At 58.6% G+C, this 181,091-nt stretch carries 172 protein-coding genes and 2 pseudogenes (1 of these 174 running past the window's edge); 72 read left to right on the top strand and 102 right to left on the bottom strand.

The window, feature by feature from the left end; all coding sequences use genetic code 11:
* The first annotated feature begins 255 nt into the window (after nt 1-255).
* The 8 genes from JAO85_RS03615 (at nt 256) to JAO85_RS03580 (ending at nt 8,476) form a co-directional block, all read left to right on the top strand.
* A complete protein-coding gene (locus JAO85_RS03615; RefSeq protein WP_202787491.1) occupies nt 256-816 on the top strand; it encodes a hypothetical protein in 561 nt (186 codons plus the stop codon).
* Nucleotides 817-893: 77 nt separating this feature from the next.
* On the top strand, nt 894-2,021 hold the full coding sequence (locus tag JAO85_RS03610) for a DUF6094 domain-containing protein (RefSeq protein WP_202787490.1): 1,128 nt from the start codon (nt 894-896) through the stop codon (nt 2,019-2,021).
* An 845-nt stretch (nt 2,022-2,866) separates the two neighbouring features.
* Entirely contained in the window at nt 2,867-3,163 is a 297-nt protein-coding gene (locus tag JAO85_RS03605; RefSeq protein WP_232536003.1) for a hypothetical protein, read from the top strand.
* Between the two features lie 224 nt (nt 3,164-3,387).
* Nucleotides 3,388-3,735: a hypothetical protein gene (locus tag JAO85_RS03600; protein ID WP_029158312.1), complete on the top strand. Its 348-nt coding sequence runs from the start codon at nt 3,388-3,390 to the stop codon at nt 3,733-3,735.
* Nucleotides 3,728-3,979, top strand: a complete 252-nt coding sequence (locus JAO85_RS03595; protein WP_202787489.1) for a hypothetical protein — start codon at nt 3,728-3,730, stop codon at nt 3,977-3,979. Before JAO85_RS03600 ends, JAO85_RS03595 begins: the two co-directional genes overlap by 8 nt.
* Before the next feature lie 141 nt (nt 3,980-4,120).
* The gene (locus JAO85_RS03590; protein ID WP_237734684.1) at nt 4,121-4,636 is read left to right on the top strand and encodes a hypothetical protein; all 516 of its coding nucleotides are present in this window, start codon (nt 4,121-4,123) and stop codon (nt 4,634-4,636) included.
* 101 nt (nt 4,637-4,737) lie between these two features.
* Entirely contained in the window at nt 4,738-7,131 is a 2,394-nt protein-coding gene (locus JAO85_RS03585) for a DEAD/DEAH box helicase family protein (RefSeq protein ID WP_202787487.1), read from the top strand.
* 295 nt (nt 7,132-7,426) lie between these two features.
* The gene (locus JAO85_RS03580; protein WP_202787486.1) at nt 7,427-8,476 is read left to right on the top strand and encodes a hypothetical protein; all 1,050 of its coding nucleotides are present in this window, start codon (nt 7,427-7,429) and stop codon (nt 8,474-8,476) included.
* A gap of 471 nt (nt 8,477-8,947) precedes the next feature.
* On the opposite strand, the gene JAO85_RS03575 is transcribed toward JAO85_RS03580, so the two are convergent.
* From JAO85_RS03575 to JAO85_RS03545, 7 genes are read right to left on the bottom strand one after another with little or no spacing between them, the layout of a single operon-like run.
* The gene (locus JAO85_RS03575) at nt 8,948-10,312 is read right to left on the bottom strand and encodes a type II secretion system protein (RefSeq protein ID WP_202787485.1); all 1,365 of its coding nucleotides are present in this window, start codon (nt 10,310-10,312) and stop codon (nt 8,948-8,950) included.
* A 44-nt stretch (nt 10,313-10,356) separates the two neighbouring features.
* Entirely contained in the window at nt 10,357-11,001 is a 645-nt protein-coding gene (locus tag JAO85_RS03570; RefSeq protein WP_237704442.1) for a prepilin-type N-terminal cleavage/methylation domain-containing protein, read from the bottom strand.
* Entirely contained in the window at nt 10,976-12,100 is a 1,125-nt protein-coding gene (locus JAO85_RS03565; protein ID WP_202787484.1) for a general secretion pathway protein, read from the bottom strand. The genes JAO85_RS03570 and JAO85_RS03565 overlap by 26 nt, the downstream gene beginning before the upstream one ends.
* On the bottom strand, nt 12,100-13,884 hold the full coding sequence (locus tag JAO85_RS03560; protein WP_202787483.1) for an ATPase, T2SS/T4P/T4SS family: 1,785 nt from the start codon (nt 13,882-13,884) through the stop codon (nt 12,100-12,102). The genes JAO85_RS03565 and JAO85_RS03560 overlap by 1 nt, the downstream gene beginning before the upstream one ends.
* Nucleotides 13,885-13,894: 10 nt before the next feature.
* Entirely contained in the window at nt 13,895-14,347 is a 453-nt protein-coding gene (locus JAO85_RS03555) for a hypothetical protein (RefSeq protein WP_202787482.1), read from the bottom strand.
* Nucleotides 14,334-15,677, bottom strand: coding sequence for a type 4b pilus protein PilO2 (gene pilO2, locus JAO85_RS03550; RefSeq protein ID WP_202787481.1), 1,344 nt, complete (start codon nt 15,675-15,677; stop codon nt 14,334-14,336). Before pilO2 ends, JAO85_RS03555 begins: the two co-directional genes overlap by 14 nt.
* A gap of 7 nt (nt 15,678-15,684) precedes the next feature.
* On the bottom strand, nt 15,685-16,875 hold the full coding sequence (locus tag JAO85_RS03545; RefSeq protein ID WP_370552192.1) for a hypothetical protein: 1,191 nt from the start codon (nt 16,873-16,875) through the stop codon (nt 15,685-15,687).
* Here JAO85_RS03545 and JAO85_RS25800 point away from each other — a divergent pair.
* On the top strand, nt 16,844-17,266 hold the full coding sequence (locus tag JAO85_RS25800) for a DUF6519 domain-containing protein (protein ID WP_370552191.1): 423 nt from the start codon (nt 16,844-16,846) through the stop codon (nt 17,264-17,266). The genes JAO85_RS03545 and JAO85_RS25800 overlap by 32 nt on opposite strands.
* 205 nt (nt 17,267-17,471) lie before the next feature.
* Here the strand turns inward: JAO85_RS25800 and JAO85_RS03540 are convergent, their stop codons facing one another.
* The 5 genes from JAO85_RS03540 to JAO85_RS03520 form a co-directional block, all read right to left on the bottom strand.
* Entirely contained in the window at nt 17,472-18,209 is a 738-nt protein-coding gene (locus JAO85_RS03540) for a TcpQ domain-containing protein (RefSeq protein ID WP_202787479.1), read from the bottom strand.
* 74 nt (nt 18,210-18,283) lie between these two features.
* Nucleotides 18,284-18,865 (bottom strand): lytic transglycosylase domain-containing protein, encoded by a 582-nt coding sequence (locus JAO85_RS03535; RefSeq protein ID WP_202787478.1) that lies wholly within the window; start codon nt 18,863-18,865, stop codon nt 18,284-18,286.
* A gap of 7 nt (nt 18,866-18,872) precedes the next feature.
* Nucleotides 18,873-19,799, bottom strand: a complete 927-nt coding sequence (locus JAO85_RS03530; RefSeq protein WP_202787477.1) for a hypothetical protein — start codon at nt 19,797-19,799, stop codon at nt 18,873-18,875.
* A complete protein-coding gene (locus JAO85_RS03525; RefSeq protein WP_202787476.1) occupies nt 19,772-20,344 on the bottom strand; it encodes a hypothetical protein in 573 nt (190 codons plus the stop codon). Before JAO85_RS03525 ends, JAO85_RS03530 begins: the two co-directional genes overlap by 28 nt.
* The gene (locus JAO85_RS03520) at nt 20,341-21,102 is read right to left on the bottom strand and encodes a DsbC family protein (protein WP_202787529.1); all 762 of its coding nucleotides are present in this window, start codon (nt 21,100-21,102) and stop codon (nt 20,341-20,343) included. Before JAO85_RS03520 ends, JAO85_RS03525 begins: the two co-directional genes overlap by 4 nt.
* Before the next feature lie 216 nt (nt 21,103-21,318).
* Here JAO85_RS03520 and JAO85_RS03515 point away from each other — a divergent pair, with 216 nt between their 5' ends.
* Together JAO85_RS03515 and JAO85_RS03510 are read left to right on the top strand one after the other, a co-directional pair.
* Entirely contained in the window at nt 21,319-22,287 is a 969-nt protein-coding gene (locus JAO85_RS03515; RefSeq protein ID WP_237734683.1) for a tyrosine-type recombinase/integrase, read from the top strand.
* A 349-nt stretch (nt 22,288-22,636) separates the two neighbouring features.
* Nucleotides 22,637-22,912 (top strand): hypothetical protein, encoded by a 276-nt coding sequence (locus tag JAO85_RS03510; RefSeq protein ID WP_202787475.1) that lies wholly within the window; start codon nt 22,637-22,639, stop codon nt 22,910-22,912.
* A 433-nt stretch (nt 22,913-23,345) separates the two neighbouring features.
* Here the strand turns inward: JAO85_RS03510 and JAO85_RS03505 are convergent, their stop codons facing one another.
* From JAO85_RS03505 to JAO85_RS03495, 3 genes are all read right to left on the bottom strand, one after another.
* The gene (locus JAO85_RS03505) at nt 23,346-24,254 is read right to left on the bottom strand and encodes a helix-turn-helix domain-containing protein (protein WP_202787474.1); all 909 of its coding nucleotides are present in this window, start codon (nt 24,252-24,254) and stop codon (nt 23,346-23,348) included.
* 136 nt (nt 24,255-24,390) lie between these two features.
* On the bottom strand, nt 24,391-24,822 hold the full coding sequence (locus JAO85_RS25795) for a lysozyme inhibitor LprI family protein (protein WP_202787473.1): 432 nt from the start codon (nt 24,820-24,822) through the stop codon (nt 24,391-24,393).
* A 28-nt stretch (nt 24,823-24,850) separates the two neighbouring features.
* Nucleotides 24,851-25,462: a DUF3011 domain-containing protein gene (locus tag JAO85_RS03495; protein ID WP_202787472.1), complete on the bottom strand. Its 612-nt coding sequence runs from the start codon at nt 25,460-25,462 to the stop codon at nt 24,851-24,853.
* Between the two features lie 898 nt (nt 25,463-26,360).
* On the opposite strand from JAO85_RS03495, the gene JAO85_RS03490 reads away from it, so the two are divergent.
* Nucleotides 26,361-27,677, top strand: a complete 1,317-nt coding sequence (locus tag JAO85_RS03490) for an HdeD family acid-resistance protein (RefSeq protein WP_202787471.1) — start codon at nt 26,361-26,363, stop codon at nt 27,675-27,677.
* A 227-nt stretch (nt 27,678-27,904) separates the two neighbouring features.
* Here JAO85_RS03490 and JAO85_RS03485 read toward each other — a convergent pair whose 3' ends face one another.
* Both JAO85_RS03485 and JAO85_RS03480 read right to left on the bottom strand, forming a co-directional pair.
* Entirely contained in the window at nt 27,905-29,260 is a 1,356-nt protein-coding gene (locus tag JAO85_RS03485) for a TolC family protein (RefSeq protein ID WP_370552190.1), read from the bottom strand.
* Nucleotides 29,261-29,939: 679 nt separating this feature from the next.
* Nucleotides 29,940-30,296: a hypothetical protein gene (locus JAO85_RS03480; protein ID WP_202787470.1), complete on the bottom strand. Its 357-nt coding sequence runs from the start codon at nt 30,294-30,296 to the stop codon at nt 29,940-29,942.
* A gap of 796 nt (nt 30,297-31,092) precedes the next feature.
* Here JAO85_RS03480 and JAO85_RS03475 point away from each other — a divergent pair.
* Nucleotides 31,093-32,028, top strand: coding sequence for a glycosyltransferase family 32 protein (locus tag JAO85_RS03475; RefSeq protein ID WP_202787469.1), 936 nt, complete (start codon nt 31,093-31,095; stop codon nt 32,026-32,028).
* Between the two features lie 337 nt (nt 32,029-32,365).
* Nucleotides 32,366-32,943: pseudogene (locus JAO85_RS03470) on the top strand (IS30 family transposase); the annotation flags it as partial.
* 105 nt (nt 32,944-33,048) lie between these two features.
* Here the strand turns inward: JAO85_RS03470 and JAO85_RS03465 are convergent.
* The 4 genes from JAO85_RS03465 to JAO85_RS03450 all read right to left on the bottom strand — a co-directional run bounded on the left by JAO85_RS03465 (nt 33,049) and on the right by JAO85_RS03450 (nt 36,330).
* Entirely contained in the window at nt 33,049-34,101 is a 1,053-nt protein-coding gene (locus JAO85_RS03465) for a GGDEF domain-containing protein (protein WP_237734682.1), read from the bottom strand.
* Between the two features lie 979 nt (nt 34,102-35,080).
* The gene (locus JAO85_RS03460) at nt 35,081-35,233 is read right to left on the bottom strand and encodes a hypothetical protein (RefSeq protein ID WP_237734681.1); all 153 of its coding nucleotides are present in this window, start codon (nt 35,231-35,233) and stop codon (nt 35,081-35,083) included.
* Nucleotides 35,230-35,493, bottom strand: coding sequence for a hypothetical protein (locus JAO85_RS03455; protein ID WP_202787468.1), 264 nt, complete (start codon nt 35,491-35,493; stop codon nt 35,230-35,232). The genes JAO85_RS03460 and JAO85_RS03455 overlap by 4 nt, the downstream gene beginning before the upstream one ends.
* Before the next feature lie 63 nt (nt 35,494-35,556).
* Nucleotides 35,557-36,330 carry an SDR family oxidoreductase gene (locus tag JAO85_RS03450; RefSeq protein ID WP_202787467.1) on the bottom strand — a complete coding sequence of 258 codons (774 nt, stop codon included), beginning with the start codon at nt 36,328-36,330 and terminating at the stop codon, nt 35,557-35,559.
* A 139-nt stretch (nt 36,331-36,469) separates the two neighbouring features.
* On the opposite strand from JAO85_RS03450, the gene JAO85_RS03445 reads away from it, so the two are divergent.
* The gene (locus JAO85_RS03445; RefSeq protein ID WP_202787525.1) at nt 36,470-37,372 is read left to right on the top strand and encodes a LysR family transcriptional regulator; all 903 of its coding nucleotides are present in this window, start codon (nt 36,470-36,472) and stop codon (nt 37,370-37,372) included.
* A 411-nt stretch (nt 37,373-37,783) separates the two neighbouring features.
* Here JAO85_RS03445 and JAO85_RS25595 read toward each other — a convergent pair.
* Nucleotides 37,784-37,990: pseudogene (locus JAO85_RS25595) on the bottom strand (integrase); the annotation flags it as partial.
* Between the two features lie 305 nt (nt 37,991-38,295).
* The gene (locus tag JAO85_RS03440; RefSeq protein WP_202787466.1) at nt 38,296-39,120 is read right to left on the bottom strand and encodes a SprT-like domain-containing protein; all 825 of its coding nucleotides are present in this window, start codon (nt 39,118-39,120) and stop codon (nt 38,296-38,298) included.
* 85 nt (nt 39,121-39,205) lie between these two features.
* On the opposite strand from JAO85_RS03440, the gene JAO85_RS03435 reads away from it, so the two are divergent.
* The 7 genes from JAO85_RS03435 to JAO85_RS03405 all read left to right on the top strand — a co-directional run bounded on the left by JAO85_RS03435 (nt 39,206) and on the right by JAO85_RS03405 (nt 46,766).
* Nucleotides 39,206-39,421, top strand: coding sequence for a DUF2191 domain-containing protein (locus JAO85_RS03435; protein WP_034371179.1), 216 nt, complete (start codon nt 39,206-39,208; stop codon nt 39,419-39,421).
* On the top strand, nt 39,421-39,807 hold the full coding sequence (locus JAO85_RS03430; protein WP_202787465.1) for a type II toxin-antitoxin system VapC family toxin: 387 nt from the start codon (nt 39,421-39,423) through the stop codon (nt 39,805-39,807). Before JAO85_RS03435 ends, JAO85_RS03430 begins: the two co-directional genes overlap by 1 nt.
* A 190-nt stretch (nt 39,808-39,997) precedes the next feature.
* A complete protein-coding gene (imuA, locus tag JAO85_RS03425) occupies nt 39,998-40,798 on the top strand; it encodes a translesion DNA synthesis-associated protein ImuA (RefSeq protein ID WP_237734680.1) in 801 nt (266 codons plus the stop codon).
* The gene (locus JAO85_RS03420; RefSeq protein ID WP_237734679.1) at nt 40,743-42,053 is read left to right on the top strand and encodes a DNA polymerase Y family protein; all 1,311 of its coding nucleotides are present in this window, start codon (nt 40,743-40,745) and stop codon (nt 42,051-42,053) included. The genes imuA and JAO85_RS03420 overlap by 56 nt, the downstream gene beginning before the upstream one ends.
* Nucleotides 42,054-42,068: 15 nt before the next feature.
* Nucleotides 42,069-45,182: an error-prone DNA polymerase gene (locus JAO85_RS03415; protein ID WP_202787464.1), complete on the top strand. Its 3,114-nt coding sequence runs from the start codon at nt 42,069-42,071 to the stop codon at nt 45,180-45,182.
* A gap of 498 nt (nt 45,183-45,680) precedes the next feature.
* On the top strand, nt 45,681-46,148 hold the full coding sequence (locus tag JAO85_RS03410) for a hypothetical protein (protein ID WP_202787463.1): 468 nt from the start codon (nt 45,681-45,683) through the stop codon (nt 46,146-46,148).
* Nucleotides 46,149-46,526: 378 nt separating this feature from the next.
* On the top strand, nt 46,527-46,766 hold the full coding sequence (locus tag JAO85_RS03405) for a hypothetical protein (RefSeq protein ID WP_237734678.1): 240 nt from the start codon (nt 46,527-46,529) through the stop codon (nt 46,764-46,766).
* A gap of 7 nt (nt 46,767-46,773) precedes the next feature.
* On the opposite strand, the gene JAO85_RS03400 is transcribed toward JAO85_RS03405, so the two are convergent.
* The 23 genes from JAO85_RS03400 to JAO85_RS03290 form a co-directional block, all read right to left on the bottom strand.
* The gene (locus JAO85_RS03400) at nt 46,774-48,390 is read right to left on the bottom strand and encodes a conjugal transfer protein TraG N-terminal domain-containing protein (protein ID WP_202787462.1); all 1,617 of its coding nucleotides are present in this window, start codon (nt 48,388-48,390) and stop codon (nt 46,774-46,776) included.
* A gap of 5 nt (nt 48,391-48,395) precedes the next feature.
* Complete coding sequence (locus tag JAO85_RS03395; RefSeq protein ID WP_202787461.1) at nt 48,396-48,809, bottom strand: hypothetical protein; 414 nt, start codon at nt 48,807-48,809, stop codon at nt 48,396-48,398.
* A complete protein-coding gene (locus JAO85_RS03390) occupies nt 48,806-50,188 on the bottom strand; it encodes an integrating conjugative element protein (protein WP_019042342.1) in 1,383 nt (460 codons plus the stop codon). The genes JAO85_RS03395 and JAO85_RS03390 overlap by 4 nt, the downstream gene beginning before the upstream one ends.
* 20 nt (nt 50,189-50,208) lie before the next feature.
* Nucleotides 50,209-51,438: a TraU family protein gene (locus tag JAO85_RS03385; protein ID WP_019042343.1), complete on the bottom strand. Its 1,230-nt coding sequence runs from the start codon at nt 51,436-51,438 to the stop codon at nt 50,209-50,211.
* A 62-nt stretch (nt 51,439-51,500) separates the two neighbouring features.
* Complete coding sequence (locus tag JAO85_RS03380) at nt 51,501-51,947, bottom strand: TIGR03757 family integrating conjugative element protein (protein WP_034372459.1); 447 nt, start codon at nt 51,945-51,947, stop codon at nt 51,501-51,503.
* Entirely contained in the window at nt 51,944-54,793 is a 2,850-nt protein-coding gene (locus JAO85_RS03375; protein WP_202787460.1) for a conjugative transfer ATPase, read from the bottom strand. The genes JAO85_RS03380 and JAO85_RS03375 overlap by 4 nt, the downstream gene beginning before the upstream one ends.
* Nucleotides 54,790-55,275 carry a TIGR03751 family conjugal transfer lipoprotein gene (locus JAO85_RS03370; protein WP_099736892.1) on the bottom strand — a complete coding sequence of 162 codons (486 nt, stop codon included), beginning with the start codon at nt 55,273-55,275 and terminating at the stop codon, nt 54,790-54,792. Before JAO85_RS03370 ends, JAO85_RS03375 begins: the two co-directional genes overlap by 4 nt.
* Complete coding sequence (locus JAO85_RS03365; RefSeq protein ID WP_237734677.1) at nt 55,262-56,674, bottom strand: TIGR03752 family integrating conjugative element protein; 1,413 nt, start codon at nt 56,672-56,674, stop codon at nt 55,262-55,264. Before JAO85_RS03365 ends, JAO85_RS03370 begins: the two co-directional genes overlap by 14 nt.
* 13 nt (nt 56,675-56,687) lie before the next feature.
* Nucleotides 56,688-57,776: a TIGR03749 family integrating conjugative element protein gene (locus JAO85_RS03360; protein ID WP_202787458.1), complete on the bottom strand. Its 1,089-nt coding sequence runs from the start codon at nt 57,774-57,776 to the stop codon at nt 56,688-56,690.
* 5 nt (nt 57,777-57,781) lie between these two features.
* Complete coding sequence (locus JAO85_RS03355; protein WP_202787457.1) at nt 57,782-58,522, bottom strand: PFL_4703 family integrating conjugative element protein; 741 nt, start codon at nt 58,520-58,522, stop codon at nt 57,782-57,784.
* The gene (locus JAO85_RS03350) at nt 58,522-58,887 is read right to left on the bottom strand and encodes a DUF3487 family protein (RefSeq protein WP_370552189.1); all 366 of its coding nucleotides are present in this window, start codon (nt 58,885-58,887) and stop codon (nt 58,522-58,524) included. The genes JAO85_RS03355 and JAO85_RS03350 overlap by 1 nt, the downstream gene beginning before the upstream one ends.
* Before the next feature lie 64 nt (nt 58,888-58,951).
* Nucleotides 58,952-59,335, bottom strand: a complete 384-nt coding sequence (locus JAO85_RS03345; protein ID WP_099736896.1) for a DUF2976 domain-containing protein — start codon at nt 59,333-59,335, stop codon at nt 58,952-58,954.
* A gap of 24 nt (nt 59,336-59,359) precedes the next feature.
* A complete protein-coding gene (locus tag JAO85_RS03340; protein ID WP_202787455.1) occupies nt 59,360-59,605 on the bottom strand; it encodes a DUF3262 family protein in 246 nt (81 codons plus the stop codon).
* Nucleotides 59,606-59,623: 18 nt separating this feature from the next.
* Nucleotides 59,624-59,938 carry an RAQPRD family integrative conjugative element protein gene (locus JAO85_RS03335; RefSeq protein WP_019042353.1) on the bottom strand — a complete coding sequence of 105 codons (315 nt, stop codon included), beginning with the start codon at nt 59,936-59,938 and terminating at the stop codon, nt 59,624-59,626.
* Nucleotides 59,939-59,961: 23 nt separating this feature from the next.
* Nucleotides 59,962-60,738 (bottom strand): TIGR03747 family integrating conjugative element membrane protein, encoded by a 777-nt coding sequence (locus JAO85_RS03330; RefSeq protein ID WP_202787454.1) that lies wholly within the window; start codon nt 60,736-60,738, stop codon nt 59,962-59,964.
* Nucleotides 60,735-62,966 (bottom strand): type IV conjugative transfer system coupling protein TraD, encoded by a 2,232-nt coding sequence (traD, locus tag JAO85_RS03325; protein WP_202787522.1) that lies wholly within the window; start codon nt 62,964-62,966, stop codon nt 60,735-60,737. Before traD ends, JAO85_RS03330 begins: the two co-directional genes overlap by 4 nt.
* Before the next feature lie 11 nt (nt 62,967-62,977).
* Nucleotides 62,978-63,148 (bottom strand): hypothetical protein, encoded by a 171-nt coding sequence (locus tag JAO85_RS03320; RefSeq protein WP_202787453.1) that lies wholly within the window; start codon nt 63,146-63,148, stop codon nt 62,978-62,980.
* A complete protein-coding gene (locus tag JAO85_RS03315) occupies nt 63,145-63,684 on the bottom strand; it encodes a PFL_4695 family integrating conjugative element protein (protein WP_202787452.1) in 540 nt (179 codons plus the stop codon). The genes JAO85_RS03320 and JAO85_RS03315 overlap by 4 nt, the downstream gene beginning before the upstream one ends.
* A gap of 1 nt (nt 63,685) precedes the next feature.
* Nucleotides 63,686-64,216: an integrating conjugative element protein gene (locus JAO85_RS03310; protein WP_202787451.1), complete on the bottom strand. Its 531-nt coding sequence runs from the start codon at nt 64,214-64,216 to the stop codon at nt 63,686-63,688.
* A 3-nt stretch (nt 64,217-64,219) separates the two neighbouring features.
* Nucleotides 64,220-65,572: a hypothetical protein gene (locus JAO85_RS03305; RefSeq protein WP_202787450.1), complete on the bottom strand. Its 1,353-nt coding sequence runs from the start codon at nt 65,570-65,572 to the stop codon at nt 64,220-64,222.
* Nucleotides 65,573-65,574: 2 nt separating this feature from the next.
* The gene (locus tag JAO85_RS03300; RefSeq protein WP_202787449.1) at nt 65,575-66,081 is read right to left on the bottom strand and encodes a hypothetical protein; all 507 of its coding nucleotides are present in this window, start codon (nt 66,079-66,081) and stop codon (nt 65,575-65,577) included.
* A gap of 518 nt (nt 66,082-66,599) precedes the next feature.
* Nucleotides 66,600-67,265, bottom strand: coding sequence for a hypothetical protein (locus JAO85_RS03295; RefSeq protein WP_202787448.1), 666 nt, complete (start codon nt 67,263-67,265; stop codon nt 66,600-66,602).
* A 64-nt stretch (nt 67,266-67,329) separates the two neighbouring features.
* Complete coding sequence (locus JAO85_RS03290; RefSeq protein WP_202787447.1) at nt 67,330-67,755, bottom strand: hypothetical protein; 426 nt, start codon at nt 67,753-67,755, stop codon at nt 67,330-67,332.
* 178 nt (nt 67,756-67,933) lie between these two features.
* Between JAO85_RS03290 and JAO85_RS03285 the strand changes: the two genes are divergently transcribed.
* Genes JAO85_RS03285 through JAO85_RS03275 form a run of 3 tightly spaced genes read left to right on the top strand, consistent with a single transcriptional unit; the run spans nt 67,934 to nt 72,280 of the window.
* Complete coding sequence (locus tag JAO85_RS03285) at nt 67,934-68,482, top strand: hypothetical protein (RefSeq protein ID WP_202787446.1); 549 nt, start codon at nt 67,934-67,936, stop codon at nt 68,480-68,482.
* A complete protein-coding gene (gene mobH / locus JAO85_RS03280; protein WP_202787445.1) occupies nt 68,479-71,181 on the top strand; it encodes a MobH family relaxase in 2,703 nt (900 codons plus the stop codon). Before JAO85_RS03285 ends, mobH begins: the two co-directional genes overlap by 4 nt.
* 1 nt (nt 71,182) lies before the next feature.
* Nucleotides 71,183-72,280, top strand: a complete 1,098-nt coding sequence (locus JAO85_RS03275; RefSeq protein ID WP_202787444.1) for a hypothetical protein — start codon at nt 71,183-71,185, stop codon at nt 72,278-72,280.
* Nucleotides 72,281-72,916: 636 nt separating this feature from the next.
* On the opposite strand, the gene JAO85_RS03270 is transcribed toward JAO85_RS03275, so the two are convergent.
* The 11 genes from JAO85_RS03270 to JAO85_RS03220 form a co-directional block, all read right to left on the bottom strand.
* Nucleotides 72,917-73,654, bottom strand: coding sequence for a hypothetical protein (locus tag JAO85_RS03270; protein ID WP_202787443.1), 738 nt, complete (start codon nt 73,652-73,654; stop codon nt 72,917-72,919).
* Nucleotides 73,655-73,865: 211 nt separating this feature from the next.
* The gene (locus tag JAO85_RS03265; RefSeq protein WP_202787442.1) at nt 73,866-74,984 is read right to left on the bottom strand and encodes a zonular occludens toxin domain-containing protein; all 1,119 of its coding nucleotides are present in this window, start codon (nt 74,982-74,984) and stop codon (nt 73,866-73,868) included.
* A complete protein-coding gene (locus JAO85_RS03260; RefSeq protein ID WP_202787441.1) occupies nt 74,984-75,298 on the bottom strand; it encodes a DUF2523 family protein in 315 nt (104 codons plus the stop codon). Before JAO85_RS03260 ends, JAO85_RS03265 begins: the two co-directional genes overlap by 1 nt.
* Nucleotides 75,299-75,300: 2 nt before the next feature.
* The gene (locus JAO85_RS03255; protein WP_202787440.1) at nt 75,301-76,716 is read right to left on the bottom strand and encodes a virulence factor TspB C-terminal domain-related protein; all 1,416 of its coding nucleotides are present in this window, start codon (nt 76,714-76,716) and stop codon (nt 75,301-75,303) included.
* A gap of 121 nt (nt 76,717-76,837) precedes the next feature.
* The gene (locus JAO85_RS03250) at nt 76,838-77,044 is read right to left on the bottom strand and encodes a major capsid protein (RefSeq protein WP_202787439.1); all 207 of its coding nucleotides are present in this window, start codon (nt 77,042-77,044) and stop codon (nt 76,838-76,840) included.
* Nucleotides 77,041-77,241 carry a hypothetical protein gene (locus tag JAO85_RS03245; RefSeq protein ID WP_202787438.1) on the bottom strand — a complete coding sequence of 67 codons (201 nt, stop codon included), beginning with the start codon at nt 77,239-77,241 and terminating at the stop codon, nt 77,041-77,043. The genes JAO85_RS03250 and JAO85_RS03245 overlap by 4 nt, the downstream gene beginning before the upstream one ends.
* A 1-nt stretch (nt 77,242) precedes the next feature.
* Nucleotides 77,243-77,389 carry a hypothetical protein gene (locus JAO85_RS03240; protein ID WP_165572364.1) on the bottom strand — a complete coding sequence of 49 codons (147 nt, stop codon included), beginning with the start codon at nt 77,387-77,389 and terminating at the stop codon, nt 77,243-77,245.
* A gap of 74 nt (nt 77,390-77,463) precedes the next feature.
* A complete protein-coding gene (locus tag JAO85_RS03235; RefSeq protein ID WP_202787437.1) occupies nt 77,464-77,799 on the bottom strand; it encodes a hypothetical protein in 336 nt (111 codons plus the stop codon).
* Between the two features lie 12 nt (nt 77,800-77,811).
* Nucleotides 77,812-79,032: a replication initiation factor domain-containing protein gene (locus tag JAO85_RS03230; protein ID WP_202787436.1), complete on the bottom strand. Its 1,221-nt coding sequence runs from the start codon at nt 79,030-79,032 to the stop codon at nt 77,812-77,814.
* A gap of 166 nt (nt 79,033-79,198) precedes the next feature.
* On the bottom strand, nt 79,199-79,411 hold the full coding sequence (locus tag JAO85_RS03225) for a hypothetical protein (RefSeq protein ID WP_202787435.1): 213 nt from the start codon (nt 79,409-79,411) through the stop codon (nt 79,199-79,201).
* Nucleotides 79,412-79,544: 133 nt separating this feature from the next.
* Nucleotides 79,545-79,763, bottom strand: a complete 219-nt coding sequence (locus tag JAO85_RS03220) for a hypothetical protein (protein WP_202787434.1) — start codon at nt 79,761-79,763, stop codon at nt 79,545-79,547.
* A gap of 143 nt (nt 79,764-79,906) precedes the next feature.
* Here JAO85_RS03220 and JAO85_RS03215 point away from each other — a divergent pair, with 143 nt between their 5' ends.
* Together JAO85_RS03215 and gloA are read left to right on the top strand one after the other, a co-directional pair.
* The gene (locus JAO85_RS03215) at nt 79,907-80,185 is read left to right on the top strand and encodes a hypothetical protein (protein ID WP_202787433.1); all 279 of its coding nucleotides are present in this window, start codon (nt 79,907-79,909) and stop codon (nt 80,183-80,185) included.
* 73 nt (nt 80,186-80,258) lie between these two features.
* Nucleotides 80,259-80,708 (top strand): lactoylglutathione lyase, encoded by a 450-nt coding sequence (gene gloA, locus JAO85_RS03210; RefSeq protein ID WP_039051062.1) that lies wholly within the window; start codon nt 80,259-80,261, stop codon nt 80,706-80,708.
* A 266-nt stretch (nt 80,709-80,974) separates the two neighbouring features.
* Here the strand turns inward: gloA and JAO85_RS03205 are convergent, their stop codons facing one another.
* The 7 genes from JAO85_RS03205 to JAO85_RS03175 all read right to left on the bottom strand — a co-directional run bounded on the left by JAO85_RS03205 (nt 80,975) and on the right by JAO85_RS03175 (nt 87,454).
* Nucleotides 80,975-82,498 carry a CoA-acylating methylmalonate-semialdehyde dehydrogenase gene (locus tag JAO85_RS03205; protein WP_039051008.1) on the bottom strand — a complete coding sequence of 508 codons (1,524 nt, stop codon included), beginning with the start codon at nt 82,496-82,498 and terminating at the stop codon, nt 80,975-80,977.
* 55 nt (nt 82,499-82,553) lie between these two features.
* Nucleotides 82,554-82,763 carry a hypothetical protein gene (locus JAO85_RS03200; RefSeq protein WP_039051009.1) on the bottom strand — a complete coding sequence of 70 codons (210 nt, stop codon included), beginning with the start codon at nt 82,761-82,763 and terminating at the stop codon, nt 82,554-82,556.
* Nucleotides 82,764-82,833: 70 nt separating this feature from the next.
* Nucleotides 82,834-83,064, bottom strand: coding sequence for an acyl-CoA dehydrogenase (locus JAO85_RS25790; RefSeq protein WP_039051010.1), 231 nt, complete (start codon nt 83,062-83,064; stop codon nt 82,834-82,836).
* 24 nt (nt 83,065-83,088) lie between these two features.
* Complete coding sequence (locus JAO85_RS03190; RefSeq protein ID WP_039051011.1) at nt 83,089-84,657, bottom strand: sodium/solute symporter; 1,569 nt, start codon at nt 84,655-84,657, stop codon at nt 83,089-83,091.
* A complete protein-coding gene (locus JAO85_RS03185; RefSeq protein ID WP_237734676.1) occupies nt 84,654-84,971 on the bottom strand; it encodes a DUF485 domain-containing protein in 318 nt (105 codons plus the stop codon). Before JAO85_RS03185 ends, JAO85_RS03190 begins: the two co-directional genes overlap by 4 nt.
* 41 nt (nt 84,972-85,012) lie before the next feature.
* On the bottom strand, nt 85,013-85,807 hold the full coding sequence (locus JAO85_RS03180; RefSeq protein ID WP_039051012.1) for a crotonase/enoyl-CoA hydratase family protein: 795 nt from the start codon (nt 85,805-85,807) through the stop codon (nt 85,013-85,015).
* A 54-nt stretch (nt 85,808-85,861) separates the two neighbouring features.
* A complete protein-coding gene (locus tag JAO85_RS03175; RefSeq protein ID WP_012838353.1) occupies nt 85,862-87,454 on the bottom strand; it encodes a long-chain-fatty-acid--CoA ligase in 1,593 nt (530 codons plus the stop codon).
* Nucleotides 87,455-87,630: 176 nt separating this feature from the next.
* Between JAO85_RS03175 and JAO85_RS03170 the strand changes: the two genes are divergently transcribed.
* From JAO85_RS03170 to JAO85_RS03160, 3 genes are all read left to right on the top strand, one after another.
* On the top strand, nt 87,631-88,626 hold the full coding sequence (locus JAO85_RS03170; RefSeq protein ID WP_034410196.1) for an AraC family transcriptional regulator: 996 nt from the start codon (nt 87,631-87,633) through the stop codon (nt 88,624-88,626).
* 114 nt (nt 88,627-88,740) lie between these two features.
* Complete coding sequence (locus JAO85_RS03165) at nt 88,741-88,887, top strand: hypothetical protein (protein ID WP_164091402.1); 147 nt, start codon at nt 88,741-88,743, stop codon at nt 88,885-88,887.
* A gap of 87 nt (nt 88,888-88,974) precedes the next feature.
* Entirely contained in the window at nt 88,975-89,502 is a 528-nt protein-coding gene (locus JAO85_RS03160; protein WP_012838351.1) for a nuclear transport factor 2 family protein, read from the top strand.
* 78 nt (nt 89,503-89,580) lie between these two features.
* Here JAO85_RS03160 and JAO85_RS03155 read toward each other — a convergent pair whose 3' ends face one another.
* Nucleotides 89,581-90,105 (bottom strand): OmpA family protein, encoded by a 525-nt coding sequence (locus JAO85_RS03155; RefSeq protein WP_012838350.1) that lies wholly within the window; start codon nt 90,103-90,105, stop codon nt 89,581-89,583.
* 300 nt (nt 90,106-90,405) lie between these two features.
* Between JAO85_RS03155 and JAO85_RS03150 the strand changes: the two genes are divergently transcribed.
* On the top strand, nt 90,406-91,035 hold the full coding sequence (locus JAO85_RS03150) for a gamma-glutamylcyclotransferase (RefSeq protein ID WP_012838349.1): 630 nt from the start codon (nt 90,406-90,408) through the stop codon (nt 91,033-91,035).
* 102 nt (nt 91,036-91,137) lie between these two features.
* Nucleotides 91,138-91,749, top strand: coding sequence for a superoxide dismutase family protein (locus JAO85_RS03145; RefSeq protein ID WP_039051014.1), 612 nt, complete (start codon nt 91,138-91,140; stop codon nt 91,747-91,749).
* 143 nt (nt 91,750-91,892) lie between these two features.
* Here JAO85_RS03145 and JAO85_RS03140 read toward each other — a convergent pair whose 3' ends face one another.
* Nucleotides 91,893-92,507: an NTP transferase domain-containing protein gene (locus tag JAO85_RS03140; RefSeq protein WP_039051063.1), complete on the bottom strand. Its 615-nt coding sequence runs from the start codon at nt 92,505-92,507 to the stop codon at nt 91,893-91,895.
* A 34-nt stretch (nt 92,508-92,541) separates the two neighbouring features.
* Here JAO85_RS03140 and pdxH point away from each other — a divergent pair, with 34 nt between their 5' ends.
* Nucleotides 92,542-93,189 (top strand): pyridoxamine 5'-phosphate oxidase, encoded by a 648-nt coding sequence (gene pdxH, locus JAO85_RS03135; RefSeq protein WP_041744111.1) that lies wholly within the window; start codon nt 92,542-92,544, stop codon nt 93,187-93,189.
* A gap of 123 nt (nt 93,190-93,312) precedes the next feature.
* A complete protein-coding gene (locus JAO85_RS03130) occupies nt 93,313-94,392 on the top strand; it encodes a site-specific integrase (protein WP_202787432.1) in 1,080 nt (359 codons plus the stop codon).
* Nucleotides 94,393-94,454: 62 nt separating this feature from the next.
* Here the strand turns inward: JAO85_RS03130 and JAO85_RS03125 are convergent, their stop codons facing one another.
* The 3 genes from JAO85_RS03125 to msrA form a co-directional block, all read right to left on the bottom strand.
* Nucleotides 94,455-96,590, bottom strand: a complete 2,136-nt coding sequence (locus JAO85_RS03125; protein ID WP_202787431.1) for a TonB-dependent receptor domain-containing protein — start codon at nt 96,588-96,590, stop codon at nt 94,455-94,457.
* Between the two features lie 156 nt (nt 96,591-96,746).
* Nucleotides 96,747-97,178, bottom strand: a complete 432-nt coding sequence (locus JAO85_RS03120; RefSeq protein WP_202787520.1) for a hypothetical protein — start codon at nt 97,176-97,178, stop codon at nt 96,747-96,749.
* Between the two features lie 180 nt (nt 97,179-97,358).
* Nucleotides 97,359-97,895: a peptide-methionine (S)-S-oxide reductase MsrA gene (gene msrA, locus JAO85_RS03115; RefSeq protein WP_202787430.1), complete on the bottom strand. Its 537-nt coding sequence runs from the start codon at nt 97,893-97,895 to the stop codon at nt 97,359-97,361.
* Between the two features lie 187 nt (nt 97,896-98,082).
* Between msrA and JAO85_RS03110 the strand changes: the two genes are divergently transcribed.
* The 5 genes from JAO85_RS03110 to JAO85_RS03090 all read left to right on the top strand — a co-directional run bounded on the left by JAO85_RS03110 (nt 98,083) and on the right by JAO85_RS03090 (nt 105,336).
* Nucleotides 98,083-99,333, top strand: a complete 1,251-nt coding sequence (locus tag JAO85_RS03110) for an efflux RND transporter periplasmic adaptor subunit (protein WP_202787429.1) — start codon at nt 98,083-98,085, stop codon at nt 99,331-99,333.
* Nucleotides 99,334-102,588, top strand: a complete 3,255-nt coding sequence (locus tag JAO85_RS03105; RefSeq protein WP_202787428.1) for an efflux RND transporter permease subunit — start codon at nt 99,334-99,336, stop codon at nt 102,586-102,588.
* Between the two features lie 22 nt (nt 102,589-102,610).
* A complete protein-coding gene (locus JAO85_RS03100) occupies nt 102,611-103,321 on the top strand; it encodes a protein-L-isoaspartate O-methyltransferase (protein ID WP_004340917.1) in 711 nt (236 codons plus the stop codon).
* A gap of 117 nt (nt 103,322-103,438) precedes the next feature.
* The gene (locus JAO85_RS03095; RefSeq protein WP_034355938.1) at nt 103,439-103,786 is read left to right on the top strand and encodes a rhodanese-like domain-containing protein; all 348 of its coding nucleotides are present in this window, start codon (nt 103,439-103,441) and stop codon (nt 103,784-103,786) included.
* A gap of 83 nt (nt 103,787-103,869) precedes the next feature.
* The gene (locus JAO85_RS03090; RefSeq protein ID WP_202787427.1) at nt 103,870-105,336 is read left to right on the top strand and encodes a TolC family outer membrane protein; all 1,467 of its coding nucleotides are present in this window, start codon (nt 103,870-103,872) and stop codon (nt 105,334-105,336) included.
* Between the two features lie 80 nt (nt 105,337-105,416).
* Here the strand turns inward: JAO85_RS03090 and JAO85_RS03085 are convergent, their stop codons facing one another.
* The 4 genes from JAO85_RS03085 to JAO85_RS03070 form a co-directional block, all read right to left on the bottom strand.
* Entirely contained in the window at nt 105,417-106,721 is a 1,305-nt protein-coding gene (locus tag JAO85_RS03085; protein WP_202787426.1) for a 3-deoxy-D-manno-octulosonic acid transferase, read from the bottom strand.
* 18 nt (nt 106,722-106,739) lie between these two features.
* Entirely contained in the window at nt 106,740-108,128 is a 1,389-nt protein-coding gene (locus JAO85_RS03080) for a phosphomannomutase/phosphoglucomutase (protein ID WP_202787425.1), read from the bottom strand.
* Nucleotides 108,129-108,372: 244 nt separating this feature from the next.
* Nucleotides 108,373-110,265: a propionate--CoA ligase gene (locus JAO85_RS03075; RefSeq protein ID WP_202787424.1), complete on the bottom strand. Its 1,893-nt coding sequence runs from the start codon at nt 110,263-110,265 to the stop codon at nt 108,373-108,375.
* A 374-nt stretch (nt 110,266-110,639) separates the two neighbouring features.
* Complete coding sequence (locus JAO85_RS03070; RefSeq protein WP_202787423.1) at nt 110,640-111,242, bottom strand: isochorismatase family protein; 603 nt, start codon at nt 111,240-111,242, stop codon at nt 110,640-110,642.
* A 377-nt stretch (nt 111,243-111,619) separates the two neighbouring features.
* Here JAO85_RS03070 and JAO85_RS03065 point away from each other — a divergent pair, with 377 nt between their 5' ends.
* The 6 genes from JAO85_RS03065 to JAO85_RS03040 all read left to right on the top strand — a co-directional run bounded on the left by JAO85_RS03065 (nt 111,620) and on the right by JAO85_RS03040 (nt 116,774).
* Nucleotides 111,620-112,246, top strand: coding sequence for a C40 family peptidase (locus tag JAO85_RS03065; RefSeq protein ID WP_034349623.1), 627 nt, complete (start codon nt 111,620-111,622; stop codon nt 112,244-112,246).
* A gap of 197 nt (nt 112,247-112,443) precedes the next feature.
* The gene (locus JAO85_RS03060) at nt 112,444-112,695 is read left to right on the top strand and encodes a GlsB/YeaQ/YmgE family stress response membrane protein (RefSeq protein WP_003079200.1); all 252 of its coding nucleotides are present in this window, start codon (nt 112,444-112,446) and stop codon (nt 112,693-112,695) included.
* Nucleotides 112,696-112,761: 66 nt separating this feature from the next.
* Nucleotides 112,762-113,367 carry a hypothetical protein gene (locus JAO85_RS03055; RefSeq protein WP_202787422.1) on the top strand — a complete coding sequence of 202 codons (606 nt, stop codon included), beginning with the start codon at nt 112,762-112,764 and terminating at the stop codon, nt 113,365-113,367.
* 30 nt (nt 113,368-113,397) lie between these two features.
* The gene (locus JAO85_RS03050) at nt 113,398-113,886 is read left to right on the top strand and encodes an EVE domain-containing protein (RefSeq protein WP_046462433.1); all 489 of its coding nucleotides are present in this window, start codon (nt 113,398-113,400) and stop codon (nt 113,884-113,886) included.
* A 289-nt stretch (nt 113,887-114,175) separates the two neighbouring features.
* Nucleotides 114,176-115,588: an APC family permease gene (locus JAO85_RS03045; RefSeq protein WP_202787421.1), complete on the top strand. Its 1,413-nt coding sequence runs from the start codon at nt 114,176-114,178 to the stop codon at nt 115,586-115,588.
* Nucleotides 115,589-115,724: 136 nt separating this feature from the next.
* Entirely contained in the window at nt 115,725-116,774 is a 1,050-nt protein-coding gene (locus JAO85_RS03040; RefSeq protein WP_087866028.1) for an aromatic acid exporter family protein, read from the top strand.
* A 48-nt stretch (nt 116,775-116,822) separates the two neighbouring features.
* Here the strand turns inward: JAO85_RS03040 and JAO85_RS03035 are convergent, their stop codons facing one another.
* Both JAO85_RS03035 and JAO85_RS03030 read right to left on the bottom strand, forming a co-directional pair.
* On the bottom strand, nt 116,823-118,577 hold the full coding sequence (locus JAO85_RS03035) for an amidohydrolase (protein ID WP_202787519.1): 1,755 nt from the start codon (nt 118,575-118,577) through the stop codon (nt 116,823-116,825).
* Nucleotides 118,578-118,741: 164 nt separating this feature from the next.
* Complete coding sequence (locus tag JAO85_RS03030; RefSeq protein ID WP_202787420.1) at nt 118,742-119,956, bottom strand: MFS transporter; 1,215 nt, start codon at nt 119,954-119,956, stop codon at nt 118,742-118,744.
* A 177-nt stretch (nt 119,957-120,133) separates the two neighbouring features.
* Here JAO85_RS03030 and JAO85_RS03025 point away from each other — a divergent pair, with 177 nt between their 5' ends.
* Nucleotides 120,134-120,841, top strand: coding sequence for a hypothetical protein (locus JAO85_RS03025; protein WP_202787419.1), 708 nt, complete (start codon nt 120,134-120,136; stop codon nt 120,839-120,841).
* A 35-nt stretch (nt 120,842-120,876) separates the two neighbouring features.
* On the opposite strand, the gene JAO85_RS03020 is transcribed toward JAO85_RS03025, so the two are convergent.
* Nucleotides 120,877-121,731, bottom strand: a complete 855-nt coding sequence (locus JAO85_RS03020; RefSeq protein WP_202787418.1) for an aldo/keto reductase — start codon at nt 121,729-121,731, stop codon at nt 120,877-120,879.
* 200 nt (nt 121,732-121,931) lie between these two features.
* Here JAO85_RS03020 and JAO85_RS03015 point away from each other — a divergent pair, with 200 nt between their 5' ends.
* The 3 genes from JAO85_RS03015 to JAO85_RS03005 all read left to right on the top strand — a co-directional run bounded on the left by JAO85_RS03015 (nt 121,932) and on the right by JAO85_RS03005 (nt 123,996).
* Nucleotides 121,932-122,783, top strand: coding sequence for a DUF2167 domain-containing protein (locus JAO85_RS03015; RefSeq protein ID WP_004340885.1), 852 nt, complete (start codon nt 121,932-121,934; stop codon nt 122,781-122,783).
* 84 nt (nt 122,784-122,867) lie between these two features.
* The gene (locus tag JAO85_RS03010) at nt 122,868-123,620 is read left to right on the top strand and encodes a hypothetical protein (protein WP_054074239.1); all 753 of its coding nucleotides are present in this window, start codon (nt 122,868-122,870) and stop codon (nt 123,618-123,620) included.
* 61 nt (nt 123,621-123,681) lie between these two features.
* The gene (locus JAO85_RS03005; protein ID WP_004340880.1) at nt 123,682-123,996 is read left to right on the top strand and encodes a DUF2322 family protein; all 315 of its coding nucleotides are present in this window, start codon (nt 123,682-123,684) and stop codon (nt 123,994-123,996) included.
* Between the two features lie 6 nt (nt 123,997-124,002).
* Here the strand turns inward: JAO85_RS03005 and JAO85_RS03000 are convergent, their stop codons facing one another.
* From JAO85_RS03000 to JAO85_RS02980, 5 genes are all read right to left on the bottom strand, one after another.
* Nucleotides 124,003-125,232: a GGDEF domain-containing protein gene (locus tag JAO85_RS03000; protein ID WP_012838325.1), complete on the bottom strand. Its 1,230-nt coding sequence runs from the start codon at nt 125,230-125,232 to the stop codon at nt 124,003-124,005.
* Nucleotides 125,233-125,405: 173 nt separating this feature from the next.
* A complete protein-coding gene (locus JAO85_RS02995) occupies nt 125,406-126,560 on the bottom strand; it encodes a YbdK family carboxylate-amine ligase (protein WP_012838324.1) in 1,155 nt (384 codons plus the stop codon).
* The gene (locus tag JAO85_RS02990) at nt 126,550-127,833 is read right to left on the bottom strand and encodes a cation:proton antiporter (RefSeq protein ID WP_012838323.1); all 1,284 of its coding nucleotides are present in this window, start codon (nt 127,831-127,833) and stop codon (nt 126,550-126,552) included. The genes JAO85_RS02995 and JAO85_RS02990 overlap by 11 nt, the downstream gene beginning before the upstream one ends.
* A 400-nt stretch (nt 127,834-128,233) precedes the next feature.
* Nucleotides 128,234-129,409 carry a M20 aminoacylase family protein gene (locus JAO85_RS02985; protein WP_046462437.1) on the bottom strand — a complete coding sequence of 392 codons (1,176 nt, stop codon included), beginning with the start codon at nt 129,407-129,409 and terminating at the stop codon, nt 128,234-128,236.
* A 15-nt stretch (nt 129,410-129,424) separates the two neighbouring features.
* On the bottom strand, nt 129,425-130,768 hold the full coding sequence (locus JAO85_RS02980) for a DUF3100 domain-containing protein (RefSeq protein WP_202787417.1): 1,344 nt from the start codon (nt 130,766-130,768) through the stop codon (nt 129,425-129,427).
* A gap of 204 nt (nt 130,769-130,972) precedes the next feature.
* Between JAO85_RS02980 and JAO85_RS02975 the strand changes: the two genes are divergently transcribed.
* The 5 genes from JAO85_RS02975 (at nt 130,973) to JAO85_RS02955 (ending at nt 137,506) form a co-directional block, all read left to right on the top strand.
* Nucleotides 130,973-131,884, top strand: a complete 912-nt coding sequence (locus JAO85_RS02975; RefSeq protein WP_202787416.1) for a LysR family transcriptional regulator — start codon at nt 130,973-130,975, stop codon at nt 131,882-131,884.
* 80 nt (nt 131,885-131,964) lie between these two features.
* A complete protein-coding gene (locus JAO85_RS02970; protein ID WP_054074237.1) occupies nt 131,965-133,032 on the top strand; it encodes an AAA family ATPase in 1,068 nt (355 codons plus the stop codon).
* Nucleotides 133,032-134,888, top strand: coding sequence for a hypothetical protein (locus tag JAO85_RS02965; protein WP_039051037.1), 1,857 nt, complete (start codon nt 133,032-133,034; stop codon nt 134,886-134,888). Before JAO85_RS02970 ends, JAO85_RS02965 begins: the two co-directional genes overlap by 1 nt.
* A 130-nt stretch (nt 134,889-135,018) precedes the next feature.
* Nucleotides 135,019-135,375 (top strand): zinc ribbon domain-containing protein YjdM, encoded by a 357-nt coding sequence (locus JAO85_RS02960; protein ID WP_034362530.1) that lies wholly within the window; start codon nt 135,019-135,021, stop codon nt 135,373-135,375.
* Between the two features lie 760 nt (nt 135,376-136,135).
* A complete protein-coding gene (locus JAO85_RS02955; protein ID WP_012838316.1) occupies nt 136,136-137,506 on the top strand; it encodes an MFS transporter in 1,371 nt (456 codons plus the stop codon).
* A gap of 133 nt (nt 137,507-137,639) precedes the next feature.
* On the opposite strand, the gene JAO85_RS02950 is transcribed toward JAO85_RS02955, so the two are convergent.
* The 8 genes from JAO85_RS02950 to aceE all read right to left on the bottom strand — a co-directional run bounded on the left by JAO85_RS02950 (nt 137,640) and on the right by aceE (nt 147,727).
* Entirely contained in the window at nt 137,640-138,116 is a 477-nt protein-coding gene (locus JAO85_RS02950; protein ID WP_080746107.1) for a GFA family protein, read from the bottom strand.
* Between the two features lie 234 nt (nt 138,117-138,350).
* Entirely contained in the window at nt 138,351-139,649 is a 1,299-nt protein-coding gene (locus tag JAO85_RS02945) for a type II toxin-antitoxin system HipA family toxin (protein ID WP_202787415.1), read from the bottom strand.
* The gene (locus JAO85_RS02940; RefSeq protein WP_087864253.1) at nt 139,639-139,887 is read right to left on the bottom strand and encodes a helix-turn-helix transcriptional regulator; all 249 of its coding nucleotides are present in this window, start codon (nt 139,885-139,887) and stop codon (nt 139,639-139,641) included. The genes JAO85_RS02945 and JAO85_RS02940 overlap by 11 nt, the downstream gene beginning before the upstream one ends.
* 171 nt (nt 139,888-140,058) lie before the next feature.
* Nucleotides 140,059-140,217, bottom strand: a complete 159-nt coding sequence (locus tag JAO85_RS02935) for a hypothetical protein (RefSeq protein ID WP_041744108.1) — start codon at nt 140,215-140,217, stop codon at nt 140,059-140,061.
* Between the two features lie 164 nt (nt 140,218-140,381).
* On the bottom strand, nt 140,382-142,220 hold the full coding sequence (gene lpdA / locus JAO85_RS02930) for a dihydrolipoyl dehydrogenase (RefSeq protein WP_202787414.1): 1,839 nt from the start codon (nt 142,218-142,220) through the stop codon (nt 140,382-140,384).
* 91 nt (nt 142,221-142,311) lie between these two features.
* Entirely contained in the window at nt 142,312-143,187 is an 876-nt protein-coding gene (locus tag JAO85_RS02925) for a hypothetical protein (RefSeq protein WP_202787413.1), read from the bottom strand.
* Nucleotides 143,188-143,302: 115 nt separating this feature from the next.
* Complete coding sequence (aceF, locus tag JAO85_RS02920; protein WP_039051042.1) at nt 143,303-144,994, bottom strand: dihydrolipoyllysine-residue acetyltransferase; 1,692 nt, start codon at nt 144,992-144,994, stop codon at nt 143,303-143,305.
* Nucleotides 144,995-145,012: 18 nt separating this feature from the next.
* The gene (gene aceE, locus JAO85_RS02915; protein ID WP_012838308.1) at nt 145,013-147,727 is read right to left on the bottom strand and encodes a pyruvate dehydrogenase (acetyl-transferring), homodimeric type; all 2,715 of its coding nucleotides are present in this window, start codon (nt 147,725-147,727) and stop codon (nt 145,013-145,015) included.
* A gap of 308 nt (nt 147,728-148,035) precedes the next feature.
* Between aceE and JAO85_RS02910 the strand changes: the two genes are divergently transcribed.
* From JAO85_RS02910 to JAO85_RS02890, 5 genes are all read left to right on the top strand, one after another.
* Nucleotides 148,036-150,603 carry a PAS domain-containing sensor histidine kinase gene (locus tag JAO85_RS02910; protein ID WP_012838307.1) on the top strand — a complete coding sequence of 856 codons (2,568 nt, stop codon included), beginning with the start codon at nt 148,036-148,038 and terminating at the stop codon, nt 150,601-150,603.
* Nucleotides 150,600-151,253 carry a response regulator transcription factor gene (locus JAO85_RS02905; RefSeq protein WP_003055354.1) on the top strand — a complete coding sequence of 218 codons (654 nt, stop codon included), beginning with the start codon at nt 150,600-150,602 and terminating at the stop codon, nt 151,251-151,253. Before JAO85_RS02910 ends, JAO85_RS02905 begins: the two co-directional genes overlap by 4 nt.
* A 148-nt stretch (nt 151,254-151,401) precedes the next feature.
* Nucleotides 151,402-152,256, top strand: coding sequence for a bifunctional methylenetetrahydrofolate dehydrogenase/methenyltetrahydrofolate cyclohydrolase FolD (gene folD / locus JAO85_RS02900; RefSeq protein ID WP_039051043.1), 855 nt, complete (start codon nt 151,402-151,404; stop codon nt 152,254-152,256).
* A 199-nt stretch (nt 152,257-152,455) separates the two neighbouring features.
* Nucleotides 152,456-154,507, top strand: a complete 2,052-nt coding sequence (locus JAO85_RS02895) for a M3 family metallopeptidase (protein ID WP_202787412.1) — start codon at nt 152,456-152,458, stop codon at nt 154,505-154,507.
* A 217-nt stretch (nt 154,508-154,724) separates the two neighbouring features.
* Nucleotides 154,725-155,420, top strand: a complete 696-nt coding sequence (locus JAO85_RS02890; protein WP_237734674.1) for a glutaredoxin domain-containing protein — start codon at nt 154,725-154,727, stop codon at nt 155,418-155,420.
* Nucleotides 155,421-155,540: 120 nt separating this feature from the next.
* On the opposite strand, the gene rpiA is transcribed toward JAO85_RS02890, so the two are convergent.
* Nucleotides 155,541-156,239, bottom strand: a complete 699-nt coding sequence (rpiA, locus tag JAO85_RS02885) for a ribose-5-phosphate isomerase RpiA (RefSeq protein ID WP_054074229.1) — start codon at nt 156,237-156,239, stop codon at nt 155,541-155,543.
* A 34-nt stretch (nt 156,240-156,273) separates the two neighbouring features.
* Here rpiA and JAO85_RS02880 point away from each other — a divergent pair, with 34 nt between their 5' ends.
* On the top strand, nt 156,274-157,320 hold the full coding sequence (locus tag JAO85_RS02880) for a quinone-dependent dihydroorotate dehydrogenase (RefSeq protein ID WP_202787410.1): 1,047 nt from the start codon (nt 156,274-156,276) through the stop codon (nt 157,318-157,320).
* Nucleotides 157,321-157,399: 79 nt separating this feature from the next.
* On the opposite strand, the gene JAO85_RS02875 is transcribed toward JAO85_RS02880, so the two are convergent.
* From JAO85_RS02875 to JAO85_RS02865, 3 genes are read right to left on the bottom strand one after another with little or no spacing between them, the layout of a single operon-like run.
* Nucleotides 157,400-157,774, bottom strand: a complete 375-nt coding sequence (locus JAO85_RS02875; RefSeq protein ID WP_202787409.1) for a hypothetical protein — start codon at nt 157,772-157,774, stop codon at nt 157,400-157,402.
* A 1-nt stretch (nt 157,775) separates the two neighbouring features.
* Nucleotides 157,776-158,177 (bottom strand): phage holin family protein, encoded by a 402-nt coding sequence (locus JAO85_RS02870; RefSeq protein ID WP_012838300.1) that lies wholly within the window; start codon nt 158,175-158,177, stop codon nt 157,776-157,778.
* Nucleotides 158,178-158,202: 25 nt separating this feature from the next.
* Nucleotides 158,203-158,514, bottom strand: a complete 312-nt coding sequence (locus JAO85_RS02865) for a DUF883 domain-containing protein (RefSeq protein WP_004340823.1) — start codon at nt 158,512-158,514, stop codon at nt 158,203-158,205.
* Nucleotides 158,515-159,107: 593 nt separating this feature from the next.
* Between JAO85_RS02865 and dsrO the strand changes: the two genes are divergently transcribed.
* From dsrO to JAO85_RS02835, 6 genes are all read left to right on the top strand, one after another.
* Complete coding sequence (gene dsrO, locus JAO85_RS02860; RefSeq protein WP_034355836.1) at nt 159,108-159,956, top strand: sulfate reduction electron transfer complex DsrMKJOP subunit DsrO; 849 nt, start codon at nt 159,108-159,110, stop codon at nt 159,954-159,956.
* A 13-nt stretch (nt 159,957-159,969) separates the two neighbouring features.
* Nucleotides 159,970-161,010, top strand: coding sequence for an NrfD/PsrC family molybdoenzyme membrane anchor subunit (gene nrfD, locus JAO85_RS02855; protein ID WP_202787408.1), 1,041 nt, complete (start codon nt 159,970-159,972; stop codon nt 161,008-161,010).
* 106 nt (nt 161,011-161,116) lie between these two features.
* Nucleotides 161,117-164,305, top strand: coding sequence for a tetrathionate reductase subunit A (locus tag JAO85_RS02850; protein ID WP_202787407.1), 3,189 nt, complete (start codon nt 161,117-161,119; stop codon nt 164,303-164,305).
* 726 nt (nt 164,306-165,031) lie between these two features.
* Nucleotides 165,032-165,706: a hypothetical protein gene (locus tag JAO85_RS02845; RefSeq protein ID WP_004340813.1), complete on the top strand. Its 675-nt coding sequence runs from the start codon at nt 165,032-165,034 to the stop codon at nt 165,704-165,706.
* Between the two features lie 79 nt (nt 165,707-165,785).
* Nucleotides 165,786-166,493, top strand: coding sequence for a hypothetical protein (locus tag JAO85_RS02840; protein WP_172415121.1), 708 nt, complete (start codon nt 165,786-165,788; stop codon nt 166,491-166,493).
* A 333-nt stretch (nt 166,494-166,826) separates the two neighbouring features.
* The gene (locus JAO85_RS02835) at nt 166,827-167,366 is read left to right on the top strand and encodes a DUF1697 domain-containing protein (RefSeq protein WP_202787406.1); all 540 of its coding nucleotides are present in this window, start codon (nt 166,827-166,829) and stop codon (nt 167,364-167,366) included.
* An 88-nt stretch (nt 167,367-167,454) separates the two neighbouring features.
* Here JAO85_RS02835 and JAO85_RS02830 read toward each other — a convergent pair whose 3' ends face one another.
* The gene (locus tag JAO85_RS02830) at nt 167,455-168,084 is read right to left on the bottom strand and encodes a DUF2625 domain-containing protein (protein WP_202787405.1); all 630 of its coding nucleotides are present in this window, start codon (nt 168,082-168,084) and stop codon (nt 167,455-167,457) included.
* A 115-nt stretch (nt 168,085-168,199) separates the two neighbouring features.
* Nucleotides 168,200-168,622 carry a VOC family protein gene (locus JAO85_RS02825; RefSeq protein ID WP_202787404.1) on the bottom strand — a complete coding sequence of 141 codons (423 nt, stop codon included), beginning with the start codon at nt 168,620-168,622 and terminating at the stop codon, nt 168,200-168,202.
* 438 nt (nt 168,623-169,060) lie between these two features.
* Here JAO85_RS02825 and JAO85_RS02820 point away from each other — a divergent pair, with 438 nt between their 5' ends.
* Nucleotides 169,061-169,978 carry a LysR family transcriptional regulator gene (locus JAO85_RS02820; RefSeq protein WP_039051053.1) on the top strand — a complete coding sequence of 306 codons (918 nt, stop codon included), beginning with the start codon at nt 169,061-169,063 and terminating at the stop codon, nt 169,976-169,978.
* A gap of 169 nt (nt 169,979-170,147) precedes the next feature.
* A complete protein-coding gene (locus JAO85_RS02815) occupies nt 170,148-171,779 on the top strand; it encodes an ATP-binding cassette domain-containing protein (RefSeq protein WP_202787403.1) in 1,632 nt (543 codons plus the stop codon).
* Between the two features lie 168 nt (nt 171,780-171,947).
* On the opposite strand, the gene JAO85_RS02810 is transcribed toward JAO85_RS02815, so the two are convergent.
* Nucleotides 171,948-172,358 (bottom strand): hypothetical protein, encoded by a 411-nt coding sequence (locus JAO85_RS02810; RefSeq protein ID WP_039051055.1) that lies wholly within the window; start codon nt 172,356-172,358, stop codon nt 171,948-171,950.
* Nucleotides 172,359-172,592: 234 nt separating this feature from the next.
* On the opposite strand from JAO85_RS02810, the gene JAO85_RS02805 reads away from it, so the two are divergent.
* The gene (locus tag JAO85_RS02805; protein WP_164091398.1) at nt 172,593-172,739 is read left to right on the top strand and encodes a hypothetical protein; all 147 of its coding nucleotides are present in this window, start codon (nt 172,593-172,595) and stop codon (nt 172,737-172,739) included.
* Nucleotides 172,740-172,797: 58 nt separating this feature from the next.
* Here JAO85_RS02805 and JAO85_RS02800 read toward each other — a convergent pair whose 3' ends face one another.
* Nucleotides 172,798-173,079 carry a YkvA family protein gene (locus tag JAO85_RS02800; RefSeq protein WP_012838288.1) on the bottom strand — a complete coding sequence of 94 codons (282 nt, stop codon included), beginning with the start codon at nt 173,077-173,079 and terminating at the stop codon, nt 172,798-172,800.
* Between the two features lie 169 nt (nt 173,080-173,248).
* Nucleotides 173,249-173,782: a GNAT family N-acetyltransferase gene (locus JAO85_RS02795; protein WP_202787402.1), complete on the bottom strand. Its 534-nt coding sequence runs from the start codon at nt 173,780-173,782 to the stop codon at nt 173,249-173,251.
* A 145-nt stretch (nt 173,783-173,927) separates the two neighbouring features.
* Between JAO85_RS02795 and JAO85_RS02790 the strand changes: the two genes are divergently transcribed.
* Together JAO85_RS02790 and tsaA are read left to right on the top strand one after the other, a co-directional pair.
* Nucleotides 173,928-174,353, top strand: coding sequence for a molybdopterin-binding protein (locus JAO85_RS02790; protein WP_012838287.1), 426 nt, complete (start codon nt 173,928-173,930; stop codon nt 174,351-174,353).
* Nucleotides 174,353-174,835, top strand: coding sequence for a tRNA (N6-threonylcarbamoyladenosine(37)-N6)-methyltransferase TrmO (gene tsaA, locus JAO85_RS02785; RefSeq protein WP_202787401.1), 483 nt, complete (start codon nt 174,353-174,355; stop codon nt 174,833-174,835). The genes JAO85_RS02790 and tsaA overlap by 1 nt, the downstream gene beginning before the upstream one ends.
* An 81-nt stretch (nt 174,836-174,916) precedes the next feature.
* On the opposite strand, the gene JAO85_RS02780 is transcribed toward tsaA, so the two are convergent.
* The 3 genes from JAO85_RS02780 to JAO85_RS02770 form a co-directional block, all read right to left on the bottom strand.
* A complete protein-coding gene (locus JAO85_RS02780; RefSeq protein ID WP_202787400.1) occupies nt 174,917-176,044 on the bottom strand; it encodes a suppressor of fused domain protein in 1,128 nt (375 codons plus the stop codon).
* Between the two features lie 99 nt (nt 176,045-176,143).
* Nucleotides 176,144-178,573 (bottom strand): ATP-dependent DNA helicase, encoded by a 2,430-nt coding sequence (locus tag JAO85_RS02775; protein ID WP_202787399.1) that lies wholly within the window; start codon nt 178,571-178,573, stop codon nt 176,144-176,146.
* On the bottom strand, nt 178,570-180,243 hold the full coding sequence (locus JAO85_RS02770; protein ID WP_202787518.1) for a VRR-NUC domain-containing protein: 1,674 nt from the start codon (nt 180,241-180,243) through the stop codon (nt 178,570-178,572). The genes JAO85_RS02775 and JAO85_RS02770 overlap by 4 nt, the downstream gene beginning before the upstream one ends.
* Nucleotides 180,244-180,455: 212 nt before the next feature.
* Between JAO85_RS02770 and JAO85_RS02765 the strand changes: the two genes are divergently transcribed.
* A complete protein-coding gene (locus JAO85_RS02765) occupies nt 180,456-180,785 on the top strand; it encodes a carboxymuconolactone decarboxylase family protein (protein ID WP_004340750.1) in 330 nt (109 codons plus the stop codon).
* 51 nt (nt 180,786-180,836) lie between these two features.
* Here JAO85_RS02765 and JAO85_RS02760 read toward each other — a convergent pair whose 3' ends face one another.
* A protein-coding gene (locus JAO85_RS02760; protein WP_012838282.1) for a potassium transporter Kup crosses the window boundary here: on the bottom strand, nt 180,837-181,091 show its 3' portion. Its footprint extends 1,659 nt past the window's final position; only the last 255 of its 1,914 coding nucleotides appear in the window; its start codon lies beyond the right edge, outside the window; its stop codon occupies nt 180,837-180,839.

The raw sequence follows: 181,091 nt of genomic DNA, 5'->3' as shown, positions 1-181,091 counted from the left end.
AGCCTTGCGGCTCAAGTCAAAGGGTGGGTCAGTTTGAGATGGAAATGGCGGGTCAGTTATGCGTGGAAATTAACATCTGGAGACTTGGAATACCCAAGCCAAGGCTGAAAAGGCCTGGGCGAAGGGTCACTGGTCCCAGAAGGACCACCTTTAAACCCGTGCCAGTCCCTGAGAAATCAGGGCTGGCATTTTCTTTCCCTATGGGGCTTTGGCCCCTATGGGCTGGAGTTCCCTGAGCCTAGTTTGGAGGACTCTATGTCTATTACTGCAAATGAAGCTGCGTTCAAAGAGCTTCTTCTGTGGACTCAGAATGAGCCCGCGCATCGTTATGAGATCTACGACGCGCGTATGGAGATCACCTATCGGCTCTATATCGCGAAGGACGCTATTGCGAAGGCAACTGAGCTGAGCTCGACAACCTTCCAGTGTCGTCTCATGGACCGCACCGTGGAGCAGATCCGGTATGTCAATGGCATATGGATGCATGAAGGTGGCAGCATGCTGTCGACCGTGCAGAGGCTGTTCGATCATGAGGCGCTCTTTCACATCATGCGTCGCCTAGAGATGCGTGCTGAGATTGAGGAGCTGCAGTCGCCAGACGTTGAAGAAGTAATGGCGCTTGCCGATACCGTGGCCTTTCGCCGCATTCAAGACTTGCCTGCTCAGCAGTCAGCAGCGTCCGTCATCGCGGTGCATGCACGCTCTAACCCTCTCTACCGAGAAGCCCTGAAGCGCGCATTGCCGCGCCTCGACATCTACGGAAAGGTTCAAGAGCTTACCGGCGTGGGCCTTGATCCAGACGAGATCCCGTTCTAAGCGGTACTGAAGTACCACCTCTTTAACCAAGCCAGCTCTCCACAAGGAGACTGGCTTTTCTATTTCTGGAGCTGCCCATGGCCTTAATGTTCTCGCGCCTGGCGCACAACTATGTCAAAAACGGCTACTACCCCACGGACGAGGAATCCATACGCCGGATCTCAAACCTGCTGCAGATGCCCGAGAAGGGGGGCATACGCATGTTTGACCCTTGCTGCGGCGAGGGCAGCGCGCTCGCCGATTTACGGCAGCTACTGACCGTCGATCGAGGGCGAATCGGCGGTGCCGAGGCCTTTGGCATCGAGCTGGACCGTGACAGAGCGCGTCATGCAAAGGGAATCCTCGACCGTGTGATTCATTCGGACGTGCACGATGTCGTGCTCAAGCCGAGAAGCATGGGCCTGCTGTTTCTAAATCCGCCTTACGGCTTCGGCGTTGCCGATCAATCAGCCCAGCGCTCGCTGTTGGCGGAGGCTGATAAGGCCGAGCGCCTGGAGCGAACCTTTCTTCGCAAAACCGTGCCATATCTCGCCTATGGCGGAGTGCTTGTCTACATCATTCCGCACTACGCGCTCGACGACGAAATACGCAGCTACCTGGTGCGCAACTTTGAGGATCTGCGGATCTTCATGGCGCCAGTGCAGCAGTTTCGACAATGCATTGTGATTGGCAAGCGCTGCCGGGCAACCCATGCCACCAAGGTGGCCCTGCAGCCACTGACTGAGGCCCAGGCCTCGGAAGAGGGCGCCCCTGTCATTCCAGACTCCTGGGAGTTGGAGCCATATGTCATTCCTGCGCTGCAGGTCGATCAGGAGTTCGACTTCCACGCTGTGCAGATCGATGCCGAGCAGCTCGGCGACGAGCTGGACAAGTATGAGTCGAGTCTGCTCTGGAGCGGGCTTTCATCGCAGTTCAGCCAGGTCGGCGGCGCTTGTCGACCGCCGTTGCGCGATCTGACGCCATGGCACCTTGCGCTTGCCCTTGCGGCTGGCCAGGTGGTCGGAATGATCCACGGCGCCGGCGGCAGAACGCTCCTGATAAAGGGGGATACCTACAAACGCAAGGAGCGCAAGGTGTCCGTTGACTTTGACGAGAAAGGTCAAGCATCGCAGACCACGGTGATGCTGGACCGGTTCGTTCCCGTCATCAATGCCATCGAGTTCACCCCCGACCACCGGCTGGGTCGGATCGTCGCCATCGCATAGCTTTTCTTTAACCACTGCTGGCCTAGGCCAGCGAACCGCAACCCCCTGGGGACACTTTCCCAGGGAAGGTCGTCCTCGTTCATTCACTTGATTGGAGATGACCTTGAGAAATGCTGTGAAGCCAGCACAACCATCGCAGCGCTATGACACGCCACTGTTTCGACTGGGTCGATGCGTAGCAACGCTAGGCCTAGACAACCTAATTTGCCAGGGGACCATCAATCCCCACGAACTCCTGCAGCGGCACATCTGTGGTGATCCAGGCGAGCTGGCCAACACGAAGTTGGTCATGTTTGCGCGCGACTTGGAAGCGGCGCGTGGCTAGCGACTATCTGCATTTCTTGTGAACAGCGAGTATGTATGGGTCGTGACAAGTGCTGACTGGTCGGTGACAAAGCTGATGCTTTCATCCGAATGGAGCGCTGAAGCACGCGCAGCGTAGTTCCTTACTGGAAACACGCTGTAAATCTAACCACCCTTGGGGGCACTAGCCCCTAGGGCCGGTGGTCCCCGATTTTTTAAACGAGGACCATCATGCAAACACAACCACCTACTGCAGCGGCAGCTCCACTTTTTCAGTTGGGCCGCTGTGTGGCCACAGTTGGAGCCGACGATCTACTTCGTCGTCTCGCCCTCAATCCGTACGACTTGCTCTCTAGGCATGTGCGCGGGGATTGGGGGGACTTAGACGAGTCAGATAAGTCATTGAATCGAAGGGCGCTTTTAGACAGAAGCCGTCTCATGTCTTCCTACTCGGTAGGCGATAAGAAGGTATGGGTCATAACCGACGCAGAGTGGGCGGTCACGACCATTTTGCTGCCCTCGGAATATTGATGGCGAGCTCGATGAATACCGTCCAGCTGCTTGAACACATCCTCAGCCTCCATCTGCAGGGGCTGACGACGCAGGACGAGCTCATGCTCGAAGCGCTTGCAGAGTTGCCCGCCAAGATCCCCCAGATCCTGGATGCGCTCAACAAGGCATGTGATGCATCAGCCAGTCTTGAGAACGTCATGCTTCATCTCGGGGAGCGCATGACGGAATCGGACCGGACGTTTCGCAATCTGGTTTCACTCGATCTGTCACTGGCGCTTGGCCTGCTTGCTTCCAGCAGCAAGCCATGCATCAGTGATGGATTCTGATACGACCCATTAAACCCATGAGAACCGGCTACAGCCGGTTTTCCCCAGCCTACCTGTAGGGGGTGAGCTGCGGAAAACCGTTTGACCTATCAGAAACGGTTTTAAGGCGCGCTGAGCCATGAAGGCGCACCAGGTCGAGAGACCTTGGCATTTCTTCAACTACCCTTGCGGGCCTATCCCGCAGGGGAGGGGCTCGCTCTATCCACTTCAACCAGGAGCGATCCATGAACACATCTTTCTCTAACAACATCCGTGATGGCCACCGCGGGAACACTGAGATTGATCTCGGCGACCGGCGTGTGCTCACCGTCTCAACACGTAAGTTGAATAGCTCCCTCGTCACATCGGCCTCTGTGTCATTGGTGGAGGGAGGTTTCAAGCGCTTTGTCATGGGCTTTGGCGGCGATGGCGATTTCAGCAAGACGCTCGTGGCTTCAAAGCCTAAGCGTGTGACTGAGAAGGTTGTCCGCGAACAGCATACGCAGGCGCTGACCCAGATCGAGGACCTCAAACTGCAGGTCGAGATGCACTACGACGCCTTGGAGAAACGCAAGGCGGCTGCCCATGCATGAGCTGGAGGAAGCAGCGCGGGATGTCGTTGACTCCTGGGAGTCGGGCGACCTTGCCGGTGCTGTCACGCAGCTCGGCAGGCTTCTCAACAACCAGGATCTGAATCGCGCTGAGTGCGCCGATGCAATCGCCCGTGCCAGGGAGATCCACGCCGATGACCAATGCCTCATCGATCCCTTGCCGCTGGTAGCGCCGGCGGAAGACGGTACCTACGTCGCCGCCTGGCTCTGGATACCGAATCCATAGTCTTTCATCCACCCACACGGGGCACGCCCCTTGTGGGCTGCTCCATAAAAGGAGCATTTCATGCAAAGAGCGCTTCACCGTATAGAGGGTTTCGCGGATCTATGGGCCGACGCTTGCCTGCGGAACGATGAGGGCGAGCTCATGTTTCTCTCGTTCTATGGGCGCGATGCTTCTGCCATGCAGTTCATCGCGGCTATGGAGCTGGGCAGGACTGAGCACGGAATCACGGATTTCACGTTGGTGAGCCCTGAAGGAACGCGTAACCATGTCCAGGTTGGATCTGCGGAGCGCCTGGGAAAGTTCACCGGTCGTCTACCGCGTCAGAACCTCTTTGGATCTTTGAACCATCTGTTCGTCTACGACAAACGCTTACAGGAGATCGACAAGCCCAACCGCATTGGCTGGGTGGTGTCCAACGTCGACGCCGGCATCGAGGAGAAGGTGTGGGCTCTGGTGAAAACCTTGGCTCCCATTGCGCTGCTCGATCACTGGCAAGGACCCTTGATTGCCTGGTGTCGAGAGAAGGGCGCTGTCCACGAGCTCGGGGGTGGCCTCTATCCGCGCATCGGAAATCTTCGCGCGCTGCGTGTAAGTATTTCTGATCACTTCATTCGGCATGTAAGTGAGGGCGTTCGCAACCGCGTTCTCCTTCCTTAACTCCATCAAGGCCTCGCCAGAGGCCTTTCTCACCTTCATTCATCTAACCGTTGGGCGCGCACTCCTTTGTGGGGTGTGCGCTCATTTTTTTGGAGCAAACAATGAACGATTTGGCAATTGCTGAGCCCGCTGTGACAGAGGCATCGACTACTGCGGCCGAGGCCGCCCCGGTGGTACAGGAAGTCGCTGATGAACTTGGCACGATCGAAGGCGCAGATTTTCTGGCCGAAGTGATTGATGAAACCCTGCCCCTTGGAGATTTCATACGCGAGTTTGGCCAAGGGCTGCTCGATCAGGTCCGGTCACAGAACCCGCCTGTCTATCTACCGCAGCGCGATCAACTGTCCGAGGTCTGGCTGGCCCGCCAGCAGATCCTCGACAATTTGAAGCGCAAGCCATTCAAAGAGCAATCCGAAGCGGTTCAGGCCATCGTAAAGCTCCTGGCTGATCGAGGCGAGCCAGCTGCGGTGTTGAACGCGGAGATGGGCACGGGCAAGACCATGATGGCCATCTGCGTGTCTGTGCTGCTTCAGCAGCTTCAGCGACGCAATCCGCGCACGCTTGTGATCTCACCGCCGCACCTTGTCTACAAGTGGCGGCGCGAGATTCTTGACACGGTACCCGGCGCTCGGGTCTGGATCTTGAATGGCCCGGACACACTGCGCAAGCTGCTGCAGATGCGTGCCCGCTTGGGCATCACAACGAGCCAGCCGGAGTTCTTCGTGCTGGGCCGTGTGCGGATGCGTATGGGGTTTCATTGGCGTCCGTCCTTTATCGAACGCACCATCCTCGTTGGTGGCCAGCGTTTCGTGGCTGCATGCTGCCCTTGCTGCATGCGGCCGCTCGAATCGAAGGGCGATGACGACGAGACCTTACCCATGTCCGTGCCCTTGGCCAAGCAGGTCCTCAGTGACCGCCGGCGAAAGTGCGAACACTGCAACTCGACGCTGTGGACGCTGATTCGCAATGGGCGGCCCATCGACTCCATGTCCGACCTGGTGCTCAACGCACTTCAGCAGATGCCAACCATCGGCCCGGTTTCTGCGAAGCGGCTGCTCAGCAAATTTGGAGAGAAAACACTGGCTGCGATGCTGGAGGACAACGTCTACGAGTTCTTGAACTTGATGGACGAGAAAGGGGAGCTGGTATTCAGCGACAAGCAGGCGAAGCGCATGGAGCGAAGCCTGGCCACGTTCGAGTTTTCAATCGGGCAGGGCGGCTATCAGCCCACGGAGTTCATCAAGCGCTATCTGCCGACCAACTACTTTGGTTTGCTGGTGGTCGATGAAGGACACGAGTACAAAAACGAGGGCTCGGCCCAGGGTCAGGCAATGGGCGTGTTGGCCAGCCAGTGCGAAAAAGTGCTGCTGCTGACGGGCACACTCATGGGCGGCTATGCGGATGATCTCTTTCACCTCCTCTGGCGCGTCAATCCCAGGGTGTTGATCGAGGACGGCTTCAAGCCATCCAAGACCGGCTCCATGGCTGCTGCGACCATGGGCTTCATGCGCGTGCATGGAGTGCTCAAGGACATCTACAAAGAGACCTCGACGACTTCCCACCGCACGGCCAAGGGCAAAGGCGTGACTGTTCGCACAAGCAAGGCTCCAGGGTTCGGCCCTGTGGGTATCTTGCGTTACGTGCTGCCAATGACGGTATTCCTAAAGCTGCGGGACATTGGGCAGAAGGTGCTGCCGGCATATGACGAGTCCTTTGTTGACGTGCAAATGCGCGATGACCAATCTGAGGCATACGCCGATATGTCGAGGAAATTGGTGCAGATCCTGAAGCAGGCCTTGGCCATGAAGGACAGCACGCTGTTGGGCGTGGTCATGAACGTGCTACTTGCATGGCCAGAATGCTGCTTTCGTTCGGAAACGGTGAGGCATCCAAGAAGCAAGGAGCTGCTGCACATGCAACCGGCTCTGTTCGATGATGTTGAATGCACTCCGAAAGAGGCCAAGCTCATTCAGCTCTGCATGGATGAGAAAGCCCTCGGCCGCAAGGTCTTGGTCTATTCAATCTACTCCGGCACCCGCGACACCACGGCCCGGTTGCGCATGCTGCTCGAAGCCAGGGGGTTCAAGGTAGCTGTGCTGCGCGCCAGCGTAGATGCGGCTAAGCGTGAAGACTGGGTAGCGGACCAGGTAGAGCGAGGCATCGATGTGCTCATCACCAATCCTGAGCTGGTGAAGACTGGTCTGGATTTGCTTGAGTTCCCAACGATCGTTTTCATGCAATCGGGATTCAACGTCTACACGATGCTTCAGGCCGCCAGGCGCTCCTGGCGCATTGGTCAGAAGCATGATGTTCGCGTGATCTTCCTTGGCTACGCCGGCACTTCACAAATGGAATGCCTGCGACTCATGGCCAAGAAAATCGCGGTATCGCAGTCCACCTCTGGCGATATGCCTGAAAGTGGACTGGACGTTCTCAACGACAACGAGGGCGAAAGCATTGAGATGGCTCTCGCGAGAGACCTTTTGACGATGTAGCCCATTTTGACCACAAGCTGTTTTCACAGCTTGTGGTCATTTTTCTATTTTGGAGGCACTTGACAGACATACAATTGTCACGCACAGTTACACAAGGCTTCATTGGAAATCTTCGCGTTCAACCCTTGTGAGGAGCCCACAAGATAAATTCCACGCGGAGTATTCAATGAAATAACGCCCTCCAGTCTTCCTGCACAGTCTTCGGCTGTCGCGTCTTACTCAAAATTCCTATTGCTTGTTTGCACTCGATTAATTTTGCTTCGAGTGCAATTCCTATCTGATACAGAGGTTCCGTATGAAGATTTCTAGCACATTGTCTCTTGTCGCAATTGCATGCGCGCTCGCTGCGTGCGGTGGTGGTGGCGGTGATAGCGGAGGAAGCACACCTTCCGACTCCAAGCCGGTCCCGGAAACGCCCAAAGCGAACTATCCAATTGAGATTCCGTCCAGTAATTATGCGGATGCGAATCGTGCGCAGATCTTCGACATCATCAACAAAAACCGCACGACATGCGGTTTCAGCTCGATCAAGCAGAATTCCTTGCTGGATATTTCTGCTCAGGGGCATGCCAGTTATTTGCAAGCAAATAAGACGATGGGACATACTCAAATTAGTATCAACCCAGGATTCACTGGGTCTGATCTTTTGGCCCGTGCGAAAGCTGCGGGATACCAGCCGAGCGTCTTAGGTGAGATTGCCGGCGGTGGTAACAGTGGGTCCTTGTTTGCAGGTACGAGTAACTCAGGGATTGAGACGCCGCTTAACCCGGCTGGCCGAACCTATATTCGAGGGCTGTTTGCGACCGTCTATCATCTGGCAGGGGCGGTTAGCGAATGGCACGAAATGGGTGTGGGATATTCGATGTCCTCCAATCTGACCTCAATCCCAGGGGAAACGGTTTTCTTTTCAACAGCAGTTGTCAATTTTGGTGTTCCTGCCGGCTCCACTGCCCCTATGTATGGAGGTGGAGAGATCAGATCGTTCCCCTGCGATGGAATCACTGATGTGACACCCGTATTCGCATCGGAAACGCCGAACCCGTATCCAAGCCGTGACTTCAATTTGTCTCCGATGGGGCATCCTGTCATCCTCACCTCAGGCAATGGAGGTGAGATCACTGTGACTTCTGCAAGCATGACAGATGTAGCATCTGGTGCTCTGGTTGATACTAAGATCTTTAACGCGTCAGATGATATGCACAAGATTCTGACACTGGATCAGGCATTTGTGATCCCCAATCATCCGTTAATGCCGAACACTGCCTACAGCGTGTCCGTTGACGGATCATCGGATGGCAAGAGCTTTAGAAAAGTAATCCGATTCACAACAGGTAATCAGAGCTAGTTTAAATAAAAAATTCCCCTTCAACAAGGGGGAGCTTTTGTTAGATCTATTTATGAGCACTTAATTGCAGATGCCATGCCCACCGAGGGTTGTAATTGCATAACCTTCTGTATTCATAGGGCATGATGGTCCTTCTGGGTACTTCCGCCAGCCGTCAAACTCCTTTGGACCAGATCCAATAAATGTTTTTGTCAAGTATCCTTGAGCTCCTTGTTTAGCCGTGCAGACGCCTCGCTCGAATAGATTTCCACATTGTCCATCTTGGTAAAATGCCTCAAAGGTACTAACAACAGATCCTTCAGCATAAGCACCATATCCAGGTACTACTATTTTTTCAGGGATGTAAGGTGGCGGATTTGGAGCCCATAATCTTGCTGTCCCAGTCGAGTCATAATTTTGCGCTATAGCCAAGCTAAAGGCTCCAAAAGACGCGAACAGAATTATATATCTTCTAAACTTCATAGATTACCTTTAATAGACGCAATAGGTTTGTGCAATGGCTTCGCCCGAGGCTGCAACACCGTTGTTGTCGACTATAGATATAGCCCATGCCCATCCATAATCTAGTGCATAGTGATTCAATTTGAATGCGTCCGTGCTTTGGTTCTTTGGGGTGAGAATAATCATTGCGCCTCTAGTGCCAGAGGTACAAGCAGGCTTATTTATCCAGCTTCCATTCCAAGCCGAGTAGGAATCAAAGAATATTTTTCTTCCGAATCGGTCGGCAAGCGTGACCCACTGATTCCCGGAGCAGTAAAGCGCAACGTCCTGGCTGTTCCAAGCCACGGCCTCATTACTCGGACACCAGCCTCCTGCAATAGCATCCTTCTGAGGAGATACTCCGATCCAATAGCTGCCGTTACACATCACCAAACCCAAGCCATTGGAGTCCTGGGCAATATCACCTTGCTGGTGTGTGCCTCCGCACCAGTTGCCCTTGACCTGAATGCTTGTCGGCTTGATGACTTGACCATAGGTACGTCCAGATCCGTCACTCATTGAGATACCGGCCGTGGCCACTCCCCCTGCATTCTTTACAGTCAAGTCGCCGCGGTTGTTGATGTTGGTGGTCTCCGCGCCACCATTTGTGATCGACAGCGATTGGGACGCGAGCGAGCCGGACTTCACCTTGCCAACCACGCTCAGGTCGCCCTGTAGGTCAGGATCGCGGTCGTCTCGGATGCGTACAAATTGAGAATAGATCGCCGCAGTCCTGGTCGTGCAAACGCCATAAGTGGCTGGGCCTGCGCTCCCTTGGGTTGGATAGTCACAGCTGCTCCCACGCAGGCGACTGGGCGCAAGCAAGGTCACCGTAGTGCCATACCCCTGGCTAGCGGATCTGATCTCTTCAGCTTGCACATGCCAAACGGAGCCCGTGGCCGCCGCGCAGGCTCCATCGGCTGCATATCCATTGCAACTTGCGGTCAGTGGTAGGTGGCTATACGAATAGGCGGTCAGCGAGCATGTCGATCCGGGGCAGCCAGATCGATCTACCGTGAGAAGTTGCCGGCGTCTCATTGGGTCGATGAGAGGAAATGAGGCAGGCAAATACTTGGCAGTGCGCAGCTCGTCGACCGTGGGAGCGAGTGGATCGGCGAAGCCGACCACAACCGATCCCATGGCAAGGGCCTGGGCATTGAGGTTCAGGAACTTGTCCAGTCCATCCTTGAGCGTCGAGAGGTAGACGCCGGTAGCTTCTGCGCGGCCGCTGTTGATCTTGTCGATTGCCTCCTTGGATGCATAGACGCCGAGAACGGCGGTCAAGCCAAGCACAGCGATGAGCTCAAGCAGGAGGAAGCCAGCCTGTTGTTTGCGATGAGGGCGCTTGCGCAGCATAGTGTCCTTTGGCCGTGCCAGATGCGGCACGGCGTGCGGGGGAGTTATTGGAAGGTGTATTCAATGTCGACGCCCGCCGGCACCGCGCAGCTGCTTTGCAGCGTCGCGATAGCAGGTTGGCCACCAGCGGCCTTTACGACGACTGTTCCGACCTTGATGCTCTCTGCTGCTCGCACCATCTGCGTAATCATCGGCATGCAGGCCTTCTCGTGAACCTTTGAGACCGTGACCAGCAGGTTGGCGCCAGGCGTGCCGGTTACGGCAATTGCCTGGGGGTTCAATCCGGTTGCTTGTATGGAGTGGGTCGCAGTAGCGCCGGAAACGCTGAAAGCAGAGTCTTTCAGTGCGCTGGCCAGCGTGGCCGTTGTCACGCCTGTATATGGCGTCGCGGTGGCCACGGTGTTTGCTGCACCCTGGATCGACGCCACGGCCTTGGCAAGGTCTCGCGCAAAGTACGGCGCACGGTATTCTCGATATAGGCCTTGCAGTGCGGGAAACGCCAGCACTGCGAGGATCACGATAATGCCGGCAACGACCATCAATTCGATCAGCGTGAAGCCGTCTTCTTTTCCTTTGCGTCGAAATGACTTGCGCAGGCGACGAGATTGATTAATAAAGCTTTGCATAGTTTTTTGCTCCTTGATAAAGCAGGTTGAAATAGACTTACAGGAAAACCATTTTTGCGGCATCTGTCATTTCTTGAATGGCAGAAAATGTGTTGAAAACAACCCAACCGACTATTGCTAACGATATAAACAGAATGCCCCATCGGAGGATGAATGCACGCTTTTTGATGCTCTTTCCCATATCGCGCTCTGTGCGACGACCGGTTAATTGAAGTCCGGCTTCTAAAGACTTTGCTTCAGAAATATCGAACAAGTAATATAGAGCATCCGGCTCCATTAGACCTACATCGAAAAGCCTACCGTCCACAAAGCCTAGTTCGATATTTTCTTGAATGCGTTGGCAGTACCATTGCAGCCATGGCTCCGCCTGCAATGAGATTGCCTTTATGCCTTCTCGAAGGTTTAGACCAGAGCCGCGCTTCACCAGAGTGGATAGGGTCGAAAGAAACATCGCACCGCGATAGTTCCTATAGACACGGTAGATAATTATCTTTTCCGCCCATTGACGAGATCGACCGCTCCAACGTGTCAAAGACCAACTAAATGCGATGCAGAATATTAGTATTCCTATTGCTAGGGGAATGATATATGAGGCAAAAACCTTGGAGAAATGGTCCAGATCTAATGCATGCGGACCATAAAGTGTTTCAGGTACAAAGTCGAAGGTAGCCTTAATTTGCGGCCACACGAAAGCTGGCACGCTTGTGAGAGTGGCAAGGACAACAATAATTGCGAATATTGCTACAGCAATGATGGAGAGAAACAGGCTGCGGGCCTCATCAACCACTCTCACCAAGCGCGCAGCCTCTTTTAATGCGTCCGGTACTGATCCAGTGCCTCCGTGGTTAGCTGCTGAAGCAATAATCAGCATGTCTGCATCGGGCAGCGTGCCTCGCCAAGTTGCGCCGATGTCTGCGCCAGTGTCCAGAAACTTGCTTGCCCAGTATTCGGAAAGCACCGCTCGTGGATGGGGGCGGAGTTTCTGCCAACGGTTCTTTGGCGCGTAGCGTTGAGCATCCTTTACGAATATGTCGTGCATAAGGATTCGCCCATCGGAATCTGAAAGCACGTCAGCGAGATACTCATAGTAGTCGGCCCGATGCTTTCTAAATTGGCGTGCTGCGCGTTTTAGTGGCGAGAAGAAATTAAGTATGGATCGCATCACACAGCCTGCAGCTTCTTAATTGATTGAAGACTCTTTGTGTGAACTGCAGCCATTTCACGGCGTCTTTCTACTGTGACGAATGACATGAATCGAGGCTCGATCTCTCTAGGGTCTATTTCACCTTTGCTCATTTTGTATATGGCACAGTCCATTGCAGATTTTCCTGTCATATCTGGATCGTCATATCGTGAGGTGCGCAATGACGCCAGATACCGGCTCAGTTCAATTGTTTTGGAGTCGCGAATACATTCCAGGAAATAGTCGTCAGGCTCAACCAACTCAGCGACGACGGTGCGGCCAAGTAAGCCATTCAGTTCAGGCAAGCCATCACGCCGGCATTTATCGCATCCATCGGGGTTTCTGACATATATCGTTTCTGGATCAATGTCGTAGAGACGTTTGATGCGTAAGAAGTAATCTTCCCACTCCATTGCGTTTTCACCTTGTAGGAACTTTGTGGCCTTAAGCTTGCAGCCGGGGCAGTTTTTCGGAAGTAGTGCCTGATATCCCAATAGCTTGAGGTTTCCAGGAGTGGAAACGACATCGATGTCAATGCCAATACCTGGCGATATCAAGCGTGCTGGTATACCCATGCAATTACGAGCGTGGACAGTCGTATAACAGTTCGTGCCCGATTCGATAGCATCTTGGAGCAGGGCGGCAGTTTGCTGGTCACGAATCTCTCCGATGAATAGATCGTTAAGAGCGGTTCGCTTTAGTGTTCTTTTCTTTGGCTTGAAAGGGTCTTCATCGCTTTCAAGGTCGCGACTCACTGTGTTCTGGTGGAAATGACTGCCTGGCAAGATGTTTTCTCGCGGGTCTTCCACTGTCATCACTTTGCGCGTGCTTGGAACTCCACTGAGTAGTGTCGATATCGTTGTCGATTTTCCTGAGTCAACGACCCCAGAGAGGACGATTGCACCGCCCTCGGATCGCATGGCCCGCATCAACATGGAGATCTGGGTGGGGATGTAGCCAAGTTGCTCCAGCGTCAGCGGTTCTTTCTTGGCATTGATTGGCGTGATCCGCATGGTGATCTGCGGGCCTTCGTCACAGGCCATCGACGCCCAGCGCAACATGAACTGTCCAAGCTCGGCCAGATCGATGAAGATCCGGCACTGGGATTCGACAGTGCCATTGAAAACGGGGTCTTTGACGCCCTTGGCAGTTTGGTACGCGACTCCAGCGATGGACAGAAGGGTTGCAGTTGGCAAATGGAAGCGTGGTGGGGCCACGTACTTGCCCTCGATCGTGAACCGGACCTCGCTGCGTGTTTGGGCAGTGAAGATGTTTAGGTGAATGTCAGAGGCGCGGTTGGTTACGCCGTAACGCACCAGTTCCTCGAACGACTGGTAGTAGCCCGCTTTTGCCCTGTCGCCCAGAATGTTGCGAAGGCGCTCCCCCTGGGTCCCGTCGATGTGGCCACGCGAGACGGCATGGATGATGGTTTCGCTCTCGACCAAATAGACGTTGGCGCCTGGTGCGAGACGGTAGTTTTTGGACAGGAGGAGCTCCGTCGTAGCCCGTAGTTCTTGAGAGCTTCGGTGGCGGCTGCTCACAAGCAGAATGAACTGCTTGCTGTCTTTTCGTGTTTCGAGAGGACAGATGTGCTGGGCCAGACTTCCCGCCAGGTTGATGTCCTTCGCGAGTGGGCGATGGAAGCTCACTTCCTTGAGCAGCTCGGTCTCGGTCTTTATGACACGCTGACTGGGGACAAAAGTGGTCGCAGTCACCGGAGCAGCGACTGTTGCACGTTGACGGGAGAAGAAAGGCCACTGCATCTTTAGGTCCTCATCGGTCGCTGCAGAGCTTCTGCGGAAACTTGCCGTGCTGCAGTTCGATGCACCGCGCATCAATGCGCTTCGCCGTATAGCCCGCCTTCATCTCGGAAGGCGTGAAGGCGTAGATTCGGCCGTCGATGGCCACCTCGGCTGTCCAGCGGCCTACACGCCCATAGATGCCATTGAGGGCAAGAAGCGGGCGAGGCTCCGGCGGTGCTTCTACGGCTGGCTGCACGGTTGGTGCAGCTGCTTGTGAAGCCGCGGCTGCAGGAGCGGAGCCCCCCGATTGGCCGAGCGCAGCCTCAACGGCCTTATCGGCTTCAAGTTGCATGAGCTTCTTCACAGTTGGAGCAAAGCCATAGCCTGGCTGTGGCTGCGATGCGGCCGCAGCGAGATCCTGGGCGGCAGCGTGCATGGCGAAGCCAATCAGCGCAGCTGCAACGGCGGGCTTAGTTCTTTGCATAGATTTCTCCGGCCAAGGTGGCCGTCATGAGGCTTTTCTTGAGAGACGCTTCGCCGTTGGCTTGCCAGTCGTTTGGCAGTCGGGCAAAGTCGACCTTGAATGAGGTCCACGCCACCGGTAGCTCTGGAGCTATCAGCAGGTCCACGCTGAGCAAGGGGCCGCTAAGGTTGGTCAACGCAGCTTTGTAGATGGCCAGCCCTAGCTCTGCAGGCATGGACACGGGCTCTCCGACCTTGTTGAGCGGTGCAGGAACTGCTTCCGGCTGGAATGGCCCAATGGTTTTTCCGCTGAAAGCGCGCAAGATCAGCTGCAACGAGCTGAGGCCACGTACTTGCTGGATGGCCAGTGGGGTAAGTTCATCGAAATTGAGGCGGCGTGCAGGCGCTGACACTTGCATCACCGCCTCTATTTCATCCACTGTGGAATAGCGGACCGTCCACTCGCGAGGGCGCAAACGATCGAAGTCCTCGTTGGTGGGGTCGAGACCCACATCAGCGGTGCGCTCGAATTTCAGCGTGCAGCCCCAAGTGCTGCCAGCGCTTGGTTTGCAGTCAGTCTCCTTTAGGCGCCACCCCGCGATGCTGGTGGGTAGTTTTTCAGTGGCTTCGCGCAATGCACGTAGCGCTTCGTGCCCGTAGGTAGATTTCTCCTGTGCATATGCTTGGAAGGCTTGAGTCCATGCGGTCTTGGGGTCCAACTCATTGGCGTTGGCCAAGAGCTCTGCTTGGCGTCTTTGCTCCAGTTGCCAATAGTCCCAAGCGCGTACGCCCCCGAGCAAAAGGAGCGCGCCGGCGACGGTGTAGAGCACAACTGGAGGGATGCTGGTACCGACCTTGGCCAAGGGCTCGCTGGCCTCATTGCTGGCTGCTGCGCTGATGACCTGGCTCAGCGTTACCGGCTGTACCTGTGGGGCAGGGTAAAGTAAATCTGGCTCATTTGTGAACAGTGAGATTGACGAGGTGGCCAATCGTTCAAATGCTGCGAGCCGCGCGCGAGCAGCTTCTTCGTCCGTCACCAGAGCATCGAAGCCGGTCGCTGGTGCTCCGTCGATTGCGGCGCAGATCCAGATCCCTTGTGGGAGCTTGATGGCTGCAAACACATGGCCGTTGGCGAAGGCGGCCACGCCGGCAGCCAAGGCGATGAGCTTTTCCCCCTGGTTGGAGACTTTGAGTTTCGCGGTGCCTACGGTGGCTGGTGCGACCGTGCAGTAGTAGTCTGCCTTTGCCTTGCGAGCAAGTTGTTGTGCGTGCTTTTTGAGATTCACGGCTTGGACGGTCTGCTGCCAAGTGACGCCGATCACATAGCGCCGTTCGATGAGGTATGCGCTCATGGTGGCCTCAGTTCATGAGCACAGGACGAACCACAACGAGGAATTCCTCACGTTCCAGGCTTTGCGCGTCAGAGCCGCCAGCGAGCAAACTCCAACCTTCAGCCAGACGGCGGCGGTTGTCTTTGGCCTTGTAGCGGGCCATGCCGGTGAGGACCATTACTTGGCCAGCTTTGAGCATGACCGTCGATTGATCGTCGATGCCTGACCTTTCGGGGTTTTGGACCCTTGAGATCGAAGTCCCCTGGCCCGAGGTCGTCTCAGTCATCGCCACCAGGTTTGTCATGCTGATGCCGAATCTCAACTGCACTGAGCCATCGTCCAGAATCGCCGGCTGGATCATGTAGCGGTCGCCTGTGGTCACATTGGCTGTCTTCATGCCCACTGACCCTGAGCCGGCAGCAGTGGAGGTCGATGGCAGCGTCTCAGACACGTATGAACGGTCGTTGAGGTTGGTCTTTCGAGCCCATTGGCGGTTCATCGCCTGCATTTCAATGGGGCGATGCTGGATGTTGGTGCCATACTCGTTCAGCGCCTGAATGGCCGCCTGTGAGCCTCCCCAGCGTGCTACCGTGCCGCTGTTCGGGTTGCCGCCATTTGCCAAAGAGAGGATCGTCATCCCGAATTGGCCAGCCGTGTCGCCCACCAGCGAAGTGGGCGAATCAATGGTGGCGCCCCATTTGGAGGTCAGCGAATTGAGCACCACGCCCCAGTTCACGCCTTTCTCGTCGCCGTCTTTCGTCGTGATAGAGTAGATGTCCATCTGAATGCGGACCTGGCGTTTCAGCGACTCGTTCTCGGACTTGACCACTTGGCGAATGCGCTGCATGGCCTCCTTGGTCGTGGTCACGGCGAACCTACCGGTACCCTGGTTGACGGCGATGGATGATCCGGGGACTGCAGCCACCATCTGCTGCAGGCTATTCATGAATGAATTGAAGATGTCAAGTGACCCAGCTTCGTCGATGCGGAAATTGGACTGGGAATTGCCGGTGGCGCCGGTGGTGCTGCTTGCACCCGATGTTGAGCCGCCTTGCAAATTCATAGCAAAGTCCTTGCTTCCTTCAAGAGCGGCGATCTCAAAGGTTTCGGTGACGTAGCGCTCAATAATGATCACGCCATCGCGATACGCATAGGACAGTCCCAGCCTGGCTGTTACGAACTCGGTGATGCCGCGCGGCGTGTTGTTCTTCCAGTCCATCTCAACCGTGTCGAGCATGAGGTTAGGACCAGGGCGTATGACCTCGACGCTCGCCTGGCCAGCAGCGGCCAGAGGTGCTGGCATGCTCATTCCTGCAACTGTGGCGGTCGCGGGCTTGGCCGGCTGGGCGGTGCTTGGGCTAGAAGCGACTGCCGATGACGCCGGGCTGTATACGTCCTGCTTGATGCGAAACGGAACACCCGTGATGCGGGACATGCGTTCGGCCCAAACTGCGAGGCTGACCTTGCCGCCAGTGCTTTTGTCTTCAAAGCTGATGAGCTTGAAGGTTTCATCGAAGATGGCGGGAAGGGAGTCTTCGGAACTGATCTCGATCATCTCGGAGCCGATCCATGGACGCGAAGCACGGCGCGCAACGATGGGCGAGAGCTGACGGGCGGCCGCTGCATTTGTGGCAGCCTTGTGGCCCTGAGTGGACTCTTCTACGCGCAGGCTCCGATTCATGACACCTGCGGCCTCCATGGAGCTGTCAATGTGACCACGAACTTGCTGGGTGACTGCGGGCGAAACACATCCTGCGAGCAGCAGAGCAGAAACGAGGGCCGTGGGTACGACGCTGTGCTTTAGGTTGGCCAGAATCATTGGGTGCATTCCTTGTCTTGCTCGCCACGGCGGGTGATACGGGCCAAGGGCGGGTTATTTGGGTAGAAGCAGACATCGAGCGGGTATTCGCTCGCTTGAATGCCTGGTGACGACAGAGCGGCGGTCACGGCCTGCTCGAATGGCATTTCGTAGGTCTCGGGGCTTCCGATCACGACATGCTTTCGCGCATCCCAGCGCACGCGATAGCCGGCTTCAGCGGCCCAGCGTGTGAAGGCCTTGTTCAGCGTTACGTCCTGGAGCTTGAGCTCCCAGCGACGTGCAGGCTGTCCAGAGCCGTCAGTGAAGGAGGCTTTCCAGTGTTGGCGGGCCTGGTCCACCCACGAGCCCGAGCCTGGAGCTGCGTTGGTTGTGAACAGTCCCTCAATCTGCGCGCGCGATGGTGCGCTTCCCTGTACCACTGCAGTGGCCACCGCTGTAGTCGGCGCGCTCGCGGCTACTGCCTCCAGCTTGGTGCCAGCAGCCGTTTCCGTGAGCTGAAGCTTGATCCCTTGGGGGAGTTGGCTGTTGACCGTCGAGATCAGATTGGCGACCGTGGAGCCACCTGCCTGTTTGACGGACACCTGAGTGTCCAGTGGTACCGCACTCGTGAAGGGGACGCCCAGCCGATCTGCCAGCAGTTGAGCCAGGCCTTGGGCCTTGTCCTGCCATGTCACTTCGATTTCAGATTGCAGGAGCGTTGATTTGGCGCTGGTGCCTTCAGCTTCCTGTGCCATGGTCGGCCAGGCAGTAAGCGCAACAGCGACAGCTGCAACGCATCGTCCTAGGTGATGAAATTTCATTGCGTTCCTCATTTGCTTGCTCGGGCCATGGCGTCTGCCCAGGCAAACTCGCGGTACAAAGCGAGAACCATGGGGACGTAGGCTTGTGTTTCGCGGTACGGCGGAATGCCTTTGTGCTTACGCACGGCGCCAGGGCCGGCGTTGTATGCGGCGAGTGCCAGCTCCCAGTCTCTAAACTCGAACCACATCTTTCGCAGGTAAGCTGCGCCGGTGGCCAGCCCAAGCTCGGGCTGATACAAGTTCACCTTTGGGTCCTGCAAGCCTTCGCCACGGGCCGTATCTGGCATGACTTGAGTGAGACCGAGCGCACCTGCAGGCGATCTCGCACGCGAGTTGAATTGGCTCTCGATAGCCACGAGAGCCATTAGCAACGCAGGCTCCAGTCCGTAATGAACAGCGATCGCGCGAATGGCCGGCTCGTGCTGCCAATAGTTGCGGAGCAGTTGCTCACAGTGGGCAGACCTGGAATTTCCGCGAAGGCAGTCGTAGGTCGGGAGCTTTTTCGGCGGCACCTGGGCCAGGGACAGGCCAGGTGCGGCGACGAGGGCTGCTAATAGCAGATTGCGAGCGATGTGGGCTAGGCTAAACATCCGCGCCTCACAGCATCGAGAGGGCCAACAGCCCAATGAGCAAGGTTGTTGTGCCTTTCACGAGATAGTGCACAAGCTCGCCCGTGGCAACACGTCCCGAGGTGTAGCGACCGTAAAGGGCGCTGAAAGCACTGGCTGTGACAAGAAAGAAAAACGCGCCGCTTCCTGCAAGCAGCATTTGCTTGAGGCTGGGCATCGGCATCCCGGAGCCCTGCAGGAAGCCTTGCTGCATTGCTGCCGAGACTTCCATGCATGCACCGGTGGCGTCTCGCGGGCAGCTGTTACCCCCCAACCCGGTGCCACCGTTGCCACCCGTGCTTCCAGAGCCGTTTCCGGGCGGGTTGGTGTTGCCTGGGTTGGTAGGTCGTCCATTGGCCATCCTGTCGGCCATGTCGCATATAGATGTGCCATTGCTGTCGGCAAAGCCACGGCAAGACCCTGAGTTAATCATTCGCTGGCAGTTGCCGATGCCAAGCTGCACGCAAGCGAGCACCAGATTCCCGTCGACGGCGCGCCCATCAAAAGTGCCCAAGCCAATCAATTGGTGGACCACGCCGGAACGCATGGCGTCGGCGGTGAGTTGGGACCAAGCATCGATCTGGGCCTGCAGGGGCAGTTGGCGATACTGTTCAGGTGTCACTCCTGCATACTTGGCGATGTTTGTCCTATTCATCTGCAGGACGCCATAGCAGCAGCTGCCGTTGAACGCGCTGGTGTTGCCGCCCGATTCAACGTTGATAGCAAGGTTGGCCACAGCCTGCGCGTTCTGCTTTAGCCAGGCACTCGCATTTGGCGAGTTTTGAATGGCTTGGGTAATGTCTGCAGAGCTGACGATGGCGGCCAAAGCCACGGCAGGCAATAGCCACACAAGCTTGGATAGTCGCGGGAGAAAGCGGCAGCTCATGTCTAACTCAGGCGCATAGCGCGATTGCATGCGGGAATGACTTTGCCGAACTGCCATGCCCGGAATCGAATCGTCAGGGCTGGCTGAGCCTGCTCTATGCGGTACTCGACGCGGTTCTGCGATCGGTCGGTATTGGCGTACAGCATGCAGTAGCCGGGGAGTTCAATGGCGCGCAGTCCAGGTCGAGGCGGCCAAGCGATGACACGCATGGTGCAGACGCTGTAGATGTCCATGGCTGCCGCGCCATTTGGTGCATCCAGGCAAAGTGTGTTCCCGGCAGCAGCGAACATGCTGAAGATGACTTTGCCCTCAGCGGTTGCGGTGTCACCCAGCAGCGCGAACGCAGGCATGCGCTTTCCTGCACTGCCCAGTCGTGGAGCGGAAAGCTCTGTTGCCCAAACTGTCTTGAGGATCTCCCGGTCCTCCGCTGTACCCGTGGACGAAAACACCGAGCTGTCGAAGACGACTTCTCGCATGGTCTCCCAGGACTGCGCGTGAGAGCTTGTCGCCATGGCAATGGCAAGCGCAGGGAATAGGGCAGAAATGAGGGGGCGAACGGAGGCGGGCGCGATCATCGTTGGTCCGCCTTCAAACGACCGCCACGCTCCAACTCATCCATGAATTGCTCGGGCGGTGTGGCGCCAACCAAGCGCTTGCCGCTTGCCAGCACCACGGTGGGCGTGTTGTTCATGCCATAGCGCTCACCGAGCTTGAGGATCTCTACCAAACCATCGGTGTTGCAGGACTCGGGCAATTGCGGCCGTGCGCCGTCCATGATGGCTTTCCACACGCCGGCACGGTCGCGTGAGCACCAGGCCATCCGTGCAAGAGATTGACTTCGCCGATCAGTGATGGGGAAGATGAAACGATAGATCGTCACGTTGTCGATCTGGTCGACGAATTTTGTGAAGACTCGGCAGATGGGGCAGAACGGGTCTTCGAAGAGAGCCATCACACGACTTCCATCTCCGTGCACTTCCTTAATCGCGTGCTGCAGGGGAAGCTTGTTGAATGGAATGACCATCCTCTTGTCTTGTTGTAAGGCGGTCAGGTCTGTTTTGCTCTTCAAATCCATCAACGAGCCGCCAACAAAACTGTAACGACCCGTTTCATTCACATAGAATATCTCCCCTTCGGAAATCACCTCATAAATGTTGGTGAGCGGTGTGGTATTGATTTGCTCTACATGCACCGCTCCGTTCGTGTTTGCGTTGACGCCGGCCTTGATCTGCGCCGCAACCTTTTCTGATACGTCCGCAGCTATTGCTCCAGCGGTCAAGCCAACGAACAAAGCCGCGGCTGCGGCAAGCCTGCCTCTCACTACGCGAGGCATTGCTTTGATATGTGATTGCTTTTGCATGGACCGCACTTTAGGGAGCGGTCGGCGTTGCCTCCAGCGGAAACCGTGCGTTACATACATCACGGTTTCCGCTTGACATATCAATTCCGAATTGATCTATATTCTGAACTGTCGAGGTGTGTGTCTCGCCAGCCAAAGAAGGCGCCGATGAGGCGGCTTCTTCGTGCGGGCATTCACACGGGTAGATGAATGAATAATTTGCTTGTTGCCGGCACGATGGATGTTCCCGCCGGCTGGGATTTCCGTTTTGGAGATTTTCTAACCGATCTATTTTTTCAAGAGGGCCTTGCAGAAAGCACTCTTCAGGTCCTCCAGATCCAGTTGCGAGCTTTCAACGCATGGCTGTTGGAATCGACCGGTCGCTCGTGGGAACATGCTTCGGTCGACGACCTGCAGGTATTCCTACTTAGCTGGAAAGACACCAGATCTGTTTCGGCACTACGTCTCAAACAATGGATGCTGCAGCGGTTGTACCGCTGGGCGAAAGAGTCCGGCATCGTGGACCTTGGCGTTCACCGCGCACTGCTACCACTTCGCGGGGGCTTGCGTCGCCCACGTCGCCCGCCATCCAGTAACGCGATCGCTAAGCTGATGGAGCTACCGGACACGAAAACTGCCAAAGGCATGCGAGATCGCGCAGCTTTGGAGCTGCTTTATGGATCTGGCTTACGCGCAGGAGAACTGCTCAACATCACGCTTGATCAGATCCCATCAAGGGGAAGACCAATGCAAATCTGGGGAAAGGGGAGCAAAGAGCGATTGGTCGTTGTTGGAGAGCACGCTCAATATTGGATTGCGCAATACAAAGGTGCACGGAAACTGATCCTCGCAGCCGGTGGCCATGGCAGCAGGTCCACATCAAAACTGTTTGTTAGCAGCGGACGCTATCCAGACTACCGCTACTACCAATTACGGCGGATGGTTAATCGCTATGGCAGCGAATGCGGTTTGCGATTGACGCCGCACGCGCTTCGCCACGCCTTCGCGTCACATCTGCACCAGGGAAGGGCATCGTTGCAAACCATCCAGTTGCTGCTTGGGCATGAGCGCCTAGAGACTACGGCGCACTATGTTTCCATCTTCCACGAGGATATTCGCGCCATGGCGGATCTGCATCATCCACGCGGCGCGAAATACGAGCGCTATGTGCGCTGGTAGTCTTGTCGTGTTTGAGCTGAATCGTTAGCATTGCTGCGTTTTCTACGCGATTGAGCTTTTGAGAATCGCAGAGCCCTAGGCTCAAAGCACTAACTGCTGCTTTGTCAGCACATCAGCCGGCCTAGCGCCATTCTTCCATTTCTGCATTGGTCCACTGGATCGGTGCAGACACTTCATTTGCAACCCGAACAGCGAACTATGTTTCCTTGTGCGGTGCTGTTTGCTAAAAATCCGGTTTGTCAAAAAATAATCGAAAATTTACTCGTCATTGGCTGTTAATTTCTTGAGACTCGTATTCCAACTTATCATTAAAGAACCCAAACGGGTAATACTAAAAGTGAGGAACTACATGAACCGTAACATTATTAGAGCATTAGTCGTTGCTGCTTCTTTTGCAGCAGTTGGCGTAGCAAACGCACAAGATGAAAAGAATGTCCACCACGAGTTGGCGGCGCATCATCATCAGCAAGCTACTCATCATCATCAGCAAGCAAGCCATCACAATCAACAAGCGGCTCACCATCATCAACAAGCCTCTCATCATCACCAACAAGCTGACCACCACCAGAAGCAAGCCCAACACCATCAAGCACAAGCGGAGCAAAAGGCTCCAAAGGCCAAGTAACCCGCATTCTAGGGCTTACGAGAAAGCCTAACTTCTTGGTTAAAGAGATGCCCGTGGCAGCGATCTGCTACGGGCATTTTTTAGTTTCTCTTCATATCATGTATTCATACTAGAATCTGCAGCATGTAAATCTAATGGTACTTATGCAATAGGATAGGTGAATGATTTCAATAACGCCGAGTTAAGTAATCGCTCAGAGGTATAAAAAATCGCTTAACCTGGAGACTTCTAAGAAGATAAAACCCAGTATTTAGAATCGAGGAACCCTCTATTGGCTTGATAATTATTCCACCCGTCTATTAACCCACTTTTATATAAAAAATTCTATGAATATAGTGTGCAAAGAAGTCCCGGAAAGATTAAATATAGAAGGGGATAGCTATTATAGAAGAAGAACAAAAGATAGAATGAAAATGAAATCTCCGAGTTCGTTTTAAGATAGCAATCTTTTACGCACCTCAGATGGAGTGAGACCCCAGGATCTTCTCATCATTGCAGTCATATGGCTGTTACTAGAGAAACCCGACATTAATGCAATCTCTGACAATGGTGCATCAAATCTCTGTAAGAGACTCTTTGCGATTGTTAGTCGCTTCTGCATTATGTATTGATGAGGAGGCAGTCCGGTGGATTCTTTGAATGCTCTTGAAAAATGGCTAGGAGAGAGACGCGCTAGAGATGACAATTTTTCGAGAGTTATGTTGCCTGAGAGATTATTAGCAATATAATCTTCGACTACTTTCCAATTGGTCGGAGAAAGGCCTCCGCCATTATCTTTTATAATATTATTGGAGAGACTGGAGTAGTTCCTAAGGATATGTATAGAGAATGTAGTGACGAGAGAGTTTAAATATTCCTTATAACCAAGATCTTTGCTCTCAAGTTCTTTGCGCATTTTCCTTGTAAGGTCTAGAGCGGTTCTATCTACCATGCCAATGCTCGTTTGTCTTAGTTCGAAATGATCGTCACCATACTCCAGTCCACAGAGCTCTTTGAATCTGTCAGTTTTAATACCTACGATCACGCATTCTTTCTCTGCATTCCATGCTCCATAGAAGTCAGAAGTTGCCGGTATTAACTCTAAGCCGCCAACACCCGTTAAGCTGACGTGCTTTTGGTCACTATTGAGCTTAAGTGCTCTACCTCGTTGAATGTTATGGAAAACAAGGAAATAGTTTACGTTGGCCCTGAACGCAAAAGAGCTGGGGGCTAGCGAAAAATATCCGACTGCCCCACTTTCTGCCTCATGTCGTACACCTCCCATTTCGGCGGGAAAAATAGAGAAGACACCGCTGTCCCCGTGTATTGATTGAGTTCTAACTACTGAGACTTCTCTTATCATATTCTAATTATATTGGTTTACTTAAGTAGTATTATGCAAAGATACTTCGCATATTAAATTAGACTGTGCAAGAATGTTCAGTTTATAATGATATCTTTTCTCAAGCGCTGCGCTTACCTATTAGTTCTAACGTCATTTATTGCGAAGCTATTAGGCAGTCTTCTGAAGTCGAGTGGCGACCATTCATCTCACATCGCAAGTATAAATTAAACTGATTAATTCGTGCCTTTGTGAGATTGGTCAGACAGCTATCTAAAGACGAACGATTCATACTACCACCTTGGCTATTAATAGTTCGAAAAGTGCACTCCGCATCTCTAAATCCGATCCATTTCCTTTGCGCCACTATCAGCTGGCTTTGTGCAGCTTCGTCGTGTCTTAAGTGATCGATGATTTCTCTATACTTCGTGTTAAGTTGCCTGTCGATTTTCCCGAGTTCATTCGCTGCACATACGGAAATTTGAGCCTGAGTTGATGCCCGTTCAAAGCAAGCGTCATCAGACGCGAATGCTCTTGGCACGATAAAAACAAGAATAAGAAGAGGTCGCCCCTTCGCTAGTAGTTTCATATTTAAATCCTTAAAGAAATTTATATACTTAACCTCTGTTTTCTACTTCCGGATCGTCGACCAGACAACCTATCCCATGACATCCGATATAACCTCCATTTATATCGAAATTCGGCTCACCATTTTTATCGTATTGAGGGGTTTTGTCAATATTGACATTCGGACGGTCTACTTGGCACCCATTTCCGTAGCAGCCGTTATATCGACTATCCCGTGGATAATTGCTATTCGTGTGGCTGCGCTTATGAGTGTCAGAAGTCATGTCTTCAATCAACACACCTAAAACCACTCCACCTAATACAGAGCCCAAGTCATGTCCCCGTTCATCGTAGTGGCGGGCTCCGGGATCATAGTCATCACCTCGCCCATAGTGGTAGCCTCCTACGTCCGCGAAGACACCTGAACAGCCTCTTGATACCCAAATATATTGACTTTTGGGGTTATATCCCCAGGTCCTATTAATAATACAGGCACTGCTCGATATCTGATGTACGAGCTGGGGGCGACTGATATTTCCAGCGAAACACTCATCATATTCGTAGTTGCGTGAATGACATTCAACGGTGTCTTGTGCATTAACCGGGAAGGCCAGAAACGCAGCCACCGATCCTATAATTCGAGAAAAGTGCAAATAATTCATCCCTGCATGCTTTCGATTGTTAATGAAATCTCGCCACACGTCGTCGGCAGTAGCTTCTTTATGGGCTCCCGACTATTCTTTCAATGTTCTGTAAATGTCTGCTGATAGTCAGAGCATCCTGTATTTGTTCAAAGTAGTGGCGATAAGCCCCCACAATCCAAGCACAGCATGCTTCGTTACCGTAGTAATAGGAAAAAATAACAGCAACAATCGCGGCAACTATGAGAGCTAGCCACCAAGTGTGCCGTTTGCAGACAGCTAGTCTGTTTTTCTCAACCATCTTTCGTGGTGCTGCTGTACACAACAATAAAAATCAAATTCTCCTGAACCATATGGTGGTTTTTATATCGGTAACTATTCTAGAAATGATTGTAGACGACGCATTTCGGAGAAAAGTTATACAGTAAGAAATTTTTACAAAGAGCATTATTTTGGTAAAGCAAGTTTCTGACAAATTTTCTTTGCGCATCTTCTTAATCCATCAATATTTTCAATGATATAAACATGACAACAGCAGGATCTTGATAGTTTTACGCTGTATGCTGGAAACTGCAGGTAGATGGCGTTTTCTTGCAGAGAGTTATTTTCTCTGAAGATATTACGCTTGGTAAGTAAGAGAAAATATAGGAGTGATAATGAAATTAATAGGTGCTGTTGCCAGTGGCGCTATCTTCATCGGACTACTGAGTGGTTGCGCCGCCCTCGATCGTATGGAGGCTGAGAACTTCCGTAAGAAGTGTGAGTCTTTGGGGATCTCTCACGGATCCCCTGCATTCGATAGTTGCATTTTGCAGCAACAGTCTTTAGAAGAACAAGGGCTCCAGAGATCCATGGATCGCTCGGCAGAGCGGGAGTTAATTAAGAAGATTCGTGCGAAGTAGTCTCTGGTAATCCCAAGATGATAAGGCTTGCAATTTTGCTACTGGGCAAGGATTTTTTGCACAGTCAATCGAGTTTGATTCGGAAGACGGCATATATATTAATTAGTATTGGTGTATTATTGCTAGTGGATGCATTCGATGGAGCCTTATTTTTTCCACTCAAGGCATTTGCCTATATTCTTTTGATTGAGGGTTTGGCTTCATTCGCGACGGTGAGTGTTGGCCAGGGCGGGCAGCGAAGATTAAGGGTTTTTAGAGGAATTTTTTCAATTATTGCTGCGGTGCTGATTATCGCTGGGCATCATGGAAATATGATGCTATCTCTAATAATGGCGATCGTTCTTATGTTGGACGGAATAATCCAGTGTTTCGCGGCTTATCTGATCAGATACCGAGGCTGGGGCATGGTATTTTTTTCAGCTTCGGCAGAGGTCTTAGTAGCGATATTTTTGATTCAGCCGTGGCCCACCCATTATGCGGGAACGGTTCCGTACTTCTTGAGTATCATCTTTCACTCTGTTGGCATAAGATTGCTTCTTGCTGCAAGAGATATTGAAATGTCTAAACATAGCAGCTTGCCTGTTGGACAAAAAATTAGCGGAGATAAATTTAGTCCTACTCAGATCGTTCTGAGTGAAGATTATGCGGAGAGTAATGCCTCTAAAGACTGTGATCACGCCCTTGTTGTGCACGTATGGACGCCAGTTGGCTCCGCAAAATCGGATACACGCCCTTATCCTATAATTGATCGTTATATTGCTGCCATTGACAAAAATGGCAATATTTCAACTGGACATGCTGCTTTAGAAAGTCCTGAGGGTGTCTATATAAGCCTCTATCCGACGATAGAAATTGATCGCACACCAGGACAGTTTGGAAGGATTTTACGGGCGACGTCTGAAAATGATGTACCAGGAATTTTTCAGAAGGACTATGTGAGTGAAGCGGCTGCCTGGTGTGGCGCCAATAATCACATTAGAATAAGAAACTATGATCCTTGTAAGCTAAAAGTATTTTGGGAGGAATACCGCCTTAATACTACATACAATCTTACGAGCCGGAACTGTTCAAGTTCAGTTGCGCAAGCGCTAGAGGCGGCACTTGATGGAGCATTGGGGCGACTGTATGGGAATAGAATTTCCTGGAAACATGCGGTTAAAATATTTTTTACTCCGGAATTTTGGGTGGCTGTGCAACTCCGTAAGCGAGCTATGACAATGGCTTGGACTCCGGGTATTGTGCTCGATTATGCTAGAGCGTTAAGTATGGTCGCTGATCCTCAGCCATTTGGATTAAGGATGATTTTGAGTAGAATTTTTGCATATAGAGCATAGTGTTGTGTGCGGCTGAGCTAGAGCTATAAGTGGAGCTTGTTCGTGCCCATCAGCAATTTCAGTCTCTAGACAATAATCTCGCTTATTTCCACACAATATTTCGTGTAACGTTGGTTCGTGAACGCGACTTTAAAGCTCTCAGTTTCTTTTAATAATCAATTTAGGGGATACCAGCTAGTTCCGGAGAGACTCGGGTACATGCACTTGAATATTGCGTGCTATGGCGGTCATGGATATCTCTCCCCAGAAATGTCTGTGTGGCGCGTATCAGCGGTGCTTTTCCTCTGAAGTGAGTCAGGAGGCGCGCCGCACAGTGCCTTGTACAACGCTACATAGGCCAGCAATAGGGCGGCCCGCGCGGCGCCAATGTCGCTTCGGGACTGCAGCACGGCTCTTTCTGCCTGGATTGTGTCCAGCGTACTATTCAGGCCATGTCTCTGGCGCACGCTTTGTATCCGAGCCTGCTGCTTCAGCACCTCCTGGCTCTTTGCCAAGCCTTCAAGGCGGAGACCTTGAGTCTGTAGCGCGACCAGCGACGCGTCGACATTGGAGATGCCGTGAACCACGCTTTGCTGGTAGGCTCGGATGGACGATTCCAGCACTAGTCCATTCACATCGAGCAGGGTGCGCCGGCGTCCCCAGTCCAGCATTGGAATATCAATCTGCGCGCCGAGGATGGGCAGTAAGTAGGATGTGACTTTACGTCGCTGTGTGATGTTGTATGAGTAGAGCAGGGAGCCGGAGAGCATCAGTCGTGGATACAGGGCCGCTTGAGCGATCCCGACCTGTGCCGCAGCAAGTTCCACGCTTGCTTCAGCACTTTGAAGGTCCGGACGGGCGCGTATCATGTCAGCGGACAGAGCGATAAGTGTCGGCGCTGTGGGCTGTGGCATGCGCATCACAGTATATGCCTGCAGCCACTCTGGCTTTGGCTGGGTTTGCCCAAGCAGGACTGCTAAATCGTGCGCTGCGCGGGCCTGGGACTCAATCACTTTAGCCAGTTGGGAAGCTGTTGCATTGATTCGGAGTCGCTGCCGCTCCACAGCTCGTTTGCTGTCTATCCGTTGTGCTTGGCGCACCAGCAACAGGCGCAGGGCTTCGGCATCGAGCGTCGCTATCCGCTCGTAAAGAGTACGCTGATACTGCGCCAGCTGTATTTCGAGATAACAACGCACCACCTGAGCTGCTAAGGCGACTCGGCTGACCTGTAATTGCGCACGCGCGTGAAGAACCGAGGCATCGGCGGCGCGTTGCAAGGACTGGGAGTTGCCAAATAGGCCCAAATCCCAACTCATGTGGATGCGTGCGTGGACGTAGGAGTCTATGGCGGCGACTTCCTGCAGCGTACGTGACTCGGCGGAAATATTGGGCAGGTAGGTGGCGTATGCTGTGTGGGCGAGAACGCGCTGCTGACTTAAGCGCAACTGTGACTGCGCGAGGTCCAGGTTCTGGTCCAGCGCCTCCTCCACCAGTGCATTGAGCTGAAGGTCGTTCCATGTGCGCCACCAGGTGCGTAGGCCTGGAATGGCAATTACGCTTGCCACTTCCGGCCGATAGCCACGCTGGTGCCAGTCGGCAGACACTGACGGATCCTGCTTCACCTGTATAGGCACAGCACAGCCGGCCAGCAGCGCTACCGCGCCTAGACACCAAACGCCAAGCCGGGGAAAAAAATGAGGAATGGGAGGTTTCACAACAAGTCGACAGTGGCCTAGGGGATCAGTACACAAGCTAGAAAAGCCTGCTTCCAGCGTGGCAGCTCTCGGTTAAAAGAATCGTTCTCTGCGAAGACTATTTAATGAAAATGTCTCAGAAAATCCGTTCTGTCTTTCGCTTTCAGTCATCGATACTAGTCTTGTGAGCAAGATTGAATTAATCCTCTAAATTGTCGCTTCGTCGAGCCTCCTCACTACGATGGGTTGAAAGAACACGTATCCAAACCTCCAATCGGAGTGAACTGGTAGCGTCCAACCTACTGCCAGGCATTTATTCTGAAGTTCGTGAAGAAGATCCGCGATGTCCACTTTTCCTGACAAAATGGGGTGCCTTATGTGAAGTTCTTCCCACCTTACCGCTTTGTGAGGTGACATAAGCAGCGCATGCAGAAACTCGATCTCACTCCAAATAAGATTGACTCTTCTTGTGTTTGGCAGAACTAATGATTTGTCAGCTAAATCTAGTATCCATAGGTTATTCTGGTGACTTGGAGTGATCAATATTTCCGGTGCGTAGGAACTCCTCCTCGGATCAGAGGATTTTATTTTATTTAGCAGAAATACGTGTTTCGTTATTATTTTCATTTAAGTAAAAATTGGCGCCTGAATATTGCCCAGTGACCACGTTAATCTGTAATGACAAATAGTCAAAAGTCACAGGTGATTGAATGAGGCAGTCAATCTTTGTGAGTATGCTACGCAGTTGGGAAAAATAATCATCGATTAGAACAATGATGCCAATACGATACTGAGACTTAAGTGTAAGAATTACTTTCGTCAATGCATCCGAGGTTAGATTGCTGTACGCCACAACCAGTACATATGTACCGGCTTTCTTCGTGATTATTTTAACAATCTGCTCCACATCTGTAGCGAACATCGTGCTGCCATCTATGTTGCTCATCCGAAGCCCCAAGTTTATTAGATTCTCTGATGGGCCGCATGACGGCGTGTCGAGTAGCAGAAAAATCAACTTGGGTTTGAGGTGGATGATTGAATGATGAATCGTTGGGTTCATGTCGCTTACGAGCTATTTCATTCAATAAATTCTAGCCTCCCCGGAGATATTGGCCCTCTGCATTTGCTTAGTTCTAGGCAATCCTTGAAAATAACAGCAAATTTCTACTAAATACACCGTTTGTGATAGACGATGACGCAGTTGAAGGTTGATCTGAAGTGATATCTGGTGCACCATTTACTGTCTTTTCTGGCGCGACGGATTAGGAGCAGTCCTATGTGTTAATTTTATAGCCTGCTCTAGAAGCCTCTTCTTGCAGTTGAAGTAACTATTGATTATTTAAGATGATTTGATGCCCGCATGTGATATTTTCAGACTTTGTCTGCACCTAAAATAGCGTTCATATATCTTTCGGTCGATGTGGAGATCAACAGCGAATTACTGTAGAGGTCAAATTTAGGAAACGGGTCGCTTTCCTATGATTATTCTCGGAGTGAATTTATCGCCTCTCTCACGCGGAAAAAAAAATGGCGGAGTAGCTTCTTCTGATTAGTGCATCCGCCCTAGATAAATCATTCGCATAGGCTTCGAGAAGCTCATCGGTGTTTCGGTCTATTCGTTAGCTGTCCTCGAACTTCACCTAGATCGTTGAATCTAGTAATTCTTGCTCTACCGTCCCTGAAGCTTTATGTCTTTTGCCGGCTCTCTCAATATTATTGAGGCAAGCCCATTGGGAATTTGCATGCAACTACCTCCGACAGTCTTTAGATCTCTCTTTCGCTTGCTTCAATCCACTTATATTCAAGGTCGGACTGACTACCAGTTACCGGAGCCTTTAGTTATTGAGGGTAACTCATGTTCTTTTAGCACTTCGTCTTCTATACCTAAAGTCATCTGGACTTATTGGAGTAATTTTAATCCTGATTCTACGGTTATAGAATGCATCGCAACTTGGCGGACACATTGCTCGGAATACGATGTGCGAGTTATAAATCCTAGTAATATTGCTAAATATATTCCAGATGCTGATATGCCTTCGCAGTTCATTAAACTACATCCTACAAAACAAGCGGACTGGCTACGTCTTTATCTCGTTGCGCGGTATGGTGGTTTTTGGTTGGATGCCAGTATTCTGCTCACTCAATCGCTTGAATGGCTGAGATGCAAACTAGAAGGAAAGGTAGAGTTCACCGGATTCTATCTTCAAAAGTACACTCATGATATTAATTTTCCCATTATAGAAAGTTGGGCATTTGGCGCCATACCTGGTTCGCCATTTATCAAAGAGTGGCAGCGCGAGTTTCATGAAGCTCTTATAGTTAAAGGACCGGATGCTTACTTGAAGAAGGTGCCTGATTTAGTCTCACTGCGGCAAGGAATTGAGGATCCTAACTATCTATTGATTCACATCGCAGCTCAGAATGTTCTACGTCGACAAAAGTCATCAACGTTGCATTTATTCAAAGCCGAGGACACAGCATATTTTTACCATAGATCACTCCATTGGAAGTGGTATCTATTGTACCCGCAACTTTGTTTAATGGAATATTCGCAAAGGTTGGCGCCTTTAGTGAAGCTGCGAGGAGGGGAAAGACGGCACTTTTCAGCTTTATTCAATTGGCATGGAGATGCTCGAAAAGGAAGCATCTGGCAGCGCGCTCTTCATAAAAAAGAGTAATGCGTAGGACGGTTTCTGATTGTAATGAATGAGGTGCCGTCAAAGGAAGCGTCTTCAATGCTAGCTTTGGTAAATTTACTTCTGTTTTTTATTAACAATTATGGAATATGTTGATACCATAGTAATTGCTTGTGCATTTTCTATTATCGCCCTTGTCTGGTTGTCATGGGGAAGGTGGGCTGAGAGTATGCCGCCAAAGGCGTTTGAAACGCTGATTATTTGCATTTTTATCATTTGGGTGCTTTGTTTGTTTGCGTACTGGTCATATGAGCTGCAATAATATTAATGCCTGCAGCTCTTAAGTTGCATTATTCAAGGAATTTCTCTTAAATTTATACTCCGACGTACCCGAAGAATGCGCCGCTTACGGCACTACACGCAGAAGACGGCAATCCATGGCCAGATCGCCGATGCAGTCACGATCCGTGAACGTCCGGCATGCGTTGAAGACCGAGCTGTGCCTGGGCATTGGAAAGGCGATCTGGTCTTTGGCAGTGGCAACAGCCAGTTCGCAACGTTGGTCTAGCGTCAAACGCGCTAGGTGGTGTTGGTGAAGCTCGATGATGGCAAAGACACGCAGACGGTCGTCAACGCGCTCATCAAGCATGCCCGCAAGCGGCTACATGAGCTCTACCAATCTCTGACCTTGAACGGGGGCACCGAGATGCATGCCCACAAGCAATTCACCTTGGCCACGGACATACAGGTCTACTTCTGCGGCCGGCAAAGCCCATGGCAGCGTGGAAGTAACGAAACCTGCTCAGGCAGTACATGCCTAAGGGCATGAACCTGTCAGGGCTGTCACTGCATCAACTTAACGCGATAGCGAGATAATTAAACGAGAGGCCGCGCAAGACGCTCGGCTTCCATACACCCACTGAGACGTTCAGCGCATGTGTTACATCGACCGGTTGAATCCACACCCTTAAGCCGACATTGGGGCAGTCATCGTGATTGTGTGGCGCACGCCAAAGCGGAACCTTTGTCAACTATATGCGCTGTAAGTGGCATCGCTAGCTTTCAGCTTGTTTCTGCACTCACATTGTCACCGTACAGGAATGAGCCATGAGTTGATGCTTCACACGAAACTGTGCAGTTACGTCCAAGTCGCTTCGCTGCGTAAAGAAAGTTGTCTGCGCGCTTGACTGCGCTGGCTATCGGTTCGCCCGGTTGAACGAGAGTCACACCCATGCTGGCCGTGAAACGCGAGTTGGGAACATGCGGGGACCAGCGCTGGGCGACGAAATTCGCGCGGATTTCATCAGCAATGGCTGCGGCACTTTCTATATTTACTCCAGGTAGCAGCAGCAGGAATTCCTCCCCACCCATCCGAGCGGCGCAAATTTGCGCTCCGTCTTCAGACCGCAAAAGACAGCCGAATCGCGCGAGCACCATGTCGCCAAACGCATGGCCAAAGGCATCGTTAATGCGTTTGAAATTGTCGATATCGGCCATGATCACTCCGATCGGCCTCGCCTCATGCGGAAAGGAACGCTTGGAAAGGGAGGCGAGACGACTGTCGAGACCTTGTCGGTTCAGCAGGCCGGTCAATGCGTCGGTATGGGCCTGGTGACGATATTCCTCTATGGCGTCGTAGTTCATTGCGATGATGACTGCGAAGGTCAGAACGATGCTCCCGATTAGGCCGGTGTATTGGATCAAGGTCCCCCAGACGGACACTCTCCATTCTCCCAATGCAAGAGAAGGCGTCGGGGCGACGATGTAAAGGATACACTGTCCCGTCAATACCAATGCGATGAAGAGAAACACGGCGGTAAACACCTTGTCAGACTTGGTTGTGGCTTGTCTCGCAGAAGAGATCGTGGCTCGCCAGATCACCAGCGCACAGGAGGCCTGAACGAAGAATGCCTCCAGTTTTGTGCTGGCAAACAGCACGACCGAGACGATGACCATGGCGGTTGAAGCGAGCAGGACCGCAATATCAATGTAGGGAGAAACATGCCTGTCGCAACGGTTTTGCAGTGCACGACTTGCCAAAATAACGCCCCCCAGAATGAACGAATCCTCAACGGCTTGTTTGTAAGGGGAAAGCTCGCCGGCCTGCACGAGCATGATGGCGTAGCCAGTGCTCAGGCAGGCAAGGGCACCTCCCCACTGGAGCGTACTGAAGCCAACGAAGCGTAAGGCGCTGAGTCCGCCTGCGCACAAGAGGATCGCTGTGGGCACAGACCATTCAAGCAGAGTTGCAGGCATAAACGAGCGCGAAAATAGAAAAGGCTGGGGTGGAGCAGAGACTAATTGCCGCTTCAAAGAAGCCTGCAAAGCTGCGCTGTCTTGTATGAAGACTGGCCTCGTCCTAAGCGAAAGGGGATGAACTGAGAAATAAGACGGCGTGTTGCAGTTAGTCACTATGACTAAAAGTTAATATGTTCTGAGACGCCATGTACTAGGTTGCTGAAGAACGTCACAACTCTTCGAGGACGTAGCGAGGGGTGACAGCAATGATCGCCTGACTCGTAGTTAGCTGAAATCAAGGCCAGCGATGCAATATCTTCCTCGCGTCACTGGGCACACTAAGGGTCTCATTGATTCAGTTCGGTGCGGTAAAGCTTTGATCACGTACTACTTCATAGCAGTATTGAACTAGTACTAGCAATTGTGTCTGCAGTGAAAAATCATGAATGGTCATCGATGCTTTAGGAGCAGACATTATCTGCGCATCCAAGGTTAAGTAAGTAATTAAATATATGGTAATTCGACGCTTAAGTTCTTCATATCACGACATGTTCTTTGCATGCATTGAAAATTATCTTTCGTGCCGATAGGAGCATTGGGTTTTTTAATACAAAAATCACTGATTATTCACTTTCGTGGTTTAGATCGAACGATTCTGATAATTTTCTTAGAATCTATATCATCTAATGCAAGCATAAGTATTTTTATTCTTGAATAGAGGGGTTTTCAGTGCCTGACTGGACTTCGAGTTTCCAACGAGATTTGGATGTGCGGCGTCTAAAGATCGAACCAGTTCATTGCAGGCCGAGCCAGACGGCGATCCAAAGAATCAGCGTCTAGATCACGCCTGCTGGCGTCAGATCGTGCAGAAGCCGGTGGCTGACTGCGTCACCGCGAAGATATAGACGAGATCAAAGAACAGCTCCTCATTGGTGACGCGCGCATGGCGGCTGTCACGCCGGTGCAGGAGCAGATGACGATCGCCGTTTTCTGCCGCAGCTCCCGTCATTGCATCCGCCAGATCGCGACAGCGGCAAGCGCTGCCGGAACCGCAAAGACGACAAGCAGGATCGGCAATTCGTCCTGCACCGAGTAGCCGGCGTGGGTCACGCCCACCCACATGTTGACAAGCGAGATGACGAGCCAGGTGGGAATGAACCACTTCACCCCCAAAACGACGCTGGCGACATCGCCGCCCCAGAGCTTCCCGAACAGTGCAAAACATCCAAACAGGACAACGCCCCCTACGATAGTCAGTAGCATGTGCATGTGAACTTCCGTACGCTGATACCCGAATGACAGCCGGCCTCGAAAAGTTGGCCGACTTCGCTTTCATTTCGTGGTATAGCCGCCGTTCACCAGAATGGTCTGGCCGGTCATCCACCAGCCATCTGAAACCAGCAGTCGCACCCACGGCACGATGTCCTCGATATCGGTGAGGCCCGTCTTCGAGAATTTGGACAGCGCCGCCGCGCTCTTGTGATAAGCGACCGCATCCGCCCCCTCGGCTGGATAGAAGAAGGGCGTGTCCATTGGGCCGGGGCCGATGGCGTTGACCGAGATGCCGCGCTCGCCGAACTCCTTGGAGGCGGCACGGGTGAAGTGCTCGACCGGCGCCTTCATGCCCTCGTAGCTCGCATAGAAGGGCGTATAGGCACCGAGCAGCGAGGTGACTAGCGTCAGCACCTTGCCGTTGTCGTTGACATGACGGCCAGCTTCCTTGAGGAAGAAGAAGGCGGTCTTGGCGTTGACAGCTGCCATCTCGTCATATTCCTCCTCACTAGTCTCGGTCATCGGCTTCTTCAATACCTTGCCGACGGTGTTGATGGCGATATCCGGCCGCCCGATCACCGCGACCGCATCAATGAACAGCTTTTCCATTGCACTTGCTGAGGTCAGGTCGGCCTGGAAGGCAATAGCCTGCGCGCCTACAGCTTGCACGGCGGCGACAGTCGCTTCGGCGTCGGCTTTGGTGGCGGGGCTGTTGTAGTGAATGGCTACCGCCTTTGCCCCCTGCACGGCGAGATCGCGGGCAATCAGCCCACCGAGGTTCTTCGCCCCGCCGGCGATAATGACAACTTTGCCTTTGATGCTGTGGTCGGCCATATAACGATCTCCTTTGTCAACTTGCAGCCACGACGGCGGCCACTTCCAGAAGCAAGGATATCGTCTAATATTTCAAGATAAAGACTATCATTCTGACATCACCTGTCAGGAATTCAGTCTAATTAAAACGGCCGCCGCTTTGGATCGCATTGACCTGTTCCGCATCTTCGCTCGCGTCGTCGAGTGTGCGAATTTCACCCGCGCCGCCGACACGCTGGGCGTCCCACGCTCTTCTGTTTCCGCAGCCATTAGGGAACTGGAGGAGCGCCTGGGCGCCCGTTTATTGCATCGCACCACGCGCAAAGTCTCGCCTACCCAAGACGGAGAAGCCTTCTACGAACGGTGCCAACGCCTCATCGCCGATGTCGAGGAAGCAGAAAGCCTTTTCCGGCAGAACGAGGCCAAGCCCTCCGGTAAGCTGAGGGTCGATGCGCCAGGGCGCATTGGCCGGCTCATCATCGCACCGGCGCTGCCCGGCTTCCTCGACCTCTACCCTCAGATCGACATTAACCTGGGCATCACCGACCGTGCGGTCAATCTGATTGAGGAAAGTGTTGACTGCGTCCTACGCGTCGGGGCTTTGAGTGATTCCGAGCTAATAGCCCGAGCGATTGGCACCCTGACGCTCATCAACGTTGCCAGTCCGGCATATCTGGAGCGGCATGGCACGCCGCAGACGCCGGAAGATCTCGCCCGCCATTGGGCAGTGAACTACGCCTCGCCATCAACCGGGCGGGTGGGGCCATGGGAGTGGATCGAGGGCGATGACATGCGAACCCTGATTATGCGTGGGCGAGTCACGGTCAACAGTGCAGAAGCTTATATCGCCTGTTGCCTTTCGGGGCTTGGGCTTATCCAGATCCCCGCCTATGACGTCCGCCCTCATCTGGAGGCCGGCGAACTGATTGAAGTGCTGACAGACTACCGGGCCGAGCCGCTGCCGATGACCCTGCTTTATCCGCATCGGCAGCACCTTTCACGCCGCGTTCAAGTATTCGCGGACTGGCTGGAAGACCTGTTGGAGAGGACGATCGAGCGGTGAGCAAGCCGCGAACGGATGGGATTCGTCGAAACTGGACGTTCGGAGGTGGATTCACAGGGGCGAACTTATCCCATAATCATCTGTATTACCTGGGATAACTGGAGGTAGACAGTCGCGGCGATAGGTGACCTATGGGGGAGCCAATAGCGCTTGAGCCAGCGTCGAGGGGGTGGTTGGACTGGTCCTTTTTCCTGGGTTGCCGCTCCTGTCGCTCCGGTAACGTTACCTAACAATCTGTATAAGCTGACGCCGCTTCTTGGTGCTCTGAACGTCCACTTCTGGCCGAGACTGCTAGTTTGGACCAATGCTGCATTGCAGTTGAAGGCTGCCACCCTGCCGCAGTTTCCGTGATGGCCGCCAGCGGCAACATCAAATCTCCGTCTGTTCATAGATCTCGAGGGCATCGTCGACCTAAATGCCCAGATATCTCACTGCTGACTCCAAGTTAGAGTGGACGAGCAACAACTGCATAGCGCGCAGGTTCTTTGTGCAGCGGTAAATTTGTGTCAGCTTTGTCCTTCGCATTGAGTGCGCCCCATACTCCATGCGGTCCAGGCCTAGCTCGTCAACCCAGTGACCGGGGATTCGGGCGTACTGCCGTGTCCCCAGATGTGGCGACCCAAATATCCAGCAGACTCTTTGCCCGAATACACAGACGAATACGCAAGGCGTGTCCACGACTATTACGGCGTGCCATGGATCTGATCCGCGCACTCTAGCGCTCTTGCCATGAGCTCTTTGCAGCAGCCGCCTCTATCGACGCGGCTCTTTCAAGGAGTTTGTTATGACTGGCAATCAACATTCCGCATCCAACAAGCTGGAGCATTGCGCTAACGACAAGCCCTCAGAGAACAAGGCATCTGAGCCGACAATAATTGCTGAACAACACAGGCGGTCAATTCAACTGGAATACGCACTTTGCTCTAAATAGCGGTGAAGTTGTTTCTACACTCGCCGCAGATCAGCTTTAGCCCTGACTTTCCCCACACTGAGACCGGATTCTTGCATCCGTTGCAGCTGTATTTCACCCGGTTTGATTTGTTGGCGGGCGTGGTCAGCACTCCATCGTCCCCCGCAGTGGCCGCAACAGCTAAGCCCGTGGGCTTCACTGCCTCGGCGAGAGCAGGGATGCTGGCCATGGGGGGCTTGGTCCCTTCGATGCCTTGAATGTGGTTGGCCATGCTGGCTTGGCCAGCGATCACATGATCTGCGGAGGGGAAGCGGTCGTACCAGCTGAGCGTGAAATTTGCGGTCAGCAGCTCCTGGCATGCAGCCAGGAAGCGGCCACCCTCGACGGCATAGTCAGCCATGCAATCACCAGTGCGCGCGCCACCTGGCTGCCCAGTAGAGGAGGGCATGAGGCCAATGCTCTCCATCTTTCGCGCCCATTCCTCGTTGTGATAGCGGCCTCGACCTGGCTTGCCAAAGTGGTGCTGCCACAAGTGCGTCATTTCATGGACTTGGGTCTGGAGTGTTTCGATGATCGGTACCACCGCAAAGTAGGTGGGATTCATCGCAATCTCGTCGGTCGTTGAGCCGTCCAACGAGGCAAAGCGAGCTGCTGAGAAGTAGCCGAAAGTCCGCTTTTCCCGCTGCAGCGTAATCAGGCAGCTTGGAAGCTGCCCCTCAAACAGCCGCTCGTTGAAATGGTCGTAGGCCATCTGCAGCTCGTTGTAGGTTTCCTGCGTAGGTGCCAAGCGGGGTGAGGGCGTGGGCACAAGGTCAAGCTGGTTTGGCTGCTGGGTCATATTTGTATTGTGCAATACAAATCGTTATTCACAAACATCCCATCTGATGCGACAATGCATCAATCTTGATGTTAAAGGAGTAGCCATGAGATCGACCTTTACGATCGACGACGAAGTCGTGAACCGTGCTCGTGCCGTTGCAGCACCTGGTATTGCTGTGCCTGAACTGGTACGCCTGGCGCTTGAAACCTTCACTCGCGTCGAGGCAGGCAAGCGCTTGGCTGCCCTGGGCGGAAGCGCGCCAGACATGCCTGATGTGCCACGCCGTGGCAGCGCGGCAGATGCCGAAGGCTCTCGCTGATGCCGGTGTCCGTTCTAGTCGATACATCGGTGTGGGTGAGGCATTTTCGGGAGGCAGACATTCACCTGCAGGAGCTCCTGGTGCAAGACAGCGTGCTGATGCATCCCATGGTGCATGCAGAGTTGGCCTGTGGCACGCCGCCAGCGCCGCGTGCCGATACGCTCGCAGCCCTGGCCATGCTGCGGCCGAGCCAGGAAGCTTCAATTTCCGAGACTTTGGCCTTCCTTGAGAAGAACAAGCTATTCGGTAAGGGCTGCGGCTTGGTAGATCTATCGCTGCTGGCCTCGACGCTAATCACACCAGGCGCTTTGCTATGGACTGCAGATCGACGCCTTGCTGAGTTGGCCGCTCAGCTTGGCGTGGCCTATGCCATACCAACACATTGAGAGTCGGGGAAGCCCTTCTTGGACTCTCGGATAAGCAGAGACCGCCATGCACTGCCTCCTGAACTTGCGCGGACAACGGCTAGACCTGCAGTGCTGCTCCTCAATCCGCAGCACTGATTAAGCGCTGCCAACATCCAGGTGCAAATCTGCATCAAGGCTTTTATACTGTATACCCATACAGTTAAAAGCCATGAATGCCGCAACCCACTCCATCACACACGATCCCGGTGACTTTGACCGCTGGCATCTGCCGTCGCACCTTGCGCAGGCGGTTTGGCGCGGCACAGAGGTAGCACGCTCGACCGGGAGAGCTTTCCCTACTGGTTTTACGGAGCTCAATGCCGCGTTGCCCGGTGGGGGTTGGCCAACTCATGGCTTGAGCGAGTTGCTGCTGCCCCAGGCCGCGCTGTGTGAATGGCGGTTGCTCGGGCCAGCCTTGCCTGAGTTGCTGGCGGACAAGGGTAGTCGGGTCTATCTGGTTGCTCCTCCGAAGACTCCACTCGCAATGGGCCTTGCTCAGCTCGGCCTTGCCCCAGAGCAACTTGTCTGGATTGATGCCAAGGGGCCGGCTGAACGGCTGTGGGCCGCAGAGCAACTCATTAAATCTGAGCCAGACGGTGCTGTGATTGCTTGGCTTCCTCAAGCAAGGCAGGACCAGATTCGCCGTCTGCAGGTTCACGCGCATGCATGCGATGCACCAGTGTTCTTGATTCGTCCCGAGTCAGCCCTACGGGACGCCTCGCCGGCACCACTCCGCCTTTCTGTATCTCTCGGCCAGGGCTGGGACATTGATGTGCAGATCCGCAAACGCCGGGGTGGTGCTGCCGTCGAGGTAATGCACCTGAATGCTGTTCCAGGCAATCTGAATTCCATCATTCCGCCTCGTATGCGTAACTTTGGTATTCCAGTGCCAAGCATTCCACAGGAGGTGCACCATGCATTGGGCAGCTCTCATACCCATATCGCTTCCAAGCTCCGCATCGCCCATTGATCTGCAGTCGTTGGCGGTCTGGGCTCTGCAGTTCACGCCGCGCGTGGCCATGGTCGAAGAGGGCGTACTGCTGGAGGTCGAGGCAAGCATGCGGCTATTCGGCGGCACAGCGGCGTTGCACTCGCTGGTGGAAACTGGGGCGCAAGAACTCGGAGCCAGCGTTGCATGGGCACCGACAGGCCTAGCAGCGCTTGCGTTGGCACGACAAGGTGTGAACGACGGGTTCCATGAGCCGTTGGTGCGCCTGCTTGACAGGCTGTTGCTGGAGCGAATTACCGCAGTGGCCAAGCATCAGCCGACCTTGGCGAGGGTTGGATGCAGAACCCTTGGCCAAGTGCGTGCGCTGCCGCGCGGCGGCATCGTGCGCCGCTTCGACAAAGAGCTTCTTGAAGCAATGGACCGCGCATATGGCCTGCGGCCAGAGGCTTACGCCTGGGCGACAGTGCCTGAGACCTTTCGAGCGCGACTGGAGCTCATGTGTCGCGTGGATCTGGCACCTGCCATGCTTTTCGGGGCGCGGCGGCTGCTTCTGCAGATGGCGGGGTGGCTCAAAGCCCGTCAGCTGGGAGCTACTGCGTTCACATTGCGGTGGTGTCATGACGACATGCGTGCTCGCGATGCCGGTACCGGAGGTGAACTGACCATCCGTACAGCGGAGCCAACACAGAACGTCGAGCACTTCGCTCGGCTGCTCGGCGAGCATCTGGCCAAGGTCGAGCTGCTCGCACCAGCTGGTGAACTGGAGATCCTGGCTACCGAGGTGCAGCCCATTGTTGAGGAAAGCCGCTCGCTGATCCCGGAGGTTGCAAATAGAGCTCAATCCACCAACTTGGCCCTAGAGCGAATCCAAGCACGGCTGGGCGATGGCGCAGTGCGTCGGCCACAGCTGGCTGCCGATCATCGACTCGAATGGATGCAGGAGTGGGGCTCGACCGAAGCTCGCCGAGCTTCCAGGTCCAACCTCGTGCACGAGCTGCCGCTTCCCAGCTGGGTGTTGGACAAGCCCCTACGCCTTATAGAGCGTGCCAATCGCCCGATTTATCAAGGGACCCTGCAGCTCTTGCTTGGCCCTGATCGGGTAGAGGGAGGCTGGTGGCATCGTGGCCATGAAGAGGGAAATGACGAAGAAATCCCACTGAACGTGCAGCGGGACTACTGGGTTGCCCGCAGCGATCATGCAGGTCTGCTCTGGATCTTCCAGGCACGCCTCGCCGGCGACCAAACCGCCTGGTTTCTGCACGGGCACTACGCCTGAGAAAGAGCTGCCGTCATGGAAAACGTCCTGCCTGCCTATGCGGAGCTGCGGTGCATCTCCAATTTCACCTTCCTGCGTGGGGCCAGCCGACCGGAGGAGCTCGTAGAGCGTGCCCAGGAGCTTGGCTACAGCGCCCTGGCCATTACAGACGAGTGTTCGATGGCTGGCGTGGTGCGCGCACACGTGGCAGCCAAGCAAGCGGGCTTGCAGTTGCTACTGGGTTCTCAGTTCAGCATCCAACCGCGTGATAGCAGCGAAGCACCATTCACCCTGGTGGTCCTGGCCCAGAATCTTAACGGCTACGGCAACCTGTGCCAGTTCATCACCAAGCTACGCCGCTCTTCCGAAAAAGGGACCTATCGGCTCGATCTCGATGAGATCGACGGGAAGGAGCTTCGAGACAACCTGGTGCTGCTGTGTCCAGAGCGCTGCGCGACAGACCCACAGCTGGCCGCCATGGGCGGCTGGGCTTTGACACATTTCACGGGCCGCTGCTGGATCGGCGTGGATCTGGTGCGCCGGCTGGATGATGAGCTGTGGCTCCATCGCATGCGGGAGCTGTCCGATCTAACCGCATTGCCGCTCGTGGCCGTGGGCGACGTGCACATGCATGTGCGCTCGCGCAAGCCCCTGCAGGACGTGCTGACGGCCACACGCGTCGGCAAGCCGCTCACTGAATGCGGCTACGCGCTCCAGCGCAGCGCGGAGCGGCACTTGCGCAGCCGGTTGCGGCTGGCTCAGACATTCCCCGCCGAGCTGCTGGCTCAAACGCTGAGGGTCGCTGAACGCTGCAAATTCAGTCTGGACGAGCTGCGCTACCAATATCCTGATGAAGTCGTCCCTGCAGGGCACACGGCAGCCAGCTATTTGCGCCAGGCGACCTACGAAGGGGCAGGGCGGCGCTGGCCAGGCGGCATCCCAGAGAAGGTACAGCACCAGATCGAGCACGAGCTGGAGTTGATCTGCGAGTTGAAGTATGAACCGTACTTCCTCACGGTCTATGACATCGTGGCCTTTGCCCGGTCGCGCAACATCCTCTGTCAAGGCCGGGGCTCTGCAGCCAACAGCGTGGTCTGCTACTGCCTGGGCGTTACGGAGGTAGATCCCGCGCGCATGTCTGTGCTCTTCGAGCGTTTTATCAGCCGGGAGCGCAATGAGCCACCCGATATCGATATCGACTTTGAGCACCAGCGCCGGGAAGAGGTCATTCAGTACCTATACCAGAAGTACGGCCGCGACCGCGCTGCACTGACGGCTGCCGTCATTTCCTATCGGCCTCGATCCGCCATCCGCGATGTGGGCAAGGCCTTGGGCTTCGAGCTTGAAGTGGTCGACGCCATTGCCAAGGGTCAGCAGTGGTTCGACGGCCGCAGCATTCGTCAGGAGCGCTTCGATGAGCTCGGCATGGACACGAGCTCGCTGGCCGTGCAGCAGCTCATCACCTTGACGGAGCAGCTGATCGGCTTTCCACGGCATCTTTCCCAACACACCGGCGGCTTCGTGCTCACGCGAGATCTGCTGTGCAGGATGGTTCCGGTAGAAAACGCCTCGATGCCGGATCGCACAGTGATTGAATGGGACAAGGATGATCTGGATGCGGCAGGCCTGCTGAAGGTTGATGTGTTGGCCCTGGGCATGCTGTCGGCCATCCGACGAGCATTGGAGTTCATCAGCCGGCGCCGTGGCTTCAATTTTTCGATGCAGGACATTCCTGCAGAAGACAAGGCAACCTACGACATGATTTGCCGCGCAGACACGGTCGGTGTGTTCCAGATCGAGAGCCGTGCGCAGATGACGATGCTGCCACGCTTAAAGCCCAGGCGCTTTTACGACCTGGTGATCGAGGTGGCAATCGTGCGGCCTGGCCCAATTCAGGGCGGTATGGTGCACCCGTATTTGCGCCGACGCCAGGGCATTGACCCCGTGAGCTACCCGAGCGAGGCGCTGAAAGAGGCTTTGGGCCGAACGCTCGGAGTACCCGTGTTCCAGGAGCAGGTCATGCAGGTGGCCATGCTCGCGGCAGGTTTCACTGCAGGCGAGGCCGATGGCCTGCGCCGAGCCATGGCAGCCTGGAAGCGCAAAGGTGGCCTGGAAAAGTATTACGACAAGATCGTGCACGGCATGACCTCACGCGGCTACGAGCGCGAGTTCGCAGAGCAAATTTTTGAGCAGATCAAAGGTTTCAGCGAATATGGGTTCCCAGAAAGTCACGCGGCCAGCTTCGCTCTGCTGGTCTATGCCAGCTGCTGGATCAAGCGCCATGAGCCTGCCGCATTCCTTGCGGCCATGCTCAACAGTCAGCCGCTGGGGTTCTATTCCGCCAGCCAGCTGGTCCAGGACGCGCGCCGCCACGGCGTCGAAGTACGGCCCGTCGACGTGATGCACAGCGAGGTGGACTGTACGATCGAAGACATCGAATCCAAGCCAGCTGTTCGGCTTGGCCTGCGCCTTATCTCCAGCCTGCGCAGCACCAGCGCGCAGCGCATTGCACAGGAGCGTCATCGAGCGCCGTTTGACACTGCAGAGCAACTTGCCATGCGTGTGCGTCTGCAGCAGCACGAGATGAAGGTTCTAGCCGCTGCAGGTGCTCTGGCCACGCTATCTGGGCACCGTCGCCAACAGGTGTGGGATGCCGCAGCCATGCACGCCGCGCCCGAGCTGCTGGAGATGGCCACCAATGACGAGGCTTTCCTTGAGCTGCCGGCAGCGCCGGAAGGAGAGGAAGTGCTATGGGACTTCGCATCGACAGGCCTGACGCTGCGCAGTCACCCCATGCGCCTTCTGCGGCCGCGGCTGAACAAGTACAAGCTGAAGACTTCCAGGCAGTTGCGCACGGTCGTCAGCGGCGAGCGGGTGCGGACTGCCGGCATCGTGACACTGCGGCAGCAACCGGGCACGGCCAACGGCACGGTTTTTGTCTCGCTGGAAGACGAGGAGGGCAGCACACAGGTCATTGTCTGGCGCGACGTGCGGGATGAGCAGCGCCAGGTGCTGCTAGGGTCACGCCTTCTGGCAGTCGAAGGGCGTTGGCAGCGCCAAGGTCAAGTGTGCAACCTGATCGCTGAGCGACTGGCTGATCTATCCCACCTCTTGGGCCGGCTTTCGACCGAGAGCCGAGAATTTAAATGAGGATCGGGCATGATTGGCGACCTATGAAATTCAAAGCAAATACAAGCGAAATCGCGCCATCATCGGTACTTCGCTACGGGACCTAGTTGGGTTACTTAGAAAATATGGATCTGCCTCTAACACCGGAAAACTACAAAATTACTCAAGTAGCAGATGACCGTTGGAGCGTCACCGATCTAGCTGGCAAGCAGGTCTACCTAGGTATTGGGCCTGTGGAGCTGGTGGCGGCCTAGACGCAATTCTGGTTGAACTGACCGCCTATGCCGGTTGCTGCTGACTAGGCTACTGGTCGTGTCCGACTGAGTTCGGCCAGAAGCGGCCCTTCGGACCTTGAATCTCAGAATTTATAAGATGAGAACTGAGATCCGTATTTTTGGTTTGTCCAAACATGACAACAGTGAAATAGCCTATTGATTTGCATATGTCTTACAGTATGCGGCGAACTAGACATACACATCACATGTCATCTAAATCTAATTAGGTCGCACAAGGAGAATCATGGACAGCGTAAAAATCGAATTGCTTTTGAGCTCAGTCGGCTTCCGCGGCAGCGATCTTGACAGTCTGTCACCTCCCTTTGAAACGGAATACGACACACGCATAGGTTTGAAGTGGTACCCGAGCGCCACCGGTCCGGACACATGGACTATTGTCCTCACCGCAGTCGGAATTCCATCGGCCCTCTTCGCCAAGAAATTCGCCGAGCTTCTAGCGACGGACATCTACAACTGGGCGAAGGACTCGTTGAAGCGCTTCTTCGCGAACAAGCCGCATAACAGCGGAATGCTGGAACTCAAGCTAGACGATGTGCACCTCTATTCGCTCACGCCACTTGAGGTGCTTACCTCGTCTGATCTCGTTCCAATTCTTCAGGGCACGGACCTTACGCTGGCCAAGGAATGGGAAATACTTGTAGATCCAAGTTCTGGAAAGATCACATTGAGGCCGGTCGCTGAGAAGAAGTAGTAGTGCGGCCTAGCAATTCATCCAAGCAGACGCTACATAGCGTCTCGGTTTAAATCAAGGTGTTAACCACTTTGATGACTGCTCTTGGTCGTTCTGAGACGGTCGCCTAATAGCTATATGCTGCCGCTGGTCAGCTCAAAACGGAATGGAGCTCAACGATCGCCCGCGTCCGCAGCTTAGAGGCAAGCTTTACGCTGCGGCGGGAATACGTTACCATCTGCAACGCTTGCGCTGTAATAGCCAAGATTTGGACTCGCCAGGTATGTGATCTGCTTGGCGCACATCTAGAAGGATGTGGAGGCCACTCAATTTGGGTCGTGTGCGATGCACGATCGCACAGGGAGCCACGAGGATCTATTTCACTTCGATGGAGTCCCTATGCTCAAACTCTTTACCGCACTCATCGGCCTGCTTTGGCGAGTCCTGCTGATCCTTGGCAGTCTAGTGCTTGGATCGCTCTGGAACGCTGCTTGGGCCTTCTTCACATCATCCAATCCCTCGGATGAGGAAGAGACCCCCATGATTTCCTCTGCCTACGATGCTTATACTGCATTTGACAAAGGGCAAATAACCATGGCGGATCTTCAATATTGGTGCCAACAAGAAGAAGACCTTTAACTAGCTGTCAACGTTTCAACCGAACGCTTGAGCCCTTACCAGCTGAATCGGAGAGGCTTCCTGCCTTGTTAATGCTAGAGGTTTCAAACCCAAGCCGATAGCCAACCCACGCCATCATGGAACTCCAGATGAGTGGAAGTGCAATGAACATCATTGCCAACAAAGTGTTAAGAATCATGCGCTTGTATAGTTGCGGCTGACCGGAGCTCACACTTTGGGTAATCTCTTGCATCAATGCAGATCCGGTCAAACCTGGGTACATCGCATCGATTAAATGAGCGTCAAGCCAACGGGCCACAAACCACATGACGGCCCAAAACTTGACCGTGAATATTGCCAATCCACCAATCACCATCACTTTTAAATCGTAGCAACTAATCACTACGATCAATGGCAGGAACATATACAAAGCCATCAACACGAGTGCTTGGAGCATGGGAAGCATATTCAACAGTGGCGCCATGCCGAGTGAGGATTCAAATGCCTGTTTACCAACTCCGATGGTACTAATCCCCCCTGTGACAGTACGCCACGCGTTCGTGCCCTTGCCATAGTCATCGCCCAGCATCTTGTCAGGACTAACAAATGTCGGGTTGGCCTTCTCAAAGGCTAGCTTTGCCATGGCATCCTTGGCCTCATCTGTCGAACTAAACGTGATAGTGTTTTGGGCGACTTGCAAGAGACTCCGCCATGTCGAGGTGTTGCTGGTGAGGCGCTCTCGCACTCCACCTGTAGCAGCGTCAGCTTCCCACCATTGCTTGCAGGTTGGGCGCCCCCAGTCCGGGTTCATAAAGCCCTGATCCGAAGCGCCACCTTGCATGTATTCGCTGTCGCGATTGAAGTCGATGCTCCAGCCAGGCACCGGGTTATATGAGCGCATCACGTCATAGAAACCGGGCTCTGTTCGGAAAAATTGGCTGCCCACCCAATCCACATCCGTGGGGCCATAGATGCTCCCCTCAGCGAGAATGCCTCGGCCGTTTGCCGAGATCTGGTTCTTGTCCATCGAGAAATACTGGCTCCGCGCCGGCACAAAGCACTCGCTATAGAAGCGCTGCACATCGTGCAACAGAGCTGGATCTTCAATAGTGGCCATCCTGGCCAGATCAGCTACGACGCGCAGATCGCGTTCAGAACTGGTCATGCCCGCCCGAAAAGCGCCATTGATGCCAGAGGACAGCCCCATGACGCTGTACCACCACAAGGGGACGTAGGACAGGTTTCCAGATCGGGCAAAAGACCCATTCACCGCGTCGGCCATCGCTCGGTCGTAGCCCGAGTTCGTCCCACCCTGTGTCGACACGATCTGGGGCTCAGAACCATCTGCAGCTCGCTCTGGCTTGTAGCTGAGATTGATGTTGTGCAGGGAGGTGAGAGGCGTGGTGGCGAAGCACAGGGCCATGACCAGCAATGCTGTAATCAGCTTGGTCTGTATGGACTCGATGAGAGCCAGCACGCCGTTAAACCCCGCGCCATCTTCTTTGGCGCTATGCCATGCGCTAAACGCGATGAGCGCGAAGGGTAGGGCGGCCAGGCCGGTGCCGGTCAAGATTTCGCCGAGTAGGTTGGCGAATGCCCAGCCGTAGAGCGTCGTAAAAAGTTCAAGATAGCTATCGAGCTGCATATCGATCAGGAGATAAGGCCCATGATGAATCGGGCAATATTGCCCGCGCCAATTGGCACGAGTGCCAAGTACATGGCCAGCATGCCGGCAACGCGCCAGCGCATAGCCAGCACCGCCCGCAGCTCATGCTTGGCCACGTAGCCGCGTCTGAATCCCCAGGCCACGATCGGACGCCAACTGACAATCACCCAGCAGCACAGGGCGGTCTGAGTAAGCGTCCCGAGTTGCGCGCCCTTGCGAAACCACGCTGAGACAGAGACGACCTGTGAGGGCTCCAGCTTGAGCAGCCAGGTCAATAAGGTGCCGCCAATCAAAACGATCAAGGCACCGTAGATGAGCCAGGGCAGCCAACGACGAAGCCGCCCCTTACGCTTTGGAATCGACTCAGACGCTTCCACGACTTTTTCGGTGTCGGTCATCTTGTGCTCACACGTCCGTCGACCAACGGCGCAGGATCTGCACGCGTGCCGCCTTGCACATCCATCGACGCGGCCCCGGCTTGTTGCTGGTTGCCCATGATCGACAAGGCAGTCTCGCCGGTCATTTCTTTCCGTATGCGGAACTCAAACATCATGTCGTTGATGTACTGAGTCAGGCGGTCAATCTTCGTCTGCACCTCGGATCTAACGGGAGCAGCGCCCGTGGCCTCGGGCAGGCTCATGCCGGAGATCAGCGCGTTTCTGGCGATCAAAGCCTTGTCGATGGTCTTGTAGACCGCAACCTCTTGGGCAAGCCGGTTGATGGCCACCGACCGCACATCGGTCGGCAGCTTGCGCACGGCGTCCATCAGCTGTGGGCTCACGGCCATGCCGGGAGCGCTGACTTTGGCCAGGTCGGCATGGCTGCTTGAAGTGCTAAAGCCCATATTGCGCATCGTGGGCAGTACCTCGTCCAGCTCGCGCTCGAATTTCGGGGCCAGGCCGGTCGCCGTCGAGGTGATGGTCGGGCTCGGGCAATCGGAGCCTTGGGTGCACATATAGATTTTCTGGTCGCCAAGGACTTCGGCACTCCAGCGAGCCAGGTCGTCCGGGGTCTTGAAGGCCTGGACCAGGCGCGTCGATGCCAGCGAGGAGCTGCCGTAGTTCGCCGTCGACAGGGAGTTGGCTGCCTTGTTGATCGTGACGTTGTAGCCGGCGACGGCCAGGTCGCGGATTGGCTGGATAGGTGGGGTCCCAGCCCCACCGGCACGGCTGCCAAACACCCATGGCAATCCGGCACGCTGGCCAGCCTCGTTCTTGTTGATATCGAGCTTGGCATTAACCACGCTGCCGCCCGTATTGGCCTTGACTTTCCAAGCATCACCCTTGGCCAGGGCTATGTACTCCTCGTACGGGTCCTGACCATTCTTAATCATCGCCTCCATGTCCTCACAGGTCTTCAGCGATGCAGAGACCAGCAAGTCCGCCTTCTGGCTGAAGTTTTGGAAGAGCTGATAGAGGCCTGGCTGCGCGCGCTGGAGGAAATACAGCGGCAGGGCCGAGATACCGGCTTGCACGGCCCCGGTGATCGTCGCACCCAGGTTCTGGATGCTATTCATGAGATCCGACCACGAGAGCCCGATGTCAAACTTCCCGCAGGAATAGTTCGCGCGGACGCCGGCACCCAACTGCATCGATAAGGCGCTGCGATGGGGGGCCGCGCTGATAGGCGAGCCCCCGCCCATCCGATAGTAGAGACCCGACGAGGTAATCGTCTGGGCTGCCGCAGGTGTCACGACCGAGGGAGCCAGCACGCAGGCCAAGGTCACGGCCGCGCAGATCCGCTTGAAGCGCAGAGAAGAGGAGTGTGCGATTGTCATAGTGAAATTGGAGTGGGAGGTCAGGGCACGGAGTAGAGATACACACCACGACGCCGGCAGCATGTGTACTTTTGCCAAAGGTTCCAGGCGTAGCCGTCATCGGAGCTGGTTGCGCCATCCCCGAAGGAGGTCAGCGACAGCGAGTCGTTTTGGCCGAATTGCTGGCACCCGGACCAAGCCTGCGGATACAACATCTGCCATTTGCGCTTCTCGCCATAGTTGAAGTAGCGATAGCCCCCGGAGGGCTGGACGCGCGAGTAGATGTGAGGCTGAGCTTCCTTGTAGATGATCGAGGCGACACGCTCAGCTAGCACTGCAGAAGCCTTCACGGGGTGCGACTGGATGATTTCTCCGGTACGTGGGTACAGGTTGCCCCAGGTCTGCGTATAGCCCGAGCCGATCTCGCCCAGTCCGGGTACCCAGGCCTGCGGATAGATCATTTCCACGGGCACGATGCCGCGCCAGAAAGGCGCATCGAGCTCGCTTTGGAAGTGCAGGTTGAAATAGCTGGCTCCGCCAGGACAGAAGAGGGCACCTCCGGTGCTGCCCGAGAGAATTTCGGAGAGCTGCTGCAGACCGGCGATGCCTGCCTGGATCTGCTGCACTGTCTCGGCGATCTCCATCACCTGCTTCACGCCCTCAATGGTCTTGAGGATCGTTCCAAGGCTGGCCAGCAATGATTCCGAGCTCAACAGGCCCTTGGCGTCAGATGCCACGGTCTCCGCGATGCTGGCAGGCACTTGGGTCCACTGGCGCCCAATGTTCGGCAGCTCCTTCGAGGGGAACTTGGCCAACTCGCTAACCGTGGGAAATGCAATGGACTTCGGCATTGTGAACATGCCGCCAGACGCGAGCATGCTGGCAAACATGCCGGCAGGATTGCCTATGGCATCCGCCCCTTTGAAGTTCGCCATGGCCGAGTTGCTGTCCAGGCCGCCGGCGGACGAGTCCAGCAGCCGTCCTGTCAGTGCAGATCCAGCCGTTGTCAACGTGGTGGCCACGACCGTGCCGATGTCGGTCCAAGGGTGGCGCAGCGGTTCGTTGTAGGTGCTGACCACCACGTCTGGCACATAGTGGGAGATCTTGATCGAGGTCCGAATCCAGCATCCGGTCCAGCCGCAGCTCAAGAAAAAGCACACGCCCTCGACGGAGTACGACACACAAGACAAGGCTGCCTTGGCCGTATTCGCGATGATGGCCGGGGTGGTGGTTCCTGCCATGGTGGTGGCCGGTGTGAGCACGGCGCACATCGAGGCCGTACTGACGGCCGCGACGAGACGGCGCAGCCTGAGATTTAGGGAAGCTCGTTTTTTCATCGGGAAGGCCTCTGCTGAGCCGCGGCGAACAGTTCGATGGCGCGGTCCACATCCGCAACTCCATAAATGACCTTGGCGCGATTGATGACGATGGCCGGGAGCCGGTCCAATCGGTACTGGACGGCCAACGTCATGCCGGAGGCCGCATTGGTGATCTGGTCCTTGTAGCGGCGACGGATCTCGGCCTCGTGCTGACGCATATAGGCCATGGCGTCGGCTTCGTTCTTGGGCAGCCCTGCATTGAGCTGCTGCTCAAGCTGAGCCATGGCGTCCACGCGATAGACCTTGAGCACGTAGCCAGGCTGGCGAAACGGCGGCCGCACCACCGTGGCCGAATTGGCGAACACTTCCACGGTCGTCACCGAAGGGCCTATAGAGCCTTGGGCCAGGGCGCTATGAGCGCAAAGGCCCAGCACCAGGGCAGTGAGGGATGAGCGCATCATGCGCGCGCCTCCTGCAGGCGTGCCGCCACGCGGTAGGCCGCTTCCACCTCGGAGCACCCATGCTCGTCCATTAGACGGCGGCGCTCAGCCTTCTCGTGGCCTTCGGTCATTGCCAGCGCAATTGGCAATGCCGGTGGCACGTTTCGGAACAGCCACTGATTGTTCGCGCTGATGAGCACACCTTCGGTGTACTTCGCCGGCTCCTTGACGGCGGACTCCATCATGTGGCGTTGCTCTGGTGTGAGCGATCTGAAGCGCGCGATCTCCTCGATCTCGTTCTTGTCCATGGTCAGCAACATCCAGAACTCGCACATGGACAGCACGCGGGACATGCTGCCGGGGAAGTCCTTCAAGTTCTGCGTAGCCAGCCAGAACCAGGCATTGAGCTTTCGCCACATCTTGGTGCCCTTGGCCACCTTTGGGCCAAGCAGCTCGTTGGTGGTAATCAAGTGCCCTTCATCAGTCAGCATGATGAGGGGGCGATCCTCATGCTGAGCGGCCTCTGCGCGCGACTGCACCGAGTCCAGCAGGCTGGTGTAGGCCACAGCGAGCGCATCCTCATAGCCGTCTTTGGTCAGTGTGCCCATTTCCACGAGGGTCACATCAGCATCGGGCCAGTCCTGGCCCAAGCGGTTGAAGAGCTTGCCGCGCAGGCCTGTCGTGAAGCTCATCATCGAATGGCCCATCTCTTCGGCGCGCGAGCGGCGGTGCTCCGACAGAGATGCGTCCTTGACCATGGCCGTCAGCTCCAGGGCAACGTCTTGTGTCAGAGGATGGGGCTTGCCTTCCTTGGATGCGCGCACTGCGGCTCGAATAATGGCCCTGGTGACCAGATAGCGGTCGGCGCGCGTCATGCGTTTGAGCTCGGCGTCTTCACCACCCGTAATCATCATGATGGCCGAGATGAGCATCTCACCCAGGTAGTCGCGCTTTTCTTCGTCCGAGTCGTCGTCGGCGTCAGCCGGCTCCATCACTTCATTGACCGACTCCATCAGTCGCTCGGCACCGACGAGCTCAGCATCCTCTTCGGAGGGAATGCCCGCTCCAGCGCCGAAGTATTCCTCAGCTGCCTTGAAGGAATCCATGATCTCCTTGTCCTGCAGCAGCTCGCTGGCGTATACGAATGGAGGCAGTGACACATCGGTATCACCGCTCAGATTGACGCGATACACGCTCAAGCCTTTGGTGGCCATGTCCTTGACCATCAGATCGAAGGACTTGCCTGCATCCGCGATCACCAGGCGTGGGCGGTGGATGGCCATGACCAGCATGGACAGGTAATTCAACGTCGCCGACTTGCCCGCACCTGTGGGGCCGAACACCACCATATGGGCGTTCTTCTTACGGTCAATCTTGTTGAGTGGGTCGATCCACAAGGGCTCGCCGCCCCGATTCCAGAACCAAAAGCCGGGGTTGGCCGTGCCGCGTGAGCGCCCATAGACCGGCAAAATTGCGGCGATCAGGCTCGCAAACGTCAGGCGCGACCGTCGCATGCTGCGCAGATCGAACGTGGGATCAAATGCGAATGGCAATGCACGCAGGAACGCGTCATGCGGCACCAGGTCCTCTCGGGATTCGATGAAACGCATTCCGGTCGGCGTCAGCTGGGCATTGACCTCGGAAACAGCCGCATCCAGATCCGCATGGGTCTTGCCGCTCAGGTACAGCCCCATGAACATCGGATACAGCTTGTCCCCGGTGGCCATGTGCTGGAGCACTTGCTCCGACTCTCTATGGGTCTCCTGCGCCACGGCGTTTTGAGCACGGGAAGCCCTTTTGATGTCCTCGACGTGGCGCTCGACCTGGTACTGCGCAGCAATCGTCACCGTCACGGACAGCATCGAGCCAGGCGGCAGCCGGTCAAACCGTGCATAGGCTTCGTTCCCAATCCTGCTTTCTGCGGAGAAGTGCCCGATGCTAGGGTGGGCACGAAGGTTTTGCAGCGTGAGGAACTTCACCGGCTGGCCATCGAACTCGAAGCAGCCTTGTTCCTGGTTGCACGAGGGCTCCGAAAGGTTCAGCGACTCGGAAAAATCCCAGTCATAAATACCCTCTGGAGCCTCATCACCCGGATAGGGCGCGCCGCGGAACAGCTCGGCGCCCGTGCTGGCCCAGGGCACATTACGGTTGAAGAATGGAAGCATCCACTCGTAGAAGTCCTTGCCGTTGGCACGCCGCGCCGTCACGCCGGCTTCGTTCAGCGTGGCCAGCAAGGTTGTGGCCACCGCCTCCATCTGCTGCTCGGCCAGGCGACGCTCATTGACCAAGTCATCAAACTGGCGATAGATGCAGCAGCGAACACGGCGCTGCTGGCCGCGCCAGGTCTGGCCCGTCACCAAGGTGTCGGTGAACAGCCCTTGCTCTCGGGAAACCTGCGACAGGTGACTGCGGAACTCTTTCAGCACGGACTGCGTGTATTCCGAGTCGATGATGGCCTGCGCGCGATTGGCGTCCTTGTGCTGGGACAGGATGTAGTCGTGAAGGTATTGGTTCAGCCCGTCGATGTTTCGGTCATCGCTCAGGAAGAACTGGACCACCCAAGGAGAAGAGTCGACCTCGGGAATCGCCTGGATAGCCTCTTGAATCTTGCGGCAGTGCTCTTGCAGGTACTCCAGCGGCTGCGCCTCCGTAGCGACAGCCCCCAGCTCGAACAGCGCGCCCAAGGTCTTGCCGTCGCGCATCACAAAGTTGCGGTCTTTGGGTGAAAACTTGACCCAAGGCAGCAGCTCAGTGAAGGAGGGCGGACGGGCGGCCATCTGCTTGCGGTCGGCGGCTGTCATGAGCCGGCGCTTGTGCTTGCCTTTGGTGCCCCCAGACAGGCCCAGCATTTCCAGCAATCCGCTCATTGGCCAGCCTCCCGCGCAGTGCGGCCACGTGAGAATGCGGCGCGGCCTTGTTGCAGCTCTTCGGCCACCTCACCGGGCATGGCGTACTCCGTTGACTCATACATTGGGAAAACCGTGACATAGCCAGGCACGGGGTAACGGCCCTTGGCCAGGTGGGGATAGACCACCATGACTAGATCCGGGTTGGGTACGCGTGCAAAGCGCTGTTGCATAGGCTCCAGGGCTGACCAGTAGCGCTGCGTCATTTCATCGCCGCGCGCGATCGGGCGCGCACTCGACGCACGCTCCAGGCGGTCCCGCGCCGTCTCGCGAGAGGAAGCCGCCGACTGCGGGGGCTGAAACTTGCCCCGATACACATCCACCAGGGTCGGACTGCCAGCCGTAGCTTCCTTCAGCGGAGACTCGCGCGACCCAATAGCCGTGCAACCAGCCAGTAGCGCGGGAAGCACGATGGCAAGAAGTAGGGAGTTATTCGAGGCCATAGCGGGCTCCAGACAGGACATTGGGGGACTGCGTGCGGTGCACGATCTTTCTTGGGTTGGCGGGCTTGTCGATCTCGATCTGGCGGTCCAGATGCACGACCAGCTGCTGGCCAGCGGGCGTGACCACCGCGTCAAACGAGCTCTTGAGGCGCTCAGTCAGCCAGCGCACCAGCTCATCGGTGGCTCCAGAACCCATGCGGCCCAGTGCAAAACTGCCGGCATTTCCGGTGATCGAGGAGGTGGTGCCATTGCTGCTGGCCATGGTGGTGGTCTGGGCCTGCGCCAAGGCCTCGGCGGCCACGCCCAAGCCCTTGGCACCAATGATGTCGGTCAGGTAAGCCGGCGCATTGGTCACGAACTTGCCTTGAATACAGGGGTTGCCGTACAGATCACTGATGAATCCAAGGTCTGTGGAACCATTGGTAGCCATGGCTGTGACGCCGGCACCTGCCTGGGTCTGCGGCGCACGACGCGCCGAAACCGTATGGATCGCACCATCGTTGAACACGAAAGTCATGCTGCGGATCTTTCCCTCGGTGCACGACAGCGCCATATCGCCTACGGCCACGCCGGTAACGATCATCCCGGCGAGGTCTTCGGGCAACTCCCAGCCGTTGGCTGCCAAGTTGTCGCGCCCGACCATGGCTTTGAACTGCATGGGGTCCGTCACTCGGCCATTGACCGGCACACGGCCGATCAAACTGGTCATCGCGGTGACGCCCGCCAGCGTGGAGTTCTCCGGCAGCGTGAAATAAGCCACGGGTTGCGGCTTCGAAGCCGCCTGAGAGGCCTGAGCGGCTTGTGCGGCCTGGGCCGCACTGACCGCACTGGGCATGGATTGCGTGCCGTCCGGGGCTACCCGCACGTAGCGCGTAACCGTCTTCCCTTGATGCTGAGTTGTCTCGGTGGTGTAGCCCATGGGCGGAACCACCTTGTAGGCAGTGCTGCCACCGGACAAGCCTAGATCCTGGGAGCCACCAACGGGACGATGACCTCCGCCGGCGCCATTCGAGCCAAGCCCCGTAACAGAGTCGATGGCGTCGCCAATGGGCTTAAAGACATCGACTTGGGCTGGATCTGTGTCATTGCTGGTACCACCGACAGTACCAGCAGAAGAGGTGCCTGCAGGTGCACCTTTCTCCAAGCGTTCCAGGCGCTTGCTGAAGTCCTGGTTAGCACGGAGCACTTCCTGAATATCTGCTCGCAGGTCCTTGTTGGCCGCGACCACCGTGGCCAGCGTCTCGCTGGGTGTGTCCTCATCTGCGCCTGCTGTTTTTGGCAGGGGGGCGGCTGCCATAGGCGCAGCGGTAGGCGCATTGTTCTGGCGCATGACGAAGACCGAGCCGACGATGACGAAGGCCACGATGACAAGAACAGGGGTGAGTTTGTTGCTCTTCATTGCCATGGGTGCCTCACAGACAGGACTCGAAAGTGCGATCGCACACCAGGTAGACCGCCGTGGTGTCGGTGTCTGTACCGGCAGCACCGATCCGGCCATGCTGGGCCGTGGCCGAGAGCCAGCGCCCGCGCAAGCTCTCCAAGGGCAGCTCCAGCGCAAAGCGCGAGCGGTTGGTGACGCGCACCGCAGTCACATACAGGTTTCCCGACTTCCACTGGCCTACGGGCGCAGCGTCCACGGCAGCGCCACGGAACAGTGTCGGCACGGGCTCGGTTCCTACGCCAACCTGGCTCACACCTGGCGTACCACCAGCCAAGCGTCGAGGTGCGTAGAGCTGGCGGGCAGCATGTCGAGTGAGCTGCACCATGTCCGCAGCAACGCTCTCTTGCTGTTGAGACTGGCCGCCAGACAATGCAGCTCCACCAATGGGGTTCGGCACGGTCGCAGGCTCGATCACAGAAACCTGCAGCTCGCCTTTAGCGGACTGCGTGGACACGACCTTGCCCTTGGAGTCTTTAGCGTCTGGAGCGGCTACCGCAATCAGATCCATCGGAATCTGCTGGCCGCTATCCACCAGCTCAGCAATGATTCGGATCGCCGTAAATGGCACAAGCGCAGTGACATAGATCGTGCCGGCGATCGTCTCGATACGCGCCACGCTATCCATGTCACTGGGCATGCGCAGCAACGCATCGGCAGGTAGGGTGACAAGGCGCTCCTGGCCAACCGTCAGGTTCACCCGGACGGGCTCACGCGCAAACACCGCGCGCTCAGCGGGGCCAGAGGTCAAAGGCGCTGGGCCAACACGGCGTAGAGACGCTTCGGCAGCTGCGCGCCTGGCGGAACCTACGGCTGTATTCGCCAGCGGTGCGGGCACGCTGACGCCAGCCACCATGCGCCCGCCAGCCGGTGCGCGTCCTGCATTGGCTCCAGCAACTGGTGTTACAGCCGCTGCACCCGTTTGGCCCAGGTCAATAGGCTCATTGAACTCGGGCGTCTCGGTACTGCCCGCAAGCGATTCGACCTGCTGAGCAGCGACGCTGCCATGCAGAAGCTGCAGGGCGACCAGGAGGCAGATCGAAAGAGAACGACGTTGGATCATGTGGATCAATCGACAGAGGTGTCACGAGGCAGGCTCGAAGGGGCAATAGTTCCGGGCAGGCGCGGTGCTTTGAGATCCGCTTGAACCGGAGCACCAGGCTTGAGATCCGCAGGATTGAGGCGCGCGGGCTGGCTGCTGCCGAAGCAATCCAAGCCCAGACGCCATGGGTTGCGCTCACGGTCCACATCGAAGCGGACCACGCGCAGCGGATACCGAATGAACACATCCTTAACCGGCTGCCCTGCGAAGGTCTCTTGAACCTGCATGTCCAGCAGCACTGTCCAGGCGTCCGAGCCTTCTCGGATCACGCGGTTTTCGCTGTACGGGAATCCGGGGATCTCGCTGATCTGGCGAGTACGGCGGCGCAACTCGCCTTTGGCATGACGCTGCTGCATATCGGTTTGCAGTTGCGCCTGGCAACGAGGCGTCAAATAGAATTGCATCGCATAAATCTGCTTGCCATAGTCTTGAGAGCCATCGCTTTGCCAGCGATTAATCTGCTGCCAGATGTAGTACGCAAAACCGTAGGCATTTGTAGACGGCACTGGAGACTGCCCATCAATAACCCGTATCGTGTCACCCGCCTTAATATCTGGCGCGACGTGCAAGTCGATATTCTTTGGAACGCGCGAAGCGAACCACATGCCAGCCACTGCCAGCCCTACTATGCCAAATATGATTTTGGTAAGCTTTGCGCTATGGCTGCGCTCGGACGCAAGTGCGTCCAGATAATCACCACTGCTCATTATTTGGTTTCCGATGATTTGGCTTCAGCCCTGATCGAATTCAAGCGATAGCTGCAACCCAATTGCATCCGGCCATCATGGACCAGAAATTTTGGCTTGGACAAGTTGTGCGACACGAGAAAAAAATGCATCCAATGAAGGTAGTAGCCTTCAGGGCGGTTTCTCTTTACTTCTTGCAGGTATAGTGATGAATACCACAGCACTGTGAAAGGCACGATAATGCAAATCAATGGAGCAGCCACCCAAAATCCAGAGATATATGCAACCACGCATCCAATAAACAGGCTTGCAGCGAAAGACACCGCCCCAATGTATCCGGCTTCACTTGCTGCCATGCCATTGATAATAGGTGGTTCAGAGTTCACGCGATCGGTCAACGGAGCCGAAGCCGCTGCCATTGCTTGGGGACGAGTGTCTCTCGTTAGCATCTCAGGCTAGGGTCTGAACAGAGTAATTAACCATCGCAATTACGAGGGTGAGAATAATGACGCTAACAATTACGTGCTCTTTTAGATCGCCTAGCTGGATAGTGCCTTTGGTGTAATCGCGGTAGCGTTGCATAGAGGCAATCACTACGTATAAAAATGCGGCAACTGCCAGAATTAGCCCCAGGATAGTAAACCCGAGTTTCAGATATGCGCCAATTAGCCCAAGAATATCGCCTTCTTGGGTGGTGCCGCCGCCGATACTTCCACCTGCGGGAGGTTGAATCGTCGGCAGAGCGCTAAATGCAGGGCTGGCTGCAATCAGAGCAACCGGAGCCAATGCAATAGATGCGATGCCAGAGTTAATTTTTCTCAAGTGTTTCTTCATGATTTCTCCAGTCAATTAGTTGATTTATTTCAGAATGATTGATCCCAACACGCCTACCACTAACAAAACAGTAATGGCGACCCCAATACATGCTTTCATGGCTTCAGATGCATCCAGCTCTCCGTCTCCAAAAGCCTTCAATACCAGCGTGCCGAGCCATGCGCCAATAGAAAACACCATCACAAAAACCACGACAAAAAGCAGGTACTTCAAGCTTTGAGGATTGAAGCCGGCCCCTTGCATAAATGCCGTCGCCATTTCTGAACGCATGGTTTGTTTTTCTTTTGGTTATTGCCGATAGTCACCACGCAATGGGGCGACTGGGCGAGGCTGGCGAGGTGCATCCACGTGGTTCGTTACGCCAAGGCGCAGCAGCTCCAGGTCGCGCTGCAGCCAGTCGTAGCGGAACTTCACGCGCTGGCCGGTCGGCGCGGCTTTTTCCGCGTCAGCAACCATCAGCTGCACCTGCTCGATCTCGCCAGCGATGCGCGCCAAGCGCTCGCGCTCCAGCTCGTCGTCGGCAACATCTGCCCAGGCCATCGCAGTGGTGGAGAGCACTCCAATCACCAAGAGAGCAAAGAACGAATGTCGTGAGCGTTTCATCAATATCTCCTTCAAAATCAATGTCATGCGTATTTCTTGAACGCACCTACCGTTGTCGATAGGGTGAATGCCACAAGCACGGTGAACACCAGAACCATGTAGGCCGGGTTGAAGCCGCCGAACGGCCAGGACAGGTACAAGCCAAAGCCGCCTGTAAGCGCCCATCCCACATAGCGCTTGGCGTGGTGGTAGACGAACGAGGATTCGCGACCGCCTTGCCAACGGCGCCGGTCCCTGCGCACCAACCCGTCGATCACCCCCATCAGGCAGGCAAGGGCAAATGCTGGGAGTGCAAAAACTGCAGTGCAGAGGCGCAGCAGAACGTCCTGCAGGACAAACATGCTGATGACCACCCATTCGCTGAGCATGTAAATGAACGACGCACCAGCCTTGGCCAACCCCTTGAGTTGAGGCTGCACGCTTTGACCCAGAAAGCTAGGCAGTGCCGCATCTGAACCTGCCTGCTGGGCGGCCACGTTGCGCTGATACCAGCGCAGCGCACCAAGGCGCTCGTAGGGCATACGTACCCACTTCACGATGCGCAGCGAAAAGTCCACGGTGTCTGGCACTAGCAGACTGCGTGGAGCGGCTGCGATATAGCGCAGATCCTGCTGCACCATCTCCTGGGCATGGCGGATGCCCTGGCCACGCCAGAAGAAATAGCCACCGCCGATTTCAATCACCAGGCCGATGAGCCACGAGGACACTGTCACACTGAATAGTCCAAAGCCAACCAACACGGCCACGCCAACAGGGCCGTGTGTGCTTGGCTTTCTGGCGGGCGAGTTCGGAGCCGTCATGAGTGCTGTCCCATCACGTTGCCGGCCACGGCGGACGAAGTTGCGCCTGCCATGGCGTAGCCAGGCATATCGTCATCAAAGGCAGAAGCGAGATCCGTATCGATCAGCCCACCTGCACCAGCGCCCAAGGGCTGTGTACTGAGCCAGTCGGTTTCTGCGGCCCACGTCTCACTCGTGCGATAGCGGCGCTTCATATCCTCAGCGACCGCCTTGAGCGAAGCTGGGATGAATGGGTCATCCTTGGTATCAGCCAAAGGAATTCGAATCTTGTGGCAGCGATTGCCTTCTAGCAACGCAAACGCTTGACCCTGTGGCAATGAGAGAACGTCAGAAGGCTCGATCAGCGGCGCCTTCGACTTGTTCGCTATGTCGTTGTTCTGGCTGGTGAAATCGACGCCATTGCCCTGAGCAGCCGTGTCCGACACGCCCGATACTGGCGTGAGCACCGTTACATTGACCTGTGGCACCTGGTCCGTCAGCAGGCTCGCGGTCGCCTTGCTGCGCACCCGCAGCATGCAGAGGTGGTTGAAGTTGTCGAGGATCTGGCCAGCCTTGGCCTTGTCACCAACCTTCGCCTCGATGTCAAACATCGACTGGGTGTATGCAGTGATGCGAAAGCCAGATCCGCCCAGTTTGTTGACCATGGGCACGAACTCGGGACCTGCAATCTCATTGACCTCATCGAAATGGCAACACACAGTCGGCAGCTGCAGCTTGCCGTCGCCGTGTGGGTCGAGGCCTGTCTTGTAGAGCTTGCCGCCGGTCGAGACCAGATCGGACAGCATGGAATTACCCACGGCAGACGAAACCACGGAGTCAGACAAGGCATCCAGGCCGGCATACACGATGCCGCCCTGGCGGAACACCGTCATCCAGTCGAAGATCGGCCGCTTGTCGTTCGGGTCGAAGTAGTCCGGGCTGATGAGCTTGCCAACTGCGCCAGAGGTGAGCTTTTCGAGGAATGGCCCCAGGCTGGCAATGATCTTTTCGTAGAACGAACGCTCGTAGCTGAATGCGGCCGCAAGACCGACCAGTACCTTGTCGTCCAGTCGTGCTTCCTTGATGAGCAGATACATCGCCACCTGATCGGGCGAACGATCCTGCAGGCTTCTAGGAACCGGGGCCTTCTTTGCCACGATAGCGCGCTCCAGCTCCACCAGGCGGTCCTGATAGCTGCCGAAGCGCTGGGGATGGTCAATCGCGAGCTTGCGAAACGTCATGCCTGCGTAGTCCATGAACAGCGGGTCAATGCCAGTCACGTCCTTGAGCAGCGTCTCGTAGGTCGGAATGCGACCGAGTGCCACCTGGGCCTGAGCCACGATGTTGGTGAACCGCCAGCTGAACTCCTTGAAGGCTGCCGAGTTGCCCGAGGAGGGCAGGGCATTCGTGGCACGGCCAGCGACTTCGGTGATACGCGCGAAATTGCCAATGCCGTTGTAGCGCGCAGAAATCTCCGGGTAGCCCAGATGGAACATATAGAACTGATCCAGGCGTCCGGCGCGTCGTGCCTCAGCATGCATGCGAAGCATCAGCTCCGCGTCGCCCTTGGGGTCGATGACGATCACCACATGGCCGGCATGAATGTCTTGAGAGCACAGAAGCTCCAGGAGGCGCGTCTTGCCCACGCGAGTCGTGCCCATCACCAGCAAGTGGCCAGAGCGCGAGCCTTGGCGCAACACCACCGGCTTTTCGCTCTGCACTCCCACGCCATGAAGCACAGGGTTGCCACCCAGGTCCACGCCCGTGGCGAAGGGGTTGGCGGTACCGCCGACATCAAGCGCACGCTCCAGTACCCTGGCCAGCAGGCTGTCGGTCTTGGCCTGCGCCCACTTGCGCATCTTTTCGCCGGTCGCTGCGAGCTTGAGCTCGGTGGGCGACGCCTTCACGAAGCGCTGAACATCTGTCTCACGCGCGTCCAGCAAGCGCTGGGTGTGCAACTGCGTCCACTCAAAGCCTTCGCCCAGGTAGAGATGCTCCTTGAGATTGACAGGAAGCTTGTGAGGGGCCAAGCGCGTCATCTTGGTGAACTTCAGCCCGCGTTGATAGCTATAGACCTGGAAGGCCTGGCGCGCACGCACGCAACCGAAGCCAGCAGCGATTGCGCCCGAGACTGCGCCCAGCGAGTGGGGCATCATCAGCGCCCATGGCGCGGCTGCGGCTACGCCAGCAATCCCAAAAGCGGTGGCTGCGCTCAATACTTCGACTGGCGGCCTCAGCACGCCTTCCATGGTCCCGTCACTCACTGCATGCCCTCCAGCTGGAACATGCCGTGATGGCTTGGAACATTTTGGGACTGTTCAGGCCCAAAAGCCGTTCCAAACTGACTCAGCACAGCACGCAACAGTCGAGCATTGGCGCATGCTTTCACAGCGCCTTCCAATCCGATGTGCACCAGGCCGAGTTCGCTCATGGAGCCACTCCAAATGTGCGCTGAGGCAGGATCTGGTAGGCGCGGCCATTGCTGTGGACCAGCACGGGAAAAACTGGCGCACCTTTGGCGATCAATGTTTCTGCAAGGAATGCCCCTGTATCAGGAGCCAATTGCAAGGGGTTGGCTACTTGCTGCAGCAGCTTGAATGCGGCTGGCGTTGCTGCCTGCACCACAATGCCGACAGCATTGAGCTGTATCAGCTTCTTGTGGTTGAAGGCTACCCAACGCAAAGACGCGTCGTCCGCGCCGATCACGAACATGGGTTGAGTCAGCCATTGGCCATTGAAGACCTGCACGCCGTCTTGCTTGAGCACACCTCCGCGCAATTGGCTGCGAAATGGGAAACGCAGCCCGTCGAGCACATTCGCCTCATCCGTGCCGCCCACGATCTGGGCCACATAGGGCGCCAACGGCACAGACTTGCCGCTGTCGTGGATCATCTCCAGCTCGACGCCGGCCAGGGCCGGCGCGCTGCAAGCGAGTCCAAGAGCGAGGATGGCGAAACGGCAGCGCATATCAGCGTTTTCCGCGGTTGGCAGGAGCTGGCGAAGCGCGCTCGATGATCTGCGTGCGCGGCACGTTCAGCATGTCGGCTGCACCTACAGACGACTGCACGCGCGGCAGGCCGTCATAGTTCACCATCGGCTCGTTGGGATACAGGCGGGCCATAGCCGCCTGCATTTCACGGTCCCACAAGATGCTTCGCTCCACATCCTGGTGGAAGATCCGCGCCATGCGCTCGGCATACTGACGGCGCTCTGCATCGTTGCGAGCATGAATGCCCAGCACCTCAAGGGGCGAGAGCTCCTTGACCGAGAAATTAGCACGAGGTCCCAGCGACAGCACCTTGGCGCGCTGCATCTCATCGGCAGTCAGACCCCACATCTGCTGCACAGCACGCGCTGTCTCGTCCAGTTGCGAGCGGCCCTGTTGAGTCGTGCTGGGCAGCGAGCTCGCTTCTGCAGTGCGGCCAGTGCGCAGCTGCGCAAAGGCGCCCGTGCTCAGCTGCAATGCGACCACGGTGGCAATAAAGGCAGTTTTTTTCATGAATCAGCCTCCATTGCTCACTGAAAGGGTCAGGCCTTGGCTGCCTGGAGCCACGAATGTGGCTGTGCGAGACACAGGATCTGCCGACTTGAGCGACAGACCATTGACCACATCACCTGGGCGCAAGACACGCACGCGGCGATCACCGGGCACGCCCGACGCGACCACGACCGAAGGCTCGCCGTTCCACATATCGACGGACACAAGCTGGGCACCTGCAGGAGCTGCAGCTGGCTTCGCGGCAACGACCTTTGCTGCTTGGCGGGGAGTCGCCGGCTTCGCCTTCACCATTACGCGCTTGGGCGCTGGTCGCGGCGACGGCTGCTCGACGGGAGCGGCCTGTGCGGCTGCAGGCGCTACCGCAGGAGCGGGAGCCGGTGCCGCAGAGGTCTTGCCAGCAAGCGCGTTGGCCTGCTGCATGGCGGCCAGCTGCTGGGACATCAGCAACATCATGTCTTCCATGCGCTTCATGCGATCAAGCACCTCGGGGTCGACGCCGACTGGTGTTGCAGTCGCCACTGCCGTGGGGGCCACCGCCATAGTCGGCGCTGGTGCGGCAGTAATAGGGGCACTACCAGCCGGTGCTGCTGCAGCGGCCTCATTTCGCTGGAGGGCAACGTTGGCCACGGCTTGCGGCACAGCGCCCGCGTCCCCCAGGCTGGCAACGCCTGCATCAGCTGCAGACTGCCGCATAACCGCCTCTGGATCGAATTCTGGCTGCATGCCCACGGGGATTGGGTCCGCATCGCCAGCTGGTGCTCCGCCGATAGGTGCCGCAGCCGCATCAGCCAAGGGCGCAAGGGGCAGCGGGGAGGTGTCAGCCAGGCGCGGATCGAACTCGGAAGCGTCGAAAGCAGGCTGCGGCGTCACCAGGCCGGCCTCGGGAAGCGATGAGCCAAGCAGATCCAGTGCTGGCAGACGCTTTTGCCCATATTGAAGGTAGCCCAATGCCAAGATCCCCACGACACCCGCAATGCCGACTGCGCGCAGTACCCATGGGTTCGTCGACTTGCGGCGAGATGGGATTTCGCTGGACTCAACACTCACAGGCACCTCGGCCTTGCGTGGCTTTGCTGCAGCTGGTGCGCGACCAAAAGCGCGGGCGAAGAATCCGGGCCGTTTTTCAGCCTCTACAGGCGCAGCAGCTGCCGCCGCAGTTGCAGTGGCAGCACTGAGAGGAGCGGCAGTCTCAAGCTCGCTCAACCAAGAATGGTCGACGGCTGAATCATCGACACCAGTGACCTCGGGGGCCACAGAAACTGCAGGCGGCAAATCTGCCACATCGGGAGGCGGCGGCGGTGGCACGCTTGGCTCAGTCACTTGTACGTCCGCATCGACAGTGCTTTGTTCCGACATGCTCACTCCTTGGCGGACGCCTTCGGCTGAGGCGAAGTGCTAGGGCTGACGATGGGCTCCAGGCGCCGAGGCTTGGGTGCGTTGGCCAGGGTGAACCAAACGCGGCGAGTGATGTGGTCGGTGTGCCAGCGCCATGCTGTGCCCACCAGCACATTCAGAACGTCTTGAACAGAGAACGGGCCCAGCGTGCGCTGAGCCTCGGGCAGCGGCAAACCGAGAAAGCGCCGCGCATCGGAAGTCAGTGATTGGGTATCCACCAGGGCATAGCCCGTACGAAGCAGCGTGTACTCGATGGCTTCGCCAACGGTCGTCACCTGTTCGCGGGGAAATGTGAGCTGGGCCACCAGGGCCAGCGGCTCATTCAGATGTGGCTGGGGCAGGGCTTCGGCAGTGGTGTAGCGGCCCAACTGCAGGCGCTTGTTGCCATCAACAAGCTGAGGGGTGGCCTGGGCTGAGCAGGCCATGGCCAGCAAAGCCATGCTGGCAAAGAATCTGGGCATGCGGGTCATGGACCGTAGGAACTCCGTAAAAAGAACCCGGACCACAACCAAGAGGAGGTGTGCGAAGAAGATCAGTGGCCCGGGGGTGTCGACGCAATGCGTCAGTCGCCGGGCCGAATGTTCTTAGAGCTGCCGCTTTGTCACCAGCGGAAACCGTGCGTTACATACCTAACGGTATACGCTTGACATTCTTGGCAATAAATGCTTGGAATATAAATGGCTTTAAGGAAGCGAGCGTCAGGGGCCGCTCTCATACGGGGATAACGGCTTTACTGGGTACAGGGCCGACTCAAAGGGCGCGCATGCTCCTCAAAATCGGAGCATGCGCAAAGGACTTACTGGTACAGGGAAAGGGCTTTACGGGAAACAGGCAATGGTCCCAGGCCTCGGGGAGGCCTGGGACCATTGAAATGGAAATGGCACAAGTCTGCGTCGAATCAACAGCGAAGCGCCATTAATGCTGTCGTCGGTGTAAGCACCTAGCGCTTCAGAATCTCGATCAAAGACCGCAACAGCCGAAACGCGTGCTATAGAAATATTGCCGCACCTTGCATTAAAGCCCCAATTCCTATCATCGCGAACATATACTTTAAGCGACTCTGTCTTTTATAGATTTCAATACGTTTTTCTTTGCTTGCTTCGCCACCCAAGCTAACAGATCCGTCTTTTGAGTAGGTCGGCGAAGGTGTCGACATTGCTGCAAAAATCCCCCCAGCTGTAATTAATAGCAGTCCCAGAACGTTAAGATACTTGCTCAGATCAGATACTACGACAGAGACTACCTTTCCTTCATTCAATGATGGAAAGAGCGCAAAGCTTAATCCACCTATCAAGAAGAACATTCCGGTAACATATGCCTTGCGAGCCCATTTAAATGACTTGATGGTTAAATCGGCGGAAGTCACCATAAAAGGCACTGAAACTAAAAGAACAAATGAAACACACAATAAAGCAAAGGCAAACCGACCTGAGTCCGACCAAGGAAGCTCTGACAACTTTCCGCCAAAAGCCCAGAACCCTAAGAAAGCAATTTCAAGGGTGAGCGCTCCTGCCGAGGCAGTACAGAGACCTTGAATTGCTCCATTGGGTAAATCTTTATGTGTTTCCTTCACCGAAGGTGCAGCAGCACTGGGACCTTGATTTGCTCCATTAGGTGAATCTTCAATTTTTTTAATATCAGAAATATCGCTCATATTGCCTATTGCGAGGGGAGGAAAGAAAATCTGTAGTATGTAGATTAAGCGGATGATGGATTAGTCATGGAATTGCACGCCGTGATGGCGCAACGGACCGCTTACGGCGAATCACGGTGAAATACGCCAATGCAAATATAAAAATCCCGAACATATCGGCTGCAAAGTGATGCCATGCCTCTAGAAATGGAATTCCATTCTGTATTGGATCATCAATTGCTTCGTTGATAAAACTCACCAAGAAGGTCCCAATGACTCCAACACGGAATGACCAAATTCCAAGCTTAAAATCTATGTTAATTGGAAGCTTTCTAAATCCACGCCAAGATAAAAGTGACCAAGGGAAATAGCCAATAAGCAAAGGAAACGCCATTCCGAAATATATATGGACCAACAAATAGTTGCTGACAATCAAATTTGTGGTGAGCTGCACCGCCAAGAATAAAAAGCTTAAGAATAGGAATATTTGAAAAGGCCGCTTGCTGTGCATGGTTGCGTGATGTTGGTACTGAACTCCGGCGTTGACAACCTCAAATGCTGATTAGCAATTGTATTCGTTTGTTACACGACTAGCATACCTATGACTGAATTTCAAGCGAAAAGCCTCTGGTCATCACCGCAGGGTTTCGCGCTGACAGGTGAGGGCGCACTAGGTACGGTTGCGCCCCATGGACGACCTCGCCCGCGCACCGCACCTACATAGTCAGCACATACAGCAGAGAGCCAACAGTGATCCACCATTTCTAGGCCGAGATCCGCTCGATCGTGGCTGCTCGATATTCGCTATCGCAGACAGCTTGCAACTGCTGGGCCTTGCCAGCAAAACCAACCCGCTCATGCGTTGGTTGGGTCGCTTCGAGGGGCTGGAGCAGCATCTGGAAGAGGAGCTTGATCCAATCCTCAGCGTGCGCTCAATCCTGCTGCAGCTGGTTGCTGACCATCCCAAAATGCCGCATGTGCCCAAACCTCAGCAAGAGAAGAACTGGCACAGCTTTGTCATGCGTGTCGTGGCGCAGCCGTTCGTGCAAACATGCGGTGACTGGGGCCGCGACGGCATCGCCTCACGCATCAAATGGGACCCGCTGCAGCAGAGTTTCATGGACTTCCTCGCACTGGGCCAGCCTGGGGAGGAGCTGTCTATCTGGACACCCACCGATGGCAAGTCAGCGCGTGCCCAGCACTTCGCTCGAATCCTGCTCCAAGAGGAGTGCGCGTGAAGAGTATTGCTTCAAAGTTGCTTGCGATGGTGCCCTGGAGCAAGGCCAAGCCCGTGCAGTCTGCGCCTGCAGGCCCGCTGCCGCTGCCCGACGCGCCAGTATCGACGGGCGCTCAACATCTGCCACTCAAGCCAGACGAGATCCACATCGCGGGCAGTGAGCCCGGATGGTTGCGTGTGCTCAATGCCCAGCAGCTGCTGGCCACGGTACGCGCAGAACGGGCTATCACCCAGATCTGGAGCCAGTCGCATCAGTCGCAGGCCATTTGGGAGCGGGACCTGCTGCCGGCGATTCGGCGGTACGCCGAGTTCGTGCAGCTCATGCCAGCCTCCGAAGCGCACCACCACGCCCACGCAGGCGGCCTGCTGTCGCACACCATCGAGATGCTGCTCGCGGCCATGACCTGGCGCAATGCCCATCTGCTGCCAGGCGGAAGCCAGATCGAGATCGTTGACGCCCAGCGCGATCAATGGACCTATGTGGTGTTCTTCTGCGCTCTGCTGCACGACATCGCCAAGCCCATGACCGACCTACGCATCGCGTGGCGTCCTGTGGGTGAGGCCGATCCAATCCGTTGGGCACCTGCAGGCGGAAGCCTGTCTCAGATCGCTGGCCAACGCACTGCCGAGTACCTGGTGGACTTTGCACCCAAGGGGCAGCGCGATTACAGCGCCCATGCCAAGCTGGCCCAGCTGCTGCTGCCCCGAATTGCGCCAGAAAGTGCGCTTCGATTCCTGGCGCACACGCCCACCGCCTTGGATGCCCTGGAGCAATACCTCACCGGCCAGAACAAGGACAGTCTCGTCGCCAAGATCGTCAAGCGCGCCGACCAGCTTTCAACGCAACGTGCCCTGCAAAAAGGCTCCAAGGCCCGCTTCGCCACGGCCAAGGCCGTGCCTCTCATCGAGCTGCTGATGCAGTCCATGAGGACCATGCTCCAAGCCGGCACACAGCTTCCCTTGAATCGCAACGGTGCGGCAGGTTGGGTGTTCGAGGGGGCAATCTGGTTCGTGGCCAAGCGCCTCGCTGATACCGTGCGAGAGCACATCCAAGCAAACGAGCCCGATGAAAGCGTCCCTGGCAACGCAAAGAACGACCGGCTGTTCGACACCTGGCAGGACTACGGCGCGATCGAGCTCAACCCCGCCAGCGGCCAGGCCGTCTGGCATGTCACAGTGCACGGTTACGCCGAGGATGGGTCAGAGCAGGGGGCCTACATGCATGACTTTGCCATGCTCAAGTTTCCTCTGGCCAACCTGTTCAACCACGAGAGCAAGTACCCGGCCGCCATGCGCGGGCGGCTGGAGATCCGCGACCGTCGCAAGGATGGAGCAGGGCAGGACGAACATCAAGCTGCTGCAACTCTCACTGCATCGGAATCTGCGGCAGCAATCGATGCCAATGCACCACAAGCTGCGGCATCCTCAGCCCAACCATCCCAGGTTGCGGCAAAGCCTGCGAAGCAACGGCCCCAGGATGCGGCAGAAGCTAAAAAGCATGCTGCCATCATGCGGGAGCCCACTTTCACCAAGCCGCCGAATGCAGCGGCAAAGCCCAGGCCTGCGGCAACCACTGCGGCACCTGCCAAGACACCTGCACCAGAAACTCCATCCCAAACTGCGGCAGTCTTGGCAGTTAGGGCGCCTACGGCGCCAGTGCAGCAGACCCAAGCTGATACAGCCTACGACGAGTTTGAAGCTGGGGCAGCATCGAGATCCCGCGTGCCCACACCATTGAAGATGGACTACGACAGCCTCGACAACGGCGAAGCCGCGTATTTGCTGGGCGACAGCGAGGGCAGCTACTTCCTCGATCCATCCGAATCTGCAAGAGCATCGGACAAGCCTGGCAAAAAGAACAAGTCGGCCAAGAACCCACAGCCGGCAGAGAAGGGCGCACCGCCCTTGGAGCAACGATTCCAAGATGCCGCAGCGGTGCCACCACCACCACCACCACCAGCTGCGCCTCCTCAGCCCGCCACCTTGCACCAGCCACCCCAAGCTGCCGCAACTACGGCCGCAAGGCCGCCTTCTGTCAAACCTGCAGCAGCTGCGCCGCCGCCAGCGCCAAGCGCACCGAAGAATCCCGCCCCCGTGCTACGCCATGACCAAGTGCCGCGCTCTCAAAGCGTAAGTGCCGAGTTCAAGCGCATGGCTGCTGATCTGGACGAGCTCGATGACCTGCCCGTGCTCAAGGGGCGCACCGTCACTGCGAGTCCGCCGGCGGCGGCCGCAGCAACACCTGGGCCGGTTCTTCTGCTGCAGCCGCTGCCCGACATCGACGCAAATCCCGACAAGCCGCCACCTGAGCCTAGCCCCCTGGCATTGGCTTTCATGCAGTGGGTGCAAATGGGCCTGGTCAATCGCGAGCTCAAGTTCAATGAGACCGGCGCGGCGATTCACTTCGTGGAGGAGGGCATGGCCCTGGTATCGCCCAAGATCTTCAAGGAGTACGCACGCCATGGCGACCGTGAGGACGGCCACGAGGATCTCACCGTCGACGAGCTGAGCACCAAGACCCAGCGGGAGGTCATCAAGTGTGGCTGGCACCTGCCAGCCGCGAACCGCACAAACATCGTCCGCTATGAGATCCACAGCCGCGGCACCGTAGTGGCCCATCTGTCCTGTGTTGTCCTCACCAGCCCAGGCCGGTGGGTCCAGCCCATCCCCCCCAGCAATCCCGCATTGAAGATGGTTTGACATGAAATCCACCTGCTCAACTGATTACGAGATTGGCGACAACACCGCGCCGGACAAGCGCCTAGAGCTATGGAAATCGCGTAGCTTCTGGTTTCGGCTGCGGCACCGATGGAACGTGCTCAGTGCTTTTGCCGAGGGCAGCTTGACCTGGCACCACGCCAAGCTCGGCCTCAAATACCCGGATCAGGTCATGTGGCTGCAGCGCTGGCCACCTGGCAATGGATTGATGCCGGTCTGCCCAGCCGTCATTGCCGAGCTTGAGCACATCGATCGCACCATGATGGACTCCGACCAGCCCGCGCCACGGGCCGCTATTTTCTCACTCCACAGCATCGGCCACGATCGCACCCTGTGCAGGAGTTGCGGCGGATCTGGCGGGGCCTTGCCCACGCAATGCCCAGGTCGCCCCATGACCGATGACGAGCGGCAGGCCGTCCTGGAGGGGCTACTCGATTACGTCGATGGCCAATGGCTTGGCCAAGTCATCAAGCAAGCCCCAAAACCGCTTGCCGAAACCTGCAAACTTGAGCCAAAAACGTCTGCCGAAACCTGCAAACTGGATTTGCCGTTTCCTGCACTCTATATACAAGGGTCTTCTATACAAAGAACTACTACTACGTCTCCAAGCGTCGTAGCGCTCGAAGTGGCACCAGCTCGCGAGGCGCAAGTCTTCTCGGAAAACGACTGGGCAGCGAAGTGCGCAGCCTTGTCGGACGCTGCCCATCAAGGCTGCGGCCTGGTGTACGAGACCTACGAGCTGCGCGTCGGAGCCAGCATCGACCTGGCGCTGCAGCAGGTCCCCGAGCTCCTGCGGCCTCGTGCCATCGAGATCGCTACTGAGCACGGATACACCACGACAGAACATCGTGCGCAGACAGCGCGGATGCTGCAGGATGGCGGATGCTGCAGCCACGGCCTGGACCCGGATTGCTGCCCAATGGGCTGTGGCGACATTGACTCCGGGGACGACGAGCTGGACGAGTTCGACCTAAGTCCGTGCAAGAAGTGCGGCGACCCATTGGCTGCTCATGGTTGGCCTGATGCTTGCGAGTTTGTAGCAATCGACTCAATGCCTGAGCCGCCAAAACATGACAGGTGAAACAAAAATGTTTGACAGTTGGGAACGAAGTCCTTAGAGTGCGAACCGTGCGTCAACGAGGTGAGTTGTTCTTCTCGCTGAATTTGGGTAAGAGGTTGTAGTAGCGATGCTGGCCGTGAGGTCCGCCAAAAGCCTTAGAAATCAGAGTCTTAGCGCTCTTTTTTTTAAAGCTTTTCTACTAGATACGATGTATATTATGTTTAATCACAAATGCTAGGCTAGTTGTAGCAGTACGCCCTTTCGCTGCTAGTCTCTCAAGGTTGTGCATGCCGAAACCTAGGTGATGTTTAGAGCACCTTACCCTGCACATTTGCCGCATCTGCAATACATCCTTGATGATCTGCGCTACAGCGATGCACAGCTCGCTAGGCTTCTAGACCTCAAGCCAGCTACCATCAAAAAATATCGGCGCGAGGGGCAAGCTCCTCGCGCCGTTCATTTGGCACTGTTTTGGGAATCACGATGGGGAATTTCTACCATCGACGCGATCGCCTTCAATCATGCAGCGGGCAACTACGCACTAGCCGAATCACTCAGGCGCACAAACACTAGGCTTGTCAAGCAAATCTTGACCATGGAAAAGGAGCTTGCGAGGCATAAAACCGCGCCCGCAAACGCTCCAATTTTCCAAATTGGCTAGCAACCGATGCGAAATTGGCGGTCACGTGCTTTACGCCTCTCCTCACGAATCCAATCCATGGTGTGACCGCCTCCACCAATTCGCCCCAAGCCATCCAGCCAATTCACGCGCTCATCGAGTGCCTGACACTCAGCCGCATTGGCCTTGCCACCTGTGGGACGAGTTGCCACCGGGACAACTTGCTCAGCAGCATTTTCATACGCGCGATTGCGCTGCTCCCTTGCGATTGCAACTTGTTCAGCCCAGGAGACATTTGTCGGGACACGCGCTATCCGGTCCATAAAGCGACCGTTGGCCGAACATGGAACGCTCTCCCACGTCAAACGATCACTAATGTCCTTACAGAGATAAATCTCCCGTGTAGCCGGCCTATCTGACCTCTCTGATGGACGAGTGATTTGCTGAGCAATCTGCTTGCCGCCCTCGCATGGTGAATTGGTGTACGTATTACCACATCGATAAATGTGATTCGTAGATTCACTCGGTACCTCCTTAGGAGGAATAAGTTGCGGCGGAACAATTGAAGGTTCGCGCGCACGCGGTGCAGGAGAGGCAGTAATCGGTGCGGGAGATCCTTGAAAAAAACGCAGAATCTCAGACTGATAAATGTATGCAACTGCGCAAATAAAGAGGACCACAATAATGAGAATGAGCCTCGTCATCGAGCTCATTTCATTGCGTCCACCCGTAAATGGATTCTCGCGTTGCCAGCCTCCAGGATCGTAATGCCCCATAACTCCTCCCCCTATTCTGGGACGAATCATAGGACAGAGCGCCTTCGGCGGTTGTTTTCAGGACACGAAGCAAAGGCCCAATCTTTGCCGGAAGCGCGCCACGCGAACCAGTGCATTGCTTTGCCAAGGGTGCCGCGATCGCGTGATTCACTGCGCCGGGTATTGCCTTATCAGCGGGTGAACATCAGGGGCGCGGCCCCCGATACCCCCATCATTGAAATACCGATCGGACTTGGGCATTGCGAGCCGCCAAGCCTTGCGTGTACGAGTCCACGGCAGAGGCTTGTGCCGGCTGCGCAGCCATGGGCGGCATGGACACATGAACCGGCTCAGCTGGGCGCTGCACCGGCTCAGGAGCTTTGACCTGCATGGGTTGCTGGGGCTGTTGCCAGTCCATGAAGAAGCCCTTTTCAACGATCTGCTTGCAGGTCGATTGATCCATGGGCAACAGCGTGGCCTGCTGCGTGTAGCACTTGCAGCCCTTGCTGTTTTGCACGCACGCGGCCGGATATGGCGCGATAACGGCACGCGTTACCTCGTCATATCTCGGCGCGGAGTATGCAAAGTCAGGAATGCGCGGGGCATAGGTTTGCACGTATTCATAGGGCGTGAGCTTTCGTCCTGGGGCAGCTTCCCCACCAGTTACAGGTGCTGGAACACCTGCAACTGCTGGCGAAGCATTGGACTTTTTCACCGCCGAAATCTGGTGATAGCCAAAGTAGCCCAAGACCGGAATAGCCAGCATGCAAGCGACCAGGACATAGACAGCCTTGGGAATCTTCTTCTTGCCCGTGTGAAGACTTGCAGACCGGTACCACTGGTAGACCTCCTTCGGATATCTGACCATGGAGACCTCAGCACTTTTGCTGCTGCCGTCCTTTTCACAGTTCGGATTGACCGCGGCCCATTCAAGGCAGCTGACCATGTCAGCACCGAATGAGCGCTTGAGATGGCGATGCCAGCCAGGAGAGCCAATCAGACGCCGTACAAAGCTATCGATATTCTGGGGATGCTGAGATATCAGATAGAAGTCAAAACCGCGCCTTCGGTGCTCTGCAAGCATTTTGATGTGCTCAGGCACATCATCACGAGAGCCGCGAACCGGCATATCGTTGTGGCATTCATCCACAAGGATGATTGCCCCATCTTCAAGGGTCTGCCAGTCTTTGAAGTCGATTTTCTTCCACGAAGAAAGCTCGCCATCTTCGACCGCCTCAAAACGCCCGTTGTGATACACCGGGCGGTTTTCCTTGATCTGCCGTTCACGCACCCATTTAAGGGTGTTGAGGGTCTTGCCTGCACCATTGGCGCCAGTGACGAGATACAGCATCAGGAACCCCCGCCCCAAGTCAGTTTCTTGAAGGTGTCATTGTTCAAGCCGGTCATGACCATGTTGGCAAACATGCACGCAAACAGGATGGTGAGCGCCCTCCCCACCTGCATAAGTGCCAGGAGCTGGAGGACTTCAGCGGGCAGGCCGGCTAGCTGCTGGACAGCTAACGCCTTCAGCCACTCCAACGCCTGATAGACGCCGTAATAGGTCACAAAGCTGATACCTAAGGCGGCAACGGTTTTGCCCACGAAACCCGCTGTCAGAGACAACAAGACCCCGCCCAAACTGCCCAGTGCAGGAAGAAATAACACGGTCAGGACTCCCGTTTGATGATGATCGACGCCCCAGACAAAGCAGCCAGGACAACCAGAATGCGGCCCATGAGCTCCAGATAAGGGCAGAGCGTGGAATAAGGGATGGTGACCTCGCCAAAGCCGAAAGCTATGGTGCGATCAGCCGGGCATGCGGCACCGCTTCCAAGGAAGTCATCGCCGATGCCGGAGATCCGCGAGAGGATGTTTTCTGACTTGTTTCCGGGCAGACCTTCGGTCACATTGCCAGTCTTGTTTTTGTTCTGATTGAACAGCTGATAGAACTCGTTTTGAGTGTCTTCCAGCGTACACGCGGTCATGTGCTGCTTCTTCGCAATCGCGCATTGGATGGCATCGCCTTCGCAGGTAAAACCTGCTTCGCAGGTGCCACCAAACTTGCCCTTTTCTTCTTCATCGTCTTCACCGCCGCTGCCGTTCTTAGAACCGGAACCACCGGCCACGCCGGGATTGCCTTTGCCGTCGCATTTATCGGCGTTTTCTTTGCAGAAACCCGCCTTATCCTGCGTCTTAGTATTCATGTCCACGCCAGTGACTTCACCAGCTGCATTTTTGGTGGTGGTCGTGGTGGTGGTGGTGCACTTGTCGCCCTCGCACTTTTGTTCGACTTTCGTCTCTACAGTGGTGCCGTCATTCTTCTTTTCTATCTTCTCTGTTTTGGCGAACTCCACGCCGTTGTTTTGAGAATTGGCGATGCACTTCTCAACGCCATTGACGGTTCCCGTATAACCCGCGCATTCTTTCGGATTGTCAGCAACAACGTCTTTGCCCTCTCCTTCATAGTCAGGCGAGCAGGGCACGCCCTCCCCAGGCTTCTCACCAGCAACAGAAGAATACTTGCCTATGGTGGTCCAGGAGCCATCATCGTTTTTGGTATATCCAGACGCCGAAAATTTGACCTGACACCCTGTACCGCCAGGATTGGCGTCGGTATACGCATCGCACTGAATGCCGCTCGGCACCTTGCCATCCAAGGCCCAGGCATCGTTATATTTGCCAAAACCGACACCCCAACCAGAAAATTGAAAATCTGCCCCACAAGCCTTGTGCTTAGAACGATCTTCAACACACTTACCGGCTTCCTTATCAAAGAAGTGATCTGCAGGGCAAACAGGACAAGGTGCAATGGAGAAATTCGCGTAGAACTGGGCCACCTCAATAGTGGTTCCATCGCCCTGCTTGGACATGCCGTAACAGATAATTTGAGAACCAGAAATCTCCGCTCTAGTCACACTCACAGGCGGGTTATAGCGCCCGCCCGTGACATTGCAGATGACCATTTCGCCGTAGTAATACTGACCGCCGATTTGAGCTCGTGCTATTTGACAGGTCTGAGCAATCGAAACACCAGATGCAGCACAAAGCAAAAGGCAAAGAATCAAGCGGTAAATATGAGCCATCCCGCCCCCAAGATCGCAATCAAAACCCAGATACCCATAACGCCTCCCGTTTTTCCTAAACGCTCCGAGAACGCTTAGAAAAAAGGCCGGAACCCCGGCCCTCCCTCACAACCGTGAAGGGTTAACCACGCAGAGCACGACGCACCCAACCGAAGGCGGCAATCGCAACGATCACCAGCAGAATGGCGGAGCCGATCAGGCCGATAGGGCCAACTTGGGCACCAATTTCGGTGACGACGTCACCGACATCGATAGCCGCAGCATGGGCACCAGTTGCGAAGGCAAAAGCAGGAATGGCAGCCCGGGCCAGCTTGATTTTTTTGCTCATGATTCATCCTTAAAAGTAGAGCTGTCATCGACTCGAATCATCCTGATCAGCTGCCGGAAGCCCCAGGCCACGGCCCAGACCAACAAAACGGCATAGCCAATCTGTGATGCCTCCCCCGCGTCGATGGATAACAAGGGGATTTGGTGCTGCACGGTGACCGTGCATGCTTGATTGCACTGAATGACTTGCTCAGCCATGTCAGTAGTCGTTTGCTGTTCCCAGGCGGTCGAGATCAACCACCTGCGGGAAGTCTTCTGGCTCGCAGTAGTCACCGACGAGCTGAGCGATGCGCTCCATGTCATCAGTGACGCCACCGCCCGCTTGTTGCAGCAGGGAAACCCACATAGGCTCCCCTCCCTCCGGGTCCGCTGTCAAAAAGCGCCCGGTAGCTGCCGACTGGATGACAAAGCGCGGCATGGTTAGGAAGCGGCAGCAGCCGTCTTAGTTGCGGTGGCCGGCTGGATGGCCAACAACGTGAGCTTCACGTCATTGCCGGAACCGGCAACAACGTCGAAATCACAGTTGCACATGACAGGCTTGCCAGCAGCAAAGTGCGCTTGCAGATGCATCCACTTTTCAATCTCGGTGGAGTCACCGAACTTGAAAGGACGAGTCACCAAGCCGATGGTTTTGCCCGTGGACTTGGTACCCAAGTCAACAGACAAATGGAACTTGGTGGAGTCGAAAGGCGTGCCTTCAAAGTTGCCCTTGCTGGATTCGATACCGAACAACAGGGCTTGGGATTGCATCTTCATGGAGCCGCTCCTTTAGTGGGCCAGTCCGACAGAACGGACCTTGGGTTGAAAAACTTTGGCATGCAGCGACGCACATGCGGCGCTGATTTCTGAGTCGGAAAACTTGGCAAGACGCCCCGGCTTTTTGCGGCCTGTGACGATTTCTAGAAATTCGTCCTGGCCGAGGAATTCAAAGGCCAGCGCTACGCTTGCACCAGCGGTATTCGTCAGCCAGCGCACAGCGCGGGTGACCTCAGCCTTGACGGTCTGGACAGCCTGTTTTGAGCGCACCTTGACGCCCTCTCCTTCGGCGTATTTGCCGTGCTCTGCCAGCATCTTTTGATGCCAGTCCGAGGCACCTGCAAAGAAGTCATCAGCACGACGCAGCATGTCTACTGGCAAGTCGCGGAGCTTGTTGCCGTAGCGCAGTTCCACACGCTCCCAATGCGTTGCATCCAGCTCGCCGAAGAGCTGCACGCCCTTTTCGTAGACGTTGGTTTGCTTGCCCGCTTCCTTGCTACCGAAGTAGAAGGAGCGACCGCGACCGCCATCGACCCATGGGCCAACGGTATTGGCCTTGGGCCTGCGACTATTCACATCCATCAGGCCGGCGTGCCAGTCATCGCGAATGCGCTCCAGGCCACCCCTGATGCCGTCGAAGAAGTCGAGGGCGTAATCAATGCGGGTGATTTTTCCGTTGACCTCTTCAATGAGGTTTGCCATGCGGTGGCGCCAGTCACCACGGGCGAAGGTGCACGCCGAGCCGTAGACATTGGCGTGAATGGTCTTGGCTTGGGCTTGCTGGCGTGGACTTTCGCCCGAAGCCAGGAAGCCAACCCATGCGCATTCCGCGTCATTGCGCACGATCGACCACCGGAAGCGGTAGAAGTCATGGCCCTTTTTGACTTCGGGCTCAATGCTGAAATCAGGGCCCAGAGCCTTGCAGACCTTTTGCGCCAAGGCATGCGCTTGAGCACTGGCTGCAAAGTCCTGGTCTGGCATGTCGCGCAGGATGCGCAACAGCTTCATGCGTCGGTACTGCTCAATATCCAGCTCAGCGATGCTGCGCGGATTCAGGAGCGAGTCCTGTACAGGCGTGGGGAACAGCACTTCCAGCGTGGGGAACGGTGCATGTTTCAGGTCTGTGGTGAAGCGCAGCCAGTCAATATGCACAGCGCCTGAGGACTTTGTGCGCTCGGCCTGCAAACGCAGCTTGACCTCATTGCCATCGAGAACCAGAGAGGGGCGTGTCATCAGCGCTCCCCTTTCTTCTGGAGTGATTCACGCGATCGCAGCCCTTCCCAGACCAGAAGACGCAATGCAGACTCAAAGGAACGAGACTCGAACCGAGCAACAGCTTTCACACGCTCGGCAATTACTGGAGTGAGGCCGACTGAGCGTCGAACAGTGAAGCGCTTTTTCACAGGCTCACTCCCTTGGCAACGATCTCCCCGTGATTACCAACGGGGAGGGTTTGAGCTGCGCCCAGCGCAGCGGCGGCGGCGCTCCGCTGGCCTGCCGCCGCTTGCGCTTGGGCGCCGGCTTCACGCTCACGCGCTTGCAGCACGAGGTGCAGGTTTTGGCGGGTCAGGAAGTCGGCAATGGAGCGCCATTCGTTCTGATTCCGGCTCATACGATCACCCCAGCCAAAAAGCAAAGTCCCACAAGGACGGAAGAGACAAAAAGCACGGGAAACATGCGCGCGGGATCCAACAAGACCAGACAAAGCGCAGCCGCGAACGCACAGAAAACCAGAATCTGCATGCTCATGCGCAGACCCCCAGCAGCTTTGTGACGCTCAGGCCCAGGGCCGCAACATTCAAGATCACCGCAACGAGCTGGACAAACAGCAGCTCAACGGCGTAGCGTTGAGCAAAGGCGCGCAATTTGGTGCCCCCAGCGCCGACACGACCGGGAGCGGCCAGGCTATCGGCAGTGCCTTTTGTGGCGCCGGGGACGTTATCCGGGGAAGTGTTTTGAGACATTGGCCGCTCCTATGTGGGATTGGCCGGAGAATAGTTAACGCACCGAAAACCGTCAACGTAGCGTTGACAGGTTTATTTTCACAGTGTTGACGTTTTCAACAAGAAAACTACATTTACCCCATCACGAATCACATGGAGCAGTCATGAAAGCCTACGAATGGATTGAAATCTTGAAGGCAAAAAAGGGCTGGGAAAGCGACTACAAAGCTGCTCAGGAGCTGGGTTTGTCGCGTGCTGCACTGAGCAACTACAAGAGCGGAAAGCGCCAAACTTTTGATGAGCCGGCAGCCGTCAAAGTGGCCATCTTGCTTGGCGAAAAGCCGGAAGCACTGGTGCTGGATCAGTTCGCAGAGCAGGCCAAAACACCAAGCGTTCGCACTGCCCTTTTGGCTGAGGCGCGCCGACTCTGTATATTATGTTAAATATCATTCCAATAGAGCAATCTACCAACCCTTGTTCATATACAGCTCCAAACCTGCTGGCAAAATAGTGACCATGCGATTCCTCCACACGATGTTGCGCGTTGGCAATCTCCAGCGCTCTATTGATTTCTACACCAACGTCATCGGCATGCAACTGCTGCGCACGTCCGAGAATCCCGAGTACAAGTACTCGTTGGCCTTTCTTGGCTTCGAAGGCGGTAACCCAGGCCAGGCGGAAATTGAGCTGACTTACAACTGGGGAACCGAGAGCTATGACATGGGCACGGCTTACGGTCATATTGCTCTGGGTGTGCCCGATGCCTATGCCGCCTGCGAGAAGATCAAGGCCGCCGGCGGTAATGTGACCCGTGAGGCAGGCCCCGTCAAAGGCGGCAGTACCATCATTGCTTTTGTGACGGATCCTGATGGCTACAAGATCGAATTAATACAAAAAAAGTCAAACGATTACAGCGAAGAACGCCACTCAGACGCCAAAAAAATCGATCCGCTACGCAGCGCGTAGCAGGTGAGCAATAAAAAAGCCTACGCGAGTAGGCTTTTTTCTATCCAGTGATGGAAGGCCTGCAACGCCCGCGACCACATGCGATTTTTCGAGAATCACCTGGATTCCGCCTGACCGAGGAACTGTCACTGGCTTGCGTCACCAACGGCTAGGAAATCGTTGACCGCACGCTCGAGATCGAACAAGACGAGACGCACGTCTACAGCATTGCGAAATACATGCAGCTGTTTGTCTTCAGAGTCATTGGCAATGGATGTTGTCTCTACCTATTTGGCCGTTGGCATGGCGAATTCCGCGCCTTTGCCAATGCTCTCGGGCCAACGCTGCATGACGGATTTCTGTTTGGTGTAGAAGCGCACCCCCTCCTCCCCATAGGCATGCATATCACCAAACAGGCTCTTCTTCCACCCCCCAAAGCCGTGCCAGGCCATGGGCACCGGAATGGGTACGTTGATACCTACCATGCCAACCTGGATACGCCGCGTGAATTCCCGAGCCACATTGCCATCGCGGGTGAAACATGCAACGCCATTGCCAAACTCATGCTTGTTGACGAGTTGCACTGCGGCGGAGAAATCAGCGACTCGAACACATGACAGCACGGGGCCGAAGATCTCTTCCCGGTAGATGCTCATTTCCGGCTTAACCTGGTCGAACAACGTGCCTCCCATCCAAAAGCCGTTGGCGCACCCCTCTCCGGCAGCAGCGCCCAGGAAGGTACGGCCATCGACGAGCAGTTGTGCCCCCTCCTTAACGCCTTGTTCGATATAGCTGCTGATACGCGCATGCGCCGCAGGAGTCACGATGGGGCCCATCTCTGCCGCCAAATTGGTGCCATTGAGCACTTTCAATGCTCTGGTTCGTTCCACCAATCTGGGCATGAGCTTGTCAGCGACGTCGCCTACGAGCACTGCGACAGAGATGGCCATGCAGCGCTCCCCCGCTGAACCATAGCCTGCACCGATCAGTGCATCCACTGCCTGGTCGATATCGGCATCTGGCATCACCACCATATGGTTTTTGGCACCTCCCAGCGCCTGCACGCGCTTGCCATGGCGCGCACCGGTTTCATAGATGTAGTTGGCGATCGGGGTAGAGCCAACGAAGCTCAGCGCCTTCACGCCAGGGTGCTCCAGCAGCGCATCTACAACCTCTTTGTCTCCTTGCACAACGTTGAACACGCCGTCGGGCAAGCCCGACTGCTTCAACAGATCGGCGATAAACAAACTCGGGCTGGGGTCAATGGGGCTAGGCTTGAGCACGAAGCAATTGCCGGCGGCAATGGCCACGGGAAACATCCACATGGGCACCATGACGGGAAAATTGAAAGGTGTCACACCAGCGACGACGCCAAGTGGCTGGCGCAGAGTCCAGTTATCAATACCGGTACTGACTTGATCGGTAAAGTCGCCTTTGAGGAGTTGGGGAATTCCACATGAGAACTCGACGATATCGATGCCCCGTGCCACCTCGCCTTGAGCATCAGTGAAAACCTTGCCATGCTCGGCCGTGATGAGTGCGGCGAGTTCGTCCTTATTGCGATTCAGCAGTTCCAGGAACTTGAACAGCACGCGCGCGCGACGTATGGGCGGGGTGTCCGCCCACCGCGGAAATGCAGACTGCGCAGCAGCAACGGCAGCCTCCACGTCCTGAGCCGTACCCAGACGCACCTGGCGGCTAACGGCGCCGGTGGCGGGGTTGTATATGGGTTGCTTACGCGTGCTGTTGCCAGAGATGTGAGCGCCGCCTATGTAGTGGGCGATTTCCGTTCTGTTACTGATGTCAGTCATGGTGAAACTCCTGTTCGGTGGAAAAAGAAACCCGTCGAATGACGAATGCCTGTGTTCAGAAAGACTCACACGCCAGCGTGCTTTCATTGGCTTCGATGACGATGTCGCGCAAGCCGAAAGGATGCGGATGGTGTAAGAAGTGCGATGTGGCGATCTTTGTGCTCAGGAAGGCCATATCTATCTTCTGGCGCGCCAACATGACCTTGCTGGCAGCAGCGGACACAATGCAAAGCTCATGCTGGCGCTGTTGAGCATTTCCGTGCATGCCGCGCCGATGCTGGGCAGACCTTGGCCGCCAAAGGCGGGGGGCTGCAACCCTCTTCCATCGACTGCAGCTAAGCCCATTTGAAGCCGGGCAAGGTGCTCACCGAGCCATCGGCCAAGGCAGCGGGGTTTTGTCCCCCAGCTGCATTCAGCGGCGCGATCACTATCTGGGTGAATTTGGCGCAGGCTTGGGCCGTCTCCGGCATGACTTCTTCCAGCCCCTGCAGTCGCGCGGTTGCGTCTAGCCAAGCAAGTTCCTTCATGCAAAACAGCATGTCGTCAATGGGGTCTTGGTAAGTCATGTCCTTGCTTTATCTTCCGTACGTTCAATGAGATACAGAGGCAATGCCTACGGCGGTTTCCGCGCGCACCTCCTGCGCAGGAAACCCAGCTTTGTCCTGCGCGGCGCGCGGTGAGCGGTCCATGATGGATACCACGACGATCACCACGAATGCCAACGGCATCGAAATCAGTGTGGGGTAGTCATAGGGAAATACCGGCGCGGCAAAATGGAAGATGCGCACCCATACCGCAGGCGAGAGCACTACCAAAGCAAGAGCCACGCTCAGCCCTACCAGGCCACCGGCCAAGGCACCACGGGTCGTCAGGCTGCGCCAGTACATCGACATGAGCAACACTGGAAAGTTGGCGGATGCAGCGATGCTGAAGGCAAGGGCCACCAGGAAAGCCACGTTCTGATCTCGAAAGAGCAGGCCCAGCACGATGGCTACCATGCCGATGCCAATGGAGGCCAGACGGTTCACGCGCATGGCCTCACTGGGGGAAACACGGTCGTTCTTGTAGACCTTTGCATACAGGTCATGCGCAATAGCGGAGGCACCGGCCAGTGTCAATCCACTGACCACCGCGAGAATGGTGGCGAACGATACGGCAGCCAGCAGGCCGAACAGCAAGTTGCCGCCCAGCGCGGTCGCCAGGTGCATGATGGGCATATTTGAGCCCCCCAGCACAGGACCGCCCACCTTGCCGTCCACGTAGAATGCGGGGTAGTTCGGCAGGATGGCCATTGCACTGAGACCCAGAAAGCAGATGATCACAAAGAACGCGCCCATCAAGCCTGTGGCGACGAAAACCGATTTGCGGGCCGCGCGCGCATTGGGCACGGTGAAGAAACGCATCATGATGTGAGGCAGGCCCGCAATGCCAAAGACTAGGGAGACGGCCAGTGACAAGCCGGAGATCGGATTCGCCATGAGCTTCCAGGGCCCTTTCATCGCTTCGCCAGCCTGATGATTGTTGGCAGCAGCCGCCAATAAGGACGAGAAGTCGAAATTGAAGTAGCGCAAAGCAAGCACCATCAGCACGATGCCGTTGCCCAGCATCAGCACGGCCTTGATGATCTGCACCCAGGTCGTTGCAACCATGCCGCCGACAACGACATACACCATCATCAGCAGACCAACGGCAATGACGGCATAGGTGTAGTCGATGCCAAACAGTAGCTGCACCAACTGTCCGGCGCCAACCATCTGCACAATGAGGTAGAACAGCACCACGGTCAGCGAACTGATCGCGGTGAAGATGCGCGTACTGCGCTCATCCAAGCGGTAGGAAACGATGTCGCTCAGCGTATAGCGCCCCAGGTTGCGCAGGCGCTCAGCAATCAGAAACATGATCATGGGCCAGCCCATGAAGGCACACACCGCGTAGATCAGCGAGTCGAAGCCGTTGGAGAATGCCAAGCTGGAGATACCCAGCAATGTGGCTGCAGACATGTAGTCGCCCACGATTGCCATTCCATTCTGGGTCCCAGTGATACCGCCACCTGCAGTGTAAAAATCCGAGGTGGAACGCGTGCGGTTTGATGCCCAGTAGGTGATGCCTAGCGTGATGGCGACAAAACCAGCGAAGATCAGGATGGCCTGCGTATTCATGTTTGCAACCCCGACAGCAGCCGCGTGCACTGAGCGTCGAAGCGTATATTAGCAATGTGGATATAGATGCCCGTTAGCCCCCATGACAACGCGATCAGCCCGGTGGCGCATGCCACGCCGCTGGTAAGCGTTCCCTCGCGGTTCAAAGGCACGGCCAGACTGGCAGGCGACATCACTGCAGCCAGAATGAAGGCCATACACAGTCCCAGGCACACGCTGGCAAAGGCAAATGCCACGCGGCGGCGCTGGGTTTTGAGTTGTTCGTAGCCAGGGTGGCCGGGCAGCCGCCGGCATATTTCTTCATTCGATAGCATGCTTGTCTCCGTTGTTGTCGCGGGTCGGCAGGCGACCAGAATCAGTGGCCCAGTTGCACCTTGTGCGCCCTCTTGTTGACGAACTCGCCCAGGCGCTGCTGTACGTCATGCCCCTGCTGGATCATGGCCATGACCAGCCCTTCGGTGAACAAACCATCCGTGGCCGACATGTCCGCAATGCGGCTGATGGCACTGACGATGGCGTAGTTGGACAGCGCCGCGTTGCCAGCGATCTTTTTCGCCAGGGAAAGTGCCAATTCAGAGGCTGGTGCATCGCCCTTGGCGGAGTCGCAGACGTAGTGGGCCAGACCGAGTTGACGGCCTTCGTGCGCATCGATGACCCGGCCCGTGAGCATCATCTCAACCATGCGGGGGGCGGAGATGATGCGCGCCGTGCGCACAGTGGCACCGCCGCCAGTGAAGATGCCACGTGTGCCCTCGGGCAACGCGAAGAAGGTGCCGCTGTCGGCCACACGGACATGGGCCGCGCTGGCAAGTTCCAGCCCACCGCCTACTACGGCGCCTTGCAAACAAGCGACCACAGGGATGCCGCCATGCTGGATCTTGTCGAACGCGCGGTGCCAGCCCTGACACACGCGCATGAATTCAACGCCGCTGCGCTCCTTGTCATGGTGCTCCTTCAAATCGAGCCCGGCACAGAAATGCTCACCCTTGGCCATTAGAAGGACGACGCGGATATGGCTGGGAATAGCCGAAAAATAGGCATCGATGGCCGCAATCGCTTCCTCGTTCAGCGCATTGCGCTTGTGCTCCATGTTCAGGGTAACGATGCCGACGTCGTCCTGCTCGGATGTCAGCAAAAGAGGGGTAGACATAGAAAGAACTCCTTGCAAGCGGTGAAATGGGTAACGAATGGGGATAGGGACGGATCACGTCGCCAGCGCACGCAGCGCTGTTTTCTGGATCTTTCCGGTGGCCGTCATCGGCATGTGATCTATGAACACCACCCTGTCGGGAATGGACCACTTCGCCACACGCCCTTGGTAGCGCGCAAGAATCCGTTCGGCCGACCGCTCCGCGCCCGCCTTAGGCACGACGAACAGCACCGGGCGTTCACCCCACTTTTCGTTGGCCTCGGCAATGCAGGCTGCCAACTCGACACCGGACTCTTCCATCGCGATGTTTTCAATCTCTATGGATGAGATCCACTCTCCGCCTGACTTGATGACATCCTTGCGGCGATCCGTGATGCGCATGTAGCCGTCCGCATCCATGCTGCCGACGTCTCCCGTACAGAACCATCCGTCTTCGATCGCGGGCTCATTCTTGCCGTAGTAGCGAGAGATGACCCAGTTGCCCTGAACCATCAGGTGCCCAGTTGAAACTCCATCGTGGGGCAATCGATTGCCAGCATCGTCCACCACCTTGAATCTCGCACCAAACAAGGGCCGCCCCTGCGACGCCAGCACCTGCAGGGCTTCGTCGCCAGACAGCGACGCATGCTGGGGAAGCAATTGGCACACCGTTCCCAGGGGGGACACCTCCGTCATCCCCCAGGCATGGCGCACCGAGACATTACGGGCGCCAAAAGCCGCAATCATGTGAGGCGGGCAGGCCGCGCCACCGATGAGGATGCGCTGGAGCGTGCTGAAGGCTAGTCCGTGGCTTTCGGCATGGTCCAACACGCCTTTCCATACAGTTGGAACGCCGGCCGACAACGTCACCCCTGCTCGCTCGCACAGAGCGTACAGGCGCTCCCCCTGCATGTTCGATCCCGGCAAGACAATCTTGGCCCCGGACATCAAGGCTGAATACGGCAAACCCCAAGCATTGACATGAAACATGGGCACCAATGGCATCACGGCATCTCTGGCCGAGATGGCGACGGCGTTGGGATGGCTGGACGCGTAGGCGTGCAGCACAGTTGATCGATGGGAGTACAGTGCCCCCTTCGGCGCTCCAGTGGTGCCGGACGTGTAGCACAGCCCACACGCGGTATTTTCATCAAAGACCGGCCATTCAAAGCCACGGGTGTCGTTGCCAAGCCAGGAGCCGTAGTTGTCCCCAGCGCTTCCTCCACCTGCACCTTCGCTCAACAGCACCCAATGCGCCACTGACGGGCACTGAGGGCGCAAGAAATCGACCAACTCTGTGAATTGCGCGTCGTAGAACAGAACGGTGTCCTGCGCATCATTGATGATGAAGGTGATTTGCTCACGACTCAGCCGCGGATTAACCGTGTGGCAAATCACGCCGATACCAGCCGTGGCATAGTAGATTTCCAGATGGCGATAGGTATTCCATGCCAATGTCGCCACCCTGTGACCTGGCTGTACTTCATGCCGCGTCATGCCGATGGCCAGATCCATCGCTCTTTCACCGAATTCACGGTACGAGTACGTGTGCAACCCACCATCGTCAAGTGCCGTTAAAATCTGCTGATCTCCGCTATTTTCAATGGCATACATTAGGATTGAACTGATAAGCAGCGGCATGCGCATCATGTTTCCAAGCCGTTCCATGTCGTTGTCTCCTTTTCCTTTATTCAGAGAATAGGTACAAGGCGCTCCCCATCCAATTGCCAATGGCGACTTGAAACATGCAAAAAGTGACAATCGCACCAGATCCCCTGGAATGGCCTCAAGCGGATGCAGAGGATGGCAGAGGTACCTCGACAGCAACTGTTTCACTCGATTTGGTGCAGGATCTGCTGCAAAGCCTGCGGGCGCTTTGCTCCGAACAAGCTTTGGATCGCTGCCTGAAAGAGGCTGGAATAGTCAAGGAATTCATCAGCCACCCTGGCGCTCGGCTCACACACGATCAGCTCGTTGGGCTTTATCAGAAAAGCGCTGGCGCAACGGGCGATGAAATGATGGGTTTATGGAGCCGCCCCATACGAACTGGCTCCCTGAAATACATCATCCGGGTGCTCATGGATGCGCCCACAATCGATGTGGCGCTATATCGCTTCACACAGTTCTGGAACCTGCTGCTGGACGACTATCGCTTGAATTTTGGACAAGCTGAAACCACACTGCGCCTGGACCTGATCCCCCGTTCACCCGAGGCGAGGGTGAACCGCTTCGGCCACGCACTGATGTTGAAGCTCACGCACGGCATCGTTTCATGGCTCGTCGGCCGGGAAGTTCCTGTTTACAGCGTGGGGCTCGCATTTCCGCGTCCCTCCTTTGCCGCCGACTATCCGATCCTGTTCCCGGCCCCCATTGATTTCGATGGCAAGCACTCGCAGATCACCTTTGGTGCCGAGCTAGGGAAAATCCGGCCCGTACGCAGTGCTGCTGACGTACGGACCTTTCTTGCACGAGCACCCCGCGATTGGATTTTCACCTCCTACCACGAACACGCTATACGGCTAAAAGTGCGCGAGTTGTTGCACGCAGATCTGGGAAGAACGCTGGACGACGTTTCAAGCCGACTGCACATGTCCTCGCGAACATTGATCCGCAAATTGCAAGAGGAAGGTCTGTCCTTCCAGGGCATCAAGGATGAACTGCGCAGGGACTTGGCCATCCTGAACCTTGTACGTAACGACGTTTCTCTGGCTGAGATCTCCTATGCCCTGGGCTTCAGCACTCCTGCTGTTTTTCACCGCGCCTTTCGTCACTGGACGGGTATGACTCCGGGCACATACCGGACTGCGCAGCGAAGCATTTCCCAAGTAACCAAGCCATGACGTCAGCCATGCAGTCTTAAGCCCGCCACTGCGTACCGTTGTGGCCTGTTGTCCCAACCGCTGTTAGAGAGCAGGCTTTCACAGTGTGAATCTCATGTCCGCATCGAGCGGCAGATGGAGCCCACCAGAGAGCCCGGTGCAGCACCAGCAGATGCAGGCCACACACTGACCATCAGTTACCAGGCGATGGACGATGGTCCCGACCGTATTGGCGGCAATGTCCTTGGCGATCTGTGCCAGTTCCTGATTTTTCAGGCCTGAATTGACTACCTATCGTCCAAACATGGGTTTTCAGTTATTGGCCTGCACTCAAGACTCAGTACTCCAACACCAATCAGGAGACAGGCAATGAGTGACTCGGTTCTGGAGCAACTCCAGCAGCGTTTGCAGCATCTTGAGGATATTCAGTCGATACAGGCTTTAAAGGCCCGGTACTTGCGAGCCTGCGATCAGAAGCAGCCGAATGCCATGCGTGAGTGCTTTGTGGAGCATGGCGCAGTCATCGAGGCCGATGGTTTTCCGGCTTTTACGGATCGCGAAGAATGGGTGGAAACCTTCACCAGGCTGGCGGTTGCCAACCCGTCCATCCAGGACATGCACCACGGCCACAACCCTCAGATCAGCTTTACGGGAGCTGATAGTGCGAAAGGCTTGTGGGATCTGGAGTTCTGCCAGATCAATGTCAAGGAACGCACCATCGTCAATCTCTCAGGTCAGTACAGCGATGAGTACGAGCGCATCAACGGGTGCTGGCAGATCCGTTCCATGCGCTTTGCGCGGAGATCGTTTGTCATGCGCCAGGTCGATGGGGGCGGCATTGAAAGAGTCATTGCCCTGGGTAAGCCTCCGGCAACTGGATTCATTGAAAACAACTGATCCTTGCTCTGCTGCAAATACTAAAAAGCCCGATACAGCGAATGCCATATCGGGCTTTGTGCAAGAGAACTGGGTTTATCAGTCGGCCAGAATCACTTCCACACGGCGAGCTTCGGCGTTGGAGCCATCCGCCTGAGTTTGCTCGGGCTTCTTCAGCTCGACCTTGTCTTCAGCCACGCCCAGTGCCACCAGGGCGGCCTGCACGGCTTGCGCACGTTGCTTGGCCAGTTCGGCGTTGATTTCAGCACTGCCGGTTGCATCATGGAAACCGGAGATCACAGCGCGCTTGCCTTCGGCCACTCCCTTGACCACATCGCTCAGCGCTTCGTTGGCGCCAGCGGCCACTTCCGCCTTGCCCGAGACAAAGTAGAACTTGACCACACCGTTTTCCACGATCACGCGGGCAGTTTCTTCAACCACCACCACAGGCACGTTGGTCGCGCTGGGTGCGGACACGGCTGCTTCGGCCTTGGGAGCATGGGAAATGCCGCGCTTATAGACGACGGTGCCGACGACGGTGGAGACAACCAGAGCGATCAGGGCAAACAGAAAACCCAGGGCAAAGCGTTGTTGGCTATCGTCGTCAGAGCTGTTGAAGGACATGAATGAAATCTCCGTATTTGCGGGTGATTATGAAAGTACGAAACCTGTATTCATGACGCTTTGCGGCCGGCTACATGCTTCAGGCTCACAAAGCGACAAAACCAGGCATTCTAGAGGTTTGCCGTGAAACGCCCTAATAGCGGCTGCGGCTGCAATCGCAAAAAAGATTCAAATCTCGGACGTTTCACTGCGGGAAAGCGTTGCTTTTACGCCTTCGCGTGCGTACAGGTGCACCGACGGCGCTCCCGCGCGTTATATATCAAAGTCAATTCAGTCCTGAATCCGGTTTGAGGAGTTTCCATGTCCGCCCTGCCCTTGTTGAACCATTCCATGCGTGATGCCGACCAGATGCTGGAGCGGGCTCTGGCGCAGTGGGGAGGCGATGAGGATTTGTGGATTTTTGGTTATGGCTCCCTGATCTGGCGTCCCGAATTCGACTTCAGTGAACGCCGTTCGGCCCATGTACATGGCTGGCATCGTGCCCTCAAAATGTGGAGCACCATCAACCGTGGCACGCCCCAAATTCCAGGCCTGGTGTTTGGCATGCTCTCGGGCGGCAGTTGCCAGGGCATGGCCTTCCGTATTCCGCGCAACCAAGGCGATACCGTGATGCGCAAGCTTTGGCTGCGTGAGATGCCCAATGCCGTTTATGACCCGCGCTGGCTGCCTTGCCGCACGCCGCATGGTGCCGTGAGGGCCCTTGCATTCACGCTCTCGCGCCAAAGCCCGCACCACACCGGCGAGCTGGCGCCGGATGAATACCGGCGCATCTTCTCTCAGGCCCAGGGCATATATGGCACAACGCTGGACTATGCACAGGCCACTTTTGAGGAGCTGCAACGACTGGGCATCGACGACAAGGCGCTCAAGCGCTTGCTGGCCTATGCGGACTTCCAGCAAGCCAGCTGCCCATCTGCTGCTGCTATTTGAAACGTAGCTAACATCGCTCTACTGTATTGGTCTGCAGAGCAAGAAAGCTTGAAATTCTGGCGATCCGGGGCACAATGGCCTTTTGATTTCGGAAAGACTGCCATGTTCCCCAACCGTGTTGCCGCCCTCTTTTCGCGCCCTGCCTGGGCAGGTTTGACGCTTGCAGCAAGCTTGGCCGTGACAGCCTGCTCCACGACCAGCAACACGGCCGCGCCCTCTTCTTCGGAGACGACTCCCGCAGCAACTCTCAACAAAGGCGTTCAATCGATTGCACGTCTGGAAGCCACCAAGGGCAGCCAGGTAACGGGCACTGTGCAGTTCTTCCCACAGCCTGACGGTAGCGTGCGAGTAAAAGGCCGCGTGGAAGGGCTGGCGCCGAATAGCGAGCACGGCTTTCATGTCCATGAAAAAGGTGACTGCTCCAGCGGCGACGGCTTGAGCGCCGGTGGCCACTTCAACCCTGGACAGCAGGCGCATGGCAAATTCGGCGACAGCAAGGCCCATCACATCGGTGACCTGCCCAGCCTGGATGCTGATACCCAAGGCGTGGCGACTATCGATTTTGTGAGCAAGGAACTCAAGCTGGATAGAGGCAGCAACGGCATTCTGGGTCGATCACTGATCGTGCACAACGATCCGGATGACTACACGACCCAGCCCACCGGCAATTCAGGCGCGCGCCTGGCTTGTGCCGTGATCGAGCGCGGCGCTTAAGCCTGCGCTCGCCTGAAAAATGAGTAGCGGGCGTGCATTTCAAGGACCAGGCCAGGCAGCCGGAACCGGGGCTTGTCTGATAGACGAACTCGGCAAATTCAAAGGCTACCGCGTCAGGCCCTCCCTCAGGGGCTTCTAGACAATCAAGAATTGCGCGCCTGCCAGATCCTGCGCGCCTCTTCCAAGGCCTGCACGGTGTCCACATCAAGCACGCAGCCTATGTCATCGCAGTCCCAGCGCCGCAGACGCTGATTCTCCGCCGCGTTGCGCACGATGGAGGCTGCGCCCAGATCGCCGCTAAGCTCAGCAAGTTCCTTCGCAGCTGCACGACTGAAAGCCACAGGATGGCCCTTCTGGCCCTGATAAAAAGGTTGGATCACACGCAGCTCACGACTCTCCAGCTGTGCCAGCTGCAAAGCCAGTTGTTGCAGCGTGCTGGCTTGAATCAAGGGCAAATCTGCAGGCAGGACCAGCCAGCCATTGGCGCCGGCTGTGGCCTTGACGGCCGCCGCAATGCTGTCGCCCATACCGGGGTGCGGCCCGCGTTCCAGATACCAGGGCAGACCGGAGGCCTGCACTGCAGCCAGAGTGGTCTGTAAAACGGTTTGTTGGCCCAGCATGGCTTGAAGCTTGTGGCTTGAGCCGCCTGATGCGAAAAATCGATCGCCTCTGCCCGCAGCAAGAACCAGCACGCAAGGCTGACCTGGAGCGATTGAGGGAGCGCGCAAAACTTCTTGATTCATATTGCTGTCGAGCATAACGCCGGCTTTGGCTGCGCGGCACAATGTGAACATGAGCAGCCTATCTTCATCCATTGCCGATCTGCGCAAAAGCTATGAACGCGCAGAGCTGAGCGAATCCGCTTCCAACCAGAATCCCCTGCAGCAGTTCGACCAATGGCTGCAGGAAGCCGTGCGAGCCCAGGTGCCCGAGCCCAATGCCATGACTGTGGCGACCGTGAGCGGTGACCTGCGACCCAGCACGCGTATTGTGCTGATCAAAGGTTATGACGAGCGTGGCATTGTCTGGTACACCAACTACGACAGCCGAAAAGGCCTGCAACTGGCGGGCAATCCATTCGCTGCCCTGCAATTTCACTGGGTAGAGCTGGAGCGCGTGGTGCGCATCGAAGGCCGTGTGGAAAAGGTCAGTGCCGAAGAAAGCGATGCCTACTTTGCCAGCCGCCCGCTTGACTCCAGAATTGGGGCCTGGGCCAGTCCACAAAGCCAGGTCATCAGTGGCCGCGGCGTGCTGGTGGCCAACGCCGCCAAATACAGCGCGCAGTTTTTGCTCAACCCTCCCCGGCCTCCCCACTGGGGCGGTTTCCGTCTGGTGCCCGAGCGGTGGGAATTCTGGCAGGGACGCAAGAGCCGGCTGCATGACCGCCTGAGCTACCGCCAGGAAGGTCAACACTGGATTCGTGAACGACTGGCGCCCTGAGAAATGGGAGGGCGCAGCGACGGAAAGCGCCCTCCTCGCTGATTACTTTAGGCTTGCGGTTGAGTGAATGTATTCTTATTGGTAGTGATGAATATTTCATGTAAGTTACATTAAAATCATCGCATGCAAGATATAGACATTCCGGATCTGCAGTCACCAGACCCATCCACTCTGCCAACAGGAAGCCAGCTGTTTCGCGACTGGCTCGAGCATGAGGGCAGCAAGAGTTGGGATGCGCTGGATACCTCTCCTGACGGCAACTATGAAAAGGTCTGGCAGGCCTGGTTGATGCATTTGTCCGGGCAGGCACCGATCTCTGGCAAGGAGCGCCCTGCGCGCAGGCAACGTTCTTCAAAGCCCTGGCATCAGGCAACCGAGCTGGATGTGCAGAGCTTCTTGCAGATACGCGATGGCCAGCGTGCGCACCACCACCCAGAACGCAAGATCAGTCCGGTCACCCGCCGCCGCTACTGGCGGCTGCTGGAGCGCATCTACGATCATGCGATGGAGCACGGCTGGATCAGCGCCAACCCAGCAACCGGTCTCGAGCCGGCTGAACGCCCTCCCTCTGAGGACGGCAAGGGCCATTGTCTGCCTCCCCTGCTCTGGCAGTCACTGCCAAGGCACTTTCCCAGCGCCGACGGCTATCAGGACGCACGCGACCGCGCCATTGTGTTGCTGCTCTACGAGCTGGCTCTGGCCCCCGAGGAAGTGCGCTGCCTGCTCTGGAAGAACCTGCTTTCAAGCGCCGATCAGGTCTGGCTTGGCAGCTCGGAGAGCATTGCGAACGGAGAGTCGCCCCTGCCCCGCCACCTGCAGATAGAAGGCGGTAGAAATGCTCAGCAACGGCTGCTTGAGCTGCCCGACTCCGTGGCTCAGGCCCTGCAAAGCTGGAGAAGATTCAGCGCCGCACAGCGCGGGCCGTCAGTGATTGACGGCAACCATATCGTTTTCTATTCGCGCCGTGGCGGCGAACTGTCGGTACGCATGCTGTTCCATGTGGCCTCGCAGATCATTCAGCGCGCCCATCAGGCCCAGCCCGAGGACAGCCAGAAATTTCCGCTGCAGCGCGTAGGGCCGCAGGTCTTGCGCAACACGGCCATCGTGCAATGGCTGCGCGCCGGCGTGCCCGAATCGGAAGTGATTGCCAGGATCGGCGTGGACAGCACACGTTCCCTGCGCCATTTGCAGCACTATCTATAGCCACGGCATCCGACCCTGGCCCAGACCTGGGCCAGATGCTGCTTAACTCAGCTGAAGCCGGATCAGAAATCCATTCTCAGACCGACCACCAGATTGCGACCCGTCAACGGGGCTGCACTCTTGATGAACGAGGTTGCAGCGTAGGCCAGACGGTTGGTGAGGTTCTGGCCCTTGACATAGAACTGCCACTGGTTGCCGCCACTCTTCCAGAGGTAGCTCGCGCCCAGGTTCAGCATGCCGTAGCCCGGCGTCTGGGTTTCATACTGAGCCGTGCGGTTCTGGCGCAGTACCTGGGTCCATTCGGCCATGGTGTCCCAGCCGGCCAGACGCGCGTTCACCCGCAAGCCGGCACGTAATGCCGGAATGCGTGGCAGCGCAGAGCCATCTTCCAGACGCGCACGCACGCCGTCGCCAAACACGCTCAGGCTCAGCTCGCGACTCAGGCGCTGGCTCAGCTGAGCCTCCCAGCCCGTAAAGCGCGCATTGCCCTGGGTGTATTGCAGCAGCTGCAACCCTTCGTGAGCATCCAGCGTGGCGCCGTAGATATAGCCCTTGATGCGGTAGTGATAGGCATTGAGCTTCCAAGTCGTATCACCGGCCGTCTTGGCCAGGCCCAGGTCCAGCGCCTGTGAGCGCTCGCGCGACAGATTGGGATTGCCGATTTCGTAGGTTGCCGTGGCCATGTGCAGGCCGTTGGCAAACAGCTCTTCGGCCGTGGGCATGCGGCTGCCGCTGGTGAACGAGGCCGATGCGCTATAGCCGGGCTGGAACTTCCAGGCCGTGCCCAGCGACGCCGAAGTGGCGCTGTGGCTGCGACGCTCGTTGCTCAGCTCGGCCTCCACGCGTTGGCGGTCGTGGCGCAAGGCTCCCTGAAAGCTCCAATCCTGCCAGCGGTATTCCTCCAGCAGATAGAGGCTGTGGCGCTGGGTATCCGTGGGCTGCACATAGGCCTCTTCGCCCGTGGCGCTGAAGCGGCGCTTGAGGGTTTGCAGACCCAGCGTGCCACGCCAGCCGGCGATGGGTTCATGCTCCATCTCCAGGCGCAGGTCATGGGCCTTGTTTCTGAACTGAGTGGCCACGCTGCCATCCTCGATCTCGTCGTGGCGGTAATTGGTCAGGCCCCCGCGCAGACGCAGTGCGGCGATGCCGGCTGTGGGCTTGCGCCATTCGCCGCGCAGATCCCAGCGCTCGCTGGTCAGATCGACCACGGGCACACTGCCGCCTTCCTCATGATCATGGTCGTGGTCATGCCCATCATGGGAGCCGCAATGCAGATGATCGCCATGTGCGTGGCAGCCTTCGAAGCTGTGCTGATGGCCTGGCAAGCCGTACTTGGCCTGCTGCCGCGTGTAGGCCAGGCCCAGATAGCCCTGATTGCCTACCCAGGACAGGCCCACGCTGCCCGTGTTGCCGCGGCTGAAGCTGCCCGGAACCTTGCTCTGGCCCCAGCCGCTGCCCACGCGATAGTCTCCCGCGTTGCGGGCCACGCCTTCGGCATGCAGCACCAACTGGCCGTTATCGTTCTTGAGCGGCGTGGCCGTGGTCAGGGAGAAGGCCCCGGCCGACATGCCTGCCGCCGTGCCGGCCTGCACCTCAGCCGAACCTTCCAGGCCCTTCTCAGGCACCCGGGTCGGAATCTTGCCGTCCAGCACATTCACCACGCCCCCCATGGCGCCGGGGCTGTAGAGCAAAGCTGAAGGGCCGCGCAGCACTTCGATCTGATTGGCCAGCAGCGGCTCGGTGGTCACCGCATGGTCGGGGCTGACCGTCGAGGCATCGAGCAACTCCGAGCCATCGCTGAGCACGGAGACCCGCGCGCCATCCATGCCTCGAATCACGGGGCGGCTGGCTCCCGCACCAAAATGGCTGGCATTGATGCCCGGCTCGGCCGCCAGGGTCTCGCCCAGGGTCGCGGCACGGCGCAGGCGCAGTTCCTCTTCACCGAGCACCTGGACGGGCGTGGCCATATCGCCGGCGGCCATGCCGGTCGCCGATACGGTCACCTCCGCTAGGCTGGACTCTTGCTTGGCCGCATCGGACTGCGCAAAGACCAGAGGTGAGCAGGCCAGCAGGCCCAGGCCTGTACCCAGAGCCAGCCCGCGCCCTGCCGGCTGCAGCGCTTCGATGGCGCGGGCCAGAGCCGACTTGGAAGAACGGTGCAAGGAATGGGCGGAAGAATTCAAAAAACGTTGAGACATCTCAGTTCCACAAACGACCGTGCGCACGCAGGCGGTCAAAAGTGCGCACGAAATTCAATAAAAACAGCCTGTAGTGCTTGTGTACAAAGCGCTGAAAGCTATCAATTTTGAGGTTTCTGGCAGCAGCAAACAGACCATGCAAAGCATGGCCCGAGCTTAGGCCAGGGATCTGAGAAACTGCGGAGGCGCGCGCGCAGCCAGCGGCGCGGCAATGAAGATGGCTCTGGGTTCAGGAGCAAACGGCCGGGGAATGAAGCTGTCAGGAGCGGGCGCACTGAAGGCCTTAATGGCCACAGGCCCGGCATAGCCATGACTGGCCTGATCCAGCAACTGACATTCGGCCGGGCCGTGACCCGCAAACAGCGCATGGACCCAGCCCTGATCCGGGGCGCAGCCGCTGTTGTCACTCTGGCAGTCGCCAGCCGCAGCCACAGCCACAGCCACAGCCGACGAGGTTGGCTGCACATGGCTGTGCGCCACATAGGACTTTGCCGGGACTGTATTGACCGCGTGAACTGCACGGTGCATCTGGCCAAGCGTCGGGCCCAGCACCATGGCCAGGGCCAGCAGGCCCATCAGCCAGCGCATCACCCAGATTTCACGCAGGCTGGCGCAACCGCCAGCGGACGCTGGACGGCTGTTTCTGCGTAGATGGGAGTGATGTGACACGTTCAGGAGCAAATGCGGTCTTGGGCGAAACGGCTGCAGCAAAGCTGCCGGGGGTTGCAAAGTGTATCTGCACTGCGGGTCGTGCGCAGCAAGCCAGGCTTAATCCTTGAGCCAGCGCGAAAACGCTTTCTGGAATTTCTGCACCTTGGGTCCCACCACAAAAGCGCAATAGCCCTGGCCCGGGTGCTGCAGGAAATAGTCCTGGTGATAGTCTTCGGCAGACCAGTAGTTGGTCAAGGGCTCGATCTGAGTGACCATGGGTGCATCAAATGCTTTTTCATTCTGCATTTCCTGCATCAATGCCTGTGCCTCGGCCGTTTGCTGCGCATCGGTGGTGAATATCGCGCTGCGGTACTGCGTGCCCACATCGTTGCCCTGGCGGTTCAGCGTGGTCGGATCATGGGTGCCAAAGAAGATCAGCAGCACATCGCGCAGGCTGATGACGGCGGGATCGAAGTCAAGTTTCACTACCTCGGCATGACCGGTCTGTCCGGTACAGATATCGTCGTAGCTGGGATGGTCCAGGTGGCCATTGGCATAGCCGCTCTCCACATCGACTATTCCGCGTACACGGTCGAAGACGGCTTCGGTACACCAGAAGCAACCTCCGCCCAGATAAATGGTTTCCGCTGCCATCACCGGCTCCTTGGTTTTTAAGACGCGTCAAGCGTAGCTCAAATCAACTACCCATTTTCACCAATGACAGCGATTGCGGCGTCGCTATGCTGCAGGGCGCCCACTACACTTGCAATACAAGCCGTGCCTGGCGCACCTACCATGTGGCGCATAGAACAGAAAAACCTGCCTCAGAGGGATACACACCATGAAGCGTTCCGGCCGCTGGGCCTTGAGTCTGGCCCTGATCGGCTTGCTGGTCGTCATAGGCTGGCGCGCAGTCGTCAATCTGCAGCATAAAAAACAGGCCCCAAACCATGCTGCGGTTCCGCAGGAGCTGCCCATACAACTGGCTGCCCAGGAGGTTCTGACGGTCCAGCCCCTTCAGCTTGCCTTGAGCGTTCCGCTCAACGGTGTGGTGCAGGCGGTGAACTCGGCCGTGGTCAAGGCCTATGTCGCGGGCGAACTGCGCGGCCTGACGGTGCGTGAAGGAGATAGCGTCAGCAAGGGCCAGCAGTTGGCTCGCGTTGATGCCACGGAGGCAGAGGCACGCTGGCGCCAGGCGACGCAGCAGGCCGATGCCTCCAGAGCCCAGTTGGTGATTGCCCAGCGCAACCAGGACAACAATGCGGCCCTGGTGCAAAAAGGCTTTATCTCCACCACGGCACTGCTGACCTCGCAGGCCAACCTGGATTCGGCCCGCGCCAATCTGGCTGCCGCCCAGGCCGCCGCCGATGCGGCCCGCAAGTCTGTCACCGACGCCGTCATCACCAGCCCCATGAGCGGGCAGATCGCCCAGCGCTTTGTCCAGAACGGCGAGCGCGTTGGTGTGGAAGCGCGCATCGTCGAAGTCGTCGATCCAGGCAAGCTGGAAATCATGGCCCAGCTCGCTCCCGCAGATTCGGTACAGGTTCAGGTCGGCCAGATGGCCGAGCTGCAAGTGCCCGGTGCCCCCCAGGACATGACGGCCATCAGAGCCCAGGTGGTGCGCATCAATCCCAGCGCCCAGACCGGCTCGCGCACTGTGGTGGCCTATCTGGCAGTGCAAAAGGACGAAGCCGCCAAAAACAGTAGCAGTCAACGCATTCCACAGTTACGCCCCGGCCTGTTCCTGCAGGGAAGCATACTGACCGGCAACGCCAGCCAGCTAGCCGTGCCTCTGGCCTCCGTGCGCACCGACAAGCCCCTTCCCTATGTGCAAGTGCTGCAAGCGGGCAAGTCGGCCGTGGCCGCAATCGCACCGGAGCGTGCACAGGAAATCTCCAGCCGCACACAGTTTCGCGTGATCCACAAGACCGTGGAACTGGGACGCCAGTCCGCCCATGAAGGCGCAACCTGGGTTCAGATCCTCAAGGGCCTGAATGCAGGCGACCGGATACTGGCTGGCAGCACCGGCGGCCTGCGCGAAGGCACGCTGGTCGAAGAATCGGCCGAGCCAGTCAGCAGCGGGAGCCGGTAAATGTGGTTCACGCGCATCAGCCTCAAGAACCCGGTGCTGGCCACCATGCTCATGCTGGCCTTTGTGGTGCTGGGCATTTTTTCCTACCAGCGGCTCAAGGTTGACCAGTTCCCGAACATCGAGTTTCCCGTGGTGGTGGTCACGGTCGAGTATCCGGGCGCCTCGCCCGAGATCGTCGAGAGCGAGGTCACCAAGAAGATAGAGGAAGCCGTCAACTCGGTCGCCGGCATCAATGCCCTCACCTCGCGCAGCTACGAAGGCACCAGCGTCGTCATCATCGAGTTCCAGCTGCATATAGACGGTCGCCGCGCTGCCGACGATGTACGCGAGAAGGTCGCCTCGGTGCGCCCCACTCTGCGTGACGAGGTCAAGGAGCCGCGCGTCATCCGCTTCGACCCGGCCAGCACGGCTGTCTGGTCGCTAGCCGTGCTGCCAGACCCCCATGCCCTGCACGGCGAGACCGCAGCCAATGGCCAGAGCGTGACGCCGCCCGACGCGATTGCGCTGACGAGCTGGGCCGACCAGGTGCTGAAAAAGCGGCTGGAGAATGTGCGCGGCGTGGGCGCCGTGAACATGGTGGGAGCCACCAAGCGCGAAATCAATGTCTATCTGGACCCGCAGGCGCTCGAGGCCTACTCCATTACCCCCGAGCAGGTTGCCCAGGCGGTGCGTGCCGAGAATCAGGATCTGCCCGTGGGCGCGATCCGCTCCAAGGCCCAGGAACGCGTGGTGCAGATCGATGCCCGCATTCAGCGCCCCGAGGAATTTGCCCGCATCATCGTAGCCTACCGCAACGGCGCCCCGATCCGCGTCGGCCAGTTGGCCCGCGTGCAGGACGATGCGCAGGAGCTGCAGACCCTGGCGCTGTACAACGGCAGCCGCACTCTGCTGATGTCCGTGCAAAAGGCCCAGGACGAGAACACCATCGAGGTGGTCGACGGCCTGAACGCGGCGATCAAGGCCATCGCCCCCGAGCTGCCGCCCGGCGTGCGCCTGCAGGCGATTGCCGACAACTCGCGCGCCATCCGCGTGGGCGTGGACAATGTGCGCCAGACGCTGATCGAGGGTGCCTTGCTCACGGTGCTCATCGTATTTCTGTTTCTGAACTCCTGGCGCTCCACGGTAATCACGGGGTTGACGCTGCCGATTGCCTTGATCGGTACCTTCCTCTTCATGTACTGGTTCGGCTTTTCCATCAATATGGTCACGCTGATGGCGCTATCGCTGTGTGTGGGTTTGCTGATCGACGATGCCATCGTGGTGCGCGAGAACATCGTGCGCCATGTGCAGATGGGCAAGAACGCCTATCAGGCCGCCATGGAAGGCACGCAGGAAATCGGGCTGGCCGTGCTCGCCACCACGCTTTCCATCGTCGCCGTATTTCTGCCCATAGGCTTTATGGGCGGCATCATCGGCAAGTTCTTCCATGAGTTCGGCATCACCATCGTGGCGGCCGTGCTGATCTCCATGTTCGTCAGCTTCACGCTGGACCCCATGCTCTCCAGCGTCTGGCATGACCCGGCAATCCACGCCCATGGCGAACATGGCAGCAAAAGCCTGTACGACCGCACGCTGGGGCGCGTGACGGCCTGGGTGGAGCGCATGAGCGATCGGCTCTCGGACTTCTACCAGGGAATACTGCGCTGGTCGCTGGCTCACAAGCTGCTCACCCTGGCGCTGGCATTCATTATTTTCATAGCAAGCATCGCTCTTGTACCCTTGCTTGGCACCGAATTTGTGCCCAAGGCGGACTTCTCGGAAACTTCGATCAGCTTCAACACCCCCGAAGGCTCCTCGATCGAAGCCACCGAAATCAAGGCCAGGCAGGTGACGGACATATTGCGCGCCTTGCCCGAGGTGCGCTACACGCTGACCACCATCAACACCGGCAATGCCAACGGCAAGAACTACGCCAATATCTATGTGCGCCTGGTTGACCGCCACCAGCGCAGCCGCAATGTGGACGAGATTTCGGCCTATCTGCGCCCCAGGCTGCAGGCGATTGCAGGCATCAAGCTCACCCATGTAGGCCTGCGCGAGGCCGTGGGCGGGCAAAAGCAGGTCGAGTTCTCGCTCATGGGCCCGGATCTGGACGAACTGGGCCGCCTGAGCCAGATCGTGCAGGAGCGCATAGCCGACATCCCGGGTCTGGTCGATCTGGACTCCAGCCTCAAGCCCAACAAGCCCATGGTCAATATCGAGGTCCATCGCGATGCCGCGGCCGATCTGGGTCTGTCGATAGGCAATATGGCCGGCGCACTGCGCACCTGGGTGGCCGGCCAGACCGTGGGCAACTGGCGGGCCAGCGACGACCAGACCTATGACGTGAACGTGCGGCTCGAGCCCGAGGCGCGCACCACGCCCCAGGACCTGGAGCGCCTGCCGTTTGCACTGGCGACCGGAGATGGCGGCATGCGCATCGTGCGCCTCAACCAGGTTGCCAGCGTGGTGGACAGCACCGGCCCCAGCCAGATCAACCGCCGCAACCTCAACCGCGAAGTCGCCATCAACGCCAATGTCTATCTGCGCAGCACGGGCGAGGTCACGGCCGATATCAAGCAGGCGCTGGCCACCATTCCCATGCCGCCCGGCTACAGCTACCAGTTCAGCGGCGCGGCCAAGAACATGGCCGAATCCTTTGGCTACGCGATTTCCGCGCTGATGCTGGCCATCATCTTCATCTATATGATTCTGGCCAGCCAGTTCAAGAGCTTTCTCCAGCCCCTGGCACTCATGACCTCGCTGCCCCTGACGCTGATCGGTGTGGTGCTGGCCCTGATGATGTTCGGCTCGGCCCTGTCCATGTTTTCCATCATTGGCGTGGTCATGCTCATGGGTCTGGTGACAAAGAACGCCATTCTTCTGGTGGACTTTGCCATCCGCGCCCGCGAGCCCCGTACCAACGAGGCCAGCGGCCAGACCGAGCCGGGCCTGCCGCGCAACGAAGCGCTGCTGCTGGCGGCCCGCGTGCGCCTGCGCCCGATCCTCATGACCACGCTGGCCATGATCTTCGGCATGGTGCCGCTGGCCTTTGCAGTCACCGAGGGCTCCGAGCAACGCGCCCCCATGGGTCAGGCCGTGATCGGTGGCGTCATCACTTCCTCGCTGCTGACCCTGGTCGTGGTGCCCGTGGTGTACTGCTATCTCGATGATTTTGCCAACTGGATGCGCCGTAAATGGTCTGGCACCCCCTCAAAAAGCGCTGAGCCGCCGCACGAAGCCTCCGAGGCTCGTAGAATCGATGGTTTGTCCTGATAAGTCTTTCCCCGGAGATACCATGGCCCTGCCAATGAATGCCCAAGTGGACCCGCGCGATGTGCACGCGCAGGCTCGTTTCAACATGATCGAACAGCAAATCCGCCCCTGGAACGTGCTGGACGAGTCTGTGCTGGAGCTGATGGGCAAGGTCCACCGTGAAGACTATGTGTCGCCCGAATACGCGAACATGGCCTATATGGACATTGAAGTCCCCCTGAAGGGCACGGCCGAAGAGGCTGCCGCCAAAGGCTGGCACATGCTGGCACCCAAGATCGAAGCGCGCATGCTGCAAGACGTGAAAATCAAGCCCACCGACCGCGTGCTCGAGATCGGCACCGGCTCAGGCTATATGGCAGCCCTGCTGGCCGCCCAAGCCAAGGAAGTCGTAACGCTGGAGATCGACCCCGAGCTAGCCGAAATGGCCCGTGAGAATCTGCTCAGCGCCGGCGTCAAGAATGTCGAAGTCAAGCTGGCCAACGGTGCCACCGCGTCCCTGGCTCAGGGCGCGTTCGACGTGATCGTGCTCAGCGGCTCGGTGGCCCAGGTTCCTGATGCCCTTTACGCCCAGCTCAACGAAGGCGGCCGTATTGCCGCCATCGTCGGTCACATGCCCGTGATGCGCTTCACGCTGGTGACCAAGAACGGCAACAATTTCGAAGTCCAGCAACCCTGGGATACCGCGGCCACCCGCCTCGTGGGTTTTGAAGAGCCTTCGCGCTTCTCGTTCTAAACGCTTGTTGCGTTCGCCCTGCTTGCTGCGCTGCGACTCGGCGGTGCAGCGATCAGGGCCTGTCTTTCAGTGTCAGGGCCGGCCCGCAGATTCGACGGCCGGCCACCAGGAGTTTTTATGTTGACCCAGGTCTTGCCCGCCCAGTTCCAGCAATGGCTGGCTTCTCATGCCGCGAATGGCGTCAGGCCCGTGGTGCTGGATGTGCGCGAACCCTGGGAAGTCACCTTGGCCAGCATTCAGCCCGGTGAAGGCTTCGAGTTGCGCTGCATTCCCATGCACGACATCCCCGGCCGTCTGCAGGAGCTGGACCCAGACCACCCCGTCGCCTGCCTGTGCCACCATGGCGCACGCAGCATGAGCGTGGCTGCGTTTTTGCTCAACAACGGCTTTGAGGACGTCAGCAACATCACCGGCGGCATTGACGCCTGGTCGCTCAGCGCCGACCCGGGCGTTCCCCGTTATTGAAAGATTGCCGGGCCTATTGCTCGGCCAATCCAGAGCTTTGTTGAGTTTTCCGTTGTGATCGAGACCGCCCAACCCTGACATCTATGACCAAGCTGCCCAGGCCCCTGCAAGCCCCCTCCGCCCACGCGCTGCGTGCCATTTCCTTGGGAGTTTTGCTGGCATGGGCCGGCGCTCAGACACAGGCCCAGACCTTGTCGGAGCTGGTGGCTCAGGCCCGCGGCTATGACGCTTCATGGCAGGCCCAGCAGGCCGATGCGAGAGCTGCGGCCAGCCGCGCCGATCAGGCCCTGTCCGGGCTGCTGCCCAACGTGGGTCTGACGGCGGGAGCCAACCGCACCCATGTCGACATTCACACCTCGGTGCCCGTACCCGGCATGGCCAGCAGCTTCAACAACACGCAGCAGAACGTGCAGCTCAGCGCCCAGCAGCCGCTGTATCGCCCCGCCAACAAGATTGCCTACGAGCAGGGGCAGCGCGGCGTGGATGTGGCCCAGGCTCAGTTGGATGCAGCCGCACAAAACCTGATCGTGCGTGTGGCCCAGGCCTATTTCGATGTGCTGGCAGCCCAGGACAGCGTTCAGGTCGCCCAGTCGCAAAAGCAGGCCATCAGCACCCAGCTCGAGATGGCCAAGCGCAATTTCGAAGTCGGCACGGCCACCATCACCGACTCGCGCGAAGCCCAGTCCCGCTTTGACCTGGTCACAGCCCAGGAAATCGCCGCGCAAAATGACCTGCAGGTCAAGCGCGTTGCCCTGGATCAGCTCGTGGGCCGCGTTGGCATCCAGCCCACGCCGCTGGCTGCACCGCTGACCCTGCCCAGGGTGGAGCCCGACAATATGCAAGACTGGGTGGACAAAGCCCTGGCCGCCCAGCCCCAGTTGCGCCAGGCCCAGCTGGCCCTGGACATAGCCAGGCTGGACACGCAGAAGGCCGAGGCCGGCCACAAGCCCACCGTGGACCTGCAGGCCGGTTATGTGGTCAACCGTTATCCCAACGGCTCCATGACTCCCTCCATTCCCCTAAGCTATCGCACCAACGCAGCCCAGATCGGTGTGGTCATGAACATGCCACTGTTTGCGGGCTTTGCGGTGCAGAACCGCATCCGGGAAACCGTGGCGCTGGAGGAAAAAGCCAGCGCCCAGCTCGACGATGCCCGCCGCAGCGTGGAGCAGGCCACACGCACGGCCTTCCTCGGCGTGCAGTCCGGCCAGGCTCAGGTCAAGGCGCTGGAAGCGGCTCTCGCCTCCAGCCAGAGTGCGCTGGAGGCCAACAAAATGGGTTATGAGGTGGGCGTGCGCATCAATATCGATGTGCTCAATGCCCAGAGTCAGGTCTACCAGACCGAGCGCGATCTGGCCAATGCGCGCTATCAGGTGCTGCTAGGCCAGCTCAAGCTGCGCCAGGCCGCAGGCGTGCTCAGCGACGATGATCTGCGCATGATCGACGCACTGACACGCACGCCCGGCATTGCCCCGGCTGCGGCAACAAGGCCAGCCGTTACAGGCAGCATGGCTGCTGCACGGCCTGCGGCCAGAACGCTCAAGCGCTAAGACCGGTCGAGAGACAGATTTCAGGGTTCGACATCATATCGACCTAAAACCCTTGCCCACAGGGCGCTATATGCTCCTGATCAAGGAGCATTCATCAAGGCTTGAATCGCCTCGGCCGTGGCCGCGGCCGCACCGCGATTGCCCTGCACCATCTGCCTGCAGCTTTGTACGGCGGCCTGCAGACGATCGAGCCTGGCCACCAGATCCAGGGCCTGGCCCAAGCCCGCTCCCATATCCTGCACGCCCAGGGCTGCGCCGGCCTGCAGCGCCTGCTCGGACGCCTGGCTGAAATTGAAGGTATGCGGCCCCAGTATCACGGGGCAATCACAGGCCAGCGCCTCGATCAGGTTCTGCCCGCCCAGCGGCGCAAAGCTCCCCCCCATCAGGGCTGCCGATGCCAGGCCGTAATACAGGGGCATCTCGCCCAGCGAATCACCAAGCCAGATCGCGCCGGACTGCAGAGGAGGCATCTGGCCCCACTGACTGCGCCGCGAAACAGCAAAGCCCGCTTTGCCCAGCAAGTTCTCCACCTCGGCAAAGCGCTGAGGATGACGCGGAACGACCAGCCATTGCACCGTCGTTGCAGCATCGCCCAGGGCCTTGAGCGCATCGATGAACATCGCTTCCTCACCCTCGCGGCTGCTGGCAAACAGCAGCACGGGGCGCGCCAACGCAGTGCGCCATTGCGCGGCCCTGGCAAGCTGGACGACATCGGGCTGCACATCGAATTTGAGATTGCCCAGCACCGCATCCACGTGGGCGCCTACATTGCGCAGGCGCTTGGCATCGGCCTCGGTCTGCGCCCAGACAGCAGCCAATGCGGCGTATGCAGGGCGAGACAGAGGCCTGACTCTAAGAGCACCGGCTTCGGATTTCTCGTTCAGACGAGCATTGGCCAGGGCCAGAGGAATGCCTGCGTTGGCACAAGCCGCAATCAGATTGGGCCAGATCTCGGTTTCCATCAGCACGCCCACAACAGGCTGGAACTGCGCGACGAAACGCCTGGTGGCGCCCAGGGAGTCCCAGGGCAGCCAGACCTGCACATCGCCCGGCAGCAACAGCTTTGCGCCCTCCTCCCGGCCAGTCGCTGTGCTGTGCGTCAGCAGCAGACGCATGGCCGGCATGCGCTCGCGCAAGGCCTTGATCAGAATGGCGGCAGCTCGGGTCTCGCCCAGCGACACCGAATGAATCCACACCCATCGGCCGCGTCCATCGCGCCCCAGATCTGCAGGCTGATAATGGCCAAAGCGCTCCGGTACGGCCACGCCGTAGCCCGGCTCGGCAAGCGCTCTGCGTCGCAGCTTGCGCCGCAGCAGAGGCTGCACCGCCCAGGCCAGTGCACTGAACAGCGCACGGGCAAAGCTCATGGGAGCCGGTCTGGCCATGCTTGAGCGCTGCTGCTATCAGTGCGCAGAAGCGCCCACCTGGGCGTCGGGCTTGACGCGTTTGAGCAAGGCCAGCATCTGCGCTTCGATGCGCTGCAAGGCTTGCTGTGTGTGGCCTTCAAAGCGCAGCACCAGCACCGGCGTGGTGTTGCTGGCACGGATCAGGCCGAAGCCGTCGGCCCAGTCCACGCGCAGGCCGTCAATGGTGCTGACCTGGGCAGGTTCGGCAAACTCCGTGGCAGCGAGCGCCTGCAGCTCGGCCGCCAGACGATGGGGCTCGCCTTCGGCACAGGCCACATTGAGTTCGGGCGTGGAGAAGCTGGTGGGCAATGCGTTGAGCACTGCGCTGGGGTCGGTTTCGCGGCTGACGATTTCGAGCAGACGGCAGCCGGCGTAGGTGCCATCGTCAAAGCCGTACCAGCGCTCCTTGAAAAAGATATGGCCGCTCATCTCGCCGCCCAGCGGCGCGCCCAGCTCCTTCATGCGAGCTTTGACCAGCGAATGGCCGGTCTTGTACATCACGGCCTTGCCGCCTGCAGCTTCGATCTCGGGGGCCAGACGCTGGGTGCACTTGACGTCGAACACGATGGAGCCGCCAGGCACACGCGAAAGCACATCCTTGGCGAACAGCATCATCTGACGGTCGGGGAAGATGTTCTGGCCGTCCTTGGTCACAATGCCCAGACGGTCGCCGTCACCGTCAAAGGCCAGACCCAGCTCGGCATCGCTGGTCTGCAGGGCCTGGATCACATCGCGCAGGTTCTCGGGCTTGCTGGGGTCTGGATGATGATTGGGGAAGTTGCCGTCGACTTCAGAGAACAGCTCAATCACCTCGCAGCCCAGTTGCCGGAAGATGGCGGGCGCCGACGCACCGGCCACGCCGTTACCGCAGTCCACCACAATCTTCATGGGCCGCGCCAGCTTCACGTCGCCCACGATGCGGGCGGTGTAATCGGCGAGCACATCAGCACGGCTGATCTGTCCAGAACCGGTAATCGTCCAGTCCTCGGTTTCCATGCGCAAGCGCAGGGCCTGGATTTCCTCGCCATAAATGGCGCGGCCTGCCAGCACCATCTTGAAGCCGTTGTAATCCTTGGGGTTGTGGCTGCCCGTCACCTGAATGCCGCTGGTGCACAAGGTCGCGGCCGCAAAATACAACATGGGCGTGGTGGCCAGGCCGATGTCGATCACATTCACGCCCACATCGGTCAGGCCCTGCATCAATGCCTCCGAAAGCGCGGGACCCGACAGACGTCCATCACGGCCCACCGCTACGGTTTTTTCGCCGGCTACCAGCGCTGCCATACCGAATGCGCGGCCTATGCCACGGGCGACTTCTTCAGTCAGTGTCGACGGCACGATGCCGCGAATGTCATAGGCCTTGAAGATGGAGGATGCAATTTGCACAACAGCTCTTTCTCGAAGTTTTTCAATTCCATGGCGCCAGGCAGTGGACTGCGCGGCGCAATCGGGCGATTTTAGGCTGCAAACAGCAAGGCCTGCGCCTTGATGGTCGCAGGCCTTGTATTCAAATATCCCCTGAGTCGCTTCGAGTCTTTCCTGAGGGGACGACCGACTTTGCGGCGGAGCGGCCCTTGCCTGGACTGTGGTGATTTTGAGAGCCATCACCACAGGCTAAGGCTTGCTGAAGTTACAAGCGTTGCTGGACCTGAGCCAGGGCCGCAGGATCTTCCATGGTGCTCAGATCACCAGGGTCACGACCTTCGGCCACGGCCTGCAGGGCCCGGCGCAACAGCTTGCCGCTGCGCGTCTTGGGCAGAGCCGTGACGAAAATCACGCGAGACGGACGCGCAACCGCACCCAGACGCGAGTCGACCAGCTTCATCACATCGGCCTCCAGGGCCTTGCTGGACACCTCATCTGCCACCAAGGCCGCATCGCGCACCACGGCAAAGGCCAGCGCAGCCTGGCCCTTGAGATTGTCGGCAACGCCAACCACCGCCACTTCGGCAATCTGGGCATGGGCAGAGATGCTCTCCTCGATCTCGCGCGTGCCCAGGCGATGGCCCGCCACATTGATCACATCGTCGGTACGGCCAAGAATGAAGTAGTAGCCGTCCTCGTCGCGGATGCCCCAGTCGAAGGTGCTGTAGATCAGCCGACCCGGAATGCTCTTCCAGTAAGTGTTGACAAAGCGGTTGTCGTCACGCCAGACCGTCTGCATGCAACCGGGCGGCAGCGGACCTTCAATCGCCAGCACGCCCTTCTGATTCGCCTGGGTCAACTCCTCGCCGCTGGCGTCATCGATAAGCTTGACGTTGTAACCGTAGACCGCCCGGCCCGGACTGCCAAAACGCGTGGCCTGCTTTTGCACGCCGTTGCACAGTGTCATGATGGGCCAGCCGGTCTCGGTCTGCCAGTAGTTGTCGATGATGGGCTTGTTGATGGCCTGGCTGATCCAGGTCGCAGTGGGCTCGTCAAGCGGCTCGCCGGCCAGCCACAGGGCCTTGAGGCTGGAGATGTCGTAGCGCTTGAGGTAATCCGCATCATGCTTTTTGAGCACGCGAATCGCCGTCGGCGCCGAGAACATGTGCGTGACCTTGTATTTCTCGACAATGCTCCACCAGATGCCGGCATCGGGGTTGACTGGCAGCCCCTCATACATCACCGTAGCCATGCCCGCAATCAACGGCGCATAGATGATGTAGCTATGACCCACGACCCAGCCTATGTCGCTGGTGCAGAAGAAGGTCTGTCCGGCCTGGGCATCGAAGATATGCGGCATGCTGGCCGCCAGCGCCACGGTATAGCCGCCCGTATCGCGCTGCACGCCCTTGGGCTTGCCTGTGGTGCCGCTGGTATAGAGGGTGTAGCTGGGATGGGTTGACTCCACCCAGACGCAATCCACCTGTGCATTCATGTGCCGGGCGCGCAAGGCCGACCAGTCATGGTCGCGACCTGCCTTCATGGGCATTTCAGCCAGCCCGCGGTTGACCATCAGCACGGCAGCGGGCTGGTGGCTGGATTGCCTGAGCGCTTCATCCAGCAAAGGCTTGTAAGCCACGACACGGCCGCCACGCGAGCCCGCATCAGCGCTGATGATGACCTTGGGTTCGGCATCATCGATGCGCGACGCCAGCGCGCCCGAGGCAAAGCCACCGAACACCACGGAGTGAATGGCGCCCAGACGCACGCAGGCCAGCATGGCAAAGCAGGCCTCGGCAACCATGGGCATATAGATCTGCACGCGGTCGCCTTTTTGCACACCCAGCGACTGCAGCACGGCGGCCATGCGGTTGACTTCCGCATGCAGCTCGCGATAGCTATAGACCTTCTCGGTCTGGGTTTCGGTGGAAATGGCGATCAACGCGTTCTGATCGCCGCGCTCTGCCAGATGGCGGTCAATGGCGTTATGGCAAAGATTCGTTGTGCCGCCCACAAACCATTTGGCGAATGGAGGGTTGCTGAAGTCACAGATCTGCTGCGGCTTCTGCTGCCAATCGATCAGGCCGGCCTGCTCTGCCCAGAAGCCGTCGCGGTCATGAATGGAACGCTGATAAAAATCTTCGAAACGCGTGGTCATGAATATGTCTCCTTGACTCTCCGTCTTCTGCAGAGAGTTTTCTGAATTCATAATTATTCATAACGCGCTTGCCAAAAACTGACAGCACTTTACTATCGCATCAACGCCGCATCAACGCCGCATCAGAGCACCGGCCCAAGCACGTTCAGTTCCTGGGTCCTCCTTGAAGCCATCTTCTAGGAATTCGTGTCCGCCGTGCCATGGGGTATGACATAGTGCTCCTGACTCCTCGGTGGACACCCCATGGAGACCATCTGCAAGCCAGGCAGCGATTCCTGGGATCTGAGCGCCGCTGGATGGAAATGTGGCGATCAGCGCGCAGCCAAAAGAAAAAGCGCCCAGAAGGCGCTTATTTCCTGAATAGCTGCAAGCGATTACTTGACCAGAGCCAGCATCTCCTTGAAGGCAGGGTCTTCGCAGGTGCGCAGCCACTCGAACATCACCATCTCGGTGGTCACCAGTTCGGCGCCGGCGCCCGCCAGACGGTCAAACGCTGCATCGCGGTTACGCTCGGTGCGCGAGCCGCAAGCATCCGTCACCACCCACACATCGAACTCGTCTTCCAGCAGCTCCAGCGCCGTCTGCAGCAGACAGACATGGGTTTCGCAGCCGGCAATCACCACCATATAGCGCTCGGGCGCCTGCTGCTGGGGCTTTTGCAGATGCTTGGGCAGGCTGCGCGCATTGCCGCCCTGCGGCTTGGCAGGAGGACGCAGCCATTCACCCAGCCCCTCCGGCACGGCGCTGAAATACATTTTCTCCAGCGTCTTCTGGCACAGCGCCTTCAGTTCCGCATTATTGGCGCCAAGGCGCGAGGGGTTCTGCTCAGTTCCCCAGACAGGCACATCCAGCAGCTGCGCCATCTTGGCCAGCTTGACGGCATTGGCCAGCGCTTGCGCGCCTTCGTGAATGACGGGCATCAGCTTGTCCTGGTAGTCCACCAGAACCAGTTGCGACTCGGAAGCTTCTAACAACATGGCAAATCTTTCTTAAAACCGTGTCAACAAGCCACTGCTAAAAAGCGCAGCGCTTGCGCAGGACAGGCGCGCGGCACGCTGAGGAAGCGTATCGCATCTGCTGCAATCGATGGCGCTATTGTCGCTGCAAGCGCATGCCGGGGTAGAAAGTCCGTCAATGCAACGCCTCTCGCATGTCAATACCATGAATTGCTGCATTCCCGACCCGCATTCACCAGAATGGGGAAATCACTTACTGCAATACGCTGCAAATTTGAGAGCAGCTCACGCAATAAGCTTATGCCCGCAGCTCACTTGCTGTGCTGCATCAAAAACCAAGAGAAAAAATTGGAAATAGAGCACCCATCCTACAAATGAACGTGTTACCCTCACGCCCCATGTCCCGATGGCTTATTGCACTTCTATTTGTCGGCGTTACCTCAGCGCACGCAGCGCCTAGCGAGCAGCGTGACGACGACATGGCCCAGTTGCTGGTCAACCGCGGCCTCATCACCCAGTTGCGTGAAGCTCGACACTCCGTGGCCGAGAAGACGACTGATTTCGTGCGCGAAGCACGTCAGAACGTGGCCGAAAAAACCTCCGATCTGGTGGTGACGGCCATGGGCTTCCTTGGGGTTCCCTATCGCCTGGGCGGCACCAATGCAGAAACCGGCTTCGACTGCAGCGGTTTTGTGCGGGCCATCTACTCCCAGACCATGGGCAAGGTTCTGCCTCGCGTCTCTGCCGAACAGGCCAATGCCACTCAGCAAATTGACCGCAGCGACCTCAAGCCCGGTGATCTGGTGTTCTTCAACACCATGCGCCGCACATTCAGCCATGTGGGTATCTACGTGGGTGATGGCAAATTCATCCACGCACCGCGCACCGGTGCCAGCGTACGTGTGGAAAGCATGCAGACCTCCTACTGGGCTCGCCGCTTTGACGGCGCCCGCCGCGTCGAAGGTGCTGACGCTTCGGCAACCACAGCTGCTGCATATAGCGCCCTGGGTCCATTGCAGCCTTGATTTTGAATCAGAGCTCGACCAAAACGCCTGCTTTCTGCAGGCGTTTTTGTTTTTTCCTTGAGCTCTGATGTAGCCCATGCCGCCGCATGTTTTCATGCAAGAACCACGCTCGCGCCGACATTCAGAATCGTCCGACAGAGTCGATCTGCCGGGCCGCGTAGAGTCACTTTCGTCAAAGCACCAACAGGGAACAAAATATGTCCATCATCGGAACCATCATCGTCGGTCTTATCGTCGGTTTGATTGCGCGGGCCATCAAGCCCGGCAATGACAGCATGGGCTGGATCATGACGATTCTTCTCGGTATCGTCGGCTCGTTTGTAGCAACCTATCTGGGCTCGGCCATGGGCTGGTACCAGCCCGGGCAAACCGCAGGCTGGATCGCATCGGTCATTGGGGCCGTGATTCTTTTGTTTATTTATGGCATGGTGCGCGGTAAGGCCAACTGAATCTGAATTCCGACCAAAAGGGGCCGACAAGCCCCTTTTTCTATTTCCGTCATCTCCTTATCGAATATGTGGAAAAAAGACCCGAGCTTCAGAAACCTTAGTGCGACCAGAGCGGAGCGCAAAGACATTGCCCAAGCCGCTGAAAGGGCCCGCAAACTACTGAGAAGACGGGCACTCGTCAGCGCTGCCGCCAGTGCCATTCCCATACCCGGTCTGGACTGGGCTGCAGATGCAGCCCTGCTCGCACAGCTCTATCCACGCATCAACCAGGAGTTCGGATTGACGCCAGAGCAACTCGACCAACTCACGCCAGGAAAGCGCGAGCAAGTCCAGAAAGCCATCGCCATGGTTGGCTCCGTGCTGATCGGCAAGTTCATCACCCGCGACATGGTGCTGCGCCTCGGCAAAGCCATAGGTTTGCGCATGAGCACCAAGCAGGCCGCCAGATATGTGCCCCTACTGGGCCAGCTCGCAGCTGCATCCATAGGCTACGCGACTCTGCGCTATCTGGGCGAGCGCCATATTCAGGACTGTATGCGGGTGGTGGAAGAAGCCGAGCTGGACATTCCTGGCCGCTGGCTGGACACCCGAAATCTGCTGCAACGCAATAGCGATCTGGTGCGCAATTGGCAGCAGGATCGCGGTCCCTGGCAGCGAGATCGTGATGACTGAGACAGCAACCTCCTCGCCGACAATGCACCTATGAACGACAGCAGCCTCCAAGCCCATCGTTACTGGCTCATGAAGAACGAGCCCGACGAGTACTCCATCGACCATGCTCTGGCGTCCCCCCAGCAGACCATTGCCTGGAATGGCGTACGCAATTACCAGGCACGCAATTTCATGCGTGACGATATGCAGGCGGGTGACGGCGTGCTGTACTGGCATTCCAGTTGCGCCGAACCTGGGATTTACGGCATTGCCCGCATTGCCGGCAATCTGCGTGTGGACCCTTCACAGTTCGACCCAGCAGACCCCTATTACGACCCCAAGTCCCAGAACGACAAACCGCGCTGGCTTATGCTGGATGTGCAGGCCTTGAAAAAGATCCGCCCCCTGCTGATGCCAGAGCTACGCGAGCAACCTCAACTGGCGCAGATGCGCGTGCTGCAAAAAGGCAATCGTCTCTCCATTACCCCAGTGACCGAAGCCGAATGGCAATGCATTCAGTCTCTACTGCAAGGGAGTTGAGGCTGAGCATGTGTATGCTCTTCTAGTCATAGCAAGCTGTGCTGATACCGCCTTGAACTTAATGCGATTTTCATCATAAGCAACCTCGGCAGTAACAAAAGCCGATAATGCCGGCTTTTCGCTGTTGCCCGACCCGAGGTTCAGCGGATCCCAAGAACGGCGCCCTGCTTCGGGGTGTGCCCAAACCATTGATAACACAGTGGCAACCAAGCCGGGACTCATCTCTGCGGTGCATTGCCACGAGCAGGCCGGTGCAAGTTTTGCGACGGCTCTCTTGTTCTTGTAGAAGATGACTGCACTGACCGATCACCCAGCCAAGGCTGCCTCGCCCCCTGCTTCTGCCGGCCTGCAAAAGACTCTGCTGCTATGGCATGTGGTCATCATCGGCCTGGCCTATATCCAGCCGATGACATTGCTGGACACTTTCGGCATGGTCTCGCGCGATTCGCTGCAGCATGTGCCCACCTCCTACTTTGTTGCCTTGCTGGCCGTGCTGCTGACCTCGCTGAGTTACGGCCACATGATCCGCCGCTACCCCTCCTCGGGCTCGGCTTATACCTATGCGCAAAAGGCCATTCACCCCAATGTGGGCTTCATGGTGGGCTGGTCCTCGTTGCTGGACTATCTGCTCTCGCCCATGGTCAATATCCTGCTGGCCAAGATCTATCTGACATCCATGTTCCCCGAGGTCAACCACTGGGTCTGGATCGTCGGCCTGACCGCGCTGATGGTTTGCGTGAACCTGCGCGGCATCCGCTTCGTCGCCCATTTCAATGGCTTGATCGTCTTCTTCCAGTTGCTCGTCATCGCCGTCTTCACCTGCATGGTCTGGCGCGATCTGCATGCGGGCCGCAATGCCCTGGGTGCGATTGCCGAGCATGGCGGCTTGGGCCTGTGGACGCTGTCGCCCTTGTGGAGCGCCCAGGCCGAGATCGGTGCGCTGATTACGGGAGCCACCGTTCTTTGCTTTTCGTTCACGGGGTTCGACTCGCTGAGCTCACTGGCCGAAGAAACTCACGACACCCGAAACACCCTGCCCAAGGCCATTTTTCTGACGGCGCTTATTTCCGGCCTGATCTTCATCGTGGCCACGTATTTTCTGCAGCTCTATTTCCCGGGCGACCCCGGTCAGTACTTCGAGGCCGTGGACGAAACCCAGCCCGAGATCCTCTATCTGGTGGGCGGCGCGCTGTTCAAGTCAGTGGTGCTGTCCTTTGCCATCGTCACCGTCATGGCCTCGGGCATCGCGGCTCACGCGGGTGTATCGCGACTGATGTATGTCATGGGCCGCGATGGCGTGATCCACCAGCGCTTCTTCGGCCACATCAGCCCCAAGTCCTTCACGCCTTCCTACAACATTCTGCTGGTGGGCGCAGTGGCGCTGACCGCTGGCTTGCTGAGCCTGGAATATGTGGTCGCCCTGATCAGCTTCGGCGCGCTGACGGCTTTCAGTTTTGTCAATCTGTCGGTGCTGGCCGAATATATGTGGCGCCAGGGCCGCTGGCACAGACCGGGCGACCTGCTGCGCTATCTTGTCACCCCGGTGCTGGGCTTCATCAGCGTAGGCGCCATGTGGCTGGAAGTGGAGCCCAGCTCGCTGAGCTCGGGCCTCATCTGGGGCTGCATAGGGCTTGCCTATCTAGCCATCATCACCAGTGGCTTTCGCAGGACCCCGCCCCAGTACGACGACTCGGCAGACTGATCCGCTGGACTGCATTTTCGGGTGGCGTGGCGTATTTCCCACAGGGCAATCTCATGGCGCCCTCTAACATCCCTGGATCAGAGTCTGATCGACCGCCATACCAAGGAGTTTGAGATTGCGCTGGAGCACCCCGTTCATGCTGGCTTGGCGCCGTGCCAAGACCACTTTTCCATCGCGGGCCAGGCTGGCCCTGCGTGATGCGATTGCCGCTGCGCTGGCCAGCATGCTGGCCTGGGTCATCGCCCAGCAGCTTTGGGGCCACCCCAAGCCCGCCTTCGCCGTGGTCACCGCCGTGATCTGCCTCGCCCCTGGACTGCCCAGCCATCTGAAACAGGCGCGCAGTCTGCTCATCGGCTGCACACTGGGCATCGTGATCGGCGATCTGCTGTGGCAGTTGCCAGAGCAGCATCTGTTGCTGCGCATGAGTCTGGGCGCATTTCTCTCCATCCTGCTCGGCGCCATCATCGGCCCCGCACCCGTGGTGCCGATTCAAGCCGGGGTCTCGGTGATTCTGGTGCTGGTGCTCGGCCCCAGCATGGCGGGCGGAGCCCGTCTGCTGGACGTCACGGTCGGTGCGGCGGTCGGGCTTATCTTCAGCCAGGTGCTGCTGACCTCCAATCCCATCAAGGATATGGGCCGGGCCGCCTCGATCTTTCTCAAGCAGCTTGCCAACGGTCTGGATCTGATTCTCAAGGCCTGCCAGCAGCAAAAAGCCGATGCAGCCGAAACCGCTCTTGGCCAGCTATCACTGGCCCATGAATCGCTGGCCGCCCTGCGCGCCGCCGTAGGGCAGGCCCATTCCTCGCGCCGCTGGTCCCTGCGCGGACGGCTCAATGCAGAGCGACTGGCTTTTGTCACCCGCCGCTATGACCGCCATGCCGTGCGGGTCTATGCCACGGCTCTGCTGCTGGCCGAAAGTCTGAATCGTGCCACCGCCCACACCGGGATGCCACCGCCAGCGGCAATAGCGGACTACTGTCGCTGGCTGACGCATGCCTGTCTGGATCTGGCCAACCAGCCAACCGTGGTCGCACTCAAGGCCGATGATCCACTGGCGACCATGGATAGCTGCCCTGCATCACCTGCACCAACGGAAGTACTGCAGCCCGAATGGCTGCTGGTGCATGAGAACGCCCGGCAACTGGAGCGTGCGTTGCGTGCCCTTATCGGCTCGCGCGATGCGTGAAAGACATTCACCCAAACGCATACCTATCAATCGCAAGCGGCTCTCAAATCAGAAGTTTGCCCCACCGCGCTTGTAAACCGTGCGCCCTTCCTTGATGGTCTCCAGCACCTGGAGACCGGCAAGCTGATGAGGCTCCACGGTCAGCGGGTTGCCCGACAGCACGGCAAGGTCGGCCAGCTTGCCGACCTCGATGGAACCCTTGCGGTCTTCCTCGAAATGCTGGTAGGCCGACCAGATGGTCTGCGCCTTGAGCGCCACCCAGGGCGAGACGCGATGCTCGGCCCCCAGCACACGGCCCGAGCGCGTGGTGCGATTCACCGTGGCATCGAGCACACGCATCGACGACGGCAGGGCCACAGGCGCATCGTGGTGAGAGGTGAACACCATGCCTTCGGCCAGCACCCAGCCAGTCGGCGAGATGTTCTGCGCGCGCGGATCGCCGAGCACCGAGTCGTGGTGCCAGTCGCCCCAGTAGAAGGTATGCATGGGAAACAGCGAGGGGAAAATGCCCAGCTCCTTGAGCTGGCTCACCTGGTCGCGTCGCAGCGTCTGACCGTGGATCAGTACCGGGCGCACGGCACGCGCCTGCTCCACGGGGCCGCTGGCACGCACGGCGGCGATGAACTGGTCGATCGCCGCGTCGCCGTTGCCATGTACCAGAATCTGCCAGCCGTTGTGGATGGCCTTGGCCACCTGCTCGTTGGCCCTGGCATCGCTGAGCACCCCATAGCCTCGATAGCCGGGCTGCTGGCCATCGGGAGGCACTAGATAGGGCTCGGTCAGCCAGGCCGTCTTGCCCTGAGGCGAGCCGTCGAGCGTGAGCTTGACGCCGCCAATGCGGAAGCGATTGGTATAGTTGCGGCTGAACTTGAGCTTGTTGGCCAGCGCGCCATCGCCCAGTTGCAGTATGTCGGGATAGGACACCACGTCGATGACCAGCCGACGCGACTCGGCCGCCGCCATGGCCGAGGCGATCGCGCCTGCGTCGGAGCGCCCGTCCTGCACCGTGGTGTAGCCGAACTCCAGATAGAGCTGCTGGGCTTTTTCCAGCCAGTCCATGGATTGCTCAAGCGTGAGCTTGGGCATGATCCGGCCCAGGCTGTGGAAGAAGGCGTTCTCCTCCAGTACCCCGTTGGGCACCGGGCTGCCCGCACGGCGACGAATCACTCCGCCTTCGGGGTTGGGGGTGCCGGGGCCGATGCCGGCACGGGCCAGGGCCGCGGAATTGAGTGCGCCGAAATGCCCTGACTGATGAATCACGGCAATCGGCAGGTCTCGGGAGACGGCATCGAGGTCATCGCGTGTGGGATGACGCCGCTCCTGGAGCTGGGAATCGTCATAGCCAAAACCGAGCACGATGCCCAGTTGTTTGACCTCGGGCGAGGTCTGGATGTACTCGCGCAGCGTCTGCTGCAAGTCGGCGATAGAGGCATTGCCGCCGTCGGGCGGAGGCAGCAGATTGGCCGAAATGGCCTGCAGTCCCACGCCGCCGATATGGCTGTGTGGATCCACAAAGCCTGGAATCAGCGTGCGCCCCTGCAAGTCCACCATGCGCGTGGCCGGACCGCGCAAGGCCTCCAGCTCCTGCAGCGAGCCGATGGCGGCAATCACTCCGGCATTCACCGCCACAGCTTCCACCTGAGGCTGGGCGTCATTCATGGTGAGAATCGGGCCGCCGTAATAGATCAGCTCGGCGGGCTTGACCACCGTCTTGGCACGACGCGAAGCACAGCCCGCGAGCCAGGGCGTTGATGACAATGCCGTCAGCGAAGCTGCGGTGGCGAGAAACTGGCGCTTTTGCATCATGAACCTCCACAAGACTGCAGCCTAACCGCAGTTCAGACTCGAATCATGCTTGGGCTGGCAATTGAGCCCTCTGCGCCAGCTCAAAACAACACACCAAATCGAACTACAGCACTTACCCACCAAGAACTACAAGCTCACAAATACAGAGCATCCCCCAAGTCTCAGGCCCTGAGGCTGCTCCAGCAACGGCCCACTCCCTGCGCCAGCAACCAGCCCAGCACGCACATGCTGCCTGTCACCATCCACGTAAACTGCCAACCGCCCATCTGCATGGCCACGGCCGCCACCAGCGGCGGACCCACAAACTGCCCCACGCAAGACCATTGCTGCATGAAACCCACGGTAGTTGACACCGTGGCCTGGCTGGGCGCCAGATGCATGGCCGTTGTGAACAAGGTCGCCGGTATCAGGCCGCCCGTCGCCGAGAACAGTGCCACGGCCACGAAGCGCAGCCACAGCGGCGCCAAAGGCTCGCCGCCGATCTGCACATAGGCCAGCAGCGCCGTCAGCCCCATCAGTACATAGCCGGTCTGCAGGCAGCGCGCGGGACTCCAGCCCCGATGCAACAACCTGCCTGCGGCCACATTGCCCAGCATATTGCTGGCGGCGACCACGGCAGTCAGCAGGCCGGCCAGCTTGGCACTGAGCCCTGCCTCAGAATAGAGCGTGGGCAGAAAGCCGACAATGCCCATCCACTGACCCGAATACACCATAAAGCCCAGCGACACCAGCCAGGGGCCGGGGCTGCGCAATGTGAGCGCCAGGCGCGGACGCCATCCTTCATCGGCAGGGACTGCTACCGCTGCAGTGGCATCCGCAGGCACCATGCGCCATACAGCATAGGCAGCCAAGGCGGAGGTACAACCCAGCGCAAGCCACCAAGTTTGCCAACTGGTCGCCTGCAGCACCCATGGCCCAAGCAGCAAGCCCATGGCGCTGCCAATGGGCATATAAGAGCCCCACCAGCCCATTCGCGCCCCCAGCTCTGACGGCTTGACGCTGCGACGGATCAGCCCTGGAGCAGGCATGGCGACCAGCAAGAATCCCAGACCTTCCAGAGCGCGCAGCGCCAGCAACCAGGCAAAGCCCGTGGCCAAAGCACCCACCATGCTGGACAGCGCCATCAACAGCAGCCCCATCAGCAAGCTGCGACGCAGACCCCATTTGTCGGCGCCCAGGCCCACCACCAGGCCCAGCACCATGCCCGCCACCTGAACGGTGGAGAGCAGAAATCCGGCCTGCACCAGGGACACGCCCAGTTGCTGCTGCAGCAGGGGCACGGCGGGCGGCAGCTTGCCCACATGCAGCGAGGCACTGACGCCCGCTGCGACGATGATCCATGAGGGGTTCAGACCCCGGTTAGTCACAGGCTCCACCACGTTGTCTCTTTTTCTCAGCTAGGTGATATGTCAACTATCTAGCATATGGCAAAACGCGAGCCCGATTGACAAGCTTTGCCGCAAGCGCGGCCGGAGCATGCCACTCTCGCCCTGACCGCGTGAAAATTGTGCGAACTCGCTTTCATGGCCGACGACTCCGTTTGAAAGAACTCCATGCGCTCTTCGCTTGATTTCAGCTCCTGGACCTCCTTGCTCTCCACTGTGCTGGGCCTGTTGCTGGTGACCTGCCTGATGATGGGCATTCGCCTGTTGTTCATGCAGACCGTGCAAAAACGACGCGAGCGTGAGAACCGGCAGATCAACGAACGACTCAAGACTTTGATCGCCGCCTACAAAACGCTGGGCAGCTCGTTCACCGGCACGCAGAGCGTGAGCCCTCTGCATCTGCGCGAGCTCAGGCAAACCGATGAGACGCCGCCACAAACGCCAGCCGGAGCTAGCCTGAACGAGCGCCGGCGTCGTATCCGGGATGCCGTGGAAGCCGCTCTGTCCGACATCATCCTGCTGGGTACCGAGGAGCAAGTGGAACTGGCGGCCCGGGCAGCCCAGGATATGGCGGCCGGTCGACCTATCGAGACCGCCGCGCTGGTCACCTCGCTGCGCGGCTTTATCCGCGACGCCCTGGATCTTGAACCCATTCCCTCGCATCTCCAGATACCGTCCCAGGGCCCGGCAAGGCCGAGTACCGGGGGCGCCGGAGGGAATCGCAAGGCCGGTGAAGCTCAGGGTTCGGGCGGTCGCAGTGGCGCAGGCGCTCAGGGTGCAAGCATGGGAGCGGGAGGCCTGGGACTGGGTGCCGGACTGGGCTCAGGTCTGAGTGCTGGTACGGGCAGCGAGGATCTCACGGACCGTCGCTCATGACACCGACTCGCCTAAGCCTCAGGCGCCCTTCTTGCTCAGAGAATGTCCAGCGGCTGCTTGAAGCGCGGCGGAGGCGAGGCAGCATCGATCAGCGCCAGCTCCTCCGGGCCGAGCTTGAGCTGCAGTGCACGGGCGTTGTCTCGGACATGGTCTTCGGAGCCGCTCTCGGGAATCGCCAGAACTTTGCCGCTGCGCAGAGCCCAGGCCAGAGCCACCACACTGGCACCGACACCATGGCGATCACCTATTTCAGCCAGCAGGCTGTGCTCAATCAGCTCTCCATGTCCTAGCGGGCAATAAGCCATCACGGTCACGCCGTTCTTCTGACACCAGGGCAGCAAGTCATATTCGATGCCGCGGCTGAGAACGTTGTAGAGCACCTGATTGACCACGCAGTTGCGTCCGCCGGGAACTTGCCACAGCTCCTGCATATCGTCGATGTCGAAATTGGAAACGCCCCAATGGCCAATCTTGCCCTGCGTCTTAAGGTCCTCAAACGCGGCTACCGTCTCGGCCAGCGGCGTATTTCCGCGCCAGTGGAGTAAATAGAGGTCGATACAGCCCACTCCCAGCTTATGGGCGCTGGCCTCGAACGCACGCATCACTCCCTTGCGGCTGGCATGCATGGGTAGCACCTTGCTGACCAGAAAAGGCCGGGGCCGACTTGGCGGCCAGTCACGCAGCACATCGCCAATCAGTTCTTCGGAAAGGCCGTCGCCATACATCTCGGCGGTGTCGATCACGCTCAGGCCGAGTTGCAATCCGGTGAGCAAGGCCGCTTTCTCCTCGTCCCGGCTACGCCGCCCCTGGCCAAGGTGCCAGCTGCCCATGCCCAGATTGGCATGTCCCTGCAAGAATGATATGGCACTGTGCATATGATCAATCCCCATGAAAAATCTTTAAAACATGCTTTTTGTCCGATATTACTGACGCTTTGTTCTATCAATCCTGCTAATTTTGTCAGCTCAGTTTGAGCCGCGTTATGCTTCACGTGCGAATCAACGACTGATGATTCGAATGCGAATGTGAAATCAAGTTCGCTATTACCAATAGCAATCCTCAATAAATTCATAACACGGGAGTTCATTGAATGTTCAAGTCCATCGCGGCCGCCGTTCTCGGCCTGTCACTTTCTCTGGGCGTCTGGGCCAAGACCGAAGCCACTCAGGAGTTACCGCCTGAAATCAAGGCCCTGCGCTGGCAGGAAAGCGGCAAGGGAGAAATCGCTGACAAGGCCAGCGTCAAGATTCCATCGGGCTATGCCTTTCTCGGCGAGGCCGACACATCCAAGCTGTTGCAGGCATTTGGCAACCCACCCAGCAGCGATCACTTTCTGATAGCCCCCAAATCGCTGGACTGGTTTGCCGTGTTTTCGTATGACGACACTGGCTACGTGAAGGACGACGAAAAAATCGATGCCGACGACTTGCTCAAATCCATGCAGTCAGGCGACAAGGCCGGCAACGAACAGCGCAAGAAGCTGGGTCTTGAAGCGCTGTACACCGATGGCTGGCAGGTTCCCCCACATTACGACACAGCCACCAAGCGACTGGAATGGGGTCTGCGTCTGCGCGGCGAGTCGGGCGAGAAGAATGTCAACTACACCTCGCGCATTCTGGGCCGCAGCGGCGTGATGACTGCCACCCTGGTCTCCGACACCGCCACACTGGCCCAGAACACCGATGAATTCAAGAAAGTACTCGCCGGCTTCGACTACAACAGTGGCCAGACCTATGCCGAGTTCAAGAACGGTGACAAGGTCGCCGCCATCGGCCTGGGTGCACTGGTGCTCGGCGGAGCTGCCGCAGTGGCCACAAAGAAAGGCCTTTGGGGTGCGATTGCAGGCTTTCTGGCAGCAGGCTGGAAGATCATTGCAGCCGCAGCGGTCGCGCTGTTCGCAGGCATAGGCAAATTGTTTGGCCGCAAGAAAGCCGCAGAATAAGACAGTCGGTCGCGGCTTCAACCCCTGTAACCCCGCCCCGCGCATCGCTAAGATCGCGGGGTTTGTCTTGTCTCGAAAGCCGTCTTGTACTTCACGATCTCCACGCAGCTGCAGGTAGTTCTGGCCATTGTCCTGTTCTATCTTTATGACGCGGCCTTGCTGCTCAAGCCAGAAGAGGGTTTGCTGCGCCCGCTACGCTCGGGATGGCGGGCACAGCTGGCCAGCCGGGGCTTCGAGCTGCGTCAGAACCGCCTGCTATGGCTGCCTGTTCTTGCACTACACCAGCCCGTCTACCGGCAGCGCTGGAGCACCACGCGGATTCACCTGCCCGGTGAGGCGACATTTTCAAAGGCAGTGGAGGCACATGCCCGCAGCTTCAAAGCGTTTGCGCTGCCGCTGTATCTGCTGGCTGCGCTGCTGTTTCTCTGTCTTCCCGCTGCCTTGCTGGTGCTGCATTCCGAACTGCTGCAGCTGATCGCACTCGCGCTGATCTATCTGAGCACGGCCTGCCTGAGCTGGCTGGCCCTGCGCCACGGCAAGCAGGGCCACAGCAATCGGGCCTTCGCGCGCTCCACGGCGTTTCAGATTTTGCTGTGCCCGCCATTTGCCCTCAATGTGGTGCGCAAGCTTTCGCTGTCCTACGAGACTGAAGCCGATTTGCTGCAGGCGGCGCAGGCCCTCATGAGCGCCGCACAGTGGCAGGACCTTGCAGCACAGGCTCAGCAGTTGATGCAGCGCGAAATGGATGAAATTGCCGAGCTGCCCGAGTATGCGCCAACGCTTGCGCAGATGCAGCAGGCGCTGCGGGTGCTGGAGCAAAACAGCGCCCGCAGCTGAACACGCCATCAGACTGCCTCACAATAGCGGCTTCCATCACAGCGACCATCGCGAGCACACCATGGCCTTTGCCGACAACCTCAAGCAACTTCCCTCCATCGCCCATGTCGCCGAGCTACAGCTGATCGACTCCGACGGCAAGCTTGCCGCAAGCATTCCGAATGCGCCTGGCAAGGCCGGCTCTGTCACGGTCTACAACGCCCTCTACGCAAAACATGGCAGCATCAATGTCGCCGCCGCCGAAGAGGGTCTGCAGCTGTTTGCAGAGCACACCGAAGACGCCAAGGCACGCCCCGGCGCTCACCCCAATATTGATCGACTGCTGGAGGTGATTGCAAGCGGCAAGGGTTATGCCGTAACGGTGATTGCAGCCTGAGCGTCTTCAGGCCCTTTCCCGGTTAGAAAGGCTTGACCTTCTTGCCTTGCTTTCTAGCGCCTGAGGCAGAAGGTATTCGGGGTCCGCACGCTGAACGCGGTTGCGCCCGGCGCTCTTGCCTCGATAAAGAGCGGCATCGGCCTGCTGCAGCGTGATGTCAAATGCCTGAGAAGTGATGAACGGATTGGAAACACCAATCGTCGCCGTGCAAGTGACAGAGCCGTGCAGGCTGATGCCAGGTATCGCGATTTCCGCAATCGCCGCACGTATTCTTTCGGCCAGTTGCAGAACTTCATCCCCCTTCAGGCCAGGGCAAAGAACCAGAAACTCCTCGCCGCCCAGACGACATTTAAGATCACTCCTGCGCGTGCTTTGCTGAATCGCTTCTGCCACGCGACACAGCACGTTGTCGCCAAACTGGTGCCCATAGTTGTCGTTGATGCGCTTGAAATGGTCAATGTCCACGATCAAGAGGTGGACCGGAGCGGCTTTCCTGGCTGCGAAATGCGCCTCCAGCCCATCTAGCAAACCACGACGATTGAGCAGCTTGGTCAGCGGATCCTGCGCTGCCATGCTGCCGAGTTCGTCGGTGAGACGGCGCAACGCCAGCCAGACAGCGCCTGGCGGAATCACCGTACCGAGGAAAGACATATAGATATAGAACACCATCTGGAAACGGCTGTTCATGTCCAAAGCCTGCAACCCACCCTTCAGGATCAGCATGAGCTTCATGGCATTGAGACCACATATGCCCGCGATCAGGATGGCAAACACCACCATCTCCACGGCCATATTCCTGGCAAAGCTGCGCGTTCCCCAAAGCAAAGTGATCGTCATGCAGAGAAACAGCAAAGTGCATGCCGCAGCCAACATGGCCTGACGCGCCTCCAGACCAAGCGTAGACTGCACCAGCACCTGAGCCGCGCTGTAGGCCAGTGCCAAAATCAGCAGCGGACGCCATACCGGCGTCGGCCGATTGAAAAACCGCATCGCACCCAGCACATACGCTACCGGCGCGCAAAGCGTCAGCGTGTGATTGACGAGACTCATCACACTCCAGCCAGGCTTGCCGCCCAACAACTGCAATATATAGGCACAACCAAGCAGCAGATTGCCCAGCGCAAAGACCTCCATGCCCATTTTTCTGCCGGGCAGCCTGCGACTGATCAGCATGAACAGAACGCAAAAACACAACAGATGCACGCAGAGCATGCCAAGGATGACGGTCGCAACCATGAAATCGCTCATATCCGATAAAGCTAGGCGCCGCCTGGTCCAGGCAATGAGAACAGCCGGACCTGCGGATCAACAAAGCAGGTCTGGTCCAGGCTTTACTCAAGCCTTTCCCCCCCACTCTTAAGTGTTGGCAACTCTAATGCCTTGCGCCGAGCCGATAATGTCAACGCCGGTCAGGGCCTGCCAGCGAATCTGAGCGACGCCTGGCGCACCACCTCCGGCAACTGCTGCACCCGGGCATAGCTTTCGCGCAGCCAGCTCGCATCGTTGCCGCCCTGCAGCACCTGGGCCAGCTCCTGCAAAGCGCTCTTGCCGGATGCCGGCGCATGGCCGGTGATGCGCCCCAGCGTCTGCTCGATATGCTCGCGCAGCGGCAGTTGCTCGCTGGTGGCAGGGTCCACATAGGTGCCGTCCAGACCAAAGCGGCAGGCCTGGAAGCGGTTATAGGTATAGACCAGATAGTCGTCTTCGCTGGGTTCGAAGGGCTGCTCACTGAGGAACCAGGCGCCCAGCGCCTGAACATAGGCCGCCAGTTGCGCCGCGCGATGGATGGACAGCGGCGTATCGAAGACACGAACTTCCACAGTGCCGAACTCCGGCTTGGGACGGATATCCCAGTAAAAGTCCTTCATGCTGTGAATTACGCCCGTGGCAGCCATCTTGACAAAATAGCGCTCGAAGTCTTCCCAGTGCAAGGCAAATGGTGCACGCCCCGAGAGCGGAAATGCGAACACCGAGTTCAGGCGCGCCGAGTCAAACGCCGTGTCCTGCCCCTGCACAAAGGGGCTGGATGCGGACAGCGCAATGAAATGCGGGATATAGCGCGAGAGCCGGTGCAGCATCATCAGCGCATCATCGGCACTGGGACAGCCCACATGCACATGCTGGCCGAAGATGGTGAACTGCTTGGTCAGATAGCCGTACAGCGCCGTCAGTTCCTTGAAGCGCGGCTTGTCGTAGATGCGCTGCTGGTGCCATTGCTGAAACGGGTGCGTACCGCCGCCGGCCAGCGCGATATTGAGCCGGTCAGCCGCCTTGACCAGGGCATCGCGTGTGACCGCCAACTGCTCATACGCGTCCTGTGCATCGCTACAAATGCCGGTCGAGATTTCGATCATGCTGGCCGTCACCTCGGGAACGATGGAGCCCGGAACCTTGGCGTTCTTGAGCAGAGCCAGCATATCGGGCGCATAAGGCGTCATATCGTAGTGATGGGTGTTGAGCAGCTGCAGCTCCAGCTCCACGCCCAGCGTCAACGCCTGAGATGGCGCGAATTCACCCAGACCATCGGCCGCTGCCGATTGAATGTGTTCGACTTCATGCGTCATGACGCCTCTCCCCTCTTTGCAAGGCTGCGCGGCCCACGCCCCGATGGGCATCGCCGCTGCGCCACAGCGCCGTGGCAGCCAGCAGCACACCCAGTACCTCACACAAGACAATCATGGGCAAGGCAATGGCCGCGAGCTGCTGGGCCACGCTGGCATTGAAAGCAGTCCACTGCGACACCAGAGCAGAGACCATAAGCAGGGCCACCCCCGAGAGCGCAAACTGTCCGCAGGCCACGGGCCACTGTCTGCGCCAGCCTATGGCCGTGCCGTGCCCCAATAGCAAAACTGCAGAAAATTTGCCGACTGCCCTTGCCAGTACGGCGCTAGCCACTACCGAAACAAGAGCGAACGACATGCCGACCTGGGCTGCCATACTGGCAACCAGTACAAACATCAGCAGATTGAGCATGGCATTGGCCGCCTGAAAGGCCTGGGGCCAGATCAATGGCATGGGACTGAGATTGCGCAGCATCAGCCCCGCAACCATAAAGCCCAGCGCGGCCGAACCACCCCATTGCTCTGCCAGCAGACAGACCGCAGTCATTGCCGCGAGCAGATAAAAGGCCGTGCTGTCGCTGCGCGATGACTGCCAACGCAACACCGGCCAAAAAGCGGCCGTGACCAGCAAGGCCCAGAACAGGGTCAGCAGCAGGCTGAGCAGCAAACGCCCCAGTCCCGCAGCCGAGAACTGCAGGCCGCCGCCCGCCGCAGCGGCGGCAGGAACAAATACTACCGTCAGCACCAGCGCCCCCAGCAGCGCCAGCAAGGTGCTGATGGTTGCCAGCAGCAGACTGCGATCCGTCACTGCACCGCTGGCACGCAAATCATCGGCAATGCGCAGCAGCACGGCCGGCGATGCCGCCATGGATATCACGCCGACGGCCAGCGCCACGGCCCAGCCCCAGCCGAGCGCCAGCAAGGCGGCGGTCACCACCACCAGAGTCAACAACGACTCGCCCAGGCTTTGCAGCAGCAGCCAGGGCTGACGCAGCAGCCAGGGAAGGGAAACTTGGGATGCAGCCAGCAACAGGCTCGCGCCCACGGCCAGCTCCAGCAGCAGCGCCGAACTGCCCTGCAAAGGCCAGGGCAGGTCACCAAACCCCACCCAGCCGGCCACCAGGCCGACCATGGTGTAGCCCAGCATGCGTGGATAGCCGGTAAAGCGATGAACCAGATGACCAAGCAAGGCGGCGGCCGAAACCAGCACGCACCAGCTCAGCAGCGGTGGAAAGCCAGCAGGCCAGATGCCCGCCTCCAGATTGCCGAACGGCATATAGCGCCCTCCTGTATCAAGACCCGGACAGTGCAACAAGTCGCGTCACCAGGGTTGGTGCAGGCAGCGTTGCGAAAGAGATGCGGTCAGCGCCGCGTGAAATCCCGGCCATGCGCCGGAATGCAACACCTGCTATTGCGCAACCAACTCTTCACCCACAGGATCAAGGCGGCCGCCACGCACGCCCCAACTCCTGTTGAGATAACGACAGAAACTATCTCGGAGCGCTACAAACATCATAGAGCTCCTGCATCCAATGGCGTTACAGGGTGTCAGCCTTCCGACATTTCTGTGACCGAATGCATTGCTTGGTGCAGTTTTGCAAACCAGCGGATCATGAAAAACGCCGGGCTCAACTCTGCGTTGACCCGGCGTAGGCATGTATGGCAAAACTGCGCTGTCAGGCTGGCAGCTTGCCGTCCTTCAGCAGCGCACCCACCAGCGCCACCCAGTAACGCATGCCCAGCGGCAGATTGGCGTCATTGAAGTCGTACTTGGGATTGTGCAGCGAGGCACTGTCCTCGCCATTGCCCAGCCAGATATAGACGCCCGGGCATTCCTGCGCCATGAAGGCAAAGTCTTCCGAGGCCATGCTGGGCACCATATCGCGGCGCACCTTGCCCTCGCCCAGCACGCTGGTCAGCACCTCGGCGCAGACTTCGGCATGCTGGGGGTTGTTGATGGTTGCGGGGTAGCTGACGCGGTAGTCGAGATGGGCCTCCAGGCCGTGCAGCGCGCAGGTCGCGGCAATCGCATCGCGAAAACGCTGTTCGATGCGCGCACGCTGAGGCATGTCAAAGCAGCGCACGGTGCCACGCAGCTTGATGACTTCGGGCATCACGTTATAGGTATCGCCGGCGTTGAAGCTGGTCACGCTAAGCACGGCCGGCTTGTGAACCTCCTGCTCGCGCGCAATCAGCGCGGGAAGATGAGTCACCAGTTGGCAGGCAGCCAGCAGTGCGTCCTTGCCCAGATGGGGCATGGCGGCATGGCAACCCTTGCCGGTCAGCGTCAGGTCAAAGATGTCGAAGGCCGCCATCACGGCCGTGGAATGCACCGCTGCCGTTCCCACAGGCAGGCCAGGCCAGTTATGCATGCTGTAGACCGCGTCCATGGGGAAGCGCTTGAACAAGCCGGCTTCGATCATGGCTCGCGCGCCACCTTCGTTTTCCTCGGCGGGCTGGAAGATGAAATGTACGGTCCCCGCAAAATCGGGCGCCGAGGCCAGAGCCTGGGCAGCCCCCAGCAACATGCTGGTATGGCCGTCATGGCCGCAGGCATGCATACGGCCGGCGTGCGTGGACGCATGCTCGCACTGGTTGAGCTCCGTCACATTCAACGCGTCCATATCGGCGCGCAGGCCGATGGATGGGCCTGCGCCCATATTGCCCTTGAGCACGGCAACCACACCCGTACCGGCCAGGCCGGTGTGCACTTCCAGACCAAAGCTCTTCAGCAATTCGGCCACGCGTGCGCTGGTGCGGTGCTCCTGAAACGCGGTTTCGGGATGACGGTGAAAGTCATGGCGCCAGGCTTGAAGTTCCTGCTGGCCGGGCCACTTGATGGTGTTCATCATGGTCGTGCTCCGGCTTTACAGCGTATGGACAAAGGTCTGGGCGATCAGGGTCGCAGCCAGGAACACACCGGCATTGGCCAGCAGCGAAACCACGACGATGCGCCAGCCCAGACGGCGGAAGGCCGGGATGTCCTTGGCCAGCGACAGGCCCGCGAACGTCAGCATGGGCGTGATCATGGCCAGGAAGTTGACCTTGCCGGTGAGCGCAGCCACTTCGGCGGCATAAGGCGTGAGCGGGAATGTCATGGCCATGGCGATGAACGAGATCCAGCACACGGCAGGCAGCATGCGGCGCGTGCCGACGTAGATCAGATCACCGACAAACACGGCAGCAATGATGAGCAGCACGCCGGGCAGCGCATCCATCACCGGCACGCCATGGCCGATGCGGTTGCCGATCAGCACCATGACGCCGACCAGGACCCAGCAAGCGAAGCGCATGCCCAGGCCCAGCGCCGGCACCTGTGCCTGCTCTTCGTCCTTGGCAGCCGACAGATCCACGGCCTGCTCCACCACGGCCTGCTTGCGCTTGCGGCCCAGAATCGGCTCCAGCCATTGATAGGCGCGCAAGGCCAGGGGCAGCGAGATGAACAGCGTCAGATAAGTGCCCACCGTTGTCGCGATCAGATTGGCGGCAGCGGCAAAGGTGGCAATCTGGTCGCTCATTTCGGGATGCTGGGCGGCGATCGCGCCCACGGCGGCGGCCGTCATGCTGCCCGAACCCACGCCGGCGCCCATGCCCAGGGCCAGCGGGTGGAAGATATTGAGGCTGGAGACAAAGCCGGCCAGCAGCGAGATGAAGATGGCACCGATCAGAGTGCCTGTGATGTACTCGGCCAGCACGCCGCGGCCTTCGGGCGAATCCATGCCGAAACGCTCGCCGATGATGGCCAGGCCCGGTTCACGGCCGATGGAGAACGTCGCGCCAATCGCTTCGCGCTTGATCCCCAGCAGCAGCGCCACGGGCATGCCCAGGGCCACGCAACCGACCAAGTTGCCCAACTCCTGCAACACCAGTCCCCAGCCGACTTCCGCCAGCTTGGGCAGCGAACCACCGACCAGCAGGCCCAGCTTGGCAATGAACAGGAACAGCGCGCAGGACAGCACGGCGGCGGCCAGATTCTGACTGTACAGGCTCAGTTGCAGCGGGCCGGGCATGCGCTTGCGCAGCAGACCCAGCACCAGGCCGATGAGCAGCGCCCAGATCATGGGCAGCAGCACCACCTTGCCCACGCCCAGCGAAATGGGCAGCGGCCCCAGCCACTCGGACAATGCCGCGATCACCAGCGCCAGCGCAAATACCTGCACCACGCTGCCCACATTCAACGCGGCCTTGGCCGGCTGCACCTCTGTACGCATCAACTTTCCTTGCACACGACGGCCGCTGCCGACGCGCTGAAATAGCTTTGAACCCTGAAAATGGGCACGGCCAGCCCAAGCTGGCGCTCACCCATGCGGGCGCTGAATATAACAATGCATTTATTGCATACGCATTCTTTTTCTGTTCTAAAAAAGTGAACATACGTATGAATACAGATGTAATTTGGCGACGACAATCACGGCATGTCCGCCTTTCAAGACTCCCGCGCCCGCTATCTGTTTGAAGCCGTCTACTGCGGCTCCGTTCGTGCCGCCGCCGAAAAACTGGGCATCGTGCCCTCGGCCGTCAGCCGCCAGATCAGCCTGCTCGAAGAGGAACTGGGCCTGGCTCTGCTGGAGCGCCATCGCAACGGCGTGGTACCTACCGAGGCCGGCCAGTTGCTGCTGGACTATCATCGCGAACACACGGCCCACCGCCACGACATGCTGGCCAAGGTCGATGCGCTGCGCGGGCTGCACAGCGGCAGCGTCAGCGTGGTCAGCGGCGAGGGTTTTGCACAGGAGCTTATCGACGGGCCCATACGCAATTTTCGCCAGCAATATCCGGGCGTCAGCATCTCGCTGGAAATTTACGGCACGACCGAGATCATGCGCCGGATTCGCGAGGACGCTGCCGAGATCGGCCTGGTCTACTACCCGCCCGCCGACAGCCATATCACCGCACGCGGTACGGCGCGCCAGCCCATGCACGCCATCGTCCACTCCCAGCACCCGCTGGTCAGCGCTGCCCAGACTTCGCTGCAGGAGCTCAGCCAATGGCCTATTGCCATGCTTCAAGGTGTGTATGGCATTCGCCAGCTCGTGGAATATGCCGAGCGCAAGGACAAGATCCACCTCAGCCCCGCGCTGACCAGCAATCTCATCAGCGTGCTGCTGGCCTTTGTCACCAGCGGCCAGGGCGTGACCCTGCTGCCGCCCTGCTCCGTCACGGCCGAGCTGGCAAGCGGGCGCCTGCGCGCCATTCCCATTCACAACCCTGCATTTCAGGATGCGGAGATGCAGCTCATCACCCGTACCGGCCGCCATCTGTCCCCGGCCGCCAATCGCTTTCTGCTGTATTGCATGCAGGGCATGCAGGCGTTCCAGGAACCATGAGCGGCGACCCGCAAGACTCCAGGTCAGGCCGCCTGAGCATGCTGAGGACGCTGCTGCACTTGCCTTAGACTGCACGCAGCATGCAAACCAGTCTGGCTCTCACTCCCTCGCAACTGAGCGAATTCCTTCTCAACGTCGCCACCGTACGCCCCGTGTTCATCTGGGGGCCGCCAGGCATCGGCAAATCGGCACTGGTACAGAACTTTGCGCAAAGCGTGGGGCTTGATTGCGTGTCCCTGCTGGGCAGCCAGCTCGCACCCGAGGACTTGCTGGGCGTGCCACAGATCATTGACGGCGTGACCCGCTTCTGCCCGCCCGCCATGATTGCGCGCGAGCAGCCTTATTGCCTGTTCCTGGACGAACTCAACGCCTGCAGCCAGGATGTGCAAAAAGCCTTCTACAGCCTGATTCTGGAGCGCCGCGTGGGCGAGTACCTGATGCCCGAGGGCTCCATCGTGATTGCGGCTGGCAACCGCGCCCAGGATTCCGCGATTGTGCGCACCATGTCCTCGGCGCTGATCAACCGCATGATTCACGTGCAGCTTAAGGTCAGCGCCAGCGAGTGGCTGCAATGGGCGCAGCAAGCCCAGCTGCATGCCCTGGTGCTTGAATACCTGGCCCAGCGCCCCGATCACCTGTGGAGCCAGCCGCCCAAACATGAAGAGGCGTTTTCCACGCCGCGCTCCTGGCATATGCTCAGCGACGCCTTGCTCTCCTACGGCGATGCGCTGAACCTACAGACGCTGGAAGCCCTGAGCAGCGGCTGCCTCACGCCCCAGCATGCGGCGCAGTTCAAGGCCTTCTACAAGCTGGCCGACGACCGTCACCGTCTGGACGCCATCTTCAAGGGCGACGCCAACTGGCCCCATGCGCCGCAGGACAGGGATGTGCTGTATTTCCTGGCCCAGGCCTTCCGTGCGCGTCTGCTCAAGATCCTGCCCGCCGACAAGCAGCAAAGCGGCGGCGAGCTGCAGCAGACCGTGCACCGCTCCAAGGCCATGCTCAAGGAGCTGGCCCAGATCAGCCTGGAAATGGCGCAGATCGTCACCGCCGAAAGCGACAGCCAGACCCTGCCCGCCTGGTATATGGTGGAAATCGTGCGCGACCTGCCACGCCTGGTGGAAGCGCGCGAAACGGCCAGAGCCTGATGGCCAAGCCCCCAACGCGCGAAACGCCAGCCACCCAGGCCTATACACAAGGCCTGGCCATGCTGCAGGCACACCCCATCTTTAGCGAACTCAGCCGCAGCCTGGGCTTTGTGCGCAGCGCCCATTCCCAGTGTCCGGCCCATGGCTGGGCGCAGGCCAGCCTCAACCACCAGCGCTTTACCGGCCAGATCGACATCCACCCCAAGCGCATGGCCAGTCCCGAGGAATGGGCATATTGCCTTGGGCGAGCCACGCTCAGCTACGCGCTGGAGCTGTTTCAGCGCGACCGCAGCCACTGGGCGCAATGGAGCGCGGCCTGCGACGTGGTCACGGCCCGCTTCATCCAGACCATCAAGCTCGGACGTCCGCCCGAAGGCATGGAATTACCCGACGGACTGCCCCAGCGCGACGAGGCACAGTGGTATGCCCAGTTCTGCGAACAGGGCATACCCGCCTGGGCGCAGGCGCTGAGTCTTGCCGGTCCCGGCCAGGGCGGCGCTCACCCCAGCCTGGCCTTGCCAGAGCAATGGCCTGAGCCGGCCTCATCCACCAGCAAGCCTCAGCCGTACTGGCGCAGGTACGGCAACTGGCCCGAAATGTTTGCTGCGGGCCTGGCTCGCTCCGTCACCCAATCCGTGGAAATGGCTGCGGGCGTGCGCCGCGAGTTTGGCCAGAGCCTGCCTGCCAGTAGCGCGCTGGACCGCGCACGCCACTGGTTCATGGACAGCTTTCCGCTGCTGGGCAGCATGGTCGCGGCGTTTGACATCATGGAGGACGCCAGCATCTGCGAGCGCGAGGACATTGCCGTCGCCGCGGTCGACGAGATGCTGCGCATCATCTACATCAACCCCGGCCCGCACCTGTCCGAGCTGGAGCTGCGTTTCGTCATCGCCCACGAAGTCCTGCACGTCGCCCTGCGCCATCTGCCGCGACGGCGCGGGCGCGAGCCGTTTCTCTGGAACGTGGCCTGCGACTTCGTCATCAACGACTGGCTGATTCAGATGGACGTGGGCCAGCCGCCGGGCATAGGCCTGCTCTACGACCCGGAGCTGCGCGGACTCAGCGCGGAAGAGGTCTACGACCGCATCGCGGGCGATCTGCGCCGCATGCGCAAGCTGCGCACCCTGGCCGGTGGCCAGGGCGACATGCTGGAGCGCAATGTGGGCGGCCAGCGCAAGGCTGGCGACTACACCGATATCGACGAATTCTGCCGCACCCAGCTGGGCAAAGGCTTGCTGCGCCATGAGCAAGACGCACGCGGCCTGCTGCCTGCGGGATTGATCGAGGAAATCCGCGCGCTGCTACAGCCGCCGATTGACTGGCAGGTGGAGCTGGCGCGCTGGTTCGACCACCATTTCCCGCCCATAGAGACGCGGCGCAGCTATGCCCGCATCAGCCGCCGTCAAAGCGCCACGCCCGATATTCCCCGGCCCCGCATTCAGGCCGACAGCCGCTGGCTGGAAGGCCGTACCTTCGGCGTGCTGCTGGACACCTCGGGCTCCATGGAGCGCCATGTTCTGGCCAAGGCACTGGGCGCCATCGCAAGCTACGCCGATGCCAAGAATGTGCCCGCCGTGCGCCTGATATGCTGCGACGCTGCCGCCTACGATCTGGGCTATCTGCCAGCCGCAGACATTGCCCAGCGCATCGCCCTCAAAGGCCGTGGCGGCACCGTGCTGCAACCAGGCGTGGATCTGCTGCTCCAGGACGACGACTTTCCCAAGGACGGCCCCATCCTCATCATCACCGATGGTCAATGCGACCAGTTGCGCGTGCCGCGCGAGCATGCCTATCTGCTGCCGCCCGGCCGCAAGCTGCCGTTTCGCACGGCTGCGCCCATCTTTGTGATGGACTGAAATCCAGCCAGGCTCATGCAGCGCATGCCGTCCATATCGGCGTGCAAAGGCCTCTCAATCCGCACCTGGGCGACCCACTACTGCTTTGCGGCTAGGCTTGGTGCTTGCTATTTTGAAAGAAAGCCAATCCTTGAGCACGACGACATTGCCCTCTTGCCCCCAATGCGGCCTGAACAACACCTACCCCGATGGCGATCTGCTGATCTGCCCCGACTGCGCCTATGAGTGGTCGGCCCATGCAGAAGCCATTGCCGATGAAGACAACGGCCCCCGCATCATCAAGGACGCCAACGGCACGCCGCTGGCCGACGGTGACAGCGTGCTGCTGGTCAAGGACCTGAAGGTTAAAGGTTCCTCTACCGTCATCAAAAAAGGCACCAAGATCAAAGGCATTCGCCTGGTCTATGACAACGGCGACCATGACGTGGACTGCAAGACGGATCAGGGTCCATTCATTCTCAAATCCGAGTTTCTGAAAAAAGCCTGAGGCAGCACTCCCCATCGCTGAACCCAGCGATCCACCCAACGCCCGGAGCCATGCCGGGCGTATCCGCTGGCACAATGTGGCGGCTCAAAAGCTCTGGCAACCCGCTTGTGCAAATAGAAGCCCAACTGGCTACTTTCCGCGCTGGCCGTTATCAAAATACATACTCGGCCACATCAGCTATCCGCAGATGAAACGGCTGTCTGCCCCCGTGCTAGTGCGAGTTCAGGCGCAGCATGGCTCTCGATGGCGCACGCCATCGCCGCGCAAGCCTGCAGCATCTTCCGCTGCCTTGCCGCAGCAAGGCCGACCCTAAGGCTTACCCTCGGATGTCATGATCTGGCAACTGAATTGCGGCATGCGTTAAGTCCATTCAGGGCACCAGCCCTACATTGCCCCTTCGAACACCTTGATTTCTGCCCCCGCAGAGGTCAAGACAGGCTGATGCATACCTGTGCGCAGCCAGGTCCAGGCCATGAAGGGCAATAGCAGGAAATGAACCGGGAACTCGAAGGCAAGCAATCCAATCACTGGTCACAACCACAGTCTCCGCCGTGACCTCGTGAGTTTCAGGCAGCAAGACTTGGCAGCCTGTGCCCCACGGCTTGATGCTGTGGGCCTCTGCGCAGTTCCCTGTATTCAAGACAACAACAAAAGCCCGGCATAGCCCTAGCACAGCGGCTTGCAGCGTCTACGTCGTGATGCTGCAAGACGTGCCGCAAGGAACCGCCCAGCGCCCCATACCAACTTCCAAGAGACAAGCATGACCCCAAGCGCGACGACCATTTCGGGCGCAACGCCCAGGCAGGACACCAGCCACGACATCGATGCAGACAACGCGCTGTATGCCAAGGTCAGTTGGCGGCTGCTGCCCCTGCTGCTGATCTGCTACATGGTCGCCTACCTGGACCGCATCAACATCGGCTACGCCCAGATCCAGATGAAGCAGACGCTGGATTTCGGCGACGCCGCCTACGGCTTTGGCGCAGGCCTGTTCTTCATAGGCTACTTTCTGTTTGAAGTGCCCAGCAATCTGCTGCTGGAGAAGATTGGCACGCGCAAGACGCTGATGCGCATCATGCTGGTCTGGGGCGTCATCGCCACCGCCATGGCCTGGGTCTCCACTCCCATGCAGTTCTATGTGGCGCGCTTTCTGCTGGGCGCCTTCGAAGCCGGCTTCTTTCCCGGCGTCATTCTCTACTTCACCTACTGGTACCCCTCGGCACGCCGTGGCCGCGTGATCTCCATCTTTCTCTCAGCCGTCATGGCCATGGCGATTGCGGCCGGCCCCTTGTGCGGCGCCATTCTCAAATATATGGATGGCATCGACGGTCTGCATGGCTGGCAGTGGCTGTTTCTCATCCAGGGCCCTCCCGCCTGCATTCTGGGTCTGATCCTCTACTTCTATCTCCAGGACAAGCCGAGCGACGCCGGCTGGCTGACAGACGCCGAAAAAGCGCGCCTGCAACACAACATCGCCAACGACGGCGGCCAAGTTGCTCATCATGGCGGCCACGGGCACAAGGCGGCCCACAGCAGCGCCTCTCTGGGCCAGTTGCTGCGCGACCCCAAGGTCTATGCCCTGTCACTCGTGTATTTCATGATGCACGGTGCAACCTATCTGTTTGTCTTCTGGATGCCGACCGTGATTCAGGGCCTGGGGGTGCAGGACGTGCTGCATGTCGGCATCTACTCGGCCATTCCCTTTGTCGCAGGCTTCTTCGGCATGATTGCCTTCGGTGCCAGCTCCGACCGGTTCCGCGACCGCCGCTGGCATTTGTTCATCGCCACCGGCCTGGCCATTGCCGGCCTGATCGTCACCCTGCAGATGCACGGCCATCTTGAGGGCTCGCTGATTGCCCTGGCCTTCACGCTGATCGGACTTGCGGCCCTGCCCCCTCTGTTCTTTGCCCTGGTCAGCGACTATCTGTCACCGGCCGTGGCCGCCGGCGGCATAGCGCTCATCAGCAGCCTGGGCAATCTGGGCTCGGCCGCCAGCCCCACGCTGGCCGGCCTGCTGACCCAGCACACAGGCAACCGGCACTACAGCATCTATCTTGTGCTGGTCATGCTGATCCTCTCGGCACTGGTGCTGATGGTGACAGTGCGCGACTCCAAGGCCAGGCGCAGCTAAGCCATCCCCGGACGCGCTTGCCAGGCAGCGCCCGACCTGGATCTATCTGGCTGGCTGATTCGATGCCGAACGCAGAAAATTCATTAAAAACGATCGCTAACACTTACCTGTAAAGCGTTAGCAGCTATTAAAATCATTCCTCAAGCTGCGCTTCGGCCAAGGGATTCGCCTTGTAACTCAGCCAGCCTGCCGCCACAGATTTGCCCGCAGCAGCGCCTGCGCGGCGGTCGTTGGGGTGCGAGCGCCCCTCGCTCACCACCACTTCGGCAAAGTCAAACGGGCTCATGCCCGCTATGCAAGCCACATTCACACCGTACTGATGCGGCGACGAGCGTCGCTGATGGAAGGTATAGATGCCGCAATGCTTGCAAAAGAAATGCTTGGCCTGCCCGGTGTTGAACTGGTAGAGCGTCAGCGCATCCTGTCCCTGCAGCACCTCGATTCCGCTCAAATCAGCCGACACCGCCACGGCCCCGCGCATGCGGCAAAACGAACAATTGCAGCGCCGCGCGGTGTTCAGGCCATCGCTTAACAGAACGGTAAAGCGCACTGCGCCGCAGTGGCAGGCGGCCTGGAGCGGTCGGGAAAAATCGCGGCTGGGGCTAAGCATGGGTTTGTCTCCATCAATACGGTTCTTATATGCTGGCGCTGAATCAACGGCATCCAATATCGGTCAAATCAAGCTCAAGCGCTCATGCAACAAGCGCAAGAAGCTATGAATCTTAAAAACTTCCCGATCGGGAAATTTTTAACTTGCCGCAACTGATTTAAATACATATTTCCCGTTCGGGAAATTTAACTGGCATCGCTGCGCTCCGCTCTAGGTGTGAAATCACGCGTGTGCTCAGGCCAAGCGCCTCAGCGTCAAGGCGCAGCGCTGCTCTATCAGCTGCACGATCTGCGTCACCACGGCGTTGCCCGCAAAACCGTGCGGTGGCGTGGCCTGCAGCTTGCGCGCGGCAGCGGGTAGTTCGTTCGCCAGCTGTTGCAAACGCTTGCGAGTCGCCGCCTTGGCAAGGCCTGCTTCTTCCGCAAACTGCTCCCAGTGCCTGGCCTCCAGCTCGCTGAACTTGTATTTGCTGCCAATCTTCATTGCCATCTTGGGCGTCAGCTGGGGGTAAATCGCTGTAGCCAGCAGGTCGTAGAACGGTGCCAGCACGGGCGCCCTTCCCCCATAAAGCAGCGAGAAATTCTTGCCATGGGCATCATGGTTGCCAATCAAGGCATTGAAGATCGCCCCATCCAGCAGCCGCAGCACCTGAGGCGCGCTGGGCCGGGTCACGCTGCGCAGCAGGGCAAAGCATTGCGCCAGGCCCGGCCCTCCCTCGTTCTGGTACTTCAGCTCGGGCACCACGCCCAGCGCCTGGCAAAAGTCTTCCTGATGCAGACGTTGCAACTGCGGCTGGTGCAGATCTTGAGCATTCAGCTCCCGGTCATAGCGCTTCACCAGCAAAAACGAGCGGCCCAGCACGCTCTGGATTCGGGCATTGGCAGGCCGCAGCCCCATGACCTGGGCCAGCAGCATGCAAAAGCCTTCATTGGCCACACTGTCCTCCACCGCATGGATGGCGGGCTTCAAGATATGCGAGCTGGGAGCGCCGTTGCGCGGCAGACCGATACGCACTGCGCCCGGAATGCTCTCGTCCACCACCACGGGCAACTTGTCCTGCGCCCCTGCCAGCGATAGCCGCAGCCCGTCATCTCCCGCCAGCATGGGGCGACGCGGCAGCTCGTCCAGCAAGGCGAGCAGCTTTTGATCGCTGAGCCACTCCACATCACCCGGTGCCCCGGTCGCCCCAGCCCTGTTAGTCTGCGGCAAGGCCTGCCCCGGCTCCAGAAAGGTCACGGCCCCCGCGCATTCGCCGCCAATATGGTCCAGCAGCGCAAAATCGTTTTGGCCCGACACCTGAAACTGCTGGGCAATCAGGCGCCGCATCTGCCCCTCGGGCAGCAGACCGGCGAAGAACGGCCGGGTCTGATGATCGTCAAAAGGTTTAGCCTGCAGCGGCAGCGACTGCGATAAAGCCGTGGCCTGCGGCAGCGCCAACCAGTCGGTCGCATAGGCAAAGCTCAGCCGCCCATGCACCAGCGACAGACTGCCGACGCGCCCATCAAACAGCCAGACTTCGAGTTCATGCTCCATGGCGTGTGCCCTCAGAAGCTGTATTCGGCAAGCCGTCCAACTGCAACTCCCCGCCCAGCGCATCGATCACCCGCAGCACATGCTCCAGTCGCACCGTGGGCTTGCCAGCCTCGAGATCCACAATAAAACGCGTGCCCACGCCTGCGGCCAAGGCAAGCTGGGGCTGGGTCAGCCCCAGTTGTTTACGGGCGGTGCGCAAGGCCGCGCCCAGTTGCTCGGTTGTTTGGATGGTGGACATAAGATGATCTAGCCTGGAAATTCCCGTTCGGGAAATTATGAAGCAGAGCACGCGGAAAAGGAATCGATATTTCCTGATCGGGAAACTCATTGGCAGACAAGCTCAAGCACCAACGCCAAAAATTCAAGATAAAACAGGCTCCAGCGCTTATGCATCATGCATTGGCAGCTATCAAAAATAGTCTTTAAGCTGTGCTTCGGCCTGCGCGTTGGCTTCATAAGACCCCCAACCCGCCGCCACGGGCTTGCCGGCAGCAGCGCCCAGCTTATGGTTGCTGGGGTGCAAGCCCTCCGCGCTCACCGCGACCTCGGCAAAGTCAAGCGGGCTCATGCCTTCAATGCAAACCACATTTACTCAAGCACTCAAAGCAGCACAATCACAGATAGAAAACTGAGAATCAGTCGGTCTCAAGCGCTTATGCAGCAAGCACAAGCAGCTATGAAATATAAAAAAGGCAGCCCGAAGGCTGCCTTTGTTTTAAGCAAGCGAAACGCTCACTTACGTGCGGGTGGCACGTCCGTGCAAGACCCATGTGCCACTTCCGCCGCCATGCCGATGGACTCGCCAAGGGTTGGGTGGGGGTGAATGGTCTTGCCGATGTCCACGGTGTCCGCGCCCATTTCGATGGCCAGGGCGATTTCGCCGATCATGTCGCCAGCGTGGGTGCCTACCATGCCGCCGCCCAGGATACGGCCGTGGCCGTGAGCTTCGGGGGAATCGTCAAACAGCAGCTTGGTGAAGCCTTCGTCGCGGCCGTTGGCGATGGCGCGGCCCGAGGCAGCCCAGGGGAACAGACCCTTCTTGACCTTGATGCCTTGTGCCTTGGCCTGGTCTTCGGTCAGACCCACCCATGCCACTTCGGGGTCGGTGTAAGCCACCGAAGGAATCACGCGGGCGTTGAAGGCAGCGGAAGCCAGTTCCTTGTTGCCTTGCAGCTCGCCGGCGATGACTTCGGCGGCCACATGCGCTTCGTGCACGGCCTTGTGCGCCAGCATGGGCTGACCCACGATGTCGCCAATCGCGAAGATGTTGGGCACGTTGGTGCGCATCTGGATGTCGACGTCGATGAAGCCGCGGTCGGTCACTGCCACGCCAGCCTTGTCGGCGCTGATCTTCTTGCCATTGGGCGTGCGGCCCACGGCTTGCAAAACCAGGTCGTAGGTCTGGGGTTCGGGCACGGTGACGCCGTCCTTGGCAGGAGCGAACGAGACCTTGATGCCTTCGGGCGTGGCTTCGGCACCGACGGTCTTGGTGTTGACCATGATGTTGTCGAAACGTGGTGCGTTCATCTTCTGCCAGACCTTGACCAGGTCGCGGTCAGCGCCTTGCATCAGGCCGTCCATCATCTCCACCACGTCCAGGCGTGCGCCCAGTGTGCTGTAAACGGTGCCCATTTCCAGGCCGATGATGCCGCCGCCCAGAATCAGCATGCGCTTGGGCACTTCCTTCAAGTCCAGGGCGCCGGTGGAATCGACCACGCGGGGGTCCTTGGGCATGAAAGGCAGGTGCACGGCTTGCGAGCCCGCAGCGATGATGGCGTTCTTGAACTGAACGATCTTCTTGCTGCCGGTCTTTTCCTGGCCGGAACCGGTGGTTTCTTCGACTTCGATGTGGTTGGCAGACACGAAGTTGCCGTAGCCGCGCACGACGGTGACCTTGCGCATCTTGGCCATCTGGCCCAGACCGCCGGTCAGCTTGCCGATGACTTTTTCCTTGTGGCCGCGCAACTGGTCGATGTTCACTTCGGGAGCGGCAAACTTCACGCCGGCCACTTCCAGGTGCTTGACTTCGTCCATCACGGCTGCGACGTGCAGCAGCGCCTTGGAGGGGATGCAGCCCACGTTCAGGCAAACGCCGCCCAGGGTGGCGTAGCGCTCGACCAGCACGACCTTGAGGCCCAGGTCGGCAGCGCGGAAGGCTGCCGAGTAACCGCCAGGGCCACCGCCCAGAACCACGACGTCGCAGTCCATGTCCACGGTGCCGGCAAAGTTGCTGGCCACGGGAGCGGGAGCAGCAGCCACAGGGGCGGCCACAGGTGCGGGAGCGGCTGCGGCAGGCGCAGGCGCTGCGGCTTGTGCCGGTGCGGCAGCACCGGCCGCCACTTCCAGCGACAGCACGACGGAGCCTTCGGCAACCTTGTCACCGACCTTGACCTTGATTTCCTTCACGACGCCAGCGTGGCTGCTAGGAATTTCCATGGAGGCCTTGTCGCTCTCCACGGTGATGAGGGACTGGTCCACGGACACGGTGTCGCCGGCGTTGACCAGCAGTTCGATCACGCCCACTTCGGCGAAGTCGCCGATATTGGGTACCTTGATATCGATGAGGCTCATATGCGCTCCTATCTTGGTTTTGTCTCTGCGCCGCCTGAAGGATCAGGCAGCAAAAACGATTTTTCTCGGTTTGAAGCCGGACGCTGACGCCTTAGCTCCAATCAAAGGTCTGCAGCACGATACGGCTTTGGGGCTCGTAGAACAGCAGGATTTCGCAGTCATGCCCCGTGAACTCGTTGGCATAGGTGCTGGTGATGAACTCGAACGCAGCGCCCGTTTCCGGGTGAATGGGGTGAATACCGTCATCCGTACCAATGCCGCTGAGCAGCGGGTTGGTCAGATTGCTCCAGTTACCACCCCACGCAGGCCCGCCCAGCACGCCGAGCAGATAGCGCCCTGAAGTGGAGTCATAACAGTCCGTGCCTGGCTCATACAAAGGCAGCTTGGCAACTTCAGCAGCGTCATTCCAGGGCTTGGCGGCATTCCAGCCATGGGCCAGAAAGTCTCGCCTGGCCTCCTCATATGCCGCGTGCTGGGTTGCGTAATGCAGCTCCATCACATCGCGCCATGAGTACTTGGCCTCGCGGTGCAGTTCAAACGGCGGCTCCACGCCCAGTTTGACCAGTTCACGATGCTGGGTGCGCACCTCGCGCCAGTCGAGCGATTTTTCCACCCAGTCGGCCCGATCCTGCTCCAGCATGAAGTAGCGCCAGTCGCCCAGCAGCTCGTACTTGCCTTGTTCGTCGAGTTTGAAAGCCAGCCAGTCAGGCTTGAGCAGCGCGTTGCCAAACTCCTCGCCCCCCCACTCCCCGACTTGCCCTTCGTAGGGCTCGCAAGGGGCGACGAGATGAATCGGCCCGCTCCAGGCATCGTCGAGCAAGGCCAGATCGATGGTGACCAGCGGCAGAAAATGCCGCGCGTACTTCTCGACCGGCTCGGCGAAGACGTCAGCCGCATCCGGAAAAGGCCGGATACCGGGAATGACGCCACGCAGATGCTCGATGGGATGCTGTCTCAGGTTCTTCATCTCACTCATGGGCTGGCAAGGTGAAGCGCAAGGCATCTAAAAAGATAGCTACTTGCGCAGTTCAGATAAGCGCTGCAGGCCGATTTCGCTAAAAATCGGCCTGCCCGTCAGCTGCTTAGAGCAGGATGCGGCGGTAGTCGGCCAGCACAGCGCCCAGGTAGGCGTTGAAGCGTGCAGCGGCTGCACCGTCGATGACGCGGTGGTCGTACGACAGCGACAGAGGCAGCATCAGACGAGGCACGAACTGCTTGCCGTCCCACACGGGCTTCATGGCGCCCTTGGACAGACCCAGGATGGCGACTTCAGGCGCATTGATGATGGGCGTGAAGTTGGTGCCGCCGATGCCGCCCAGAGACGAGATCGAGAAGCAGCCGCCTTGCATGTCCGCAGCGCCCAGCTTGCCGTCGCGGGCCTTCTTGGCCAGCTCGCCCATTTCCTGGCTGATCTGCAGGATGCCCTTCTTGTCAGCGTCCTTGAGCACAGGAACGACCAGGCCGTTCGGCGTGTCAGCGGCAAAGCCGATGTTGAAGTACTGCTTGTAGACCAGAGTGTCGCCATCCAGAGAGGCGTTGAACTCGGGGAACTTCTTGAGCGCAGCCACCACGGCCTTGATCACGAAAGCCAGCATCGTCACCTTGACGTCGCTCTTGGCCTTGGCGCTTTCGGCATTGGTCTGCACACGGAAGGCTTCCAGCTCGGTGATGTCGGCCTCGTCATTGTTGGTGACGTGGGGGATAACCACCCAGTTGCGATGCAGGTTGGCGCCCGAGATCTTCTTGATGCGCGACAGCTCCTTGCGCTCGACAGCGCCGAACTTGGCGAAGTCGACCTTGGGCCAGGCCAGCACTTCCAGACCGCCGACGTTGCCGCCGGAAGACTTGGGAGCCACGGCCTGCTGAGCCAGGGTCTGCACGGCGCCGGCCATCACCGACTTGGTGAAGGACTGGATGTCTTCCGCCGTGATGCGGCCCTTGTTGCCCGAGCCCTTGACTTCTGCCAGAGGCACGCCCAGTTCGCGAGCGAACTTGCGCACCGAAGGCGAGGCATGGGGCAGCTGACCCGAAGGCGCCACGGTGGGGTTGTGGGCTGCAGGCGCTGCCACAGGTGCGGCAGCAGGAGTGGCGGCCACAGGGGCTGTAACCACGGGTGCAGGTGCTGCAGCCACAGGAGCGGCAACCGGTGCAGCCACGGGAGCGGCGGCCTGCACGGGGGCGGCAACTGCGCCCTGCACTGTCATCTGGCCGACGACGTCGCCCACGTTGACGGTGTCACCCAGCTTGATGGTCAGCGCCGTGATGGTGCCGGCCGAGGGCGAAGGGATTTCCATCGAGGCCTTGTCGGACTCCACGGTGAACAGCGATTGCTCGGCGGTCACGGTATCACCCACCTTGACCAGCATCTCGATCACGGCCACGTCCTTGAAGTCGCCGATATCAGGGATCTTCAGGTCCACGGTGGAGGATGCTACAGGAGCGGCGGCCACAGGGGCTGCAGCCACGGGGGCAGGAGCTGCGGCCACGGGTGCTGCAACAGGGACAGGCGCTGCGGCGGCAGGTGCGGGAGCTGCATCGGCAGTCTCCAGCATCACGACCACGGAGCCTTCCTTGACCTTGTCGCCCAGGGCAACCTTGATTTCCTTGACCACGCCAGCCTGGCTGGAGGGGATTTCCATGGAAGCCTTGTCGGACTCCACGGTAATCAGGGATTGCTCGACCTTGATGGTGTCACCCACCTTGACCAGCACTTCGATCACGCCGACTTCGGAGAAGTCGCCAATATCGGGGACCTTGATTTCTGTCAATGCCATGTTGTCTGTCTCCCCTTCTTAGGCGTGCAGCGGGTTGATCTTGTCGACGTTGATGCCGTACTTCTTGATCGCTTCGGCCACGGTCGTGGCGTTGATCTTGCCTTCATCGGCCAGACCGCGCAGTGCAGCCACCACGATGTAGTGACGGTTGACTTCGAAGTGTTCACGCAGCTTGGCGCGGAAGTCCGAACGGCCGAAACCGTCGGTACCCAGCACCTTGTAGGTACGGCCCTTGGGCATGTAGGGACGGATCTGCTCGGCGTAGGCCTTCATGTAATCGGTCGAAGCGATCACGGGGCCGGGGTGGGCAGCCAGCTGCTGGGACACGAACGGAACCTTGGCTGCTTCCAGGGGGTGCAGCATGTTGAAGCGGTCCACTTCCTGACCTTCGCGGGTCAGTTCATTGAACGACGGGCAGCTCCAGACATCGGCGGCAATGCCCCAGTCCTTTTCCAGCAGTTCCTGGGCGAAGAAGGACTCGCGCAGGATGGTGCCGGAGCCCAGCAGTTGAACGCGCAGGCCGCTCTCTGGCACCTTCTGGCCAGGCTTGACCATGTACATGCCCTTGAGGATCTGCTCTTCCGTGCCGGCTTCCAGGCCAGGCATGGGGTAGTTTTCGTTCAGCAGCGTGATGTAGTAGAAGATGTTTTCCTGGTTCTGCACCATGCGACGCAGACCGTCTTGCATGATCACGGCCACTTCGTGAGCGAAGGTGGGGTCGTAAGTCACGCAGTTGGGGATGGTGTTTGCCAGGATGTGGCTATGACCGTCTTCGTGCTGCAGGCCTTCGCCGTTCAGCGTGGTACGGCCCGAGGTGCCGCCCAGCAGGAAGCCACGCGCTTGCAGGTCGCCAGCCGCCCAGGCCAGGTCGCCGATGCGCTGGAAGCCGAACATCGAGTAGTACACATAGAACGGGATCATGACCCGGTTGCTATGGCTGTAGCTGGTGGCTGCAGCAATCCAGCTGGACATGCCGCCGGCTTCGTTGATGCCTTCCTGCAGGATCTGGCCGGCCTTGTCCTCGCGGTAGTACATCACCTGGTCCTTGTCGACCGGGGTGTATTGCTGACCGTGGGGGTTGTAGATGCCGACCTGACGGAACAGGCCTTCCATACCGAAGGTACGGGCTTCGTCCACCAGGATGGGCACCACGCGGGGGCCGATGTTCTTGTCGCGCAGCAGCTGCGTCAGGAAACGCACATAAGCCTGGGTCGTGGAGATTTCACGGCCTTCGGGTGTGGGCTCCAGGATGGCCTTGAAGGTGTCCAGCGCAGGAGCGGTGAACTGCTCGTCAGCTTGCTGGCGACGGTGTGGCAGGTAGCCGCCCAGGGCCTTGCGGCGCTCGTGCAGATACTTCATTTCCGGCGTATCGTCGGCCGGCTTGTAGAAGGGAATGTCCGCGATCTGGCTGTCGGGGATCGGAATGTTGAAGCGGTCGCGGAAGGCCTTGATGTCCTCGTCGCTCAGCTTCTTGGTCTGGTGAACGTTGTTCTTGCCTTCACCGACCTTGCCCATGCCGAAGCCCTTGACGGTCTTGACCAGCAGCACCGTGGGCTGACCCTTGTGGCCGTTGGCAGCGGCAAACGCTGCGTAGACCTTCTGCGAATCGTGGCCGCCGCGGCGCAGGTTCCAGATCTCGTCGTCGGACATGTGCTCGACCATCTTCAGGGCGCGAGGATCGCGGCCGAAGAAATGCTGGCGAACGTAGGCACCGTCGTTGGCCTTGAAAGCCTGATAGTCGCCGTCGTTGCACTCCATCATGATCTTCTTGAGCACGCCGTCCTTGTCCTTGGCCAGCAGCTCGTCCCAGCCCTTGCCCCAAAGCAGCTTGATCACGTTCCAGCCGGCACCGCGGAATTCGCCTTCCAGCTCCTGGATGATCTTGCCGTTGCCGCGCACGGGACCGTCCAGGCGCTGCAGATTGCAGTTGATCACGAAAACCAGGTTATCCAGGTTCTCGCGCGATGCCAGACCGATAGCGCCCAGGGATTCCACCTCGTCCATTTCACCGTCGCCACAGAACACCCAGACCTTGCGGTTTTCGGTATTGGCAATGCCGCGTGCGTGCAGATACTTCAGGAAACGCGCCTGGTAGATGGCCATCAGCGGGCCCAGGCCCATGGACACCGTGGGGAACTGCCAGAAGTCGGGCATCAGCTTGGGGTGGGGGTAGCTCGACAACCCCTTGCCGTCCACTTCCTGGCGGAAGTTCAGCAGTTGCTCTTCGGAGATACGGCCTTCCAGGTAGGCGCGGGCATAGATGCCGGGCGAAACGTGACCCTGGATGTACAGGCAGTCGCCGCCGTGGTTTTCGTTCTCGGCGTGCCAGAAATGGTTGAAGCCGGCCGCAAACATATTGGCCAGCGAAGCGAAGGAGCCGATGTGGCCGCCCAGATCACCGCCTTCAGGGGGGTGAATGCGGTTGGCCTTGACCACCATGGCCATGGCGTTCCAGCGCATGTAGGCACGCAGACGACCTTCGATCTCGAGGTTGCCGGGGCACTTTTCTTCCTGGTCGACTTCGATGGTGTTCACGTAGCCGGTATTGGCCGAGAAAGGCATGTCCACGCTGTTCTGGCGAGCGTGTTCAAGCAGATCCTCGATCAGCTTGTGGGCATAGTCCGCACCTTCGCGGTCGATCACCGCAGAGAGGGCATCCATCCACTCGCGCGATTCTTGTTGGTCCAGGCCGGCAGGAAAGCCAGCGCCTTTGGGATCAGTCTGAGCTGTCATTGTGAGTGTCTCCTTCGAGAGGGGGTAGCTTTATCACGAAGCAGTGAGTGCGGCATCACACGGTGCGGCAAGCGCCACACCGCATAACGCGTGGCACAGCACCTTCGGGTGCTCCCCGGATTAAACCGATTCACTGTGTCGATCGCTGGCGAGTTTCGCACATTTTTTTCAAATTTCAAATTGTGCTTTGCGATTTCACTATATAAAAAAATGCTGCAAATGCACATACAGTGAAGCCTCCATAGATTGTCTTTTACGCGACAGAAATAGTCGCAGATTCCACTAGGTCTCTCCCCTACACTGGAGGCATGCAAACAAGCAATCACGAACGAGAAAAAGAGGACGCAAAAAGCGCGCAATCCGTTGCATCCCCTGTGCGCTGGTGGCGTAGCTGGTGGCGCAGCCTGTCGCCGACCCGGCAGGATCGCTATGCCGCGCTCGCGCCGCTGGCGTCGGTGCTGATGTTCATGGCTGCAATCATTGCGTCGTTCTGGTATTTACGCACGGAAGAAGTGGATCGCGAGCAGGAGGCACTGCGCCGCGACGTGGAATACGCCCAACAACGCGTGCGCCTGCGCCTGTTGGAGCGCCAGGAGCAACTGATGCGCATGGCTCGTGACATCGGCAACCGCGAGATGCGCAAAGCCGACTTCGACGGCCGCACCGAAGCGTTGATCAGCCAATACCCCGAGCTGCAATCGATTACCTGGATCAATGACAAGCGTCAGGTTGTGTACAGCCAGTCAGCTCCGACGGTGGCCACGGATCAGTTGCGTGCCGTGGGCGAAAGCCTGCATCAGGGCGAGACCCTGCAAGCCTATGAGCAGGCCCGCGAGATGCTGCAGCCCATCTATGTGCAGGAAAAAGCCCAGCCCAATGAGTTGCCGCCACTGCTGCAACTGCATGTGCCAATCAGCGCCAACAGCCGCTACCAGGGCGAGCTGCTGGCCGAGTTTTCGGTGGACAGTCTTCTGCGCTATGGCACGCCCACGGAAGTGATGGCCCGTTACGCCATCACCATGCGCGATGCCGACAACCATGTGCTGGCCGGCACTCCGCTGGCACCGCGCAAGACGCCTACCGAGCTGCTGCACTGGCGTGCCATTGCGAATGAATACGAAGTGCCCGTCTCCCCGGTGGGCACGGCGCTGATGATGCGCGCCCAGGCCTACCAGACTTCGCTGGGCGTAGTCGGTAGCGGCCTGTTCTGGCTGGTGGGCACCTTGTCGGCCATGACGGCCTGGCTGCTGCTGGCCACCTGGCGCCACACACGCCGCCGCCAGCGTGCCCAGGAGGCCCTGGTGGCCGAGACCAACTTCCGCCGTGCCATGGAAAATTCCGTGCTGACGGGCATGCGAGCACTGGATCTGCACGGTCGCATCACCTATGTGAACGCGGCCTTCTGCCAGATGACGGGCTGGAGCGAGAAGGATCTGGTCGGCCAGGTTCCACCTTATTCCTACTGGCCCGATAACGACTACGACAATCTGCATTCACAGCTGCGCGAAGAGCTGTCGGGCAAGACCATCGTTGGCGGCTTTCAGGTACGTGTGAAGCGCAAGAACGGCAGCCTGTTCGACGCGCGCCTGTATGTATCGCCGCTGATTGATGCCCACGGCCAGCATACGGGGTGGATGTCGTCCATGACGGACATTACCGAGCCCAACCGGATTCGCGAACAGCTTTCCGCCTCGTACGAGCGTTTCACCATTGTGCTGGAAGCACTGGATGCCTCTGTTTCCGTGGCCCCTCTTGGAAGTGCCGAACTGCTGTTTGCCAACAAGCTGTACCGCCAGTGGTTTGGCTCGCACACCGAAGGACATCTGCAACTGGTCGCCCAGGCTGGCAAGCTGCCGGTTCGCCACCAGCCCGAAGCCGAAAACGAAGACGGCCTCATGGGCTTGCCCACGGACACGCTGACTGCCGCACGCAGCGAGAACGCCGAGATCTTCGTGCCCAGCCTGGGCAAATGGCTGGAAGTCCGCTCGCGCTATCTGAGTTGGGTGGACGGCCGCCTGGCCCAGATGGTGATTGCCACCGACATCACCCAGCGCCGCCTGGCCGAGGAACAGGCTGCGGCCCAGGCTGAAAAGGCCCAGACCGCCAGCCGCCTCATCACCATGGGAGAGATGGCATCCAGCGTGGCGCACGAGCTCAACCAGCCCCTGACCGCCATCAGCAATTACAGCTCCGGCATGCTGACGCGCCTGGAAAACGGCACGCTCACACCCGAACAGATGAAGTTCGCACTGGAAAAGACGGCACATCAGGCACAGCGTGCCGGGCAGATCATTCAGCGCATCCGCTCCTTCGTGAAAAAGAGCGAGCCCAATCGCATGCTGGCCCAGGTAGGCGAGATGGTAAACGAGGCGCTGGAGCTGGCCGGTATCGAGCTGCGCCGCCGCAATGTGCAGCTGACCTCGCATATTGCCGAACGCATGCCGCCAGTAATGGCCGATGCCATCCTCATCGAGCAGGTTCTCATCAATTTGATGAAAAACAGTGCTGAGTCCATTGATATGTCCGACCGCCCGCTGGGCCAACGCAATGTGGAACTGCGCGTGCGCCCTCAGGTCTTTGAAAGCCTGCCGGGTGTGGAGTTCACCGTGGAAGACACGGGCAAGGGCCTGCCGCCGGAAGTGTTGGAACACTTGTTCGAAGCCTTCTTCTCCACCAAGAGCGAAGGCATGGGCATAGGCCTGAACCTTTGCCGCTCGATTGTCGAATCACATCAGGGTCGAATGCATGCCGAGAACCTCTACAATGGAAGCGAAGTCACTGGTTGCCGGTTCTCATTCTGGCTGCCGTTGGCAACGGGTGTGGAGACGACAACACTCACCACGACAAGCGAACCCATAAAGAGGACGATTGCATGAGTTTGATTCCCAAAAAAGGCACTGTTTACGTAGTTGACGACGACGAAGCAGTCCGTGATTCGCTGCAATGGCTGCTGGAAGGCAAGGACTACCGCGTGCGTTGCTTTGACTCCGCCGAGACCTTTTTGTCGCGCTACGACCCGCGTGAAGTGGCCTGCCTGATCGTCGACATCCGCATGGGCGGCATGACCGGCCTGGAGCTGCAGGACCGACTGATCGAGCGCAAGTCTCCTCTGCCCATCGTCTTCATCACCGGCCACGGCGATGTGCCCATGGCGGTGAACACCATGAAGAAAGGCGCGCTAGACTTCATCCAGAAGCCTTTCAACGAAGAAGAACTGCTGGGTCTGGTCGAGCGCATGCTGGATCACGCCCGCGAAGCCTTTACCGGCCACCAGCAGGCCGCCAGCCGCGATGCGCTGCTGGCCAAGCTCACGGGCCGCGAAGCCCAGGTGCTCGAGCGCATCGTCGCCGGCCGCCTGAACAAGCAGATCGCCGACGATCTGGGCATCTCCATCAAGACCGTGGAAGCCCACCGCGCCAACATCATGGAAAAGCTCAACGCCAACACTGTGGCCGATCTGCTCAAGATCGCACTGGGCCAGGGCCAGACCAGCGCTGCGGCCAAAGCGGCGGCTGCCGTCAATTAAGTGCTCCCCGCGAAATCGGAAGCCACTCCAATCGCGAGATAATCCAAGGAGCACTGGCCAGGCCTCGCGCTTTAGCCAACTCCTATTCTGATAGCTGCTAGTGCTTGTTCATCAAGGGCTAGCAGCATTTTTTATTGGTACTCCAGCAATGACAGCCCAACTCATCGACGGCAAAGCCCTCTCCGAACAACTGCGCAAGGAAGTCGCCACCCGCGCGGCAGCGCTCAAGGCCAAGGGCGTCACGCCCGGGCTGGCCGTAGTTCTGGTGGGCGACAACCAGGCTTCCCAGGTCTACGTGCGCAACAAGGTCAAGGCCTGCGAAGACGTGGGCTTCCACTCGGTGCTGGAAAAGTACGATGCCTCCATGACCGAAGCCGAACTGCTGGCACGTGTCGAAGCGCTGAACAACGACCCCAGCATTCACGGCATCCTGGTGCAGCTGCCCCTACCCAAGCACATCGACGACCACAAGGTCATCGAAACCATCTCCCCCGCCAAGGACGTGGATGGCTTCCACGTGGCCAGCGCCGGCGCACTGATGGTCGGCGAAGTCGGCTTCAAGGCCTGCACGCCCTATGGCTGCATGAAGATGCTGGAATCCATCGGCATGAAGGATCTGCGCGGCAAGCACGCCGTGGTCATCGGCCGCTCCAACATCGTGGGCAAACCCATGGCCATGATGCTGCTGGCCGCCAATGCCACGGTCACCGTCACCCATAGCGGCACCGCCGATCTGGCTGCCATGACTCGCCAGGCCGACATCATCGTCGCGGCCGTGGGCAAGGTGGATGTGCTGACCGCCGACATGGTCAAGCCCGGTGCCGTGGTCATCGACGTAGGCATGAACCGCAATGCCGAAGGCAAGCTCTGCGGCGACGTCGACTTCAACGGCGTCAAGGAAGTTGCTGGCTACATCACCCCTGTGCCCGGTGGTGTCGGCCCCATGACGATTACCATGCTGCTGGTCAACACCATGGAATCGGCAGAGCGCGCCGCAGGCTGACGCCCTCCGAGCCGCCCCGCGGCTTCTCCCTCTCTGGCTCTGATCGCATGAGGGGGACGACAGCTTGGCTGCGCGGTGGCGCTTGCACGCAGTCCTGGCGTGAGCAGGCTTCTGACCACAGGCTGACGCTATGAAGGCGATAGCAATAAATACCCTGAGAGCGCTTGATTTTCCCGACCTTGCCGGCACTTAATACAGCATGAGCAATCCACTTCTCGAATCCTCCTCCCTGCCCTTGTTTGACCGCATTCAGCCCGCGGATGTGGCACCCGCCATCGACACTTTGCTGGCCCGTGCCAGCGAGGCGCTGGAGACCGTGGTTGCACCGGACTCCCCCGCACAGTGGGAGGCCATCTCTGCCGTGCTGGACGTGGCGACTGAAAAGCTGGGCACTGCCTGGTCGGCCATCAATCACCTAAACAGCGTTGCCGACACCCCGGAGTTGCGCGCGGCCTATAACGAAGCCCTGCCCAAGGTCACCGAGTTCTGGACCAATCTGGGCGCCGATGAACGCCTGTACGCCAAGTACAAGGCCATTGACCCGGCCAGCCTCAACAAGGAGCAGCGCGCCGCATGGGACCATGCCATGCGCGGCTTTGTGCTCTCGGGCGCCGAACTGCAGGGCGCTGCCAAGGAACGCTTTGCGCAGATTCAGGCCCGCTCGGCCGAGCTGGCCCAGAAATTCAGCGAGAACGCGCTGGACGCCACCGATGCCTTTGCCTACTACGCCAGGATTGACGAGCTGGACGGCGTTCCGGCCGATGTGATCGCTGCGGCCAAGGCCGGCGCCGAAGCCGATGGCAAGGAAGGCTACAAGCTGACGCTTAAGATGCCCAGCTATCTGCCGGTGATGCAGTTTGCCAAGAGCAGCGCACTGCGCGAAAAGATCTATCAGGCTTATGTGACCCGGGCCTCCGACCAGGCCGAGGGCGACGGCAAGCGCTTTGACAACACCGCCGTGATGAAGGAAATCCTCGCGCTGCGCCTGGAAGAATCCCAGTTGCTGGGCTACAGCAACTTCGGCGAAGTCTCGATCGTGCCCAAGATGGCCGACTCGCCCAAGCAGGTCATTGACTTTCTGCGCGATCTGGCACAACGTGCCCGCCCCTATGCCGAAAAGGACGTGGCCGATCTGCGCACCTTTGCCAGGACTGAGCTCGGCATTGCCGACCCCCAACCCTGGGACTGGGCCTTCATCGGCGAAAAACTCAAGGAAGCTCGCTATTCCTTCAGCGAGCAGGAGCTCAAGCAATATTTTCCAGCCCCCAAGGTGCTGGCCGGCCTGTTCAAGATTGTCGAGACCCTGTTCGAAGTATCCATCCGCCGCGATGAAGCTCCGGTCTGGAACCCCTGCGTGGAGTTCTACCGCATCGAGCGCTCCAGCGCACAAGGCCCACAGTTGGTCGGCCAGTTCTATCTGGACCCGCAGGCGCGCAAGGGCAAGCGCGGCGGCGCCTGGATGGACGATGTGCGCACGCGTTGGCTGCGCCCCGACACCCATCAGCTGCAAACGCCCGTGGCCCATCTGGTCTGCAATTTCGCATCCGGCGTGGACGGCAAGCCCGCGCTGCTCACGCACGATGACGTGATCACCCTGTTCCACGAAACCGGCCACGGTTTGCACCACATGCTCACGCAGGTCAACGAACGCGATGTCTCGGGCATTGCCGGCGTGGAATGGGATGCAGTCGAGCTGCCCAGCCAGTTCATGGAAAATTTCTGCTGGGAGTGGGATGTGCTCAAGCACATGACTGCCCATGTGGACACGGGCGAGGCCTTGCCCCGCGCGCTGTACGACAAGATGATTGCGGCCAAGAACTTCCAGTCCGGCATGCAGACCCTGCGCCAGATCGAGTTCGCGCTGTTCGACATGCTCCTGCACACCGAGCACAATCCGGCAGACGACTTCATGGCGCTGCTGAACCAGGTGCGCGCCGAGGTGTCCGTGCTGCAATCGCCAGCCTACAACCGCATGGCACACACTTTCAGCCATATCTTTGCTGGTGGCTATGCCGCCGGTTACTACAGCTACAAATGGGCCGAGGTGCTGAGCGCGGACGCTTATGCGGCTTTTGAAGAAACCATGTTGGCCGATGGCTCGCCCAACCCCGAGACCGGCCGCAAGTACCGCGAGTCGATTCTGGAAGCCGGCGGCAGCCGCCCTGCCATGGAGTCCTTCAAGGCCTTCCGTGGCCGCGAGCCGCAGATTGACGCCCTGCTTCGCCACCAAGGCATGAGCCAGGCCGCCTGAGCCTTCTGCTGCCACCTGCCCAAAAGCGCCCTGCCCGGGCGCTTTTTCATGCCTGCCATTGCCCCGATAAGAGAGACCCAAGACTGACGCAAGCTGACTCACGCAACGAGGTCAGATCAAGACAAGCCTGAGCATGGGAGCAGACAGTCCTACATGCAAGCTATGCTCTGCCCATTGGCGCTTGCACCCTCAAACCACTTCATTGACCAAGATTGAGATGTCACGATCTTTCATTGCCCGGCCTTCGGCCGAGAAACCGACCTCCGGCAACGCCCTGCTGCTGACAATGCTTGTAGCCGCCTTTGCCGCATTGGCGAGCGGAGTCAGCCTGGCTCAGAATCTCTACCGCAGCGTGGGCCCTGACGGGCGGGTCACCTATTCCGACCGGGCCATCGGCCCCAACGCCAAGCCCAGTGCCGAAGCCGTGAGCAACACCGATGGCCCGGCGTCTTCGGCCAACTCGCAACTGCCTTACGACTTGCGCCAGACTGCCAACCGCTATCCCGTCACGATCTATACGGGCAAGGACTGCGAGCCCTGCGACGAGGCCCGATCTCATCTACAAAACCGCGGCATCCCGTTCAACGAACGCAGCATAGACACCAGCAGCGACGTTGCAGCGCTCAGAAAGCTCAGCGGGCAGGACAGCCTGCCCTTTGCCACCATAGGCAACCAGCACCTCAAGGGTTTTGGCGCCGACAGCTGGGACCAGTACCTGAGCGCGGCCGGCTACCCCAAGCAGCCCCAGTTGCCGAAGAGCTACAAAGCTCCCGCTGCCAAGCCCCTGACCGCGCCAGCAGCAGCCGCTGCCGAAGCAGCCAAGCCCGCCAAGCGTCCTGCACGCATCACGGCGCCAGCAGCCCCGCCCCCTGGCGCGCCCACACCCGAAAACCCCGCAGGCCTGCGCTTCTAGGAGGCAGAAACTTTCAATAAAATCAGCCTCTAACGCTTACCCATAAGGCGTTAGCAGCTATCCATTTCACAAAAAAAGCCACCTGCACAAGCAGATGGCTTTCCGGCCGCAGATTGCTGCTTAGTATTCCAGCGTCTGCACGCCTTGTGCGGTTCCCAGCAGGCACACCGCAGCCTTTTGGTGGGCAAACACGCCGACGGTCACGACGCCGGGCCACTGGTTGACTTCGGACTCGAAGGCCAGCGGCTCGGCGATCTTCAGACCACGGACATCCAGAATATGCTGGCCGTTGTCGGTCACCAGCGGCGCACCATCCTTCATGCGAATATGCGCCGTCACGTCAGCGCCCATGGCTTCAAAGCGACGAGCGATCTGGGCCGCTGCCATGGGAATGACCTCCACGGGCAGCGGAAAATTACCCAGCACCGGCACGCGCTTGGACTCATCGGCAATGCAGACAAAACGCTGAGCCAGCGCAGCCACGATCTTCTCGCGCGTCAGCGCCGCACCACCGCCCTTGACCATATGGCCCTTGCCGTCAATCTCGTCGGCACCGTCGATATAGACAGCCAGACTGGTGACTTCATTGGCATCGAACACCTTGATGCCCAGGGCCTTCAGGCGCTCGGTACTGGCCACGGAGCTGGAGACGGCGCCAGGAATCTGATCCTTGATAGTGGCCAGTGCATCAATGAATTTGTTGACCGTGGAGCCTGTGCCCACGCCCACAATTTCACCGGCGACCACATATTTCAGGGCAGCTTGTCCGACCAAAGTTTTCAGTTCATCTTGAGAAAGAGGTGCAGCAGATGTCGTCATGAGGGAAAATCCAGGTAATCCTGCGATTATCCCCATGTCTCTTATTCCTTACTCACTGACGCGTCCTATTCTTTTCGGCATGGACCCCGAAGCGGCCCACGACCTCACCATGAATTTCATGGCCAAGGGTCAAAATACCCTGCTCCAAAAGGCCTGGGCGCGCCCTCTGATCAACGACCCCATCGAGCTGGCGGGCCTCAAGTTCCCGAACCGTGTGGGCATGGCCGCAGGCCTGGACAAGAATGCGCGCTGCATCGATGCGCTGGCCGCCATGGGTTTCGGCTTTGTGGAAGTGGGTACTGTCACGCCCCGCCCCCAGCCCGGCAATCCCAAGCCCCGCATGTTCCGCATTCCCGAAAAGAATGCACTGATCAACCGTCTGGGCTTCAACAACGAAGGCCTGGATGCATTTCTGGCCAATGTGCGTCGCTCGCAAGTGCGCGCCAATGGCGGCGCCATGCTGCTGGGCCTGAACATCGGCAAGAATGCCACAACCCCCATCGAAGAGGCCACCAGCGACTACATCAAGGCGCTGGACGGCGTGTACCCTCATGCCGACTATGTGACGGTCAACATCAGCTCACCCAACACCAAGAATCTGCGTGCCCTGCAAAGCGACGAGGCGCTGGATGCTCTGCTGGGTGCGATTGCCAATCGCCGCGAACAGCTTTCCAGCCAGCATGGCAAGCGCACGCCGGTATTCGTGAAGATCGCTCCCGACCTCGATGAAGAGCAGGTCGGCGTGATTGCGGCAACGCTGGAGCGCCACGGCATGGATGGCGTGATTGCCACCAACACCACCATCAGCCGCGATGCCGTCAAGGGTCTGCAGCATGCCGAAGAAGCTGGCGGACTGTCCGGCGCGCCCGTGCTCGAAGCCAGCAACCAGATCATTCGCCAGCTGCGCTCAGCCCTTGGCAGCCGCTTTCCCATTATTGGCGTGGGCGGCATCCTGAGCGGCGCCGACGCCGCGAGCAAGATCCGCGCGGGCGCCGATGTTGTGCAGATCTACAGCGGCCTGATCTATCGCGGCCCCGATCTTGTGACCGAAGCCGCCCAGGCCATCGCCCATATGCACTGAACTTGACGCGTGGCCTGGCTGCGCACAAAAAAACAGCCCGTCATGCCTGAGCCTGACGGGCTGTTTTTTTGGGCCCCCTTCAGCCGCGTGCGCGCTGCTGCAGCTTGAGAATCCAGGGCAGTGCTGCGCTGCCCCAGCGAATCAGCTTGCGCGGCCCGAGAACCATGAGCAAGCCCCCCGCTGCCGCCGTTGCCAGCGGATGCAGACGCACAAAAGACAGCAGGCGTTCGGGCAGGGGAGCATCGGCGTCCACATGCGCAGGCTGCGTGCTGCGCAAGGCCAGCGCCTGCGCCTTGGCAGCGGCTCGGGCCTTGATGCGCGCGCGTTGCTTGGCAATGCGCGACAGCACCAGCTTTTGCTCGGAGGTCGCTTCATCCCAGAGCCGAGCATCCATGCCTGCGGGCTTGACGGGCTCCAACTCTGTGGATCGCGAATCGGGAGAGATGCTGTTCATGCTAAATCCTCTCCTTCATCGCCTGCCAATCTGATTTGAGCTCGCGCCGCGTGAGCCTGAATGGACTGGAGAGTTGATTGACAGCTGCCAGCAGTCGCCACAGCCCCAGGCCCCAGACCAGAACCCAGCCACCGACCAGCAGCCACGCCACCAGCTGACGATGCTCGCTATCCCAGAACTGCACGAGCACAGCCATGGACAGGACAATGAGCACAACCACGGTAAGTGCGCCGAGCACAATGGCCAGCACTGCCAGCGTTTGCATGCTGCGCTTGTGCTGCTGCCACTCAAGCTGCGCAAGATCAACACGATCTTCGGCCGCGATCGCGGCCTCGTTGAGATTGGCACGCCAGCGCTCCAGCAGGGAATCAAGACCTAGTAGTGAAATCAAATTCACAGGCACTTGTCCTTTTGCAGCTCAGCAATGCTTAGCGACGGCCCAGCATGAAACCCAGCAGTGCACCCACTGCCAGCGCGGCACCGGCGACGCGCCAGGGTTCGTCGTGGGCATAACGATCCGCCACATCGGCAGCTTCGCGCGCCTGACGAGCGGCGTCCTGAGCCGCACGCACGGCAGACTCGCGCACGTTGGCCATGCCGTCGTCGATGCGCTGACGAAGCACGCTGATTTCAGGAAGCTTGTCCAGTTCACGGGCAGACAGCAGACCGCGCAGATCGCTGACCAGTTTTTCCAGATCGTCTTGGGCGGTGGAAACGGCGTCGGAAACAGAGCGTGACATATCGATCCTTTCAATGTGACGAAATTGGAATATCGCATGCACTTGGCAGTGCACCAAGATAGCCGCGAGACAGCAAGCATCAGGGCCGGCCGCTCATAAAACCTGCAGCATGTGAACATCTTACAGAAAACGCACCGCCTCCAAGAAACTCGCGGGCCTGCGGCACTGTCGGACAGCAGCGAAACTGCCTCATGTCAAGGAATATAAAGCCGTTCAAGGCTCCAAACCAATCTGTTTGCTGCAGCAGCCTTTACGTTGGCGCAGCAGAGCGACCTCAGCCTGAGCTCAGGCATGCCGTGCATGCATAGCTTGACCTCCAGCATCTGCCGCCAAGCAAAGCGGATTACATACGGCAACACACTGATTGCTTAACAGTTCATTAATAAAGTGGCTGCATGCTCTGCAACAAGTCATCTGCTTGCGGGAGTTCCATTCAAAAAACGCTTAAGCAAGCGAAGACTTGACTCAAATCAAGTGGCGCAAACGGCAACTTTCATATAGTCAATTAGACATAAAAGATATTAATTTAATACTCTTTTGTGTTTAAAGCATCAGGGTTTTCTGGTGCCAGTGCGACGATGAAAGGAAGGGCCATGCCACTTCAGAAACGAGAACTCTCCGACTGCGCAACCAGCAGTTCGGCCTGCACCTGCAGCACTCCATCCATTACCCAGGCACCTCAGCAGGCAGTGACTGCGCCCACCAAGCGCGGTTTTTTGCAGGATTTGATTGCCATGGCCGCCAGCCTCGGTGTTGCGGGCAGCGCCCGCGCAGCGCTGCCCGGCGACCCCAGCTTCCAGCCCCTGCGCCGACCCGGCATGCAAGGCAAGCGCTTCGGCATGCTGGTCGATATGCGCAAATGCATTGGCTGCCAGGCCTGCACAGTGAGCTGCTCGGTCGAAAACCAGCCCCCCATCGGCCAGTTCCGCACCACGGTGCTGCAATACGAAATTGACCAGGCCGGCGACACGGCAGCCGCCATGGTCAGTCTGCCGCGGCTATGCAACCACTGCGACGAACCGCCTTGCGTGCCCGTCTGCCCGGTGCAAGCCACATTTCAGCGCACCGACGGGATCGTTCTTGTCGATAACGAGCGCTGCGTGGGCTGCGGCTATTGCGTGCAGGCCTGCCCCTACGACGCGCGCTTCATCAATCACGAAACGCAGACTGCCGACAAATGCACCTTCTGCGAACACCGCCTGGAAGCCGGTCTGCTGCCCGCCTGCGTGGAAAGCTGCGTGGGTGGCGCGCGCGTGATTGGCGATCTGAACGACGCGCACAGCGAAATCAACCAGCGCATCAATGCTCACAAGGACGATATCAAGGTCCTCAAGCCCGGCATGAAGACCAAGCCGCACGTCTTCTACATCGGTCTGCCCGATGAGTTTGTGAACGGTGTCGATGGTCAGGCCACGGTTCGCCTTGTTGCCGAACATCTGTGAAAGGAGTGCCCTCATGCAAATCATTGAACTCCTGACCCCAGCCTACGAAGCGGCATGGTTGCCATGGGCCGTGCAGTATTTCTTTCTGGTCGGCATGGCCACGGGGGCCGCACTGCTGACTTCGGCCTGTGCGTTCGGGCCGGCCCAAGGCTTGCTCCAGCGCCTGCTGCCCACAGCGGTGCTGGTGCTGGCCATGAGTGCGATTGCCGCACCGGTGGCCCTGCTGGCCGACCTGCACCAGCCTGCGCGCTTCTGGCATTTCTATGCCCACCTCACGCCCTGGTCGTGGATGAGCCTGGGTGCCGTGCTCATGCCCACGTTTGCCGGGCTGTGCGTGTTGATGTGCGCGCTGTGGTGGCTGGGCAAGCAGCGGTTGATGCGCCTGCTGGTGCCTGTACTGGTGCTGTCCACGCTCAGCATCGTGGTCTACACGGGCGCCGAAATCATGGTCATCCGATCGCGCCCGCTGTGGAACACGCTGTGGGTACCGATCAATCTGGCACTCAGCGGCTGGCTGGCCACCGTGGGCATGGGCTTTGTGCTCTACCGCTTTCTGCCCCGATCCTTGCAGCCCGATGCTGCAGCCCTGCAAGGGCTGCGCAATCTGGGCCTGTGGCTGGCCACCGGCCTGATCGCCAGCGCCCTGACCTGGGGAATTGCCGGCATCGCGGGCCAGAGCCCTTCATTTGACATGGCTGTGCGCCTGTTCAATGAGTTCCCCGTCTGGCGCATCTCCATGCTGGGTTCGGCCGTGTTTGGAGCAGCCGTGGTGATGGCCCTGCTGCGCGGCGAGCATCGTCTGGCAGCCAAGGGCTACACCCTGGTGCTGGGCACCGGCCTGGCGGCATCTGCCTGGGCCTTCCGCTGGGCACTATTCATGGGCGTGCAGGGCGTGCCCAAATTCGGCGCCGGCCTCTATCTCTACAGCATGCCACTGGGCGGTGACGGCCTGATGGGCATGCTGGGCATGGCAGGCCTGTGCGTGGCACTGGTTGCGCTGACCACCTGGGCGCTGGAGCTGTTTCCAGTACGCAAGCGAGCGGGCACTGTTTAAGAATCAAGCCAAATACGCCTAAAACGCAATATCAGCAAGCGCTTGCAGCTATCAATATCATAGAACCACTGCTGCGCTTGCCCTTCCCCATACCAAGGGCAAGACCATGAATGACAAGAAACTCTCCCCTGAACAATCACAAGACGTCGAGGCCGATCGCACCGATGCCAGCCGCCGCATGCTGCTGCGCGGCGGTGCCGTCGCAGGCGGTCTGGCAGCTTTTGCCGCAGGCTATGGCGAAACCGTGGCCAAGGGAGCCAAGGGGCTGATCACCGGCAGCTCGGGCAAAGCCACCCAGAGCGCCACGCGCGGCAACTCGCTGATGCCCGAATTCCGCATCGACCCCGTCAGCGGCAAACTGACGACCCAGCCCGGCCAGGTGGTCAGCCCCTCCTCGTGTCTGGGCTGCTGGACACAGTGCGGCGTGCGTGTGCGCGTCGATACTGCCGACAACCGGATCATCCGTATCGCCGGCAACCCTTATCACCCGCTGGCCACCACCCACCCCGCGCCCATGGAAACACCGGTTCGCGAGGTCTACGCCATGCTGGGCGGTGACAACGGACTGGAAGGACGTGCCACCAGTTGCGCCCGTGGATCGGCCATGCTCGAGCACCAAAAAGCACCGCACCGCGTTCTCAAGCCGCTCAAGCGCGTTGGTCCACGCGGCTCCGGCCAGTGGAAGAGCATCACGCTCGAAGAGCTGGTTCAGGAAATCTGCGAAGGCGGCGATCTCTTCGGCGAAGGCCATGTGGACGGCCTGCGCGCCATCCGCGACGTCAACACGCTGATCGATGAAGCCAATCCCGAATACGGCCCCAAGTCCAACCAATTGCTGATGACGGAGGCCGCCAACGAAGGCCGTACTCCGCTGGTCAACCGCTTTGCCAAACAATCGTTCGGCACCATCAACGTGTCCAACCACGGCTCTTACTGCGGCCAGACCTACCGGGTGGGCACGGGCGCGGCGCTGGGCGATATGGCCGGCATGCCCCACGGCAAGCCGGACTGGAAGAGCTCGCGATTTGGCCTGTTCATCGGCACCTCGCCGGCTCAGTCTGGCAACCCATTCCAGCGCGTGGGCCGCGAGCTGGCCGAAGCCCGCTCGCGCGGCGAGAACACCTATCGATACGTGGTGGTCTCGCCCATGCTGCCCACATCGTCCAGTCATGCGGCAGGTGACAACAACCGCTGGCTGCCCGTCAAACCCGGCAGCGACCTGGCACTGGCCATGGGCCTGATCCGCTGGATCATCGACAACGAGCGCTATGACAAGCAGTTTCTGACCCAGCCCGGCCCCGCCGCCATGGCTAGCGTTGGCGAAGCCAGCTGGAGCAACGCCACCCACTTGCTGGTCAACGAGCCCAGGCATCCGCGCTACGGCCAGTTCCTGCGCGGCGCAGATATTGGTCTGCCCATGCCAGATCCTATCGACGAAAAAACACCCGCCGAAGATGTGTATGTGGTGCAGCTGAACGATGGCAGCCTGGCCGCCCATACCGTGGCCCAGCCTGCCGAGCTGGTTGCCGAGCGCAAATTCACACCCATCAAGGCTGCCGACGCCACCGAAGAGCCTGTGCCTATCGCCGTCTGCACCGCCTTTGTCAAGCTGCGCGCCGAAGCGCACAGGAAGACGCTGGAGGAATACGCAGCTATGTGCGGCGTGCCGGTCAAGGAGATCGAGGAGTTGGCGCGCGAATTCACCAGCCATGGCAAACAGGCCGTGGCCAACTCGCACGGCGGCACCATGAATGGCTCGGGCTTTTACACCGCCTATGCCATTGCCATGCTCAACAACCTCATCGGCAACCTCAATGTGCGCGGCGGCTGGGTCATGGATGCCGGCCCGTTCGGCCCCTTTGGCCCGGGACCGCGATACAACTTTGCGCAATTTGAAGGCGCAGTCAAACCCCGGGGCGTGGCCCTGTCGCGCACCCGCTTCCCTTACGAAAAGACCAGCGAATTCAAGCGCAAAAAGGAAGCGGGCCAGAACCCCTACCCCGCCAAGGCGCCCTGGTATCCCGCGCCTGGCGGCCTTTCCAGCGAGATGCTGGCCGCCGGCATGCTGGGCTACCCCTACCCGGTCAAGGCCTGGATCAACCACATCAGCAACCCCATCTACGCCATGTGCGGCTTCGAGAATGCGCTGGCAGACTCGGTCAAGGACGTGAAAAAGCTACCGCTGTTTGTCTCGGTGGACCCTTTCATCAACGAGACCTCTGCTCTGGCCGACTACATCGTGCCAGACACCGTCACCTATGAGAGCTGGGGCATTGGCGCGCCCTGGGCCGACGTCGTAGCCAAGAGCAGCACAGTGCGCTGGCCCACGGTAGAAGCCGCCACGGCCAAAACGGCAGACGGCCAGGCCATCAGCTTCGAGACCTTCATCTTTGCCGTGGCCAAGCAATTGGGTCTGCCAGGTTTTGGCAAGAATGCGATGAGCACCAAGCAAGGCGAGCTGCTGGACCTGGAAAACGCCGAAGACTTCTACCTGCGCGGCATGTGCAATATCGCCTATCAGGCGGGCAAGCCTGTACCCGAAGCCAGCGATGACGACATAAAAATCACCGGCCTCGAGAAATGGATGCCATCGTTGGAACAGCGTGTCGCCCCCGAAGAAGTGCGCCGCGTCGCCATGGTCATGAGCCGTGGCGGCCGCTTCGACAAGGTTGAAGACGCATGGACGGACGACCAGCTCAAGCTGCAGGCCAAGTTCCCGGCCACTTTCTGGCACGAAGGTCTGTCCAGGATGCGCCACTCCATGACCGGCGAACGCTACAGCGGCTGCCCCACCTGGTACCCCACGCGCCTGGCCGACGGCTCGGACATGCGCCAAGTGTTTTCCGAACAAGACTGGCCGCTGACCATGACCAGCTACAAGTCCAACTTGATGAGCAGCATGTCCATCGCCGCCTCGCGCCTGCGCCAGGTGCACCCGCACAATCCTGTGAGCATCAACAAGGCCGACGCGGCAAAACTGGGCATCGTCAATGGCGACCACATCGAACTCAGCACCCCCGGCGGCAAACTCCAAGGCGTGGCCCTGGTACGCGCTGGTATCGCGCCCGGTGCGATCGCCATTGAGCACGGCTACGGTCACAAGCAACTGGGCACCGTGGCCCACAAGGTTGACGGCCAGCCCACCCATGCCAACCCACAGCACGGCAATGGCGTGAATCTCAATGCTCTGGGCTTTGTCGATCCGACCCGACCTGCCAAGGACAATGTCTGGATCGACTGGGTATCGGGGGCAGTGGTCAGGCAAGGACTGCCAGTGAGAGTGAGAAAGGCTTGATAAGGGCCTAAAGCTCTGGCGGGCGATCGGGATGGAAAGTCCCGTCGCTCGCGCCTACGAGGGATGGCATTGAAACGACTGCCAACAACTTGCGGCGATATCTTGAACCTGGCAGGGAGCAACCGTATTGCCGACCATTGGCTTGCAACAAGAATCTGGGCCGGATTAGGCTCGCCCTGACATCGGACATGACAAACCACAAGCACCACTCCTGAGTGATCGTCTTTCAGCTTCTCCGAAAACTCAAAAAAGGTAATAAATCCACGAAATACTATTCAATCAAATGGGACAGTACATTATTTACAATAAAAAACCACTGGATATTGGTATTAAAAATCGAGAAGAACAAGATTGCTTTCTTCTCGGAAAATATTCGTATACAGCCATCTAAATATAGACAATTATATTGTTTTGAAACTTACACTTAAAAACAATAATGGAATCATCTGATTTCGCTTCATTGTTGATAGCAATGCAGTTCTATATTTCAATAAATTGCACAAATAACGATAGCAGATCAACAGAATCCTAGTTCGTGCCCAAACAAGGTATTTCTGTTTTCATCCGGCTTATTGAAACTGCCATTAACCGAAAGAACGTTTTGGAACAGGCATCTGCGAAGCCAAAACGCAACTCCGGTTGGCATTGATCATTGTGCACTGGCAAATGGTCTTTCGCCTGAATTCATCCCCGTGGTCTGAGAACTCGCTATTCAAAGGAATGATCATGAAAAAGTCTTTGATTGTCATGGCGGTTGCTGCCTTGGCTGGTGTGGCATCTGCTGCGACCAATACGGGGACCAATGCGTCCTCAGGAACTTATTCCTCGGTTGCCAGCTCCGGCACAGGCAGCGCTGTGAGCTTCAATAGTGCGACGGCCAGCGCTCAAGCAAGCGGCTTTGGAACCAGCACCGGCACCACCGGCTCTTGGGGGCCTGTGGCCTCGGGGCAATCGAGTGTCGGCGGAAGCGCCTCCACCACAGGAACCGTCAGCAGTCTTGCTGCGACCAGCGGAGGCGGCGTTGCCGGCGGCTACGGAACCACCAACGCCAACGCACATTCGGACGTAGGTAGCAATTACCTCGGCCACGCTCCCGGCAAGTTGGTCAGCGGTGGCGCCGGAGGCTACGCCAACTCGAGCACCAACAATGTGGCTGGAACTGCATCCATCGGCAACGGCATTGCGGTGGTGAACAGCACTGCCCATACCAACTCCAACTTTGGCGGGAACTCGCAGGCGATCTCGGGCCCGGGAGGAACCTCGACCAGCAATAACTCCGGCGCCTCCTCTGTCGGCAACGCGACAACTACCGGCTTCAGCCTGGGCACAGCCTTCGGAGGCTCCAATGGTGGTGGAACTTCGGGCAATGCTTATGGATGGGCGAACTCGGCCGCCAACTAGATAAAGTCCGTGAACTCAGTTGTATTGCCCCCGAGTTGAGGCGTCCCAAGTCAAGACTCGGGGACAAAGGAGAAACAGCATGAAAGCCTCAATAGCCTTGCTAAGCCTTTGTGTCCCTTTGTGCAGCTTTGCGCAGAATGCCGATAGCAGTGCACAAAGCCTCTCCAGCTCCTCGTCAGTGGGAGCACAACAGAATCAATCCATCACCATCGTGAATCCGGTTGCTGCGGCGGACAGCCGATCAGTATCCAGCATCGAAAGCAGGTCGACCTCAAGCTCGGATCAAAACATCACGACCAGCGGAACCACCACCCAGAATCTGAACAACACGGTATCCGGGACATCCAGGAACATCGTCGAGTACAGCGGTACTTACACCGTGAAGAACGTTCCCAGCGTGAACGGCCCCAATCTCACGACCAGCAATGACACCTGCATGGGCAGCAGCAGCGGCAGTGCCAATGGCCCTGGCTTTGGCGTGAGCTTCGGCACAACCTGGACGGACGAGCATTGCAAACGCCTGAAAATGAGCCGTGAGCTCTGGAACAAAGGCATGAAGGCAGCTTCTCTGGCAATGGACTGCATGGATCCCGCCGCTCGCGTGGCACTGGAGATCACGGGTTCTAAATGCCCGCAATCCATGACCGCAGACGAGCGCCGCAACAACTACGGGCCGGATGCTTCAGCACAAGGCAGTCCTGCACCGTCTACCACGCAGGCCGTTTCTGGCACCAGTCTCGAGCAGGCAATCGAGTCCAGGCAAACGGCAAGCCTCTATCCGAACTGACGAGCGCTCAGGCCAATCCTGGCGGGCGGCACAAGGGCAGCCTGAGCCTGGGCGAATTCTGTGAAATGCAGCAGCAATCCGTGCAATGACCAGGGCTCTGGTCCAAGCCAAACACGGTTGGTGCTGCTGTGGAATCTCTGTCTCGTGGAAGGGAAAATCCATCTCAGCCTGATCCATTGTGGACTGCAAGTCCTCCTGAATCCTCTCCATCCAGGCAAACCTAATCTCGCGGGCTGTTGCGATACGCTAGCATCCTCTTTGCGCCTTGGTGCTCCGTCACATCGTGTGGGATTTCTCCGCCTGCCCCTTCGAGATCCGCTCCATTTATCAGTCATGCCCATCTATGTCGCTCTGCTGCGGGCCGTCAATGTCGGCGGAACCGGCAAACTCCCCATGGCGGAGTTGAAGTCCATGTGCGAGGCCGAAGGGTTTGCGCAGGTACAGGCCTATATTGCCAGCGGCAATGTGGTGCTGGATGCAGATTGCACCGAGCAGCAGCTCAAGTCGGCATTGGAGCGACGCCTGGCCAGTTATGCGGGTAAGCCCGTGGATGTCATCGTGCGCACGGCCCGGGAGATGACGGAGGTGCTGGCCAACAACCCCTTTCCCGAATCCCCAGGCAACCGCACTGTTGCCATCTTTCTCGATGAAGCACCACCAACAGACGCGCTGACCCAGATCAAAGGCCGCAACGACGAACAACTGCAGTTGGGACGGCGCGAGATCTATGTGGCTTATGGTGCTGGAATGGGCAGTTCCAAGCTCAGGATTGCAGCAGCTGCCCAAGGTACGGCCAGAAATATCAACACGATTGCCCAATTGGTTGAAATGGCGGCAGCACGCCATGAAGTTGCGACACGGAAAAAGCGCTGATACCCGCTTGAGCCTGTCGCACGCAGGCGGTGAAAGCGGCACAGCCACCTGACATCTCATCCTTTGTCTTGGCTCAGGCAGGCTCCTTCTATCCACTCTTGCTCATGAATGCATAGTGTTCTGCTGCCGGTACCGGCTTGCGTGCACTCGAATGTATGGAGCCCTGCTCCGTGAAGAGAAAAGGATAGAAGCTCATGCAAGCATCATTGCCCATGCCGGCCACCTCGGCTTCCCAGCCTTCCCAACGCAAATCACGGTAGAAGTCGCGCAGCCCACCTGTGAAAGCCCATTGCACAAAAGCCGTATGCCCCATCTCCAGCGATTCCCAGGCCCAGGTGTCCGGAGCCAGGTAATGGACAGCCCCCAGATCCTCGCCCAGGGCCCCGCCATTGATGGCAAAGAATCCACCCACGGCATCGTCGGCAATCAGCAAAAATCTGCTGCTGCGCGCGCTATTCCACGCCGCGAGATCGCGTGTGAGTCTGGCATGCCCCGAGCCCAGCATTCTGAGCCAGCCCCCGTCGATGAGAATTCCACCGGTTCCATGAGCCATGGCCCCCAGAGGCGAGCGTGTCGTGACCTGCAAAGCAAGCAACACCGAGTCTCTCTGAGCCGACGGAGGAAGACATTCGACAGGAATGCTCGCATCCTGCGCCCAGGCTTGTATCAGCGACAAGGCCGGCTCGTCGCGCTCCAAAAGTTCTGCCAGTGCACGCATCGATCTCCTTTGATGCAAAAGTCAACAACATCGGAATTCTGACATTTGATCTTGGTATCCAGAAGCCTCGTGAAAGGCTTCAAATCGGTGCATGGCTCGACATTGACTTGATGGCTCATTCGCCAGGCATCGGCTTCGGCTGCTGGCTGACGCTTGGCAGTGTCTGGAGCGCTTGCTCCGAATGAGGATGTGACTGATTCAGCCCTATGGTGCAACCAAAGGGGTCAAGCAGCATTGCCGCAGCTGCACCAAGGCTTGTGACAATAGGACCTCGGTACAAAACTGCCCCTCTTTGTTCAAGTTCCCGTATCGCCTCCTGCAGATCAGCCACCTCCCAATAGACTGTCGCCCCGCCGACTCCACCCGGACACTTGCTGTCCTGCGGATGGAAACCAATCAGGCATCCCGGCGTCCTGATAAAAGCGTAGTGATGATTCTCGTATTGCACCTCGGCCTGAAACAATTCGGCATACCAGATAGCAGTGGCATCAATATCTCGGACAAACAGCACGACGGATTCAATTTGCTTCAGCAACATAAGCTCTCAAGGACTCTGCAAAACAGCGGTCCACAAAATATAGCGCTGGCCTGGTGCTGAAAGCAGCCGATATGCAGAAGCCGAGATCTTCTGAGAAGCATGCCGCACAGCAGCCAGGAGCAACCGATCTCCGAGAATGTCGCTTCCTCCTCACCCTCCATTGGGCGGTACCCTGAAGCCCGCCCCTACTCGCGCCTCGGCACGCTCCAGCAAATTCCGGACTTGTGCCAACCAGCGCTGTGCGCGGGCCTCCCCGGATCTTGCTGCTTCAAGCCCGTGCTTGGGCCCAGTTGCAGTCCTGTCATCCAATACGTCATAGCCCGTATCAGGGTCTTCAATTCGATGATTTTTCATGGTCGGTCAATGGTCTTGGGCCGCCAAACATCTGTAAAGTTGAATGATCTGACCATTCAGTTCAGAAAATCTGACTTAAAGTCCATGCGTAACCTGAATCTCGATCAGCTGCAGACGCTGATTGCCATCGCCGATCTCGGTACCTTTGCCGCAGCAGCCCAGGCGCTGCATCTGGCACCACCCACGGTCAGCCTGCACATCAAGGAGCTGGAGGCACGCATGAACGCCACGCTGTTGCTGCGCGGCAGGCGCCAGGCGGAACTGACATCGGCCGGCCAGGTGCTGGTGCAGAAAGGACGCAAGCTGCTCGAGGCCGGCGACGACCTGATCGATCAGGTGCAGCGTCACGCCAGCGGCCGCGCCGGCCTGGTCAAGGTAGGCGTATCGGCCGGGGTCAATATCCGGCTGTTTCCGCTGATGCTCGACGCCCTCAGTCGTCACAGCCCGGGCATTGACATCAAGCTGGAGGCTGTGGGCTCAGCCGACTCCATGCAGCGCCTCAAGGCCGGAACTCTCGATATCGGCCTGGTCGCCAGCCCACAGGTGGAGACGGCCGAGATCATGCTCACGCCCTGGCGTAACGATCCCATGGTGGCACTATTACCTGCCGCCTGGGAGGTCCCCGAGCGGGTCAGCCCTGAATGGCTGGCAAGTCGCCCCTGGGCCTGCTTTGCTTCCGCCACACAGATGCACGGATTGATTGCTGGCTGGTTCGGCCAGGCAGGACTGAGTCCTCGCCCGTTCATTGCGTTGACCTATACCGAGGCGCTCAAAAGCCTGGCGGCAGCCGGTCAGGCTGCAGCCCTGCTACCGCTGGAGGCCATGGAAGAGCAGCAACAACAGAGCAGCGTGCAGATACGGCATCTGTCACCCACCTTGATGCGCCCCATGGCCATCGCCCATCGCCAATTGCCAACGCTGAACCCTGCGGTCGCCAGCGTGCTGGCAGTGCTGGCGAAGTTTGGCAATCAGGCAGCGGCATCCACGCCACGCCTTGCTTGACCTCAGCGCCGCACTGCCTAAAATCGATCCCTTCAACCTTCCAACGAGGCTCTTCACCCATGCGCCATTGATGCCGCCGTCTGATTGACGGCCACCTCCCCTCCTCCCAATTGCTGCCACCCACATGTGCGGCCTGGGGATGTTAGGCATCAACCCATCGCATGGTTCTATGACAGAAGCTCGCCTGACGCTGCATGGCGTCTCCTACACGCTGCCCAATGGGCGGCCGCTCTTTTCCAATCTTTGCTGCAGCTTCAGCTCACAGCGCACGGCACTGGTGGGCCGCAATGGCGTGGGCAAAACCGTACTGGCCCGCATCCTGGCTGGCGAGCTGCCTCCCGGCTGCGGCGGCGTGACGTGTGCGGGCCGCATTCACTATCTGCCGCAAAACCCTCTGGCATCCCGTCCAGATCTGAGCATCGCTGCACTGGCAGGCCTGAGCGACACGCTGCTGGCACTGGAGCGTATTGAGCAAGGCAGCTGCGAAGCCAGCGACTACGAACTGCTAGCCGAGCGCTGGGACATACGTCAGCAGTTTCGGATGCAGCTCGAGCGGATCGGCCTGCCTCCGCTGGCACCGCAAACACCTGCCAGCCAGCTCAGTGGCGGCCAGGCCATGCGCGTGGCGCTACTGGGTGCACAGCTGTCCCTGGCCGACTTTCTGATTCTGGACGAGCCCAGCAATCATCTGGACGCTGCCAGCCGCTCTGCCCTGGCGCAGCAACTGCAGCAATGGCGCAGCGGCCTGCTGTTGATCAGCCATGACAGAGTCTTGCTGGAGGTCATGGACTCAGTTGCGGAACTGACCCCCAGCGCAATCAACATCTACGGCGGAAACTACTCTTTCTACAGAGAAGTCCAGCGCCAGAAAAACCAGAATGCACAAGACGAGCTGGCCCGCCTCAAGCTGGAACGCAGCCGCGCCGAGCAGGCCTTGCGCACGCAGCACGAACGCCAGAGTCGCAGGCAGGCACGTGGTGAAAAGCTGGGAAAGAACGGCAATCAGGCCAAGATTCTGCTTGACGCAAACAAGGAACGCGCCCAGAGTTCGGGCGGCAAGCTGACCACCCAGCAGGCCTCAACGCGCGAAGCCCTGAACCAACGCGTGCGCGAGGCCGCCGAGGCACTGCAGCGCCAGGTGGACTGGCAGGCCGACAGCATCCACTGGCATGCGCCTCAAGAGCCGAGAAGCCAGGGAGACCGCATCATTGCCGAGCTGCGTGATGTGCAACTGCCCCATGTTGGGCCGCACCCTCCTCTGAACCTGGTGCTGCGTGCCGGTCAGCGCATGGCCGTCAGCGGCCCCAATGGCTGCGGCAAGTCCATGCTGTTGCAACTGCTGGCCGGGCAGTTGCAACCGCTGACGGGCGAGTGCTGCCTGAAAGCACCGTTTGCAATGCTGGACCAGCACCAGAGTCTGTTGCACGCCGAATCACCGGTGCTGAGCCAGTTACTGGCCGCCAGTCCGCGTACACCCGAGTCGCTGCAACGTATGCGGCTGGCACAGGTCGGGCTGGATGCTCGCCATATCGATCAGCCTAGCGGGCAACTCAGCGGTGGTGAACGCCTCAAGGCCGCCATGGCCTGCGCGCTTTACCGTGACGAGCCGGCGCAATTGCTGCTGCTGGACGAACCCGACAACCACCTGGATCTGCCATCCATGCAGGCGCTAGAGAGCATGTTGTGCCAATACGCGGGCACGCTGATTATCGTTTCGCACGACACCATGCTGCTCCGTGCGCTGAAGTTGACGCACCAGCTGAGCTTTGCCGCTGAAACATGGACATTGACAACGCTCTGATCACTGCAACCGGCCCTGTCACCGTCATTACCGGCTGGCAGGTCCAGCCCTCGGTTGAATCTCGGTTGTGCAACGCCGTGCATTTTGCCCACGGTTCGGCAATGTTGAAGGCACCTCCAAGCTCCCGAACCATTCATCTACTTGCCCCCTGATTTCGACCTCAGGGGTTCAGGAGGTCTTTTTCCAGCTTCTTCCGTCCGTGGAGCGATAGTCACCACCCGTGGCACAGCAACCGCCCGCACCAAAAGCCATGCGCCCCAGTGTGACCCGAAGCACGCCTTCCTCATAGCGGATGGATTGACGCTGGCAGGAGGTGAAGAACGGGTATGGCTCGGGCGCCAGCACCTTTTCCCAGCGGACTTCGCCCTTTTCCAGAGGCTCCACAAGAAAGACCTCGCAATCGTGGACCAACAGGAGCACCGGCTGGCCTGCCAGCACGCCCTTGAAGACCTGCTCCGGCGCTGCATCACGCGTGGCCTGCGCCTGTTTGCTCAGAGGTGCTTGGGTTTCGCCAGAGTTGCAGCCCGCCAGACCTGTCAGCGCCAGCAGCAGAAAGGAGAACAAGGGCTTTGCGATCATGAGAGTTCAGTATGCCAGTTGCTTGCCATCGCCACGACTGAAATCGTGTTGGAGAATCAAAGCAGTCATCCAGCATATTCCGTGTGATCCGCAATGTCTTCGTGCCCTACGACGTCGGCACGAGCGAGAAGCCCAATATCGCGCCCTCCTGGAGCACGGTGTCAGATCACCAGCGCAAGCTGTGTTTTTTCGAATCGGTCCACGCCCCATGCCCTCTGGGCGAATCTCAAGGCATTGGACTTCAACCCGAAAACCGACAAGATCAAGAAGCTTGAGCTGGGCGCAGGCCAGAGCCATGCCTCTTCGGGCAATGCCACGGCAGAACTCAAGCCCTCGGCACCGTTTCAATTTCTGGGTATCCAAGGTCTGGCGGACTTGTAAAAAAAGCGACCAGCGCTGATGCATCAGCGCTGGTCGCTATGGTTGTAGTGATTGCGACTTAGCCGACCTTGGCGCCCACGCGTTCGCGCAGTGACGCCAGAAGCTCCGCCGGCAGAAATCTGAAAGCCAGTTGCAGCAGCAAAAAGCCGATCAGGCCATCGTCCAGCCAGCCCAGAATGGGAATGCTGTCGGGTACGAAATCTATGGGGCTGACGATATAGAGCGCCGCCAGCACGGTGACCAGCTTGGCCGCCCTGGGCGAACGCGGGTCGCGCAGCACGGCCCAGGCGAGCAGCAGCTCTTTGCGAAAGCGTGACAGCGCACGACCCAGTTTCCACATAGCAGTCACTCCGGCAAAAGTGAAAAAACCGAATCCTCAGTTGCGGTCAAACTGGACGATGGCAAGAGCAAGGCATTGCCGGTCTGCCACAGAATGTATCCAAGAGCCGAAACCCAAAAGCACCAATCCTTTTATCGAAAAAGATTGATGCTCCAGATTTAATAGCAAATCAACCGTCGATCGGGTGTTCCGGCGTCTGCAGCATGAGCTGGTAGAAGGCCAGATCCAGCCAGCGGCCGAACTTGAAGCCCACCTGGGGCATCAGTCCCACGGACTCGAAACCCAACCGCTTGTGCAGTGCAATGCTGCCCGCGTTGGCGGCGTCGATGGCACCGACGAGCACATGCACATCTCCACGCTGCCTGGCCTCGGCAATCAGCAGTTCCATCAATTGCTGCCCCAAACCTCGGCCCCGGTGCTGTGGATGGACATAGACCGAATGCTCGACCGTGTACTTATAGGCGGGGTAGGCGCGAAAACCTCCCCAGCTGCAAAAGCCCAGCAACCGGCCTTGCGCATCCTCGATGCCGATGACGGGGAAGCCGCCTGCACGTTTGGCCTCGAACCAGCTGACCATGTTTTGTGTCGTGCGCGGCTGGTAGTCGTAGAGCGCCGTGGAATTGACGATGGCATCGTTGAAAATGTCCAGAATCGCAGCGGCGTGGCGTTCGTGCGTGCATTGCACGATGTTCAGATCACTCATTTCTTGGCCTCAGGCACCCAAATCAGAGTCGGTATTATGGGCAAGGTCCAAGCAGTCGTGGCCTGCGCAGCGTTTAACTGCACAGGCGCGGGTGCTATAAGAATAGATTCAGCTTCCGTCCCGCCGGTATTTTCAGGAAACCCTCATGCAAAGCAGCGCACGCAATCAGTTCAAGGGCAGTGTCTCCCATATCAGCCACGGCATCGTCACCGATGAAGTCCAGATCCGTACCGAGCACAATGCGGAGCTGGTGGCGACCATCACGCATGGCAGTGCCGTCAGCCTGGGCCTGAAGGCCGGCAGTACGGTGATCGCCATGGTCAAGGCGCCGTCCGTGATGGTGGTGACGAATTGCGAAGGCGTGCGCTTCTCGGCGCGCAACCAGCTCAACGGCAAGATCACCCGAATCAAGCCCGGAGCAGTGAATGCCGAAGTGACCATAGACGCCCAGGGCCTGCAGGTGGTGGCCATGGTCACCCAGGAAAGCACCGAAAACCTGGGCCTTGCCGTGGGCAAGACGGCTACGGCCTTGTTCAAGGCTTCTCAGGTCGTGCTGGCGGTGCTCCCCTGATGAACGAATCCATTGTTCTGCAGCCCATAGGCCGCGTACACAGCCCGTTCAAGCATGCCGTGGGCATGCCCATACAGACCGTGGCTGCCCAGCAGCATGAGGGAAAGATCGAGGTTTTTTCGCCTTTTGCCGCGGGTTTGCGTGATGTGCAGGAGTTTCAATACCTGATCCTGCTCACGCACTTGCATGAAGCTACGGAAAAGCTGGAAGTCGTGCCCTTTATGGACACCAGCAGCCATGGCGTTTTTGCCACAAGGGCACCGACAAGACCCAACCGCATCGGCCTGTCCATTGTCGAACTGCTTGGCATGGACGGATGCTGGCTGCATTTCCGCGGTAACGACATGCTGGATGGCACGCCCGTGCTCGACATCAAGCCCTATGTGCCGCAGCTGGATGTGCGCGAGACAGAGCGCATAGGCTGGTTTGCCAGAGGGCTGGATCAGTTGCCGGGCAGGCTCTCCGACGAGCGCATGCGTTGAGAGCTATTTGTTTTCCGAGCTGGAACAGCTGATGCGTCTATCTCCAAAGCGCAAGCGGCTACTTGATGTGTGGCATGGTACTTAACGCTCTTCGTACCTGCCGGTCACGCGCCCCTGGCTATCCGTCACCACACTGCTCTTGACCTGCCAGACCAGACCATCGAGTCCGGGCACGGTGTACTCGCCGTCGCGCCCCTTGACGGCCTGTTTCCAGGCCTGCATCTGAGCCTGGGTCAGGCTGAGCTTGAGCTCGTGGTCGCTATGCCAGTCCAGCATCCCGCCTTCACTGTCGCCGGCAGGCACCAGCTCCAGCGTGGAACCATCGCCTGCCAGAATCAGCGGGCGGCCATGGGGCAGGCGGGCCGGCAGCATGGCCTTGAGGTCGCGCACGCCCAGGCTTCCCAGACGTATCACGGTCTGCGGGCTGCGCAGCAGGCGCTTGCGATGACTGAAGCCAAGCACATCGTTGTAGAGCACGCCCGTCTTGGAGCCTTCTCGTGCCGCCCCCGCATCGATGGCGGCCTGCATATCGGGCAAGTCATGCAGACTGGGCCGGGCCAGATCGGTGATCCACAACGGCATATAACTCTGCAGAGACTGCAGCGCTCCCAGCACATTCCAGCGGCGTACCTCGCGCAACTCGTCACTGGTCAACCCCACCAGCTGCAGAAACATCAGGTCACCATAGGGCGTGTGAATGGCCGGCAGCTCGGGATCCTGCACAAAGCCCATCTCGGTCAGCAGCGTGTCGGCATCGGCCTTGATAGGGCCGCTGGCCGTCATCCAGTGGCCGGGGGCCAGCACATTGCCGGTGCGAAATACATATCGAGCAATATTTTGCAAGAAGTTAACAGGCCAACTAGGCGGCTCCTGCTCGCTGGCGGCACGCATCAGCCTGAAGCTCAACTCGAAACCATAGCCACTGGGCTTGCCTGGAGCGATGTCGTAGCTGTCGTCGAGATCGCCATACAAATCGCTGAAGCCATAGCTGACATAGTGCCAGTGCGGCACGCCCTGCTCGCTGCGATAGACGCTGACGCCGTCCAGCGGCTCTTCTCCTCCAAGACGAAATTTGATCAGCGTCCCGAAATGCGCGGGCTGCTGATCGCCATAAACCGTCTGCAGCGCCCCATCGATTGCATCCCATCCCTGGCTGCCCTCTTGCCCGTTCGCGTGGGTTTGAGAGTCGTAGGTTTCGCGGGAATTCATGGCCTTTTTCTCCTTTGCCCCAAGTATCAAGGCAGGCGAAAGCCGTTCGAGCGGGATTACAAACGGAGATGTGAGCGAGCGTTTCTGGCAACCATGCGTTCAGAAACCTCGGTCGACCCCTTCGATCTGCCACCAGGCAGGCAACAGTGCACGCACCTCGGCGCGCGCGAAGCGGTCGTCCATCAGCACCAGAACACCACGATCATTCTCGCCACGTATGACCCGGCCAGCCGCCTGCACCACCTTGCGCAAGCCCGGGTAAAGATAGGTGTAGTCATAGCCCAGCCCCACTCCCATGGCCTGATCCATGGCACGCTGCATGGCTTCGTTGACAGGATTGAGCTGGGGCAGACCCAGCGTGGCAACAAAAGCACCGATCAGACGGCTGCCGGGCAGATCCACGCCTTCGGAGAACGCCCCGCCCAGCACGGCCAGGCCCAGGCCCTGACCGCCCTCGACAAAGCGGGCCAGAAATTCGGCACGCCCGGCCTCGTCCATGCCGCGCTGCTGCAGCCACAGCGGCAGTTGCGGCTGCAGCCGCTCCAGGGTGGCGGCCAATTGCTGCAGATAATCAAAGCTGCTGAGAAAACACAGATAGTTGCCGGGATGACGCGCATATTGCTGCGCGATCAACTCGGCCATGGGGATCAACGATGCCTCGCGATCTCGCCAGCGTGTCGATATATGGCCTGCGATATGCACCTGCAGCTGCCGGGCCGCAAACGGCGACGGGACATCCAGCCAGGCAGTATCGGCAGGCAGTCCCAGCAGGTCACGGTAGAACCCGGGCGGGCTCAGCGTGCCCGAAAACAGCACCGTGGCCTGTGCCGCCTCATGGCGTGGCGCCAGATGCGGCCCGGGCACCACATTGCGAATGCACAGCGTGGATGCCGGCGTACGCACTCTGCTCGCACGCTGCTGCTGCGGCGTGGCCAGTTGAATATCAAACAGCGCATGCGGCCCGAACTGATCGGCCAGCGCCTGAAAGTGCAGCAGTTCCCAGTAAAAATCCAGCAAGGCATGGTCGGCAAGCGCGGGCGGCCCCCCTGCGGTCGCATGCCCGGCTATTTCCTGCTCGGCCAGTTGATCCGCTATTGCACCCACGGCCCGCTGCACGGTGCCCAGCAGTGTGTCAGGAATGCCCTCGTAGCTTTGGTAACTGGCCTGATCCTGGGCCTTGTTCAGCGTCTGCCACTGGCGCTGCAGTGCATCGAGTGCCTTTTTGACAGCTCCGGTCGCGGCCTGACGGGCCTGCGCCAGAGCAAACTGGGACAGCGGTGCCGTGTACATGCTGCGCGCGCGCTCCAGCAGATTGTGCGCCTCGTCCACCAGCACGCCCACACGCCAGTCCTGTTGCAAGGCCAGCGCATAGAGCATGGCGGCACTGTCGTAGTAATAGTGGTAGTCGGCCACCACGACATCGGCCCAGCGCACCAACTCCTGCGACAGGTAATAGGGGCAGATGCCATGTTCCAGGGCCAGAGTCCGTAACGCTGGCGCATCCCATAGCGGCAGTTGCAGCGCCTGCTGCCTGGCCGCAGGCAGTCGGTCAAAGAAACCGCGCGCCAACGGACAGGACTCTCCATGGCAGGCCTTGTCTGGATGCTCGCAGGTCTTGTCGCGCGCCTGCATATCCAGGACACGCAGTGGCGCAACCGATGCCGATGCCGATGCCGATGCCGATGCCGATGCCGATGCCGATGCCGACAAAGCTTGCTGCAGCTGCCACAGTGCGTGCAGTGCCAGCCCATGTCCAGTCCCCTTGGCTGTGAGAAAGAACAGCTTGTCCAGCCCTGCTGAATCCGTGGCCCCCTTGCCCATGGCGGCTCCCATGCTCTTGAGCAGGGGGAAAATCGTGGCCAAAGTCTTGCCGATACCGGTCGGGGCCTGGACCATCAGGCAACGACCTCCTTCACTGGCATGGGCCGTGCGGTAGACGGCCACGGCCAGCTCCCGCTGCCCGGCTCTGAAGGCAGGCATGGGAAACTGCAGCTGCGCCATGGCCGCATCGCGCGCCTGACGGTGGGCGGCCTCGCTGCGTGCCCAGACGAGATAGCGGGCACATTGCGATTCGAAAAAGGCTTGCAGTTCGGTGGCAGAACATTCCTCCACCAGCACGGTCTCCTCTGCGCTGCCGATCTGGAAATAGACCAGCGCCAGCTTGATCCGCTCAAGACCGCGCTCCTGACACAGCAAATGACCGTAGACCCTTGCCTGGGCCCAATGCAAGGCCCGATGATGGGGGCGCACGCCGTCAAGCCGGCCCCGGTAGGTCTTGATCTCTTCGAGTTGCTGCTTGACGGCATCAAAGCCATCGGCCCGGCCGCGAACCTGCAGCTCTTCGAACCGGCCGCGGAGCGCCAGCTCCGTCTCGTAGCCGCCCACTTTTTCACGCCGTTTCTGCACCACGACATGCCCTTCCATGCCCTCCAGCGCACTGGGCGCGGGCGTGAAACGCAGATCCAGATCGCCGCCGCGCGCCGTGAACTCGCACAGCGCGCGTACTGCCACGCTAAGCGCAGGTTTCATGACGTGCCACCTTCGTCGCGCCACTGCACATGACAGACGCGCACAGGAATGCCCTGCTCCTTGCAATAGGCCAACCAGCGAATCTGGTTGTCCTGCAGCTTGTCACCCGGCGCTTTGACTTCCACCAGCTCGTAGCGTGAGCCGGCATCGGACCGCAGAGGCCAGAAGCGCACCAGATCGGGAAAGCCGGTGCGGTTGGCCTTCAGGTCCAGCAACAGCCGCGCGGACAGACTCCGCAGATGGACGGCAGGCATGCAATCCAGCGCCAGCTCCAGCAGCTCTTGCGTCAATGAGCCCCAGAACACAAATGGTGACTGAACCCCTTGCTTGTCGGCAAAACGCTGGCGAATCGTGGCCCGGTAGCGACCGTCCTCCAGCTCGGCCAGACAGGCATCAAACAGCGGCTGGCGGCGCAGCACAAAATCCGGTGCACCCAGATCGGCCGGCCCACTCTGAAAGGGATGAAAAAACGCCCCCGGCAGCGGCGCAAAGATGGCGGGCCAGCACAGCAGACCGAATAGCGAGTTAACCAACGCGTTCTCCACATAGAACACAGGCGCATCGACGCTATGCCAATGGGCTTGCAGCGCGTACTCCACCGCCATGGGCTGGGCGGGTCGGTCCAGCAGCACATCGCTGCGCAGGGCCGCCACGGCCGGGGCCAGAGCTGGCTGGCGCCCCACGGCCCCCAGTCCCAGGCTGCGGCTCAGACGCGGCAGCATGCGCGCCACACGCTGGCGCTCCTCCTCACTTTCAGGCGCGGCTTGCGCCTGACTGGCAAGAGCCAGCGCCTGATCAAAGCATTGCATGCGCTCCAGCACGCGAATATGACGGTGGCGTGCACCCGCATAGCGGCTGGCCGTGTAGGCCTGAGCCGCCAGCGGCCAGTCCTGCCGCCTCTCGCACATCTGGCCAAGCTTCAGCAGAACCTTGGCCCGGCGCATGTCCAACCATGGGTTCTCGCTATGATTTTCAATAAGCGCAGGCAGCAATTGTGCCGGCTCCACGCCTTCGTCGAGATCCCGACGCCGGGCCGATATCTCCAGATAGAAGTCCAGATCTTCGCGGCGTTGAAATGCGCGCGAGTCAGCATCCAGCGTCACCGGCTCGTAGCGAAAAATACCGAGGTCGGCCAGCACGAACTCCGACCAGTCCTGGTAGAGATTGCCAAAGAACATCAGCCTCAGACGCTCTCCCAGCTCACCCACCATGACGCGCCAGACAGGTTCCACGGCCTCGGGATGCCAGACAGCATACGGCAGAGGCTCGGGTTGCCTCTCAGCCAGCAGTTGCAGCATCTCGGCCTTGCGCATGGAGGAGCACAACTCAAAGCCAGTCAAGATCTGCAGCAGCTCGGGTTTGGTGTGCAAGCCGAATAGTTCGACCGCCTCCATGGGCTCGGTGGTACTGAGCCAGCCACGCTCCAGCAAGGGCGCTGCAGCATCGACCGTCACCGGAATCTCCTCATAGGCCAGCTTGCTAGCTCGAAACCAGGGCCCGCGCCGCATCAGCATTCGTACCAGCAGCGCCCTGGAGTTCTGCGGCAAGCGCGCAAAGCCGGCGATGAAATCAGCCTCCTGCTCGCTGAGCAGATCTCCATAGCGCTGCGCCAGCCAATCCAGCGCCTGCTGGAAGTTGTGCAGATAGTAGCAGCGGTGCGGCGCAAGAATGGCGGCCTGGGATGCGGTCACGGTGACGCTCACAAAATGCTCGGTGAAAAGACGGCTGGATGCCGACAATGAACCTGTATTTTCATACAGCCCACAAATCCCTGCAGGCTCCTCCGAACCCAGTACTGCCGATCGTCGGACGAAACGCTTGCGACTTGAATGCTCTGTGACAGTGGCACACAATCAATGCTTCATTCAACAAGGAGCAGGCAATGCTGGACTGGAACGAATACCGCAAGGAATTGGCGGGCAGGCTGGGAGAGTTTTCCGAGTTGAGCCCAGGCACCATGGAGGGCTACAAGGCCTTGTCCGGTGCAGGCAGGAAGACCGGCCATCTCGATGCCAAGACGCGCGAGCTGATTGCCATTGCCGTGGGCGTGACCACGCGTTGCGACGGCTGCATTGCCGTGCATACCAAGGCTGCCAAGGCAGCTGGTGCCAGCCGGGAAGAAATCGCCGAAGCCCTGGGTGTGGCCGTGGCCTTGAATGCGGGCGCCGCCATGGTCTACTCGGCTCGCGCTCTGGACGCTTTGGACGAGTAACGTTCTAAAAAGATAGCAGCCAGCGCCTGTCTGGCTAGCCATACCTAGCCGTCAAAGCACGACCTGCGTGCCCAGCTCCACCACCTGGTTGGCTGGCAACTTGTAATAAGTCGCCGCACTGGCCGACTGGCGAGACATCCAGCCAAACAGCGCGCAGCGCCAGGCCGAGAGACCGCCTGGCCCGTCCACCACCTGCACCCTGGCCACAAAGAAGCTGGTCGTCATCGGGTCGAGGTTCGGTATCTCGCCATCGACGTCCGGCGCAATCCGCTGGAGCGCCGCCGGAATATCAGGCTGCTCGCGAAA

Source organism: Comamonas sp. NyZ500 (genome assembly GCF_016772095.1).
Classification (GTDB): Bacteria; Pseudomonadota; Gammaproteobacteria; order Burkholderiales; family Burkholderiaceae_C; genus Comamonas; species Comamonas thiooxydans.
Note: the sequence above shows the minus strand (reverse complement) of the source record. Positions and strands in the feature narration are given on the sequence as shown.

Bases quoted from the DNA above. Each gene is read 5' to 3' on its own strand.
- JAO85_RS03555 (WP_202787482.1), bottom strand. From the start codon at position 14,347: ATGCAAAGAACTAAGCCCGCCGTTGCAGCTGCGCTGATTGGCTTCGCC.
- JAO85_RS03400 (WP_202787462.1), bottom strand. From the start codon at position 48,390: ATGCAGCTCGATAGCTATCTTGAACTTTTTACGACGCTCTACGGCTGG.
- JAO85_RS03100 (WP_004340917.1), top strand. From the start codon at position 102,611: ATGGCCCTGCCAATGAATGCCCAAGTGGACCCGCGCGATGTGCACGCG.
- JAO85_RS03330 (WP_202787454.1), bottom strand. From the start codon at position 60,738: ATGACGGCTCCGAACTCGCCCGCCAGAAAGCCAAGCACACACGGCCCT.
- pdxH (WP_041744111.1), top strand. From the start codon at position 92,542: ATGAGCAGCCTATCTTCATCCATTGCCGATCTGCGCAAAAGCTATGAA.
- JAO85_RS03295 (WP_202787448.1), bottom strand. From the start codon at position 67,265: ATGAGCGATATTTCTGATATTAAAAAAATTGAAGATTCACCTAATGGA.
- JAO85_RS03525 (WP_202787476.1), bottom strand. From the start codon at position 20,344: ATGATCGCGCCCGCCTCCGTTCGCCCCCTCATTTCTGCCCTATTCCCT.
- JAO85_RS03395 (WP_202787461.1), bottom strand. From the start codon at position 48,809: ATGACCGACACCGAAAAAGTCGTGGAAGCGTCTGAGTCGATTCCAAAG.
- JAO85_RS03415 (WP_202787464.1), top strand. From the start codon at position 42,069: ATGGAAAACGTCCTGCCTGCCTATGCGGAGCTGCGGTGCATCTCCAAT.
- JAO85_RS02815 (WP_202787403.1), top strand. From the start codon at position 170,148: ATGACAGAAGCTCGCCTGACGCTGCATGGCGTCTCCTACACGCTGCCC.
- JAO85_RS03610 (WP_202787490.1), top strand. From the start codon at position 894: ATGGCCTTAATGTTCTCGCGCCTGGCGCACAACTATGTCAAAAACGGC.
- JAO85_RS02950 (WP_080746107.1), bottom strand. From the start codon at position 138,116: ATGCTTAGCCCCAGCCGCGATTTTTCCCGACCGCTCCAGGCCGCCTGC.
- JAO85_RS02940 (WP_087864253.1), bottom strand. From the start codon at position 139,887: ATGTCCACCATCCAAACAACCGAGCAACTGGGCGCGGCCTTGCGCACC.
- JAO85_RS02995 (WP_012838324.1), bottom strand. From the start codon at position 126,560: ATGACGCATGAAGTCGAACACATTCAATCGGCAGCGGCCGATGGTCTG.
- JAO85_RS25795 (WP_202787473.1), bottom strand. From the start codon at position 24,822: ATGAAACTACTAGCGAAGGGGCGACCTCTTCTTATTCTTGTTTTTATC.
- JAO85_RS03015 (WP_004340885.1), top strand. From the start codon at position 121,932: ATGTTCAAGTCCATCGCGGCCGCCGTTCTCGGCCTGTCACTTTCTCTG.
- JAO85_RS03050 (WP_046462433.1), top strand. From the start codon at position 113,398: ATGAACGACAGCAGCCTCCAAGCCCATCGTTACTGGCTCATGAAGAAC.
- JAO85_RS03305 (WP_202787450.1), bottom strand. From the start codon at position 65,572: ATGTCGGAACAAAGCACTGTCGATGCGGACGTACAAGTGACTGAGCCA.
- JAO85_RS03220 (WP_202787434.1), bottom strand. From the start codon at position 79,763: ATGTCTCAAAACACTTCCCCGGATAACGTCCCCGGCGCCACAAAAGGC.
- JAO85_RS03225 (WP_202787435.1), bottom strand. From the start codon at position 79,411: ATGAGCCGGAATCAGAACGAATGGCGCTCCATTGCCGACTTCCTGACC.
- JAO85_RS03405 (WP_237734678.1), top strand. From the start codon at position 46,527: ATGCTCAAACTCTTTACCGCACTCATCGGCCTGCTTTGGCGAGTCCTG.
- JAO85_RS03255 (WP_202787440.1), bottom strand. From the start codon at position 76,716: ATGGCTCATATTTACCGCTTGATTCTTTGCCTTTTGCTTTGTGCTGCA.
- JAO85_RS03285 (WP_202787446.1), top strand. From the start codon at position 67,934: ATGGACGACCTCGCCCGCGCACCGCACCTACATAGTCAGCACATACAG.
- JAO85_RS03265 (WP_202787442.1), bottom strand. From the start codon at position 74,984: ATGCTGTATCTCGTCACTGGCGCCAATGGTGCAGGCAAGACCCTCAAC.
- JAO85_RS03270 (WP_202787443.1), bottom strand. From the start codon at position 73,654: ATGGGGCATTACGATCCTGGAGGCTGGCAACGCGAGAATCCATTTACG.
- JAO85_RS02830 (WP_202787405.1), bottom strand. From the start codon at position 168,084: ATGCGTGCACTGGCAGAACTTTTGGAGCGCGACGAGCCGGCCTTGTCG.
- nrfD (WP_202787408.1), top strand. From the start codon at position 159,970: ATGCAAATCATTGAACTCCTGACCCCAGCCTACGAAGCGGCATGGTTG.
- JAO85_RS02980 (WP_202787417.1), bottom strand. From the start codon at position 130,768: ATGCGTACAGAGGTGCAGCCGGCCAAGGCCGCGTTGAATGTGGGCAGC.
- JAO85_RS03065 (WP_034349623.1), top strand. From the start codon at position 111,620: ATGTCCCGATGGCTTATTGCACTTCTATTTGTCGGCGTTACCTCAGCG.
- JAO85_RS03375 (WP_202787460.1), bottom strand. From the start codon at position 54,793: ATGAGCGGATTGCTGGAAATGCTGGGCCTGTCTGGGGGCACCAAAGGC.
- JAO85_RS03040 (WP_087866028.1), top strand. From the start codon at position 115,725: ATGCTGGCTTGGCGCCGTGCCAAGACCACTTTTCCATCGCGGGCCAGG.
- JAO85_RS03090 (WP_202787427.1), top strand. From the start codon at position 103,870: ATGACCAAGCTGCCCAGGCCCCTGCAAGCCCCCTCCGCCCACGCGCTG.
- JAO85_RS03450 (WP_202787467.1), bottom strand. From the start codon at position 36,330: ATGGCCGACCACAGCATCAAAGGCAAAGTTGTCATTATCGCCGGCGGG.
- JAO85_RS02800 (WP_012838288.1), bottom strand. From the start codon at position 173,079: ATGTGGAAACTGGGTCGTGCGCTGTCACGCTTTCGCAAAGAGCTGCTG.
- JAO85_RS03435 (WP_034371179.1), top strand. From the start codon at position 39,206: ATGAGATCGACCTTTACGATCGACGACGAAGTCGTGAACCGTGCTCGT.
- JAO85_RS03335 (WP_019042353.1), bottom strand. From the start codon at position 59,938: ATGAAACGCTCACGACATTCGTTCTTTGCTCTCTTGGTGATTGGAGTG.
- JAO85_RS03345 (WP_099736896.1), bottom strand. From the start codon at position 59,335: ATGAAGAAACACTTGAGAAAAATTAACTCTGGCATCGCATCTATTGCA.
- JAO85_RS03160 (WP_012838351.1), top strand. From the start codon at position 88,975: ATGAGTGACTCGGTTCTGGAGCAACTCCAGCAGCGTTTGCAGCATCTT.
- JAO85_RS02925 (WP_202787413.1), bottom strand. From the start codon at position 143,187: ATGAAGAACCTGAGACAGCATCCCATCGAGCATCTGCGTGGCGTCATT.
- JAO85_RS03315 (WP_202787452.1), bottom strand. From the start codon at position 63,684: ATGCGCTGCCGTTTCGCCATCCTCGCTCTTGGACTCGCTTGCAGCGCG.
- JAO85_RS03245 (WP_202787438.1), bottom strand. From the start codon at position 77,241: ATGGCTGAGCAAGTCATTCAGTGCAATCAAGCATGCACGGTCACCGTG.
- JAO85_RS03480 (WP_202787470.1), bottom strand. From the start codon at position 30,296: ATGAGCAACATAGATGGCAGCACGATGTTCGCTACAGATGTGGAGCAG.
- JAO85_RS03190 (WP_039051011.1), bottom strand. From the start codon at position 84,657: ATGAATACGCAGGCCATCCTGATCTTCGCTGGTTTTGTCGCCATCACG.
- JAO85_RS03180 (WP_039051012.1), bottom strand. From the start codon at position 85,807: ATGTCTACCCCTCTTTTGCTGACATCCGAGCAGGACGACGTCGGCATC.
- JAO85_RS03560 (WP_202787483.1), bottom strand. From the start codon at position 13,884: ATGCAGTGGCCTTTCTTCTCCCGTCAACGTGCAACAGTCGCTGCTCCG.
- JAO85_RS03275 (WP_202787444.1), top strand. From the start codon at position 71,183: ATGAAATCCACCTGCTCAACTGATTACGAGATTGGCGACAACACCGCG.
- gloA (WP_039051062.1), top strand. From the start codon at position 80,259: ATGCGATTCCTCCACACGATGTTGCGCGTTGGCAATCTCCAGCGCTCT.
- JAO85_RS02890 (WP_237734674.1), top strand. From the start codon at position 154,725: ATGTCACGATCTTTCATTGCCCGGCCTTCGGCCGAGAAACCGACCTCC.
- JAO85_RS03150 (WP_012838349.1), top strand. From the start codon at position 90,406: ATGTCCGCCCTGCCCTTGTTGAACCATTCCATGCGTGATGCCGACCAG.
- JAO85_RS03085 (WP_202787426.1), bottom strand. From the start codon at position 106,721: ATGGCCAGACCGGCTCCCATGAGCTTTGCCCGTGCGCTGTTCAGTGCA.
- JAO85_RS02935 (WP_041744108.1), bottom strand. From the start codon at position 140,217: ATGAGCCCGCTTGACTTTGCCGAGGTCGCGGTGAGCGCGGAGGGCTTG.
- JAO85_RS25800 (WP_370552191.1), top strand. From the start codon at position 16,844: ATGCCGCGCGGCGTGTTGTTCTTCCAGTCCATCTCAACCGTGTCGAGC.
- JAO85_RS03585 (WP_202787487.1), top strand. From the start codon at position 4,738: ATGAACGATTTGGCAATTGCTGAGCCCGCTGTGACAGAGGCATCGACT.
- JAO85_RS03385 (WP_019042343.1), bottom strand. From the start codon at position 51,438: ATGTGCGCCGTGCTCACACCGGCCACCACCATGGCAGGAACCACCACC.
- JAO85_RS02985 (WP_046462437.1), bottom strand. From the start codon at position 129,409: ATGATGAACACCATCAAGTGGCCCGGCCAGCAGGAACTTCAAGCCTGG.
- JAO85_RS02905 (WP_003055354.1), top strand. From the start codon at position 150,600: ATGAGTTTGATTCCCAAAAAAGGCACTGTTTACGTAGTTGACGACGAC.
- JAO85_RS03185 (WP_237734676.1), bottom strand. From the start codon at position 84,971: ATGCTATCGAATGAAGAAATATGCCGGCGGCTGCCCGGCCACCCTGGC.
- JAO85_RS03420 (WP_237734679.1), top strand. From the start codon at position 40,743: ATGCATTGGGCAGCTCTCATACCCATATCGCTTCCAAGCTCCGCATCG.
- JAO85_RS03600 (WP_029158312.1), top strand. From the start codon at position 3,388: ATGAACACATCTTTCTCTAACAACATCCGTGATGGCCACCGCGGGAAC.
- JAO85_RS03310 (WP_202787451.1), bottom strand. From the start codon at position 64,216: ATGAAAAAAACTGCCTTTATTGCCACCGTGGTCGCATTGCAGCTGAGC.
- JAO85_RS02850 (WP_202787407.1), top strand. From the start codon at position 161,117: ATGAATGACAAGAAACTCTCCCCTGAACAATCACAAGACGTCGAGGCC.
- pilO2 (WP_202787481.1), bottom strand. From the start codon at position 15,677: ATGAGCGCATACCTCATCGAACGGCGCTATGTGATCGGCGTCACTTGG.
- JAO85_RS03510 (WP_202787475.1), top strand. From the start codon at position 22,637: ATGAACCGTAACATTATTAGAGCATTAGTCGTTGCTGCTTCTTTTGCA.
- JAO85_RS03490 (WP_202787471.1), top strand. From the start codon at position 26,361: ATGATAAGGCTTGCAATTTTGCTACTGGGCAAGGATTTTTTGCACAGT.
- JAO85_RS03130 (WP_202787432.1), top strand. From the start codon at position 93,313: ATGCAAGATATAGACATTCCGGATCTGCAGTCACCAGACCCATCCACT.
- JAO85_RS03430 (WP_202787465.1), top strand. From the start codon at position 39,421: ATGCCGGTGTCCGTTCTAGTCGATACATCGGTGTGGGTGAGGCATTTT.
- JAO85_RS03250 (WP_202787439.1), bottom strand. From the start codon at position 77,044: ATGAGCAAAAAAATCAAGCTGGCCCGGGCTGCCATTCCTGCTTTTGCC.
- JAO85_RS03120 (WP_202787520.1), bottom strand. From the start codon at position 97,178: ATGCGCTGGCTGATGGGCCTGCTGGCCCTGGCCATGGTGCTGGGCCCG.
- JAO85_RS03035 (WP_202787519.1), bottom strand. From the start codon at position 118,577: ATGCAAAAGCGCCAGTTTCTCGCCACCGCAGCTTCGCTGACGGCATTG.
- JAO85_RS03410 (WP_202787463.1), top strand. From the start codon at position 45,681: ATGGACAGCGTAAAAATCGAATTGCTTTTGAGCTCAGTCGGCTTCCGC.
- JAO85_RS03455 (WP_202787468.1), bottom strand. From the start codon at position 35,493: ATGCACATGCTACTGACTATCGTAGGGGGCGTTGTCCTGTTTGGATGT.
- traD (WP_202787522.1), bottom strand. From the start codon at position 62,966: ATGGAAGGCGTGCTGAGGCCGCCAGTCGAAGTATTGAGCGCAGCCACC.
- JAO85_RS03000 (WP_012838325.1), bottom strand. From the start codon at position 125,232: ATGGTTGCGACCGTCATCCTTGGCATGCTCTGCGTGCATCTGTTGTGT.
- JAO85_RS03075 (WP_202787424.1), bottom strand. From the start codon at position 110,265: ATGACCACGCGTTTCGAAGATTTTTATCAGCGTTCCATTCATGACCGC.
- JAO85_RS03110 (WP_202787429.1), top strand. From the start codon at position 98,083: ATGAAGCGTTCCGGCCGCTGGGCCTTGAGTCTGGCCCTGATCGGCTTG.
- folD (WP_039051043.1), top strand. From the start codon at position 151,402: ATGACAGCCCAACTCATCGACGGCAAAGCCCTCTCCGAACAACTGCGC.
- JAO85_RS03155 (WP_012838350.1), bottom strand. From the start codon at position 90,105: ATGTCCTTCAACAGCTCTGACGACGATAGCCAACAACGCTTTGCCCTG.
- JAO85_RS02840 (WP_172415121.1), top strand. From the start codon at position 165,786: ATGAAAGCCTCAATAGCCTTGCTAAGCCTTTGTGTCCCTTTGTGCAGC.
- JAO85_RS03440 (WP_202787466.1), bottom strand. From the start codon at position 39,120: ATGACCCAGCAGCCAAACCAGCTTGACCTTGTGCCCACGCCCTCACCC.
- JAO85_RS02975 (WP_202787416.1), top strand. From the start codon at position 130,973: ATGTCCGCCTTTCAAGACTCCCGCGCCCGCTATCTGTTTGAAGCCGTC.
- JAO85_RS03070 (WP_202787423.1), bottom strand. From the start codon at position 111,242: ATGTTGTTAGAAGCTTCCGAGTCGCAACTGGTTCTGGTGGACTACCAG.
- JAO85_RS03390 (WP_019042342.1), bottom strand. From the start codon at position 50,188: ATGACAATCGCACACTCCTCTTCTCTGCGCTTCAAGCGGATCTGCGCG.
- JAO85_RS02910 (WP_012838307.1), top strand. From the start codon at position 148,036: ATGCAAACAAGCAATCACGAACGAGAAAAAGAGGACGCAAAAAGCGCG.
- JAO85_RS03380 (WP_034372459.1), bottom strand. From the start codon at position 51,947: ATGATGCGCTCATCCCTCACTGCCCTGGTGCTGGGCCTTTGCGCTCAT.
- rpiA (WP_054074229.1), bottom strand. From the start codon at position 156,239: ATGACGACATCTGCTGCACCTCTTTCTCAAGATGAACTGAAAACTTTG.
- JAO85_RS03615 (WP_202787491.1), top strand. From the start codon at position 256: ATGTCTATTACTGCAAATGAAGCTGCGTTCAAAGAGCTTCTTCTGTGG.
- lpdA (WP_202787414.1), bottom strand. From the start codon at position 142,220: ATGAGCCTCATCGATATCAAGGTACCCAATATCGGCGACTTCGCCGAA.
- JAO85_RS03300 (WP_202787449.1), bottom strand. From the start codon at position 66,081: ATGACCCGCATGCCCAGATTCTTTGCCAGCATGGCTTTGCTGGCCATG.
- JAO85_RS03545 (WP_370552192.1), bottom strand. From the start codon at position 16,875: ATGGACTGGAAGAACAACACGCCGCGCGGCATCACCGAGTTCGTAACA.
- JAO85_RS03235 (WP_202787437.1), bottom strand. From the start codon at position 77,799: ATGAAGATGCAATCCCAAGCCCTGTTGTTCGGTATCGAATCCAGCAAG.
- JAO85_RS03055 (WP_202787422.1), top strand. From the start codon at position 112,762: ATGTGGAAAAAAGACCCGAGCTTCAGAAACCTTAGTGCGACCAGAGCG.
- JAO85_RS03240 (WP_165572364.1), bottom strand. From the start codon at position 77,389: ATGTGGGTTTCCCTGCTGCAACAAGCGGGCGGTGGCGTCACTGATGAC.
- JAO85_RS03580 (WP_202787486.1), top strand. From the start codon at position 7,427: ATGAAGATTTCTAGCACATTGTCTCTTGTCGCAATTGCATGCGCGCTC.
- JAO85_RS03355 (WP_202787457.1), bottom strand. From the start codon at position 58,522: ATGAGCAGTGGTGATTATCTGGACGCACTTGCGTCCGAGCGCAGCCAT.
- JAO85_RS03360 (WP_202787458.1), bottom strand. From the start codon at position 57,776: ATGATCCAACGTCGTTCTCTTTCGATCTGCCTCCTGGTCGCCCTGCAG.
- JAO85_RS03595 (WP_202787489.1), top strand. From the start codon at position 3,728: ATGCATGAGCTGGAGGAAGCAGCGCGGGATGTCGTTGACTCCTGGGAG.
- JAO85_RS03520 (WP_202787529.1), bottom strand. From the start codon at position 21,102: ATGCCTCGCGTAGTGAGAGGCAGGCTTGCCGCAGCCGCGGCTTTGTTC.
- JAO85_RS03570 (WP_237704442.1), bottom strand. From the start codon at position 11,001: ATGCCGCAAAAATGGTTTTCCTGTAAGTCTATTTCAACCTGCTTTATC.
- JAO85_RS02865 (WP_004340823.1), bottom strand. From the start codon at position 158,514: ATGTCACGCTCTGTTTCCGACGCCGTTTCCACCGCCCAAGACGATCTG.
- JAO85_RS03575 (WP_202787485.1), bottom strand. From the start codon at position 10,312: ATGCTGCGCAAGCGCCCTCATCGCAAACAACAGGCTGGCTTCCTCCTG.
- JAO85_RS03020 (WP_202787418.1), bottom strand. From the start codon at position 121,731: ATGGGGATTGATCATATGCACAGTGCCATATCATTCTTGCAGGGACAT.
- JAO85_RS03095 (WP_034355938.1), top strand. From the start codon at position 103,439: ATGTTGACCCAGGTCTTGCCCGCCCAGTTCCAGCAATGGCTGGCTTCT.
- JAO85_RS02895 (WP_202787412.1), top strand. From the start codon at position 152,456: ATGAGCAATCCACTTCTCGAATCCTCCTCCCTGCCCTTGTTTGACCGC.
- JAO85_RS03125 (WP_202787431.1), bottom strand. From the start codon at position 96,590: ATGTCTCAACGTTTTTTGAATTCTTCCGCCCATTCCTTGCACCGTTCT.
- JAO85_RS02990 (WP_012838323.1), bottom strand. From the start codon at position 127,833: ATGCCGTTCGGCAATCTGGAGGCGGGCATCTGGCCTGCTGGCTTTCCA.
- JAO85_RS02795 (WP_202787402.1), bottom strand. From the start codon at position 173,782: ATGAGTGATCTGAACATCGTGCAATGCACGCACGAACGCCACGCCGCT.
- JAO85_RS03540 (WP_202787479.1), bottom strand. From the start codon at position 18,209: ATGGCACAGGAAGCTGAAGGCACCAGCGCCAAATCAACGCTCCTGCAA.
- JAO85_RS03565 (WP_202787484.1), bottom strand. From the start codon at position 12,100: ATGCGATCCATACTTAATTTCTTCTCGCCACTAAAACGCGCAGCACGC.
- JAO85_RS02765 (WP_004340750.1), top strand. From the start codon at position 180,456: ATGCTGGACTGGAACGAATACCGCAAGGAATTGGCGGGCAGGCTGGGA.
- JAO85_RS03165 (WP_164091402.1), top strand. From the start codon at position 88,741: ATGGAGCCCACCAGAGAGCCCGGTGCAGCACCAGCAGATGCAGGCCAC.
- JAO85_RS02845 (WP_004340813.1), top strand. From the start codon at position 165,032: ATGAAAAAGTCTTTGATTGTCATGGCGGTTGCTGCCTTGGCTGGTGTG.
- JAO85_RS02820 (WP_039051053.1), top strand. From the start codon at position 169,061: ATGCGTAACCTGAATCTCGATCAGCTGCAGACGCTGATTGCCATCGCC.
- tsaA (WP_202787401.1), top strand. From the start codon at position 174,353: ATGAACGAATCCATTGTTCTGCAGCCCATAGGCCGCGTACACAGCCCG.
- JAO85_RS02955 (WP_012838316.1), top strand. From the start codon at position 136,136: ATGACCCCAAGCGCGACGACCATTTCGGGCGCAACGCCCAGGCAGGAC.
- JAO85_RS03515 (WP_237734683.1), top strand. From the start codon at position 21,319: ATGAATAATTTGCTTGTTGCCGGCACGATGGATGTTCCCGCCGGCTGG.
- JAO85_RS03535 (WP_202787478.1), bottom strand. From the start codon at position 18,865: ATGTTTAGCCTAGCCCACATCGCTCGCAATCTGCTATTAGCAGCCCTC.
- JAO85_RS03145 (WP_039051014.1), top strand. From the start codon at position 91,138: ATGTTCCCCAACCGTGTTGCCGCCCTCTTTTCGCGCCCTGCCTGGGCA.
- JAO85_RS03505 (WP_202787474.1), bottom strand. From the start codon at position 24,254: ATGATAAGAGAAGTCTCAGTAGTTAGAACTCAATCAATACACGGGGAC.
- JAO85_RS03590 (WP_237734684.1), top strand. From the start codon at position 4,121: ATGTTTCTCTCGTTCTATGGGCGCGATGCTTCTGCCATGCAGTTCATC.
- JAO85_RS02970 (WP_054074237.1), top strand. From the start codon at position 131,965: ATGCAAACCAGTCTGGCTCTCACTCCCTCGCAACTGAGCGAATTCCTT.
- JAO85_RS02825 (WP_202787404.1), bottom strand. From the start codon at position 168,622: ATGTTGCTGAAGCAAATTGAATCCGTCGTGCTGTTTGTCCGAGATATT.
- imuA (WP_237734680.1), top strand. From the start codon at position 39,998: ATGAATGCCGCAACCCACTCCATCACACACGATCCCGGTGACTTTGAC.
- JAO85_RS25790 (WP_039051010.1), bottom strand. From the start codon at position 83,064: ATGACTTACCAAGACCCCATTGACGACATGCTGTTTTGCATGAAGGAA.
- JAO85_RS03205 (WP_039051008.1), bottom strand. From the start codon at position 82,498: ATGACTGACATCAGTAACAGAACGGAAATCGCCCACTACATAGGCGGC.
- JAO85_RS03045 (WP_202787421.1), top strand. From the start codon at position 114,176: ATGACTGCACTGACCGATCACCCAGCCAAGGCTGCCTCGCCCCCTGCT.
- JAO85_RS02965 (WP_039051037.1), top strand. From the start codon at position 133,032: ATGGCCAAGCCCCCAACGCGCGAAACGCCAGCCACCCAGGCCTATACA.
- JAO85_RS03340 (WP_202787455.1), bottom strand. From the start codon at position 59,605: ATGCGTTCAGAAATGGCGACGGCATTTATGCAAGGGGCCGGCTTCAAT.
- JAO85_RS03140 (WP_039051063.1), bottom strand. From the start codon at position 92,507: ATGCTCGACAGCAATATGAATCAAGAAGTTTTGCGCGCTCCCTCAATC.
- JAO85_RS03060 (WP_003079200.1), top strand. From the start codon at position 112,444: ATGTCCATCATCGGAACCATCATCGTCGGTCTTATCGTCGGTTTGATT.
- JAO85_RS03025 (WP_202787419.1), top strand. From the start codon at position 120,134: ATGCGCTCTTCGCTTGATTTCAGCTCCTGGACCTCCTTGCTCTCCACT.
- JAO85_RS03230 (WP_202787436.1), bottom strand. From the start codon at position 79,032: ATGACACGCCCCTCTCTGGTTCTCGATGGCAATGAGGTCAAGCTGCGT.
- JAO85_RS02835 (WP_202787406.1), top strand. From the start codon at position 166,827: ATGCCCATCTATGTCGCTCTGCTGCGGGCCGTCAATGTCGGCGGAACC.
- JAO85_RS02775 (WP_202787399.1), bottom strand. From the start codon at position 178,573: ATGAAACCTGCGCTTAGCGTGGCAGTACGCGCGCTGTGCGAGTTCACG.
- JAO85_RS03475 (WP_202787469.1), top strand. From the start codon at position 31,093: ATGCAACTACCTCCGACAGTCTTTAGATCTCTCTTTCGCTTGCTTCAA.
- JAO85_RS03175 (WP_012838353.1), bottom strand. From the start codon at position 87,454: ATGGAACGGCTTGGAAACATGATGCGCATGCCGCTGCTTATCAGTTCA.
- JAO85_RS02880 (WP_202787410.1), top strand. From the start codon at position 156,274: ATGTCTCTTATTCCTTACTCACTGACGCGTCCTATTCTTTTCGGCATG.
- JAO85_RS02790 (WP_012838287.1), top strand. From the start codon at position 173,928: ATGCAAAGCAGCGCACGCAATCAGTTCAAGGGCAGTGTCTCCCATATC.
- JAO85_RS03460 (WP_237734681.1), bottom strand. From the start codon at position 35,233: ATGACGGGAGCTGCGGCAGAAAACGGCGATCGTCATCTGCTCCTGCAC.
- JAO85_RS02945 (WP_202787415.1), bottom strand. From the start codon at position 139,649: ATGGAGCATGAACTCGAAGTCTGGCTGTTTGATGGGCGCGTCGGCAGT.
- JAO85_RS03465 (WP_237734682.1), bottom strand. From the start codon at position 34,101: ATGCTCGTGCAGGCCGGCGAGCTTTCCCCTTACAAACAAGCCGTTGAG.
- aceF (WP_039051042.1), bottom strand. From the start codon at position 144,994: ATGGCATTGACAGAAATCAAGGTCCCCGATATTGGCGACTTCTCCGAA.
- JAO85_RS03105 (WP_202787428.1), top strand. From the start codon at position 99,334: ATGTGGTTCACGCGCATCAGCCTCAAGAACCCGGTGCTGGCCACCATG.
- JAO85_RS03495 (WP_202787472.1), bottom strand. From the start codon at position 25,462: ATGAATTATTTGCACTTTTCTCGAATTATAGGATCGGTGGCTGCGTTT.
- JAO85_RS03370 (WP_099736892.1), bottom strand. From the start codon at position 55,275: ATGGCCTCGAATAACTCCCTACTTCTTGCCATCGTGCTTCCCGCGCTA.
- msrA (WP_202787430.1), bottom strand. From the start codon at position 97,895: ATGGCAGCGGAAACCATTTATCTGGGCGGAGGTTGCTTCTGGTGTACC.
- JAO85_RS03530 (WP_202787477.1), bottom strand. From the start codon at position 19,799: ATGCAATCGCGCTATGCGCCTGAGTTAGACATGAGCTGCCGCTTTCTC.
- JAO85_RS03320 (WP_202787453.1), bottom strand. From the start codon at position 63,148: ATGAGCGAACTCGGCCTGGTGCACATCGGATTGGAAGGCGCTGTGAAA.
- JAO85_RS02810 (WP_039051055.1), bottom strand. From the start codon at position 172,358: ATGATCGCAAAGCCCTTGTTCTCCTTTCTGCTGCTGGCGCTGACAGGT.
- JAO85_RS03365 (WP_237734677.1), bottom strand. From the start codon at position 56,674: ATGAAGAGCAACAAACTCACCCCTGTTCTTGTCATCGTGGCCTTCGTC.
- JAO85_RS03215 (WP_202787433.1), top strand. From the start codon at position 79,907: ATGAAAGCCTACGAATGGATTGAAATCTTGAAGGCAAAAAAGGGCTGG.
- JAO85_RS02780 (WP_202787400.1), bottom strand. From the start codon at position 176,044: ATGAATTCCCGCGAAACCTACGACTCTCAAACCCACGCGAACGGGCAA.
- JAO85_RS03200 (WP_039051009.1), bottom strand. From the start codon at position 82,763: ATGCACGGAAATGCTCAACAGCGCCAGCATGAGCTTTGCATTGTGTCC.
- JAO85_RS02875 (WP_202787409.1), bottom strand. From the start codon at position 157,774: ATGAACAGCATCTCTCCCGATTCGCGATCCACAGAGTTGGAGCCCGTC.
- JAO85_RS03005 (WP_004340880.1), top strand. From the start codon at position 123,682: ATGGCCTTTGCCGACAACCTCAAGCAACTTCCCTCCATCGCCCATGTC.
- dsrO (WP_034355836.1), top strand. From the start codon at position 159,108: ATGCCACTTCAGAAACGAGAACTCTCCGACTGCGCAACCAGCAGTTCG.
- JAO85_RS03605 (WP_232536003.1), top strand. From the start codon at position 2,867: ATGAATACCGTCCAGCTGCTTGAACACATCCTCAGCCTCCATCTGCAG.
- aceE (WP_012838308.1), bottom strand. From the start codon at position 147,727: ATGACAGCTCAGACTGATCCCAAAGGCGCTGGCTTTCCTGCCGGCCTG.
- JAO85_RS03290 (WP_202787447.1), bottom strand. From the start codon at position 67,755: ATGCACAGCAAGCGGCCTTTTCAAATATTCCTATTCTTAAGCTTTTTA.